This window comes from Chlorobiota bacterium, from assembly GCA_016710285.1.
In the GTDB taxonomy this organism is placed as follows: domain Bacteria; phylum Bacteroidota; class Ignavibacteria; order OLB7; family OLB7; genus OLB7.
Genome location: JADJXR010000001.1, coordinates 2,133,842 through 2,364,527, shown reverse-complemented (window position 1 = coordinate 2,364,527; position 230,686 = coordinate 2,133,842). Strand labels below are relative to the sequence as shown.

Annotated in this window: 164 protein-coding genes, 1 tRNA gene and 1 riboswitch (2 of these 166 cut by a window edge); of the genes, 80 read left to right on the top strand and 85 right to left on the bottom strand. The window is 57.7% G+C overall.

The annotated features are described in order from the left end of the window. The 7 genes from IPM61_08510 to IPM61_08480 form a co-directional block, all read right to left on the bottom strand. On the bottom strand, nucleotides 1-934 hold the 5' portion of the coding sequence (locus IPM61_08510) for a hypothetical protein (protein ID MBK8911362.1). It extends 377 nt beyond the left edge of the window; the window shows 934 of its 1,311 coding nt (coding positions 1-934); its start codon is at nucleotides 932-934; its stop codon lies off the left edge, out of view. A gap of 111 nt (nucleotides 935-1,045) precedes the next feature. Further along, nucleotides 1,046-3,580 carry a hypothetical protein gene (locus IPM61_08505; GenBank protein MBK8911361.1) on the bottom strand — a complete coding sequence of 845 codons (2,535 nt, stop codon included), beginning with the start codon at nucleotides 3,578-3,580 and terminating at the stop codon, nucleotides 1,046-1,048. Between the two features lie 60 nt (nucleotides 3,581-3,640). Then, complete coding sequence (locus IPM61_08500) at nucleotides 3,641-8,500, bottom strand: hypothetical protein (GenBank protein MBK8911360.1); 4,860 nt, start codon at nucleotides 8,498-8,500, stop codon at nucleotides 3,641-3,643. An 80-nt stretch (nucleotides 8,501-8,580) separates the two neighbouring features. Then, complete coding sequence (locus IPM61_08495) at nucleotides 8,581-10,320, bottom strand: hypothetical protein (GenBank protein ID MBK8911359.1); 1,740 nt, start codon at nucleotides 10,318-10,320, stop codon at nucleotides 8,581-8,583. Nucleotides 10,321-10,517: 197 nt separating this feature from the next. Continuing rightward, a complete protein-coding gene (locus tag IPM61_08490) occupies nucleotides 10,518-13,052 on the bottom strand; it encodes a right-handed parallel beta-helix repeat-containing protein (protein MBK8911358.1) in 2,535 nt (844 codons plus the stop codon). A gap of 57 nt (nucleotides 13,053-13,109) precedes the next feature. Further along, the gene (locus IPM61_08485) at nucleotides 13,110-14,072 is read right to left on the bottom strand and encodes a hypothetical protein (protein MBK8911357.1); all 963 of its coding nucleotides are present in this window, start codon (nucleotides 14,070-14,072) and stop codon (nucleotides 13,110-13,112) included. After that, nucleotides 14,072-14,962: a right-handed parallel beta-helix repeat-containing protein gene (locus tag IPM61_08480; protein MBK8911356.1), complete on the bottom strand. Its 891-nt coding sequence runs from the start codon at nucleotides 14,960-14,962 to the stop codon at nucleotides 14,072-14,074. The genes IPM61_08485 and IPM61_08480 overlap by 1 nt, the downstream gene beginning before the upstream one ends. Nucleotides 14,963-16,003: 1,041 nt before the next feature. Between IPM61_08480 and IPM61_08475 the strand changes: the two genes are divergently transcribed. Together IPM61_08475 and IPM61_08470 are read left to right on the top strand one after the other, a co-directional pair. After that, a complete protein-coding gene (locus IPM61_08475; protein MBK8911355.1) occupies nucleotides 16,004-16,576 on the top strand; it encodes a hypothetical protein in 573 nt (190 codons plus the stop codon). Between the two features lie 83 nt (nucleotides 16,577-16,659). Continuing rightward, nucleotides 16,660-17,634: a hypothetical protein gene (locus IPM61_08470; protein ID MBK8911354.1), complete on the top strand. Its 975-nt coding sequence runs from the start codon at nucleotides 16,660-16,662 to the stop codon at nucleotides 17,632-17,634. Nucleotides 17,635-17,768: 134 nt separating this feature from the next. On the opposite strand, the gene IPM61_08465 is transcribed toward IPM61_08470, so the two are convergent. From IPM61_08465 to IPM61_08425, 9 genes are all read right to left on the bottom strand, one after another. Next, complete coding sequence (locus IPM61_08465) at nucleotides 17,769-18,287, bottom strand: hypothetical protein (protein ID MBK8911353.1); 519 nt, start codon at nucleotides 18,285-18,287, stop codon at nucleotides 17,769-17,771. A gap of 187 nt (nucleotides 18,288-18,474) precedes the next feature. Then, nucleotides 18,475-18,909, bottom strand: coding sequence for a hypothetical protein (locus IPM61_08460; protein MBK8911352.1), 435 nt, complete (start codon nucleotides 18,907-18,909; stop codon nucleotides 18,475-18,477). 56 nt (nucleotides 18,910-18,965) lie between these two features. Further along, on the bottom strand, nucleotides 18,966-19,439 hold the full coding sequence (locus IPM61_08455) for an NUDIX domain-containing protein (protein MBK8911351.1): 474 nt from the start codon (nucleotides 19,437-19,439) through the stop codon (nucleotides 18,966-18,968). Nucleotides 19,440-19,612: 173 nt separating this feature from the next. Continuing rightward, nucleotides 19,613-19,873 (bottom strand): hypothetical protein, encoded by a 261-nt coding sequence (locus IPM61_08450; GenBank protein ID MBK8911350.1) that lies wholly within the window; start codon nucleotides 19,871-19,873, stop codon nucleotides 19,613-19,615. Between the two features lie 76 nt (nucleotides 19,874-19,949). Next, nucleotides 19,950-20,855 (bottom strand): L,D-transpeptidase, encoded by a 906-nt coding sequence (locus IPM61_08445; protein ID MBK8911349.1) that lies wholly within the window; start codon nucleotides 20,853-20,855, stop codon nucleotides 19,950-19,952. Between the two features lie 181 nt (nucleotides 20,856-21,036). Further along, on the bottom strand, nucleotides 21,037-21,336 hold the full coding sequence (locus IPM61_08440; GenBank protein MBK8911348.1) for a PQQ-like beta-propeller repeat protein: 300 nt from the start codon (nucleotides 21,334-21,336) through the stop codon (nucleotides 21,037-21,039). Between the two features lie 78 nt (nucleotides 21,337-21,414). Beyond that, entirely contained in the window at nucleotides 21,415-22,428 is a 1,014-nt protein-coding gene (locus IPM61_08435) for an asparaginase (protein ID MBK8911347.1), read from the bottom strand. 101 nt (nucleotides 22,429-22,529) lie between these two features. Next, a complete protein-coding gene (locus IPM61_08430) occupies nucleotides 22,530-22,859 on the bottom strand; it encodes a DUF971 domain-containing protein (protein ID MBK8911346.1) in 330 nt (109 codons plus the stop codon). Between the two features lie 29 nt (nucleotides 22,860-22,888). After that, the gene (locus IPM61_08425; GenBank protein ID MBK8911345.1) at nucleotides 22,889-23,461 is read right to left on the bottom strand and encodes an HAD family hydrolase; all 573 of its coding nucleotides are present in this window, start codon (nucleotides 23,459-23,461) and stop codon (nucleotides 22,889-22,891) included. A gap of 313 nt (nucleotides 23,462-23,774) precedes the next feature. Between IPM61_08425 and atpD the strand changes: the two genes are divergently transcribed. From atpD to IPM61_08405, 4 genes are all read left to right on the top strand, one after another. Then, nucleotides 23,775-25,184, top strand: coding sequence for a F0F1 ATP synthase subunit beta (gene atpD / locus IPM61_08420; protein ID MBK8911344.1), 1,410 nt, complete (start codon nucleotides 23,775-23,777; stop codon nucleotides 25,182-25,184). Nucleotides 25,185-25,297: 113 nt separating this feature from the next. After that, on the top strand, nucleotides 25,298-25,717 hold the full coding sequence (locus IPM61_08415; GenBank protein ID MBK8911343.1) for a F0F1 ATP synthase subunit epsilon: 420 nt from the start codon (nucleotides 25,298-25,300) through the stop codon (nucleotides 25,715-25,717). Nucleotides 25,718-25,841: 124 nt separating this feature from the next. Then, nucleotides 25,842-26,795, top strand: a complete 954-nt coding sequence (locus IPM61_08410; GenBank protein MBK8911342.1) for an AAA family ATPase — start codon at nucleotides 25,842-25,844, stop codon at nucleotides 26,793-26,795. After that, on the top strand, nucleotides 26,792-27,499 hold the full coding sequence (locus IPM61_08405; GenBank protein ID MBK8911341.1) for a hypothetical protein: 708 nt from the start codon (nucleotides 26,792-26,794) through the stop codon (nucleotides 27,497-27,499). The genes IPM61_08410 and IPM61_08405 overlap by 4 nt, the downstream gene beginning before the upstream one ends. Here IPM61_08405 and IPM61_08400 read toward each other — a convergent pair. After that, complete coding sequence (locus IPM61_08400) at nucleotides 27,471-29,339, bottom strand: DUF4153 domain-containing protein (GenBank protein MBK8911340.1); 1,869 nt, start codon at nucleotides 29,337-29,339, stop codon at nucleotides 27,471-27,473. The genes IPM61_08405 and IPM61_08400 overlap by 29 nt on opposite strands. 208 nt (nucleotides 29,340-29,547) lie before the next feature. Continuing rightward, entirely contained in the window at nucleotides 29,548-32,511 is a 2,964-nt protein-coding gene (locus IPM61_08395; GenBank protein MBK8911339.1) for an insulinase family protein, read from the bottom strand. A 376-nt stretch (nucleotides 32,512-32,887) separates the two neighbouring features. Here IPM61_08395 and IPM61_08390 point away from each other — a divergent pair, with 376 nt between their 5' ends. The 7 genes from IPM61_08390 (at nucleotide 32,888) to IPM61_08360 (ending at nucleotide 38,336) form a co-directional block, all read left to right on the top strand. Continuing rightward, a complete protein-coding gene (locus IPM61_08390) occupies nucleotides 32,888-33,355 on the top strand; it encodes a MarR family transcriptional regulator (GenBank protein ID MBK8911338.1) in 468 nt (155 codons plus the stop codon). Nucleotides 33,356-33,464: 109 nt separating this feature from the next. Beyond that, nucleotides 33,465-34,118, top strand: a complete 654-nt coding sequence (locus tag IPM61_08385) for a YceI family protein (protein ID MBK8911337.1) — start codon at nucleotides 33,465-33,467, stop codon at nucleotides 34,116-34,118. Between the two features lie 218 nt (nucleotides 34,119-34,336). Next, nucleotides 34,337-34,891 carry a YceI family protein gene (locus IPM61_08380; GenBank protein MBK8911336.1) on the top strand — a complete coding sequence of 185 codons (555 nt, stop codon included), beginning with the start codon at nucleotides 34,337-34,339 and terminating at the stop codon, nucleotides 34,889-34,891. A 142-nt stretch (nucleotides 34,892-35,033) separates the two neighbouring features. Further along, nucleotides 35,034-35,879: an NmrA/HSCARG family protein gene (locus IPM61_08375; protein MBK8911335.1), complete on the top strand. Its 846-nt coding sequence runs from the start codon at nucleotides 35,034-35,036 to the stop codon at nucleotides 35,877-35,879. 136 nt (nucleotides 35,880-36,015) lie between these two features. Beyond that, nucleotides 36,016-36,867: a pirin family protein gene (locus tag IPM61_08370; protein MBK8911334.1), complete on the top strand. Its 852-nt coding sequence runs from the start codon at nucleotides 36,016-36,018 to the stop codon at nucleotides 36,865-36,867. Nucleotides 36,868-36,961: 94 nt separating this feature from the next. Further along, on the top strand, nucleotides 36,962-37,660 hold the full coding sequence (locus IPM61_08365; protein ID MBK8911333.1) for a pirin family protein: 699 nt from the start codon (nucleotides 36,962-36,964) through the stop codon (nucleotides 37,658-37,660). A 109-nt stretch (nucleotides 37,661-37,769) separates the two neighbouring features. Beyond that, the gene (locus tag IPM61_08360) at nucleotides 37,770-38,336 is read left to right on the top strand and encodes an NAD(P)H-dependent oxidoreductase (GenBank protein ID MBK8911332.1); all 567 of its coding nucleotides are present in this window, start codon (nucleotides 37,770-37,772) and stop codon (nucleotides 38,334-38,336) included. Between the two features lie 182 nt (nucleotides 38,337-38,518). Here IPM61_08360 and IPM61_08355 read toward each other — a convergent pair whose 3' ends face one another. The 3 genes from IPM61_08355 to IPM61_08345 all read right to left on the bottom strand — a co-directional run bounded on the left by IPM61_08355 (nucleotide 38,519) and on the right by IPM61_08345 (nucleotide 41,443). Next, complete coding sequence (locus IPM61_08355; GenBank protein MBK8911331.1) at nucleotides 38,519-39,970, bottom strand: glutamate--tRNA ligase; 1,452 nt, start codon at nucleotides 39,968-39,970, stop codon at nucleotides 38,519-38,521. Between the two features lie 98 nt (nucleotides 39,971-40,068). Next, nucleotides 40,069-40,142: transfer RNA gene (locus IPM61_08350), tRNA-His, on the bottom strand. A 113-nt stretch (nucleotides 40,143-40,255) separates the two neighbouring features. After that, the gene (locus IPM61_08345) at nucleotides 40,256-41,443 is read right to left on the bottom strand and encodes a glycosyltransferase family 4 protein (GenBank protein ID MBK8911330.1); all 1,188 of its coding nucleotides are present in this window, start codon (nucleotides 41,441-41,443) and stop codon (nucleotides 40,256-40,258) included. A 289-nt stretch (nucleotides 41,444-41,732) separates the two neighbouring features. Here IPM61_08345 and IPM61_08340 point away from each other — a divergent pair, with 289 nt between their 5' ends. The 14 genes from IPM61_08340 (at nucleotide 41,733) to arsS (ending at nucleotide 56,821) form a co-directional block, all read left to right on the top strand. Continuing rightward, nucleotides 41,733-42,368 (top strand): hypothetical protein, encoded by a 636-nt coding sequence (locus tag IPM61_08340; protein MBK8911329.1) that lies wholly within the window; start codon nucleotides 41,733-41,735, stop codon nucleotides 42,366-42,368. A gap of 131 nt (nucleotides 42,369-42,499) precedes the next feature. Next, on the top strand, nucleotides 42,500-44,077 hold the full coding sequence (locus IPM61_08335) for a T9SS type A sorting domain-containing protein (protein ID MBK8911328.1): 1,578 nt from the start codon (nucleotides 42,500-42,502) through the stop codon (nucleotides 44,075-44,077). A gap of 166 nt (nucleotides 44,078-44,243) precedes the next feature. Then, nucleotides 44,244-44,939: a DUF2064 domain-containing protein gene (locus IPM61_08330; GenBank protein ID MBK8911327.1), complete on the top strand. Its 696-nt coding sequence runs from the start codon at nucleotides 44,244-44,246 to the stop codon at nucleotides 44,937-44,939. 217 nt (nucleotides 44,940-45,156) lie between these two features. Continuing rightward, nucleotides 45,157-48,147, top strand: a complete 2,991-nt coding sequence (locus IPM61_08325; GenBank protein MBK8911326.1) for a TonB-dependent receptor — start codon at nucleotides 45,157-45,159, stop codon at nucleotides 48,145-48,147. A gap of 126 nt (nucleotides 48,148-48,273) precedes the next feature. Beyond that, nucleotides 48,274-49,515 carry an ABC transporter substrate-binding protein gene (locus IPM61_08320; protein ID MBK8911325.1) on the top strand — a complete coding sequence of 414 codons (1,242 nt, stop codon included), beginning with the start codon at nucleotides 48,274-48,276 and terminating at the stop codon, nucleotides 49,513-49,515. Further along, nucleotides 49,493-50,353, top strand: a complete 861-nt coding sequence (locus tag IPM61_08315; GenBank protein MBK8911324.1) for an ABC transporter permease subunit — start codon at nucleotides 49,493-49,495, stop codon at nucleotides 50,351-50,353. The genes IPM61_08320 and IPM61_08315 overlap by 23 nt, the downstream gene beginning before the upstream one ends. Further along, on the top strand, nucleotides 50,350-51,129 hold the full coding sequence (locus IPM61_08310; protein MBK8911323.1) for an ABC transporter permease subunit: 780 nt from the start codon (nucleotides 50,350-50,352) through the stop codon (nucleotides 51,127-51,129). Before IPM61_08315 ends, IPM61_08310 begins: the two co-directional genes overlap by 4 nt. Before the next feature lie 19 nt (nucleotides 51,130-51,148). Beyond that, nucleotides 51,149-51,904: an ABC transporter ATP-binding protein gene (locus tag IPM61_08305; protein ID MBK8911322.1), complete on the top strand. Its 756-nt coding sequence runs from the start codon at nucleotides 51,149-51,151 to the stop codon at nucleotides 51,902-51,904. Beyond that, a complete protein-coding gene (locus IPM61_08300; protein ID MBK8911321.1) occupies nucleotides 51,888-52,889 on the top strand; it encodes a radical SAM protein in 1,002 nt (333 codons plus the stop codon). The genes IPM61_08305 and IPM61_08300 overlap by 17 nt, the downstream gene beginning before the upstream one ends. Nucleotides 52,890-52,916: 27 nt before the next feature. Beyond that, nucleotides 52,917-53,540: a hypothetical protein gene (locus IPM61_08295; GenBank protein MBK8911320.1), complete on the top strand. Its 624-nt coding sequence runs from the start codon at nucleotides 52,917-52,919 to the stop codon at nucleotides 53,538-53,540. 3 nt (nucleotides 53,541-53,543) lie between these two features. Next, nucleotides 53,544-54,200 (top strand): hypothetical protein, encoded by a 657-nt coding sequence (locus IPM61_08290; protein ID MBK8911319.1) that lies wholly within the window; start codon nucleotides 53,544-53,546, stop codon nucleotides 54,198-54,200. Nucleotides 54,201-54,262: 62 nt separating this feature from the next. Then, nucleotides 54,263-54,598: a carboxymuconolactone decarboxylase family protein gene (locus IPM61_08285; GenBank protein ID MBK8911318.1), complete on the top strand. Its 336-nt coding sequence runs from the start codon at nucleotides 54,263-54,265 to the stop codon at nucleotides 54,596-54,598. 139 nt (nucleotides 54,599-54,737) lie between these two features. Then, entirely contained in the window at nucleotides 54,738-55,829 is a 1,092-nt protein-coding gene (locus tag IPM61_08280) for a dipeptidase (protein ID MBK8911317.1), read from the top strand. Between the two features lie 14 nt (nucleotides 55,830-55,843). After that, entirely contained in the window at nucleotides 55,844-56,821 is a 978-nt protein-coding gene (gene arsS / locus IPM61_08275) for an arsenosugar biosynthesis radical SAM protein ArsS (GenBank protein ID MBK8911316.1), read from the top strand. Between the two features lie 204 nt (nucleotides 56,822-57,025). Here arsS and IPM61_08270 read toward each other — a convergent pair whose 3' ends face one another. The 8 genes from IPM61_08270 to IPM61_08235 all read right to left on the bottom strand — a co-directional run bounded on the left by IPM61_08270 (nucleotide 57,026) and on the right by IPM61_08235 (nucleotide 66,950). Continuing rightward, nucleotides 57,026-59,152, bottom strand: coding sequence for a VCBS repeat-containing protein (locus tag IPM61_08270; GenBank protein MBK8911315.1), 2,127 nt, complete (start codon nucleotides 59,150-59,152; stop codon nucleotides 57,026-57,028). Nucleotides 59,153-59,178: 26 nt separating this feature from the next. Beyond that, nucleotides 59,179-59,583: a transposase gene (locus tag IPM61_08265; protein MBK8911314.1), complete on the bottom strand. Its 405-nt coding sequence runs from the start codon at nucleotides 59,581-59,583 to the stop codon at nucleotides 59,179-59,181. After that, the gene (locus IPM61_08260) at nucleotides 59,568-60,005 is read right to left on the bottom strand and encodes a transposase family protein (protein MBK8911313.1); all 438 of its coding nucleotides are present in this window, start codon (nucleotides 60,003-60,005) and stop codon (nucleotides 59,568-59,570) included. The genes IPM61_08265 and IPM61_08260 overlap by 16 nt, the downstream gene beginning before the upstream one ends. 96 nt (nucleotides 60,006-60,101) lie before the next feature. Further along, a complete protein-coding gene (locus IPM61_08255) occupies nucleotides 60,102-61,106 on the bottom strand; it encodes a hypothetical protein (protein ID MBK8911312.1) in 1,005 nt (334 codons plus the stop codon). A 224-nt stretch (nucleotides 61,107-61,330) separates the two neighbouring features. Next, nucleotides 61,331-63,499 (bottom strand): T9SS type A sorting domain-containing protein, encoded by a 2,169-nt coding sequence (locus IPM61_08250; protein ID MBK8911311.1) that lies wholly within the window; start codon nucleotides 63,497-63,499, stop codon nucleotides 61,331-61,333. Next, nucleotides 63,496-63,999: a hypothetical protein gene (locus IPM61_08245; protein ID MBK8911310.1), complete on the bottom strand. Its 504-nt coding sequence runs from the start codon at nucleotides 63,997-63,999 to the stop codon at nucleotides 63,496-63,498. Before IPM61_08245 ends, IPM61_08250 begins: the two co-directional genes overlap by 4 nt. Beyond that, on the bottom strand, nucleotides 63,950-66,328 hold the full coding sequence (locus IPM61_08240; protein ID MBK8911309.1) for a right-handed parallel beta-helix repeat-containing protein: 2,379 nt from the start codon (nucleotides 66,326-66,328) through the stop codon (nucleotides 63,950-63,952). The genes IPM61_08245 and IPM61_08240 overlap by 50 nt, the downstream gene beginning before the upstream one ends. A gap of 46 nt (nucleotides 66,329-66,374) precedes the next feature. Then, nucleotides 66,375-66,950, bottom strand: coding sequence for a hypothetical protein (locus IPM61_08235; GenBank protein ID MBK8911308.1), 576 nt, complete (start codon nucleotides 66,948-66,950; stop codon nucleotides 66,375-66,377). Nucleotides 66,951-67,722: 772 nt separating this feature from the next. Between IPM61_08235 and IPM61_08230 the strand changes: the two genes are divergently transcribed. The 5 genes from IPM61_08230 to IPM61_08210 all read left to right on the top strand — a co-directional run bounded on the left by IPM61_08230 (nucleotide 67,723) and on the right by IPM61_08210 (nucleotide 72,420). Next, on the top strand, nucleotides 67,723-68,856 hold the full coding sequence (locus tag IPM61_08230) for a hypothetical protein (GenBank protein MBK8911307.1): 1,134 nt from the start codon (nucleotides 67,723-67,725) through the stop codon (nucleotides 68,854-68,856). 118 nt (nucleotides 68,857-68,974) lie between these two features. Further along, complete coding sequence (locus IPM61_08225) at nucleotides 68,975-70,453, top strand: CHRD domain-containing protein (protein ID MBK8911306.1); 1,479 nt, start codon at nucleotides 68,975-68,977, stop codon at nucleotides 70,451-70,453. Between the two features lie 122 nt (nucleotides 70,454-70,575). Further along, entirely contained in the window at nucleotides 70,576-71,460 is an 885-nt protein-coding gene (locus tag IPM61_08220) for a decaprenyl-phosphate phosphoribosyltransferase (protein ID MBK8911305.1), read from the top strand. 59 nt (nucleotides 71,461-71,519) lie between these two features. Beyond that, nucleotides 71,520-71,942 (top strand): YkgJ family cysteine cluster protein, encoded by a 423-nt coding sequence (locus IPM61_08215; protein ID MBK8911304.1) that lies wholly within the window; start codon nucleotides 71,520-71,522, stop codon nucleotides 71,940-71,942. Then, nucleotides 71,932-72,420: a hypothetical protein gene (locus IPM61_08210; GenBank protein ID MBK8911303.1), complete on the top strand. Its 489-nt coding sequence runs from the start codon at nucleotides 71,932-71,934 to the stop codon at nucleotides 72,418-72,420. Before IPM61_08215 ends, IPM61_08210 begins: the two co-directional genes overlap by 11 nt. Before the next feature lie 16 nt (nucleotides 72,421-72,436). On the opposite strand, the gene IPM61_08205 is transcribed toward IPM61_08210, so the two are convergent. The 5 genes from IPM61_08205 to IPM61_08185 form a co-directional block, all read right to left on the bottom strand. Next, on the bottom strand, nucleotides 72,437-72,979 hold the full coding sequence (locus IPM61_08205; GenBank protein ID MBK8911302.1) for a hypothetical protein: 543 nt from the start codon (nucleotides 72,977-72,979) through the stop codon (nucleotides 72,437-72,439). Between the two features lie 79 nt (nucleotides 72,980-73,058). Further along, nucleotides 73,059-73,610: a sigma-70 family RNA polymerase sigma factor gene (locus IPM61_08200; GenBank protein ID MBK8911301.1), complete on the bottom strand. Its 552-nt coding sequence runs from the start codon at nucleotides 73,608-73,610 to the stop codon at nucleotides 73,059-73,061. Between the two features lie 230 nt (nucleotides 73,611-73,840). Next, on the bottom strand, nucleotides 73,841-75,004 hold the full coding sequence (locus tag IPM61_08195; protein ID MBK8911300.1) for an acyl-CoA dehydrogenase family protein: 1,164 nt from the start codon (nucleotides 75,002-75,004) through the stop codon (nucleotides 73,841-73,843). Nucleotides 75,005-75,150: 146 nt separating this feature from the next. Then, the gene (locus IPM61_08190) at nucleotides 75,151-75,957 is read right to left on the bottom strand and encodes a hypothetical protein (protein ID MBK8911299.1); all 807 of its coding nucleotides are present in this window, start codon (nucleotides 75,955-75,957) and stop codon (nucleotides 75,151-75,153) included. Nucleotides 75,958-76,226: 269 nt separating this feature from the next. Beyond that, a complete protein-coding gene (locus IPM61_08185) occupies nucleotides 76,227-77,174 on the bottom strand; it encodes a helix-turn-helix transcriptional regulator (GenBank protein MBK8911298.1) in 948 nt (315 codons plus the stop codon). 200 nt (nucleotides 77,175-77,374) lie between these two features. On the opposite strand from IPM61_08185, the gene IPM61_08180 reads away from it, so the two are divergent. Then, nucleotides 77,375-80,662, top strand: coding sequence for a M4 family metallopeptidase (locus IPM61_08180; GenBank protein MBK8911297.1), 3,288 nt, complete (start codon nucleotides 77,375-77,377; stop codon nucleotides 80,660-80,662). Between the two features lie 220 nt (nucleotides 80,663-80,882). Here the strand turns inward: IPM61_08180 and pdxH are convergent, their stop codons facing one another. The 4 genes from pdxH to IPM61_08160 form a co-directional block, all read right to left on the bottom strand. Next, nucleotides 80,883-81,527: a pyridoxamine 5'-phosphate oxidase gene (gene pdxH / locus IPM61_08175; GenBank protein MBK8911296.1), complete on the bottom strand. Its 645-nt coding sequence runs from the start codon at nucleotides 81,525-81,527 to the stop codon at nucleotides 80,883-80,885. A 185-nt stretch (nucleotides 81,528-81,712) separates the two neighbouring features. Beyond that, nucleotides 81,713-83,071, bottom strand: a complete 1,359-nt coding sequence (locus IPM61_08170; GenBank protein MBK8911295.1) for a T9SS type A sorting domain-containing protein — start codon at nucleotides 83,069-83,071, stop codon at nucleotides 81,713-81,715. Between the two features lie 1,113 nt (nucleotides 83,072-84,184). Next, nucleotides 84,185-85,015 carry a DMT family transporter gene (locus tag IPM61_08165; protein ID MBK8911294.1) on the bottom strand — a complete coding sequence of 277 codons (831 nt, stop codon included), beginning with the start codon at nucleotides 85,013-85,015 and terminating at the stop codon, nucleotides 84,185-84,187. A gap of 39 nt (nucleotides 85,016-85,054) precedes the next feature. Then, on the bottom strand, nucleotides 85,055-85,765 hold the full coding sequence (locus IPM61_08160) for a PIG-L family deacetylase (GenBank protein MBK8911293.1): 711 nt from the start codon (nucleotides 85,763-85,765) through the stop codon (nucleotides 85,055-85,057). A 283-nt stretch (nucleotides 85,766-86,048) separates the two neighbouring features. Here IPM61_08160 and IPM61_08155 point away from each other — a divergent pair, with 283 nt between their 5' ends. Next, nucleotides 86,049-87,158, top strand: coding sequence for a histidine kinase (locus IPM61_08155; GenBank protein ID MBK8911292.1), 1,110 nt, complete (start codon nucleotides 86,049-86,051; stop codon nucleotides 87,156-87,158). 81 nt (nucleotides 87,159-87,239) lie between these two features. Here IPM61_08155 and IPM61_08150 read toward each other — a convergent pair whose 3' ends face one another. Next, nucleotides 87,240-89,891 (bottom strand): aminotransferase class I/II-fold pyridoxal phosphate-dependent enzyme, encoded by a 2,652-nt coding sequence (locus tag IPM61_08150; GenBank protein ID MBK8911291.1) that lies wholly within the window; start codon nucleotides 89,889-89,891, stop codon nucleotides 87,240-87,242. A gap of 226 nt (nucleotides 89,892-90,117) precedes the next feature. Between IPM61_08150 and IPM61_08145 the strand changes: the two genes are divergently transcribed. From IPM61_08145 to IPM61_08125, 5 genes are all read left to right on the top strand, one after another. Next, on the top strand, nucleotides 90,118-92,631 hold the full coding sequence (locus tag IPM61_08145) for a TonB-dependent receptor (protein ID MBK8911290.1): 2,514 nt from the start codon (nucleotides 90,118-90,120) through the stop codon (nucleotides 92,629-92,631). A gap of 282 nt (nucleotides 92,632-92,913) precedes the next feature. Continuing rightward, a complete protein-coding gene (locus tag IPM61_08140; GenBank protein ID MBK8911289.1) occupies nucleotides 92,914-94,578 on the top strand; it encodes a hypothetical protein in 1,665 nt (554 codons plus the stop codon). After that, complete coding sequence (locus IPM61_08135; GenBank protein MBK8911288.1) at nucleotides 94,562-100,606, top strand: hypothetical protein; 6,045 nt, start codon at nucleotides 94,562-94,564, stop codon at nucleotides 100,604-100,606. Before IPM61_08140 ends, IPM61_08135 begins: the two co-directional genes overlap by 17 nt. Before the next feature lie 99 nt (nucleotides 100,607-100,705). Further along, nucleotides 100,706-102,814: a hypothetical protein gene (locus IPM61_08130; protein MBK8911287.1), complete on the top strand. Its 2,109-nt coding sequence runs from the start codon at nucleotides 100,706-100,708 to the stop codon at nucleotides 102,812-102,814. Between the two features lie 233 nt (nucleotides 102,815-103,047). Continuing rightward, complete coding sequence (locus tag IPM61_08125; GenBank protein MBK8911286.1) at nucleotides 103,048-103,398, top strand: hypothetical protein; 351 nt, start codon at nucleotides 103,048-103,050, stop codon at nucleotides 103,396-103,398. Between the two features lie 856 nt (nucleotides 103,399-104,254). Here IPM61_08125 and IPM61_08120 read toward each other — a convergent pair. Next, nucleotides 104,255-105,259 (bottom strand): hypothetical protein, encoded by a 1,005-nt coding sequence (locus tag IPM61_08120; protein MBK8911285.1) that lies wholly within the window; start codon nucleotides 105,257-105,259, stop codon nucleotides 104,255-104,257. Nucleotides 105,260-105,537: 278 nt separating this feature from the next. Between IPM61_08120 and IPM61_08115 the strand changes: the two genes are divergently transcribed. Then, nucleotides 105,538-106,425: an IS630 family transposase gene (locus IPM61_08115; GenBank protein MBK8911284.1), complete on the top strand. Its 888-nt coding sequence runs from the start codon at nucleotides 105,538-105,540 to the stop codon at nucleotides 106,423-106,425. On the opposite strand, the gene IPM61_08110 is transcribed toward IPM61_08115, so the two are convergent. Continuing rightward, the gene (locus IPM61_08110; GenBank protein MBK8911283.1) at nucleotides 106,314-107,450 is read right to left on the bottom strand and encodes a tetratricopeptide repeat protein; all 1,137 of its coding nucleotides are present in this window, start codon (nucleotides 107,448-107,450) and stop codon (nucleotides 106,314-106,316) included. The genes IPM61_08115 and IPM61_08110 overlap by 112 nt on opposite strands. A gap of 1,483 nt (nucleotides 107,451-108,933) precedes the next feature. On the opposite strand from IPM61_08110, the gene IPM61_08105 reads away from it, so the two are divergent. Next, nucleotides 108,934-111,612 carry a T9SS type A sorting domain-containing protein gene (locus IPM61_08105; protein ID MBK8911282.1) on the top strand — a complete coding sequence of 893 codons (2,679 nt, stop codon included), beginning with the start codon at nucleotides 108,934-108,936 and terminating at the stop codon, nucleotides 111,610-111,612. A gap of 263 nt (nucleotides 111,613-111,875) precedes the next feature. Here the strand turns inward: IPM61_08105 and IPM61_08100 are convergent, their stop codons facing one another. From IPM61_08100 to IPM61_08090, 3 genes are all read right to left on the bottom strand, one after another. Further along, the gene (locus IPM61_08100; GenBank protein MBK8911281.1) at nucleotides 111,876-113,207 is read right to left on the bottom strand and encodes a vanadium-dependent haloperoxidase; all 1,332 of its coding nucleotides are present in this window, start codon (nucleotides 113,205-113,207) and stop codon (nucleotides 111,876-111,878) included. A gap of 163 nt (nucleotides 113,208-113,370) precedes the next feature. After that, entirely contained in the window at nucleotides 113,371-114,420 is a 1,050-nt protein-coding gene (locus IPM61_08095) for a hypothetical protein (protein MBK8911280.1), read from the bottom strand. Nucleotides 114,421-115,320: 900 nt separating this feature from the next. After that, a complete protein-coding gene (locus IPM61_08090) occupies nucleotides 115,321-116,508 on the bottom strand; it encodes a DUF4115 domain-containing protein (GenBank protein ID MBK8911279.1) in 1,188 nt (395 codons plus the stop codon). Between the two features lie 799 nt (nucleotides 116,509-117,307). On the opposite strand from IPM61_08090, the gene IPM61_08085 reads away from it, so the two are divergent. Next, a complete protein-coding gene (locus IPM61_08085; protein ID MBK8911278.1) occupies nucleotides 117,308-118,186 on the top strand; it encodes an enoyl-ACP reductase in 879 nt (292 codons plus the stop codon). Nucleotides 118,187-118,279: 93 nt separating this feature from the next. Here the strand turns inward: IPM61_08085 and IPM61_08080 are convergent, their stop codons facing one another. From IPM61_08080 to IPM61_08055, 6 genes are all read right to left on the bottom strand, one after another. Beyond that, nucleotides 118,280-118,585, bottom strand: coding sequence for a DUF4286 family protein (locus IPM61_08080; protein ID MBK8911277.1), 306 nt, complete (start codon nucleotides 118,583-118,585; stop codon nucleotides 118,280-118,282). 48 nt (nucleotides 118,586-118,633) lie between these two features. Beyond that, the gene (locus IPM61_08075) at nucleotides 118,634-121,636 is read right to left on the bottom strand and encodes a T9SS type A sorting domain-containing protein (protein MBK8911276.1); all 3,003 of its coding nucleotides are present in this window, start codon (nucleotides 121,634-121,636) and stop codon (nucleotides 118,634-118,636) included. Further along, the gene (locus tag IPM61_08070) at nucleotides 121,602-122,429 is read right to left on the bottom strand and encodes a hypothetical protein (GenBank protein MBK8911275.1); all 828 of its coding nucleotides are present in this window, start codon (nucleotides 122,427-122,429) and stop codon (nucleotides 121,602-121,604) included. The genes IPM61_08075 and IPM61_08070 overlap by 35 nt, the downstream gene beginning before the upstream one ends. Before the next feature lie 437 nt (nucleotides 122,430-122,866). Next, nucleotides 122,867-125,977, bottom strand: coding sequence for a hypothetical protein (locus IPM61_08065; protein MBK8911274.1), 3,111 nt, complete (start codon nucleotides 125,975-125,977; stop codon nucleotides 122,867-122,869). Nucleotides 125,978-126,500: 523 nt separating this feature from the next. After that, complete coding sequence (locus IPM61_08060; protein MBK8911273.1) at nucleotides 126,501-130,340, bottom strand: hypothetical protein; 3,840 nt, start codon at nucleotides 130,338-130,340, stop codon at nucleotides 126,501-126,503. Between the two features lie 93 nt (nucleotides 130,341-130,433). Beyond that, nucleotides 130,434-131,255, bottom strand: a complete 822-nt coding sequence (locus IPM61_08055; protein ID MBK8911272.1) for a hypothetical protein — start codon at nucleotides 131,253-131,255, stop codon at nucleotides 130,434-130,436. Between the two features lie 240 nt (nucleotides 131,256-131,495). On the opposite strand from IPM61_08055, the gene rsmB reads away from it, so the two are divergent. From rsmB to IPM61_08040, 3 genes are all read left to right on the top strand, one after another. Further along, complete coding sequence (gene rsmB / locus IPM61_08050) at nucleotides 131,496-132,896, top strand: 16S rRNA (cytosine(967)-C(5))-methyltransferase RsmB (protein ID MBK8911271.1); 1,401 nt, start codon at nucleotides 131,496-131,498, stop codon at nucleotides 132,894-132,896. A gap of 122 nt (nucleotides 132,897-133,018) precedes the next feature. Further along, nucleotides 133,019-134,020 carry a hypothetical protein gene (locus IPM61_08045; GenBank protein MBK8911270.1) on the top strand — a complete coding sequence of 334 codons (1,002 nt, stop codon included), beginning with the start codon at nucleotides 133,019-133,021 and terminating at the stop codon, nucleotides 134,018-134,020. A gap of 126 nt (nucleotides 134,021-134,146) precedes the next feature. After that, complete coding sequence (locus IPM61_08040) at nucleotides 134,147-136,150, top strand: T9SS type A sorting domain-containing protein (protein ID MBK8911269.1); 2,004 nt, start codon at nucleotides 134,147-134,149, stop codon at nucleotides 136,148-136,150. Between the two features lie 109 nt (nucleotides 136,151-136,259). Here the strand turns inward: IPM61_08040 and IPM61_08035 are convergent, their stop codons facing one another. Beyond that, nucleotides 136,260-137,150 carry a cation transporter gene (locus IPM61_08035; GenBank protein ID MBK8911268.1) on the bottom strand — a complete coding sequence of 297 codons (891 nt, stop codon included), beginning with the start codon at nucleotides 137,148-137,150 and terminating at the stop codon, nucleotides 136,260-136,262. Nucleotides 137,151-137,273: 123 nt separating this feature from the next. On the opposite strand from IPM61_08035, the gene IPM61_08030 reads away from it, so the two are divergent. Then, nucleotides 137,274-138,809 carry a phosphotransferase gene (locus tag IPM61_08030; protein ID MBK8911267.1) on the top strand — a complete coding sequence of 512 codons (1,536 nt, stop codon included), beginning with the start codon at nucleotides 137,274-137,276 and terminating at the stop codon, nucleotides 138,807-138,809. Between the two features lie 51 nt (nucleotides 138,810-138,860). Here IPM61_08030 and IPM61_08025 read toward each other — a convergent pair whose 3' ends face one another. The 5 genes from IPM61_08025 to IPM61_08005 form a co-directional block, all read right to left on the bottom strand. After that, nucleotides 138,861-140,003: an LD-carboxypeptidase gene (locus IPM61_08025; GenBank protein MBK8911266.1), complete on the bottom strand. Its 1,143-nt coding sequence runs from the start codon at nucleotides 140,001-140,003 to the stop codon at nucleotides 138,861-138,863. 8 nt (nucleotides 140,004-140,011) lie between these two features. Continuing rightward, entirely contained in the window at nucleotides 140,012-140,770 is a 759-nt protein-coding gene (gene kdsB / locus IPM61_08020; GenBank protein ID MBK8911265.1) for a 3-deoxy-manno-octulosonate cytidylyltransferase, read from the bottom strand. Between the two features lie 58 nt (nucleotides 140,771-140,828). Further along, the gene (gatC, locus tag IPM61_08015; GenBank protein ID MBK8911264.1) at nucleotides 140,829-141,131 is read right to left on the bottom strand and encodes an Asp-tRNA(Asn)/Glu-tRNA(Gln) amidotransferase subunit GatC; all 303 of its coding nucleotides are present in this window, start codon (nucleotides 141,129-141,131) and stop codon (nucleotides 140,829-140,831) included. 300 nt (nucleotides 141,132-141,431) lie between these two features. Then, nucleotides 141,432-142,754 (bottom strand): hypothetical protein, encoded by a 1,323-nt coding sequence (locus tag IPM61_08010; protein MBK8911263.1) that lies wholly within the window; start codon nucleotides 142,752-142,754, stop codon nucleotides 141,432-141,434. Nucleotides 142,755-142,796: 42 nt separating this feature from the next. Next, nucleotides 142,797-143,336 carry an RNA polymerase sigma factor gene (locus IPM61_08005; GenBank protein MBK8911262.1) on the bottom strand — a complete coding sequence of 180 codons (540 nt, stop codon included), beginning with the start codon at nucleotides 143,334-143,336 and terminating at the stop codon, nucleotides 142,797-142,799. 188 nt (nucleotides 143,337-143,524) lie between these two features. On the opposite strand from IPM61_08005, the gene IPM61_08000 reads away from it, so the two are divergent. The 5 genes from IPM61_08000 (at nucleotide 143,525) to amrB (ending at nucleotide 148,303) form a co-directional block, all read left to right on the top strand. After that, nucleotides 143,525-144,256, top strand: coding sequence for a segregation/condensation protein A (locus IPM61_08000; GenBank protein MBK8911261.1), 732 nt, complete (start codon nucleotides 143,525-143,527; stop codon nucleotides 144,254-144,256). A 117-nt stretch (nucleotides 144,257-144,373) separates the two neighbouring features. Then, complete coding sequence (gene scpB / locus IPM61_07995) at nucleotides 144,374-145,339, top strand: SMC-Scp complex subunit ScpB (protein ID MBK8911260.1); 966 nt, start codon at nucleotides 144,374-144,376, stop codon at nucleotides 145,337-145,339. Nucleotides 145,340-145,418: 79 nt separating this feature from the next. Further along, complete coding sequence (locus IPM61_07990) at nucleotides 145,419-146,021, top strand: hypothetical protein (protein MBK8911259.1); 603 nt, start codon at nucleotides 145,419-145,421, stop codon at nucleotides 146,019-146,021. Between the two features lie 16 nt (nucleotides 146,022-146,037). Further along, nucleotides 146,038-146,667 carry a C39 family peptidase gene (locus tag IPM61_07985; protein ID MBK8911258.1) on the top strand — a complete coding sequence of 210 codons (630 nt, stop codon included), beginning with the start codon at nucleotides 146,038-146,040 and terminating at the stop codon, nucleotides 146,665-146,667. A 127-nt stretch (nucleotides 146,668-146,794) separates the two neighbouring features. Beyond that, nucleotides 146,795-148,303, top strand: a complete 1,509-nt coding sequence (amrB, locus tag IPM61_07980) for an AmmeMemoRadiSam system protein B (GenBank protein MBK8911257.1) — start codon at nucleotides 146,795-146,797, stop codon at nucleotides 148,301-148,303. 196 nt (nucleotides 148,304-148,499) lie between these two features. Here the strand turns inward: amrB and IPM61_07975 are convergent, their stop codons facing one another. After that, nucleotides 148,500-151,076: a DUF3160 domain-containing protein gene (locus IPM61_07975; protein MBK8911256.1), complete on the bottom strand. Its 2,577-nt coding sequence runs from the start codon at nucleotides 151,074-151,076 to the stop codon at nucleotides 148,500-148,502. Nucleotides 151,077-151,417: 341 nt separating this feature from the next. Between IPM61_07975 and IPM61_07970 the strand changes: the two genes are divergently transcribed. Continuing rightward, the gene (locus IPM61_07970; protein MBK8911255.1) at nucleotides 151,418-153,361 is read left to right on the top strand and encodes a T9SS type A sorting domain-containing protein; all 1,944 of its coding nucleotides are present in this window, start codon (nucleotides 151,418-151,420) and stop codon (nucleotides 153,359-153,361) included. Between the two features lie 41 nt (nucleotides 153,362-153,402). Here the strand turns inward: IPM61_07970 and IPM61_07965 are convergent, their stop codons facing one another. From IPM61_07965 to IPM61_07955, 3 genes are read right to left on the bottom strand one after another with little or no spacing between them, the layout of a single operon-like run. Beyond that, entirely contained in the window at nucleotides 153,403-153,903 is a 501-nt protein-coding gene (locus tag IPM61_07965) for an SRPBCC domain-containing protein (protein ID MBK8911254.1), read from the bottom strand. A gap of 53 nt (nucleotides 153,904-153,956) precedes the next feature. Then, a complete protein-coding gene (locus IPM61_07960; protein ID MBK8911253.1) occupies nucleotides 153,957-154,808 on the bottom strand; it encodes a DUF4249 family protein in 852 nt (283 codons plus the stop codon). A gap of 33 nt (nucleotides 154,809-154,841) precedes the next feature. Further along, on the bottom strand, nucleotides 154,842-157,256 hold the full coding sequence (locus tag IPM61_07955) for a TonB-dependent receptor (protein ID MBK8911252.1): 2,415 nt from the start codon (nucleotides 157,254-157,256) through the stop codon (nucleotides 154,842-154,844). A 342-nt stretch (nucleotides 157,257-157,598) separates the two neighbouring features. Between IPM61_07955 and IPM61_07950 the strand changes: the two genes are divergently transcribed. Next, nucleotides 157,599-160,130, top strand: a complete 2,532-nt coding sequence (locus IPM61_07950; protein MBK8911251.1) for a hypothetical protein — start codon at nucleotides 157,599-157,601, stop codon at nucleotides 160,128-160,130. A 122-nt stretch (nucleotides 160,131-160,252) separates the two neighbouring features. Here IPM61_07950 and IPM61_07945 read toward each other — a convergent pair whose 3' ends face one another. Next, entirely contained in the window at nucleotides 160,253-160,720 is a 468-nt protein-coding gene (locus tag IPM61_07945) for an FKBP-type peptidyl-prolyl cis-trans isomerase (GenBank protein ID MBK8911250.1), read from the bottom strand. 214 nt (nucleotides 160,721-160,934) lie between these two features. Next, a riboswitch (cobalamin riboswitch) is annotated at nucleotides 160,935-161,185 on the top strand. A 174-nt stretch (nucleotides 161,186-161,359) separates the two neighbouring features. On the opposite strand from IPM61_07945, the gene IPM61_07940 reads away from it, so the two are divergent. From IPM61_07940 to IPM61_07920, 5 genes are all read left to right on the top strand, one after another. After that, nucleotides 161,360-163,708 carry a T9SS type A sorting domain-containing protein gene (locus IPM61_07940; protein ID MBK8911249.1) on the top strand — a complete coding sequence of 783 codons (2,349 nt, stop codon included), beginning with the start codon at nucleotides 161,360-161,362 and terminating at the stop codon, nucleotides 163,706-163,708. After that, a complete protein-coding gene (locus IPM61_07935) occupies nucleotides 163,705-164,703 on the top strand; it encodes a hypothetical protein (GenBank protein MBK8911248.1) in 999 nt (332 codons plus the stop codon). Before IPM61_07940 ends, IPM61_07935 begins: the two co-directional genes overlap by 4 nt. 8 nt (nucleotides 164,704-164,711) lie before the next feature. Continuing rightward, nucleotides 164,712-166,679 carry a TonB-dependent receptor gene (locus IPM61_07930; GenBank protein ID MBK8911247.1) on the top strand — a complete coding sequence of 656 codons (1,968 nt, stop codon included), beginning with the start codon at nucleotides 164,712-164,714 and terminating at the stop codon, nucleotides 166,677-166,679. 104 nt (nucleotides 166,680-166,783) lie between these two features. Then, complete coding sequence (locus IPM61_07925) at nucleotides 166,784-168,043, top strand: class I SAM-dependent RNA methyltransferase (GenBank protein ID MBK8911246.1); 1,260 nt, start codon at nucleotides 166,784-166,786, stop codon at nucleotides 168,041-168,043. Next, the gene (locus IPM61_07920) at nucleotides 168,040-169,131 is read left to right on the top strand and encodes a hypothetical protein (GenBank protein MBK8911245.1); all 1,092 of its coding nucleotides are present in this window, start codon (nucleotides 168,040-168,042) and stop codon (nucleotides 169,129-169,131) included. Before IPM61_07925 ends, IPM61_07920 begins: the two co-directional genes overlap by 4 nt. Here the strand turns inward: IPM61_07920 and IPM61_07915 are convergent. Together IPM61_07915 and IPM61_07910 are read right to left on the bottom strand one after the other, a co-directional pair. After that, a complete protein-coding gene (locus tag IPM61_07915; GenBank protein ID MBK8911244.1) occupies nucleotides 169,128-170,123 on the bottom strand; it encodes a class I SAM-dependent methyltransferase in 996 nt (331 codons plus the stop codon). The genes IPM61_07920 and IPM61_07915 overlap by 4 nt on opposite strands. A gap of 118 nt (nucleotides 170,124-170,241) precedes the next feature. Continuing rightward, nucleotides 170,242-170,547, bottom strand: coding sequence for a DUF2087 domain-containing protein (locus tag IPM61_07910; GenBank protein MBK8911243.1), 306 nt, complete (start codon nucleotides 170,545-170,547; stop codon nucleotides 170,242-170,244). A 288-nt stretch (nucleotides 170,548-170,835) separates the two neighbouring features. Between IPM61_07910 and mtgA the strand changes: the two genes are divergently transcribed. The 4 genes from mtgA to IPM61_07890 all read left to right on the top strand — a co-directional run bounded on the left by mtgA (nucleotide 170,836) and on the right by IPM61_07890 (nucleotide 176,997). Beyond that, nucleotides 170,836-171,570 (top strand): monofunctional biosynthetic peptidoglycan transglycosylase, encoded by a 735-nt coding sequence (mtgA, locus tag IPM61_07905; protein MBK8911242.1) that lies wholly within the window; start codon nucleotides 170,836-170,838, stop codon nucleotides 171,568-171,570. A 17-nt stretch (nucleotides 171,571-171,587) separates the two neighbouring features. Then, nucleotides 171,588-174,440: an amidohydrolase family protein gene (locus IPM61_07900; protein ID MBK8911241.1), complete on the top strand. Its 2,853-nt coding sequence runs from the start codon at nucleotides 171,588-171,590 to the stop codon at nucleotides 174,438-174,440. Nucleotides 174,441-174,451: 11 nt separating this feature from the next. Then, nucleotides 174,452-176,227, top strand: a complete 1,776-nt coding sequence (locus IPM61_07895; protein ID MBK8911240.1) for a hypothetical protein — start codon at nucleotides 174,452-174,454, stop codon at nucleotides 176,225-176,227. A gap of 113 nt (nucleotides 176,228-176,340) precedes the next feature. Next, a complete protein-coding gene (locus tag IPM61_07890; GenBank protein ID MBK8911239.1) occupies nucleotides 176,341-176,997 on the top strand; it encodes a hypothetical protein in 657 nt (218 codons plus the stop codon). 97 nt (nucleotides 176,998-177,094) lie between these two features. Here IPM61_07890 and IPM61_07885 read toward each other — a convergent pair whose 3' ends face one another. Next, nucleotides 177,095-178,378 carry a hypothetical protein gene (locus IPM61_07885; GenBank protein MBK8911238.1) on the bottom strand — a complete coding sequence of 428 codons (1,284 nt, stop codon included), beginning with the start codon at nucleotides 178,376-178,378 and terminating at the stop codon, nucleotides 177,095-177,097. A gap of 410 nt (nucleotides 178,379-178,788) precedes the next feature. Between IPM61_07885 and IPM61_07880 the strand changes: the two genes are divergently transcribed. Then, nucleotides 178,789-179,823, top strand: a complete 1,035-nt coding sequence (locus IPM61_07880) for a hypothetical protein (GenBank protein MBK8911237.1) — start codon at nucleotides 178,789-178,791, stop codon at nucleotides 179,821-179,823. 118 nt (nucleotides 179,824-179,941) lie between these two features. Here the strand turns inward: IPM61_07880 and IPM61_07875 are convergent, their stop codons facing one another. Beyond that, on the bottom strand, nucleotides 179,942-183,310 hold the full coding sequence (locus IPM61_07875; GenBank protein ID MBK8911236.1) for an AAA family ATPase: 3,369 nt from the start codon (nucleotides 183,308-183,310) through the stop codon (nucleotides 179,942-179,944). A 1,297-nt stretch (nucleotides 183,311-184,607) separates the two neighbouring features. Here IPM61_07875 and IPM61_07870 point away from each other — a divergent pair. Both IPM61_07870 and IPM61_07865 read left to right on the top strand, forming a co-directional pair. Then, on the top strand, nucleotides 184,608-186,458 hold the full coding sequence (locus IPM61_07870; protein ID MBK8911235.1) for a hypothetical protein: 1,851 nt from the start codon (nucleotides 184,608-184,610) through the stop codon (nucleotides 186,456-186,458). Between the two features lie 105 nt (nucleotides 186,459-186,563). Continuing rightward, entirely contained in the window at nucleotides 186,564-186,869 is a 306-nt protein-coding gene (locus tag IPM61_07865) for an EthD family reductase (protein ID MBK8911234.1), read from the top strand. Between the two features lie 29 nt (nucleotides 186,870-186,898). On the opposite strand, the gene IPM61_07860 is transcribed toward IPM61_07865, so the two are convergent. Continuing rightward, nucleotides 186,899-187,429 carry a TrmH family RNA methyltransferase gene (locus IPM61_07860; GenBank protein MBK8911233.1) on the bottom strand — a complete coding sequence of 177 codons (531 nt, stop codon included), beginning with the start codon at nucleotides 187,427-187,429 and terminating at the stop codon, nucleotides 186,899-186,901. A 65-nt stretch (nucleotides 187,430-187,494) separates the two neighbouring features. Between IPM61_07860 and IPM61_07855 the strand changes: the two genes are divergently transcribed. Continuing rightward, complete coding sequence (locus IPM61_07855; protein MBK8911232.1) at nucleotides 187,495-188,325, top strand: 1-acyl-sn-glycerol-3-phosphate acyltransferase; 831 nt, start codon at nucleotides 187,495-187,497, stop codon at nucleotides 188,323-188,325. Nucleotides 188,326-188,337: 12 nt separating this feature from the next. After that, nucleotides 188,338-189,015 carry a hypothetical protein gene (locus IPM61_07850; GenBank protein ID MBK8911231.1) on the top strand — a complete coding sequence of 226 codons (678 nt, stop codon included), beginning with the start codon at nucleotides 188,338-188,340 and terminating at the stop codon, nucleotides 189,013-189,015. Between the two features lie 43 nt (nucleotides 189,016-189,058). Here the strand turns inward: IPM61_07850 and IPM61_07845 are convergent, their stop codons facing one another. Then, nucleotides 189,059-189,799, bottom strand: a complete 741-nt coding sequence (locus IPM61_07845) for a hypothetical protein (protein ID MBK8911230.1) — start codon at nucleotides 189,797-189,799, stop codon at nucleotides 189,059-189,061. A 30-nt stretch (nucleotides 189,800-189,829) separates the two neighbouring features. Continuing rightward, a complete protein-coding gene (locus IPM61_07840) occupies nucleotides 189,830-190,588 on the bottom strand; it encodes a PorT family protein (GenBank protein ID MBK8911229.1) in 759 nt (252 codons plus the stop codon). Nucleotides 190,589-190,703: 115 nt separating this feature from the next. Here IPM61_07840 and IPM61_07835 point away from each other — a divergent pair, with 115 nt between their 5' ends. Then, nucleotides 190,704-191,192 carry an Hsp20/alpha crystallin family protein gene (locus tag IPM61_07835; GenBank protein ID MBK8911228.1) on the top strand — a complete coding sequence of 163 codons (489 nt, stop codon included), beginning with the start codon at nucleotides 190,704-190,706 and terminating at the stop codon, nucleotides 191,190-191,192. Between the two features lie 714 nt (nucleotides 191,193-191,906). Here IPM61_07835 and IPM61_07830 read toward each other — a convergent pair. From IPM61_07830 to argC, 8 genes are all read right to left on the bottom strand, one after another. Next, the gene (locus tag IPM61_07830) at nucleotides 191,907-193,829 is read right to left on the bottom strand and encodes a hypothetical protein (protein ID MBK8911227.1); all 1,923 of its coding nucleotides are present in this window, start codon (nucleotides 193,827-193,829) and stop codon (nucleotides 191,907-191,909) included. 142 nt (nucleotides 193,830-193,971) lie between these two features. Continuing rightward, a complete protein-coding gene (gene argH, locus IPM61_07825) occupies nucleotides 193,972-195,360 on the bottom strand; it encodes an argininosuccinate lyase (protein MBK8911226.1) in 1,389 nt (462 codons plus the stop codon). Nucleotides 195,361-195,464: 104 nt separating this feature from the next. Continuing rightward, the gene (locus IPM61_07820; protein ID MBK8911225.1) at nucleotides 195,465-196,676 is read right to left on the bottom strand and encodes an argininosuccinate synthase; all 1,212 of its coding nucleotides are present in this window, start codon (nucleotides 196,674-196,676) and stop codon (nucleotides 195,465-195,467) included. A gap of 97 nt (nucleotides 196,677-196,773) precedes the next feature. Beyond that, entirely contained in the window at nucleotides 196,774-197,226 is a 453-nt protein-coding gene (argR, locus tag IPM61_07815; protein MBK8911224.1) for an arginine repressor, read from the bottom strand. Nucleotides 197,227-197,236: 10 nt separating this feature from the next. Continuing rightward, nucleotides 197,237-198,190: an ornithine carbamoyltransferase gene (argF, locus tag IPM61_07810; protein ID MBK8911223.1), complete on the bottom strand. Its 954-nt coding sequence runs from the start codon at nucleotides 198,188-198,190 to the stop codon at nucleotides 197,237-197,239. A gap of 20 nt (nucleotides 198,191-198,210) precedes the next feature. Next, on the bottom strand, nucleotides 198,211-199,044 hold the full coding sequence (gene argB, locus IPM61_07805) for an acetylglutamate kinase (protein MBK8911222.1): 834 nt from the start codon (nucleotides 199,042-199,044) through the stop codon (nucleotides 198,211-198,213). After that, nucleotides 199,044-200,258, bottom strand: a complete 1,215-nt coding sequence (argJ, locus tag IPM61_07800) for a bifunctional glutamate N-acetyltransferase/amino-acid acetyltransferase ArgJ (protein ID MBK8911221.1) — start codon at nucleotides 200,256-200,258, stop codon at nucleotides 199,044-199,046. Before argJ ends, argB begins: the two co-directional genes overlap by 1 nt. Continuing rightward, nucleotides 200,255-201,289, bottom strand: coding sequence for an N-acetyl-gamma-glutamyl-phosphate reductase (gene argC / locus IPM61_07795; GenBank protein MBK8911220.1), 1,035 nt, complete (start codon nucleotides 201,287-201,289; stop codon nucleotides 200,255-200,257). Before argC ends, argJ begins: the two co-directional genes overlap by 4 nt. A gap of 282 nt (nucleotides 201,290-201,571) precedes the next feature. Between argC and IPM61_07790 the strand changes: the two genes are divergently transcribed. The 5 genes from IPM61_07790 to IPM61_07770 all read left to right on the top strand — a co-directional run bounded on the left by IPM61_07790 (nucleotide 201,572) and on the right by IPM61_07770 (nucleotide 207,118). After that, on the top strand, nucleotides 201,572-202,966 hold the full coding sequence (locus tag IPM61_07790; GenBank protein ID MBK8911219.1) for a sigma-54-dependent Fis family transcriptional regulator: 1,395 nt from the start codon (nucleotides 201,572-201,574) through the stop codon (nucleotides 202,964-202,966). 180 nt (nucleotides 202,967-203,146) lie between these two features. Continuing rightward, nucleotides 203,147-203,944, top strand: coding sequence for a response regulator transcription factor (locus IPM61_07785; GenBank protein ID MBK8911218.1), 798 nt, complete (start codon nucleotides 203,147-203,149; stop codon nucleotides 203,942-203,944). Nucleotides 203,945-204,045: 101 nt separating this feature from the next. Next, the gene (locus IPM61_07780) at nucleotides 204,046-204,324 is read left to right on the top strand and encodes a hypothetical protein (protein ID MBK8911217.1); all 279 of its coding nucleotides are present in this window, start codon (nucleotides 204,046-204,048) and stop codon (nucleotides 204,322-204,324) included. Further along, complete coding sequence (locus IPM61_07775) at nucleotides 204,321-204,680, top strand: type II toxin-antitoxin system PemK/MazF family toxin (protein ID MBK8911216.1); 360 nt, start codon at nucleotides 204,321-204,323, stop codon at nucleotides 204,678-204,680. Before IPM61_07780 ends, IPM61_07775 begins: the two co-directional genes overlap by 4 nt. 161 nt (nucleotides 204,681-204,841) lie before the next feature. Continuing rightward, entirely contained in the window at nucleotides 204,842-207,118 is a 2,277-nt protein-coding gene (locus IPM61_07770; GenBank protein ID MBK8911215.1) for an NADP-dependent malic enzyme, read from the top strand. 66 nt (nucleotides 207,119-207,184) lie between these two features. Here IPM61_07770 and IPM61_07765 read toward each other — a convergent pair whose 3' ends face one another. The 3 genes from IPM61_07765 to IPM61_07755 form a co-directional block, all read right to left on the bottom strand. Then, entirely contained in the window at nucleotides 207,185-207,868 is a 684-nt protein-coding gene (locus IPM61_07765) for a hypothetical protein (protein ID MBK8911214.1), read from the bottom strand. A gap of 70 nt (nucleotides 207,869-207,938) precedes the next feature. Then, nucleotides 207,939-209,306, bottom strand: coding sequence for a hypothetical protein (locus tag IPM61_07760; GenBank protein ID MBK8911213.1), 1,368 nt, complete (start codon nucleotides 209,304-209,306; stop codon nucleotides 207,939-207,941). A gap of 38 nt (nucleotides 209,307-209,344) precedes the next feature. Then, on the bottom strand, nucleotides 209,345-209,971 hold the full coding sequence (locus tag IPM61_07755; GenBank protein ID MBK8911212.1) for an RNA polymerase sigma factor: 627 nt from the start codon (nucleotides 209,969-209,971) through the stop codon (nucleotides 209,345-209,347). A 286-nt stretch (nucleotides 209,972-210,257) separates the two neighbouring features. On the opposite strand from IPM61_07755, the gene IPM61_07750 reads away from it, so the two are divergent. Then, nucleotides 210,258-210,440, top strand: coding sequence for a hypothetical protein (locus IPM61_07750; GenBank protein MBK8911211.1), 183 nt, complete (start codon nucleotides 210,258-210,260; stop codon nucleotides 210,438-210,440). 345 nt (nucleotides 210,441-210,785) lie between these two features. Next, nucleotides 210,786-212,108 (top strand): NADP-dependent isocitrate dehydrogenase, encoded by a 1,323-nt coding sequence (gene icd, locus IPM61_07745; protein ID MBK8911210.1) that lies wholly within the window; start codon nucleotides 210,786-210,788, stop codon nucleotides 212,106-212,108. A 566-nt stretch (nucleotides 212,109-212,674) separates the two neighbouring features. Here the strand turns inward: icd and IPM61_07740 are convergent. The 5 genes from IPM61_07740 to IPM61_07720 form a co-directional block, all read right to left on the bottom strand. Beyond that, complete coding sequence (locus tag IPM61_07740) at nucleotides 212,675-213,436, bottom strand: SIMPL domain-containing protein (GenBank protein MBK8911209.1); 762 nt, start codon at nucleotides 213,434-213,436, stop codon at nucleotides 212,675-212,677. A 193-nt stretch (nucleotides 213,437-213,629) separates the two neighbouring features. Continuing rightward, the gene (gene asnB / locus IPM61_07735) at nucleotides 213,630-215,543 is read right to left on the bottom strand and encodes an asparagine synthase (glutamine-hydrolyzing) (protein MBK8911208.1); all 1,914 of its coding nucleotides are present in this window, start codon (nucleotides 215,541-215,543) and stop codon (nucleotides 213,630-213,632) included. 103 nt (nucleotides 215,544-215,646) lie between these two features. Next, a complete protein-coding gene (locus IPM61_07730) occupies nucleotides 215,647-218,334 on the bottom strand; it encodes a T9SS type A sorting domain-containing protein (protein MBK8911207.1) in 2,688 nt (895 codons plus the stop codon). 57 nt (nucleotides 218,335-218,391) lie between these two features. Then, entirely contained in the window at nucleotides 218,392-219,207 is an 816-nt protein-coding gene (locus IPM61_07725; GenBank protein ID MBK8911206.1) for a class I SAM-dependent methyltransferase, read from the bottom strand. Between the two features lie 14 nt (nucleotides 219,208-219,221). Beyond that, nucleotides 219,222-220,925 carry a methylmalonyl-CoA mutase family protein gene (locus IPM61_07720; protein ID MBK8911205.1) on the bottom strand — a complete coding sequence of 568 codons (1,704 nt, stop codon included), beginning with the start codon at nucleotides 220,923-220,925 and terminating at the stop codon, nucleotides 219,222-219,224. Nucleotides 220,926-221,231: 306 nt separating this feature from the next. Here IPM61_07720 and IPM61_07715 point away from each other — a divergent pair, with 306 nt between their 5' ends. Continuing rightward, the gene (locus IPM61_07715; protein MBK8911204.1) at nucleotides 221,232-223,610 is read left to right on the top strand and encodes an SBBP repeat-containing protein; all 2,379 of its coding nucleotides are present in this window, start codon (nucleotides 221,232-221,234) and stop codon (nucleotides 223,608-223,610) included. A gap of 27 nt (nucleotides 223,611-223,637) precedes the next feature. Here the strand turns inward: IPM61_07715 and IPM61_07710 are convergent, their stop codons facing one another. Next, nucleotides 223,638-224,414 (bottom strand): hypothetical protein, encoded by a 777-nt coding sequence (locus IPM61_07710; protein MBK8911203.1) that lies wholly within the window; start codon nucleotides 224,412-224,414, stop codon nucleotides 223,638-223,640. Between the two features lie 107 nt (nucleotides 224,415-224,521). Between IPM61_07710 and IPM61_07705 the strand changes: the two genes are divergently transcribed. From IPM61_07705 to IPM61_07690, 4 genes are all read left to right on the top strand, one after another. After that, on the top strand, nucleotides 224,522-225,085 hold the full coding sequence (locus tag IPM61_07705) for a dual specificity protein phosphatase family protein (protein ID MBK8911202.1): 564 nt from the start codon (nucleotides 224,522-224,524) through the stop codon (nucleotides 225,083-225,085). A 588-nt stretch (nucleotides 225,086-225,673) separates the two neighbouring features. Further along, nucleotides 225,674-228,685 carry a tetratricopeptide repeat protein gene (locus IPM61_07700; protein MBK8911201.1) on the top strand — a complete coding sequence of 1,004 codons (3,012 nt, stop codon included), beginning with the start codon at nucleotides 225,674-225,676 and terminating at the stop codon, nucleotides 228,683-228,685. 78 nt (nucleotides 228,686-228,763) lie between these two features. After that, the gene (locus IPM61_07695; GenBank protein ID MBK8911200.1) at nucleotides 228,764-230,419 is read left to right on the top strand and encodes a hypothetical protein; all 1,656 of its coding nucleotides are present in this window, start codon (nucleotides 228,764-228,766) and stop codon (nucleotides 230,417-230,419) included. A 35-nt stretch (nucleotides 230,420-230,454) separates the two neighbouring features. Beyond that, nucleotides 230,455-230,686 carry the 5' portion of a MotA/TolQ/ExbB proton channel family protein gene (locus IPM61_07690; GenBank protein ID MBK8911199.1) on the top strand. The gene runs 437 nt beyond the window's last position, so the window shows 232 of its 669 coding nt (coding positions 1-232); it begins with the start codon at nucleotides 230,455-230,457; the stop codon falls past the right edge of the window.

The following is a 230,686-nucleotide window of genomic DNA, read 5'->3' as shown; positions in this document are numbered from 1 at the left end:
TTTCCCCTTTTCCCCAAATGAAGATTTTCAGCAGAAGCGTTGGAAGGCTAAGGCCCATGGATGATGGACTGCGCCCGGTGGGACCAGCAACCGAAAGGGGAAGCACCACCAAGTGGCCTTCGCCAAGCGGGCTTCCGGCAACGCCATCGTCGCCATCGGTTGGCCATGCGGACATTTTGCCGGCCATCAGGAAGCTCCAGTTGGAGCCGGTGCATTGGATAAAATTGCTTCCGCTGGTGTACCATCCGCGGTGGTTGGCCGAGGTATCGGCCCAGATGCGGTTCGGGTCCACCACCCAAATTTTGTAGTTGCCTGCGCTTCCGGTTACGTCGTAGGCAATCATCGTGTGGCCACCTGCCTGCGGGTTCCACCCTTTGGTGACGCAGACAAGGTAGGGACCTTCGCGGCCAATCGTCTGGCGCGACAGCGTCACCCCGTAGCTGGCATCCTGCGAGTGCCCAGAGTGTGCTTGCTCGATATACTGCTGGATGCACGCCAGCGACAACTGGTGGCCGTGCATGATGTTAATGGCCGTGTTCAGATCGGGATCGCTTGGACCCGACCCGGAACCGGAGCCGACATATTTGATTGGGGGGGCGCAGTAGCCCAAGTAGCCGCCATATTTATTCATCATCAGGCTTAGGCAGCTCATCCCGTAGCAGTTCCCCGCACCGTTTCCGGTTCCGCTGGGATCGGGGAGCGTGGTTTTGAAGGCGGCTTCGTAGAAGAGCTTGTCGAACGTTGCCGACAGCCATGAGTCGTTGGAATCGGGCGGGATGCCGTAGTAGCTGCGGGCATAGATATGCCAGCCGAACATCGGCGTGGTGTAGTTCTCAAAACCCCAGCCGTACCTCTCGGCCGGATGCTGCGCGCTTGCCATTGCCGAAGCAATCGCCAGCAACGCTGCGGAGCAGGATAGTAGGCGTGCTATCATTGGTGTTGGTCCTTCATCATTGGTGCTGCATGATTGATCTTCATCATTGGCCCAGTCCACGGGGCGGGGAAGCGTTGCCCACGCTTCCTTCCCCCATTTCATCTTCCTACATCATGGGTGGGTCGCGCTTCTTGGGGCTGATAGCTGCGAGATCGCGCCATCCGGTTTCAGGATTGCCACGCGGTACCAGTAGGTGCGGTTGCGGGCAACCGAGCGATCCTGGAACTCCCCATCTTTCACAACATTCTCCAGCTGGAAGTAGCTTCCATCTTCGGCGTTGCTGCGGAACACCACAAAGCCGCGCATCCGCGTTGGGTCGTAGGCCGGGGCCCACTGCACACGCAGCGCGCATGGCCCTTCCATTGGGGTGATGCTGCTGATCGAAGGCGCGTCCTCGCGGTTCGATTTGAACGTGAACGTGCTGACCGCCAGCGCGCTATCCCGCACCGATTCGTTCCCGTTTTTGTCAATCCCCAGCACCCGATACCAGTAGGTTTCCTTCGGGCTGGCTTTGTAATCCATGAACGTTCCGGCGCTCATGTAGCTTTGGCTGCTTAGCGGGATGGAGTCGCAGACAGGGATTGCCGGAGGGGTATATGGCGAAGTAAGAATCGCACCAACCAACGGCGGCGGGACCACCGTGCGCCCGCCAACAAACGTGTATGGCCCGCTGCGGCTTTCGGCACGATACACATGGTACGCGGCGATGTCCTGGACCGGTGGGCCAATCCACTCCACACGGATCGCGCTGTCGCGGGCGTACAGGCCGCTGATGATTGCTGGCTCGGGCGGGGTTTTGTCGCGCAGGCGTTCGCAGACCACAATCTCCTTCGCCAGGTTCGGCACCGGCCACGCGCCGCTGATGTTTTGCGAATGGTCCTGCGCCTTCACCAAATAGGCATAGCAAAGGGGGGACCCTGCCGGGACGGAGTAGTCATCGAAGTAGGTAATGCCGGCAGACGCACGGTTGCGGGCATCGGCATGGGAAATCTGCCCAACCAAAACAAACGGACCGCCGCAATCGCTTGGCTGATATGGCTTCTTCTCCTTATCGCTGTGGGGAGGTTGGTAGCCGTGCGTGGTTGTTGTTGGCACCCCGGCAGGCGTTTTGCCACGTGTGCTATCGGGGCAGGGGATCCAATCGCCGTAGTCGCACAGTGCGCGGTAGATCAGGTAGCCATCAATGTCGCAATCGCTGTTCAGTTCCCATTTCACCCTGATGAACTTCTCATCCCCTTCTGCTGTTGTTCCTTTCACGTTCTCGGGGCGTGTGGTGTCCTTCAGCGCCGCGCCAACGGCTGCCGAGCGTTTGCTGACAAGGTTTGCCGAGTCAATCGCCTCCACGCGGAAGAACCAGCTTTTGTCGCCGCAGTCGCTTCGCAACCCGGCGGAGCTGTCCCCTTTCGCCACGAACTGCGTGGAGTCGGTGGGGTGGTTGACCGTCCCAACAAGCACCGCGCCCACGTAAGGATTTTCCGCATCCTCGTACCGATAGACCCGGTAGGATTTCGTTTTCTCGCTGTGCCCTTGCTCGTCGCGGGTCACCTTTGGCCACGTGATGCGGAAGCTGCTGGAACTGTCCACCGCCGTGACGATGATTCCGGTTGGGGTGGCTGGTGGAGTGCTGTCGGCGGGGGTTCCGCTCACCACTGCGGAGAAGGGACCTTCGTTCCCCAGGATGTCGCGCAGCTTCACTTTGTAGAAGTAGCTTTTGCCATTTTCCGGCCCCATAAATGTTCCTGGAATTCCCGGGATGGAAATCGCCACTGGGTTCCCTGCCGAGTCCCAGCGGGTGTAGTCGGTGAAGCCGTGCGCCGCCGGGGAAACGGCTTGCTCCAGGATGTTCGTGTCAATGTCGCTGCTGATGTTCGCCTCGTTGACGCGGCGGTAGATGCCCGCAGCAATGTTGGCGCGATAGACGTTGAACCCCGCAAACTTTGGCGCAGGTTTGTTCCACAAGATTTGCAGCTTGCTGTCGCCCGCAACCACGCCACGCATTGTGGGGGTTGGGATTGCCCCGGGAACGCCCGCAGTAATCGTGATTTCGCTGGCTCCCGCTGGGGGAAGCTCGGTCCCGCCGCTGTTCACCCGCCGAATTTGATAGCGATACGTTGTCCCCGCCACCACGCCGTTATCCAGCCACGCAACGCCCATCACCCGGGCAATCGCCGGGCGGGCGCGGGCAAGAAGCATAGCCTTGTTCCAATTGGCCGAGCCTTGCGCGTAGCCCGCAATCACGCAGACGTTCCCCAGCGGAGTATGGGTTGCTGTGTCGCCAAAGGCGTTGGCAAGGTAGGCCCAATCGGCCGAGGCCGGGGGGATAATTGCTTGGAACTGCGGGCAGTTGGTGATTGCCGCAATCGGCGTGGCGTTCAGCGGGGCGGGCGGATATGTTGCATCGGCCGCCAGCTTCCGGTAGATGTTGTACCGGTACGCCGCCGTGGTGTCCGCCGGCCACGTCAGGAAGACTTGCAGCGGAACCGCCGTGGTGTAGCCTTCAAGGGCTTGCGCGCGGGTGGATATGGGGAAGAGTGCCGCCGCAAGCAGCAGCGCAATCGGCAGCCCGATCGGCAAGATTCTTCCCCACCACGCAGCCAGCGCGAAGGGCCGGCGGTTTGGTTGCACTTCCCCACAAGGAATGGCCATGATGCCTGTTGTTGTTCGTTGTTCAGTCGTGATCATTTCTGTCGTCTCCGGTGTGTGAGGTCAGTGCATGTAGAAGCCATCGGTTCTGTTGTAGCCGCAGGTGATATCCACGCTGCCGCAAAGCACCCAAAGCACGCATCCTTCCAGCCCAATCGTTCCTTCGAAGGCTGGCGGCAACGCGCCGGTGAACTGCAGGTTCCCCCACGCCGCCGCGCTGACAAGCCCGCCAAGAATCTCACCCCAAATCCTGACCCCAACGTTCCCAACAAAGTATGGGAAGGCAAGCCCGGGGACCGGGGTTCCGCCAATGAATGGGGAGTCGGAGACGAACGCGCCAACGCCCACGTACAGTTGGAATCCGCCGGAAGCAAGGAAGTAGAAGCTGACGGAAGCCTCCACATTCAGGAAGGCGTAGAAGCCGGTAAGCCGTGCGGGAAGCCCCCCTTTGTTCAGCCCAAACCGCCCGTTGATTCCATCCATCACCCACACCCGTTCTTTGGGAACGTTGTGGCCAAAGAAGATTCCGGTTTGCGCGCCAACGCCCCCCATGTAGCCCCAAATCCGCACCGCAACGCGCCCCTGCACCGATTGATAATCGGTTCCGAGATGCCAATCGAACTCACCCTCACCTTCCACCCCGGCAATCACCGCGCCCAAGTTGACGGTGCCGCGGAAGTATCCCTCGACAAACATCTCCTCGCCCCGCTCCACCGTGAACGACGCAAGCCCCGTCACCTCCAAATCCACCGCGCCCACGTTCACGAACATCGCCCCGTTGGCCTCCATCACAAACCGCGTTGGGGAGTAGCTCATAATCATGCTGACCATGTTCGCGCCGCGTGCGGCAATGCTGAACCCAAGCCCCAGGCTGGAGGAGGCCTCACCCCCAATCGCAATTTTCTCCAGCGATTCCCCCACGATGCATCCGCACCCCCAGATATTCCCCATTGCCGACATCTGCGCCACCGGTCCAAGCGCGAACGTGTGCGCGCTTTCCTCCATCACCCGGAAGCAGATTCCTTCGGCGGCGATGTCAATCGTGGAATACATCCCGCCGGTGATGTTGAACAGGCTTACCTCGCCGGATCCAAAGAATCCATCTTGCCGGTCCACGTGGTAGCGGATGCTGTCGTACTCAAGGTTGGCGATTCCGTCGCCCCAGTTCCGTTGCCACTCCAGCTGGCTGGCGGGCGCGCCCATGTAGGCGGTGTCCAGCACCCGCACGAACCGCCCGTTGAACGGGTTGTTCAGCTTCAGCGACTTGTAGTCAACGATGGAGAGTTTTTTGGAGCCGAAGAAGTTAATGGCCACCGAACCGTAGGCCAGCACGTGGCCGCTGTCGGTGGGGACGTAGGGGGAGAGTTTCACCAGCTCGGGCGAGAACCCGAAGCGGTCGAACTTCTGGCCAACGCTGTTGTAGTCGAACACCAGCCGCCCCATGTTTCCGCTGGCTTTCATCTCGCCCCACACCAAGTAGAATGGCTTGGCGAAGTGGCGTGGCTCGTTGAACCCAGCGGCGGTTAGATAGATCACCCCCAACTTCACGCAAAGGATTCCTGCCGATTTCGTCGGGTCCTTCGGGACCAAGCCAACGCCCCAGTAGGCCATGGTGTCGGGCTGGGAAAGGTCCACTTGGCCGCCGGAGCATTCGGCGGTGGAGGTGAACATCATCTGCTTGAAATCAATCTCGGCAGCAACCGGCATTGGCAGTTTCACCGAGCCATGGAGCGTGCTGTGCCACACCGCGCTTTCCACAAACTGGAATCGCATGATGCCGCGGTTCTGCTCCTTCTTTTTGGGGTCGTATCCAAACAAGGTTTTGAACGGAGCTTCCCCGGCGTAGGCGGGTCCGGTTTCCCACACCGGCCCCATCTCGATTTCGCCAAGCCGCTCCTTTTCGGCGCGGATGGAGACCTCGGTATGCACCCCGGTTCGGACGATGTTCATCCAGATGCCGACCACCGTTTCGGCAGGGAATTTCAGGCCCTCGTTGGGGTCTGGGCGGTCCCGGGTGGCGATCATCAGCGGGACGTTGTGGATGCGGGGAATCGTCACCCCTTGCATCCGCTGCGCCTCTAACTGGGTGGTGGCCGGGGCGAACGTCGGCGTGGTGTACGTGGTGTCGGTCAGGGGGTAGAACGGTGCCATCCATCGCGCACCCAAGTAGAAGTGTGCGGGGATGTCGGTGGCGGATCCATTAATGGCGTAATAGCGTTTTGGACCAGCCTTGCTGAATTCCCCCCACGCCAGATTGTCTTTCATCAGAAGATCAGCAAACAGGTCCTGGTCCGGCTGGACTTTCAGGTTCACATTGAAGACATCCACCCGAGCAATGCTGCTACCGCCCGTGCTGATTGCCACGCGCGGAAGCCGGATGCTGCTGTTGTTGAATTCACCATTCTCGATGGCACTCTTTGCCAGGCGCAAGTAGCCGCTTCCGCTCAGGTTAATCTGGTATCCAAACGGATCCAGCGCGTGGTAAACGAAGCCGCCGCCAAAGTTCAGCCGTGCAGCAAACCCGCTGCCGGTAATCAGCCCGTTGGCGAAGGTGTATTTGGCCTTCACGTAGCCACGGTTGCTGATAACTGAATCGGACGGAGGGTCGGGAGTGGTCCCGCTGTTCAGCTTCACCCCTTTCCACGATGCCGCCAACGGTGGAGCCGGCCCCGCGGGCGATTGCGCCGACGAGAAGTCAAGCGTATAGCCTTTCCCGAACACCAGCAGACCCGTTTCGCCAATGTACCATTGGCCGTAGTTCGCGTCGGCCACCTCCTGGTAGAATTCGCAGGTGGAAGTGATGGTCGTCATCGGAAGCGGAAGCCGTGCGCGGGTGCAAGTGTCGTTGCTGATGATGCTTGTTGGAAGCAGCACCGCCCCTTTCACGCTTGCCGATGCAGGGCGGATAATCAGCGAATCAATGGCAAGGGTGAACGCGCTATCCAACACCACCTCGGCGGGCGGGGTTGGAACCGGCGAGGAGGATGGATAGATGGCGATTCCGTCGGTCAGCACCTCGGTCCGGTCGGTGGGGCTGTCCCACGTCACATCGCGGAAGGCCACGCGGATGCCATCCGGCACATTCTTTTTGAACAGGTCAAGAATCGCGTTCCGGTTGACGACTGTTTCCGCCAGCGAGGTGACGGAGCCTGCCGGAAGGTCCAGCGCCACCACGTCGCCAATCTTCACTGTTGGCTCAACGTAGATGGCCTCGGAAACAGCAAGCTCCGTTGCCGAATCGCTAACAGCCCCCACCACGTCGAAGTTTTTCCGAATCACGCCAATGTTCCCAAACCACCACGGCTTCGGTTTCTTGCCGCCGTTGCAATCGAACTTCACCCTGCCGATTCCGCTGGGACGGCTTGGGTCCACCGATTTGGAACTTGCGTCCCAATCCTCCACCACAATCGTGAATCCGCCAGCAATCAACGTGTCGGGAAGTTTTTTGGCGATGATAAGATCGGGGAACCGCTCGAAGACGCTGGTGGCGCGTTTGTCGGTGCAGGCCACGCCGTCGTTGCGGATCGTTTTTCCGTTGAACTCTAGCGTGAACCGCCAGGCATAATCCACCCCTTTCTTTGGGATGAAACCGTCGGGGCCGTTGGCGAACGCAAGCTCGAAGTGCGTGCGGTCCACCCCTTTCCCTTTTGTGAGAAGTATCCCCGCCGCAACGCTCCCTTTCAGCCGGCGGCTGAACACCGGCTGCGACTTGCTTCCAACCAGATCGTACGGGAGCAAGGACCGGCGGTCGGCCAAGAAGACCTCCACCTCGGCACCGGTGACGGCATCAAGGTTGATCCCTGGCTCGGCATATCCAGCAAACTGCATGGTGCGCTGGCCAACCTCCGGTTGCTTGGCCGCCAGCGGTGTCAGCTTCACGCATCCGAACGTTTTGCCAAGTTCATCGGCCTTGATGAAGAGCATTGTGTCCAGTTTTTTTATGCCGATGCTGTCGGGGCTGATTGGGAGATCGGTGATGCCGTCGGTGATATCAATCGGCTTGTCGGTGATGGTGATCGGCACCGTGACGGAGTCGTTCACCAGCGGAACAACGCTCTGCCACTGGAAGGAGCAGACATCGCTGACCCCGTTGTTGCGGAACACAAGGTTGCCGGAAGGGTCCACGGCTTGCACCTGCCACGCGTAGCTTCCCCCAGGAACCAGCGGCGGATCCGCAGGGCCGTACAGCAAGATTGGACCGTTGGCGGTTTGCTCAAAAAACGCCGGGCTTGTGGCCGATTTCATCGCCTGCTGCGGCGATTGCCCTTTCACGATTGGAACCATCTTGAACCGGTACTGCGTCCCTGGCGGCGCGCCGGGCGGGACGGTCCATTGGAACTGCACAAGCTGCGGTTTGGTGGCTTTCACAAACTGGCCGCACGTTGGTTGCAGCGGCTCCGGCTCGTCGGCGGTGCGGACCACAAACGTGGCGCAGCCGCTTGGCTCCTGGGGCGAAAGCGGCGCAAGCGTCTTGAACTCCAACGCCCGAACGCAGACCCGATAGACCCCTTCCGGCAGCAGTTTTGTTCTGCCAATCAGGTCCTTATCGGCCCCCTTGAACCGGACCGCGTTGCCGTCGAAGATTTTGAAGTCGTTCAAATTCAGCGTGCGGACCGCGCCGGGTTCAATTCGCAAAGCGGCGATTGGATACTCATCCTTCGTCTCGATGCGGGTGCTGCCGTCGGTGTTTTCGGCAAACCCGGCCAAGCGGAAATCGTACCCACGGTTCAGGTCTTGATTCTGCACCGTGATAAGAATTCGGTTGGGATTGGCAAGCCAGACGGAGAGGTCAGGAGAGTAAGGGGGAAGCACCGCGATGGTGACATTCAGCGGCGATTGCGCCCGCGCAACGCCCCCCGCAAGCAGCAGCAACAGCGGAAGCAGCATCCATTGGAACCATCGGAATCTGTAGCATCGGTTCATGGCTTGTAGGAATTAGTCGTTGGTCATGAAGTCAATCGTTCTTGGGAGCATGGCTACGCCCCGGGTTCTTGCGTTGCCGCTCACTTCCCTTCCTCGGCAGCGGCGGCGGTTGGCTTCCAGGCGAAGGTCCGGCTGTAGCCAAGCGTGGCCGTTAGCTCGCTGAAATCGCTGGAGGCGGAGATGGTCCCGGCCCCCTGTGTTCGGTAGAGTGTGAAGGTGAATTGATCTTCCGTGGTGGGGCGGAACCCGGCGTTGGCCGTCAGGTTGATGACGGTTCCGTCGAACGACTCACTCTGCCCGGTGGCAATATTCCGCGCGGTTGTTTGCGTCTGCGTGTAGCCGCCCGAGGCACCAATCGTGAGCTTGTTCTCCAATAACCCAATCGAGCCGTTCAGGGTTCCACCGGTGGTCCCCACCTGCAGCGTCCCTGTTTCGGTGTTGCCACGCAGGACCGAGAAGCCCAGGCTGATGGCACTTTCAATGAAGGTGAGGTTGTAGATCAGCGAAAGGTTGCTCCCGCGGGAGTCGGTGAAGGCGTTGGTGAAGGAATTCAAGTCGCTGAACTCCTGGTAATTCCCGATCACCGTGATGAAATGGTTCAGGGTTTCCGATTGCAGCAGCAACCGCGGCGCAAGCGTTGCCGAGTGGCTAACGTTCCGCACGCGGATGGAATCGTTCACGGCCACACGCCCGGCGGATTGGTCCGTGGAGTAGTTGATGTAGTTGGCATCAACCCCGAAGGCATCGGTTGGGGACCACCCCACGTTTGCCGAACCGATCAGGCGGTTGGTTTCGGCAAAACGGGTCTCCAGCAAGTTGTCGTGTTGGATTCCCAGCGATCCCCCAAGCCGCAGGCGGTTGTTGAACAGGTCCAGGCTTGGGGCAATCGTCCACCGCTCGAAATCGCTTGCCAGATACCACGTCCCCAGCGATGTGAAGTTTGGCTCCACCCGCTCGTAGCCCGCACGAATCTTGAATGTTGGAATCGCGAAACTGATCCCCGCTTTGCTGGCAATGTTCAGCGCGGTGGAGTTGTGGATGTCTTGGATACTGGAGAAGAAATCAAGGCCGCTGCTGTCCAGATCGGTCAGCGGCGCGCGAAGGTCGCGGGTGTGAAGGCTTGCGGCAACGTCGGCATCAAGCGTTAGTTCGGGGGTGATGGCGGTTTTCAGCGTAAGCCCCACCACGCTGTTCTCCGCCGGGGAAAGCCCGCTTTGCGTTGGCGGTTTTTTCAGCGACGCACTGTCGTCGCCGGCATGGAACCAGATAACGTCGAAGTAGCTTTCCTCGCTTCCGAACCCCACTTTCAGGGCGTATCCGTCGCGCTGGTAGGCAGGGATGTTGTAGAACTGTGTGGTGTCCTCCTCCACCGCCCGCTGCAGCCGTCCAATCATCCCCGCAAAGCGGAATTTTCCCGGGTTGAACTCCACCCCTGCCCCCAAAAACGTCACCCCGTCCAGCGTGTATGGCGACATGGTCATCGAGCGGTAGCCGAAGAATCCCGTCAGCGATTTGTACCGTGGCGAAATGCCGAACTGGTTGAACGGCTGGCGGAAGTCCCGCTCCTGCTCGCTGAAAATGAAATCAATCGGAAGCTGAAGGCTGTAGATTGTTGGGGTCAGCGTTCCGTTCAGGGTCCAGGAGAACGGCTCGCGGCGTTCGGGAATTCCGCTGGCGGAGTATCCCACCAGCGAAGCCCCCACCGAACCACTAAGGGAGAATGGAGGTTCTTCGGCAATCTTCTCAACATCCTGGGCAACGCTCCGCGCCGCTGCAACCAGCAGAATCAGGATCGGAATATGAAGCCTCAAGCGTTGCATTGTTCCCTCCATGAAAATGGATTGATATTCGTTCCCCACCTTGTATTCTTTCCCTGACTATTCTTTCCCTGACTATTCTTTCCCTGACTTCCTGGCTTGTGAAGAAAACGTGAGAGGGGGAAGGCACGGGAGAAATCTTCCCGATTGCTCCGCCCCCCCTCTCTCTCTGCTCCAACATTATGCCGATTGTCGCGGGGTCATCGCGCCACCACAAGGCTTTGGTTCACCGCGCCCCACGCGGCCTGCAGCCGCACAAAGTAGATGCCTGCCGGAAGCCCCGCCAGATCATGCTGGAAAGTGGTTGTGCCAGCCTCCAACTCCCCGTCGTAGATCGTGGCAACGCTGTTCCCCAGGGCATCAACAAGCCGCAGCCGCACCGCGCCGGCGTGCGGGATTGTGGCGGTGAACTGCGCCAACCCGGTTGCTGGATTTGGCTGCGCAGCAACATCCATCCCTGCCGATTCCTTGCCCGATGCAACGCCGCTGGTTGCGGTGGTTAGGCTCCATGTTTCGGACCATGGGCCAATCCCTGCGTTGCTTTCGGCACGGACGTGCCAGTAAAGGGTTTGCGAGTTCGGCAGAATCCCCACGTTCAGCGTTGTCCCTTGGATATTCCTGATCCGTTTCACCGGGTTAGTAAAGCCCGGATCGGTGGCGATATGGAGCAGGTAGTACTGCGTTTCCGGAACCGGGGACCATTGGAAATCGAGCACGGTCCAGGCGTTGGGGGATTGGTTGGCGGGGGCAATCAGCGTGGGCGCGCCAAGCGTTGCCGGCTGGGTGTTGAAGCTGCGGGTTTCGGACCAATCGCTAACGCCCACGTTGTTCCGCGACTGCACACGCCAGTGGTAGGTGGTGGCAGTGTTCAGATCGGGAACGGAGATGGATGTGGTGGTTACGCCCACGAACTCCAGAAGCACCGTCGTGAAATCGGAGCTGGTGGAAAGCTGCACGCGATAGCTTCCGGCAGCAGCAGCCGCATCCCATTGCAAAATTGGATTGATGGAAATCCCATTCTCTTTGTCAAGCGGATAGATCAGCGACGGTGCCGACGGCGCGATTGGCTGGACAGAAACGCCGCTGAATGCCCCGGGTGAGTTCGCCGCCGGGCGATGTCCGCCGGAAAAATCCAACGGCGTACCGTTGCTGACCGAACCGGATGGAACCGGCGGGTTGGCCGGGGCATCGTCCCAAGAAAAATCTGCGGCGATGAACGTCCGTGCGCTGATCAGATTTCCCCCAGGCTTCGGCGCGTAGTTGCCGTTGGCGGGGTCCACCAACTCCGGCGCGAACTCGTTGATGGTGTTGTCCTGCTTCAGCTGGATTTCGTTGCAGTCAATGTTCTGCGGGTCGCAACCTGGCTCGCGCCCGTCGGCAGAGACCATCATCAGGATTCCATGCTGGCCGCTTCCGCCGTTCCAGATCACGTTCCCTTTTATCCGCACGTTCTGGTCCGCACGGGAAGGGTTGGGGATGTTCGTCCCTTCGGTGGTGGCGATTGGGGCATCAACCGCAAAATGGCTAACAAGGGTCCGGGCCGGAAGCGGGTTGAAGAAAACGTTGTTGTACAGATAGACGTTCCGGTTGGGGATTGGCCCCGGCTGGCCAGCGGCAGAGTCGGCCCCCCAGCCGCCAGTGGCAAGCATGGCGCGGCACAGGCTATCATTCTCACAGGAACGGACACCATGGACGGCTTCAAAAAGTGGGGCGGCTTTGGTGTCATCGAAAGCAACGCGGTACAGGGTGTTCCAGGCCATCAGCACGTTGTAGCCGCCAGCAACACGCAGCGGAACTCCGGTGACATCGTGCAGAAGGTTGTTCACCACGCGGGCATCATAGACCTCATAATGAACCCACGGCGCAACCAAGAAGCCAGCAACCGAGGCATCACCAATGGAAACGCCGCGCCGGCAATCGCGCACGATGTTGGCTTCCGCTTTGAAGTACGCCGTGCCACCAAAGGCCATCATCCCCCACCCCGTTGCCTGCGTGATGACGTTCTTCAACAGCTCCACATTCTGCGAACCGACCACGGCCATGCCGTTCTCCGTCTGCCCTTGCAGCGTGCATTGCTCCACGTGAACATTGGTGGAATTCAAGATTCCAACGCCCGCATCAACATCACTGTTGGAAGGGTATTGAACCGGGTCCGGAGCGATTAGGCGAAGGTTGCGAAGCAGGATATTCTGCCCGGAAAACACCCCCAACAGAACCTCCGATAGAGGCTTCTGGCCGGGGATCGAGCGAATGGAAAAATCCATCAGATAGACATTGCTGGCGTTTTGCAGCGTTAGCCCCCCCACCACCGTTGCCGATCCCGCGCCATCGGCAGCGCGGATGATAATCGGGTGCTGGCGCGTGGTGGCGACCGTTTGCATCAGGACTGGCACGCAGTCGGGGGTTTCGCAGGTGTGGTCGCCCGCCATCAGGTTAATCCGGTAGCCGATGTTGGCAAGCAGGGTGTCGGTCATCCGCGCCCACGCGGTCCGCAGATTCCGCACCGGGGTTTGGCGGCTTAGGCCATTGTTAGCATCGTTCCCGGTTGGCGAAACATAGACATCCAGAAATGGCCCCGGCTCGCCAATATCCCAAGCGCGAGGGTCCAACGATTGGGCAACGCCGGGGAGCGTGCCGCACAGCAACGCGAACGCCAAAACAGCGAAAGCCGTTGCCAGCCGTCGGCCAATTCCACGCATCGTTGCCGCAGTGTAAGAAGTGCAGAGGTTCATCATAAAAGTTGTTGGTTATTGGTGAAGCAGCGGAGGCTTGATTGAGTACAAGATTCTCCTTCACTGAGTAACCAGCACCGGAATTGTGATAGTTCCCAAGGCCCCGATCACCGTGCAGAAAAATTTCCCTGGGGGAAGATCGGGAAGCAAAAGCCGAAGGTGAGCAACCCCCGGCGGAATGGATTGCGCAAGAAGCTGCCGCCCTGACGCATCGGCCACCAGCACCCGCCCCGCTTTGGCTTGCGGTTCAGGAAGGTCAATCGTGATGGTTCCGTTGGCGTTGTAGCGGGCGCGGATTCCTGGGGTGGCGGGGGCTTCCCAAGCGTGCGCGCCGCTTGCTGCCGTCAGCCCGTGGGCCCCCGGGGGCTGCGTGCCAGCGCGGGTTGCCCCGGTGTAATCGCGGGCGATGATGTTGGAAAGATTTCCCGCCGGAGCCAGCGGGCGCGGCTGGCGGTCGCCGCCCGGGAAATCGGGGATTGGATAGGTGGCCACGCCCCACAGCGTCCCCTTCGGCACGGGGCGGAAGTCAAGCGTTGCCGGGTTAATCAACTGTGGCTCGATGGTGTTGATGCTGTTCTCGGCCAGCAACTGCGCTTGGTTGCACGTTGGGTTGTTGTTCTGGCAACCCGATTCATCCCCCAATCCCAACGAGTGGCCTTGCGGACCGTCCCAGATCACGTTCCCACGGATCTGCAAATTCTGGTCGGCAACGGCAGGGTTCGGCGCGTTCGATTCGGCAGGGTTCCCGGCAAACGGCCCAAAGATGGTGAAGTGCTGGTACTGGCTTTGGAACCCAGCGGGGTTGTAGAAGATGTTGTTGTAGATGAACACGTTCCGGTTGGGGATGCGGATGTAGTTGCTTCCGTCATCCACCGCCGTGGTTCCCCAGCCGCCAGCCGATAGATATTCCGCGCAATTCCCCCGGCCATTCTCCCCGGGCTGGCCGTCGCAGCTTCTTCCACCAAACACCGCCTCGAACAGGTGGCTTCTTGAGCCGATCCGGTAGCAGGTGTTGTGCGCCATCAAGATGTTGTATCCCCCCTGGACCCCAGCGCAGCCCCTTCGGTGTCGTGGATGATGTTGTTGATGATCTTCAGGTCGTAGGCTTCGTAATGGATCCACGGTGAAGTCATAAACTGGAAGCCGGTCCCTTGCCCGGCAGTGAATCCGCCGGTTCCGCCATCATAAATCTCGTTCGACTCCACCCGGAAGTAAGCCGATCCACCTTTCAGGTAGATACACCAATCGTTGGCGCGGTGGATTTTGGAATCAATGATGTGGCCATGCTGAACGCCAACAAAATCCACCGCGTTATCGGTTGCCCCGCTGATGTCGCAACCTTCCAGATAGACCTGCTGGGATTGGTTGATCTTCAAGCCCTCTTGCGGTCCTTCGTAGTTGCGGATGTTCCCCTGGCCCACCACCGCCACCCCCCGCAGCAGGACGTAGCTGCATGATTCAAAATGGAGGACATCGCCACCGCCGCCGGTGATGGAAAGATTCAGCAGGTAGAAGTAGCGGCAATCGTACACGTTCACGTTCGGCAGCGTGACGGGGGGGAAGCCCGGGGCGGTGGCAATCATCACGGGGTGCTGCGCGCTGCCCCAGCGCGACTCCCAGTAATTCGGAACCGATTCTTCTGGATACTCACCTGGCAGCAGCATAATGGCGAATCCACGAGTGAGCGGCATACTGCTTGGGATACGCCGCCATGCTTCGCTTAGGGTCCGCACCGGCGCGATTCGTGTGGCGCGTGGGTTGGCATCGTTGCCGTTGGTGGGGTCCACCCACAGCGTGTCCATTTCCGGCGTACCGATCTGGTAGGTGCGCGGCTCCATCTGCTGGGCAGCAGCGGACATGGCCCACAGAAACAGAAGAACAACGATTGCGGCAGATGGTAAACAGCGAAACATCAGCGATTGGTTTTGATGGATTTCCAACTCAATATCGGGGCCGCTGGTCACGTTCTGCGGAATTGCTGGTGACGGAGGGGATGCTGATGCCAGAAAAAACCGCCAGCAACTAACGGAAGGAGTAGCCCCCCTGACTCCATCGAGATTGATAACAGGTCTTTAGCCTGCGGCAGGGGGGGGCAAGGTAGTCGAAGGTCTTTAGCCTTCGCGGGGACACCACTGAACCGAGCGTCGCTCCCCAAATCTCAGGTGCCAGCAGAGGTGGCGTGAGTTTCAGAAAGAGCAGGATCAACAACCAACCCCATTTCCCCCCAGCATTGGGGGGAACGCTTCGTCGCTTGCGGCGAAGCAGGGGGGGCAAGGTAGTCGAAGGTCTTTAGCCTTCGCGGGGACACCACTGAACCGAGCGTCGCTCCCCAAATCTCAGGGGGTGCCAGCAGAGGTGGCGTGAGTTTCAGAAAGAGCAGGATCAACAACCAACCCCATTTCCCCCCAGCATTGGGGGGAACGCTTCGTCGCTTGCGGCGAAGCAGGGGGGCGCGGAGGGCGCAGACCGGACACGCAATGGCCGACCTGGCAGCAACGGTATGGTAAGTTTGTTGAACCGTGATGGAGCTATCGCCAAATAGCTCCGCACAGCAACAACGATCTATCATTTACTATCACGCAATCACAATGGAAACGACAGAGACCACCACTTCAGCAACCAACGAATCATCCGCCATGCCAGCATCGATAGACATCCCACTTCCACGGCTTCGGGAGGTGGAGCAGATGTCGGTGCGGGCATGGAACGCCTGCAAGAACAACGGGCTGCACAGCCTGCGTGCACTGTTGGACCACTACAACTTCTACGGCACTTTCACCAAGTTCCGCAACGTTGGTCGCCTGACCGAAACGGAGCTAACGGGGATTTGCCGGAAATATCTGGAAGAGGGCCGGGGGAAGCAGCTTCAAGACGTGGAGGAAAAATCAGCAGGGTTGGACCTTGCAATCCCCTCGCCCGATTGGTCCTTGTGGTCCAACCTTGAGCTGGCGGTGATGAACAAGGAATTGCAGCAGCGGCTTGGGGAACTCTCCACCTCGGCAAAAGATCTGCTCCGTTTTATTGTCCCGCAGGTGGACCAGGACGTTCGTGCCTTCGACACCTACGTCACCCTGCTGCGGCAGCGGGTAGGGTTCACCGCTGCGGATCGGCTGACGCTTCAGGAACTGCTGACCGTGCGGGCAGAATTGATTCAGATGTCGGAACAATTCAGCACCCACCTGCGTGAGGAGGAGGCCTTCCGAAAATTCACGGCATTGTGGTGCGAGCGGCTTGGCTGCACGCCGGAGGAGATACTTCCCTACCGGCAGGCATTTATTGCACGCCGCTTCCCTCTGTTCCATTTTTTGGATCAGCTTTTGTTCCAGCGCAGCCTGATCTTTAGTGGGCATCTTCGCGCAGCAATGGTCGGGCGGTTCCGTTTCCGGCTGAACGACCAGAAACGACCGCTTGAAGAGATTGGCGAGGAGGTGGGCCTAACACGCGAACGGATACGCCAGATTGCCATCACCATTCCGGCGCGTATCCAAGCCGCGGTCCGCACCCTTGGCCCATTGCCGAATACCTGAGCTACCAACCGCTGAACCACCACGGGCGCGACCTGATTATTGTTGACGACACCTACGCCCAATACATCAACGCCAGCGAAGGGGTGTCGTTCACCTCAGGGTTTTTGGTGATTGTTTTCGAGGCGTTCCTGAAAGAGCAGTACGACCGGATTGAGGAGGATTTCGATGCCGCCACCGATTACCTGGTGCACCGTGAGCTTGCTGCGGAATTCGACTTTGATGACTACCTGCGGCGAATCGCTGGCCGCATATCCGAACGGATTCCCCAGCCCTACACCTTGAATCTTCTTGATGAGGTCGAGGCCAATCTGCAAACCACATCGCGGTTGCGGTTGCGGCGGATCTGCGCGGTGTGCGAACTGCTGGCCAACGAGGAGTTTGCAATCGCGGCGGACGACTCCGGCGGATTATGTTTCCAGCGGAACACGAAAAAACGGATAGATGAACACCTTGCGGACCTTCTGCTGGAAGCCGGAACCCCGCTTCATGTTGAGGAGTTAGCCGCACGGTTGAACGAGCGATTCCCGGAGATAGAGACCACTGCGGAATCGGTCCGGAGCCTGATGCTGCGGCTTAACGAGCGGTTCGCCCGGTTCGACACCGGCAGCACCTACGGGCTACGCGAGTGGGAAACAGAAAGCCGTGGATTGAAAAGCGGAACCTTTGCCGATTTGGCGGAAGAGTTTTTGTTGGAATCCGACACCCCACGCCACTGGACCGAGGTTGCCGAATATGTGATGCGCTACCGCACAACCACCGAGCGCACCGTCTTCGGAACGTTGAAAGCGGATATGAGAGGGCTGTTCATATTCTACGATGGAGGGATGGTAGGGCTTGCGGCCAAGCAGTACGAAGGGGTGAATACGAACTACCGCACAACCAGCGCACGCACCTACGAGGGCCTTCGCCAAGTCATCCAAGATATGCGTGGGGAGGTTGATGCACAGCAACTGGTGGTCTATTGTATGCTCCATTATCGCGTGCCGGAGCAGCAAGCCAGATACTTGGTGCAGCGCGTTCTTCAGTCCAACCCGCAAGCAATGGAGGAAGCGGCCTAGCAGCGCCGCAGCCCCCTCCCCTTGAATAACATTTCGGGCGCGTGGCCAGCTGGCCACGCGCCCGATTCCCACAATGCCGACCCGGATTGCTGCCGGCATCACACTGCTGCATAACGTTGTGCAGCCATAACCCGTTAGTGGTTCCGCAACGACACCGGGTCGGAGGTTTTCTCGGTGGTTAGCCGGTAGAACCACTCCCCTTCTGGCATCTTGCTGGAATCGAATTTCACGGTGTGGTCGCCGGCACTTAGCACGCCGTCGAAGGCGGTGGCAAGGTATCGCCCGTTGGCGTCCACAATCGTCACCACCACCCGCGAACGCTCATCAGCATGGACGTTCAGGCTGGCCTGCTCGTGGTGGCCAATCGGGTTGGCGGTCACTTTGTAGAACCATTGTCCCGCCGGCAGTTTTGCGGCATCGAAGGTTATCGTGTGGTCCCCGGCCTCCAGTATCCCCTCATGGGCCGTTGCAAGCTCGGTCCCTTGCGCATCGGTGATGATCACACGGACGTTGGAACGTTCTTCAACCGTGACCTGGACCGATGCTTGGTCGGCCTTTTTTGTTGTGGCTGTTGCTTGTGCGTGCGTTGGTTCGGTGGCGGCAACGGCGGCGGTCAGCATCAGCAGCGGCAGTAATCGGCGCAAAAACTTCATAGCAATCCTCTCCTTTGATTAAAGGTTGTGGTTAGTGAAAACGGTGGAAATGTATGCGTTGGGTGCGGGCGGCCCTACGCCGGTAGGGATTGCAGGTTGCAGCCCAATGGTAAAAAAAAATAAAGCCCCGAAAGGGCTTCTGATAACAACGAATTCTCTTGGGTTCTTCGCTTCTTTCCAGGGCTATTTACAGCACACCAGCCAAGCCATCTATCCCCCTTTCCAACCGATCTTGCAAGATGCGGGAGGCAATGGCGGTTTCCAGCATCCGCGCGCGCTGGCGGTCGGCACGGGCAATGGTCAGCGTCCGCTTTACATCGCCGCTTCCTGGTATCTGGGCAAAGGCAGCAAGGGTGCGGGCGTGAAGGATAAATCGCGCAGGGCGAATCAGCGATTCCTTCAGCTCAACACTGTCCAGCGACTCCATCGGCAGCCGGACGGTCTGCACCTCGCTGGTGCTTTCCTCCACCCCTCGCGAACTCATCACCGAGTGGTTCCGGCGGAACTCCATCACGATCCCCTCCACCTCCAACCGCAACACCCCTTTGATCGTGGTGCTGATGACCTCATTGCCGTTCATGGTGTCGAACGCCATCGTAAACGGGAGAACTGTTGGATCCATTGTGGTTCTTGGTTATTGCTGTTTGGCCAAAACGGGAAGCCGCGATTGATGCTCACTCACCCATCCAACCCAAGCATGGCAATGGCGGCATTCACCATCATCCGTGCGTGTTCTGGCATTGCTAGCGTGGCAAGTTCGGATGGCGGAAAATACCGCGCATCGGTGACTTCCTCGCCATCCGGCTGAAGCTGGCCCGAGGTGATTCGGCAATGGTAGGCCACCGCCAGATAGAGGGTCTGGTCGCCGTTCGGATACTCCACCAAAAACTCCGGACCGCTGAACGCCCCAATCAGCCGCAGCGGCTCCACCGTCACCCCAAGCTCCTCGCGAACTTCGCGGACCACCGCTTCCTCCGGCCTTTCGAACGGGTCAATCGCGCCGCCAACCGTTGCCCACAATTGGCGGTCGGTGTGCCACGCCAACAGCACGTGGCCAGCCTCGTTAAAAATCAACGCACTGACCGAAGGGACCATCAGCAACTGGTTCCCAACCTTCTCACGAAGGGAGTGGAGATATGGTGAGATTGGCATAGGGGAATGGGAGGAAGATGTTCAAAAAGATCGGTGGACACGGGAATCAGTGAACAAGAATCGGCCCGTTGGGGCACGGGGCAAATGGCGTTTCCCGGCGGAACAATGTTCCCAAAAACTTGCCGCAGTCGGAAGTTGCCGCAAGCCAACGCTCCGATTTTTTTTTCGCCTGGCTACATCCCCATTTTCACTTCCACCAAGCAGTTCGGCACTTGGATGCTGATAGTGTGGCGGCCCCGGTCCACGGTCATCTCCTGCACGGTTTCTGGGCGATGTTCGTGCGCGTCGGGGTTGTCGGTGAAGTCCATCAGCACAAGCCAATCTTGTTCGGTAAGCTGCACCACCGAGCGATCCCCTTCCTGCATGATGGGGTAAAACTGAAGGACGCGGTTCAGCAGGTTCAGCCCCTGCTTCATGTGAAGTGTTGGTTCCATGGAGATATTCTGTTGTATGGTTGATGCCGCATCATTGGTGAGCGCACGTTGCCGCAAAAGGCCTGGCCGCAGCGCGCTACCGCGACATGGAAAGTTCTTCCCCTTCTGTTGCTTCCTCTTCGTCGTTCAATCGGTCGGCAACAAATCCGGCGCGGGTTGGAAGCGGGCGGTAGGTTGCCACAAAAGGCCGGTGAACAACCGGCGGAGCAGGCGCGACGGGGATACGGAACACCGGAAGCGGGAACTGCGCAATCAGCCGTGGCGGAACGGCCCCAACATCCACTTTTGCGGTGAATTTCGATCGTGGCGGAAGCGCCATTGGCTGCAATAAAACGGAGTCGTCCCAGCGGGATTTCAGCACCGCGTCAAGGCGTTGTTGCAGAATCGTGGTGTTCACCTGTTCCATCACCTGTAGCCCTGGTTGCCGCAGCGTGTCGGCAAACAGCAGCACCCGCGCAGGGCTTCCGCTGTGGACGTACACGATGGTCCCGGAAGGGGTCCCCGGGAAAAGTTTTGCTCCGGTCTCGTTGCTGATTCGCACGCACCCATGCGACGAACGCCGCCGCCCCAAAAACCGGTAGTACGAGCGGCCATCCAGCCCGTGGAATCCAATCCCGCCGTTGAACGGCATCCAGTAGTTCAGATAGACCTCGAACTGTTTGGAGAAATGCCGTTTGGATTTCCATTGCACCGTAAAAATCCCTTCCCGCGTTGCGATTCCATCCTCGATTGCTGGGTTTCCGGTGGAGCACAAGTACCGCTCCACACGCCCGCTGCGGAAGTGCTGGTAGATTGCTTGTTGGTCCAATCGGACCTCCAAGAACAGGCTATCCATCACGTACAGCGTGTCGCGCAGGGGACCGAACGAGGGGCCGAATGGGGGAAGATCGGAACCAGTAGGAATGGCAGAAAGATGCGGCGGCGCGCCCGCTTGCAAGGCAAGCAACAGCAGCACTGCAAGCGTCTGGCAGATGTTGTTCATTCTGGACATTGGTTGTCGGTTCGTGGCCATCGGGAGTTCATCAACGGGCAAACATACAAACAAAGCTGCGGGGCAGAATGCTGCCATCTGTTGCATGGGGCAATGGCAAAACCGCAGGGGCGGCAAGCCCCCGATGGTATGCTGTTGAGTACCCTATCGGGCAAAAGTGCCTTCAATCCATCTACGCTGTTCCCATTGCGCTGATCGTCCGGTTTACAATGGGATGGCTGCGGGTTACCATGGATTTATTGCTGGCCATTCCTTCCAGGTCAATGGCCCAATGCTCAATTCCGGTATCGGCATCAAGACAGTGCATTTGGCGTTCGGCGCAAACGAACAGGCGGTTGCCTTCCAGCATCACAGCCTCAATTGCCCCCCCTTTCATCATTCCCCCGATTGCCTCCATCCAAACGATTTCCCCGGTTTCCTGATCCACGCACCACACCCGTTTGCTGTCAACGATAAAGAGTCGTTCGTTCATTGGTTAGATTCTTGTTAGATATTGGTTGTAGGAAATTTACGCGGGCAACGTTAGCAGCTTGGTTCTTTGAAGTTCACCCTACTTCCCCCCCTCCATCTCATATTCCCCCCGAATTTCCCCCACGCTGATTCCGTTCCAGTTTTTCAATTCGATCCGGCGGAAGCGTTCAAGCTGCGCAAGCTGTTCCGGGGTGAAGATTTCTGCGATTTCCAATGCCCGCATTACTGCCGGCGGCATTGGGGTCATGTCCCCCTCCTCCAATTTTACGGTGATCCCAATTGGGCCATGCTTGCGGCTATTCACCCCAACCACAAAAATTGCCATTGCCCCGCGCTTTGCTATTCCGGTTCCGGCCATCACCCGCACTAACTCTGTGTCGAATCCGCCATGAGCGTTAATCATTTCTGGGTGGGCGGCAACGGCTTGCATAATCCGCTGGCAAGCAGCGTCGCCGGCCAATGCATCGGCAACGAAGCGGGCGGCAAGGCGGCTGGCCGCGGCAATCGGGACGTAGAATGTTGGAAGGGAGCACCCATCGGTCGCCGTGCCAATCTGGCTGGCCGGAACGCCGGTGTATTCGGCCATTAACTCCAATATCCACTGCTGCAACGGGTGGTCCGCATCAAGGTAGTTTTCGATTGGCCACCCCTTTGCCAAACAGGCCGCCAGCATCCCCGTGTGTTTGCCGGAGCAGTTGTTGTACAGCGCGCCTGGCTTCCGGTGGTCGCAAACCAAGCGGCCAAGCTGGGTGCGGTCGTGGGGGTCGTGGCCGCCGCAACGGAGCGCCGACTCGGCCAACCCCAACTTGTCAAGCATCCCGCTGACGGTCTCCAAATGATAACTGGCTCCGTCGTGGCTTGCGCAGCAGACCGAAAGCTCCGCTTCGCTGAAGCCAAACCGGTCCGCCGCCCCGCTTCGCACCACCGGGATTGCCTGAATCATTTTAATGGAGGAGCGAAGATAGGTGCTCATGGTGGGATCGCCAGCCGAGAACAGGAGGTGGCCCTGGGCATCGGCAATGGCAACCGAACCGCGGTGCCACCCTTCAATGCGCCCGCCGCGCAGCGACAGTGCCAATGTAGCGTTGGTCATAATTTCAGTGATACAGGAAGTTGGTGTTGCGTTGTTGAACCCGCCCCTCAACGTGGCAATCTTTTCTGGATTGGGAAAACATCCCCCGTGCGTTCCCCGAATTATTCCCCCTTGTGGTTTTCTGCCGTGCAGAGCAACCGCAGCTGCTCCCAAGTATAAATCCCCGTGTGGTGGCCGTCGCCCCAGCGGACTTGCACGGCGTAGTTCCCCACCGGCTCAATCGCTTCAAGCTGGTACATCCCCGGCGTGATGACCGGAAGTTTCACCGGCGGATAGTACACCCCCAGAATCGTCTCCCCTTTGCACGCGGCGCAGGGGCAAGCGTCGCGCAGTTGTTGCAGCGTTAGCCCGCAGGCCAGGCCGTCGGACCACGTAATGGTTAGCTGGTGCGCTGTTGGTTGGGTGATTGCGGTAGGAACAAGCGTTGGCATTTTAGATATGGGCTTGGAACTATGATTGTTCAAGAATGATTGGATGAGGCCGCCCGCTGGCGAAGTCCCGCAGCGGCAATGCTGCGGGCAACATACTCCCACGCGGCAGCAAGCGTGGCGGTTGTGGCTTCGGCAGCGGTTGCGGGGGGGGCGGCATCCACCAGCACCGCACGGCAGCCGGCAGCAATCCCCGCTTCAACGTCTGTTTCGGAATCGCCAATCAGCCACGACTCGGCAAGGGCGATGTTCCGTTCGGCAGCGGCACGCAGCAGCATTCCTGGGTTGGGCTTGCGGCAATCGCAGCCGTCGGCACTGCCGTGGGGGCAGTGGTAAATGGCATCCATCTGGTGCCCGCCGGTGCGTTCCTGAAGTTGCTGCTGCATCTGCTGGTGGATTGCTACAAGGTCATCCTCGGTCATCAATCCACGCGCAATTCCCCGTTGGTTTGTCACCACCACCACCATCAACCCGGCGGCGTGCGCTTGCGGGAGCACGGTGAAGATGTCGGGAAGGAACTCGAATTCCTCCCAGCGTTTCACGTAATCCCCCACGCGGCGGCGGTTGATGATTCCATCGCGGTCCAGGAATAGAGCAGGGGTCATCATTCTGCAAAAATGGGGAATCCACCCATGCGGCAATTCGGGTGATGTTGTTTGCAACAGGAATCGCACCGATGCACGCCGAACGGCTTCGCAAAAGCCCCATTCCAAACCGTGCTGATAATGGAGAATTCTGACTTCGTTTCAATATACTTCCCCCGATTGCCAACACCCCTTGCTTCCGTAAGTTTGCCAGCCCGTTGGTGCGGTTCGCCGGCCCGGCGCACGCATGTCGGGTTCCCTCGCGATCCCCAAATTCCCGTTGTTTTCAGGCAAAATCAGCAATAGAAGTCACTTTTTCGCACAAGGCTCAAGCATGAACGAAGGCAAGATTGTTCAAATCATCGGCGCGGTGATTGACGTTGAATTTCCCGGCGGGAAGCTGCCGGAAATCTTGAACGCTTTGCATATCAACCGCACGCTTCCCGACGGATCCCAAGCCACGCTGGTCTGCGAGGTGCAGCAGCATCTTGGCCAGGACCGCGTCCGCTCCATCGCCATGGACACCACCGACGGCCTTAGCCGCGGAACGGTGGTGATTGACACCGGCGGCCCGATTACCGTCCCGGTTGGTCCGCAAACCCTGGGCCGCATGATGAACGTCACCGGCGACCCGATTGACAACCAAAGCGCGCCGCAAACCAGCGTCCGCTTCCCAATCCACCGCTTGGCTCCGGCGTTCGAGTCGCTGACGACCAAGAAGGAGATGTTCGAGACCGGCATCAAGGTGATTGACCTTCTGGAGCCATACACGAAGGGTGGAAAAACCGGATTGTTCGGCGGCGCAGGGGTGGGGAAAACCGTGATTATCCAAGAGCTTATCAACAACATCGCCAAGCAGCACGGTGGATATTCCGTGTTCGGCGGGGTTGGCGAACGCTCACGCGAGGGGAAGGACCTTTACATTGAGATGAGCGAGTCGGGCGTGTTGGACAAAACCGTGCTGGTGTTTGGCCAGATGAACGAACCCCCCGGCGCACGTGCCCGCGTGGCCTTGACGGCGTTGACGATGGCCGAGTACTTCCGCGACGAAGAAGGGCGCGACGTGCTGCTGTTCGTTGATAACATCTTCCGCTTTACCCAAGCAGGTTCGGAGGTGTCGGCACTGTTGGGCCGTATGCCTTCGGCGGTGGGATACCAGCCAACGCTGGCAACGGAGATGGGCGCGTTGCAGGAGCGTATCGCCTCCACCACTCGCGGCTCCATCACCTCGGTCCAAGCCGTGTACGTCCCTGCCGACGACCTTACCGACCCGGCACCGGCCAACACCTTTGCTCACCTTGACGCAACCACCGTGTTGTCGCGTGCGATTTCCGAGCTGGGCCTCTATCCTGCGGTGGATCCGCTTGGCTCAACCTCCACCATTCTGGACCCGAACGTTCTTGGCCAACGCCATTACGACGTTGCCGCCCGCGTGAAGCAGGTGCTGCAGGCCTACAAGGATCTGCAGGACATCATCAACATTCTTGGAATGGATGAGCTGTCCGACGACGACAAGCTGACGGTGCAGCGTGCCCGTAAAATCCAGCGGTTCTTGTCGCAACCGTTCTTTGTTGCCGAGCAGTTCACCGGCCAACCGGGCCGCTACGTGAAGGTGGAAGACAGCATCAGCGGGTTCGAGGCAATCCTGAACGGGCAGGGGGATGAGATGCCAGAAGAAGCCTTCCGCTACGTTGGCACATTCGACGAAGCGGTGGAGAAAGCAAAGAAGATGGCCCAGGCATAAACTGAATCCACAGGGCGGCATTGGTAATTGCCGCCCTGTTTTCATCCGCCTTGCTGCCGAACCTTTTCCATTCCCGCAAATAGAGTTCCCCGACAACTGATTCCCGACTTCCGATGGCAGAAAAGAAATTTCAGGTTGAGATCGTCACGCCACGCCGCACGGTGTTCCAGGGCGAGGCAACGTTAATCGCGCTTCCGGGCGTTGTTGGCCCGTTCCAAGTGCTGGTGCACCATGCTCCATTGCTCACCGCGTTGGAGGTGGGGAACATCCGCATTGTTAGCCCGGAAGGGAAGGAGGAGCATTTTGCGACTTCGGGAGGATTCGTGGAGGTGCGGAACAACGTCGTGACGGTGATTGCCGAAACGGTTGAGCCATCTGCCGAGATTGACATTGAACGCGCCCGCCGCGCCCGCGACCGCGCCGAACAACGAATTGTGCAAGCCCGCACAACCCCCGGCTCCGGCATTGACACCGCACGCGCCCACGCCGCGCTGGCCCGCTCGATCAATCGCTTAAAGACCGCAGGGATATAGCCCGCCAGCGGACGCACAATCGTGACATTACTTCAGATGCCGGACGAAGCAATTCTCCGGCATCTGTTGTTTATTTTCCCTTCCGAAGCAATCGTGCAATCCTTCCTATGAAAGCGAACAGACCATGAGCCAGCTACTTCTTCCTTCGTTGGAGATTCAAGGGTTCCGTGGATTCCAGCACCTCCGTATTGAGCACCTGGAACGTGTGAACCTTATTGTTGGGAAAAACAGCGTCGGCAAAACGTCGCTGCTAGAGGCCTTGTGGCTGTATGCAAGCAACTGGAATCAATATGTTGAGAGAGATATCCTTCGGAAACGGAACGAGGAGCGCCAAGCACCCTACGATCCAAAGCAGTTGGATTACTCCAACTCGGTGCGGCACTTATTTTTTAACCGCCCTGCCGCTGCTTCCAATGGCCAACCAGCGATTGTTATCGGCCCGATTGGATCGCCCATGAGATTCACCCCCGGCACAGAACCGGAAGGGGGTGGTTATCACGATCATGTTATCATCACTGTGGGCGGGTTGCTGCCCCACCAGGTTGAGCAAGCCTGGGATGCGATTGCCTTAACGGACCGCCAAGATTATTTGCTGACGGCATTAAGAATTATCCGGCCAGATATTGTTGACCTGAACATGATTTCCAGCCAAGCACTGGGGGGAAACTATGTGGGGCGAAGGGTCCCGTTTGTTCGGGTAAAGGGGAGCAACGCTCCGGTTCCGCTTCGGAGCTTGGGGGAAGGGCTGGCGCGGTTGTTCATTCTTTCGCTTGCTTTAGCAAACGCCGATAATGGATTGCTACTGGTGGATGAAATCGAGAGCGGGCTGCATTACAGCATCCAGCCAGATATGTGGCGGCTGATGTTTACGATGGCTCAGGAACTGAATATCCAAGTGTTTGCCACCACCCACAGTTGGGATTGCATTGAAGGCTTCCAGATCGTTGTGGCAACAAGCGGGGCGGGGAATGATGGGTTGCTGGTTCGTTTGGAACAGCATGGCGAGAACATCACCGCCACGCTGTTCGATCAACGCCGATTGTCAATCGCCACCAACGAGCTGATAGAAATCCGATGAAGCAGGCAAACGTGTTGTTGGTGGAGGGCCACGACGACCTTCATTGTTTGGTAGGGCTGATAAAAGCATGGGCAATCCCCCTCACTGTCACGGGGCGCGGAAGAACGCTGGTGGAACGTGATGATGCCGTTGCCTTGATTGAAATTCGGGAGAAAGGGGGATGGGAGAAACTGCGCGACACCCTGGACGTGGAGCTTGACGCAAGCGATCTGCAGCGGCTTGGCATTCTTGTTGACGCAAATGGCCACCCCGACCGACGCTACCAGTCACTCCAAGAGTTTTTTCAGAAGCACGGATATGGCGATTTCCCTTCCAAGCATGATGCCTTGCCCGCAATCGTTGACCACGCTGGGAAACCGCGCATCGGCATCTGGCTGATGCCGAACAACACTGATAGCGGAACGCTGGAAGATTTTTTAAGAATGCTGATCCCCGAACCGAACACGCTTTGGTCGCGCGCGGAAACCTGTGTTGGTAGCATCCCTGCGGAAGAGCGGTTGTTTTCGGAATCGGACCGCAAGAAGGCCGTCACCCACACCTACTTAGCGTGGCAGAAGCAGCCCGGCAATCCATTTGGCATTGCGGTCTCCTCAGGGGCATTCAACCCCCAAGCAGCGGCGGCACAAAAGCTGCGGGACTGGTTTACTCAGTTGTTCATGGACCCGCTGCCCCAGCTTACCGCACCACCACATCCGCATCAATAGACTCGATCCACACTTGGCGGCCATCGGGGGAAATGCGGGCGCGAAGCTCGCGCAGGGTGCAACGAATGGCGTGCTTGCCAGCGGAGCTTTCAACAGCCACCAACTGCGCGGATGGTTGCTGGTTGTCCAACACCGCAGTGCTATCATCGAATTCAATCGTGGCAATCCGACCGGCAGCCCCTTGGCCTTTTTCATAGCGACTGCTGTTGTGGCCATCATCTGGGGGAAGGGTTCCGGATTTCACCACGTCGGCAAGCTGCAACGCCCGCTCGGCCACGTTCAGCTTCACCGTGTCGCCCGCAGCGGTTATCAGCGATACGATCCCCGATTGGCTGTCGAACGCCACCACCCCCACCGGCGTTTGCCACTCGCTCTTCTCGGTTGTTTGCAGCCGCACGTAGAACGCAAAACCAACAACATCAATCGGCCTAGCTTCAGTGATGGGAGTTTGTAATACCAACATTTTCCAAACCGGGCGTGGCACAGAGGCATATGGTTTACCCAAATGCTCATATTCGCTTGGATCTGCAACCCCTAATTTCCATTTCATCTGTTCAGTCGTCATCGTATTCGCCTCGCTGCCGAACCACTGCTGCACCCCCTCCAATCCATCACGCTCCTGCAGGAACCAAAGCAACTCACGGATATCATCCTCATCCGCCGGATAAGGCGCGGAAACTGTTGGCAGAATCTTCCCGTTTTTTAACAGCCCATTGTTGCTCAGAAGTTGCTCCAGCCTTGCCGTCTGGCTATCAATGCTGAGGGTTGTTGCGCTCCAGGGGCCATAGGTGGCCAGCGCGGCCACGATGCACAGGCTAATCGGGATTGCCCGGATGCTCCGTTGGCGGGTTGCAATCATGCCAATGGCCAGCAGGGCAAGCCATATCGCCAGGGCCAATCCCAAGTATCGCTCCTCGGTAATGCCGTAATCGCCAATCCGCCGCCAGAGTGCCAGCACCGGAAGCGACGTCAGCGGCAGCAGCAGGTAGAAAAACCAGCGCGCATAGGTGGCCACCCACCGCTCCCCCTCGCGCTGGCGAATGGGGTAGAGCAACAGAAACGCCAAAATCCCCGCCACCGAGAAAACGAAGACCGGCATGGAGGTCCAGCCAATCGGCCAGGACCAGCTTAGAAGAATTTTTGCGGAATAGAGATACAGGATAAGGGCGTAGATCGCCACCAACGGAATCAGCACGTACTGGCTGAAAATTTTCAGTCCTTTGGGGTAATCCGTTTCGCCAGCCAACGCGCCAACATCGCGCGGAACGCCAGCAAGGAAAAACCACGTGTTGAAGACCCCGGCAATCAGGCAAAACAGGTCCAGATAGACGTTCTTATAAGGCTCGAATCCCAACAACTTCTCGGCAGCCAGCACCGCAAGCCCAAGCCCAGCATACAGGGTAAGGCTGAACAACGCCGCCGTTAGGGAACGGAGAAAAAGCGTTTGGTTGTACTTCCAAAATCCATCCCCGTACCCCCGCCCAACAAACGGCCCGAACGCGCAAAACAGGTGCGCCGATAGGGCGAACAACGCAAACCGGATCACATCCGGCAACTCAAGATCGCCAGTGGGAAGCAGGAAGAAATAGAGGAGCAAAAGCCCTATTCCCAGAAGGTTCGCAGCAACGCTCTTCCCCATGTTCCATCCGCGCCGCTCGGCAATGGTGGCAATGGCGAACAGCAGGGATATTCCCAAACCCAACACCACAGGAATGCGATGCTGGCGCGTCTCGGCCATAATCGCAACCGCGGCCCCGGCTGAGGTAATCAGCACCAACGGGAACCGCCGCAACGTCCCCGTGGCAGTGTCAAGCAGATGGCGAAGTGAAGGGAGTCTCATAGCCAAACAAGGTGTGTGTGTGTGAAAATTATGCGGAGATGAAGCAATCCGCACCCAAGCCAATGCCCGGCAAACATACGCCCAATCAGCCAGCCATCAGTCATCCATCACACTGTGGTGAAGCGTTGGTTGGGGGTGATACGAAAGCGGCACGCAGGGGGAATAGCCTGCGTGCCGCGTGCTCTTTTCGCTGATGTTTCAGCATGGCTTAGTAGCCGAACAGCTCCTGCATGGGGACCTCCACCACGCGCCCCAATTTCCGCAAAGCTGCCATATCCATTTTGCTGGTGTCGCCCAGGACGCAGTAGGCGTACGGCTGGCCGCTGAACTGCTTCCGGTGGAAGGTTGCGATGCTGGCGAAATTCAGGCGGTCCAGCGATTCGTACAGGTCGCGGCGGCTGTCGGTGGCGTAGCCCATTCGCTGTGCGTCAAGGTAGCTGTACAGAATTCCCATTTTTGTCACCCGCTGCGTTTGCAGCTTGCTCCGCATGGATTCGCGCGCAACCTCGAATGCACCCTCCGATTCTGGAAGGGTCGTCAGCAGTTCGTTCATTCCAACGATTGCTTCCGGCATCTTGTCGGCTTGGGTTCCAACGTAGGCAAACAAGTAGTTGGGGTCCTCCTTCCGGCTCGGGGTCTGGAATCCTGCGCTGGTGCTGTAGGCCAACGCCTTCGATTCCCGAATCGTCTGGAACACCACCGACGACATATCGCCACCGAAATACTGGTTGAACAACTCTGCGGTTGGCACAATGCTTTTGTCGAACGCACCGGCCTTCCGTGTCCAGATCAGTTCGGCCTGCACCATTCCCGGGTAGTTGGCAACATAGACGATGTTCTCCTTCATCTCGCGGCGGTCATACTCAAATGGCTTGGGTGGGTCCTTCAACGTTTTGCTCATCGGCATATGCTGCGCCACGGCTTTTGCAACCTCCTCCTTCTTTGCCGGACCGTAGTAGAGAAGTGTGTGCCGATACTCAGGAAGCGATTGGATTTGCCGAACAAGGTCCTCGGCTTTCAAAGCGTTCAGGTCGGCTTCGGAAAGGCGGTCGTTGAAAGGGTTCTTGCCGTCGTACATGGCATGGCTGTAGATCCCGCCCCACAGGATCGTCCCTTTGTCCAGCTTGGCATCGGTGCGGCTTTTCAGCTCGCGTTTCACCATGTTCTGCAGCGCGGTCTGGTTCGGCTGCGCCTTCTCGATAAGGGTGCGGAGCAGATCGAGCGCCGGGGCCATGTTCTCCTGCAATCCGCTAACGCTAATGCTGATGCGGTCGTCGCTAACGCCAATGTTGAAGCTGCACCCCAGCGCGAAGAACTTCCGCGCAACGGTTGCCGCGCTCATAGTGTCGGCCCCGATCAGTTTTATGTAGCTGGCGGCCATTGGGAAGGTGCGGCTGTTGCGGCGGCCAAGCTCGAACATCCATGTTAGGGTGAACAAGTTGTTGTCGGTGTTGGCCACCGATAGCATCTCGGCCCCGTTCGGGAGCTTGGTGCGGGCGATGTCGCGTTGGTAATCAACAAACACGGGTTGGATGGTTGCGGGCTGTGCCGATAGCACCTTCTCGGCAAACGGGCTAACGGCATCGCGGTTCAGATCCACCGGGGTGATGGCGGGCTTCTCCACTTTCTCCACGTCGGCGTTCTCCCCTTGCCGCTTGTACACGACCACATAGTTATTGCCGTAGTTCTTCCGCGCAAAGTCCATGATCTGCTGGCGGGTCACCTTCTTCATCTGCTCGGTCTTGGCAATTCTATCTTCCCACTTTTCCCCAAGGATGAACGCATCCAGCATCCAGCTTGCGCGGCCTGGGTTGCTTTCGCGTTGGCGCATCTGGTCCGCTTCAACGTTCCGCAGGATCGCGGTCAGGTCCTCCTGCGTGAAGTTCCCGGCCTTCACTGCCTCAATCTGCTGCAGCAGTAAATCGCGGACTTCCTCAAGGCTTTGCCCAGCTTTTGGTTCACCGCTTAACTGGTGGACGCAGTAATCTTTCAGGGTATACACTCCGCTTCCGGCATCCAGAACTTTTTGTGCTTTTTTCAGGTTCAGGTCAATCAGGCCAGCGCCTTTGTAGGCCAGCAGAAGATCCACCATCTCCATCAGCATGGCATCGTGGGTCAGCGCGCCCGGGAAACGGAAGCCGATGCTGAGGTTCTCCGCATCCTTCCCGATAACGGTTCGGACAATCGGCGAAGCAATCGGCCCTTCCTGCGCGGCGGTGAATGCAGGTGTTGGCTTTGGCTGCATCCAGCTGAAGTTTTTATCAATCAGTTGGATAGCCTGGTCGGGGTCGAAGTCCCCGGCAAGGATCACCACCATGTTGTTCGGCACATACCAGCTTTGGAAGAACTTGCGGATCTCCTTCAGCGAAGGGTTCTTCAAATGCTCAATCGTCCCAATCGTGGTTTGTGTTCCGTACTGGTGGTGCGGGAACAAGGCGGAGAGGAACTCCTCGTTCGCACGGTTGTTGTCATCATCCAGCGAGATGTTCTTCTCCTCATAGACCGCCTCAAGTTCGGTATGGAACAGCCGCAGGATTGGATTGCGGAAGCGTTCCCCTTCAATCGTTAGCCAGTTTGCAAGCTGGTTGCTGGGGATTTCGTTCATGTAGGCCGTCACCTCGAACGAAGTAAAGGCGTTGGACCCCACGCCACCGATTGCGCCAATCATCCGGTCGTACTCGTTGGGGATTGCATACTTGGCCGCAAGCCCGCTGGCCGAGTCAATGGAGTGGTAGATCGCGCTGCGGGCTGCGGGGTCCGTGGTTTTGTTGTAGCGTTCGTACAGCGCGTCAATTTCTTCCAGCAACGGCTTTTCTTTGGCATAATCTTGCGTGCCGTAGCGGTCGGTCCCTTTGAACAGCAGATGTTCAAGGTAGTGGGCCAATCCGGTGTGCGTTGCCGGGTCGTTCTTGCTTCCGGCACGTGTGGCGATGTAGGTGTAGATGCGCGGTTGGTCCCGGTTCACCGAAAGCATCACCGTCAGCCCGTTGTTCAGCGTGTAGATTCGCGCCTTCAGCGGGTCGCCCGGGACGCTGGTGAAGGGGTAGCTGGGCGCGGGCTTCTTTGCCGGAAGCGCGTTCCCCCCTTTGGCCTGCAAGCCTGTGGGCTGCAAGATGGAAGTGGCCACGGCAACCCACAGCAGCAGCCGCAACGTGCCAGAGAAGTTCATCATGGTTAGTTTGGAAAAAAGATTTGGTTGAAATCACGCACATCGTGAGGCGGAACAGGTGCCGCGCACCGGGTGCAGCAATGCGGCTGGCAACATCCCATTTGGAGAACAAAACGAAAGTACGGAAGGAAGCTCGGGAAGCAAGTGCCTGAGTTTGCCCCTTCCGCAGTTTTTGCCACAGCGCGGCCCGCCGCTACGCCAATGTTCCGACGAAAGTTCCGCACTGGCTGGGCTGTTGGAATCAGACGATTCATAGAAAGAACCAGATGGCAGAGATTGGGAATTAGAGATCGGCAGGAGGGCGGTCTGAAAAAAAAAATGCGCTTTTGAAAAATAGTTGTTGCAACGACTATTGGCTTTGCCTATATTTGCATCCGTCATGGGAGAGAAACTGAAACAACGGCTGAAGCAAGCGCGATTCCAGAGCCTTCATCAGGAGGCGATGCTGAACCTGTTGGTTGCCGCCAGCTTCCTTGAAGGAAGCATGGACAAACTGTGCGGGCAGTTTGGGATTACGCACCAGCAGTACAACATCCTTCGCATCCTGAAAGGTGCTGGGGATTCGGGGCATCCGTGTGGTGAGATCGCCGAGCGGATGATCCACCCCTCCCCCGATGTCACCCGCCGGCTGGACGCACTGGAACGGGGTGGCTTTGTTGAGCGGATCCGCTCCACCGAAGACCGCCGCGTGGTGATAACCAAAATCACCCCCGCGGGATTGCAGCTGCTGGATTCCATGAACGACGCGCTGGAGCAACACGCCAGCAACTTCAGCAGCCGCGTGAACCAAGCCGATTGCCAGACACTTTCCCGCATCTGCGAACAGATTTACAGCAGCACGGACTAAAAAAAATTTGCCGCAATATCTGTTGCAACAACAATCGAGACAACAAGCAATCCGTCCTTACAGTCGCAATTCTCAGAACACCTAAAAACTTATCCAAAACCAACGTCCAATGAACATCGCACGTATCGCAACCGCAGCCCTTCTTGTTGGCATTCTTGCCCTTGCAACCGCCACCCTTAGCGCGCAACCACTCTCCAAAAAAGCTCGCGGAACAAAGACCGTAAAGCTGAGCGATAAAGTTGGGAAGAACCAGTTCACCTGGAACAGCGACGCACCAATGGAAAAAATTCAAGGAACTGCCGAAGGAGTATCCGGCACGCTAACGCTGGATCCATCGAACGTGGCAACGATTCGCGGAACAATCAGCGCGCAGGTGGGAACCTTCAAATCGGGGAATGACATGCGCGATGAGCATATCCGCAGCGCAACATGGCTGGATGCTGCGAAGTTCCCAACCATCACCTTTGCGATCACATCGGTCAGCAACGTGACGGTGAAGGGGAACAAGGCCACCGGGAAAGCCACCGGAAACTTCACCATGCATGGTGTCACCAAGCAGCTGACGATCCCTTTCACCCTTACCTACATTGACGAAAGCGCGGTAAGCCGCAAGCGCGCACCAGGCGATTTGGTCTCCATCACCGCCGATTTCAACGTTGCGCTGAAGGAGTACAACGTTGCCGGGTCGCGCGGGACAATCGGGAGCAAAGTCGGGGAATCCATCCTTGTGAAGGCGCAGCTGTTTGGCACAACGGCGCAGTAATCGAACCGATAACATCAACAATCCATGTGAACTCTACAGAGGGGGGGGGGATCATCCTGAACACGCTATCAACAACCGGTAGAATCTTGTTTGGGCTTCCATTCATCGGCCGGGGCCGCCTTTTTCTTTGCTGGCCACTACGCCGCAACGCATAAAGCGGCATAAAGAGAACGAAAGCAATCATCAATATCCATAGCACAATAACCGGAGAACCAACAATGGTAGAGAACCTTGTATCAGCACCAGCAACTACGGCTTGGAACCTTGACCTTTCGCACAGTGAGCTTCAGTTCAAAGTGCGCCACATGATGATCTCCACCGTAACGGGTGAGTTCAAAGAGTTCAGCGTCAATGCCGCCACCGAAGGGGATGACTTCACGACCGCAACGGTGAACCTTACCGCCAACGTTGCAAGCATCAGCACCCGCAACGAACAGCGCGATGCCCACCTCCGTTCCGATGACTTCTTTGCTGCCGATCAGTTCCCGCAACTGAGCTTCGCCAGCACCTCCATGGAAAAGGTGGATGAGGAGAACTACAAGCTCCACGGCAACTTGACCATCCGCGACATCACAAAACCGGTAACGCTGGAGGTGGAGTTCGGCGGGTTGGCGGTTGACCCTTATGGGAATCTCCGCGCTGGGTTCACGCTGCAAGGCAAGATCAATCGCAAAGAATTTGGCCTTACGTGGAATGCCATCACCGAAGCCGGCGGCGTAGTTGTTGCCGATGACATCAAGATCATCGCTTCGGTATCGCTGATTAAAGGCTAATCAGCAATTCCCAAGCCTTCGCAAAAAATCAACAACAGTGTGAGGGAAATAGAGGGGGCTTAAGATATTGGCAGCTCTTCTGCCCCCCCCCTCCCTCTCTCGCAGTTCTCAACTCTCAAAAACCAACAACCGAAACACACCAATGTCCGATAAAACAATTCTCGTTTTTGGCGCAACTGGCCAACAGGGTGGGGCTGTGGCACGCCACCTACTACGCCACGGGTGGAACGTCCGTGCAGTAACCCGTAACCCAGAAGGGGAAGCCGCGCAAGCACTGCGCGATGCCGGTGCCGAAATTGTTCAGGCCAACCTTGATGACCCCGCCACGCTTGCCAGCGCAATGGAAGGAGTCCACGGGGTTTTCAGCGTGCAGAACACATGGACCGATGGAGTGGAAGGAGAAATCCGGCAGGGAAAAGCCGTGGCCGATGCCGCCAAAGCCGCTGGCGTGCAGCACTTCCTGTACACTTCGGTCGGGGGGGCCGAGCGGAACACCGGTATCCCACACTTTGAAAGTAAGTGGGAGGTTGAGCAGCATATCCGCTTGCTGCAACTGCCGGCCACGGTTATTCGCCCGGTGTTTTTCTTTGATAACCTGAACGTCATGGCGCAGCCCGCCGAAGAAGGGACGGGAAAGGTCCTGCCGATGGGAATGCACCCGGAACGCCCGTTGCAGATGATTGCCGTGGACGACATCGGCGCGTTTGCGGCGGTGGCCTTCAACAACCCCGAAGAGTACATTGGGCGCGAGATAGAGCTGGCCGGCGACGAGATCACGATCCCACAGCTTGCCCAGAAATACGCCGCCATCACCGGCGAGCCGCTCCACTTCGTCCCCCTAACCGTTGACCAAGTGAAAGCCTACAACGAAGACATGGGAGCCATGTTCGAGTGGTTCAACAGCAGCGGCTATACGGCCAAGATCGAAGACCTGCGCAAGGTTCATCCTGAATTGAAGGATGCTGAATCTTGGCTTCGCTCACGATAGCCAAAAGAAATCACAGAGACGAGAAGAAGAGAAAAGGGGAATCAGCCCTTTGCCAGCAGCGGCAAGAACTGATTCCCCATTTCTTGACCCGGGTAATCGCACATTGCTTTCAACGAACTGATATCCATACGCTTGTATGAACACGAACCGAACCGTAGCAGCCGTTGCCCCCGCACGCACATTCGACATGGGGGGAATTCCCATTCGCCAGCCGTTGCCATCGCAGGAGCTGGAATACCTTGACCCCTTTATCCTGCTCCATCATGGCGTGATGGACGTTTCCCCGAACATGGACCTGCGCCATGCCGGCGTGGGGCCGCACCCGCATCGTGGTTTTGCGCCGGTGACGTTCCTGTTTGAAGGGGGCCTGCGCCACCGCGACAGCCGTGGGAACGACAGCACCGTCCATGCCGGCGGAACCCAGTGGATGAACGCAGGGATGGGGGTGATCCACAGCGAACGCCCGGTGGAACATTTCAACGAGCTGATCCAGCTTTGGGTGAATATCCCCGCCGCCCACAAGATGGACCAACCCAGCTACTATCCATTAACCAAAGCCGACACGCCATCGGCCACTAACGATGATGGGACCGTGCGGTTCAACGTCATCGCTGGGGAGATGCTGGGGCTGACCGGGCCGATCCCAACGCTCAGCCCGGTGAACGCCGTCACCATCCAAGCGGAAGAAGGTGGCAGCATATTTTTCCCGATTCCTGAATCGCACAATGCCTTCCTGTACCTGCTAAGCGGCAGCATCCAGATTGAAGGTTTCGGGAGGGTGATTGAAAAGAACCTGGTGGCGTTCAACAACAACGGCAGCGGCATTGCCTTCACTTCCCTTGAACCAACCCGCGCACTGCTGATGACCGGCGAACCACTCAACGAGGAGATCGTCACCCACGGCCCCTTTGTGATGAACGACCAGACCCAAATCTTGGAGGCGTTCAGGGATTACAAAATGGGGAGGATGGGGGTGTTGGTGGAGTAAGAGCATTCCGCGAAGAAGAGCTTCCTTCACCCCCCCTTCTTCTTCTCCCTTCGCTAACGGCAACGTTTTTCCAAACTGACAACGGAGTTTCACCATGATTATTCTTCGGCCACACAACCAGCGGGGCCATGCCGACCACGGCTGGCTGAACACATATCACACGTTCTCGTTTGCCAACTACTACGATCCCCAGCAGATGGGCTTCCGTGTGCTGCGGGTGATAAACGAGGACCGCGTGCAACCAGGGGAAGGATTCGGAACCCACGGGCATCGCGACATGGAGATTATCACCTACGTGATTGAAGGGGGGCTGGAACACCGCGACAGCATGGGGAACAACTCCGTGATCCGCCCGGGCGAGGTTCAACGGATGAGTGCCGGGCGGGGCGTCACCCACAGCGAGTACAACGCTTCCAGCACCGAACCCGTTCACTTCCTGCAAATCTGGTTGCTGCCGGAACGCGCCGGTGGGGACCCCGGATATGCCCAGAAGATGTTCAGCATCAAGGAACGGACCAACCGCCTTGCCCCAATCGTCACCCGCGATGGGAACGACGGATCGGTAAGTATCCAACAAAACGTGGCTCTCTACTCGGCCATTCTGGAAGAAGGAGCGCAGGTTGCCCATGCCCTATCAGCCGGGCGGTACGCGTATGCCCAGGTTGTTCGGGGTGATGTTGAGCTGAACGGAATCGCCATGACGGCCGGCGATGGCGCGGCCATTAGCGAGGAGTCCGCCGTGAAGCTGCGCGCAATCTCCCCAGCGGAAATCCTCCTGTTCGATCTTCCCTAATCCCCCTTCTCCCTTTCCCCCTTCTCTCTCTTTATCCTTTATCCATCCATGAGCAAACTCAGGGAGGGGGGGAACCTCCTTGCATTGCTCATAACACAGACCAATAGCCATGACCATCCTTGCATTTGCTGCATCGCTGCGGCGGGAATCGTTCAACAAAAAGCTGCTGCACCTTGCCGTGGAAATCGCCCGCGACGCAGGCGCGACGGTGGACCTTGCCGATTTCCATGAGTTCGATATGCCACTGTTCAACGGCGATGTGGAAGCCAAGCAGGGACTTCCGCCGGGGGCGCAAGAATTGGTGCGGCGCATCACCGCTGCCGATGGGATAATGATTGCCGCGCCGGAGTACAATTACTCCATCTCGGGCGCGCTGAAGAACGCAATTGATTGGGCCTCCCGCGCCAAGCCCACCCCATTCCGCGGGCGGCATGGGCTGGTGATGTCGGCCTCCACTTCTGTGGTTGGCGGCATTCGCGGGTTGTGGCAATTGCGGATTCCGTTGGAAGGGAACGGGCTGATGCTCTATCCCGACATGTACGCGTTGGCATCGGCCCAGAAAGCCTTCGATGAGCAAGGAAGGCTGACCGATCCCCCCCACGTCACGCGGCTGGAGACGACCGTCCGGGGCTACGTGAACATGGCGCAGAAGCTATCGGCTGGACCGCAGCCATAGAATCCAGAAGGAGCGGCCAGAAATAGAAAGAGAGAGCCGTTGTGTGACACAAGGTCCAGCACAACGGCTCTCTCTATTTTCACTGCTCTCTATTTCGCTGGAGGAAATCCTCTCAAAAGAAAATTTCTTCAGGAAGAGAATGGCGGGATTGGTCCGCGCGCGCCCCTGCGTTTGTGCGGAAGCTACCGCGCCGCAGCTTGCGTGCGCAGGCGTTGCAGCGATTCCGTTTTCCCCAGGACCTCCATCGTCTCGAACATTCCCGCCCCAACGCGTTTGCCGGTAATGGCGTAGCGAAGCGGGTGGATCAGCTTCCCTGCCGAAAGCCCAAGCTCTTCGGCGTAGGCGCGGATCACTGCTTCAATCCCTGCGGTGTTCCAGTCGGCATCGCTTAGGCCATCCAGCCGGTTTGCGATCTCGGAAATCTGCCCGGTGGTTTCCGGTTTCCAATGCTTGGCGGCGTACTCCTCGTCGAAGTTTTTCACCGGGCCGAACATGTAGTCGGCAAACTCCGGCAGGTCGCTCACGAAGTTGATCCGTTCTTTCACCAAGTTCATCACCGCAGCGGCGTACTCGCGTTCGGCACCATTGATTCCGGCTTGCTGAAGCAGTGGCATCAGCTCATCGGTCAGGCGTTCGGAGGGGAGCTGGCGCAGGTACATTCCGTTCATCCAGTTCAGCTTGTCAACATCGAAAATCGCCCCGGCTTTGTTGACCTTTTCCAGATCGAACATGGCGATCATCTCCTCCATCGTGAAGATTTCGCGGTCGGCAGTTGGGTTCCATCCAAGCAGTGCCACGAAGTTCACCAATGCTTCCGGCAGGTATCCTTTTTCCTGGTAGTCCTGGACCGCAACGTCGCCATCCCGTTTCGAGAGTTTTTTCCGGTCGCGGCTAAGCAGCAGTGGCAAGTGGGCAAACTGCGGTTTCTCCCAACCGAAGGCATCATACAGGATCACGTGTTTTGGCAACGACGGCAGCCATTCTTCCCCCCGGATCACGTGGGTGATGCCCATCAAGTGGTCATCCACGATGTTGGCCAGGTGGTAGGTTGGGAAGCCGTCGGACTTCAGCAAAATCTGGTCATCAATCGTGCGGTTGGCAAAGACGCTTTCGCCGCGGACGATGTCGGTGGTGCGGGTTTCGCCGGTTAGCGGAACGAACAGGCGGATGGTGTGTTCGGCACCTTCGGCAAGCAGTCGCTGGGTCTCCTCCGGTCCCAGCGTGAACTGGTTCCGCATCGAAGCACGGTCGTACTTCGGGGCAATGCCCGCCTTTTGCTGGCGTTCGCGCATCCGCTCGATATCCTCCGATGTATCGAAGGCGTAGTAGGCGGTGCCCCGTTCAATCAGCAATTGGGCGTGGTGGCGGTACAGCTCGGTCCGTTCCGATTGGCGATACGGTCCGAACTCCCCCCCCACGTGCGGCCCTTCATCGAACTGAATGCCAGCCCAACGGAACATCTCGATGATATTTTGTTCGGCCCCTTCAACGTAGCGTGTTTGGTCGGTATCCTCGATGCGCAGAATGCACTTTCCGCCGTGGTGGCGGGCAAACAAGTAATTGTACAACGCGGACCGAAGGCCGCCAACGTGCAGCAGCCCAGTTGGCGACGGAGCAAAGCGAACGCGAACCATAACTGAGTTTGGTAAGAATGGAAGCAAACCGTGCGCGCACGGCATACCGATACGCACAAACGAAAAAAGCACCGACAACAGCAGTGCTTTTTCCTGCGGGCGAGTGATGGGACTTGAACCCACGACCTCCTGGGCCACAACCAGGCGCTCTAACCACCTGAGCTACACCCGCCATAACTCGGACTACAAATCAGGGGTGGCAAACTTAGCGGATTCCAAGCGGCGGAGCAACCGTGGAATGTAAAATTGAGTTTGGAGAACGCTCTTTTTCCGCAGCCTTGTGATCTATTTTTTTTGGAGCATGCTCCATTTGGTTCTTCCCCGAAACTGCGGCAGCTGGGTTTCGATGATTTCGGCCACGCGAGCGCCCCACACATCCCAGTTCAATCGCTTCTCATACTCCTCGCGGCTGCTGTGGCACAGCTGCCGGTAGGCCCCGGCATCGCTGGTAATTTCCAAAATCTTCTTGGCATATTCCTCCCCTCCGCTTTCCGGCGATAGCGTGTATCCATTAACCCCTTCTTTCACCAGCGAGCCGACCCCGCCGGTTGCGGTTGCCACCACCGGAAGGCCGTAGGCCCCGGCCTCGCAGAAGACAATCCCCGCAGCTTCGAACCGTGTTGGAAGGATGAACACCGTTGCTTCCCGCCAAAGGGCCTGGAACCGCTCTTGCTCGGCAGGGATCTGCTTGTTCAGGAATGGGATCACCCGCATTCTTGGATGCTCCACTCCTTCCGGAGCCTTGCAGCCAACCACGGTCAGCCACGCATCTTTTCCCCGGCTCAGCAATGCCTGCAACGTCTGCAGGGCGATTGCTCCCCCCTTGTTTTCCCACGAGACCCCGACCATCAGCAGGTGGATACGATCGCTTGCTTCGCGCTGAAGTGCCTGGGCGCGGGTTGGCGGGTCCATCAAGTTTGCGCCGATAAAAACGGTGTGGACCTTCGATGGATCGGCCTGATAATCGTGCACTGCCGACCGCGCCGCCCAATCGGAACTGAACAGGGCCAGCGATGCGCGTTCGATTGATAGTCGGTCAAACAGGTCAGCAGCTTTGGCCATCCGTGGTAGCACGTTGGTGTAGCAGTAATAGTAGTCATGCAGCACGCGCCATGTGGCATCGCTGTAGTAGATGATGGGGACATCCGTTTGCAGGTAGGCTAAGGTTGCGGACCCAGCCGGGGAGAACACAAGGTCATACTTCCCCTGGGTCAATATCTGGGAGAAATGTTTCCCTAATCGCTGGGCAAATGGGCGATCCTGAGCGTAATCATATCTGCGCCCTGCCAGCGTTTTGATTACCTGCCCTGCCACCTTGTATGGAGTGACACTAAATGGGGCGGGGGTAAGATCCACCACATCCCCCACATATTGTTGGAAGGCTTGCTTAGAAAAGTATGCCGTTCCGGACCATGTGCGGACGCTACGAGCATCCGCAGCATGAACCAATGCAATGCGCAGCGGAGTATTCATGGGGCAAAAAATCGGTTATTGTTGATTGAAGCAAGGTAGTGGTTTGTTGCTGCATTACTTTTTGGAGCGGAGAAAGGCTTGGGGAACAAAATACTGATTGCCGATTTGCCGCAAGAAGGCTCCTCTGTTGCAATCTTCGTTCTGCTTCCGTTTGGCCCGCGTAACCTTCCCCCATTTTTTTTGTTCTGGTGCTGTACTGTTCACTTTTCAATCACTTTTCTCAGTAGCTTTGCCCCGGTTTTAGAAAGGGGTTACGGCTGGGTTTCTTTCCGTTTGCAGAAGCACGGCATTGAGGATACAGCAACACCATATCAAAGCATCGCTGATGGCGCTGGGATTGCTTGGCATCATCTGCCTTTCTGCGTGCCGCGACCCGCTAACCGTGGCTCCGGTCGTCACCCAGGTGAACGCCCGCGATGCGGCCATCTTGCAGGACTCCATCTTCACCCGCAGCCCCGGCGACAGCATCTACGCCACCATCAACGTGGATAACAGAACCCAGCAAGTGGTGTTCGCCACCCAAGTCCTGCGCCCCGATGTCTATAATGCCCAAGTAAAAGGGGCCTACTACCTAACAATCCAAGCCACCCGCGACGGGCTTGGGGGGGATTACGAAATCATCTCCCTGCGGCTTGATGGAATCCGCGACACCGGGGTGTATGTTATCAACGGCCCGTACATCGCCCCGAAGGAGGGGATTGACACCTCGCGCCCAATCTACTACGGGGCAACGTACGAACGGAAAGTGCAGGGGGGGTTCCCCGACACGTACAACACAACGATTGTTCGCGGGGAAATCCACATCCTGAAAATTGATGAAGAGCTTGGGGTTATCATCGGGAGCTTTTGGTTTGTTGCCCGCAATGCCAACGGCGATGAAGTTGTTGTTGACGGCGGGACCTTCCGCATCACCCTTAAAAGATAGCTGATGCTGGGCCTTCCCGTCACCTACCAAATTTTTGCACTATCTGCGGGTGAGAACTTTTGCCAGGATCGTTGTCTTTATCATAGTTCCATGATGCACGACCCGATCACCCTTTATTCTGGCAATGAACAATGATGAAGCACCCAGCAACCCACTTCCTTCTCCCTATCCTTGCTGCGTTTGTTGGCACGATTGCAGCAACAGCCCAAACCATTGACTCGGTGGGAACCAGCACCCTCAGCAATGTTGAGTTCTCCGTGACAAACAACGGAGTCATCGCCTACAACCCTTCCACACGAACAAGAAACTTCACCGCGCCACGCGGAAGCAAATCCCAATATCTGTTTGGCGGTGGGCTGTGGTTTGGGGCGCAACGCACCATTGGCGACACCACCCAGCAGTTGCTGTTTTCCACCTACAACCCTGTCACCAACCGAAGCGCGGCAACCCCCGGCGATGCTTTTGCCAACGACACCGCCGCCCCCCCCATCGTCTATCACTCCACCGAGTACGATCGCTGGAGCGGGCAACCTTTAGCCGGCGGCAACCGCCCAAACTGGCCCTTGTGGCTGGTCCCCACCCAAGCCTCTGCCACACCCCTGTATCCTGGTGTTTTCGAGCCAGCGAACAACAAGCGGGCAATGGGGGATTACAGCTATCCTGCGTTTGTTGAGCTTGCCGACGAGCAGTTCACCGTTCGCTACCACGACCGCGATCTTTCACGCTACGAGATCACCCCCGCCGCCGCAACCGAGCGCGGATATCCAATCGGGTTGCAGGTTCAGCAGAACGTCTATGCTTGGAAAAGTGGGCCGCTCAGGAATGGAGTGATTGTTCAATATGCCATCACCAACATCAGCGGCCAGACGCTTTCGGAGTGTGTCGTTGCGCAGATTTCGGACCCGGACATTGGCCAACGCCGTGGCGACGACCATGCCATTTTTTACGCACGCGATCTTTCGCTCCGCGCCTGCTACGCCTGGAGCGATCCCGAGCCTGACGGGAAACTGGGCGCGCTGGCAATGGCACTGATAGAAGCACCAACAATCCAACCCGGCTCCCCGATTGACACCGCCAGCCGCCTTAGCTACCGCACGCTGGGAAGGGTCGGCTGCTTTGCTGCATGGCGGCGGTCCGACTCCATCCCCTACCCCATCACCGACCTAGATCGTGCGGCCTTGTTGCGGAAACAATCCTTTGAACCCGACACCACTGCCGGCGATCAAGTGGTGCTGCTTGGCTCGCAACCTTTCACGATGAAGCCGGGCGATGTTGCCCATTTTGCCGTAGCCTACATGGTGCTGGATAGCGTGCCAAGCCAAACCACCACCTGTGGTGGAAATGGGACCGCAGCCGCAGGCGTTGTGCCGGAGTTAGAAGAGCTTGTGCGGGAAGCCGAGGAGGTCTATTACCAGAAACCATCCGTGGTGACCTCAGCAGCCGAGCGGGCGGCGGTAACTTCCGCAACGATGCGGGTGTTCCCGAACCCAACAACTGGCGCAGCAGCGGTGCAGTTTTCGCTTGATAGGCCATCGGCGATCATGCTCCAAATTTTCAGCAGCTTCGGGGAACGTGTGGCGAAGCAGGAACTTCCGATGCTCCCCGCCGGGCTTCGCACGCTGCCGTTGCCGGAGCTTCCCGCCGGAACGTACCTTCTTGAGGTTTCTTCCAACGGCCAACGCCGCGTGCAGTTGTTCATCGTAGAATAAAATTGTGGAGTACATCTGCCGGGCGGGGATAGATACTACGCGGATCGTTGGGCAATCTTAAATCTCCATCCTCTCGTAGTTTTTTCCCAGGGCTTGCTTGCAGTGGCCAAGCGAACAACGTTATCTTCCCTTCCATTCATCTCTCTATTTCGCGATTTCAACACGCATGAACACACGCCGCGCAATTATTCTCTTCCTTCGGGACGAGCGGGAAGAAGGGCTGCTGAAGCCGCTTCCGCTGGGGTGTGTTGCGGGGGGATATCGGCAGCTTAACAGAACCATCACCGAGCGGCTGCTTACAAGTGCGGGGCCGGCTACCGATCTGGTTGTGGTTGGGTCCACGCCCGTCAAAGGGCTGACGGCACTGCCGCAGAAAGGGAGCAATTTTAGCGAGCGGATTACCAACGCCTTCCGCGACACGTTTGCGCTGGGATACCAGCAGGCGGTGATGGTTGGCAACGATTGCCCAACAATCGCCCCAAACGAAATTGCCGCCGCCTTTGCCACGCTCGATCAAGGGTTTGCGGTTTCCGCTGCCCCCGCACGCGATGGCGGAGCCTACATCATCGGCCTTGCCGCTGGCCGTGTCAACTTCACGGAGTTTGCTGCGCTGCCGTGGCAAACCGAAGCCCTGTTTGCCGGGCTGCTGCAACTCCCCGAAGCGGTTTCGGTTGGTCCGGTCCGCGCTGATTTCGACACGTGGCGCACCGCTGCGGCCCGGCGCGCACTCCGCCAGTTCATCGGCTTCACCAGCGGGGTGCTGACCCCTTCCCCAATTCAGCCGTACTCACGTTCCCCCCACTCCACGTGGATGGCGCTTGCCCGTCCGCACCTTCCCGCTCCCCCCAGCCACCGACGCTGATCTAACATTCCCTTTCCATTCCAGCCTTTGCATTGCGGCGTAGCTCTCTGTGCTATGTCTGCTTCTTTTTGCATTTGGCTTGCGTTCTGCTTGCATCGGCCACGCTCCGTTTGGGGTGGGCCATTGGGATGCTTTGCGGATTGTTTGAACTCCATCCATTCCTGTGGGGATGGCTGCACGTTATCACACGTCGGTTACAGCAACAACACACAACCTAATGAAGCATACTTCACTACCGTTACGCACGCTTATCAAGCGTTTGCCATTACTCACTTCGGCAATTGCCGCGCTGGCAGCCACGGCTGCGGTGGCGGAGGATATCGAGGTCGCGATCAGCGACGGAACCACACGCCAGCCGGTTGCTGGAATCGTGGTGACGTTGCAGAACCCCGCGATTGGATTCCGCGACACCGCCACCACCAACGAACAAGGGAAAGTCCGATTCTTCGGGCTGACAACATCGGGCGCGTACTCCATCGCCACCGATGACTCCGAGGCATACCTTCCGGGGCGTGTCACCAACATTGTGCTGCGGTCGAACGCACCGCGCAGCATCAACCTGGTGCTGATTCCGAAACGGACAGCGGAGTCGCGCACGATTACCGTGATCGGCAAAGGAGAAGCGGAGTTGAACAGCATCAACGCCGAGGTCTCCTCCACCATCACCACTCGCCAGATTGAAGATTTACCGGTGGAAGGGCGCGACCTGACGCGCGTGCTGTTCCGCCTGCCGAACGTCACCCAAGCCACCGGCTTTTTCACCGAGGCCCCGAACGTCAGCATCAACGGCGTGAACGGCCTGTACGCCAACTACTTGGTGGACGGGATGGACAACAACGAGAACTTCTTGGGGGGGCAGAAATTTGCCATGCCCAGCGGCTTCGCGCAAAGCGTCACGGTGCTGGCCAACAACTACTCCACCGAGTTTGGCAGAACCGGAAGCGGCATCTTCAACATCACCACGCGCTCCGGAAGCAACGACCTTTCGGGTGAGGTCTTCTACCTTGTCCGCCCGGGACCTTCGATTGATGCCGGCAATCCCTACGCCCAGCGTGACCTTTCCGGGAACCAAGTGAAAGATGGATTCCAACGCCACCAAGCCGGGGTTGCCGTTGGCGGCGCAATCGTTCCCGACCGCACTTTCTTCTACGCCAATTTTGAGCAGACGATTGACCTGAAGGACAACCTTCTTTCGGTCCCCCAGCTGAACATCAGCGAAACGGTGCGCGGGACCAACAACTTCAGCTTTGCCTCGCTGAAAGTGAATCATTTCTGGAGCGAGCGGTTCAGCTCATCGCTGCGGGCAAATGTTGGGTTGGTGGGGATCGAACGGCAAGGGGGCGGGTTGGAAGGGGGGATCGGTTTCCCGTCATCGGCCAACACCCAGGACCGGAATTCCGTGCTGATTGGGACGCAGAATATCTACACCGGCGAGAACTTCACCTACGAAGGGAACCTGCAGTTCAGCCGGTTCCGCTGGAACTACGCCAACCCGGCAAACCCCACAAGCCCGCAAGTCTTTGTGCTTGATTCCAGCGGGAACAACGCGCTGGCAGTGCTTGGGCATCCAGGCTACGTTTTTGATGATGTTGAGAACACCATCAATCTTCAGCAGAAGATCAGCCTGACCACGGGGAACCACCGGCTGAAGTTCGGCGTGGATCTGCTTTCGGCAGATTTTGCCTTGACCGGCGGCGGCAACCCGAACGGGAACTACACGGTGCAGCTAAACGGCCAACAGCAGCGCGACCTTGCCGCACGGCAGCTTGGCGCGGGCCTGGGGATCAACGACATTCCTTCCAACGTTGCTGTGCTGAATTACAGCATCGAGTTGCAGCCAAAATCGTTCGGCGAACGGCAGAATATCATCAGCGTGTATGCCGAGGACCTCTTCTCGGTCAGCAGCAATCTGAACCTCACAATCGGCCTGCGCTACGACTACGACAACCTGTCGGTTGGCGGAAGCGATGCGGGCGACCTTGACAACATTGCCCCACGGCTTAGCTTCAACTACAAGCTGGATGAGCAAAGCGTTATCCGGGGCGGGTACGGGCTGTTCTACGACAAGATTTTGTACGCCATTTACAGCGACGCACTGCAGCAGAACTCCACCTCGGCAGGGTATCGCCAGCAGCTTCAGCAGTTGATTGACCGCGGGCTGCTGCCATCCGATACTGACCTTGATAAGATCACCTACGACGGCAACGTCACTGCCGACATATCAAGCGGCGTGACCTATCTGCAAGGGCCGTCGTCCGAGTCGCAACAAGGCGCGCGTGCGCTTGCCACCAGCAACGAGCGGCGCATCCTGAACCCGAACGGATACCAGAACCCGATGACCCATCAAGTCTCGCTGGGCTACCAATATCAGCTGAACGATAACACCCTGTTTTACGCGGACCTGATGTACACCAAGTCGAGCAATCTTCCCCGGCTGTACAACCTGAACGCGCCGGCCTTACACCCGATTGACCCGCAAAACGTGGTGGTGCGCAGCACCTCGGCTGCCGACTCCACCCGCCCAATCGCGGTGGTTCCAGGCGGGGCAAAAAACATTGTGATGACGGAAATGGAGGGGAAAGGGGAGTACATGGCGGCATCGCTGAACGTGGTGAAAGAGAAAGGGGCCGACGACTACGGCTACCGCCTAAGCTACACCCTGTCGCGGTCCTACAACAACACCGAGGACATCAACTTCAAGGCGCAGGATGGGAATAATTTCGAGGCAGAGTGGGGGCCATCGGTGAACGACCGCACCCATGTTATCAGCGGCATTTTCTACTACTACCCCATTGCCGATCTGGGCGTTTCCGTTGCCGCGCTGCTGCAAAGCGGGCAGCCGATAAACCGCGTTGCCGACGGCACCAAATTTGGGACCACCGATCTGAACGGCGACGGAACCAGCTACGGCGACCAGTATGTGGCAAACGTGGACCGCACCCCAGGCGTGGAGCGGAATGCCGACCGGCTCCCCTGGTCCAAAACGGTTGATCTGGGAATTCAGTACAGCATCCCGGTCAGCAATGCCATGAAGGTGGAGGTCCGTGCCGACATCTTCAACGCCTTCAACATTGTGAACCTGAGCGGCTACGCCAACAACGCCACGCAAAGCAACCAGATTCAAGTGGGGAACGTTGGCGACCCGGTGGTGCAGCGGAACATTGCTCCGCTTCGCCAATTCCAGTTCGGCGCTCGGCTCCTTTTTTAACAGCATGGCAAGGGAAGGGGAAGCGCGAAGCTGCCCCTTCCCCGCTTGCATTGTTGCCCACGGGCGCACGGCATTTCTGTTGCAACGCGCCCCAGCTACCAAACCAATCTCTGAATCAATTTCTCCATGAAATTCCCAACACTCCTGCTTGCCTTTTGCTTGCTTGCCCTGTTCTTGCTCCCAATCGGCTGTGGCCAGCAGCCCGACAGCAAGCCGCCGACGGTTGACCCCAGCAGCGCATCGTGGGAGCAGATTGCTGCCGAGGCACGCGGCCAAACCGTCACCCTTGCCATGTGGCAGGGCGACCCGCTGATTAACGACTACATGAAAAACTACGTTGCCCCAGCCCTGAAGAACCAGTACGGGGTGACGCTGAACATTGTGGGAAACCAGGGGAACTCCATCGTCTCCACCCTGATGACCGAAGCGGAGGCGGGGAAAGAAGAGAGCAGTTATGACCTGATGTGGATCAACGGCGAAACCTTCTACCAACTGCGCCAGGTGAAAGCCTTGCATGGTCCATTTGTTGACAAGCTGCCGAACGCCGCGATGATTGATTTTGGCAACCGGTTTATCAACACCGATTTCCAGCAGCCGGTGGAGGGCTACGAATGCCCGTGGGGGAACGTCCAGCTTGCAATCATCTACGACACCGTGCGCGTTCCCAACCCGCCACGGACGCGGCAGCAGTTGGAGGAGTATGTGAAAGCCCACCCGGGAACCTTCACGTTCGATAATTCTTTCACCGGCATGACCTTCCTGAAGTCGCTGCTGATTGACATTGCCGGAGGGGAACAACAGATTGCCGGCCCGTTCGATTCCGCCAAATACGCAACCTACTCGGCCCAGCTGTGGGAATATATCAACCGCCTGAAGCCATACTTCTGGAAAGAGGGGAAAACCTACCCATCCTCCGTTGCTCCGCTTCACCAGATGTTTGCCAATGGCGAGGTCAACTTCACCATGAGCAACAACGATGGCGAGGTGGATAACAAGGTGCTGCAAGGGATCTTCCCCAACACCGCGCGCGCCTACGTGCTGGATGCCGGAACAATCCAGAACAGCCATTACATGGGGATTGCAAAACGCTCGGCCCACAAAGCAGGGGCAATGGTGGTTTGCAATTTCCTGATATCGCCGGAAGCACAGCTGCGGAAACTGGACCCGAACGTTTGGGGCGATGGAACCGTGCTGGATATCACCCGGCTGCCGGCGGAGTGGGGTGCAAAATTCCGCAACGTCCCCGGGCGGCGATATGCCCCACCGCGCCAGCAGATACAGCCCAAAGCCTTGATGGAGCTTGCGCCGGAGTACATGATCCGATTGTTCGATGATTTCAGAACTCATGTCATCCAGAAGCAACCTTGACCGCCTGGGATTCCTGTTGTTTGTGCTGGTGGCGATTGTTCCAATGGCTGCCGGTTTGGCATATGCCCTGGGCTACAGTCTGGGGCTTTCGGGGCTGTTGTCGCAGGGGTTCACGTTGCAGTATTGGGGCCGGCCATTCCAGGAAGGGAACCAAATTTTTGAATCGTTCGCTTTCAGCCTTGGGGTGGCGGTGGTGGCAACGGCCATCACGCTGGGCGCGGCGTTGCTGCTGGTCCTGACGGTTCGGCGTTCGCTTACGGCGGGGTGGTTGGCGCATCTCTCCACCATTCCGCTGGCGTTGCCCGGAACGGTGCTGGCGTTTGTTGTGCTGCAATGGTTTTCGGGGTCGGGGGTGGCGGCGCGGATTGCGTACGCGCTGGGCTTGCTGCAAACCCCAGCGCAGTTTCCGGGAATCGTGAACGACCAGTACGGCGTTGGGATCATCATTGCACAGGTGATGGTTGGCGTTCCATTTTTTGCGCTGCTGCTGGCGCAGCTGTGGCACAGCCAGCGGATAAGCCAGCTGATGGAGTTGGCCCAAACAATCGGCGCAACCCGCCGCCAGCGGGCGGCGCGGGTGGCGGTCCCGATTCTGCTGCACCGCGCTTTCCCCACCGTGATGCTCCATTTGGTGGCGGTGATTGGCGTGTACGAAGTCCCGCTTCTGCTGGGCACGCAATCCCCCCAAATGATCTCGGTCCTGACCATGCGGAACTACGCGATGTTCGACCTTCAGCAAAAACCGGAAGCGTTTATCTGCGCTATCCTGTACACCATTCTTTCGCTGCTGCTGATTGCCCTTGCGTGGCGCAGAATGGACCATCCGGCAGCGCAATGAGCAATCGGCGCAACCCTTTTTTGACGATTGTTGCGGCGGCCACCGGGCTGGTGTTCGCCGCCCCCATTGCATACTTGCTTCTGCTCTCCGTTGCCGAGCAATGGACCTTCCCGCATCTGTTTCCGCCCCGCTTGTCGCTGGGGTTGTGGGGAACCATCTGGGAGCGGGAGCAGGGGTTGGTCCAAAGCCTTCTGGTCTCGATAATAATTTCGGTGGTGGTGGCGGTTGGGTCCACGGCGGTGGGGTTTCTGGCGGCGCGGTACGTCAGCTACCACCGGTGGCGGCGGGGGTTGCTTTTTTTGTCGTACATCCCGTTTGCCATGTCGCCGGTGGTGTTGGGGGCTTGCGTCCATGTGATCTTCCTTCGGTTGGGACTGGTGGGAAGCGGCGTTGGTGTCATCATCGCCCAGATGATCTTTGCGTTGGGCTTTGCTGTCATCTTCTTCGTCAGCTTCTGGAATGCCGAGCGGAAAGCCCTAGAGGAAGCGGCGCGGATGCTGGGCGCAACCACCTTGCAGACCTACCGCCGGGTGCTCCTTCCGGTCTCGCGCCAGGCGTTGCTGCTCTGCTTTTTGCAGACGTTCCTCTTCTCCTGGTTTCAATACGGGCTTACGCTGCTTATTGGCGGGGGGAAGGTGCAGACGCTTCCGATGGTGGTCTATCTGTACACCGGCGAAGCCAACATCTACTACGCCGCAGGGGCCAGCATTTTGCTGATGGTTCCGCCGCTGGCGATGCTGTGGGGGAACCGAAAAATCGCCCTACGGGTTGGATAACTCTCCGCAAAAAAACATCATGGTATTAACCGCTCAAGAGATATCGAAACGCTACGGCCAGCAGGTGGTGCTGCAAGGGGTGGGGCTATCGGTGGCCGAACGCCAGACGCTGAGCGTGCTGGGCCGCTCGGGCTGCGGCAAAACCACGCTGCTGAAAATCATTGCCGGATTGATCCCTCCCGATGGCGGAACGGTGCGGCTGCATGGGACCGAAATCAGCCGGAAGCCAGCCGAACAACGGAACGTGGTCTATCTCTACCAGGAACCGTTGCTCTTCCCGCATCTGACGGTTTTTGAGAACGTGGCCTTTGGGCTGCGGATACGCCACCTTCCAGCCAGCGAAATTGCCAGCCGAACCAATCAGATGTTGGCGCATCTGGGGCTGGAAGCTCATGGAAAAAAGCTGCCGCACCAATTAAGCGGCGGCCAGAAACAGCGGGTTGCTTTTGGCCGGGCAATCATCATCGCGCCCGACGTGCTTCTGCTGGACGAACCATTCAGCAGCCTGGATCCGGAGACGCGCGCATCCATGCAGCAACTGATGAAACAGTTGATCCACCAGTACGGAATCGCCTCGCTGTTTGTCACCCACGACCTGAAGGAGGCAATCTTGATGGGCGATAGCATCGGATATATGGCCGAAGGGAGGCTGGAAACGTTTGCCACCCGGCAAGAGTTCATCAACCACCCTATCTACGGCGCGCGGGAGGAGATCGCCTTCTGGGAAGCACTCAGCCAGCAGACATCAACTGAAGGATATGCCGCAATCGTTTGATCATATCGAATCCATCTACTGGGTCTTCACGCAGCTTTGCAACGACCAGTGCGACCACTGCTACAACAACTCCGGCCCACGCGGCGAACGGATGAGCTTGCAGGAATGTTTGGCCGTTGTTGGCAACCTTCCGGCCCGTGCCGATCGGGTGATCCTTTCCGGGGGCGAGCCGCTTGCCGAGCGGGCAATCCTTTACGCAATCTTGGACGCGCTGCGGGCGAAGTACGGCCCAGCAACGCAGATCATGCTGCAAACCAACGGCGACCTTCTTACCGGGGCAATCCTTGATGAACTGCTTGCCCGCGGCGTCACCCGCATTGACATTGCCAGCATTGACCGCTACCACAAACACGCCGGCACACGCCGCCAACTGTTGCAGGAACTGTTCAACTCCCGAGGGATGAGCGGCGACGACCTGGACCCACTAGTTGAAAAAGAGACCTACCTGAAACAAGGCTCCGCCAGCTACGGTTTCTGGGGGGCAACGGAGGAGATGTGGTTGGGGGGAAACTGGGCACGCGGGCGAGCAATGGAGAAAGGGAATTGGCTGCGGGATCACACCCATAATTTCTGCGCAATCCTTTCCGGCGGGCGGGGGTTTCTGGGGGGGACAGAGCTGCCGCAAGAAATCTCCATCCAACTCTGGAAGATCAACCCTTGCTGCCCGGGAACGCTCCACCCGATGGGGGATGCGCGGACCGAGAAGGTGGCCGATGTGCTGCGGCGGGTTGCCGGGTCGGACGTGTTCCAAGCGATCAATCAGGGGGACCCTTACGGCATGGGCCAGTCCATCGGCATCAGCCGCGCGGAGGCGATGGACGCTGGAGCCGCGCTTGGCAATATCTGCCTGTGGTGCGACCACTTCTTCCAGCATCACTTCGACGCTCAGGAGCTTCGCCCACGCGACGGCACCACCGGCCAGTTTCCGCTTCCGGTGTTGCAGCCGTTGCCCCCTTCCAACACCGCAATCAACAACACGCCGTAAATCTGCAACCGTAAACCCGCAACCTGTATGCTTACTGCTATTGTGGTTCACAATGGAATCCATGAGTTGGAGCTGATGTTCCAGCCCACCGAGAAGGTCCGCTACGGCTTTGTCCGCACCGGCCCCGGCTTCCCCGAGCGGCTTGCTGCGGCGCTTGCCACCGCCGACGCGCTGGTTGTTCCCAACGGGTCCGACCACGTTGCCATGTTGGATGCAAAAAGCGTTGTTCGGGAGTTTCTTGATGCCGGCAAATCGCTTCTCTGTTTCGATGGATGGTTCACCGCGTGGGTCCCGGGCAACCACTGGCAAATGGATAACAGCCGCCGGACGATTGAGGTCCGCTACGCCGCCGGAACCGACCGCCACAACTTGCTTGATGGGGTCAATATTGATGAACTGATCTTCAGCCACGGAATCTCCGGCTGGTGGGCCTGCGGCTATATCACCCCCGCAGCCGAAGCGGACCCACTGCTAACCGATACGTGGGGGCGGGCAATGGTGGTGATTGACGAAGCCACAACGCCCGGGCGAATGATCCTAACCTCCAGCGGGCCGCTTGCCGATTTCTCCTACGACGGCAGCAGCGACCACGCCCTATCCCGACTCTACCGAAATTTCCTTGACCACATATCCACCAATCGCAAAGGGTGAACCATGCAGAACGTTGCATTGCTGTTTAACGGGGTCTGGTCCCATTACGTGTTTGCGACCGCGCCGAAATACCGCGACATCTACCGGCTGATTTACGTGCACGACCTAACCGACGCGCACCTTGCCGGAATGCGCGCGCTGGTGATTCCGTTCCAATCGAACCAAGATGCCATTGCCGAACGGAAGGACGTGATCTACCGTTTTTTGGCGGAAGGGAAAACCGTTTTTGTGGAAGGGGACAGCCGCCCCGATTGGATTGGCGCGAAGTGGGAGGACCGCCCCGTGAACAACTACTGGTGGGTCACGAACCCGAACAATCCCCCGGTGGCCAGCACCGATTTCCAACATCCGCTCTTCCGGGGTTTGCGCCCGCGCCATGCGTGTTGGCACACTCACGGCGTTTACACCCGCATTCCCGAACAGGCCAGGGTTGTGCAGCGGAATGGAGAGGGGGAGATTATTTCCTGGGAGACCGAGCAGCACGGCGGACTGCTGTTTGCAACCACGTTGGATGGGATTGTGGAGCAAGGGGTGCAGCAGATAACCCACCTGGATAACTTCTGCGATAATCTTACCGAATGGCTGAGCGGGGTTCGGCCAGCTTCCGAACGGATGACCATTGACCCGGCGGCCTACGGCGTTGCAGCAATTGGACGATAGCCGACGCTATCAACTCAACAACATCAATCAACTCAACCAACAACTCTTACTCAACAATCCAGATGCCCACCTACTACGAATCGAACGACCTTGCCCGCTTTGCCGATGTTGGAACCCACCAGCGCGCACTGATGGATAAATTTTTTGAGTACTACGGAATGGCCACCGGAACCGACGGCGCGTTGACCAAACGGGAAAAGCAGCTGATTGGCCTTGCCGTTGCCCACACCATCCAATGCCCGTACTGCATTGATGCCTACACCACCGGATGCCTTGAATCAGGGGCGGACCCGGAGCAGATGACCGAGGCACTTCACGTTGCCGCTGCCGTCCGCGGGGGGGCCTCGCTGGTCCACGGCGTGCAGATGCTGAATGGATTGGAGAAGGTGGGAGCCTGATCCAACTGAGAGACTGAGAAACTTAGAGACTGAGAGACGCAGCGGTGAGCTTGGGGAAGGCTTTTCTTCCCCAAGCATCGCCCATTCCATGCGGCCCATTTCCATCCGGCCAATTTCCAACAACCAACTCACGGCAACCATGCTCATTTTCGACGGACACAACGATCTTCTTTCCCGGCTGTATGCCATTGGCGACCGCGACGGAACCAGCGTGTTCCGGCGGAACACCGAAGGCCATTTGGACCTGCCACGAATGGAGGAAGGGGGATTTGGCGGCGGGTTCTTCGCGGTGTGGCTTCCTCCGCAGGGGAAAGGGAGCGGGTTCCAGCCCGTTCCTGGCGGTGGGTATCTGATGCCGCTTCCTCCGCCGTTGGATTTGCCAACCTCGCAGCGGCTTGCAATGGCGATGTCGGCAACGTTGTTCAAGATTGAGGCGGCTTCCAACGGGAAGGTGAAGGTGGTCCGCTCGGCAGCGGAGGTTCGCCAGTGCTTGGCGGCGGGCGTTGTGGCGGCAATCCTCCACTTTGAAGGTGCCGAGGCGATTGACACCGATCTGGAGGCGTTGCACGTTTTCTACCAAGCGGGTTTGCGTTCGTTGGGAATTGTCTGGAGCCGTCCGAATGCGTTTGGGCATGGCGTTCCAATCGCCTTCCCCGCCACGCCCGACACCGGCCCGGGGCTGACCGACGCGGGGAAGCGGCTGGTGCGCGAGTGCAATCGGCTTGGGGTGATGATTGACCTTTCCCACCTGAACGAGCGGGGATTCCGCGACGTGGCCGCGCTGACCGACGCGCCGTTGGTTGCCACCCACTCGAACGCCTGGGCGTTGTGCAAATCGGCGCGAAATCTTACCGATTACCAGCTGGACGCCATCCGCGACAGCGATGGGATGGTGGGGCTGAACTTCGCCACCATCTTCCTGCGAAGCGACGGCGGGCAAACCACCGACACGCCGATTGCAACGATGATCCGCCACCTTGATTATTTGGTGGAGCGGCTTGGCCCAACGCGTGTTGGCTTCGGCAGCGATTTCGACGGAGCCGCCATGCCGCAACAAATTGGCGACGTGGCTGGGCTTCCCAAACTGATCCACGCGCTTCGCCAGCACGGCTACGACGATGCCACAATCCAACAACTTGCCCACGAAAATTGGGCGCGGGTGATTGGGCTAACGATGAAGCAGCAACCAGCTGCGGCCCGGCAGCCGGCAAGTGAGTTCACCAAGCACTGATTTCTTTCACGACGATGCCATACGATTTCCACGACAAGATTCAACAGCACTCGCTGGAGCTGCCCCCGGCATCGCTTGCCACGTTGCAGGTGAATGTTGGGAAGCTGTGCAACCAAGCCTGCTTGCATTGCCACGTTGATGCCTCGCCAAAGCGGACCGAGGCAATGGACCAGCGCACCGCGCAGCGGGTGATCGAGGTGCTTGCGGCCCACCCGCAGATCGCCACGCTGGACATCACCGGCGGCGCGCCGGAGCTGAACCCACATTTTGATTGGATGGTGGCCGAAGCAAAAAAACTTGGGAAGCACGTGATGGTCCGCCACAACCTTACCGTGCAGTTCGATGGCAACCCGGTCACTGGGGAGAGCAAGGAGTATCTGCCAGAATTTTTTGCCGAGCATCGTTGCGAGGTGGTGAGTTCGCTCCCCTACTACTCGCAGTATTTCACCGATAAGCAGCGTGGGCGTGGGGTGTTCAACAAGTCCATCGAGGGGATGAGGCGGCTAAATGATGTTGGCTACGCGAAGGATGGAAGCGGATTGGTGCTGAACCTGGTGTACAACCCGGTGGGGGCGTTTCTTCCGGCAGCGCAAGCGGGTTTGGAGGCTGATTACAAGCGTGAGTTGGCGGCGAAATTCGGGCTGCATTTCAACAGCTTATTCACCATCACGAATATGCCGATTCACCGATTCAAAGCGGACCTTGTGCGGCATGGCGGCTACGATTCCTACATGGAAAAACTGCTGAACGCCTTCAATCCCGCCGCTGCCGAAGGGGTGATGTGCCGCTCGCAGATTAGCGTCAACTACGATGGCCGGCTAAGCGATTGCGACTTCAACCAGATGCTGGAGTTGCCGGTGGAGTCCGCCGCGCCGCAAACGATTTTCGATTGGGATTTTGATGCACTGCTGGCGCGCCGAATCGTTTTTGCTGACCATTGTTTTGGCTGCACCGCTGGCGCGGGAAGCTCGTGCGGCGGAGCGACGGCGTAGAGAGAGAGAGAGGAAGAGTGTGTGAGATCGGTGAAAAGAGTAGGGAGATGGAGTTCCCGTTTTCACCCATAATGAGGGAAGCAACCCGACGTGTGTGGCGTACCCGAAGTACGCCGGGCTGCTTCCGCTCTGGTTGAGATGGCTGAACCGAGATTGCCGCGTCGGTTCCAGTTTGCAGGCTTCTACGAAGGGACTCACCGCCACTTATCGGATGAGTATCAACGGAGCCGCAACTACACTGGCACTGGTCGCCATGCTGCAAACGTACGTTCCTGCGGGCAGTTTTGGAAGCACTATTCTTAGGCTTCCAGTTTTTTCTGTGATTTCTTGCCGATACCACTCTTTTCCCAGCAGGTCGGTAATTCGTAATTCCCCACGAGATTCCTCCGCATTCCATTCCACGATTGTTGCCTGTTCACCACTCAGCAAATTGGGCTGCAGGGTGATTCCGATGGGCGACGATTGGGGCACCGCCGGCGCATCCATGGGACCCCCTTGTTGATAGTAGGCTTGTAGCCCTCCGGCCTCCATTCCCACAATCAACCACGAACCTTCGGAGTCAAGGAAGAACAGAGGGGCGGGATTGGAACGATCAGGGAAATCTATATCGGGGAATTCTGGGCTTTTCTGGAACCCTCCTTCGCCGTTGTTAAGATAGAATTGAATGCCATCACGTTGCCGCCCGCCCGAGGGGCCGGACGGCGTGGCATTCCCGACAATAACGTCAATCTTCCCGTCTCGGTTAATATCGGCCATTCGCGGGGCCGAGTCGCGCCCGGCATTCAGCGCATCGAACGGCGGCGGTGGCGATGCGCGTTCAAACGCTGGCGTGGTGGGGGTTCCGACGTTTTGGAAATAGAATGCTTGGCCATTTTGCGCGCCAACCAACAGGTCCAAATCGCCATCGTTGTCCAGATCACCAAGCGAGGGTGAGACGTTTGTGTTGATTCCGCTCACATCGGCAAGCGACTCGGAGAACACCAACCGATTCCCCTGGAATTTCCAAATGGAGATCATCTTTGTGGGGTCTTCCACCACTCCGCCAATCACCACCTCGGCCACGCCATCTCCGTCAAGATCACCCGTTGCGGGGGCGGTACGCTGCCAGCCAGGAACGCCAAACGTTTCCTTCTTGCGCCACGTGGATACTTGGCTTCCATTTGGGAAACTCATCTCATAGTAGGTGAGTGTCCCCTCCAGCGAACCGATCAGGACACCATCCCTCCGAGAATCCTTGATACGGGCGGGGACGGCATATTCGCCAACGTCAATCTCATCGGTTGGGTCCTTCTGTTGGCGGCGCATCATCGGCGCGGTGTTGGTCCCGACGTTGCGGAAAACTTGCAGCGGTGCAAACTGGCTGTTGGGAAGAAGCGAGGAGACAAGGACATCCTGAGCATTATCAGTATCTATATCGCCTGCTTCGGCTTGGTTAAATCCAAGGCTTTGCACATCGTCGCCCATTCCCCGGAAAGCAGTGTCCAAACGGTTCATTCCGAACTTTGCTTTCTGCGGTGTGCCGTCGTTGTGGAACAGGAGCAACCGCTCGGTGAAGAAATCACCGAACAGAATATCTAGATCTGCATCGCCATCAATATCGGCAAACCCCAGCACGCTTGCGCCATGCCGTTCGTTCTGCTGCTCGCGTTGCGTTGCCGCCCCCTCTTCCGGCTTTGCTTGGCTTGCAATCACCATGATATCCATGTACAAATCGGTTCGGAAGGTAAAGACCGGAGATTGTGGCGTTCCGGTGTTTTCGTAGAAGTTAATGGCACCATCAACCTTGCCGTAGAACAGGTCCAAATCGCCATCAGCGTCAATATCCACAAAGGAAGGGACGGTTTCCTGCTGGGTGTAGATAGGAGAACCATCGGCACCACGCACTGTGTCGGCAATTGCAGAGAACAGGGGTTTCTTTTGTGTTCCATTATTTCGATAGAGCAGCACCTCCGAGGTCGCGCCGCTGCTGAACAGGTCGTCGTCGTTGTCGGCATCAATATCGGCAAAGCGAAACCAGCGGCGCACCGGAAGCGAGTCGTACGGGGAAGGGAAGGCGCGGCGGAAGATGAAGTCGCCATAATTCCAATACAGCCGCAGCACGTTATCGGGGTTCAGCGTGAACAGATCGGGGATGTGGTCGCCGTTTACGTCACGCAATCCGATGCGCGGCTGGTACAGCCCTCCCGAAAAAGGATTGACCATTTGGATCCCCTGTTCCGATTCCACGATAATGGACTCCCATTGCCTTTCGAACGGCTGCGATAAGGTTTTCTCCGCTGGCAACAAGACCAGCAGAAGAAGGAAGCAACGGAAGGGAATGGCTTGTAACATCAGGAGACCTCTTTCAAAAGTAGTTTTCAAGGGAGTTCAAAATTATGGATGGCGGCGATGAGGTTGAATCTCACATCAAATCGCTTGCGACGATTTCGATACTTCTCCGCTATGATCTTGAACACCTTTAACCGACCAAACACATGCTCAATCACGATCCGCTTCCGCGAATGCTCACGATTCTCCTCCTTCTCCCAATCCCCTAATGCTACCCCCTTCCGCCGCTTGTGCGGCAACCATACGTTGCTCTGGATCTTCGATAACCCCAGATATCCCAAATCCGCCATCCAACAACTCCCACTCCCCAACAATCGCTTATACCCCCGACCCACACACTGCTTCAATAACGAGAAATCATGCTGGCTTCCAACCCCAAACTCTGTCTTGAGGATCCGACGACTTCCCAACGCCATGGCTACCTGCGTCTTGATTGTGTGGCATCCACGCTTCCCGCTGTAGTACTCCCTTTGCTTTTTTTTGGCCGTTCAATCGGGCTTTCTGTCGCATCGATCACGATCACGGCAAATTCTATGTCCCCGCCTCGCGGCTGCGGACGCTGCGGCAATTGAAACTCTTTGCTCTGGGTGAGTTCATCCTCCACTCGCCGAATGATCCGGCCGCAGGTCGGTTCGCTGATCCCAAAATCCGCTGCAAGGTGATATTGCGCTCGATACTCACGCCAATACAGCAGCGTCAACAACAGCTGATCGGCCAACACCAGTTTCGGTGGGCGACCAAACTCTCGCCGTGCTGCACGAATGACCTTGAGCATTGCCTCGAAGGTTGTCGGCAACACACCCGTTAAGCGTCGAAATTGTTCCGGTGAACGATCACAAATCTCTGCGTAGCGCATCCTTCTTCCTTATATTGGTTGACCCCAAACATAACCCGTAATCTAGACTTTTGAAAGAGGTCTAGGGTATGGCAAACAAAAGTTCGATGATGATGGTTAGCGATTGAGCGTCACTTGCACCACAGGGAACGTTGTGTTGACCGATAGCGGAAGGCTTTGCTGGCGTGTGGCCGCTGCGGGGATTGGTTCGCGGGTTTGCAGCAGCGGCAACAGCGGGCGGCGCAGCGAAATATCGGTTGGCTGCAACGAGACCACCACGCGGTAGCTGCCATCGTTCAAGGAACGCTCGGCACCAGTGGCAACAAAATCCTCACCAGGGATTCGATACGCCTCCGAGGGGTTTGCTCCGACTCCAGCTCCTGGGCCATTGCTATCGGGCGCGTCAATGCTGTCGAACCGGCCAAGCGAGATGTAGGAATCAACCAAGGCCCCCTGCCGCTGCACCAGCCAAGCCTCGTAGGTCCAGCGTTTGTTCCCGGTGCTGAGCGGTTGCGGGCTAAGCGATAGCCCAGGGCGCACCGCCGTGCCATTAACAGCACCGAACCAAATGCCTTGCATGAAATCATCAACGGGCAGGCTGGTTGGGGCATCAAGGAAGTAGGTCCGAAGCAGTGAAGAGTCCAACTGAATCGCCACCCCAAAAGCATCGCTGGATTTTACGGTAAGCGTGCAGCGGCCAACCGTGGCGGTTCCCGTGAACACGCCGCCAGCAATCCTTGCTCCAGGCGTTGAAGGTGTGGTTGCGGAGCTTTCTATTGTCAGGATAGCATCCTCAACCAAGTTGGGATTATAGCCGCTGGGAATTGCGAACGTCACTGCCCCGCCCGTTGGCGAAACCAGCGCACCATCAGCCCCCACACGGAAGGCTCCAACATTGATATACTCCTTATCCCCATGCTGCACCTTATCCAACGGCGTGCTGCCATTGTTTGCACGGTCTTCAGGATAACTGAACCATAGGTGGTAATTGGCTTGGTCATCAAGCGAAGGCAAATCGCTGACGGTAACTTGCACCGATTTTTCAGGGAACTCAGGATCGGTGGTGCAACCAGCGATAAGCCCAGCAGCAAGCATCGTGAGAACTATTACGCGAAAGGACATCGTGTTATCTGAATGAGTGAAGGAATAGGTTATGCAGCCAGTACCTGTAAACCCTTGCAAGAATACGAGGTTACGAGCAGGATTTCAATGGAAGCGAAAGAATTCTTCCTCTGAATATCATTTTGGTAAAAACGCCAAGCGGCCACCAGCTGGGTGCTGGTGGCCGCTTGGGTATTCTGTTTATCCTTCTCCCCCCCCTTGCGGAGGGGGGGAGGTTCGTTCCTTTACTTCTTCACCACTACGCTCTTCACCACTGGGCTTTGGCCCGCCACTTCGATCCGTACGGTGTACGTTCCGCTCGCCAACTCGCTCACTGGCAACGAGTATTCTGTCACTCCACTCACTATCGCCCCGCTGTACACCTCGCTTACCTCCTTCCCGCTTGCGTCGTACAGCACGATCCGGCCTTCGCCACCTTCTGCCAACTCCACTTGCACGCTTCCACGATCCACCATCGGGTTCGGGGCCACCACCACGCTTAGGCTCATCGCCTCATCGCCGCTTACCTTCACCTGACGCTGGTCGTTGATCTCCACTGTCCCGTCCGTGTTCACCGTCACCAACCGGTAGATGTACGTCCGGCCACCCACAACTCCACCATCCACTGTCCGGTACTCCGCTCCCACCGTCGCTGTTCCGCGACCTGCCTGGCGATCTACCACGCTGAACTCCCCGACCACGTCACCCGTCACGGCTTCCATCACCTCGGCACGCTGGATCTCCATCGCGCTCACGTTCTCCTCCCCGGCTGTCGTCCACTCCACCGTCACCTGACGGCGACCCGTCTGCTGTGCCGCGAACGACGACAGCTTGATCGGCAACACTTCCGATGTGTTGTATCCGAAGAAGTCCAACCCTGCCAACACCAACCGCTTCACGCCGCTCTGCGTTGGCTCCGGCCAGAACCGACCTGCGTGACGCCAGTCGAACGCGTAGTACACCACCTGCTTCTTCACTCCCTTCGATGCCACTCCCGCCGTCGTGTCCTGACGGATCGTTGGATCCGGCACCGGTGGCAAGTCTATGTACTGATGCGATGACTTCGCCACTCCGTCAGAGTTCACTGTCACTTTCAGCACTCCTGGCATCGGTGGCAGATCGTTCGTCACTCCAGTCCCTTGGATCATCTCGAACTTGTTCGGCGACAATGCGATCCCCTTGATCCGCAACCCGCTGTAGTTCGCTGGCTGCGTCGGCTTCGAGTACGTTGCACGCAGGTAGTTGTTCACGAACTCCTTGTCGGCAATCTGACCGTTCCCAGCCGTCAACACCACGTCGTGCTTCCGTGCTACGTCCTGACCTGCAATCAGAAGGTTCGTCTTGTCCTTCATCGTGCGGCTTTCCAGCGCGCTCTTCAATGCTGCACGCTCTTCAGCTTCCAACCCTTCGGCTTCCTCGCCTTGTGCCCAGATCACCGTCTTCCATGGGCGGAAGTCCAGGTTCTCCTTTGGCCACATATCACGTTGGAAGATGTCGAAGTCTTCCGTTCCAAGCCCGTTCGTCCGATCCCAGGCGATCTGATTCATCGCGCTGATCACCGAGTCCGCGTTCAGTTTGTTCCCAAGAACCACTGGGTCGCTGATCCCGCTGTTCGTCACGTTCGATGGCTGGTAGCTCTCGACCGATACCAACACACGGCGCGTTGCACGCAACACGTAGAACCGCACGATCTTCTCGTACCGGTTGTTCGTCACGTTGTCGTCCGTTCCGCTCCGCAACTGCAGGCGGTACAGCGGACTCACGTTCGCATCCTGGCCGTAGTATGGATCGCTTTGGCCCAACTCGCGAAGCGTCTGCGGCATGAACATCCCGAACGCCACGTTCCGCTGCTCGCTCACGTCCACACTTGCGCTCTTGTTCATTGTCGCAACCGTCACCCACGTTGTCCCCGTCCACCGTTGCACCGTCATCGTTGCTGCGTTCGATGGCACCGGCTGGCCACCCACGTTCCGCAGGCGTCCCACAAGGCTCACCGCCGTGTCAACCATCATGTACTCTGCATCACTAAACTGGCCGCTTGAGGCACGATACCCCACCGGTCCCAAGATGTCCTCGGCCATCACATCGTGGTTGCGGATGTGACCCGTGAACTCGTCGGCTCCGATGTCGTACCGACCGTTCAATGCTGCCGAGCCGCGTGGCTCCATGTCAATGTCGTTCGTCAACCCCGCAACCTTCGTCCCGCGGTTGTTCGCAATCGAACCACGGTACATCGGTTGGATGTGCAGGTCAACGCCACCTGAATACGTCGAGACGAACTCTTGGGTGATGTCACCCTGCATCGAGTTCATGTCCATTCCCGTCAGGTACCGCCATTGGTTCAGGTTCGTCGCCACTGGTGGCGATGGAATCTTGTACCCTTGTGCTGACAGGTTCTGCAACGATCCCGTCATCCCGTTCGGTACCACAGAATATTGTGGTTCGAGATCAGCTTCGTCTTCAACTCCGATCCCACCAACCGAAGTGCGGTTGGATTGTTGGTTCCTGTCAACGCCACGATGTTGTTCTGAACCGAGCCTTGCGCACGGTCCATCAAAATCCCGTACTCCACCGCTTGCATGTTGCAGGCACTTGTGTTGTAGATCGTGTTGTTGTTGACCTGGTTCCCCGTCATCACGAAGTCCAGACGGTTCGTCCCTTCTGGCGTGATCGCAATGGCTGCAAGGGTGCTGCCCCCACAATAGTTCCAAATCATGTTGTTCGATACCTTCAGGTTCGATGCCCCGTTGTTCGGGAATCGGTACGTCCGGTTCGATGGCGACACAAACACGTTCTCGTTGATGTCGGCAGCGATACCACCGCTGACTCCAACAACTGTGCTGATGTTTGCAATCCGGTTCCGCTCAATCGTGATGTCGCTCGAGTACCCACGGTTGTTCGAGGCGTTCCCCACCGCTGGTGATCGCAATGCCAACGCCATGCAACATCGTCTTCGACGTGTTCGCAACACCGTTGATCCAGTTGTCGCTCACCACCGAGTTCTTCTCATACACCAACGTCACACCCGCACGACCTGAGTTCCAAATCTGGTTCCCGGTGTACTGGTTGTTCTGGTTCGTGTACTCCACGTAGGCACCAAGGTCAACCACGTACAGCGGTCCGGCTCCCACCGAGGCGATTCCCATGCCGAAGTCACGGATCACGTTCCCGCTGATCACGTTGTTCTGGTTCCGAAGCGTGTCGCGCTTTTGCGAGTTCGTTCCTGTGGCTCCGTCAATCGGTGCCGAGTTCCGAAGCATCACACCGGCTGACATCACCTGCGCCAAGTCATCCACAAACGTGAACGTGTTGAACGACTGGTTGTAGCTTGGAATCGTCACCGTGCTGGCCGTGTTCTTCAGGCTCCACGTGTTCCCGCTTGCTGGCTCGATCCGGCTGTTGAGCACCTTGTAGTTGGAGGCACCCTGGCCCAAATAGAACGGGATCGCCAAACGCTTGTATCCGCTGACGTTCGTTGCTGTTGTGTTCTCCAGCACGAACCGCAGCACCTTGTTGGTTCCACCATCCCACGTGACGTATCCGCTCGGGTTCGAGGTATCCTTCTGGCCGTACCAGATGCCGATGCCCGATGGCGATTTCAGGTTGACCGTCACGTTCGTCTTGCCGGCAACCGGCCGCCACGTGATCGGGTTGTTCGCTCCCAATCCAACGACGTATCCACGCATATCCAACGCTGGCTGCGATGGGTCGTTATTGGTTGGTTGGACCGTGTAGCTGTCGTCCACCAGTTCCAGCGTCACCGGGCCGCCAACACCGTAGGTGCTGACCGAGTCCCAGGCTTCCCGGATCGTGCGGAAGTGCTCGCCGAACCCAACACGGTACACCCCTGCGTAGCGTGCCTTCACGTTGAAGCACCAGGTCGTCGAGTTGTTCTCCGTCACCGGGTCTTGCGGATCGTTCACCGTCACCGTCAAGCAGTACTCGCCTGCTCCGTTCGGGATGAAGTCGGGAAACTCTTGGCGAACCGTACTGTTGCCGCTTGGCACGGTCAAGATGGTTGTTTGGCGTGTATAGACCACATTGCCAGCAGCGTTCTTGATCGTTACCGTTGCCGGGACGTTCGTAGCATCGGCAATGCCGCTGTTGGTGGCATTGACAAGCACCGGAATCGGACGACCATCAGGATACGACTGGAACTCCTGCGGCGAGTGTGGTGCAATACCTGCCGGCAACGCCATCAGCTCAATCTCATAGTTCGCATCAAATGGGAACCCGAGCTTTGGCCATTTCAGCAGCGTATCGTTCAGACGGTTCTGATCGTTGCTGAGGTTCGTGTAAATCTTGACGAAGTAGTGACCCGGCTTTGTCGGGGTCCACGTCGGCATGTTGATGTCGCGGAAGGTTGAAGGATCCCATGTTCCTGGGACGATCGTCTGGCCTTCGCCGACTTTGTTGCCGTTCTCATCAAAAATCCAATATCCAACCGGCACATCTTTCTGTGAGTTGAATCCAGCGTTCAGGAATCGTACCTCAATCGGGACGCCGACACCGAGAGGATACTGATACTTCAGCGGCAGCTTGTTCTCGTACGGTTGCAGCAGTGTCCACACAGCAACGTCGTTTGGCAACGAGATGGAGAACTGACCGGTCAAGGTATCGTTGAGTATATCCTGGTCAATATCCAACAGGGAAATGACTTTCACGGTATAGATACCGGGAACATCCATCAACGGTGCGGTCAAGGTAGGAGTAAGGGTTACCTGAGACTTACCAAGCTGAGCGGTTGCCGTCGTGAATGCGGTTCCGGTGGCGGTTGCCACGGGGTTGACCAAGTCTTGGTCACGATAGATCAAGGCTTTGACCGGAACGTTTTGGCGAACGTTCTTGCCGAAGTTGGTAAACTGGGCATTAATGGTGATCGAGGAACCACCAAGGTAGACGTTGGCTTTGCGTTCTGGGGTGAACCACAACGAGTCTGGGGTGACATCATCCATCAACGGGGTCAGGCGGTAGCCGATCTGCTGACCATTCTCTGTCGGGAACTGATAGTGCCAGTATGGGGAAGCACGGTAGTACACGTACGGATTACCTGCATAGCTCATGTAGTACGCATACAGTTCCGGGAACTGGTAGTAGACGTTCGCATAGTAGAAGGTACGAGCGGTTGTAATAGCAACCGTATCTGGCACCTGCGACGGATCGAGCAGCACTAGGAACTTGCTCTCGTCATTCACTGGTGGGGGAGTGGTTGGGCTGGTGCTGTAGGCAGTCTGCTGTCCCAAGTTTTTGATACCGACCAATGCACCATAACCCAAGGTGTATTGGGGGTTATCGGTTGGCTTGGTGCGGTTGATCGAGTTTGCACTCGAAGGTCATCACACGGTTTGGTGAAACTCCATCAACACGGTAATAGACACCACCGGTAGGCGATGTCACACCGCTTGAGCGGAGATCGCTCCAATAGGCCCACAATACATGGTCATCGTAGGAATACCATGATGGATTCCAGATGCCTTGCTGATAGTTAAGGTTAGGGGAGTTCGAACCCAAGCCCCAACCATAGCCATTATAGTTCGCTTGGTTAAAGCCAATGTACCCAGCAACGTCAACCTGGACGGTTGAGTAGTAGTTGCCAAGGAAGAAGATTGGGAATCCGTCATACGGCGAAGCCGTAACGTTGAAGTTGTAATTCTGCGAACCACCATACGTATTAGCGGTATTGGGTATCAAATAGGTACCCGCCGATCCGATGATGGTTTGGAAGTTGTTTGGGATCCTCTGTGGAAGGTAGTTGTTCCACGGAATCTTCACCATGGGGGGATTAGTCCCCGGCGTTTGGGCCATTAGCCCAGTTCCGGCCAGTAAGGCCAGAACAAACGTGGTAAGGATTTTTCTGAAGTGCATGAATGCGTCTCCAAAAGTTAATGATTGAGTATTCGTAAGGCCTGTCACTGTTATATCTCTATTGGCTTGAATGGCACTGATAGATGTTGAGTTCGAAGATTGGAGAGGTGGGATTGATACACTCAACTATGGCCAGAACCCAGTGTTCAAGAAAAGGTTTCCACAGGAGCTAATTGTTTTGCGATGGTTACATTTTTTTTGAAGTTGAGAACCTATGTCTCTTCTTCTCGATCACTTAAAACTGCAGTGCAATTTTTATATATCACTATGCATGGCAGAATACAAACCCTCCATCCTTCGCTGGAACCGCAGCGAGGGATGGAGGATTATAACCCACAGGAATACAGACGGAGTTGGTACACGCTCTGCCCCTTGCCATAAGAACGATTGTGCCAGATCGAACATCACACCACGACCCCCAACAGAATTGTAACAGAAACGTTTTTCATTCATAGATGAAAGATTTCATCTATCAAGCCCCCCTGTTTGCTCCTCTCTTGGAAACCCTTCAGCCCCGGCTGGAACCGCAGCCGGGGCATGAAGAGCCAAACCCACAGAACCATCGGATTGTTGAGGCAATGGTTCCGTAACTACCATAAAGAGGCTCGCATTTGGAAAAAGTCACAGCACGAGAAGGGCTAAATTGTAACAGCTGCCTATCCGATCTTTGTACCCCCTTCACCCCGCAGCAGCGTTACACTGATAAGTGGCAGGTGTCTTGGAGCCACCTTGGTAGGGAATTGCAACCAGGAACAGTATGGAGATATTCCAAATGCGACACTCAACTATCCTTTTACTCTTAGCTGCTGCATTCTTCTCCTTCGGCTACACGAAGGACTTTGCGACCAGCGGAGCTGTCTCAAAAATCTACCTGATAGACCGAACCCTCATCCGAACTACGCCAGGGGAGGGTATCCACTTCTATGATGTTTCCACCCCTTCCAATCCGCGAGAGATCGGGAAGATTATCCTGGAAGGGAACAACGACGTTGCCGTGCAAGGCCGCTATCTCTATGCCGACCGCTTGCAGGACCTGATCGTCTTCGACATCTCCAACCCTGCGGCTCCAATTGCAGTGGATAGTATCGGGAAAGTATTCAATCGAGTGTATGGGAATGGGTGGATCGAGGAGGGCGTCCAGATAGATGAAGAAGGTTCCTCCGGTGGTTTCTCGGGATGCAACGGTTGCAGCCAATCCGAATCGCCAGTATATGCGCCGGTTTCCCAGTCCAGCGGGCGCGATGCCGCCGCATCGGGAAAAGCCGGGTCACTGGCGCGGTTTATGATTGTTGGGGATTACTTGTACTGCCTGGACGAGGCGAACATCCTGGTGTTCGACATCAAGGATCCAGCACGCCCCCGCTATCGGAACGCTGTCACCATTAACTGGGGCATCGAAACGATCTTCCATAGCGGCAACCACTTATTTATTGGTGCCAATAACGGGATGTACATCCTGAATGTGGACGACCCGAACAAGCCGACGTTCGTCTCCGAATTCACCCACGCCCGCACCTGCGACCCCGTGGTGGTGGAAGGGAACCGCGCCTACATCACCCTGCGTGGCGGAAGCCCATGTGGCGGATTTACCAACCAAATGGATATTCTGGACATCAGCGATATCAAGCAACCAACGCTTATTCATTCCATGCCGCTGACCGGTCCCTACGGACTGACCGTGCGCGATGGCATCGTGATCGTCTGCGATGGCACCGCAGGGGTTCGGGTGGTGGATGCCCAAAACCCCAACAACCCACAGCAGATCGGCGAGATTACCGGAATCATTCCCCACGACGTGATTGCCAGCGGGAGCCTGCTGGTGGTGACCGCCCAGGATGGCTACCACCTGTACGATATCAGCAACATCCGGCAGCCAAAACGGTTCAGCACCATTCCACTTCCGTGAGATCTGATGGAAGCAGCAAGAACGATCAGGGGATGAAGCCAATCTTCATCCCCTGATTCCGTTATCTTGTGGCGCATCTTTTCTATCAACATTCCATTCACTAACCAAGCAAGAACCGATGAAACCCTTGCGAACCCTCCCCACACTGTTCCGCTTTCTTCCATTGCTGTTGCTGCTATCTCTGCCAGCATCGTTGGTTTCCCAAGAATCTTTCCGTGCCACCCACGTCGCGGTGCTGAACGGAAGCAACCAAAATCCCCCGGTTGCCGGTGCCGGATACGGCATTCTGATTGCACAATTCGACCCCGTCTCCCGCTCGTTGCAGTACCGCATCACCGTTACCGGACTTGAGGAAGCAATCGCTGGCGCACATTTCCACCGTGGCGGCCCCGACGCAACCGGCGACATCGTCCACACCATCAGCTTCCAAGCCCCACGGCTTACGGCAACCGGAACTTGGGAGAATATCCCGCTTTCAACCGTTGACTCCTTGCTGAAAGGATTGATCTACGTGAATATCCACACCGCGCAGGTGCCGGAAGGAAAGATCCGTGGGCAGGTTGAGATGCTTCCGAACGCCGGGGTCTATCAGCTTGACCCCGGCAACGAAGTCCCCCCGATTTCCCACGACGACTCCGACGGAAGCGGCGATGCAACCATTACCGTGGACCCGCAAACCCGCACCGCATGGTACCGTGCCCGCTGGTGCTGCATGACCGGACCAGCCACCATGGCCCATTTCCACCGTGGCGCACGTGGTTCAACCGGTCCGGTTGTCCATGCCTTACCAATCAGCGTTGGCGACTCGGTGGTGGAAGGGGTCTGGACCGGGTTAAGCGATCAGGACATCGCCGACATCCGTAGCGGAAACATCTACTTGAACGTCCACACCGACACCTACCCGAATGGCGAGATCCGCGGGCAGGTTATTCCCATCGCAGCCTTCACTGCGGCTGTTTCGGCCAAGAATGAGGTTCCCGCCAACTCCACATCTGCCGAAGGAACCGGAATCACACTGGCGTTTGGCGAGCCATCGCAGGAGTTTCCAATTTTTGGAGAGTTCGTGGTGGAAGGGCTGACCGGGGCAATCACCGCCGCCCATATCCATCGCGGAGCCGCTGGCGCGAATGGAGGGACGATGCTTGATCTGGATCAAGCGGGTTATCCAAACTTGTGGGCACTAGAGTCTGGCATTCCCGCACCGGCAAACCGTGCCGAATTGCTTGCTGGGCGGACCTACGCCAATTTCCACACCGCCGCAAACCCGAACGGCGAAGCACGCGGCCAACTTATTCCGGCAGCACTGAATTGGGATGCTATCTCGGCGACCCCATCGGACCCTGTCACTGGCGGAACCTTGAAACTCCTTTCGGCTTTCGACAAGCAGAGCAACCGGCTGCTCTTCCGCTGGAATGGCGGCAGCGCGGAAGGGAAGGTGATGCTGTTCAACCTGCTTGGCCAGCAGGTGGGGGAAGGCTATCTATCCAACGGCCACGCTTCGATTGATGGAGCTTCGCTTCCCGCCGCGCCCTACCTTGCTCAGCTGATCGTTGACGGGAAGCCAATGGCCACGGGCCAAGTGATGCTGGGGCGATAACCGCCGCCCGATTGCATCCCCCGCCATTGGGTTCCCTCCAATATCAATCCGTTAATCCCCCCTGATATTGATGCTGCTTCCGGGAAGTGCCGTATTTTCTGCGGCACTTCTTTTTTTAGCAAATGAGCAGACTATTGCAGCCTATCAGCGATCGCATCCGGCTGATGCGGCCATCACATTGGATAAAAAACGCCTTCATCTTTGCCCCGCTGGTCTATGGCAAAGCATTGATGAACGCCGAAAGCGACCTTCGCGCACTGATCGCCTTCTTCGCTTTCTGCTTCGTTAGCTCCAGCGTTTATATCCTGAACGACATCGTTGACCGCAACGCCGATGCCCAGCACCCCAAAAAGCAGCACCGCCCGATTGCTTCCGGCAAAGTAGGTGTTGGCTCGGCGGTTGTTCAGTTGGCGGTGGTGGCGGCGGTGGCGGCACTGCTGGCGGCCCAGCTTCCGTGGCAGGCCGGGGCTTGCATTGCCATCTATGCCATGCTCAATCTTGGCTACTCCTTTGGGCTGAAGCACGTGGTTCTGCTGGATATTTTCATCATCGCTGCCGGGTTTATGCTGCGGGTGCTGACCGGCGCGAAGTCCATCCAAGTGGATGTTTCCGAATGGCTGATTATCTGCACCCTTTTCCTTTCGCTCTTTCTGGGGGTGGCAAAACGCCGAAGCGAGCTGTCGCACATCGGGCGGGGGGAAAGCCGAAAGGTCTTGGAAGATTACACCCCCGAGCTTATTCGGGTGATCCTGAACGTCTCCGTTGCTGGCTCCATTATGAGCTACACCCTCTACACCGTCAGCGACCACACGCAGGAGTTTTTTGGGACCGATAAGTTTGTTTATACCGTTCCGATTGTGATGTACGGCATCTTCCGCTACCTCTATCTTGACGAAAAACGGCAGACCGCGGAGAACCCAGTTTCGGTGCTCTTGCGGGACCCTTCCTTGATTGCCACCGGAATCATCTGGATGCTGGCCTCCGTGGCGATTATTTATTGGGGATGATGGCCAGAGAGAGATAGATAGCGTCATAGCTCCTTCAATCCAACAACGACCATCGAATCATGGCAACGCCAACGTTTAACTGCCTTGAGTGCATCGGCTACTGCTGCGCTATTTACGAGCGGGTGAAGGTGACGCAAAAAGATGTCCGCCGGCTTGCACGCCATTTCCAGATGAGCGAGGCCGAGGCCAAAGAACGGTTCACAACCGAGTGGTCCCCGCGCGAACGGATACTGCGCCGCACACCGGACCCAATTTTCGGAGCATCGTGCATCTTCCAGGACCCCGTCAAACGCTTGTGCAGCATCTACGAAGCCCGCCCCGAAACCTGCCGCCAATGGCCGTCGCATGGGGATGGGGGGTGCGTCTATTATGACATGATGAAGTTTGAAGAAGACCAGCAAGGGGGGCGGCAGTTCCTTCCGATCGTCACGTTTATTGAGCTGCCAGAATCAACAAACACCCGGAATAATCATGGCAAATAGAGCTTCCCGCACGGTGCGGAATCTTCTGTTGGTGGCAATGCTCCTTTGGCTGCCCGCCTGTGGCCGCGACGACGCGCCCCGCCTTGACGACCAAGGGGAATCGGTGGAAGGAACAACCGAGATGGAGATTGATGTCGCCACCCCCTCGTTTGGCATCATCAACATCCTGCGCGCCAGCGGCAACCGCGTGCGGGTGATTGCCACGGCAACGCCCGCATTGTTCCCAACAACGGGGTATCGGATCACCATCAACGGGGAACCGGCGGAGCTGTACGAGTTTGAGGATGGCGCGGCCACCGCCCAAGCCGCAGCAAGCGTCAGCCCCGATGGGAAGAGCATTGCGGGGAAAGAAATGGCGAATGGCGAAGGTCAGTTCTTCAAGACTGAAAAAACCATTGTGGTCTGCAAGGCTGGCGATGCGGGGACGGTTGCCGTGTTGGAATCGGCGTTGGGGAAGGCGTTTGCGGGAAGCAGGTAGCGCGCGCGCGGGCGGGTTATCCTTTGTTGTTCGCGGCTTGGGCTGGCGCAGGGTGGCCGTTGGTGGGATTGCTGGCGGCAACGTTTGCGCAATGTTTTTTGGCGTTTCCATCCGCCCCAACCCCGTTGCAGTATTTGCCAAGAAGGGCTTTCATCTCCTGGCGTTCTTCTTCCGATAGCTGGCTGTAAAGGTCACGCCAGGAACCGTTGGGGCTTGGCAAGGGGCCCATGGAGTGAAGGGAGACCGGGGCCTGTAACCCTTGCTGTTGCTGGGCCGAGCGCACCACGCCGATCCGCTGATCGGGAACTGTGCCCGGGGGCAATGGTTTTACCGATCGCTTCCGCCCCAAGCCGGCGGACCGAACGGCCATGCCAGCCATGAACGCCGCCGCCGACACCCCGAAGACTTCCCAGAACTCAATGCTGGCCTCATCCTTGCCATCGCACGCACGCACAACGCCCCAGCAGGCCCCAGAAAACGCCATCAGCGCAAGCACAATGGTGCCCGCGCCGATGGAGTATAACATCACCTTTTTTCGATTGAATTCGTTCTGCGTCATGATTTCGCTTCTGGACGATCCGCTTCGTTGGTACTCTGTGGCTTCGTAGCGCCCCCCCTCCATGACGCACAATGCGGGGTTAGTCGTGCAAACTCTCGTACAAATCTTTTAGCCGTTTCCGCAAGTAGAGCACTGCGTAGCGTTTGCGGGCCAACAGTGTGTTGATATTCTCCCCCGTCTCCTCGGCCATCTCACGGAAGCTGATCCCCTCAAATTCATTCTTGACGAAGGCGTATTTCTGCTCCGGCGGAAGCTCGTCCAGCGCGGCGTTCACTGCCTCACGGATGGTGCGGCTTAGCAGGCTCCGCTCTGGGCTGAAAGAAAGATCGCTCAGGAAATTCTCGAACGCAGCGATATCACCTTCGTCATCGCTGTAGATGGTGTCGGTGAAGGTTTGCGGACGTTTCTTGCGGTAGCTGTCAATGATGCGGTTACGCACCGCCGTATAAACCCATGCGCCGACGTTTTCAATTGGTTCCGTCACTTCAGTGGCTGCCGTTAGTACGTTGGCAAACACATCCTGAAGAATGTCTTCGGCTTCCTCTTTGGAGCGAACCCGCTCACGGATGTACCCCACCAGCTTGCTCCTGTCCCGCCGAAATAGATTCTCTATCTGCAGACTGAGTTCCATAATGCGTTCCTCCTCACTACTTGACGTTTAGGTGGATGTGAGAACAGTTGTTGAAACACCGATTTTGATATGGAGTTGCAGCCACCGCTGTAACAGCGTGTGCCCCGCGTACTCCATTTTCTTGTTTCGATTCCTTCATGCTTCGGAAGTTCCCAACGGAATCGTTCCGAGGTGTGAAGGGTTCTGAACCTTTCTCTATACCAAACAAGACGCTCCAAAACGGGGAAACGTCACCGCAAAACGCTGCGCGAAATCACAATCTTTTGTATCTCCGATGTCCCCTCCCCAATCGTCAGCAGCTTGGCATCGCGGTAAAATTTCTCCACCGGGTACTCCTTGATGTAGCCGTATCCGCCATGAATCTGGACCGCTTCGTTGGCGCAGCGGACAGCGACCTCGCTGGCAAAAAACTTTGCTTTGGAGGCTTCAATGGAGTAGTCCTTCCCAAGGTCGCGCAGATAGGCCGCTTGGTAGGTAAGCAACCGCGCCGCCTCAACCTCGGTGGCCATCATCGCCAGTTTGAATTGGACCCCCTGGAACATCGCCAAATTCTTCCCGAACTGCGCCCGCTCGTTGGCATATTTGATTGCCGCGTCCAACGCCCCCTGCGCAAGCCCCACCGATAAGGCCGCTATCGAGATACGCCCCCCGTCCAAAATGCGCAAGGCCTGTTTGAATCCCTCCCCCTCGTTCCCAATCAAGTTTTTCCCGGGAACCCGAACATCTTCCAGCGAAAGGCTAGAGGTGTCGGAGCAGCGCATCCCCAGCTTGTTCTCCTTTTTGGAGGCAGCAAATCCCGGCATTGATTTATCCACCACAAATGCCGAAATCCCCGACCCTTTTTTCTCACGGTCGGTGACGGCCATAATCACCGCAACGGTCCCCACGGTGCCGTGGGTGATGAAATTTTTGGAGCCGTTCAGCACCCATCCCTCGCCATCGCGGTGGGCAACGGTCTGCATCCCCCCAGCATCCGATCCGGAGCCAGGCTCGGTAAGCCCCCACGCGCCGATTGTCTGGCCGGTGGCCAGCTGCGGGATGTATTTCTGCTTTAATTCTTCCGAACCAAAATTGAAGATATGCCCGGTGCAAAGGCCATTGTGGGCCGCAACACCCAATGCCACCGAAGGGTCAACCCGTGCAATCTCCTCCACAATCAGCGCGGCTTCCAGCGCGCCAAGCCCCGCGCCGCCATATTCCGGCGGGACCATGATTCCCAGGAAGCCAAGCTCGGCCATTTTCCCGAACAGCTCCGCCGGGAATTCCTGCGATTCGTCGAACTCCATCACCACCGGGCGGATTTCCCCTTCGGCAAAATCGCGTGCAAGGCCCCGAACGGCCCGTTGTTCATCGCTGAGTTGCGTGCTGTAGGTAGCGGTAGCGGATGTTTCCATGCTTAAATATCGGCTGTATGGACGAAGGATTGTGCGCTGGCAAAACTGCTTCTGCTTGGGAAAAAATCACCCCACAGAAACGGCTTGAACATACGCAAAACATCCCTTTTTTCCGCCGTCACACTGTGCAACGGGAAGGGGAACTATCACCCCGCCTCCGCTCCCCGAAAAACCTCCCTGCGGCTAAGGTCAAGCCGCTGGTTGCGGACCTGGCCCTGGGGCTGGCTTGGCTCCACGCTGGATGTTGCGGCGGGGATCAGACGGTACACGGTGCCGTTGTCGGGGAAGCGGCTAAGCCGTGGGAATTTCACCGTGCGGCTTGTGTCCAATTTGGGTTTGGTTGGATCGCCGCCAATCCAAATTTTCTCGGTCATGCTGCTTACGTCGGGCGGGGAAAGGAACGCGCCAACCCACGGCCCGCCGGTGGTAATCACTCCGGTTCCGGTTGGGCCGTAGCGGAACTCAATCACCCCGCTCCGTTGGTACACCCAGGCTTGAAAATTATAGGAGTGGGTGGTGTCGGCATTTTCCAATCCAGCGTTCTGCCATTCCACTTTTACGATGCGATCCCCCGGCGTGCCCTCCACGGCGTACAGGATTTTGGAGGTCTCGTTCAAGGTGTCCAGCGAAACGAACAGCGCGTCAATAATCACCATGGAAGTGCTGTCGTCAACACGCAGATTTCCGAATCCTGTCACCCCCATTGTCAGCGAGTCCTTCAGCGTAAAAGGGCGGCCGAAAAAGGTGAATTTCTCTCCACCCAGATCAAGCAAATGGCTCTGGTCGCCAAAGCCAATCGGAAGTTGGGTTGCGCCGTGAAGCGGCTGGTACGGCTCCTGGCGCAGTTCGAACCGGTAAAGCGATTGGCCCGCAGCCGGCGTGGCCAGCACACAAGCGACAACGCAAGCAAAAGGAAGAAGAGCAAGCGCGATGCAGCGATGGAAAGTGTTCATGGTTTGTTCCGTGAAGATTGCTGTTGGATGATTGATTGCCCCCAAACTCCGTTGTTGGGGAACGATGCTGGCAATGGTATCACACAGAAAAACCTTGGGCGTATCGAAAATTGCGTGTTTCAAGTGGGGAGTGAAATTTGTGGGAGCGGAGGTGGGTTGAACGTGCGGCAGCTTCGGCGAAGGCCGCGTTGGCGAAGGCTTCCCCCAATGGCTCAACTCCATCGGGCGGCGGTTGGTGCAGGGTGTTTATCTCTCACTCTCTCACTCTCTCACTCTCTCTCCCCCTGTTCGCTTTGCTTTCTTCCCGTGACGGCGGCGCGATAGCCGGCGGGCGGAACTCCGAAATGCCGCCGGAACAACAAGCTGAAGGAACTTGGGCTTTCGAAACCGACTTGGTAGCAAGCAGCGGCCACGCCGATATTCTCCTCCATCAGCAATTGCGCAGCGTGGCGCAGCCGGACGCGGGTGAGGTATTGGTGCGGGGTGATCCCAAAGGCTGCGCGGAACAACCGCAGGAAGTGGTGTGGCGCAACCGCAGCGGCGCGGGCGGCATCGGCAACGGTGATTGGGTCCGCAAAGCTGGATGCAATAAAATCACGGCCCTGGCTTAGCCGGCGGTGAAGCTCGGCGCGGGTTGCTGCGCGGACCATTGGGATGCGTTGGCGTTCGTGGCGAAGCTCGTGCTGGACCCCAACCAACGCCCCGGCCATTTGGTGAAATTGCTCCTCCAGCCACGTCCGCTCTGGCTTGCCGGCATGGAGTTGGTTTCGGAGCCTATCCAGCATCGGCCAAACCCCAGCTTCGTGATCGTACATCCGCTCAATAAAGCTGATGGCTCCGTGCGGAACGCTCTGTGGGTCATCCAGCAAACGCTCGGTGGGGGTGGTGGCAACGCGGAAGGCTTCCTCGAAAAACCCTGGCCGAAAAAAAATGGAGAATGATTCGACCGGGGCGGATTGCTCCACAAATCCTGAGTATCGCTGCCCCTCGTTCAAGATCAGAAACTGCCCGCCACCCACCCGAAGCTGGCGGCCATCAACAACGTACGTCTCTGCCCCGTTGAAGGCGGTTTTTATCGAGAGGGTTCCTTGCACGGTGGGCCAGCTGCCGTTGGCCGATAGCGTCAACGCCGCAAGGTTGCACACCTCCATTTCTTGGCAGATCAAGTCATAGCCAAGCCGCACCGGGTTGTCCGTTGGGAAGTCAAAAAGGATCATGGGAAATAATGGATGCGCCAACGCCGCGCTGGCGTTGGCAATTTCAACACGTGGTGGGCAGCAGACGGAGGGAAGATAACCGGCACAACGAACATGGTTACGCAAAGCCCAGCTTCCCGCAATCGCCCATGAATAGGCAGCGATTCTTTTTCGCATATTCGCTGCCGAACTGTCAATCCAAACTTCCTTCCTGCTCCGCTATGAACCGCTTGCTGCTCTCCGTACCGCTTAGCCTTCTGCTTTTTGCCAGTGCCGTTGCTCCGCTTGCGGCGCAGCAGCGCCAGCAATCCAAACCGGCGGTGGACCTGCGCACCATGCAGGGCCGCCCGGAAGGGCTTCCTCCGTTCCGTGCGCCGCAGGGGGTTCCGTTGCCAACGGTTCAATCGTTGCCAGCGATTATCCCGTACGGCCTGCCGGAACGCCGCACCCTCACGGCCACGCCGCGCCAGCTTGCCAACAACACCGACACCGCCACCACCCCACGCGAAACGGTGATGCGGCTAAAAATCCAACGCGCCAGCAACGGCACGGTGCGTTGGGTGGAAGGGGCGTTGGGAACCATCGGCGGGGGGGGCGATCCGAAACGCCAGCAAGGGGGTGGGCTGCAATCGGCGGCGCGCCCGGCGTTGCAATTGCTGAACAGCTACCGGGGCTTGCTGGGGTTGCGGAATCCATCGCAAGAGCTTTCCCCCATCAGCATCGCCACCGATGCGGCGGGATATACTCACTTCCGGTTTGCGCAGATGTGGGGGAACATTCCGGTTTGGGGGCGGGACCTGTACGTCCATGCAAGGCCCGACGGGGAGGCGTACGTCATCAATGGCACCTACGAACCGACGCCGATTGATGCCCCCACCATGGCGGCAATCAGCAGCGCGAACGCTATCGGAATCACCATTGCGGACCTGCAGGCCAAAGGCCGGTGGGAGCCGGTCCCGGAACAAGTCGCCGCAATGCTGCGATTGGACCCGCCGCACGCTACGTTGGTGCTGTTTCCCGTGGAGAAGGGGGGAATGAAGTTATCGTGGGAAGTGACCCTCTATCCAAACTTGATTGAGCATTATACCTACTTGGTTGATGCTTCCAACGGCACTGTTCTCAACCGGATTCCACGCCATTGCAGCATTGTTCCGCCAAAGGGGAACGCCGCGCCGCCACGGGTTAGCGGGTTTGTGGTTGGCGGCGGGCAGCCCAAGGACGCGCCGGCGGTGCAATCGGCGCAGGGGGTTGCGGCGGCGGGATTCAAGAACGCCACCGCCACGGATCTAAACGGAAAGACCCAGAGCTTCCGGGTCTATCAGCACACCGATAACGTCCACTACATGGTGTTCGATCTCCCCAATTTCAACCAGGCGAAATCTCAGCTTCCCGATAATCCATCCGGCGGCGCGCTTACCATCAGCGCACGGAACAACGACCTTACGCAGGATGTGCAACTGGCGCACGTGACATCGGCCAACAACGTCTGGGGCGATCCTTCCTCGGTTTCGGCACACAGCAACGCGAAGGTGGCGTACGACTACTACAAGAACACCCACAACCGCAACGCCATTGATGACAAGGATGAGTCCATCGTCTCCATTATCCACGTCACCGAGAACAACCAGCCGATGGATAACGCCTTCTGGAACGGGCGGGTGATGGCCTACGGCGATGGGAACCAAGCCTTCACGCCGCTGGCCGGCGGGCTGGACGTTGCCGGGCACGAGATGACCCACGGAGTGATTGAACACAGCGCGAACTTGATCTACCAGAATCAATCCGGCGCATTGAACGAGTCCTTCGCCGACGTGTTTGGGCTGATGGTGGATCGGGAAGATTTTCTTATTGGCGAGGACATCGCCCGCTCGCAGTTCGGCGTTGCGCTTCGGGACATGCTGAACCCCAGCAACAGCAACGTGATTAGCCCGCAACCGGCGCACATGAACCAATTCCAGCAGCTTCCCTTAAGCCAGGATAACGGCGGGGTCCACGCCAACAGCGGTATTCCGAACCGGGCGGCGGCGCTTCTGATTCAGGAGATAGGAAGGGAGAAGGTGGAGAAGATTTACTACCGAGCACTCACCAACTATCTGACCCGCAACAGCAACTTTATTGACTGCCGCAACGCCGTGCTGCAAGCCGCAAAGGACCTGCATGGCGATGGGACCGAAGCCGCAGCGGTGCGGAAATCGTTTGCGGCGGTTGGGATCGGGACCGATGACGGCGGCGGCAGCGGGGACACCGGCGGCGGCAACAACAGCGGCAGTGATAACGTCCCGCCAGCGCAAGGAACGAACTCCGTCATCGCCTTCATGTTGGATGATGGAACCATTGGCCTGCTGGACGTTGAGGCCAACACCGTCCAGACGTTCGCCAACGCCGTTGCCCGCGTCAACCGCAGCGGAAACAACGTGGACCGCAGCCAGCTTAGCACCCCCCGCAACGGATCACGCATCTGGTTTGTGAACACCCAGCAGCAGCTTGCCAACGTGGATGTGAACACCGGGCAAGTCAGCGTTTTCCCTGACCTCCGGATTAACCCGAACGGCGGCGGCCCCGACATCTGGAACGCATCGGTTGCCCCCGATGAAAGTTTTGTTGCGCTGGTTTCGGCCTACGAAAAGGACCCCAATCTCTATTTCTTTGAAGTGGCCACCAACCAGCTAACGGTGGTGGAGCTGAAGCCGCAAACCACGCAAAACGGCATCACCGACCGGTCCATCCAATTCCCCGATGTGGTCTCGTGGTCGCCAAATTTGCAGGAGCCAAAAATCGCCTTCGATGCCTTCCGCCAGCTGGATGTTGCCGGGGGAACAACGTCGTTTTGGAGCATGTATGAAATTGATTTTGGTGCCGAGCTTATCTACAACCTGATCCCCGCCCAGCCGGAAGATGTCAGCGTGGGGAACGTCACCTACAGCAACACCGATCCCGACGTGCTGGCCTACAACGTGATTGGCCAAGTGGAGGATGTGACGGCGGTGAATTTTGCAACCAACACCGCGCAAGCGCTCAGCATCCAAACGTTCAACATTCAGGGGAACCCAATTCTGGATGCGGACCGCCCAACGTTCAGCCCCGATGACCGGCAGATCTGCTTCACCACTGCCGCGCAGCAGGCGTTCCTGTTTTACACCCGCTCGAACAACCAACTCTCCTTCCTGAAACTAAGCCCCGAGCAGCCGGTGTTCCATGCGCGATGGTTCACCCGTGGCGAATCCCCCGCCGCGCCAACGTTCGAGGATAGCGTGTTTGTGGAGGCCGTCACCCCAAACCCAACGAAATCCACGGGAACCGTTCGGTTCCAGGTGCCGCGTTCGGTGGATGCGAAGGTGACGTTGTTCGATCCATCAGGAAGGCAAGCATTGAAGGTGTTTGAAGGCCCGGCAAATCCGGGGTCGAATGATGTCCCGTTCGATGCCACCCCCTTGCCAGCCGGAATCTACGTGGTCCAAGTGCGAGCACTAACGGCAACGAAATATGCGTTGCTGGCGTTGGTGAAATAGGGTTGGATGGGGGTGATACCGCAAACATTGCAGCCACGCCCGTCCCTGCTCAACCTTACCCCCCAACCCCCTCTCCGTGACTTCGTCCCCAGCAACGCCAGAGCAACTGACGGAGAGGGGGAGCAAGACAGAAAAAAGAAGGCGAAGCCTTCGCCGCAAAGCCCTCCCCTGCCCAGCGGGGGAGGGTTGGGTGGGGGTAATCCCCCCGCAGTTTCTTCTCTCACGGCGACAGCCGTTCAATCACCCACGCTCCTCCCTCCTCCTGCCACCGATACCGCAGGCGGTCGTGCAGCCGGCTGGGCCGCCCTTGCCAGAACTCAATCATCGTTGGCCGCAAACGGTAGCCGCCCCAGAAGGGCGGGCGGGGAATTTCACCGCCGGCAAAACGTGCCTCAATTTCCCGCACGCGTTCCTCCAGCTCCTCCCTTCCGGCAATCACCCTGCTTTGCTCCGATGCCCACGCCCCAATTTTGCTCCCCAGCGGCCTGCTTGCAAAGTATTCATCCGACTCGGCAGCACTCACCTTTTCCACACGGCCCTCAATCCGCACCTGGCGTTGCAGTTGGCTCCACCAAAAGCTCAACGAAGCGTGCGGATGCGCCGCAAGGTCCTCCCCTTTGCGCCCCTCGTAGTTGGTGAAAAACAGGAAGCCATGTTCATCGAAGCCTTTCAGCAGGACCACCCGTGCGCTGGGTTGCCCGGCGTTGTTGACGGTGGCAAGGGTCATTCCGGTTGGCTCGGGAACGCTGGCGTTCATCGCTTGGTCGAACCAGTGGGCGAACTGGGCAAACGGGTTCGGGTCCAGGTCCGCTTCGGCCAGGCCGGCAGCGGTGTATTCTTGGCGGATGTCGGCAAGTGAAGGCATAGGATTATGGGAAGAATGATGACCGTTCTTTTCCGTGTTGAAGGCAAAATTAGGCTTCCTCCCGAAGATTCCAGAATTCCGCGAAGCAAGAATTTTCCAGCACGATTCCAAGCTGCCCTGCTGAACAGACCCGATATTCCAGAAAACGCGGTTGTTCCGGTTTTTCGTGCCGGTGGTAGGAGCACTTACTGAACAATCGTCAACGGCAATGTTTGAATTGTATTCCCCTTGTGGATGGAGACGAAGTATTGCCCGGCAGGAAGGGCTTCGGTGTTGAGAAAGATTTGGCCATTGTTCATCATCGCCTCCTCTTTGGAAAGTGAAAGCCATTGCTTCCCAAGCGCATCCACGATTGAGATACTGTGGAGTTCTTGTTCTGAAGGATCCAGCAGTAGCACCGCTCTTTTATCAGCAGGGTTTGGGATTATTGCTGCGGTAGTTTGGTTCGAATTTTCCGAATGTACACCGCTTGTTTCTGATATCGTCCCGTGAAAAATTTGCCCGAATACTGTGGCTATCCAAATATGATTTTTTGTTGGGTATGCAAATTCAATGAAATTTGTCTTTGGAGCAACAATGTTATTTGGTTTCCATGTTTTCCCGCCATCATGGGTCAGAAGAACTTTTCCAAAAAAACCGATTGCTACGCCATGTTGGTCATCAAGAAATTTTGCTGTTATTAATCCGTATGCTGGATCAATCGAATCATTTACCACAGTCTCCCATGTTTTCCCACCATCATAGGTTCGGCGGATAATATCATAAGCATTATACGCCGGTCCAAACATCTTACGCCCAACAGCCCAACCATCTTGTTTATTCAAAAAAAATATATTCGGTGTTGAAGTAAACGGCTGGGGGGTTGGCCATGGTTTTGAAATATCCTCGTTCAAATAAATGCTACCAGTATCACCTCCTAGTGTAAGCACCATACCTTTTGGCGATGTTAAAGCTATGCCACCTACCCCCCATTGTAATGATGCCGAATCGGAAGGGGCTGGGAGAATTTCCCACGTCTTACCACTATCGGAAGAAACAGCAATTGTTTTTGGGTAGCCAATCACAGCAATATGAGCCGGATCGAATACCGACAATGCTTTCAGATTACTTTTTGTCCCTGTCTCAATTCGATTCCATGTGGTTCCGGCATCGGACGTACGCAACACAGCACCACTATCGGTAATAATTACTGCCGTTGTTGGGGTAAGAAATTTAATGGTCTTTAACCGCAGTGCTACTTTAACAACCGGGGAGATTTCTGCAGAATCAAGAATTACCGTTTTCCAATGTTTTCCGCCATCAGTAGTGGTATGAATTAGGCTATAAACATTGCCAACCGCGCCGGTCGCTATGCAGTTAAGGCTATCGGAGCAATCTATTGATGAAAAACTGGCGGTTGCTGGAAAACCGGGAACGGTAGTGATCACAAGGGAATCTTGTAATTCCCACCGAATGGTTTGTGCATGAAGCAATGGTTGTGCACATACGGCCAACAGCAGTGTGAGAAATATGCCGTGGAATGGATGGTATCCTCTGATAATCATGGCTGGTAGTGTGGTTATTGGTGGTTGGAGTACAATTACTGAAGAGGATGGAAAAATGCAGGAATACATCTTCCCATCCTCTTCAAGGTTCCGTTAGTTAAACAGTAATCCTTCGGGCAGGCATATCGAGACGCACGTCCCCGCAACAACACTCCATGAATCTGAGCACGTAGCTGGTGGCGCGCTTTGCCCGATCTGGGTATATGTTCTGTTCCCTGCCGCATCTCGGCAAACTTGAAAATCTGTCCGGCAACACGCATCCCCGCAGCCCATAAAAAACGTATTAGGCTCTGATACATCAGGCATCCCTATCCCATCTTTCCAGCAGGCACTTCGATACACCCTCCATGTAGTGGAACACCCTTCCTCCAATGGCGGGAAGCCCATAAAATTTGCTCTCAGCACCGCAATAGTAGCATCATTGATGAGATCGGTTGGTGTTTTCGGGCCCGAGAAATAGATATTACAGGGAGCACCTTGTGCCATCCCAGCATACGGGAGGCGTACGCTTAAGATTTCAAGTTCGTGATAACCACACCCTGAACGCCATCGGTAGGTGACTTCTACAATACAGCCATTGGGAAGGACGTGCCAAGTAGGAAGTAAGCTCCAGCCAGTGTTGGGTTGATTACAGTCAGGAATTGGGCAAGGTTCAAGTGTGGGTTGTGCTATTACCGCTGGTGCTACGCTAAATGCAAGCCCAATGGTAAGTAGCAATACCCTGAAGACCTGAAGACCTGAAGACCTGAAGACCTAGTGTGCTTGTCATAGGAAGCTCCTTAATTGATAGTGAATGATGATGTAGCGAATGGTTCTTCTATCACCTTACCAGTGATATAGAAGAACACCCATGACGAGGCAAAACTACAACTTTGCAATTATTCTCCAACGGCTTCAAAGAAAAAAATGCTTCTTCAATATTGCTTTCTTTCATGCCATAGCTGAGAATTCAATCTGCGTTCTTTTGCTCATGGCATTTTTATTTTTGATGATTTATTCTTGGAGCACTGTTTACATAATTTCGAGAGCATTCCAACATCCCTCCAAAAAACTCCATCTATTCCCCGCCCCGCCGGGGCAGGGAAATAGATATTTTTTGATTTCCATCACGCCTTATCGTTTTGCCAAATAGAGGCCGCGGCCGGTTACTGCTGCAATCACAAAAAAACCACCGCATATTGAGAGGAGCGACGGACGCTCGCCGTAGAAAAGCATCACCCAGATGGGGTTCAGCAATGGCTCCAGCATCGGGATTAACGCCCCCTCAATCGCGCTGACGCTTCCAACGCCGCGCACAAAAAGGATATACCCAAACCCAAGCTGCACAACCCCAAGCAGTGCCAGATAGAGAAGGTCGTTCCCCTGCGGAGCGGCCCCAACCGCAAACGGCAGCCCAACCAGCGCGGTGATGATGTTCCCCACCAGCACCATCTGCAGCGATGCCCCCCTTGTGTGGTCGCGGCGCAAGGCAATCACCGTCAGCGCAAAGAACACGCCGCTGACAATTGCCAGCAGGTTCCCAACCATCCCATCGGGCGAAAGCTGGTCCATGAAGAAAAAGGACATCCCCACCATCACCGCCGCCACCGTCAGCCAATCAAGGCGGGTGATCCGTTCCTTCAGCAGCAAGGGGCTTAGCAGCGCAACATGAATCGGGGCGGTGTATTGCAGCAGAATGGCGTTGGCCGCGGTGGTCAGCTTGGTGGCGGAAACGAACAGCAGCACGGTGCCGGCGTAGGCAATCGCCCCAAACCAAACCGCTGGCGTCGGTTTTTTCCAGGACGCGCCCCGCGCCAACAGGGCAATCATCACCGCCGCAATCGCGCTGCGCCCGCCGGCAATCACCAACGAATCCAGCGTTATCAGCTTAATCCACAAGCCGCCGAAGCTCCAAAACGCCGCAGCAAGAATCAGGAATATCACCCCTTTCGCTTGGTCGTTCATGGAAGGTTTTCCGGTGGATTGATTGATGCCCAGCACCCCCTACAGCCCAGCCGCAACATCGGCCACCGGCGGTTGGAATTGCTCCTGGTAAAATTCAAAGTAATGGGTGGCGTTGGCCACTTCCATCACCTTCGATTTGGCGATAACTTCGGCATAGGAGACGTAGCAGCGTAAGGCTTTCCGCATCTGCTCGGCATCTTCTTCGGAGACTTCAACAATGCAATCAATCTCCTCAATCTTGGAGCGTTTTAGGGGGAAGATGCTGGCTTCGATATCAGTGTTGGCCGGGCCAAGCGTGTAGAATGCCAGCCGTTTCAGGTAATCGGCTCCTTGCTGGCGAAGCTCAAGAAACACGCGCTTGGCGACGGCGTGCATCACCAGGTGATCCTCGAACCCACTGATTCCATGCACCGGATAGGAAACGATGATGTTCGGTTGCAGCCGCTGGATATGCTGGGCAACAACGCTCTCAATCTCGCGCGGGTCCATCTCCTTCAATCCGCTGTCGGGAAGGTCCAGCACCGTCATGCTGGTTAGCCCCAACGTTTTCTCCACCTCCAGCATCTCGCCGAAGCGAACCTCTCCCATTTCTTCGATGCTTAGCCCCAGCGTGTGGCGCACTTTGGTTGCGCCCCCTTTGGTCAGCGTCAGCAGGTGGACTTCGTGGCCGTTGCGCAGCTGCTGCGCCATTGGTGCCGCCGGCCCGAACGACTCATCATCGGGATGGGGGAAGATGTACAAGAATCGCATCTCGGTCTGTTCCTGTGGAATGTGTTGTTGGAAATGATGATAACGGGGGGCGAAGATACAAGGTCAACCGGAAGTTGAAACTATGCCCCTCGCGAAATGGCTTCCAGCGGAGATTCTTTCCGTGGATTTCTGCAAGATCAACTACGGTTCCTTGCGGAGGCCGGATTGATTCCCCAGCGGGGGGAAGTAATGCCGCAAGGGGCGGCCAACCGCAACCCGGCGTGGCATATTGCCGTCGGCGATTGCGCCAAGTGCTGCTCCCTTTCTGCTCTTTCATTTCCTGATGAACACTGTTCCTTCCCATTCTGGACCAATCACGCCGCGCCGGATTGCAATCTGGTGCGCTTCGCTGCTGTTCCCAACCATTTTGTTTGCCACGCAGAACTACATCAACCTTCTGGGGACCGAGCGGGAGATGAGTTGGTGGTTTTGGTTCTGGCGCGAGTCGTTCGTCTGGGCCATTTGGGGCGGGGTGCTGCCGTTGGTGTTTGCGTTCACGCGGCGTTGCCCGGTTTCCGGTCCGCGCTGGCTGCGGAACCTTCTGCTTCACCTTCCGGTTGGTGCGGCGTTTGCGGCGGTGACGCTGGTCCTGTTTGTGATCGCAACCCAAATTTCTGGCATCAGCCTTGCCCCGGCAGAAATGGCGTTGTGGGAACGATTGGAGCTGGGCTTCACCCGCTCGTTCGCTATCGCCTTCAGCATCTACGGCGTGTCGGTGACGGCGTATCACGCTTTGGGCTACTACCGCGAAGCACGCCAGCGCGAGCTTCGGGCCTGGCAGCTTGAACGGAACCTGGCCGAGGCACGGCTGGAGGCACTTCGGAACCAGCTTCACCCGCATTTTCTTTTCAACACCCTTCACATGATCTCCGCATTGATGTCGCAAGATGTCCCCGCAGCGCGGCGGATGATTGCGCGGCTAAGCGACCTTCTGCGCCAGTCGCTGGACAGCAACGGGGCGCAGGAGATTGCGCTGGCCGAGGAGTTGGAATTCCTGGATGGATACTTGGAAATCCAGCGCACCCGATTCCATGACCGGCTGACGATCGAGCAACGGATTCCCACGGAACTCCATCAGCTTTTGGTCCCGCGGCTGATCCTTCAGCCGATTGTGGAGAACGCCATCCGCCACGGCACGGCCAAGCAAACAACGCCCGGGGAAATCACCATTGCCGCCAAGCAACAGAACGCCCAGCTGATCCTGACGGTTGACGACAACGGGCCGGGAATGGCCGAAGGGAACCAGCACGAAGGGATCGGGTTGGGAAACACGCGCGAACGATTGCGGCAGCTGTACGGCCCCGAAGGAACGCTAACGCTGGCCAACCGCCCAGAAGGTGGCGCGCGCGCAACGATTGCGATTCCAGCGCGGCAAGAAACCCCAGGCCGGTAAACAAGCAAGCCGTGCGGCACGCAATGCGCTCCACACGGCTTGTTCTGAATTGGCGTTTTGGCTCTCTTCTTCTTTCTACGCTCAGCCAATCTGCTTCTGATACACGCGGTACTTTTTGGTGACGTGTGCGTTCATCCCTTCGGCGGCGCGGTTCATCATGGTGTTGTCTTCCAGCACCCACGATGCTTCGCCGCGGTCAATCCCTTTGCGGTGGGCGCGTTCCATAATCTCGCGGTAGATCAGCGCATCCACCCCTTTCCCCTGATACTCCGGCAGCACCCCAAGAATAATCACCCGCAACTGGTTGATCTTTTTCTTTTTGGTCATCAGGTTCATAATGGCCGTTGGGAGGTTTTTTGCCCCTGGCGGGATTGTGCTTCCGGCGCGGAACGCCTGGGTGATGTCGGGAAGGGCCAGCGCGAACCCGACCGCTTTCCCATCCTTCTCGGCAAACAGCACAAGGTCTGGGTCGGCAATCTGCTTCATCTCGTAGGCCATCAGGTTCATCTCCTCGTCGGTCATCGGAACAAAGCCCCAGTTTAGCTCCCAGGCTTCATTGTAGATCTTCTTCAGCCGCTCAACTTCGGCAGCAAAATTCTTCATCTGAAGCGACCGCACGGTGATGCTTCCGCGCTGGCGAAGAAGATCGGTGACGCGGCGCATTTTGTCGGTTAAGCTGGTGGGGTAATTCAGTTCCCAGGCCATCAAATCCTTTGCTTTGCTGAAGCCTGCGTTCTCCCACAATGTTGGGTAGAACGGCGGGTTGTACGGCATTTGCACCGCCGCCGATTGGCCGAAGCCTTCCACCAGCATCCCGCACTCGTCGTTCATCGAGGGGGAGACGGGGCCGCGGATTTCGGTCATCCCTTTTTCCCGCAGCCAGGCGGTTGCGGCGTTGATAAGGGTGTTGGCAACGTCCTGGTCGTTAATCGCCTCGAAGAACCCGATAAACCCAACGTTGTCGTTATGGGTGCGGTTGTGGTTGCCGTTGGTGATTGCACCAATCCGGCCAACGGTTTTCCCATCCTTCACTGCAAGCCACAGCTGCAACCGCGCGTGTTTGTAGAATGGATTTTTCTCCACATCAATCAGCCGCATTCTGTCCATCTCCACCGGCGGGGTCCAGTTGGGGTCGTCGCCGTACAGGCCCCACACCATGCGGATGAACTCCTGGCGTTCCTTCCGGCTGTTCATTGGCCGCAGCCGGACGGTCCCGCTGGTTGGCAGTTCGCCGGTTCCCATTTCTGTGATTGCGGTTTCTGTGGTTGCGGCGGCAGCGGTTTGCTCGGCAGCAACGGCTCCGGTTTCGCGTTCCAGCAATCCCATCTCGGTCCCAATATCTTCGAACAGCTCAAGGATACGATCCAGGTGGTGTTTCTCGTGGGTGGCCATTACGGAGGTGCGCATCATCTGCAATCCGGGCATCACCCCGGGAGAGATGAAGGCATTGACGAACACGCCGGCATCGTACAGCCGCCGCCAGAAGATGAAGGTGAGGGTGTCGTCGCCAATAATCACCGGGATCACGCCGGTCTTGGATTCAATAATCCGGAACCCCGACTGCTGGAAGCCATTGCGGAGGTAGTTGGCGTTGTCAATCAGTTGGTCAATCCGGTGCGGCTCGGCCCGCATGATGCGGAGCGCGGTCAGCGCGGCAGCAACGGAGGCAGGGGTTGGCGATGCGGAGAAGATCAGGGCTGGCGACGTGTGTTTGATGTAGTTAATCACCCGCTCCTCGCCCACCACCCATCCCCCCAGCGATGCCAGCGATTTGCTGAAGGTCCCCATCGTCATCTCAATCTCATCATCCAGCCCGAAGTAGCTGGCGGTTCCGCGCCCTGCTTCGCCAATCACCCCCAGCGAGTGGGCATCGTCCACCATGATGCGTGCGCCGTATTGCTTGGCCAGCTTGTTCATCTGTGGGAGATCAACAATCTCACCCGAGGTGGAGAACACGCCATCGGTGACGATCAGTTTTCCGGCGGATTCCGGAAGCCGGGCAAGCTGGCGTTCAAGGTCGCCCATATCGTTATGCTTGTAGCGAACAACGTCGCCAAAAGCCCCTTTGGCCATCAGGTTGCCGGCAACGATGCAGGCGTGGTTGTCCTTGTCGCTCAGGACGTAATCGCCACGGTTGACCAGCGTGGGGATCACCCCCTGGGCGGTTTGGTAGCCGGTGGAGAACAGAAGGCACGCCTCCTTCCCCATGAAGTCCGCAAGCTCGGTCTCCATCTCCTCATGCAGCCGAAGCGTGCCGGTTAGATAGCGCGATCCGGAGCAACCGGTTCCGAACTGTTCCACCGCTTTAATGGCGGCTTCTTTTACGCGGGGATCGGCGGTCAATCCCAAGTAATTATTTGATCCGGCCATGATGACCTCACGCCCTTCGATACGGACCACTGGCCCCTCGTTCACTTCGATTGGGCGGAAGTACGGGTAATATCCCGCTTCTTTCACATCATCGGCACGGGTGAAATCACGGCACTTTTGGAAGATGTCTGCCAAGTACGTTGCTCCTATCTGAAACTGATGAACGGTTGACGAAAAGGGAAGAATGAAAGGCGAACAATCACACCGGATGACGGCACGCCGAAACCCAGCCGGGCGGAATATATTCCCGCGACCCCGTGACTTCCAAAGAAAGATCGGAAACAAGAAATGGACAGCCGGACGGAACGCCGGGTCGGGCCGGGCAACCAAGCAGCGGTTTACGGCTGGCGAACAGGCTTCCATCGCTTCCCTTCCGCCCCATCGCGCCTTTGCCAACCCCACTTCCCTTTTCTCCAAAATTGCCTTTCTTTATTGCGGAGTGATTCTTTTTGGGGAATCTGCGTCATTTCCGTGGTAAGAGTTCGTTGCTCCATAAAAAGACAAGGCTCTTCCCGCAACTCTCCATCTACGCTCTCCGTTCTGGCGGCGCGCTCTTTCCAAAAAAAATCATCTTCTATACTGCCTGACTATGCACGCTTTTCTCTCCCATGTTCGCTTCCGTTGCAGCTTCCTGGCGTTGCTGCTGCTGCCCGCGGTTGCTGCGGCCCAAACCACCGGAACGGTGACGGGAATCGTGACCGATGGGGCAACCGGCAAGCCGCTGAAAGCCGCCACAATCCTGCTGCGCGACGCTTCCGACACCACCGCAAAACCGATTGGCGACCTTACCGACGGCGATGGCACCTTCACCATCCAACAGGTGGCGATTGGGAAACCGTACACGCTGGAGGCTCGCTACACCGGCTACGCCCCCTACGTCCTTTCGCCGGTGACGCTGACCGTGGAGAAACCATTGCTGGAACTTGCCACCATCACGCTGCAACCGCGCACGCTTCAGCAAGATGAGGTGAAGGTTACTGCCGAACGCCCGCAAGTGATAGTAATGGCCGACAAAACAGTCCACACCGTTGAGAACAACCCGAACTTCACCGCCACCAACGTCAGCGAACTGCTGGGCCAGGTTCCATCCATCCAAGTGGATCAAGACGGGAAGATTTTTCTGCGGGGGAGCGAGAACATCACGATTATGATGAACGACCGCCCGCTGACAATGCCCGCCGACCAACGGAACAAATTCCTGCAATCGCTACCGGCAAGCATGGTGAAGGATATTGAGATACGCACCAACCCCGGGGCAAAATTCGACGCGAAGGATCAAGGGGGGATCATCAACATCGTCACCCGCCGGACGCTGAGCGATATGGTGGGGGGGAACGTCAACGGCGGCGCGGATACCAAAGGCGGGCTGAACGGCGGCGCAGGGCTGTTCTACAACAGCAGCACGGTGAACGCCTCGCTAAGCGGCGGCGGATACTACGGCCCGAACACCAGCAGCCACACAACACTCCGCATAAATTATCTGGACAGCAACGAACGGAAGATTCAAGGCGGGGGGAATTCCGAATCCTCCTCCAGCTCCTACTACGGCTACGGCCAGATTGATTACAAGCTCACGGAGTCCGATCTCTTCTCCCTCTCCTTCAACCTGAACGGATGGGGGTCGGAATACACTTCGAACGGAGCAAACACCTACTTCAACGCCAGCGATGCGGTGGTTGGCCGGTTCTTCGACACCAGCTTTGCAAACAGCGACGATGGCAACTCGGGCGGATACAACAGCGGCTCGCTGTTGTACAAACACACCCTTGCTCCGGACCATACATTGGAGCTGAACGTTGGCTACGACGGCAATGGATACAAGGGCAATAACCGCTACGTTAGCCGTTTTTTCCGCACCAACGGTCTTCTTGACTCCCTGCGGAGCACGGCGCGGAATAACGAATCCGACCGCTCAAACTCCACCATCATCAGCAATATTGATTACGAGAACCCGATCAGCGAATCGTTCAAGCTGACGGCAGGGGTGAAGAATGAGCTGAACTTCCTGGACAACAACACCGTGGTGGAAACCCTGAACCACACCACCGGCGAGTTCACCCGCGACACAGCCCAAACCAACCATTACTTGCCCCGCAACAGCATCTACGCTTTGTACGGAAACGGCGCGGTTGTTCTCTCGGAAAAATTCACGATGCAGGCAGGGTTCCGGGTGGAACACGCCATCGTCTCGGCCAAGTATGAATCGGGGGAGGAACTGATCTCCCGCAGCTACACCAACCTGTTCCCCAGCGGGTCGCTTGCGTGGAACATGGACCAGCAGAACAGCCTAACCTTCAGCTACCGCCGCAGCGTCGCCCTGCCCGACATTGACGCGCTGAACCCGACCAAATTCCGCTGGAATGATCTTTCGGAGTTCAGCGGCAATCCTGACCTTCAGCCGGAGTTCAGCAACAACCTTGAGCTAAGCTACAGCACCTTCTGGGGGATGGGAAACATGGTGACGTTCGCCCCATATTACTCCACCACCAGCGGCACAATCGAAAGCAGCCAGCAGCTGATTAATGGGGTGAACTCTAGCAGCTACGCTAATTTCAACGGGTCCTATTCGGTGGGGGCGGATGCTTCCGTTTCGGTGCGCCCGTGGGAGTGGCTGAACGTGCGGGCATCGGGGAATATCTACCAGCAAGTGAACCGCGGAAGCGCGATCCCCGGGGATTTGTACAGCTCGGCAATCGGAAACAGCGGGAACCTTTGGCTAACCGCCACGCTGATGGAGGGATTGACCCTTAGCAACAGCCTCTACTTCCGGAACCCCGCAACGGTTGGCGGCCAGAAACCATCAAACATGATTTTCTGGAATGCCTCGTTGCAGCAACACCTGCTGGACAAGAAGCTGACCATCTCCCTGCGGCTGAACGACCCATTGAATTTGCAGAAATGGCAGAACACCTACAGCACGCCAGAATTCTACACCGACACGGAGAGCAAATGGGAATCCCGCTCGGTGGGGATAAGCATCAGCTACAACTTCGGGACCATTCCCCGCTTGGAGTCGCACCAAAAGGAGAAGAGCGAAACCAAAGGGAGCGGCGGTGGCGGTGGCAACAGCGGCGGAGGTGGTGGATCGGGGCAGGGGGGGTAAAGAATCGCCGGTTAGATTGAACGTCAACATTGCCACGCTGGCACACAGAGCGGTATCGCCGCCCCGTGCCAGCGTGCTCTGTTTAGATAGACTTCTTAGATAGATCTTCCTCTTTCCTACATCAGTTTTCACCCTCCCTCCATCACCAACTCACCATCACCAACTTTTTTTTTCTCCTGTTTGGCAACTGTGGCCGGTTCAATCGCTTCGTGTGGCCGGTGGCGGATACCTTGATTTCTGTGCGCTGCGCTCGGCACCGCACAAGCTCATTAAGGTGTCACAATGAAGACCAGTTTCAATAGAGTAATCATCTGCCAACTTCTGCTTCTGCTGCTGATAGCTGGAACCGCAGCGGCGCAGGACCTGGAGAAAGTCGGGACCGAAAGCCCGGTCAAGATCAGCGGATCGGTGGGGGCGCGGGGCGTTGCCTACGGCGCGGAAGGGATCGAGGAACGCCGCAAACCGTTCGGCTACACCCTTACCGGGAACATCAACTTCAATTTCTACGACCTTCAGCTCCCCTTCTCCTTTGTGTATGGGGATCAAGAACGGGGCTTCAGTCAGCCCTTTAACCAATTTGGCGTTAGCCCCCGCTACGGGTGGGCAACCGCACACCTGGGCTACCGCAGCATGACCCTAAGCCAGTACACCCTGGCCGGGCATCAGTTCTTGGGGGCGGGGATTGAGCTGAACCCGGGAAAATTCCGCTTTGCCTTTATGAACGGGCGGTTCAACCGGGCGGTGGAGGAGGACACGGCAGAAATTGGTGTTCAGGAGCCGGCCTACGAACGGACGGGCTTTGCCGGGAAGATCGGGTTCGGGAGCGATGAGAACTTCGTTGACCTGATTGCACTGAAAGCAAAAGATGACCCCGCTTCGCTGAAAAATCAGCCTGCTGGCTCGGAAACGCTCCCAGGCGAAAACCTTGTGCTTGGCGCGGCGGCCCGCATCACCCCTGCGCCCGGGCTGAGTTTCGACGTTGATTTGGGCGTTAGCGACTACACACGGGATGTTCGTGCGGACACCATTGAGATTGCCAGCGAGATCAACGGGCTGGGGGGGGTGATCCAGCCGCGCACCTCCACCGCCATCTATTCTGCCATGACGGTTGCGGCCAACTACAGCTTCGGCGGCGGCGGGGTTCGGGCAAGCTACAGCCGGGTGGACCCCGACTACCGCTCGATGGGGGCCTACTACATGAGCAACGATTTGGAGAGCTTCACCATCGCCCCAAATTTCAGCGCGTTCGGGAGCAAGCTGAATGTGAATGCCAGCTTTGGCTGGAGCCACGACAACGTGCAGGGGAAGAAGAACGCCACCACCACGCGGCTTTCGCCAAGCATTGATCTGAACTGGAGTCCATCGTCGGAGTTCGGGGTCTATGCCCAGCTTAGCAGCTTGATGACCCAGCAATCCGCCGGGAATTTTCCGCTGAACGACTCCACACGGATGGAGCAGCAGACCCCCTCCTTCATGCTAAGCCCGCGCTACTCCACGGGCGACAGCACCACCGGCCACAGCCTGACGCTGACGCTGCTCCACACCCTGCTAAGCGATGCCAACAGCTTCACCGCAACGTTCACCGAATACACCACCACCAGTGCCGATGCAGCTTACACCCTCTCCTTCCCCACCCGTGGCCTTAGCCTAACCGCCACAATTGGGACCAGCCGGTTGGAGAATATCGGCGGGGAGTTTTACACCAGCGGAGCCTCGCTCAGCGGATCCAAACAGATGGGGGAGACGCTGGAGATGAGCGGGTCCGTTGGGTTGGCATTCCAGCCGGCTGGAACCGCCGCCAACGGAACAATTGCCACCAACTGGCGGCCAGCCGAAGGGCACAGCATCGGGCTATCCGTCGCCGTTGGCAACGCACCAACGGGCACCACCGCAAACAACAGCTTTACCGAATACACAGGAACGATCAACTATGCGTACAACTTCTAAGGGGAGCGCAGGAACGCCGGGAATCGAACCCCAAGCTGCCCAACCACGGCGGCGGGCTGCGGCGTTCCCTTGCTTCCCACATGGCCAAGCTCCAAATCGCCAAACTCCAAATAGCCAGCGATTGCGGGCGGCTTTTCTCCATTGCCTCCTTCTTCTTTGCTTCCTCCCCATTGCGGCGGCGGCGCAAAACGACGTGCAGGTGGCAACGCTGGTGAAGCCCCCCTACTCACCCTACCTTTCGGACTATGTTGGCTTCGATAACAAGATCGTTATCACCCTGACCAACACCACCAACAGTCCGCAGAGTGTGCGGCTGGTTGGCAGCGTGAAAGGGAACACCGGGGTGACCGTGACGATCCCCAACAGCTTTATCCCGGCCGCGCCAATCGCGCTGGGGCCAAAGGCGGTGAAGGTGTTGATGGGGTCCCAACTGAAGGAATATCTGAACCCCGACGTGCTGCAGTTCAGCGGCATCAGCAAGCAGGAAGTGGTCCAGGGGAACGGGCTGCCGGAAGGGAGTTACTCCATCTGCATCCAAGCTCTGGATTTCAACACCGGCGTGGCAAAATCACAGGCGGCTCCATCCGGTTGCGCCAACTTCACCATCACCCACTACGAGCCCCCCACGCTGCAACAGCCGGCGTGCAACAGCAGTGTGGTCCCGAAAAATCCGCAAAGCCAGCTGTTCAGTTGGACCGCCCCGGCGGGCGCGCCAGCGTTCAAGATGGAGTATGTGCTGAAGATTGTGGAGGTGATCCCCGCCAACACCAATCCCAACCAAGCGATGAACGCCGCCCCGGACCCACCCTTCTTCCAAAAAGTGGTCCAGGGAACCAGCTACCTGTATGGCCCGGGCGACCCCGAGCTGCAGAACGGCAAAAAGTACGCGGTCCGCGTGACCGCACGGAACAAAGGGGAGAGCAAGGAGCTGAACTTCAAGAACAACGGCCACAGCGTGGTCTGTGCCTTCACCTACGGCCAGCTTCAAGCCGAAAACCAGCCGGAAGATCAGGACAGCAACGACCAACCAAACGAGGACCAGCCAAACGACCAACCCAACAACGTTGACGAAAACTACGCGCCCCCCTGCGCCATGCTGAACTGCGCCCCGCAACCCCTTGCCGCGGCCACGCCAAGCAACAAGGTCTATCAGGTTGGGGACGAAATCCAGATTGGCTACTTCACGCTGAAGCTGACAAGCCTGAGTTCGCCCAACGCCGGAAACCTGAGCGGCGAAGGGGTGGTTGACGCGCCGATCTTCCGGGTGAAGCTGAAAACCACCTTCACCGGGTTGAAAGTGAACCCCGACAACAAGGTCTATTCCGGCAAAGCGATTGGCAGCTACGACCCCGGCGCGCAGGTGGACGAAGCGATGAAAAACTTCACGGACAACCTGGGGAACATCGCCGCGCAGAAGGTGAAAACCGTCAGCGACTTCGTGAAAAACAACCAGAAGTACATCGAGAATTTTGTGAACGTTGACGCGCAAGGGTTGCCGTTCGGCTGGAAGAAGATGGTGAACAGCAACATCCAGCTGGTGAACGTTGCATCGGTGGAGTTCGCCCCCGACGGCGCGCGGATGAACGCGTTCATGGAGGTCCCAATCCCCGAGGCGCAGAACAAGATTTTGGCGTTCGGGCAAAAGAACATCTGCTTCCACCCCACCGGGCTTTCCGTTGATGGATTGCAGAAGCTGACGATGCTTGGCCAAGATTTCACCTTCCCGTGGGGGGATAAAATCACCCTAACGCTGAAGGCCGCCAACGGCAACAACGGGACGTTCGTGAAGTGGGATTGCGAGGGCTACAAGGGGATGCAGGCCGATGGATACTTCACCATCAAAAGCCAGCTGATTGAGAAAGCCAACGGCGGTGGCGACGTAAAAGCCAGCTTCCTGTTCAGCAACGTTGGGGCGTGGGGGGACCTGCTGGGGGAAGTGGCCATGGACAGTTTTGTGGTGAAAGGGGCAAAAGGCTTGACCTTCAGCTTCAGCAAAGTGGTGCTGGATTTCAGCGACACCCGCAACGCCCAGGGGATGGTATTCCCGGCAAACTACAACGGCGGCAAAGGGAACGACTGGCGCGGGTTCTACTTCAAGGAGATCAAAGCACGGCTCCCAAAATTCATGAAGAACAACGGGAAGCAGGTGGAGCTTTCCATTGCCAACACCTTCATCAACAAAACCGGATTTACCGGAAGCGCGGCAATCCAACCGGTGTTCGACATCGGCAAGGGGAACATTGGCGGCTGGGGTTTCTCGATGGATAAATTCGAGCTGGCGTTCCTGAACAACAGCCTTACCAAAGGTGAGTTCTTGGGCAAGATCAAGGTCCCGATTGCCGAGACAGGAATCGGCTACAAGTGCCTGATCTCATCGCAGAATTTGGCATTCCAAGTCACCACGCTCGACACGATTGACGTTGCCATGTGGGGCGCAAAACTTAGCCTGCTGCAAGGCTCGAACATCACCGTCACCGCCGTGAACGACGACGTCACCGTAAAAGCCGTGATGACCGGAAGCCTAACGTTGGACAAAAAATTTGTTGAGCTGAAAGCGGTCAGCGTGAAGATTCCCGGGGTTGAGTTCGAGAACCTGACAATCCAGAACAAGCCTCCGTACATCACCGCAACGCTTTTCAAATTTGCCAGCCCACAGAAATGGTTTGCGGGGTTCCCGGTTTCCATCAACCCGCAGGATGGAATCCAGCTGAAGACGCAGGGGGACCAGGTTGGGCTGCGATTGTCGTTCCACATTGGCTTGGACGGCAACAACCAAAGCGCGATCAGCGGCGGAACGGCCTTCACGATTTGGGGAAAGAAGACGGAGGTGCAAGGGAAGCAAGCGTGGGTTCCGGCAATGCCAACGCTGGAGGAGATCAGCATCAACGCCGACGTTGCCGCGGTCCACATGGATGGGAAAATCAACCTGTACAACGGCGACCCAACGTTTGGCGAAGGGTTCCGAGGGGCAATCAATGTGGAGTTCAAACCGCTGCTGAAACTCTCGGCCACGGTGCAGTTCGGCAGCACCGCCTACCAAAGCAACAGCAGCTACCGCTACTGGTACGTTGACGCAATGGCGGTGATGGGAACCGGGATTCCGGTGTTCCCAGGATTCGGGATTTACGGCTTTGGCGGCGGGGCCTACTACCACATGAAGCCGGAGGCCGCGGTCCCAACGGCAGCAACGCTGGAGGGAACCCCAGACAAAGCAAAGAACTTCGACCAAAACAGCGCGGGGAAAACCAGCAGTGGCGTTGTGTACAAACCGGACCCGAACATCGCCTTTGGCTTCAAGGCCACGCTGGTGATGGGGACCATGCCAAAACCGAACGCCTTCAACGGCGATGTCACCATCGAGGCCAGCTTCTTCAACGGCGGCGGGTTGAACGAGATAAGCCTAAGCGGCAACGGATATTTCTTCACCCCACCAAACCCAAAATCGCGCCCGGCGAAGGAGGCCGCAATGGTCTATGCCGGCGTGTCGTTCAAATACAGCAACGCCAAGAAGACGTTCGATGGATTGTTGGAGTTAGCCATCAACCTGAAATCCGGGAACAAGAGCTTGATTAGCGGCGGCGGGCAAGCGGCGATGCATTTCAGCAAAGACAAATGGTTCATCAAAATCGGCGAGCCATCGAACCGGATAAAGCTGAAAGTGCTGGACCTGTTGGAGGTGAACAGCTACATGATGGTTGGCAAAAACAGCCTGCCGGGAATGCCGCCGTTGCCAACATCGCCCATCAATTTCCAGCAGAAGCTCCCCAGCTTCAACAGCCAGCACCCGCGCGACCCAAGCACCGAAACCGGAAGCGGGTTTGCCTTTGGCCAGCAGATCAGCGTCAACACCGGCAAGCTGAAGTTCCTGATCTTCTACGCCCAAATCGCCATTGATTTCGGCTACGACATCTCCATCCTGAACTACGACCAGGAATGCGAGTACAGCAACGGGAAAATGGGCTTCAACGGGTGGTACGCCAACGGCCAAGTCTATGCCGGATTGGAGGCCTCGGTTGGGATTGACATCAACCTTTGGTTCCTGAAAGCGCAGCTGGAAATCTTGAACGTTGGGGTCTATGCCGCGCTGAAAGCTGGCTTGCCAAACCCAACATGGTTGCAAGGTGAGGTAAGCGGGCATTACAGCTTGCTGAACGGGCTGCTTAGCGGCCAATGCAATTTCAAATTCAAGTACGGCAACAAGTGCGACATGAACCAGGGTGATCCGTTCGGCGGGGTGAAGGTGATTAGCGAAGTGAACCCAAGTGGCAGCGATGCGAACGTCTTCAGCTACCCCGAGGCGGTTTACAACCTTCCGCTTGGGAAGGCAATGACCATCCAAACGCCGGACCCGAACGATGAAGATGAGGTGATCACCACAACGTTCCGGTTTGGTTTGCGGAGCTTCAACGTAGTGAACACCAAGAACGGGTCCCAGGTCAGCGGGCAGACGTCGCTTCACAACAACGGCCTTACCACGCTCTTCTCCCCCGACGAGATGTTCAACGAGAAGACCAAGTACAAAGCCACCGTGAAGGTATATGGTGAGAAGAAGGTGAACGGCCAATGGAAGATCATCGGAAAGAAGAACAACCCTGACCAAGAACACAACGAGGTGGAGGAACAGACGTTCACCACTGGCGACGCGCCGGAGACGTTCGTGAACAGCAACATCATTGCCAGCCGCCCGGGGCGGATGCACCGCTATTTCATGAAAGGGGAAACCAACGATGGGATGATCATGTTCAACCAATACCCCAGCAACATCCCGAACGCCAAGCCAAAGGAGAACGACAAGAAGTACATCTTCCGCGCACGGTTCCAAGAAGTTGGCGGCGGAAGCCAGGTGGTTGGCGAAACCGCGTTGCAGTGGGATGCCGCAGGGAAGCGGGTGAACTTCGACCTCCCCAACACTTTGAAGAACGAGAAGATTTACATCATCCAGTTCATTCGCAAAAAGGTGGAGAAAGGGGGTGGAGGTTCGGGGAGCGGAGCGGGTGAGGTGAGCAGTTCCACCGAGCAGAAGTATATCGGCCAGGGGCAGAAGATCAACGTGCGGCGCAACCGGTTGCAGTCCATCCAGTTGGGGGATGATGAGTTCTTGATCTATCAGCTTGCCTTCCGCACCAGCATGTTCAGCACGCTGGAGTCCAAGATCAAAGATTACGTGATGCTTGGGCCTCCATTAAGTGCCACGCGCCACGGCGGGAACTTCAACAACACCCTCTACCAAAAGTATGAAGGGAAGGAAGCGATGGACTGGTACGACCTGCACCAGATTCAGTACAACCAAGCATCGGTCACCAAGTACATCGAACCACCGGTGACGGTGCAAGCCGTGGACCGTGGGAAAGTGGGCAACAGCTACTACTGGATAAGCCTGCACGACCACTACCTTGACCTGATTTCTGGCAAGCTGAAGGACCGGATCAAATACGACTGGAACAACCAGATTGACAACAAATCGGTCCGGTCCTATCCGGCAACCGGGGCCTACCAACCTGGCAGCCGCTTGACCAACGGAACCAACGTCACCAGCCAGCCATTCCCGGTGAACGCTGCGGCCATTTACTACGACGGCACCGGCAACAGCAGCAAGCTGACCAACGAGGAAATCAACGCCAGCTACTGGAAGGGGTTGCCACCCGAGAACAACGGTGGCGGACCAAGCAGCTTCGGGAGCATCGCCATAAAAACCAACAACAACGGCCCGAATGCTGGGCTGAACCTTCAAGCCCCCAAGCCAATCAACTACCTGGTGGTTTGCTACGATGCCGCAACGGTGATGCAGATTGACCGCAAAAAGGTGGCAGAAGCCTTGATGAACAAGTTCGGACCGATTTTATCAGCGATGCCGGAGTACGCAACGTTCGCCAAGTACAACAACCCAACGAACTGGTACTACGACGACAACGGCCCCAACCCGAACCTTGACAGCATGAACCTGAAGAAGGGGACCGACGTGAAAGTGGTGATCACCTACGGCTACACGAACAAGCAGAACCTTGAGGACACGATCTCACCACCATAACCCACCATTCCGCAGTGGGGCGGGGCGCGCCGGTGTGCGCGCCCCGCGTGCCGCCGCCACCCGATGAAATCCAAGCGATACCAACTTCCGAACAGGCCAATGAAACAGCTGATTCTTACACTTGCCTTGCTTCTTTGCGCAACGGTCCCGGCCCTTGCCCAAGCCGATGCCGACACCGCCACCGAACCCCGGCCAAACCTGCGGATTATCGCCCGCAGCTATGGCGATTCGGTGGTCCTCCGTTGGGGAACCACCAGCCACGCATCGTGGAAGGTGGCGGGGAAGGCTGGCTACATCATTGAACGGTACGAGTACAGCCCGAAAGGGCAGCTATCCAAAACCGTGCTGACCCCAACCCCGCTGAAGCCGCTCACGATTGATGAATGGAAAGCACGCTATCGCCCCGAGGACACGTTGGCCGGCGCGGCGGTGCAAGCGTTGTACGGGAAGGCGATTCCAACATCGGAGGACCCGTTTGGAAGCATCTACGAAATCTACTTGCAGCAACGGAGCATGCACGGCATTGCCCTGCTGCTTGCCGACATCGCGCCGCGCCTTGCCGACGGGCTTGGGCTGCGGTTTGTGGACCGGAACGTGGACCCCAAAAAGACTTATCGCTACCGTATCTACTCCGTTGCCAACGACCCTAACCAGCCGATTGACACCGCCGACGTTGCCATCAGCACCAGCCAGCGGACCACGCCGAACAGCGTCACCACGCTGACCGCCGAAGAAGGGGAACAACTGGTGGTGCTGAAATGGAATCGCCTGGAACATCTGGAGCCGTTCAGCGGGTACTTCATCGAGCGTTCCACCGATGGGGGCCGCAGCTTTGGCCGCATCAACCGGATGCCCTTTACTCCATTGCTGAAGGATGACTCCGCAGGGCTATCGGACCGCCCGAATGTGGAGATGACGGAGTTCAAAGTGCGGCTGGAAGCAAACTACCAGCCGGTCCAATACCGGGTTGTTGGGATTGATCCATTTGGGGAGGTGTCGCCGAACAGCAACGTCATCACCGCAATGGGCCGGGACCGCACGCCGCCAAGCGCGCCGCAGATTCTGCCGATTGCAATCGTTGATGGCCGCTCGATCAACGTGACGTGGCGGATGGATACGGTTGAGGGGGACCTGAAAGGGTTCATCGTGGGGAAAAGCGAGGGACCGGATGGGGAGTTCCAGGAGATCAGCGGCGTGCTTGGCCGCGACGCACGCCAGTACACCGACCTTGACGTTCGCGACCTTCCCCAACATTACTACGCCGTTGTGGCGATTGACACTGCGGGGAATCGCGTCAGCTCGGTTCCGCTGCTTGGCATCTTCCCCGACTCAATCCCGCCAGCAACGCCACGCGGCCTTGCCGGAACGGTTGACAGCAACGGAGTGGTGCGGCTACGCTGGGACGCTAATCCCGAAAGCGATCTGAAAGGATACCGCGTTTTCTACGCCAACCAAGATGACCACGAGTACCAGCAACTCACCACCGACATCAGCCAGGACACCACCTTCACCGACACGCTGACCTTGCAAACTTTAAGCGAGGAAGTTTACTACAAGATCACCGCCTTGGACCAGAACTACAACCACTCGGAGTTCACCACAACGCTGGTGCTGAAGAAGCCCGACATCGTTGCCCCATTTCCGCCGATGGTGAGCAATGTGATCCCAACCGAGCGGGGCATCAAGATTGAGTGGGCGGCCAGCATGACAAGCGATGTCACCCAGCACACACTGTACCGGCGGGAAGAAGGAAATCCAAACTGGGAAACGATTGCCAGCATCACCAACCGTGCGGAAAACAGCTTCAGCGATTCAACAGCACTGCCGGGGATAGTGTACCAGTACAGCCTTGACGCTGGCGACGATGCGGGGCTGCGTTCGGAGCGGTCCAACATTGTGAGTGCCCAGCTGGTAACGGCGGCAGAACGGAGCGGAGTGGAAGGGTTGCGGGGTGAGTTCGACAAAGCCAGCAAGCGGGTTGTGGTGCGTTGGAACCCAACCGAAGCGGATGCCGAGTGCTACCTCTACAAAGCCATTGGCGATGCCCAGCCAACGCTTTACCGCTCGGTGGCGGCCAATGCCGGCGAGTTTGTGGATACGGAGATTTTCCCCGGCAACACCTACCGCTATGCCGTCAAAGTTGTTGGGCGGAATGGCGAAGAATCGGCATTGGTTAGCACAAGCAACATTTTGGTGGAGGGGAAATAATGGGCGCGCGCCCCTGCTTTGCTGCAAGCGGCTGCGCCTCCCTCCAATGCTGGGGGGAAAGGCGTTTCACTCTTGCTCCCGTCCTCTCTGAATTTCACGCATCCTGTGCGGTCCCCTCCCCCAGAATTGGGGGAGGCGGGGAGGGGGCGACTGCGGTGGCGGGCTTTTGATCTTCCATTTGGCATCCATTTCAGAACTCCTTCCCAACCGATTTCCAGCACTTGATTTTCGCAATGAATTCTTCGCTGCATCATCTTGCCATCCACGCTGCTTACGAGCACGTGCAGATTGACATGCACTCCGGCGCGTTCGGCGATGGTGTCCATCCCATCTACCGCTATCCCGATTCCGGCATAACCATCAATGCTGTTATTGAGTTCGGGAACGTGGTGGACGTAACCGCCGTTACCGACGACGGCAATCTGCTGCAACCAATCCCCCCACCGAACCACACCGAAGCCGCGCCGAACAGCGCGCTCCGCCGTGCGTGGTCCCTTCCCCACCACCACCAAACGCTCCATGCCGAGTGGTGGCTGAACCACACCGGGGAGGGGTTTGTTGATTTGTTTATTGGGGTGGGGTAATCTGGGGCGCAGGGCGGGTGCCCCATTCCCCAAGTCTACAAACCAGCCAAACAGTTCCCCTCCCACGGAGGGGTGCCGGACAGGGCGGGGTGGGTTTGGGGGAACCACCGAACACGCGGCGGTTTGCGTTGGTTCCGGAAGATTCTAATCCTGAAATTCGGAAATGGGTGCTCGGTTCGCGGGTGTCCCCAACCCACCCCCCAGCCCCCTCCCGAGAGGGGGAGCAACGCACGGGGCCAACGCACAAAGTTGCCCACGGCTCCCTCCAAAAATTCTCGACGTTCCCCTCCTTCGCCCTGAAGGGGCATTCTATCACAGCCCAGGGCAACGCCCTGGGAATCTGGGAATCGTCCCCCGAACATCCACACCACCACAAAAGAACATCCCACCGCCCTGAAGGGGCAGCCCCATTCATCAACCCTGCACCGACCGCACCCATGTGAAATCCACACCCTCAACAATACCTCTAACCAGATGGAGGTCGCCCCTTCAGGGCTGGTGTTGCCGGGGTCGGTTCTTTTCCCAGGGCGATGCCCTGGGCTGGCATGGGTCGCCCTTTCAGGGCTGGTGTTGCACGGAGTTTCGCCCTGATGGAGCCGAAGGCTAAAGACCTTTTATCAATCCCGATTCATCGGGGCGGCGGCCTCTCCTCCAAAAATTCCCGAAGCGTCCCCCTCCCACGGAGGGGTGCCCGACAGGGCAGGGTGGGTTCGGGGAAGCCACCGAACAAGCGGCGGTTTTGTGCTGGCTCCGGAAGATTCTAATCCTGAGATTCGGAAATGGGTGCTCGGTTCGCGGGTGTCTCCCCTCCAGCCCCCTCCCAAGAGGGGGGAGCAACGCGCAAGGTCAAGGCAGTTCAAGTCTGAAACACGCCCATCACCCCACTCTCTCCCATTAAATTTAGAACCATATAAATATCATCGCCTTTCGCAAGATTCATCTTCTTGCGGATATTCAACCGGTGAAACTCAACTGTCCGCTTCGATAAAAATAAAATTGAACAGATATTCGATGATGTCAACTTCATCTTCAACAGCGCGCATATCTTTAACTCCATTGCCGTCAGCGATGGGTGCAATCCCTTCAACCGATCCATAAATGGCCCGTGCACTTCGGACCATTGCTGCTCAAGTTCCGTCTTGCTTTCTAACGACACTATATTTCGCTCCAGACGGTCAAGCAACCGCTCCACCACATCGTTGCCCTCCCGTACCGTGTACTTCGATAGCAACATTACCTCCTTGCGTATCTCACTCAAAAAATTGTTCTTGCTAACAAGCTCATGTATCCCTACCTCTATCTCCCGCTTCTGCAAAACAATCTCTTGCTCTAATAACGCTTTCTCAGTTTTCGCACGCGCTACCTCCAACGCTTTCTCGCGCTCTGCTTCTGCAACTCTTCGCTCCCATCCAAAACGATCCGCCTGCTTCTTTATCTCATCGCTTTGAATCTGCTTGTACACCTCCATTGATTTCTCAATATTCTCCGCATATTCCTCCCAACGTCCGTTCCCCTTGTAAAATTCGGCGATATGCTGATACGCCTTGAGAACTCCTTCTTGGACATCATATTCAGCGAATTTCTCCAGCGATTGCAAGTAATACTGTTCTGCTATCTCATCGTTATGTTCGGGGAATGCCTGATTGGCATATAATTCAGCAAGCTGCAAAAGCGCGCTGGGGAGTTCATCATTGCGGTTGTGTTCAAGAAAGATCTGATACCTGCGCAAAGCGATCTCCTTGGCTTTGGTAAGCTCACCATTGTTTATATACAGTTCGCACAGATAGTAGTTATACTGGTTTTCTTCAATTACCCTGTTATTCTTTTGGAATATGAGAAGAATCTGTTGAAAGTATTCCATAGCCTTATCTGTCTGCCCGTATTTGTACAGCAGTTTTGCATAATTGCCAATATATACTCGAAATAAAGTAGTTTGCGAAAAAGGGATGATGGGGTTACGTTAGGGAAAAGATAGTAGTCATTGAATAGATAGAGGGAAGAGATGATAGAACTTACGGAGGAATTACGGACACAACTGCGGAAATTGCAGCGAATGGAGAAAGAGAAGCGTCGGTATGTGAAGATCACGACGCTGCTGATGCTTGACGGGGATTTAGCGTTGGCGAGACGGCCTTTGCGTTGGGTGTTGATAATTCGACGATATATCGGTATGCCGAAGGGTATCGAGCATCAAAGAGCTTTGAGGATTACATAGAAGACAAGTATGTGTGCTATGGTGGGAAGCTGAGCGGTGAACAGGCATCAGCTGTATCGAAGGAACTGGAGGGACATCTGCATCATACATCGAAGGAGGTAGTGGAGTTGGTGTGCGAGCGTTATGGTGTGCGATATACGGAGAGCGGGATGGTAGCATTGCTGAAGCGTCTGGGCTTTGTGTACAAGAAGACGAGTCTGGTGCCATCGAAGGGGAATCGAGCGGAGCAGGAGGAATTTCTTGAACGTCTGGCGGGATTGCTTGCTGATAGGGGTGAAGGCGAGGAAGGTGGGGTAGTGTATTTCAGTGATGCGGTGCATCCTCAGCACAACACACGGAGCAGTTACGGGTGGATCAAGTCGGGGAGTCGGTATGAAGTGCGATCGAACACGGGTCGGGAACGTGTGAACATCAACGCGGCATTGAACGCGCATGATGTGGGAGATGTGGAGGTGGTGGAAAGCGAGCGGGTGGATAGTGAATCAACGATTGAGTTGTATGCAGCCTTAGAGCGGAAGCATCCGAGTGGAAGGATCAGAGTGATTTGCGACAACGCGAGATACTATCGGAGTCGTCGTTTGCGGGAGTGGTTATCATCATCGCGAATAGAGCAGGTATTTTTGCCGAGTTACTCACCGAATTTGAATTTAATTGAGCGATTATGGAAATACATGAGGAAGAAGGTAATAGACAGGAGGTATTATGAAACGAAGGATGAATTTCGTGGAGCTATCCGAAGATTTTTCAACGATATTGAGGAGTACCGCCCAGAGTTAGAGAGACTTCTAACCCTGAATTTCCACGTGCTCTGATTTTCGCAAACCTCTTTGCAGTGAGTATATGTGCTGCAATCTATGTTGAGACTTTTAAACATTTTGATCGCTATCAAAAAATGCTCTTCTGATTTATTAAAGTTTTCCAAAAAAGAGTACAGGATTGCAAGATGCCCCATGGATGCCGCTACATTTCTAACGCTCCCGCATTGTTCAAAAATTTCAAGGGCTTCCAATCTGGATGCCAATGAAAGATTGTAGTCTCCTATCCCCTGGTATGAACTCCCTATGCTCATCAAGACCTTGCCAATAAATAGCTGAGCATCTATTGTTCGATACAGCAATAAAGACTTTTGCAGATACTCTATTGATTTTATCCAATTACCTTGAACAAGAAGCACTATTCCTATTCCTTTAATACAAAGAGCATTAAGGAAGATATTATTGGAAACATTGCCGATCTCTAAAGCCAGACGATAACAGCTGTCGGCTTTTTCGTAATCGCCAGAAAAAAGGCCGCAGTCGCCGATGCCGCACAGGCTATACTGACGTTGCAGTGCATACTCAGCTTCCTGCGAATCGTTGAAGACTTCAGAAAACATGGCACGCGCATTGGAGTACTCACCTCTCTCTGTAAAAATCATCCCCCAACAATTCTTGATATCCATGCACCGTGATGTGTCCCCCCCTTGCTTTGCAAAATCTTCTGCCTGATGCAAGTAATCCTTCGCGCTTGTGTAGTCCGACAATCCTGTTTTGATTTCCCCTATAATCATCAGGCAATACGCCTTCTGGGATGGGAGGTCTGATTGCAAATAATACGCAGCAGATAATTCGGCAACCACCAATGCTTCACGAAACCGTCCCCGACGGCAGAGCGATTCGGCAAGCACGATATTCCCAAATGCCCGAAGCTGCTCACTATCTACCTTGGTTGCTTCCTCATCCAGCCCATCGCATACGACTGCCACCTTCCGCACGATCTCTTCCGCGTTTGCATAATTGCATAGCCTGTTCTCCTCGTACGCATGTTGTAGCTCGGCATGGAGTTCTTCGTAGGTCATGGTGGTATTCTAATTTTAGGGGACTGAAGTGAGTGTGAACCGTTGATCTTCCTGCTTCCTACTCTCTGGTAAACGATTGGAAAAGCTATCACCCGTTCAATGCTTCTTTCACCTTCTGTCTTCTCTCCTCATTATGCCCACAAAGTGGCGTTTCCCACAAACAATCGGCGAATCCGTCTCTATCAAGGGTTGTTGATGTTTTCTTTTTGAGCAAAACCCAGTATAGCCCAGTACCCTTGCTCCCATTCACCAACAACCATATTTGCAGGCGTTCAGCAAGGCAATGCCAACACCATACTGCGCAATGAAAAAAACCAGTATAGCCCAGTACCCTTGCTCCCATTCACCAACAACCATATTTGCAGGCGTTCAGCAAGGCAATGCCAACAACCATACTGCGCAATGAAAAAACCAGTATAGCCCAGTACCCTTGCTCCTATTCACCAACAACCATATTTGCAGGCGTTCAGCAAGGCAATGCCAACACCATACTGCGCAATGAAAAAACCAGTATAGCCCAGTACCCTTGCTCCTATTCATCAACAACCATATTTGCAGGCGTTCAGCAAGGCAATATCTACCCCACAACAAAAACCAGTACAACCCAGTACCCTTGCTCCCAGTCACCAACAACGCATATTTGCAGGCGTTCAGCAAGGCAATATCTACCCCACAACAAAAACCCAGTATAACCCAGTATCCTTGCTCCTATTTGCTAATAACGATATTTGTCAGAGATAAACAAAGAAGATTTTTTATGAGAAGAGTGTACAAACCGTCCGCCCATTGTATTACGGACAACATCAGATCAGTTAACAGTCGCTGAACTGACCGGACATCTATCACCAACAACGTCATCGTGATCCCGCTGATATTCGGAGATCAATGGGAGAACTTTGACCAACGCGAACCTAACGAAAAAACGTCCTACGCACACCATGGACAACATCAGATCAGTTAACAGTCGCTGAACTGACCGGACATTTACCACCAACAACGCCATCGTGATCCCGCTGATATTCGGAGATCAATGGGAGAGCTTTGGCTGACGCGAACCTAACGAAAAAACGTCCTACGTACCACACCATGGACAACATCAGATCAGCTGACAGTCGCTGAACTGACCGGATATTTACCACCAACAACGTCATCGTGATCCCGCTGATATTCGGAGATCAATGGGAGAACTTTGACTGACGCGAACCTAACGAAAAAACGAAAGGGGGAAACCATCATGAGACAGCAACCAATTACCCGAAAACCGATAGCACTATTCATGCATAGATGGAGAAGACTCCACCTGCTGATGGCCTTCGCTATCTTGGCTGTGTGTAGTAGCACTCAGGCCTGGGGACAACTTTCTTCTGGGGTATCAGTATCAGTACAACTCACGCGGAATCAATTTGGATGTGCGGCCGAGTTGTATATCACAAATGCTCGAACCGATGTCTTATCAATACGAATTACTCCATCGATTCCAACAATGACAACGCTGGTGGCATCGGTTGCCCCAGGGTATTCAGCGTTGCCGATTGGCTCATCTATTGAATTCTATCGTGCACCAATTTCAATGTACCCGACACTAACTGCGTTCAAATTAGCAGCTATTTCACCAATGGGAGGCGGTGTTTTCCCTCTCTACACGGTTGATTTTTTGAACGTTCAAGGAGCATTAGTAGCACGGACACAAATCCGCCCCGATTGTTACCCTGATTCAATCAAAGCTTGCTCAACAAATAGGCTAAATATTAGTACGGGGTACAATGCAACTACGGGGGCGTTATACCCTGTCAATGGACAAGCAGCCCTAACGCCCGCACAGGTACAGGATCAATTTTGGGATATTGTTTCAAGCCCCAACAATGGAGCATTTAATGGACGTCCCTGGGTTACGCTATTTGGATATAATGGGACTGGCGCACGCACATTACAACCAGTGCAGGATATGACTACTTGGAACCTACCTAGTGGCATTTACGACTATCGTCGCTGCCAGATTTGTGTAAGCAAATCAGATAGCATAACCTTCGACTTAGACATCATAGTTGATAACGCTGCTACAGTCAACTTGTTAAATAGTAGCACGAATGCTGTGGTAGCAACAATAGTTCCTACTATGACTTCCTTTAGCTTTTATGCATATCAGCATTTTAGCAGCACAGTAAAATTAGATCCCGGTGAATATTGCTTGCAGGTACTGGTTACGAACGATGGCGGCTCCCCAACTTCCCTTCAAATAGTAGGTTCCGTTAGCAGCAACAATCTATCCTTAACTTCACCACGTTGCCCTTGCAATGCTACCTCCCAAATTAACCTTTGCAAATACTGGGATAAAAACTGTGATGGGATTATTGATGACGGCGATGAATCAATGCCCGGTTGGGCGATGAATATCAAAGGACTGAGCGATAGCAGCTTCAACCAAACCGTGACAACGGCCAGACGGGGCTGCACAACCATAGATGTTCCAGCTCCTGGCAGGTACTTAATTACTGAGACTCAGCAAGCTGGCTGGACAGCAAGTACACCGGATGGATACATTGTTGATGTTGAGCCAAACATGGCATATTCCTACTCTTTCCTGAATTGTAAGAAGCCGACTTGCGAGCAGTTGTTTAGCTCTCCTGAACAGGAAGGTGAATGCTGTGAAACAAGATTGAATATCAGTAACGCCGATGGGGCTTCGTTGCAGTCACTAAGCTACACAGTAACGGGAGGGGTTGTGAACTCAGTCTCCTCGGCTATGTGTAACATCCTTTCCACAACCCCGGCAAGCATTAACGGGACCACCAGCGGAACGCTCAATTTCAACACCGCTTGCACGATGTTGAATCCGATGAGCCTGAATATCCAAACCACGGCTACCAATGCTACGGGGAATGTTTGCATTACGTGGGTTGGGACGTTTAAGCAGGGGAACCAAACGTTTACCTGCAGCACGCAGTCCTGCATCCAGTGCCGACGGATGCCGAAGGATTGTGGGAACCCACTTTCGGTTACGTCATACCGTTTTGGCGGAACGCAGACCGATTGGCGAACCTTCACTATCAGCAATGTAAAACTTCCCGTATCGGAGATTTCGTTCGTGGACATCAAGTTTGTGAACGAACCAGCATTGCACCATAATGGCGGGCAATTGTTCGCACCATCAGCCCGTTCCTGGACTGTGGCGAACTCAGGCGGCGCGATTGATCCTTATACCCAAATTCGCTTGGGATGTGATGGCACGCCAGCAACCCACGGAGCCGCTTCCGGCAGCTACGTGAAGTTCAACTTGGGTGTTGATTACACGCTGAATTATACCGGCGTTGTGAAGATCAAGATCGGTTATTGCGATGGTGATAGCTGCGAGATTGAGTATCTGTGGCAGCCGCCACGCCGCATACGGTACAGCGATACGATAGTCCAAGTTAGAGGTGATATTCGGGCATTGAATCCACGCATCTTTGAGCTTGGCATTACGCCCCCAGATAGTGCCGCTTCGATGAGTATTGCGCTGGGTGATGAAGAGGCAAAGATTCTGGCAGTCTCCGCCCCACCCCCTGATAGCACCAAGGATAGCACAGGGAACAGCACAGATACATGCCCGCCGTGGCTGAAAGTGCAATCGAAAGGCAACGTGGTTTCCTATACCCCATCAGAATCGGAAGGGTTGGGGTTGGGAGTGAAGCCACGAGATTGGCCGCGATCCATTGGTGCTTGCACGGTACGAGTAGTGTTCAGCCCTGATCCAAAAAAGATCAAGGATCCCACGACACCTGTTACGCTACCGGTGACCGTGTCCTTCTACGACCGCGAAGGGAGATTGCTGGGATCGGTGGAAAAGCAAGCCGTTGCGGGTATCAGCATTGACATACCAGCGGATGTGCCTGCGGGGATGATCCCACCAATTGGAAGTGGCATGACGATAGACATCCAACCGAACCCTGCAACCAGCAGTGCCACACTGACTTTAGGATTGCTCCATAGTGAGGTCGTGAGCATTGTCGTCACCGATATGCAGGGGAAAGAGGTTCAGAGGATCATCAACAGTCAGACGATACAAGCTGGAAGCCATGTTCTTGCTCTATCAACCAATGAGTTAGTAAATGGCAGCTATATCGTCACAGCCCGAACCATGGACGGACGCACGACGACCTCGGTTCTAAAAGTCGTCAAATAATCCCGTGCATCATGCTTGGCGTGTTGCTGGCGTTCTTGATGGAAAACGGAAGGGAGAAGGCAGGGTGAGGCCGTTCCTCTCTGTGAACGCTAAGCACTCGTCATCAACAGCATTCCTCCTACATCGTTAGGTGCGAGTCATTGATGCACAAACAACGCCCCCTTGTAGCAATACAAGGGGGCGTTTCGCTTACTGCGCGCATTGCTCGGTTGCTGCGGGCGGTGGGCAGTTGCCAGCTGAGTTGCTTTCGCTTCTTCCTTTCGTTATTTCGTGCGCGTGCTCACTTTCCCCAGCAGATACTCTGCGATCTGCTGCCCATTTTTTGCTCCCGATTCGTTGGAGTGGCGCACGTGGATACCGCCGTACAAACGGCTTAGGGCCGCATCGGCTGCTGCATCCATAAAGTTCGGGAAGGTGCGCACCGGCATATTCAGATAGACCTCCGTGTCGTCATCGAACGGCACCGCGCCGAACACCTTGGTTAGCACCACTGCTGCCGCTGCCGAGATTGTGGCGTGACCGCTGGAGTGATCCGGGAACGGCGGAGTTTGCAGCACCGGATTCCAGGAGGAATCCATGTACCGGTTGATGTACGTCACCGGGCGAATCATGTTGTGCTTGAATTTCTCCGTCCAGCAGCTAAGGAAGCCATCGGAAATGGCTAGCGAGGTTAAGGCGTATGCCTCCAACGTCTCCATCATCCCCCTCCCCTGCTTGATTGCAACGATCTTCGCAATGTTCATCCAATGCCCCGCCGGGCTAATCTGCCGCGTCTTGAACGCCATGTGGCCAAAATGGAAGGAGTGGATTGGGTTGCAATCCCAAAACTTTGCGGTAAGGTCCTGCTCTTTGGTAAGGTTTTTTCCAACTTCCCAGACCTCCTTCATCGCCTTGTAAAACTCCGAATTCGGATCCTTGCTAAATGGAAATGGAGCAGGGGGAAGGATTTGATCCGCTTTGCTGAGCGCGAACGGACGGACACGAGACCAATACGGATCCACCGGGCGCGAAAATTCTGGAGGGGTTGGGGTCCAATACTGCTCCCCTTTCGGGAACTCAAAATCGCCCGTTGCCTGCACCTCGCGGAAGCCATCCTTCGCCGACCATGCGATGATATGATCCCCGACTTTTTCGCCATACTTCACCGAAGCATCAATCACTTTTTGGCTAACGCCTTCCTGCTTCAGGCCTGCAATGTCGTCCTCATACCGCATATCGCTGCGGTCGTAGAAGTAGAGCAATTTGCCGGCCACACGGTGGTAAGCAGCAATGGCCGCAACCCGCCAGTCAATCGGGGTTTTCGGCGGTTTGGGAAGGGACGACAATCCGTTGAGCTGGCCACCAAAGGACCGGAATCCGGGATAGCCTGGCACCGCAGCTTCGTAGGCCGCAACATTGCAGTAGCTATACACCCGGCTGATGGTGCAGGGCGTTCGGATTTCATCCACCATTGCATCGGTCAGCGTCCAGACCCACTGGTGGACGTACTTCGCCGCGTCCTTGTCGTACGTTGGCACCGCCGCCACAGCAGCGGTGGCTTGCCACAGGGTCCAACACGCAGCGGCAGCAAGCAAGAGTTTTGAGGCTTGTTTCATGGCTCTATCTGGTTAAATGGGAATGCGTCGGCACCGCACAACAGAAGTTATCGTGCGGTGCCTTGGGCAATGCTGACATCTGTCAGGATTTTTCGCAACAACGTCGCGCGGCCCACTGCGCCAATGGTTTTGGTGAGAGGGCCTGGCGTAAAAGGAGCCGTGGTTAGAAGGTTACTCCAACTTGGGCGTACAGCTCGGTATAGACCGGCGCGCCATCGCCGAACAGCCAACGCCCGCCGCCAAGCTCAAGCGCGTACCGGTCGTACATCAGCGATACGCTGCCATACAGCCTGCCATAACTTCCGTCGTTGAAGTAGTAGTTGGCGGTGGGAAGGTTTGCTTGAACCGGGGTCCCGGGCACGGTCTGCATGGTTTTGAAGTAGAAGCGATCGGTGGAGTCGGGGACGGCTCCGTTGCCAACGCCGGCGGTGTAGTCGAAGGCAAGTTTGGGCATCAGGGTGATGCCGCTTCCGCTCCAGACGTTGTAGCCACCATCGGCGCGGAAGATCACCTGGTCCGCGTAGGCTCCTTCACGGAAGTTGTAGGCCAGCTCGGCCTGGGCATATCCATTGCCATCGAACGAATGCCCCGCCAGCAGGTGGATTCCCAAATCCCGTTTCAGCAACCCACGCCATTCGGAGCTGGCCACAACGGAGGTGTCGCGGTAGGTCACCCGTTTGAACGTTGTATCGTCCACCTTCACCGCTTCGTCGCGCGTGGTGACGCGCATCAGGTAGCGGCTGTAGGGGCCCTCCTCATCGTACAAATCGGGGAAGCGCGAGGAGACCTGGACGGCCAGCGGAATATCACCCTGAAGGAACTGATATTTCAGGTTCAGCCACATATCGGTGAGGCCCTGGTTAAGCTCCCAATGTGGCTTCACCGGTTTCCCTGTTTTGGGGTCGCTCTGCACCCGCTCGTATCCCCACAGGTAGAGGAAGTTCCCCGAGAGTGAGAGATTCTCGAACAGCCCGATTTCCGGCTGGAAGTAGGCGTATTGGAAGTCATGGAACAGGCCATCAACAAGGGTGCTGTCGGCGGGTTCCTCCAGCTTGCCGTTGCGCCACAGCTTCCCAGCAGTTTTGCGGCTAAAGCCAAACGTGAAGCTGAATTGCCCAGGTTTGTTGGTCCACGGGCCGCCACCAGCGGTGGCCACATCAAGGTCAATTGTCAGCAGTGCCAGCACGAACAGAACGAGTAACGATCGTTTCATTGCGATAACGGTATGTGAGAGTATGATTGGGTGCAGAACAAGCGCGGAACCCACAGCAGCGATAGAGGTTCCCGATAGGAAGGAAGGCGAAGTTAGTGAAATTAGGATGCCCGCCGTGCGCCCCGGCGACTTGGGTTTCCACATTTCCCACCAACGGAGTCATCCCGATTCAATCGGGGCGGCTACCTCTATCTCTCATTCCCCGCCCCGCAAAAACTCCCGAAGCGTCCCCCTCCTTCGCCCTGAAGGGGCATACTATCACAGCCCAGGGCAACGCCCTGGGAATCGGGAAATCCCGGGGATCCGGGAATCGTTCCCCGAACATCCACACCATCAACAACATCTCTCACCGGATAGAGATCGCCCCTTCAGGGCTAGCATTGCCGAGGCATGGTTCTTTTCCCAGGGCGGTGCCCTGGGCTGGCATGAGCCGCCCCTTCAGGGCTGGTGTTGCACGGGGTTTCGGCCTGATGATGCCGAAGGCTAAAGACTTTTTATCAACCCCGACGAAGGTCGGGGCGGCTACCTTTTCAACCCCGACGAAGGTCGGGGCGGCTACCCCAATTCTCACCAACGCTCCCGAAGCGTCCCCCCTTCAACGGAGGGGTGCCCGACAGGGCGGGGTGGGTTCGGGGGAACCACCGAACACGCGGCGGTTTCCGTTGGCCCCGGAAGGCTCTGATCCTGAGATTCGGAAATGGGTGCGGTTTCGCGGGTGTCCCCAACCCACCCCCCCGCCCCCTCCCGAGAGGGGGAGCCGCGCACGGAGCCAGCGCACGAAGGCCGAAGATGACGCCGAAGGCTAAAGACCTTCGGCTACCTCTTATCAACCCCGACGGAGGTCAGCACGGCTACCCTTTCAGCGGCTATCTTGTCCCGCCAATCCCCGCCCCTTTCCCATCACGGATTCGCGTTCGGGTCGCGGGGGACGCGGCGCGGCTCGGTGGTCTCGATTGGGCGGACGGTTGGCGTGCGCCGCGCTGGTTGGCGGCGCGGGGATGCGGTACTCTGCTGCGATTGCGTGCGGGTTCGGTTCGATTGAGTTGTTTCGGGCGAAGCTGCGGGACGGCTTGGCGTGGTCGTCCGGTTGGTTGCCGATTGCGTGGCGCGGTTCGGCTGCGTGGTGCTGGTGGGTCGGTTGGTTGGTGTTGTTGCCGGCGCAGTTTGGCGTGGCGTGGCCGCCGTTGGCCTTGTTGTTGCTGGCTTTGCTGTTGGTGGCGTTGTTGTGGTGGCTGCAACCGTTGGGCGAACGCCCCCCGGGCGGCGTACCCCCGCCGAGTCAATCACCTGGTTGCGGACGGCAGTGCGAAGCGGCCCAAGCGTGCCGATGTTCCGGTCGTTCAACGTCAGCGTCAGCCCGCCAGCATTCCCCAGCGAGACTTTGAAGGTTTTCATGGCACGCCATGTTTTCACCACGCCGCTATCCAGCGTTCCGGTGGAACTGCGCTGTCCATCGGAAACAACGTCGAACCAGACGCGGGCAGTGGCACGCCCCACCAGCGTCATGCTGTCCCCCGGCTGCCAGGAGGAGGATTCCGAGGCAGGAGCCGCCGCAGGGGAATCGGGCGCGTTGATAATCTGCGCAGGGGAATCTTCGTTGCTTGGCTGCGGCGGCTGGACTGCCTGGGCCGCAGGCTCCGTTCCCCCGCCGAACAAACCGCCACTCCATGCCAAGTATCCCCCAACGCCAATCAGCAGAAGCAGGGCCGCAGCAATCACCCAGTTCACCATGTTGGTGCTGCGCCGCCGTTGCTCGCCGAACGCCATCGGCTTGAATTTTGGGAAGGTGCTGCGGCGTTCGGTGTCGGCGGAATCGAATCGGGTTGGGGTTCGCGATTCCGGCGCAATGGCCACCGGAGTTGGCGGTGGAGTGTCGGGGAGTTGGGCAAGCAATGCCTCGGCATCTATCCCGACGGTGCGGGCGTAATCGCGCACAAAAAACCGCCGCTGCGGGTTTGGGATCGAGGTAACATTCTCCTCCTCAATCGCCTGAAGAAATTTCGGTTGGATATAGGTCTTGCGTGAGACATCGCCGATGCTCATCCCTTGCGCTTCGCGCGCTTCGCGTAGTTGCTGGCCAATGGTCATGGAAAAGCTATCCCTAAACAAGTGTGGAGAGTGAGAGAATGCGGTAACGTTCAACAGGAGGCTGGCCACCGCAAGAAGCGGAGCCGTTGCAAATATAGGAGATCGGAATTGTTCGGGCCTGTGGGGTTGGGGGAAATCATAGGGGGGTGAGGTTGAGTAGGGATGGGCGGCATCGCATTGCCGCCGCGCCCCCCTGCTTCGCCGCAAGCGACGAAGCGTCCCCCCAATGCTGGGGGGAAATGGGTTGGTGCTGTTGATCCCTGTCTCTCTGTGAAGCTCACGCCATTTCTGCCAGCCCCTCCCCCAGAATTCGGGGAGGGGGCTGGCTGCGTTGGCAGGTCAGTAGGCCTCACCCGTATCACCCCCACCCAACCCTCCCCCGCTGGGTAGAAGACACCGAAGGCTAAAGACCTTCGGCTACCCTTTTCCGGCTCCCTCTCTCCGTCAGTTGCTTTGGCGTTGTTCGGGAACGAAGTCACGGAGAGGGGGTTGGGGGGTGAGGTTGAGTAGTGACCCCGACTCAGTTGGGGCCGAGGTGCCGAAGGCTAAAGACCTGTTATCAATCCCGACGGAGGTCGGGGCGGCTATCCTATCTGTAGTGGTCACGATTCACCGGAGCCGTGGGGCGGGCAGCACTGCTGGCATCTTAAAAATTCCAACAATTATTCTTCTCTGCTTGCCGAAAGTTTTATTTTCCCGCCCTGCTTCGGCGCACTTTCGTGGAAGGGTAACGCCGGTTACTCCATTCGGAACATCTTCAGAACATCAGAACAATCGTAAGGGACGACAGAGATACACCATGCCAGAACAACAATCATACGGCTTGCTTAAGGGGAAACGCGGGATCATTTTTGGCCCGTTGGATGAAACCAGCATCGGTTGGCAAATTGCGCTTGCCGCCCACCGCGAAGGGGCGGAGTTCGCAATCTCCAACGTTGCCATTGCCATGCGTGTGGGGACCGTGTTGGAGCTTGCCAAGCAGTGTGGCGATGCCCCGGTGTTCACCTGCGATGCAACAAACAACGAGGAGTTGGACCAGCTGTTCGCCAAGCTGAAGGAGATGTGGGGCGGGGTGGATTTTATCGTCCACTCGATCGGGATGTCGCAGAATATCCGCAAGAATATCCCGTACGAATCGCTGAACTACGATTGGTACATGCGGACGCTGGATGTCTCGGCAATGTCGCTCCACCGGATGATCAGCATGGCATTGAAGAACGAGGCCCTAAACAACGGAGCAAGCATTGTGGCCATGAGCTACATTGCCGCCCAGCGGAACTACTCCACCTACTCCGACATGGGGGATGCAAAATCTTTGCTGGAAGCGATTGTGCGCAGCTACGGCAGCCGGCTGGCCACGCGTGGTATTCGGATCAATACCATTTCGCAAAGCCCAACCTACACGCGGGCCGGAAGCGGGATCGAGCATTTCGACAAGATGTTCGAGTACGCCCAACGAATCTCACCGCTGGGGAACGCCACCGCCGCCGAGTGCGCCGATTACGTCACCACCATCCTGAGCGACCTTTCCCGGAAAGTCACCATGCAGAACCTGTACCACGATGGCGGCTACAGCTCGATGGGCATCACCATGCCGATGCTTGACCTGGTGTTCAACGCCCTGAAAGATGAAGGCCGCGCCGAACGCTCCGGCCTCTCGCCAATAAAAGGGGAGTGATCCCGAATTCTATCAAAAGCAACCGCGCCGAAGATTCCTGAAATCTTCGGCGCGGTTGTTTTTGCATTTCCCTTTGATTGAGCAGGGGGCGGTTCACCACTGTTCTTTCACGTTCAGCACGCGGCGCGTTGCGGTGAACTTTCCGCCAAACAGCCGCACCCCCTCCTGGCGCATCGCCTCGGCATGGTGAAGGAAGTAGTGTTGCAACGCGTCCCGGTCGCGCAAGAAGTAGTGGACGCAGTGCGTCACCGTTCCCCCTTCCGCTTCTTCCGCCGTTGTCCACGTGGCCGAAAGGAATCCCTGCAGTTGCAGCATCTGTCCGATATGCTCGCGCAGCCACGCCTCATATTCCGTGGCGGCATCCTGCTGGATGTTGATGGTTACTTCGTAGATCGTCATCAAGGTTGTTCGTTGGGTTTGTGGGTTGCAATCCGCAGCCTTCCCCACTCACTGCCGCACCACAATCCGCTCCCCGGTTTCTGTGCCGCCGCCGATAATCCGCAGCAGGTACGCGCCCGCCGAAAGCCCGGAAGGAAGCTGCACCACCACGCGCGAAATGGCACCCGCCGCCGTCGGTTCGATTCGATTGAACCGCTCCACCACGCGCCCATCGGCGGCCACAAGCTCAATCCGTGCATCGGAGGGAAGGGAGCGGACCTCGAGCGTCACCGTTTCGCCGGCGCGGTTCGGCTGCGGGCGGATTTGCAGAATCGCCATTCCCACGGCCTTGTTGTTCGCCCCGGTTGTGGCCAGCACGCGGTCGCAATAGCCATTGATAACGGTGACGGAATCGGCACTCACCTTTGCGAAAACCGGAGGCAACGCCAGGGTGCTGGCCAGCGGGTCGCCCAGTTTTTGCACGGCAATCACCCTTCCAACGCCACCGTTCACCAGCGTCGTGTTCGGCACAATTGCCAGCCGCAACTCCATCACCTCCGTCTGGGCTCCGGCGGCAAACCGGAGCACTCCAAGCGTATCCCCGACCCGGTATCCTTTTCCGTTTTGAACCTCAATCGTGGCGCGGAGCAATGCCCCATTGGTGGGATCGGGAACGGCGGCGAACCCATTCCCCAATGCCCCGGCAAACAACGCCTGGCCGCTAAACTGAGCGGTGAAAGCAATCTGCTGGACCTCGGCAGGATCAATGTCGGTTGTGGCAATCACCGCCCCGCGAATCTCCTCACCACCTTCCACCAACCCCGGCAGCCGGATGCCAATCCCCACCGCCGCTTGGCGGAACGGAAGCTCCACCGCGTGCACTGCCTGGGACTCCACGGAGTTGTCGCGGTCGGCCACAAGGTCGCGCAGCAGAAGGGTTCCGGCGATTGGCTTTTCGGGGTCAATCACCCTGATGCTTGCTTGCGCGGTAAACGCTCCCCCCAAATTCGTGATGGCAAATCCCGACTCCAGATTCTCCTCGTTGATAAGCCGCAGCGACCCCAACCCGCGGTCGTACAACCGCTGGTCCGTGATGGTGGCGGTGATTGTTGTGCGGTCGGTGGAAAGCGTGCCGGTAAAAATTGGCGCGTGGACATCGGGCGTAACCGGGTAGAAGTAGCAATTGCTGCTCCGATTTCCCGCAAGATCTACCGCCTCCAGGCAGATGCTGTCCAGCCGATTGAAGGCCAGCGTATCAATCACCTGCACCCTGAACGTTGCCCGCTTATCCCCAGGCGAAAACGTGATGGGCGAAGCAAGCATGATGTTACTGCTGAGCGAGGTGACGGTGATTGCCCCCAACCCAACATCGTACTTGTACACCTCGCTGTTGATCACGTGGATATCGTTCACCTCAACATCGGCAACCGAGCCGTAGGTCCCGGGGACCGGAGTGAAGATAATGTTCGGCGCAAGCGTGTCGGGGATTTTGGAGAAGCGGAGCGTAAACCGCGTTGCGTGCCCGGTGGGATTCGTTGTCCAGACGGAGTCCCTGGCCTCCAGCGTGATCTCCGCATCGAAGCGGGGATCGTTCACGCTGATAAATGGAAGAAGCGCGACCGGTGCGCCCGGGGGAATCGTTGGCGGGGTGAACGTGACGTTGTTCCCCGGGTTGGCAATCGGCACCACCTCCAGCAACCCACGGTCCCACGGGAGCGTGTCGGTAAGGATCACGTTCCAGCCTGGCGGGTCCGCATTGAACTGCGCCACGGCACGCGGCGCGGCGGTGTCGGGAAGCGGGCAGTAGGCAAGGGTGAGCGTCGTGTCGTTCCCGGCAAAGTCGGCAATGCGAATCGTTGCCGCGCCGGGGAGCATCGTGTCAATCACGTTCAGGCGGAAGGTTGCGCGCCGGTCGAACTTGTTGATTGGCACGCCGCCGTTATCGAAGTTGATGTCGGGGGAAGTGAAGTTCACCAGCGGGCCAAGAACCTCAATGGTCCCCAAACCGTGATCGCCGGAAAATGGGAACTGGTTCACGCTGTCGCCCACGGTCACGTGGTAGCTTCGGGCATTGCAATCGGTCCCACCTTCGGCCCCAATTGGCAACGTGGTGAACGTTGGCGGGAAGGTATCGGGGCGCGGGCGGTAGATGATGGTGTCGAAGCTCAGGTTCCGATTGCAATCGGCCACTTCATAGATCAGCCGCCCGGCGATTGTGGTATCCTTCACGCGAGCAAACAGCAACACCGCCTGCGAGGTGTCGCACCGCAGGAACGGAAGCGGGTCGGCGGTAAATGTGAAGTTATCCCCCAGGTTTTCCAGCACCCGAATGGTATCAATCCCGGTGTCGAAATCGAAATTGAGATGGCGATCCATCACGCGGGAAACCCAAAGCGCGGTGGAGTCGCGCACGGCACTGATCGGCTCGATCACCGGGGCCACGGTATCCTTTGGCGGATCCGGCGGCGGGTCAATAAATCCAAGCACCGTCACCAGCGGCTCGCACGCTTCGGTGAACGGGCCGAACTTATCTTCCACAAGCCGTCGCCAGGAGAATCGAACAATCGCTTGGGTATCGGACGAGTTGCGGTTGACGTTCAATCGCCACCGCAGCTTTTGGGTCATGCCGGGTCCAAGCTGGGTCCGTTGAATCGCCGGGGTTGACCCGTCCAGCGTCAGCCGCTCGGTTCCGTTGGGGATGGAAGCGATCGGTTCATCCAGCCGAATAAAGGGCGTTGCGGCATACTGGGTGCTGGTGTTCGAGACCCACATCTCAACGTCGAATTGCTCATAATCGTAGGGGCCGTTTTTCACCGCTTGGGTTATCACCCGTTTGGTGCGGATGTCAATGAACACCCCGCCGTTGCGGCAGGTGAACATGTCGTTGCTGCCGCGATTGTTCAGCCCGAACGAGGTCCGCACTACCCCTTTCCCCACAAGGCTATCCCACCGGGTCAGCGTTGCGCAGTCAGCAAAACTCTCGGTGCCCACCTCACCCGGGGGGAACCATGAGCTTGCACGCAGCCGCCGCCAGTCATCAATCACAAACAGTGATGGCGGGGTAAGTTTCACGCCACGGCGTGTGGGTCCCGCGCAGCTTGTGAATTGGGAAGACCGTGTTCATGGGGTTTTCGGCAAGGAAATTGCCGATGTGGTAGAAATCGGGCGGAGGATCGTATGGAGGGGCGAAGACGCGGCCCGGGGTGTTCACATTCCAGAGGCCTCGGTCGCTGGCGATTGAGGTTTGGTCCCCAAAACCGCCACTGCTGAAGGTGCTGGCCTGGCTGTTGTAGGTGTCCAGCATCAGCAAGATTCCAAGCCGGGCGAAGGAGTAGATGATCTTCTCGTACTCGAACTCCAGCAGCATATCTGCGCCGTCGTCATAGACGCTGGTGGAGGCTTCGGGAACGAAGCGCATGGTGATGCGGTAGCCGTAGATATTCTTCCACGTTACGGCAATGGTATCTGCCGAAACATAGACGGAATCGAACGGCTTGAACGGGACATCGCCGGTGGACGTGCGTGGGCGTGGGACCACTCCATTGCCGAATCGTTCCGGCACATTGCAGGCATAGCGGGTGGTTCCGTTCGATTGGTCCACACGGAAGATCACGTGGCTGGTAATCAGCGTGACGGTCTGGTAGAGGAAGCGATTGAACTGGCCCGCCGGCCCGGCGGTGATTCCGAATTTCCCCGAACGGTCGTTCGTCACCACGTTTGCGCGGATAAAGCGATTCCCCACGCTGGTGACCTGCTGCGCCGGCAGCAACCCGCCACCGCCAAGCAGAAGTATCCAAACAAGAAGGCAAACCGCCCGGCTGCGATGCTGCGGCCTGCGGTACAGGAGGTTGGTAGTATGGTTCATGGCTGTGTTCGGAAGGGGGAGGCTGGAAATCCTTCGGCCCACGTTATGTCAATAAGTGCTCCAAGTACGGAAAGAGCGTGTGTTACCCAGCAGTTGGGCCCGATAGAGTGAAAGAAACGCGCGCGTCCAGAAAGGACCCACGGCGCATAGGCAGGATGAAGAAGGGAAAGAGAGAACGGGGGAAATTCTTAACCGCTAGCAAGCTACCATTTTACGACGGCTTTGCAAGCAGTATTCTTGGATGTTTTTTTCTCCCCCGGGCCACCAGCTTCGGCAATACGCTAAACAGTATGAGGCCGAAATAGCCCGATAGGTTACGGGGTAGCCTGATTATCTGCACAGGGTACACTACTGGCAGGCAACCAATGCGCAATGCAAACGCCCAGCGGGGCATGGCACACCATGCCCCGCTGGGCTGTTTCTGAACCGTCAACCGATTACTTCACCACAATCAGCACTTGCTCTGCTTGCCAGCTTCCGCTTCGGACCCGGCAGTAATACACACCGGAGCTTAACCGATTCGCGTTCCACACCATCCGGTGTTCCCCTTCTCCCAATTCCCCAACGAACAACCGCTCCACCACTAACCCACGGCTGTCGCTGATCTCTACTTCTGTCCAGCCCGATAACCCCAACTCAAACTCTATCTCCGTCGTCGGGTTGAACGGGTTCGGGTGGTTCGGGTGCAATGCGTACCCCGACGCACCAACCTCCATCAAGCGATTACTCAATCCGCAAATCGAATCTACTCCAATCCGACCCGGAACCCATGACAGCGTTCGGCACTCCATCGGCTCCACGCTTCCGCTGAGTCGTAACTCACTCACGACTGAGTCTCCAACAAACCCACCAAATTTCAGCCGTGCAACCTCACCACTTCCTAACAGACCCTGCCCGCCGGGCGGAACCAGCAGCATTCGCACTTTCCCCAGGCTGTCACTGCTCACCGTCAGGCTCCAGCCAATCGTTGCTTGGCCAATCGCCGCTCCTTCGGTTCCCCACTCCTTTGCCAGACTCACCACTCGCGGGTTCCACTCCATCACCAACTCAATCCCCGTCATCATGCTCGATGATGCTCCCTCGGTCACGATGCTCACCTCACTCGTTCCGCCAACACCAACACGGTAGTCACGGCCAATCGAAAACTTCCGCTGCTCGGCGGGGGTGATCCTCACCGTGACGCTATCCTCAACCCAGCAGCCTTCTTGGCTTTCCACCCGCACACGGTAGGTGGTGGTTGCTGCTGGGCTGGCGGTTGGCGTGGCGCAAGTGTCGCAGCTGAGTCCAACGCTCGGGGTCCAACGAATTTGCGCACCCGCTGCGTTGCTGGAAACACTCAGCTGTGCCACCCCGCCACCACACATCGCCGTGTCGCCCGATGCCACTGCCAACAGCGGCAATGCCACCCTGACGGTGATGCTGTCGCGGGCAGTGCAGCCGTTGGTGGTTCTCACCGTTGCGGTGTAGGTGGTTGTTTGGGTTGGATTGGCTGTGGTTGTCCGGCAGGTGTCGCAGCTAAGACCGGTGCTTGGGGTCCATTGCACGTCCCCGGAGTCGGCGGTTGCAACCAGTGTGGTGGATTCGCCTGCGCAAAGCACCGGTTTCCCCTGCATCGCAAGGCGAATGCTAGGCTGCGGGTGAACCACCACCAACACCGAATCTACCAGCGAAGCACCACAGGCCGTGACAGCACGCAGGTGATAGAGCGTTGTGCTGGCTGGCGTTGCTTGCGTTGCTGTGCAGGTGTCGCAGTCAAGGCCGGTGCTTGGGGTCCAGCCTAGCAACCGTGATCCATTGGAAAGGACTCCGCGAAGGGTGAGGCTTTCGCCTGCGCAGATGCTTTCAACGGGGTCAATGCGCAGGCTGCCGCTGTCGGCCACGGTGACGGTGATGGTGTCGTGGGAAACGCAGCCGTTGCTGTTGCGGGCGGTAAGGATGTAGCTGGCCGATTGGCGTGGAACGGCAATCGGGTTGGCGCAATTCCAACAAGAGAGATCGTTGGTGAACGCCCACGTGAGCGTGCCGCTGCCGCTCCCTTGCAGTTGGAGCGTATCGCCCGGGCAGATGGCCGTGTCGCGTCCGGCATTGACGGTTGGCGGGGCAACCACACGAAGGGTGGCACGTGCGGTGTCGGTGCCAAACTCGTTGAAGACGACCAGTTCCACGGTGTAGGTCCCGGGTGAATCGTAGCAGAGGGGCGGAGGGATTGGGAGGGTTGAGGTATCGGGGGTTGCCCCCGGGAAACGCCAGAGCCTGCCGGAAGGTGGACCGAAGGTTGCCGATGGCCGCGAGGTATCTTGCAAGCGGAAACACCCCCCAAGACAAAGCACCGAATCGCTGAGGGAGAAGCGTGCTTGTGGCGGCAAGCAGCGGATCGGGTTGGGGTCGTACCAGCTGTCAACGAGGTTGGGGAGGACTACCGCCGATGCCCCTTTCAAGTCCAGCCAACGTTCCACATATCGGCACTGTGGCCCAGGCTCATCAGGGCGTTCAAGCATTGCAAGGTAATGCCCCGGTCCCCCAACAACGATCATTCCATTCGGGGCGATTTGCAGACAGATGAACGTCCCTGTTTTATGCACGACATCATAGGTAGCGATCAACGTTTTCGTGGACAAGAAATCGGGGACGTTGAGATCGAATTGGAAGAGGCTATCGCGGAAATCTTTATCGAAGTAGTGGTGGATAATGTACAATTTTGAGCTATTTGGAGAAAAACTCAAGCCGAAGGTTGCGTTCCCGATGGGAATGAGTTGGGAGTTTGAGACAATGCCAGTAGTATTGTCAAAATCAGCAAACTCAATCGTTCCATCCCGGGTGATTGCCGCAGCAAGTTTCTTTCCGTTGGGAGAAATCTTCAGGTAGCCACGAGCATTGTCGGTTCTTTTATCACGATACTCATGGTTGACCCCAGTGCGGGAGATGACCGGTCCGGCAATCCCAGTGTCGCTGACGTGGTAGGCATAGTAGCGGTCATCATTCCAGCCATGGGCCAGCACCCAGTAGCCCTTGCCGGTGCAATCTTGGGTGGCGGCAAGTTTTTCGGTGGCAGGCTTAAAGAGTGGGATGTTCTTTTGCACGACATCCCCCAACCCACCATCGCGCCGCATATCCACCACGGAGTAATTCACGCCGCGCCGTTGTACCCCTGCGGAATCATCATAATATGGCTGCCAGTCGGCGGTGAAGATATAGTAGAGCATGGTATCGGCAGGATCGGGAAGGATGAGTGCCGATTGTGAGGATGATGTATTCCCTAAAAGTCTTCCAGCCGCCCAGTTCGCATTGGGCATCGTTGTGCGATTGCGATTCCAGACCTCTTGGCCGTTGGTATAGAAGAGCCATTGTCTCCCGCTACGGTTGGCAGTGCTGGCAATCCCTTCACCAACATCTGTCGGTTCACTCAATCCTGGGAACGTAGTTGGTGGGGTAGTATTAAAGTCTATTCCAACGTTGACGGTAATCCAGATATTCCCTTCTTGCTGGGCATGGAGAAGCATTGCTGTCACCCACAACACAAGTGGAAGCATCACTATTTGTCGTTTCATCACGACCTCTAGAGAAAAAATGCCACGCACCCTCGGCACATTCCCGTGCCGAGGGTGCATAGCGTGTTGATGATTAACGACGCAGGATGAACGTGCTGCTCATCACTGTTTCCCCGATTTGTATCCGAACACGGTAGCTGCCCGACGGCCAATCCGAACCGTCCACCCGAAGGTGAGAATCGGATGCCCTCGTGGAAACAGGATTGCAAGAATCCTGCCGAAACAGGTAATGATCGAGCGATCTCATACGATTGCAGGAAAAGTGTGTGAAGCTGGTATCGCGTCGCCAAAAGATTTATGAGCAAAAGTACTCCGCCCAAGTAGATGAGGCAAGGCCGATGCAGTGATAGATCAATACCTTTTTTCTGTGTCGGGCAACAAAGCTGCATTCGGGCATACAACACCGTCTTTTGAGGAGTGCGGGAAGGGCATACTATGCATGAATCATAGAGACTTGACCTTACACAACGGGGAGTCCCGGCACCCCGGAACTCCCCGTGCGATTCACCTTGCGGCCACCGCGTTATTCTGTCACGATCACCTTTCCCCAATCCACCCCGGTTGCTCCGGTTAGGCGCAGGAAGTAGATGCCAGGGGCAATCGTTGGCGGAAGTGTGAACTCCACCCCGGCCACCGTTTCCCCTGCGGCTTGCTCCAGTCGTATCGTCTCGACAAGGGAGCCGTCGGCAGCCACAAGCTCCAGGCGAGCACCGCTGGCGGGAAGCTCGCGAATCATCAGTTGCAGCGTGCGCCCGCCGCTTAGTCCGGCAGGCTGCGGGCTGATGCGGAGCAGCGCAAGCCCCGTTGCTTTCAGGTTGCCGCCGGTGGTGGCCAGCACCCGCTCGCAGTTACCGTTGTGATATCCCACCGAGTCGGACGATGGCTTGAAGAAAGTAGCAGGAAGCATCACCACCGATGTTGCCGTGTCGTTCGCTGCGGCATCGGTGAAGGTGGTGCCTGCGCCAGCATTCACCGCCTGTGCGCCCGGGACAAGCGTCACGCGGAACTCCGTCACCTCGGTAGATTTCAGCGTGGCGAACCGGAGCACCGCAACCGTATCCCCAACCTTGTACAAGCGGTTTGCCATTCGGACATCCATCTTCAAAACCCCTGCTCCCGCCGGAGTAACGGTGGCGGTGGCGGTGGCGTTCCGCGCCCCCACGTAGCTGATAAGTCCGCTGTACTCAACATCGAACACCACCGAACTGACCGCCCCTCCCGGAAAGCTATCGGTGACGATGATCGGCGCGTCGAACTCTATCTCCCCCTCCACCACCGGTGGCAGTTTCAGCGCGAAGCCGCTGGTGGGAAGGTAGAACGGAATGCGCCGGATATGAATGGCCGTCAGCTCGGGGGAAGTGGTTGCGTCGCCAATCACGTCGCGAATCACCAGGGTTCCGGACACCGGTTTGTTTGGATCAACCACAGCAACCAGAACCGAAGCCGATGCAGCACCGCGAAGGTTCGTCAGCGAAAATCCCGGATCAAGATTCACGGGGTTCTCGATGGTGACGGAGCCAAGCCCGCGGTCGTACGGGCGGGAATCGGTGGCGATTCCGGTAAGGCTGCTTCGGTCGCTGGAAAGCTGCCCCACAAAAATCGGGCTGCGCGAATCGGGGACAACGGGGTAGTAGTAGCAACGCGTGGAGGTGTTCCCGGCAAGGTCCGTTGCCTGGAAACAGATGCTGTCGCGGATGGTGCTTGCCAGCGTGTCCAGCACCTCAATCTGGAATGTGGTGCGGGCATCGCCGGCGGAAAAGGCAATTGGCCGCAACGGGCGCACCCGCATATTCGGCGTGGTGCGGGCTGGGTCAACGGCGATCGTGGCCAGCCCCAGATCGTACGGGTACAGGTCGTTGTTGCTCAGATAATGGATGTCGTTCACCTCAATATCAGCCACCATTCCGCTGCTTCCCGGGTCCGGCGCAAAGGTTGCATCGGTGAAGTTCGGGGCCAGCGTGTCGGGCGTTCCCCGGAATCGCATGGTCACGGTGTCGGCATGGCGTGCGGGGTCGCTTCCGTAGTAGGTGTCGCGAATCACCAGCACCAGCTCGGCATCGTTTTTATCATCCACCACTTGGAATGTTCCCAGCCCCATGAACGACCGCATCCCCGGCACCACTGGCCACGCAACGCTTGCGGGGTCCTGGCCATTGAAGGTGATGTTGTTGTTCAGATTGCTCAGCACCGCAAGCTCCTGAAGCCCACGGTCCCACGCTGCCGAATCGCTGGCTTCAAGCTGCCACTGCTGCCCGGTTGTGCCAATGGGAACCACCTTCCCAACTGGCGGCAATGTGTCGGGGCGGGTGCAGTAGGTGAACGTCAGGATGGTGTCGTTCCCGGCAAAATCGGCAACGCGAATGCGGATGCTTCCATCCTGCATCGAATCAACCACCGAAGTGCGGAAGGTGGCGCGTTTGTCGAACGGCTGGACCGCTGCGCCGCCACGGTCGAAGTTGATTTCAACCGGCGTGAAGTTTATCGGCGTTCCAACAACCTCAATCGTGCCGAACCCATTATCCCCCGCCGATGGCTCCTGGTTGATGCTGTCGCTTAGGAAGACCTCATACACGCGGGCATTGCAGAACGGAACCACGTAGGGGGCATAGATTGAATCAATCGTTGGCGTAAAAATATCGGGCCGGGGGGAGTAGATCACGGTATCGCACACGCGGTTCCCCTTGCAGTCGAAGATGCAAAATTCGAGATGGCCCGGCTTGGCGGTATCCACCACGCTGGCCACCATGTTCAGCGTCACGTTGGTGTCGCACCGGTTGAAGTTTTGCGGCGCGATGTCCAACTTGAAATTGCCGTTGTCGTTGCGGACAATCTGGATGCTGTCAATGCCGGAGTCGTAGTTGAACCCGAGGTGGCGGTCGTAGGTGCGGAAGTTCCAGTAGGCAGTTTCGGCACGTCCGGACCCGGTGGCTTCCAGGATTGGGGCTAGCGTATCGGGCGGCGGGTTCGCCGGTGGGTCCTGGAATCCGATCACCGTCACCAACGGTTCGCAGCCATCGCGGAACAATTTTTCCGCCTTGTTGGTGGCCGGTTTTTGGTAGAACCGGAGCCTGACCAATGTATCTGTCGAGGCAGGGTCAATGTTCAGAAGCCACGTCAGTTTTCCGGTGGAGCGTTCTTGCAGTTGGATGTATTGCTTTGCCGGGGTGGATGGGTCCAAGGTCAGCCGTTGGGTCCCGTTTGGCGAAGATTGGATGGGAACCTGCAAGCGAATTTCGGGCGCGATGTCGAACTGCGTGTTCAGGTTGGTGATCCACATATCCACCCGCACTTGGTTTGGGGTATATGGGCCGTTCTTCACCTTCTGCGTCACAAGCCGCTTGGCGCGGATGTCAACAAACAGGATGGAGTCGCGGCAGGTGTACAGGTCGTTCCCCGCTTTGTTGTTCAGCCCAAACGCCGTGCGGACGGTTCCGCTTCCGGCAAGGTTTTCCCAGCGGGCAAAGGTGGCGCAATCCACCATGCTGTTATTGCCAACCGCTGGCGGCAGGTCCCATGCCACGTCCCACAAGTGTTGCCAATCGCTAATGGCAAACAGCGATGGAGTTGTTAGCGGGGCCCCGTTATGGCTGGTTCCCCGCAGCCGATGAATCGGGTAGATAGTGTTTAAGGGCTGGGAATAAATGAAGTTCCCGATGTGGTAGAAATCGGGGATACGGTCGGTGTTGTCGTTGGTGTTGCCGAAGCGTTTCCCGGGAACGTTTACCGGGAAATAACCATCGCTGGTCAGGATGGATGATTGATCGCCCGCCCCGCCGCTAAGGTTTGTTGCGTCGCTGTTCACGCCGTCCAGCATCAGCACGATGCTTAACGTGACGTTGTTGAAGGCCTTCTTTTCGTACTGCCACTCGATCAGCATATCGGCCCCGTTATCGTACGGGGTTAGCCGTTTCTCCGGAACCCACCGCATCTTCACTTCATATCCCCCCACGTTGTTCCAGATCACCATTGCCGTATCGGGCGACTGATACAGGCTATCATAGGGGATGAATGGGATGTCCTGGCCCTGATATTTTGGACGAGGGTTCATCCAGGGGGAAGGGACGTTACAGAAGAAGCGTGGTGCCTGCCCAGGCTGGTCAATCCGGAACACGACATGGCTGGTGATCTGCTCGCTTCCCCGGAACAGGAAGCGCGTCGTGTTCCCTTCCGGCCCCGCCGTTATCCAGAACTTCCCGGACTTCTGCTGCTTCGTGATATTCGCCTGGATGTACGGATTGCCCACGTTCACAATGGTTTGTGCCGGAAGCACTCCGCTTACCAGCAGCCAAAGCGGCAGCAGCGCAAACAACCATTGCCGCCACAGCGCAGTGCATGGCGGCAGGCATTGGGTAGAACCTGTCATAATCAGTAGTTGGATGTTGGAACCGGAAGAAGTATATCGGCGCAGCGAATGGCAGCAATGCCACAACGCAGCAACAGCACGGGGGCGGCTGGCTTACTCCAGCACGTACCGCCCGCCAATCAGAATCTGGAATGAGTTAAGCCGAAGCTCGGGGTCGCCAACGTGCATCGTCAGCGGAAGGGTGTACATCAGGCGGGGCCCAAGCCGAAGTTTTTTGCTTTCGGTGATTGGGAACTCTAGCCCGGCATACAACACAAGATCCGCAGTGAACCCGCTGACATCGTCGCGCTGTTCCGCAGGATAGACTTTTGAATACGGGTCGGAGGATTCGCTTTCGGCATAGTACACATCGGAAAGCCCTAACTCGTTAATCAGCACCGTCCGCGACAAGATGTTTTTGGTGTACTGGCTGGAAGCACCGGTCACAAAATTACCGCTTGCCCCAACGCCCAGATAGACCGGCTTCGCTAAATAGTATTTCAACGACGGAAGGAAGAAGAACATACTGGTGTTGAACTCCCCCAGATTCTCAAAATCAACATCGGTGCGGACCAACCCGTTGTTGGTGTTCAACAGAACATTCTCCCGCGAGTTGTAGCTGCTGCTAAGGCTTCGCCCCTGGAATCCAAGCAATGCCTCGAACCGGAATTTTTCGCCACTGAGCGGGTGGTCGTACGCCAGCGCGATCACCCCGTTTATCGCCGCTCCTTCTTTAAAATCCCCACATCCGGTTAGATACTCCCCCGATTGCCATGCCGACGACAACCCCACTTCCAGCCCAACACGTGGATAGACCTTAATCACTTGGTCAAGTGGGTTGGATTGCGCCCGCACGACGGCGGGCAGAAGCACGAACGCAAGAAGAAGCGACGCAACAATGCGTTTCCCAAGCGGTGAAGGCTGCACTAATTTCATGGCGATTGTTGTCAGTTACGGTGCAGAAAATGGTTGCCAGATGAACACACGAAGCAGGAAATCAGTTACGAACATTGATGTGCCGCCGTATCTGCTTCGGCTGCTGCGCCGGTGAATATACCGAATCGCCCTTCCCTGCTGCATCCTAATTTCTTGTCGGGTAAAGCCTGTTCCGTCTTGGTTCCGATAAAGAGCCTGCAACTGCTACGAACGTCACGCACACGCACACACAGAACCGCGATGAATCATCCCAAACCGCAACATCACGAATCCGCCACCGGTGCCGAACGCCCCGATGCCCCCCACATCTACGGAACAGCACGCGGCATTGCCGTGAAAATCCTAACCCGCGTTGAACGAAGCGATGCCTACCTTGATAAACTTCTCGGGGCCGAGCTTAGCCAATCGGACCTTTCCGATGCCGACAAACGCTTGCTTGGCGAGCTTGCAACCGGCGTGCTTCGCTGGCGAGGAAGGCTGGATTGGGTGCTGACCGGATTCTACCACGGCGAATTCTCCAAATGCCTCTCCATCGTCAAAAACGCCATGCGGGTCGCGCTTTACCAGATCATGTTTCTGGAACGCATCCCCCACTCGGCAGCGGTCAACGAATCGGTGGAGATTGTGAAACGGCTGAAAGGGGAGAAATCGGCGGCGATTGTCAACGGCGTGCTTCGGAGCGTTATCCGAAAAATCTCCGCAATCACCTGGCCCGACCGCTCCGGCGAACCCTCCTACTACCTTGCGGCGATGCAATCCCACCCGCAATGGCTGGTGCGCCGCTGGATTGAGGAGTTCGGAATCCGCGAAACCGAGCACCTGCTGGAAGCCAACAACCAACGCCCACGGCTAACCTTGCGGGTCAACCTTCTGCGCACCACCCGCGAAGCCGTTGAGCAACGCCTTGCCAGCGAAGGGATCAAGACCTCGCGCTCCCCGTGGCTCCCTTCCATCCTGAACGTTGAGGGGACGTTCAACATCACGGCAAACCAGGCGTTCCGCGAAGGCTTGTTCACCGTGCAAGATGAAGGAGCGGCCATGGCAATCCACCTTGCCGCCCCTTCCCCGGGCATTCGCGTGATTGACCTGTGCGCCGCCCCGGGCGGAAAAAGCACCGCAATGGCCGAGCTGATGAATGGAAATGGTGAGATTATCGCGCTGGATAAGTACGAGCCAAAACTGAAATTGATTGCCGAAACCGCCGAACGACTTGGCTTGGCGGAAACAATCCACACCTCCGTTGGCGATGCCAGCACCATCACCCTTCCCCCCGCCGACCTTGTGGTTGTGGATGCCCCCTGCTCCGGACTGGGAACCCTCAGCAAAAAGCCGGATATCAAGTGGAAGCGGGAGCCGGAGGATATCCCGCAGCTTGCCGCGCTGCAACGTGCGATTCTGGCAAACGCCGCCAAGCTGGTGCGCTCCGCCGGGGTGTTGCTTTACTCCACCTGCACGATTGAGCGGCGCGAGAATCAAGAAGTGGTGGAAGCCTTCTTGGCCGATCATCCTGAGTTCATGTTGGAGCCAGCATCGGAATGGCTTCCGGCAGCGGTTGTCACCGAAGACGGCTTCATGCAAACGCTTCCCCACCGCCACGGATTGGACGGAATGTTTGCCGCACGGCTGCGGCGGAAGGGATAGCCGGAACGATTGGCCGGAATGGTGAGCATTTCCGGCATGCCTCAGATTCTTTGCGCCTGCCACTTGATTGTTGTGGGCTGCTTCCCTAAGTTGGCAGCCCATTGTTCCTTACCAACTGCGGAATGCTGAAGCGACGGTTCATCTGGTTCTTAACACTGCTGTTCGCGATTGTGCCGCTGATTACTGCCGCACAGGAAGGAACCTCTGTGCCGCGCCAATCCTCCCCGGCCCCCACCAAAAAATTTTCGCAGAAGCGGAAGAAGCATAAATCCTACCGGAAGAAATCCAAGAAGAAGTCGCGGAAGAAATCCAAGAAGAAATCACGGAAGAAACTCCACCGGAAACGGCACGCCACAAACAAGCAGAAACAGCACCGGACACCGCGCCGCCCTGCACCCAAGCCAAAGCAGCAAATCGAAGCCGCCAAACCGGCTGCGCCAGAAACCGCCGCGCCGGCAGCATCAGCCTCGGCATCGCGAAGCCGTCGGGAGCCGAAAGTTTCTCCAAAATTTGTGGTTCCTCCGGCAACCGGGTGGCGTGCAAACGTCCGCCGCACCGTGGCCACAACCCCTGCCGGGACGATTGCCCCGTTCGAGGCGTTCGCCACGCTTGGGGCGTTGCTCCGCACGTTGCCGGACCAAGGGGAGGTGCGGGTTCGCTACGGGATTTATCCCGGGGATAGAAAGAACACGCAGGCAAAACGATTCGACCAGGAGCGGCGGAACGTCACCGTCACTTGCTGGCTGCATGGGATCCGTTACGACAGCGCATCGCCCGATGAGAACGACCGCGAGGTGCAATTGCTGGTGGGAACCACTGCCGACACCGCAACGGCCACCATGATCTTTGCCCGCATCCCCGGCCCGCTGTGGGGCGTTGGCGCGGCGTTGCAGGATGAGTTCACCATTGCGCGCGAACAGCTATCCGACGCAGTTGGCACGCGCCCAACCCCGGAATGGCGCTGGATTACGCCGCGCCAAGTTGTGGTGGAAGGGGGAATGTTTTTCAACGGGCTGCGGGACCCCGGCATCCGCAACGATGCCCAGCGCGACCCGGCCCGGCCGCTCACCGTTTGGGAGATCGCCCCGGTGGTGTCGGTTACGCCAATCAGCCTTGCCGAGTAGCAACCATTCGTGTGGGTGCTTCCCCGCAGCTTCTTTTGAGCCAATTCCTATATTGCCCCGGCCTTGTTTGGGCGGTGCTTGCCGCTCTGCCAGTTCTCCATTCTCACCGTTTTTCCATTTTCAACCATGATACGTTTGCGACTTCCGTGGCCGCTGGCCCTGCTCATTCTGCCGATGCTGGCAATTCCGCTTGTTGTGGCGCGTGCCCAAGAGGGGAACGTTATTCTTGACACCGTTCTGACCGAGCACCGTTGGGATATTCAGGACCGCAAGACGGTCAAAGTGGGATTTCCCGACAGCACCCACCGGTTCCGTAAAATCATCCTTCACTACAAGATGCGGTACACCGGTTTCCAGACCGGGGATGATTACTACGATTACACCACGCAGGTTTTCGCGCTGCGCCCAACCGGGAAGCAGGACACCTTGGGGAACCCGATCAAAGAAGCGATTGAGATTTCGCGGGCAATCACCGCCTACGGGAATTTTTTCAGCGCGGGGACCGAGCTTGAATGGAGGGCCGATGTCACCGACTTCGCGCCGCTGTTCCGCGACTCGGTGGAAATCCAAACATTCTACGATGGCTGGAAACGTGGCCCGCTGCTGACGCTGTGGTTCGAGATGACCGAGGGGATTCCGCCGATGGATATCTATCGCGTGGAAAAGGTCTATGCCGGCAGCTTCCGCTACGGCGACCCAAGCAACTCCATCGAGAACGCGCTGGTTCCAAAAACTTTTCCGGTGAACCCCAACGCGGGGGTGACAACGCTGAAAATCACCACCACCGGCCACGGCTTTGGTGGGACCGATAACGCCGCCGAGTTCTCCCCCAAAACGCACACCGTTGCCATCAACGGCAAGCAGGCCTTCAGCCACTACCTGTGGCGCGACGACTGCGGGCGGAACCCAACCTTCCCGCAAGGGGGAACGTGGTGGTTGTCGCGCGCGGGGTGGTGCCCGGGGTTGGAAGTCACCCCGTACACCTACGATCTTACCCCGCTGATTCAGGGGGAGGATTCCGTGGTGATTGACTACAACATGGAACCCTACACTAACGCCGTCCCGGATAAGCCAGCATCGTACTACATCTACGCCTACGTGATGTCCGCCGGCCAGCCGAACTTCCAGAACGATGCAGAGATTGTGGAGGTGCAAGCCCCGAACAACGAGTACCGCTTCCGCCGCCTAAATCCGATTTGCAGCGGCGCGCCGCCAACAATTGTGGTGCGGAACACGGGGAAAGAACCGCTTACGCAGCTGATGATTAGCTACGGCATCAACGGCTCCACCGACAACACGTTCAACTGGACGGGGAATTTGAAGTTTTTGGAATCGGCCCAAATCGCGCTGCCGGGGATTGATCTTGGCACCACAGCGGGAACGTTCCAAGCGGTGGTTAGCCAGGTGAACGGCGTTGCCGATGAGTACGCCGGCAACAGCAACGTGGTCACGAACTTCACCCCGGCGCGGACGTTCGCCAACACGATGTACGTGTCGGTCCGGACCGACGACATCCCCGACTACGCTGGCGAGACCACCAACGGCATCAGCTACACCATCACCGCGCTGGATGGAACGGTGATGTTAGACCGCTCGGGGCTGGAGGACAACGTCACCTACCGCGACACCGTCAATCTGCCAAACGGCGGCTACCGGTTCCGCATCAACGACGAAGGGTTTGCCGATGGGCTTTGGTTCTTCTTCTCCCAAAGCGCAACCAAAGGGAGCTACAGCTTGCGCGATAGCAAGGGGAAGGTGCTGATTAACGCCACCGATTTGCGTGCCGATTTTGGGAGCTACGATGAGCTGTTTTTCACCGTTGCCAGCACCACCGATGCCCCGCAGGAAACGCCAGCATCAGCCGATGAAGAATATTTCACGATCTACCCCAACCCCACCGATGGCCGGTTTATGGTTGCCGCCAATATGCAATCGCTGAACAACGATCCGGCGGTGACGTTGCGGGTCTTCTCGATGCTTGGCGAAGAGGTCCACTCGGCTCCGTTCCGCGCACGCGCCCACGGGGTGATGCAGCTGGACCTTTCGCTCTGCCCCCCGGGGACCTACACCGTGCAACTGGAGTCGGCGGACAGAGTGTTGCGGCGGCGAATAGTGATTACAGGCAAGTAACCATTCACGCAGAAACCACGGCGATGGGATGCGCAGATGGCTCCGGATAACCTCCGGGGAATCGGCGCATCCCATCGCCAATTTTAATCCCCAATTTCAACTCTCAGTTTTACCGATCCAGCACGTTCAGCAACTCAGGATAGTGGTGGGGACCTTCCACGGTGTCAACGTGGATGAAGGCGACGTTGACTTCGGGAACCCGTTCGGCAGCAAGGCGAACATTGTCGGCAATCTGTGCCGACTTGGCTGTTGAAAGGTCCCCGTGGCAGGCAATGATAATCTCGAAATGGAGTTCGCTTCCCAAATAATGGCCCCGGCAAAAACGGATGGCTTGCACCCCCGCAACCGCCGCCACCGCTTGCCGCACCGCATCAATCACACTATCGGAAGGGGAACGGCCCAACAGCATATCAAGATTTTCGCGGACGATCCGAACCCCGCCAATCAGGATGATAATGCCAACGATCAACCCAGCGATTTCATCGGCTTGGTAGAATCCCACCGCCGCGCCAGTAACGCCAGCAAGCGCGGCCAGCGAGGAGAGGACATCGTTGCGGGAATCCACCGACATTGCCAGCACCGCAGGGCTTCCGGCTGCGCGCCCAACACGCTGCTGCCACCCCGCCAACACCAGCTTGCTGGCGATTGCCACCCCAAGGATTCCGAACAGCCACGGGCTTACTTCGTGGTCGTGCTTGGAAAGGAATTTCACGATGGATTCCTGCAGGACCTCCACCGCCAACACGCAGGCAATCACCGCCAGCACAAACCCGGCAATCGGCTCGGCACGGCTGTGGCCAAACGGGTGCTCGCGGTCCGGAGCCTTGCGCCCAACGCGAACGGAAACCAGCACGGCGGTGGAGGAAGCAACATCCAACAGGGAGTTCATGGCATCGGAAAAAAGGGCGACCGAACCGCTCATCAGAAATCCCCAAAATTTCAGCGCGAACAACAGCACGTTGGTTGCCAGCGAAACGGAGGTGACACGGGTTAGCGACACAGCAAGCGCGAGAATAACAGTGAACCGAAATTGTGCGGAAGGCACGACGCGGGGGCAATATAGAGAGAACACCCTGTGGCCACCATCGTTGCCCATCCGACTGCTCCGCCGTAGATTCCCACCATGCAATCCACAACCGACCCTGCATCGCTTCACGCCCGGCTTTCCGCGCTGTTCGCCGGTGCCTTTGGCTTCCCGGCAGCATCCATCCAGAACCTTCGGGCCGACGGCTCGGACCGCAAACTCTATCGGCTTATCGGCGGCGATGGGACCACCGCTGTTGGGGTGTTCGGCCCCGAGCCGGAGGAGAATCGGGCGTTCCTTTCTTACTCGCGTTCGCTCCGTTTGGCGGGGCTTCCGGTTCCGGAAATTTATGCAGCTGATGAGGCGGCGGGGATCTATCTGGAGGAGGATTTGGGGGATGTGACATTGTTCGACCTGCTGAGCCAGATGCGCACCGGCAGCCAATTCCCGGAAGAGGTGATTCCCTTTTATCACCGCGTGCTGCGGTTGCTTCCCCAGGTTCAGGTGCGCGGTGGGGCGGTGATTGATTATTCGGTGGCGTGGCCGCATCCGGAGTTCGACCGCCACGCAATGATGTGGGACTTGAATTACTTCAAATATCACTTCCTGAAGTTGGCCCAGATTCCATTCCACGAGGGGAGGTTGGAGGAAGATTTTGGGCGACTGTGCGATTTCCTTCTAACGGCGGACCGTTCCCATTTTTTGTACCGCGATTTCCAGTCGCGGAACATCATGGTGCGCAACGGGGAGCCGTGGCTGATTGATTATCAGGGGGGCCGGCGCGGTGCGTTGCCGTATGACGTTGCCTCGCTGCTGTTCGATGCCAAAGCGGCAATCCCCCCGGCCTTGCGCCAGCAGATGGTGGAGGAGTACTTGGACGCTTTGGAGGAGTTGGTTCCGGTGGATCGGGCGGAGTTCCGCTACCAGTTTCGCGGGTTCGCGGTGGTGCGGATTCTTCAGGCAATGGGGGCGTATGGCTACCGGGGCTGGTTCCAGCGGAAGGAGCATTTTCTTACCAGCATCCCCTACGCCCTGGCCAACATCACCCAGCTGTTCGCCGACGGGCTGCCGGTGGAACTTCCAGAAATCACCAAAGCACTTGCCGCTGCCGTCATCCACTGCCAAGCATTGAATGAAGGGAAGGAGGAAGGAAGGGCGGTGACGGATCCATCACCCCAATCATCAGCCACGGCGCAGGGATTGCCGGAGCGCGGCCTTACCGTTCACATCACCAGTTTCAGCTACAAGCGTGGCGGGTATCCGGCGGATGGGACCGGGCATGGCGGAGGGTTTGTGTTCGATTGCCGCAGCCTTCACAATCCCGGGCGATACCCAGAGTACAAAAGCCTGACGGGGAAGGACCGGGCGGTGGTGGAGTTTTTGGAACGGGAGAAGGAAGTTGAGAAGTTTTGGCAGGACGTTTGCGGTTTGGCCCAGCGGTCGGTGGCGGCGTATCTGGGGCGCGGGTTCAGCGACATCAGCCTTGCGTTTGGGTGCACTGGCGGGCAGCATCGGTCGGTCTATTTTGCGGAGCGATTGGGGGATTATCTGGGCAAGCACTTCCCCGCCGCAATCGTTGAAGTGCGCCACCGCGAATCGGGCAATTGGCCTTCGGCTGGTGGCGTGCAATCGTAGGGAATCCGGGTGGATGCAAGGCCAATGGTGGAGCATCGGCCTTGCAAAAAATCACCCCACCGCGGCTTCATCAAGCGTAAGGGTGCGGGCATCGCCATCCAGCGTGGCCAGCCCCCCCACCGGAATCGTCAGCTTGCTTTTGATATGCCCGATTGGAAGCCCGTACACCGTGGGAATCCGCAACGGTTCCAGAATCCCCCGCAGCACCTGCTCCAGCGATAACGACACCGCAAACTCCCCTCCCCGGGTGCGTGCCTCGCATTTGGTGAACCGCCCCAGCGCAACGCCGGCGCACTCCCCTAATTTTCCGCTTAGGGCAAGCTGCATCAGCATTCGGTCAATCCGGTACGGTTCTTCCTCGATTTCTTCCAGGAAGAGGATGTTGCCCCGCAGGTCAATCTGGTAGGGGGTTCCCATCAGTGCCGCCACCAGCGATAAATTCCCCCCCACAAGCCGCCCCTGCGCTTTGCCCGGGACAATCGTTGCGGCGCGTGCCTCGCTGAAACGGATTCCGCTGAATTCCTCGCTTTCATCGAACGTCCCCGCCGCTTGATTGGACATCACCGTGCGCCGGAAGGAATCCAGCGTGTAGGTGTCGAAGGTGGAGGTGGCCACCGGGCCATGGAAGGCAATCACACCAGATTTTTGGAAGATTGGATTGACCAGCGCGGTCAGGTCCGAGTAGCCGATGATGATTTTTGGGTTGGCGCGAATCGCCTCGAAGTCAAGCAGTGGAAGGATTCGCATCACGCCGTAGCCGCCGCGCACCGCCATCAGGCATTTCACTTCTGGATCGGCAATAAACCGCATGAATTCATCAGCACGTTCTTGATCCGGCGCGGCAAGGTAGCCGAAATCTTTTGTCAGATGGCTCCCTGTTTTCACCGCAAACCCCAGCCGCTTCAGCGTCTCGGTCGCCTCCAGAATCTCCCCACGGCTGACTCCACTTGCCGGCGCAACAAGGGCAATCGTGTCGCCAGGCTTCAGCATCGGGGGTTTCAGCAGGGGGCGCGGCTCTTCCTTTTTTCGCCGGCGTGGTGTTCGCCTCGGCGCGCTGGTGTCGGGAAGGATGCCGGTGGTATCTGGCGAAATCTGGGAACGGAGCGTTTCCGGCAAAAGCGCGCCCCCCAGCAGCCCAGTAACGGCAGTGGCGGCGGCGGTGCGAAGGAAACCTCGGCGGGTGCGGTTGTTCATTGGCGCAATCAATCGGCGGAGCGTTCAAGGTTGGCCAGGGCTTGCTCAACGGCGGATAGATCTTCCGGCGTATCCACCCCAATGCTGGCGTAGTTGGTTTTCACGCAGATCATCGGGATTCCCAGGGCCATCATGCGCAGTTGCTCAAGCTGCTCAATCTGTTCAAGCATTGCGGGGGGCGCGGCCACGAACTGCTGCAAGGCTTCGGCGCGGTAAGCGTACAGGCCGATATGCCGGAACCACGCCCCTTCGGCCAACCATTCCTCCGGCTTTTTCCCCCGGCAGTGGGGGATTGGGCTTCGGGAGAAATAGAGCGGAACGCCATCATCCCGCATGGCAACTTTCACAACGTTTGGGTTCAGCAGATCGTGTGGGCTGGTGATGGGGGCAACCGGAGTTGCGCAGCCGAACGTGCCTGGCAACACGGCATCAATCATGGCATCAATCAGGGCTGGCTCCACCAGCGGCTCATCCCCTTGCACGTTCACCACCACATCGGCCTGGCCGTACTGCTTGGCGGCTTCGGCAATCCGGTCCGATCCGCTGGGATGGTCGGGGCGGGTCATCACCCCATTCCCCCCAAACCCGTGGACGTGGTCCAGGATTCGCTGGTCGTCGGTGGCAACAAGAAGGTGGTCCACCAAGCGGGCCTGGCAAACGCGCCGATACACCCGCTCGATAAGGCTTACGCCAGCAATCGGCACAAGGGGTTTGCCCGGAAACCGGCTGCTGGCAAAACGGGCGGGGATCACGGCCAGAACGTTCATCGGTTGCTGCAGCGGTTGGTCCACGGTTGCGATTTCTGGATTGCTTCCCCCGGGGGAATCACTCCTCAACCTCCCCAATCACTTTCGGGACGCTGAAGAATCCTTCGGTCTTCTTCGGCGCGTTCCGCAAGGCTTCGGTTGGGGGAAGCATTGTTCCCGGGGTGTCGTCACGCATGACGTTAAGTTCTTCCAGCGAGCTGGTCATCGGGGCCACGCCTTCGGTGTTGGCTTCTTCCAACTGCTCCACGTAGGAAACGATCTGGTTGAATTGCGCGGTGAAATCCGCTAACTCCTGCGGCGTGAACCGGAGCTTTGCCAGGCGGGCAATATGCTGGACTTGATCGGAAGTAATCTGGGACATGGCTTGATTCTGAGTGTTGTGGGATCGAAGATAATCAGAGGGCGGGGATAAAAAACAGAGTAGCACCGTTACGATAACGGTGCTACTCTGGAAAAAAACGGAACTATACCGCTCACCCCACACAGTATAGTTCCCAAAGGACTAGAGAGCTCACCCCAAACTCTAAAGTCCCGAACGAAGGCCAGGTGTTGGTGCCCCGGACTCTTCGACGGCAAATATACTGTTGTCGTGAAGGAGAAAGCAACCCTTTGCAAAAAAAAAATTTGCAGATGTAACAGCCACACCACCATCGCCCCAGCATCACCACCGGAAGGCGATGCCGATGGAGCCGTTCAGATTGGTGCTGGTGTACAGCTGGTCGCGGAATTTGGTCCAAAGGAACCAGGAGGAAACCCCGGCGTGGAGCGTGGCCCGCTCCCCTGCGCGATACTCCATTGCCACCCCTGCGGTGCCAAACGGCCCAATCTGGGTTCCCCCTCCGCCAAGCTCCAACGAAGCATTCAAGGATTCCCCGATGTTGAACAGGGTTGGGGCAATCCAAAGGCGACCGTAATTCAGGATTGGCGTGGTTAGGAACACCGTGTCGGTGCGTGCCCCGCCGGTATTGGTGTGGTACATCAGCCCAAACTGAGTCTCCCCCACAGCCGCGCCAGCACTCAGTTGCGGCAACGATTCTTGGCTTTGCATGGCGTAGCTGATAAAGCCTTCGCGGTCGGTCAGGGTGTTTTGAAGATTGGGCAATCCACTCAGTTTTGGCAGCGACATTCGGAAGTGATTGCGCAGCCCCACTTGCCAGCGGTAATTGCTTGGCGCGCTTGCTGCCGGGGCCACCGTGGCCGAACGCATGGCAATGGTGGGGGCGTTGATAAGCAGAAGGCTATCCAGCACAATCGCCGGATGCGGAGCACCGTAAAGCGGCAATGATTGCACCGCAGCCGAAGTATCCCCGCTTGCCACAAATGCCGGAGCCGTTGCCGATTCCGGCGTGGCAGAAGAAACCCACACGGTGTCGCGCAGCACCACAGTGCGGAGCTGCGCAGGGCGATTCCGCAAACCCTCTATCTGGACGCGCGCGGATTCGTATTGCTGGGCAGTGCTGGCAAGCTGCTGCTGTAGTTCCCCAACGTGTCCGCGAAGCAACGCAACCGAATCAACCTCGCCAGCCGCCCACACTTCGTGCGGTTGCGCCACCTGCGCCGCCGTTCCATTGTTGATGATCTCGGTTCGGTTGAACAGCAGATAGCCGATCCCCACACCCGCAACCAGCAGCACCCCCGCAACCAACGCACGAACCGCAGGGCGTGCCGACCAAGCCAGCGGCGAAGCAATAGAGGCGGATGTTGCTGAAGCTGATGCTGATACCGCCGCAGCCGCCGAAGCACCCGCCGCCGTGCCAACAGCCGCATCAATGCCGGCCAGCCCTTGCAGGATTGCCGCATCGGCTCCCGGGGGTGGGGCAACGCTTCCGCGCACATTGGAAAACCCGCGTGCCAACCGAATCTGCTCAATCAGCATCCCCCGTTTTTCCGGCGAGACCGATAGAACGTGCAGCAGTTCGGCGGCCTCCGTTTGGTTGGTAAGGTCGCCGCTCAACAGCGCGATGATCTGTTCTTGTATGGTCATTTGGATAGAGTGTTATTCGGTGTTCGTTCCGGTTGTTTTCCGCTACCGCCCCAGCACCGGGCGCAAAATCTTCTGCAACGCCAGCTTTGCCCTGTAAATCCGATTCCGGACCACTTCGCGGCTTACCTCAAGCTGGGCGGCGATCTCCTCGTAGGAATAATCCTCCAACTCAAACAGCAGGAACGCTTCGCGGTACACCGGGTTAATCCGTTGCAACGCGGCTTCCAGATACTCTCTCATCTCGGTCTGGTCTTCGTCGGAAGCAAGCTCCAATTCGTCGGGAATCGGCTCAATCCGGCGCGCTGTTTCCAGATGCCGCAGGCAACGATTGCGGGCGGCCCCGAACAGGTAGTTCCGTGCGTTGTGGATTGGCTGGCGGTCGCGGCAGGTGCGGTAAAAATTCAGGAAGATGTCCTGGTAGATATCCTCGGCGGCTTGGGCATCCCCCAGCATCAGCAGGCAGAAGCGGTAAATCCCCGTTTTGTACTTCTGGAACAGCGTGGTGAAGGCCGCATGATCCCCCGCACGAATCCCTTCAACAAGGATTTCATCCTCCCTGTTGCTTGCTTCGTGCTGTGCCATGGTTGAAGACGCTGCCGTTACTGCCACCGCTGTTTCTCCCGGAATCAATCTGCCGCCAAACCGCTGGCGGAATGCTGCCCACCATTGGGATCGCCATTGAACCCACTACTGTAGAAGACACCGATCCCCCTAAAAATTCTCACCCCCCCTGAAATTTTCTTTTCTCCCCCCCTCGTATCTTCGCGGCAATGAACGCTACCCAGTACGTTATCTCGCTGCCGAACTTCGAGGGGCCGTTGGATCTGCTCCTGTTTTTCATCAAGCGGGATGAGCTTGACATCTACGACATCCCCATCTCCCAGATTACCGAGGAATTCCTGGTGTACACCCATGCATTGCAGATGCTGGACTTGGAACAGGCCGGGGAGTTCATCGTGATGGCCGCCACGCTGATGCAGATTAAGGCCAAAATGCTCCTGCCAAAACCGGAACGGGGCATCAACGAGGAGGAGGAAGAGGACCCACGCGCCGAGCTTGTGCGCCGATTGATCGAATACAAGCAGTACAAGGAAATCGCCGAGCAGCTACGCAACCGCGAGGAGGAGAACCGCCTGGTGTTCTACCGCCAAAACTTCCTTGCCGATGAACGGGTGATTGAGCCAGAAACCCCGGAAGAAACCTTGCGGAACGTCACCCTGTTCGACCTGCTGACCGCCTTCAAGAAGGCCGTGGACCGCGCACGCAAACGGAAGGATATCCACGTTGTGGAACGGATTGCTTACACCGTGGAAGAACAAACCGACTACATCCTTTCCATCTTCAACCAACGCTCGCAAGTGACGTTTTTCGAACTGATTGACCGCCTGGATAGGATGGGAATTATCGTCACAATGCTGGCCTTGCTGGAACTGATTAAAAATAAGTTTATTGCCTTCCATCAGGATGACAACTTCGAGGACATCCTGCTGTACAAACTCTAAACTGTACAAACTCTAAACCAGCGGCGCAGCAACACGCGCCGAACAGCCGTGGCAAGGGGGCATTCGCTCCCCAGACAACTCCCTTCCCCCCTTGTCCGAAGCACGAACATTGAACCAATGGCCCGACAACCATACATCACCGACGACCCACAGCTGCTGAAGCCAGTGCTGGAAGCACTGATCTTTGCCAGCGAAGAACCGCTTCCGCCACGGATGCTGATCCGCTTGATCCTGGGCGACCAACCGGACGGAAAACTCCGCGAGGAACCCCCACCCCTGTTCGCCGAAGCAAACGGAACCGAAGAAGCCAAACCAACCGAGAATCCCGAGCAGCCCCCCACAGCCGAGGAAAGCCTTGAGGCCGAAGCCGAGGACCTTGCCGAAGCGTTCGAGGAAGCCGAGGCACGCTCTGCCGGGCGGCCATCGCGCAGTGGCCGAACGGAGACGATCAACCAGAAATATATCCGGCGGCTGGTTGAGGAACTGAACCTTGAGTATGATGAATCGGGGCGTGCGTTCCGGATTGTGGAGGTTGCCGGCGGGTTCCAGTACGCCACCATCCGCGAGTACGGGGAATGGGTGGCCATGCTCTCCAAAGAAAAACTCCGCCGCCGGCTTTCCCCCGCCGCGCTGGAAACGTTGGCGATTATCGCCTATCGCCAGCCGGTTTCTAAGCCGGAGATCGAGCAGATTCGCGGGGTGAACTGCGACCAAGTTCTGCTGTCGCTGCTGGAGAAAAACCTGGTGGCAATCACCGGGCGAAGCGAAGGGGTGGGCCGCCCGCTTCTTTACGGCTCCAGCGATGATTTCCTTCGCTGCTTTGGCCTGAACAACGTGGGAGATTTGCCAAAACTGCGCGAGATCGAGGAGCTGATGGAAGAAGATGCCTTCAGCGCCGAACGTGCCGAGGTTATCACTGTTGACGAGGCCACCGAGGTTGCCGAAATCGAGGCACGCGTTGGCGCGGCCGGAAACACGCCGGACCAAGCCACCGCCACGCCAGAAGGACCGCAGCTTGCCGAAGCAGAAACCGCCACGGATCACGCCGAAGCAAACGCGCCGGAAGAGGTTCCCCAGCAATAGAACCTTCCCCCCTTCCTTCAGCCTTTTCTTCCCCACGCACGCCAAAACCTGAACACTGAATCAACCAACCGATACGCCGATGAAGACCCAACTACGCTTACTGGCCGCGCTGATTGCCGCAACCCTGATCGCCTGCGGAAACGCCGAAGATGAGACGCTGAAACAGCAGCTGGTCCAGCAAGGCTTCAGCCAGGAAAAAGCCGCACAGCTAAGCAGCATGCAGCTTACCGACCAAGAAATCCAGGAGCTTGGCCAAGCAAAACGCGCAGGGCTGGACGAAGCCGCCGCGATTGAAATGGTGAAAAGCATGCACGAACGGAACCTGAAGTTCGACTTGGGAAGCACCGTCGAGGCGATGTCGCCGCTGGGCCTTAGCCCAACGGCCATGACCCAACTAACGGAGATGGGCGCGCTCCCCAACTGGGCCGACGACATCCGCGCAATGAAAGGGGCGGGGATTGGCGAGGAAGCCATTCTTGAGCTTTCCAAAATGAAATTCAAGGAGAACAAAACGCTCCTTTCCGGGCTGGAATACTCCACGCTGAAACCGGTCCAGATGTCCGATGCCAGCATTCTTACCTTTGCCCGCAAAGGGGGAAGCTACCAGCAGCTGCAGGAAGTCCGGCTGCAACGCCAGCTGGGGAAATCAGAAGTGGAGGCCCTGAAGTCGGTGGGAATGTAAACCGGGAACAACCCTCATGTTCGGCAGCCCACATCCTTCCCCACTGAAACGCGCTGCGCTGATTGGCGGCGTGCTGATGATTGTGGCAACGATTGCCGCTGCGGTCATCCGCGACCACCTTGCCGCGCCAATCAGCATTAGCGGAGGGGAGCCGATGGAGATGGCGTTGATGGATATCCCACTCTACCTGCAAACCGCGCCGCAGTGGAAGGAGGTCCGGCTTGGCGGAAGCAACGAGGCGTTCAGTTCCACCGGCTGCGTTGTCTGCTGCGTCAGCATGGCGCTGGCCCACCACGGAATCGCCATTCCCCCCGATGTGTTGAACGCCCAGCTGGCCCTGAAAGGGGGATTCACCGAACGGGGCTGGCTGCGCTGGCGTGCGGTGGAGGAGCTTACCAACCACGCAATCACCATCGAGACCCCGTACCCCAGCCACCAAGAAATTGATGACGCGTTGAAGGCTGGCAACCCGGTGATTGTTCGGGTGATGATCGGCGCGGCAATCCCCCACTGGGTGCTGGTGGTTGGCAAGCGCGGGATGGAGTATCTGATGAACGACCCGCTGGGGGAAGGCATCGCCGCCGAACCCCTGCGCCGGTTCCGCAGCGAGATCAGCGCGGTGAGGATTGTGAGGAAAAACGGATAGAGGGGGGGGGAACAGAGGTCGGCCAGCCGATTTGCTCACTCGCTTTCCATCATTTTCTATCACTTTCCATCCATCGCCCGCCGTACGTTTCACCGCAGTTTCCAGCAACCAACTTCTGTTTTCTTCCATGAACCGTTTCCGCTTTCTTCCTTCCCTTCTTCTGCTGTTCTGGTTGCTTCCGGCTTCCAAAATTTTGGCAGATGGGAACTCCATCCGCGATGGCGTGCGGATGCCGGCGGTGGCGGGGTCGTTCTATCCCGCCAACCCCGACACGCTGCGGCGATGGGTTGGCGAATTCCTCCGGACCGCAGCCGCCACGCCAATCCGCGACGGCATTGTTGGCGTTGTTGCGCCCCATGCCGGATACCCGTACAGCGGCTGGGTTGCGGGGGAAACCTACCGCCAGTTGCAAGGGAAGAAGTACGACGCAGTCATAATCATTGCGCCAAGCCATTACCGCTACTTTTACGGAGCCTCGGTCTTCAATGGCGTGGGGTATGCAACGCCGCTTGGGGTTGCGCGGGTTGACACCGCATTGGCCCGGCTGGTGGCAACCGGGCAGAAGAACGTTGGCTTCTCCGACCTGGGCCACCGCTGGGACTCCGCTTCGCCGGAACATTCGATTGAGGTCCAACTCCCTTTCCTGCAAACGGTGTTGCCGGGCGTGCCGGTGGTTCCGGTGGTGATGGGAAGCCAAGATTTCCCCACGGTGGATCGGCTGATGCGGGCTGTGGTTGGCGCGGTTCGTGCCGCACGGAAGCGGGTGCTGCTGGTTGCCAGCAGTGACCTTTCCCACTACCACCGCACCGACACCGCCGCCAGGCTGGACAGCAGTGTGATTGCCGCATTTTCCCGTTTCGATTACCACCTGATGGGGATGCGGTTGTTCGGGAAGCAATGGGAAGCGTGCGGCGGCGGACCGGTGATGGCGGTGATGATGGCCGCCGAGCAACTTGGCGGAACGGTTGCCTGCCCGCTTCGCTACATGAACTCCTCACAGGTTGCCGCCGGCGCATCCCGCCCCGACCGGGTTGTGGGATATATGAGCGGAGTGATCGTGGCTGGGGCGGGCGCAGATAGCCCCCAATTCCTCCTTCCCTCGCTTACCGAAGCCGAGCGGGCGGGGCTTCTTCGGGTGGCAAAAGCAATGGTGGAAGCATCCGTCAACGGGGCAACGCCGCCGGCATATCGCCCCCTGACGGCGGGGCTTGCGGCGGAGTATCCGGCGTTCGTCACCCTCACCAAGCGGAAGGCATTGCGGGGGTGCATCGGCTACGTGATCCCCGATGGCTCGCTTCTGGCAACCGTGCAACGTGTGGCTCCAATGGCAGCCCTGAAGGACTCACGGTTCCAACCCGTCAGCCCGGCGGAGTTGCCGGAGTTGGAGTATGAAGTCACCGTGCTGTCGCGGTTCCAACGGGTGTTGGATACCGCCCAGATTCAGCCCGGGCGCGATGGGGTCTATCTTCGTGTGGGGACCACCACCGGGATATTCCTTCCGCAAGTCGCCACCGAGCAAGGGTGGGACCGCACCACACTGCTGCATCAGCTTGGCCAAAAAGCCGGGCTGGATGCCGAAGCCTTCCGCCGCGAGGATGCCGAACTCTACCGATTCGAAGCCGTGAAGATTGAGTAATCGGGTCAACGGCTCCGCGCACTTTCTTCCCCCCCCATTTGCAACAAGCGGGAATCACCAATTTTCAGCATTGGTGATTCCCGCTTGGATCAATTTGGGGCGCAGTAGCGCGACCCCGGACTCCGTTGGAATTGATAGTAGGTTTTTCGCTTGCCGCCGAAGGCTAAAGACCTTCGGCTACCCTCACATCTGAACTCTACTTTCCTCCCCCTTGTATCAGGGTTATGGCTCCGCTGGTTTCATGGCTGCCGATTGTTAGGCGGTAGTAGTAGGTTCCGGTGGGAAGCGTGTTGCCGTTGTCGGCGGTTCCGTCCCAGCGGATGGCGTAGTTCCCAGCGCGCAAATCTTCGTTCAGCAATCGCCGAACCGGAACGCCGGTGACGTCGAACAGAAGAAGCGCGGCCCTGCGCCCGGTAAGCGATGGCGGAACAACAAACCGCAGCGATGTTGCGGTTGCGAACGGGTTCGGAACCGCCGTTGCCGTAAGCTGCGTGCTTGGCATTGGGGTTGCGGGCGCATCGCTGCTTCCGTCGTTGATTGCGTACAGGGTGATTGGCTCCCCCGCTCTTGGGTTCCCCTCTTTGTCGGCAAGGTAAAGGTTCACCAGCGGTGGGCGCATGGAGTAGGCGGAATCGTGCATTCGGTTGTCGCTCCACTCCTCATCGGTCAGGCGTTTGAAGCCGGTGGTACGCTGTTCGTAGTAACTCATCACCGGCCCGATAAAGGATGTCGCGGTCCCGTCGGGAAGGGTGCAGGTGGTGACGGCCATATTTACCGGCCCGGTGGCAACGTGAACAACCCATCCGGTGGCGTTTCCATCCTTGTCGGTCGGTGCGGTGTGGATGTCGGCAATGATTCGGTCATCGGCGTTTGCGTCGTCCGGCCCGCCGTAGTACAGCCGCGTGTACCACCCGGCCAGCACCGTGGCACACCCCGACGGAGTATCAAAGATCATCGTCTTCAGGAACATCTCCTCCCGTTCGCTTAACGGCTGGTGCGCAAGTTCCTTCGTGGCGATTGATTCCAGAGTGTCCATCACTTTCCCCATAGCACCGAAGTAGCCAAGCATGTGCGATTTGGCGTTGGTGTCGGCAATCGCTATCCCGCTCAGCTTCTTCACAGCCACCTCACTTAAGGTCCGCACCGAGCGGTAGAATGCGGGGATCGGCTCAACAAAACTTTTTGGATAGGTGCAGGTGATGCCGCCGCTGTACGATTGCTTGGCATACAGCAGATTGTCGTGCCGAAGCTGTGCCCAGCTGGCAAGCTGCGTGTTCATTTTTTGCTGCCACCACGCGGCGGTCTGCATGAACTTCGGGAAGCCGCTGCGGTTCTTCGGCGGGTTCAGCGTTCGGATTGCGTTCAGCCAGCTGTTGTAGATGGAGCCGCTCCAGAAATCATCTTCGTAGGAGTCCACAAGGTAGCGGAGCGCGGCAAGGTTGGGGGCGTATTGATATTCCTTCAATTCGGAATCAAGGAATTGGGCCGCGGCATTGTTCCCCAACGCGAACAACACATCCAGACTGCTTGGCAGCATCCGCCGCATCTTTTGACCGTTGGAGATGATTTTATCATACACCACATTGCCGGTGATATAGCTATCAATCACGAACCGCTGACCAAGCAGCAAGAATGCGGTGGCGGGCTGGATCTGGTCGGCACTGTAGGGGTTCGACATCAAGATTTGCGAGTTGATCCGTTGTCCGGCAAACGGCTTTGTGAGAAGCGTTGTCTGGAAGTCCCTCCAAACAGCAGTGTCTTGCAAATCGGCGGCACTTCGTAGCCCTTTCTCCTGCATCAGGCCTTGCACATTCGGCAGCGTCACGTTGTCCGATTCGCCCACCAGCACGCGGATGGTTCCATCAATTTCTTCCACCAGCGGAAGCGCGTTTGCGGCCTGGGTCATGTCGGCAATCAACGCGGCATCAATGGTCTGGCGTTGGATATCTTCATCGCTAGGGCTTATTCCATCGGCTTGTGGTGCTGCAAGCCAGATTTCTGTTCGCCCCAGCCAGATCATCGCCTGGAAGTATTGGGTCAGCTCCTGCGATTCGGTGTAATGGCCGCGTGGGGTGAACTGGCTGAAATCAACAAGGCGTTGCGTTTCGGCAAACAGCTTGTACTTGTTCGGCTGTTCCTCCTTCACCATCAGCAGCAGGTCCTTCACCGGGACCATGTTTTCGGCAAACGTTGGCGGTGCGTTTTCCCCCAGCAGCTGGCGTGGGATGGAAAGGTACAGGTCAACATCGCGCAGGCTACGGAGCATTGTTGGGTTTGCGGCGTACTTCTTTTTCAGGGGTGAGATTTGGGCATGGAGGCGTTCCAGCAGTTGCTTCAATTGGGGGATCAGCGTTGTGCGTTCAATGTCCTTCAGCACGGCATCGTAGGACATGTGGAGCGCGTGCAGCACGGCATCGGTGCTGACAAACACCGGAAGGTCGCGGGTGTAAACGTCCAGCAGCGCGCTTCCAAAGGATGGATAGCTTAGCCGTTCGGAGACCATGAACCCATGCTTCTCGATCAACGATTTCTCATAATCAGTCAGGGCAAACTGTTGGGCGATGCTGTCGCCATACAGGGCGTTCGCAAGGCGGACGCGGGCGGTGCGGCGGAAGGGATCAACGGGGTGGCTGGTCTGCAATTGTTGCGAGGTCATTGTTTGCGATTCTTGGAGGAATCGGCGGTAGGCATCGCGGTCGAACTGCTGGGCACGGGCGGCCACACAGCAGATAAGCGACACCAGCAACGGCAGAACGAAATGCTTGCTTTGCATACGGGGAACTCCGCTTAGAGATTTATGTGAGTGAACGCGGGAGCAGGCAGGGAATTTACGTTGTAAGTTTGGGCGTTTGGTTATCGGGAATTGCTGAATAGGAAGATTCAGTAACAAAATACCGTTGCCGCTGTTATCTTCTCTGGCTTATCTTCGGATTCCATTCGCAGTACCCTTCTTCATCGGATTCGCAGAAATAGCTTCCGCGAACAACCCAGAGACACACGGCCTGGGGCGGCGTAACGCACCGCGCACAGTGCCACCATTGGCAGCAACAAGCCAAGTGACGCACAACAACAACTTCGTTCCAAAACCATAATTCAAAAGAGGGAGCAACTCTAATGAAGCAATCGCTATTCCTTGCAGCCTGCACCGCGCTGCTTGCTGGCGCGCCGGTGGCCGCCCAGCAGATCGCTCCGGCAAACGACCGGTTGGAGCGCATCCAGGATTGGAAAATCTCCGATCCGACACCGCTACCAAACCCTAACCGCCCGATTCAAGCGGCGGTTCAGGGTGCCCCGCTGAACCTTCGTGGCGGCGCAAAAGCCACGGGCCTTCAGGGCTACTACGATTACCAATCGAATGGCATGAGCCCGCACTGGCTGGCTGTTGATCCCAAGGATCCGCAGAAACTTCATGCGGTGTACATGCTGGCAACGGACAACTTCGACTCCGTTGCTATTTCCTCTTCACGTCGCGTTGGCTACACCTACTCCAGCGATGGCGGGGCAACCTGGAGCACCAATCCTGATATTGGTGGGATGCGGTTGGGCTTCCCGTACATCGAGCTCTCTGCCGATGGTGAGCCTTTTGTCATCACCCACGGCGATCTTACAAGCGGTGTGAGCGATGGCACCGGGGTGCGGACCTTGCTGTATGCTGCCGAGGCTGGAAAAACCGCCTTCAACCGCATCGCAAAATTCCCACGCCGCACCATCAGCAACCGCGATGGCGACGGCGGGGCAGGGGTGATTTGGCCCGCATTTGAGTTCAACCCGAAAGATGGCGGGACAACGGCTGTCTGCATTGCTTCGCTAAGCCCACGCACAGGCGAACAAGCAGCGCCGCTTCAGTTTAGCATTGCCAGCATCGGTGCCGATGTTGATAGCTGGGTTGATTTTAACGACAGCGTGCTTTGCGCCACCAGCGGCGGACGCTACGTGTTGGCTTCTTCTGCCGGAGGCAAGATTGGGATGGTGTACCATCTTATCGTTGATAACGAAGGCACCAACCAAGGCCGGATCGTTTTTAGCGAAAGCACCGATGGAGGGAACTCTTGGAGCGATCCGGTAGCGATTTTCGGCGGTGGAATTAACACCCAGTTCAATCTTGAAGGAGATGAGGACACCCTGACCGCAGGGAATGAGATGGATATCGCCTACGTTGGCGAGACAGCGCACGTGGTGTTTACCGGAAGCCTAAATAACCTTTACCGCTTCGAGAGCGTGTGGCATTGGGCTGCGGGCGAGAATGGTATCAAGCAGGTGGCAGCACCTGACTTCGCAAATCTTCGTGGTGTCTACACAATCCCAAGAATCAAGGCTCAACCAGGGTTCTCTGGCATCTCCTATCCAACAATATCCACCTCTGAAGATGGCCATGTCTTCATCGCATTTATGGCAGGCGGCCAAGTTGTGGATGATTCGGTTCGTGAGAATATCGTCAGCGCAGATGGATTCCTTTACTATCGCGTCTGGGGTGTTGGTTCGCCCGATGGTGGGGCAAACTGGGGCGATGCTTTCGTGCTGCAAGATTGGGCCGACATTGATGGCGGGAACACCGATAGCGCAAGCATCGAGTACCCATCAGCAGGCGAGGCGATGCGGAAAGTTGGGGACAACTATGAGCATCTTATGACCTTCCAAGCACGGCGCGACCCGGGGATGTACGCGTTTATCAGCGATGGCTCCGACCGTGGCCCGGGAAGCGAATGCTTCCAATATTTCCAACGCACGATGCTGACCGAGGCAAACTTCCTGAAGATTCCAAGCGCGGTGGATAACCACCTTGCAGTCACCAACCGCATGGCCATTAACAGCGCGTTCCCGAATCCAACAAGCGGCCTGCTGACGGTCAACTACACGTTGGTGGGTGGCGGTGAGGTTTCGCTGAAACTCTACAACTCATTGGGCGATGTGGTGATGGCCCCAGTCAATGCCGAAAACGGCTACAACGGCCAACACTCACGCACGCTGGACCTAAGCGGCGTGCCAGCTGGCCCTTACCGGATTGTCCTTAGCCAAAACGGCCAAAGCGTTTCCACCCCACTGAACGTGGTGCGGTAACATCGCCGGAGCCGTCCGGCTGGGCGGACAAACGATACTCGCTATTCTTGCGGAGGCAACGGCAACGTTGCCTCCGCATTGTTTTTGGCGCGCCCCTGAATGCTCTTGTGAAGATCCTCGCTTCGCTGTTGGAGTGCCCTGTTCATCGCGTGAAATCCGCGCAGCGTGTCGGCCCCAATCATCCACAGCACAAGCCGAACCAGCAGCCCCGTGAACTCCTCACGGTGGATCAATCGGCACTTGCCACCCGGCAGCGGCTCCAGCAAAAAACTATGCTCGCCAGCAAACATCCCGGGAACCGGAAGTGTGCCGCGCCAACGCAGCTCGCGCCCCGGCTGGCATCGAAGCACGACCGGGCGGAACACCTCCGTTCGGCGTGGGTTCAGCGCGGCACGGATCACCAGCCACTCCCCCTCCTTCGGGACTCCGCGAACCTCCGTGATAAACGGGTTCCACGTTGGGTAGCTTCCAAAATCTGCGAGAACTTCCCAGACCTGATTTGGCGAAGCGTTGATCTCAATTTCGGTGCGAAGTTCTTTCATGCTTCCCGTTGCTTCCGTGATTGCGCAAATTGTTCAGCCGCCGCTCCCTCACCTCACTTCCAGACAACATCCTTCCGTGATTGCCCGATAAACAGGCCAATCCCATCCCCCTCAATGTTCCAATTGATGGTTCGCTGGCTGCTTCCAAACAGGTCATCATCGTTGCCGTAATAGTAGGTGCGGTAGTAGTCGTAATAGGGTTCGTCCCACGCCACCGCTGTAACGCTTCCTTTGAAGACGTTATCGTTCCCCGGGGAAAGGAAGTTATCGTACGTCTTCGCTATCAGATAGCCGCTGGCGGTGGTGTCGCGCCAGTGCCAAACGTCGTTCACGTAGTCATAGTGGGAAGTATAATGGATGTCGTTGACGGTATCGCGAAGATTGTAGGTGATGGAGTATGCCGATCCTTGAACCGGGCGGACGTACGCCCAGATTGCGAAGGTTGAAAAATCATGCTCAAACACCTCCCCCTTCACCATCGTAAGGGAATCCACAACCGGAGGAATCGGAGTTGTTGTGCTGGCATGCACCGCCAGCCCTTTCCATGTTGCGCGCAACGTGTACCGCTGGCCAGCGGCCACGGTTAGCCCCTCGGCATTGTAGAACCCGTGCCCGATATGGCGCAGTGGATAGCTGTTCCCACCGGCTTCAATCGTTGCAACAACGTCGGTTAGCTCGGCAGCGGCGGGGTCGTACGGGACGTTCAGCGGCAGCGTGCGGGTGAAGCGGATGCTGTCGGCAGGTTCGCCAGCGGTGATGACCCCATACACCACCATCCGCTCCACGTACGGAACATCATCCGGCGCAACCCCTACTTCACACCCGCTTATGGCCAAGCCAAAAATCAGGAGGGAAGCCAGCAGCGCGATTTGCCGCACCGTGGCGCGTTGATGTTTCGGCCCCATAGCCATTGCTTGTTTTGGTGTTATTTCCATTGCTTAAAACTTGAAACTTAGCCCCACCGTTGGGATGATTGGGAAAAGGGTCGTCCGCTTGATTTCCACCTTCACCGTCTCCTTCCCCGTTGCCGGGTCGTAGTCATACTTGCGGTCAATGTATTGGGAGAAAACGTTGCGCCGATTGTAGGCGTTATAGACGTTCAGCGACAACGTGAACGGCAAATTGAACCAGGAGAATTTGTGCGAGAAGTTCAAATCCAGCTTGTGGAATGCCGGGATGCGATAACCGTTCCGCTCGCTGTAATCGGATTGGGTGAAGGAATAGCTGCCGGGGTTGCTTGCCTCCTGAAGCACGTACTGCCCGGTGGGCATTGTCACCGCTTGCCCGGTGCCGTACACCCATGTTGCCCCAAGCTCCCACGACTCACCCAAACGGTACGTTAGCACCACCGAAACATCATGCCGGCGGTCGTGGCGGGGGTAGAACGTGCGGCCACGATTCAGTTCCGGGAAGGTCCGTTTGGTCCAGGCCAGCGTGTAGCCAATCCATCCAGTGAATGCCCCAAGCTGCTTGTTCAAAAACACCTCCACCCCGTACGCCTCTCCGGATCCAACCGTGAACGAGCTTTCCAACGGAACGTCCAGCGAGAACGATGCTGTGTCGCGGTATTCCAACAGGTTCTCCATCTTCTTGTAGTATCCCTCCACCGTCAGCAGATACTCCTTATCGAACAACGTTGACTCAATCCCGGCGCTGATCTGCATCGCCTCGGCCGGTTTGATTGATGCGGTGGAGGGGAACCAGATGTCGGTGGGAAGGGTGATGTCGTTTCGGGAAATCAAATGGAGGAATTGATTCCCCATCGAGAAGGCCCCTTTGGCCGTCACCTGCTCGGTCAATGCGTATGCCAGCGAGGCACGCGGCTCCACCCGGAAATACTCCCCGCTGTTGAAGTAGTACAGCCGCGCCCCGATGTTCGCGTTCAGCCGCGGGGTGATGCTCCATTCATCCTGGGCGTAGAATGCGGCATCAAGGGCGTTGATGATGGTGGGGTTCCGGTCAATTTTTGCGAAGTCTCCAAGCTCGGCACTGGCATCGGCGCGGAAACGATGCTGCGTCACCTCGACCCCGGTTTTCACGATGTGATCTTCCGTGGCAAACCACTGCCCTTCGGCGCGAAGCATCAGGTCCCGCACGCCGCTCAGCGATTTGAACGCGTCCGATTGTACCGACCCAGTGTTCCGGTTTTCGAATAGTGAGGAGAATTGATAGTTGGTGTAGATCGCCGAGAAATTGGTGAAGAACGTCGGCGAAACGATATGCGCCCAACGGAGGTTTGCGGTGGCGTTCCCCCACGTGATGTCGAAGATGTCCTCCTCGCTTGGGGGGCTGCCAATCACGTCGTTCCCGAAGTAACCGCTCACGTACAAGTGGTCGCTCTCCGACAACCGATAATTGATCTTGCCGTTCAGGTCGTAGAAGTAGTAGCCCGGGACCTCATCGGCATCTGGCAACGCCAGCAGCATCACATCCCAGTAGAACCGGCGGCCCGACACCATGAACGTGATATCCTCACCGATTGGCCCCTCCACCGTCAGGCGTGAGTTCAGCAAACTGACGCCGCCGCTGCCGCTGATTTTCTCCTTTGTCCCCTCGCGCATCGTCAAGTCAATCACGCTGGAAAGCCGCCCGCCATACTCGGCCGGGAATCCCCCTTTTATCACCTTCAGGTTCCGAATGGCATCGGAGTTGAAGGTGCTAAGGAAGCCGCCAAGGTGGCTGGGGTTATAGACGATAACGCCATCCAACAAAATCAAATTTTGATCGGGCGAACCGCCCCGAACGTACAGCCCGCTGCTGATCTCACTCCCCGATTTTATCCCGGGAAGCAGTTGCAACATCCGCATGATGTCCGGCTCGCCCCCCAGCGATGGAAGCTGCTGCGACAGCCCCGGGTCCAGCGTCACCGTGCCGATGGATGCCTCGCCAACGGAGTTCCGTTGTTCGGTGACAACAATCTCGCGGCTGCTGACATCTTTTGGCTGCAAGCAGATATCAATGCGGAGATCGGTGGCGGTGGCGGCGGTCAGATTGAGCTGGCAGGTTTGGTTGGAATCGGGCTGGTTGCCGATGCTTGGCGGACCGCCGTCGGGGATCACCAGCAAGTGGTTGCGCGGCTGGGACCCAATGCTCCGCACAGTAAACCGGTATCGCCCGGGCGGGACGTTGGGGATGGAGTAAAATCCGAATCGGTTGGAAATCCCGCCACGGGCCGGGCGGACCGAATCCCCTTCACGGAACAGCGCGATGGTGGCCCCGGTAATCGCCTCGCCACTCCCCGCTTCGGTTACGGAACCGGAAATGGTCCTGGGAGTTTGAGCCGAAAGCAGCAGGGGAAAAAGGGCGAACAGCAGCAGGGAAACCCGCAGCATTTGAATCGTTGAAATAGGCATAGCAAATAATGTTCTGAACGGTGCACCGGCCAAGAAATACCGCCGGAGTGGGGGGGATGTTACACTCCCCCAACATTGATACCAATCACCGGAACAAGATAGCCCCATCCGTAGTTGATAGCATATGCCAAACGAACCACGTAGCAGAAATCCCAGCGGGCTGCGCAGAAACAAGAAAACTGCTGGGATAGATGCTGCGCCCCCGTTTCCTTCTATCCTTCCACACAAACAAATTGTACTGTTGTCGTTCTTACTCAAAACTGTTATCGGTGGCGGATACCTTAAGGCTGTGCCATTGTTCTTTAGCCATTGAACATAACTGACCACACAAGTATCACAACCATGCGCAACGCTACCAAGCCACGGCTTATCGCCATTCTGCTTGCTTTTTTGGGGATTGCCCCGTTCCTACCCGCACAACAGCCGATGGTGGACATCAACGGCCACATGGGGATTGGGACACTTTCGCCTGACCCTGCGGCGATTCTGGACCTGACCTCCACCACCGCCGGGCTGCTTGTTCCGCGGATGACCACCGCCCAACGGGACGCAATCCCAGCCCCCCCAAACGGGCTGCTGATCTTCAACACGGATCTGAATTCTTTCCAGCATTACGTCGGGCCGCCAACATCGGCCTGGACCACCATCGTCACCGATTTCAACTTGGGTGGCGTTGTCTGGAAACTTTCGGGGAACGGAGGAACCACCGCCGGAACCCATTTTTTAGGGACCACCGACAATCAACCCTTTGAAATCCATGTTGATGAAGCCGGATACACCGCAAGCCCAACATCGGGGCGCGGGCGGGCGATGCGGTTCGAACCAACCAGCACTTCGCCAAACATCATCGCCGGGCACCACACCAACAGCGTTGCCAGCGGGCTTTTTGCTGCGGTAATCGGGGGCGGGGGGGCCAACGGGTTTAGCAACAGCATCAGCGGGGCGGGGAATTACGCCGTGGTGAATGGCGGGTTGGACAACATTGCCTCGGGTATCGGAACCGCGATTGGTGGTGGGGTCGCCAACCGGGCATCGGGGGCTTGGAGTGTGATTGATGGCGGAAGCAACGACACCACATCCGGAAGTTTTGCAGCCGTTGGTGGTGGCGTGTTCAACCATGCCAGCCAAGACTATGCCGTTGTTGGAGGTGGCATAACGAATAAAGCCTTCGGAGGCGCTTCCACGATTGGTGGTGGCCAGGAGAACCTTGCTTCGGCAATCTTCTCCACCGTTGGCGGCGGCTTCCGCGACACCGCATCTGGCAACGGAGCCACCGTTGGCGGCGGGCGCGGAAACGTTGCTTCCGGGTTCAGCGCAACCGTTGCTGGCGGGCGGCGCAACGTTGCTGCTGGCGATTACTCAGCAATTGCTGGCGGGTACCAGGACACCGCAACCGGCCAACTTTCCGTCATCGTTGGCGGGGCAAACAATGGCGTGTGGGCCAATCAATCGGGGATCATTTCTGGTGAACTCAATGCCATTTATGGAGAGCGCTCCTTCATTGGTGTTGGCCTGAGCGACACCATCACTGGTAATCTGAGCGTGATTGCTGGCGGATTTAGCAACAGAGTAACCGCCGATTACGCTGTGATTGGGGGCGGCCGGGGGAACCTTGCTTCAGCAACCTACGCCACCGTTGGCGGCGGCCTCTTCGACACCGCATCTGGCAACGGAGCCACCGTTGGCGGTGGGCGCGGGAACGTTGCTTCAGGGCTTGGCGCAACTGTTGCTGGCGGGCGGCGCAACGTTGCTGCTGGCGATTTTTCCACAATCGGCGGCGGCTTCCAGGACACCGCAACCGGCCAACTTTCCGTCATCGTTGGCGGGGCAAACAATGGCGTGTGGGCCAATCAATCGGGGATCATTTCTGGTGAACTCAATGCCATTTATGGAACGCGCTCCTTCATTGGTGTTGGCCTGCGCGATACCATCACTGGTAATCTGAGCGTGATTGCTGGCGGGGTTGATAACAGAGTAACCGCCGATTACGCTGTGATTGGGGGCGGCCGGGGGAACCTTGCTTCAGCAACCTACGCCACCGTTGGCGGCGGCCTCTTCGACACCGCATCTGGCAACGGAGCCACCGTTGGCGGTGGGCGCGGAAACGTTGCTTCAGGGCTTGGCGCAACTGTTGCTGGCGGGCGGCGCAACGTTGCTGCTGGCGATTTTTCCGCAATCGGCGGCGGCTTCCAGGACACTGCGGTTGGGCATTACTCGGTAATTGCCGGCGGCCTGAACAACGATATAACCGGCAATTTTTCGGCCATTGCTGGCGGGCAAGAGCTTAGGCTTGGGGGGAACAGTTTTGGGTTCAACGGAACCACAGCCGCACTTGGCACCGATCTTACCGCGTTCGCCGGGCTTGCCTTCTTTGGCAACACCGACCTCTGGATTGGCAACGACGACAACGCCGCGCGTGGGGTGCGGTTCATCGAGCCAAACACCGACCTTGATTACTCCAGCGCGAACTACTCCGCCTTCCGGGCGCAAGCTCAAACGGCGGACATCACCTACACACTTCCCGCCGCGCTTCCCCCCGCCGCAAGCAACGTCACCCCCGATCTTGGCAGCGGAATTCTGCAAACCGACAACGCCGGAAGCCTGCAATGGCGGCAGATTGCCACCACCACCGCAGCCCTGAATTTTGTGGCCACCCCTGCCGGAAGTTTTGCCGACCTTACCCTAACCGTGAACGGCGCACGCAGCGGCGACGCGGTGACGCTGGGGATACCGGACGCGGCAATGACGATTGGGAACGTCCACTTCAGCGGGTGGGTGTCGGCCAACAACACCGTTACCGTGCGGTTCCACAACAACACCGGCGCGGCGCAATCGGTGAACCAAACGTTCGGGATTGTGGTGATGAAACCGTAATCGGGGAATTGGCCGGGGAGTGGAAAAAGGGGATCGCAACTACCAACAAGCCCTGCTCCGATTCTGTGATCGGGGCAGGGCTTGCTTGCAAGATCGCGCTTTGGCGGAATTACCAACGCGGCTTAATGGTGATGATGCCCCCCTTCGCCATGAGCATGGCCGTGGGCGATTTCCTCGGGGGTGGCTTCGCGGAAGCCAAGGACCTCAACGTCGAACGTCAGGTCCTGCCCGGCCAGCGGGTGGTTTCCATCCATGACCACTGTGTCGCCATCAATCTCCGTGACAACCATCACCGGAGCGTCTTCGGCGGCTTGGAACATATCGCCGATGTTGAGTTCGCCGGGCGGCAATTGCTCGCGGGAGACTTGGATCACCCAATCGTCATGGTATTCCCCAAACCCTTCCTCGGCCGGAACCACCACGCGCCGTTTCTCCCCCTCCCCCATCTCCGAAAGCACCGGTTCCAGCCCGGGGATCACTTGCCCCTGCCCTTCTAAAATTGCCAATGGCTCGCTTCCAACCGAGCTGTAAATTTCTTGCCCATCTTCGGCAGTCATGGTGTAGTGAAACGTGATCACGCGTGGTGTCATTGCAGTGTTCGATAAATGTAGTTGATGAATCGCGGCTTGTGCAACCAGCACTCCGCACCGCCACAACGGTGTTCGATCTGGTTGAACCACTGGCAAGCCACGAATTGTTCCCAATATGCCGAAAACTCCCGTTGGATCATCTTGCCAACCCTTCTATTTTTGTCACGCATCTTCCCGATGCCGGAAGCTGGCCACCGCGGCCGGCTTCACGTTATTCCAATACTGATCGAACGGTGCCCCGGCAACGCGCTGGGGAGAATAGGGAATGCCGTGCGTTCCCCCCGCTGCTGCGGCAATCGCAGCAACCACATACAGGCGGGGAACAATTCGGCAGCGGTTGCGCCGCTGTGACGGGCGACGCTCCTTTCCACACCACAAACCACTGCTCCATTGCGGAGCGGGAAGGCCGGAAAGGAAGCGAATGACCCCGAAGCCAGAAGACCTGCCGTCCGATCCTCATCAACGGCCCACGCGGGCCAACCCCTGCGCCAACAGGGGCGATGAGGAGATGACCTTTGCCGCAACGCCGTTGCTTCCGCACGATTCGGAAGCCTTGCAACCGCCGCACCGTCGTTTCCCCATCCACACATTTTGATCGCCACCGATTTGGCATCGGAGGCACCATCCATGTGAGGTTCCATGACGTTCTTTACAACCCATTCCCGTTCTTCCAACCGCGCCGGGTTGCTCCGGCGTGCCCTGCTTCTTGCCGTTGCGGGGCTTGCGGTGGCGTGTGCCGGGACCACGCTTCGCGCCCAGGTCCAGCACGTCAATGTTGGAAAAGGGCCGGCATTCCTGTTTGCCGACACCGCGCGCAATCGCGTCCACCTGATCTCCGCCGGGGTGGATGCCAACTTCAACGGAGTGCTGGACCAGGGCGATGCCGCGCCAACCTGGTCCGTGATTGATGGAGCCACCCGCCGCGTGGTGGACTCCGCAACGTTCGACGCACTGCTGAACTCCTACCCCGTCCGCGTTGGGGTGAACCTTGCCGCCGGCGAACTCTATCTGCCCCTGGGCGGAAAGGTCCAGGCCTTCGACGTGCAAACCCTGGCCCACAAACGCGACGTAAGCACAATCCCCGCCGCTGCCGTCTCGTTCGACCCCCTCAGCAACATCCTGTACCTTACCACCCGCGACCCCGGATTCACCGCGCCAGGAATGGTGATTGCCGTGGACCCAGCAACTGGAACAGTGTTGGGGGAGATGGAAACCGGGGTGAATCCAGGAATGGTTGCCAGCATTTTCGACCCAAAAATTTCTGCGCCGGGCTATTTCATCTTGAATGAAGGAGCCTTCGGGAAAGGGAACGGATCGGTCACCTACTCGGCGGGAAATCCCGACATCTACAACGCCGTGAATGGTGAGAAGATTGGCGGCGGCGCAAACTTCATTGCCACGCGTGGCGAGCACGCCTACGTGGTGCTTGGCGGAACCCACCAGGTACGCATCATCAACACGCTGACCCACCGTGACGTTGCCCCATCCCCCATTTCCACCCTCACCTCCGGCTTCGATAGCCCGCGCGCCCTTGCCTTCCAGGGGGATAGCCTTCTGATTGTTGCCACCTACGGAAACGACGTTCGCCGTTTTGAGATAGCCACCGGAACCCTGCGCGACAGCATCAAGCTACCGGGGAAAGTGGAGTCGGTGGTGGTGCGCGATTCGCTTCTGTTTGCGGCAATCAAATACTCCGCAGGGACCTACAATCCCGACTCCCTTGTGGCCGTGGTGAACCTTAACAGCGGGGAAGTGGTGGATACGATTGTGGTTGGCCGCGACCCAGGATTGCTGCTGGTGGATAAGCGGGGCGACGTTCACGCAATCGGCTACGGAACCGGACCCGCCGACCGCTGGTGGACGGCCATTGATGGGATCACGCGCCAAGTGAAATGGACCCGCAGCTTGCGCGGGGCAATGGGCTTCCCGCTCCGTGCCGCCTACGATTCCGAGCGCGACACGCTCTACCTTGCGTTGTCCGACACACTGCGCGGATTCCCGGCCGCTGGCAGCGAAGGGGAAGGGCGGGCAATCTACCATGATGCCACCGCCGCCGGGAATTTGGCCAACGTCACCGATGCGGGGAACTGGCTGCTGGTGCATGAGCTTGCCAAAGATTTCGCCCCCGGACCCACCTTTATTCATATCGTTGATAAACGCGACGGACACAAGGTTGGGCGGTTCCGCGCCGGCGATTTCTTGACAATGGCCACCCCGGTCCCCACCGACCGCGACGGCGCAACCCGCCTGTACGTGCTGAACGAAGGGGCCTTCGGCTCGCCAACATCCAGCATCACCCTGTTCGACTACAAAGCCAATGCGTTCGGGGATTTAGGGGATGGCGCAAACCACCTGCTTGCCAACGAGAACGCCGTGGCCGTCACCATGAACGGAACCCACGAGGTGCTGCTGCTGGACCCAACAACCTTCACCGTGCTGCGGCGCATCGCCACCGGGACATCATCGCTGGATGGCCCGCGGGAGACGCTCCTTCTGCCCAACGGCCAGCTGCTGGCCACCACCTACGCCGGCGACATCCGCCTGCTGAACAACGACACCGTGGAGGCCATCATCCCCGTTGGCGGAAAGGCCGAAGGGATCGCGATGCTGAACGATGAACTCTACGTGGCCAATGCCTACCTGAGCGGAACCTACAACGCCGATTCGCGGGTTGCGATGGTAAGCCTTGGAGTGCTTTCGGTGGAGCGGAGCGGCCAGGCCAGCGGAAGCGCCTCCCTCTCGGAAAGCGTCCCGAACCCGGTGCGGGACCACGCCACCATCCGCTTCAGCTTGCCGAACTCTGGAAATGTGCGGCTATCGGTGGTTGGTGTTGATGGTGCCCACATCGCCACGCTGGTGGATGAACCGATGGACTCCGGCGAGTACAGCGTGCGGATTGATGCCGGCTCCCTTGCCGCCGGGACCTACCTTTGCACGCTCCAATCGGGGGGCACGCTGCTGACCCAGATACTGAAGGTGGTCCGATGAACCACAAACCATCGCCACCGAACGCCTTGCCGTCGCGCTACTCCCCGCCTGCCCCGATTTTTCGGGGCGTGGCGGCGGGCCTCCGCCGGTTGTTTCTGCTGCTGGCGATGACGGCATCGGCAATTGCCCAGCACCATGCCGACACCGTGGTGATGTTCCGGCCCGGAACCGGGCCGGGCATTGGCCGCCAACCCGCCTACTTCCCCAACAACGTTCTTGGATTCCCCGACACCAGCGCCCGCCCAACCGTCCCTTCGGTGAACCCCGCGCAGATACTCTCGCTGGGATTGGGGGGTGAGATCGTCCTCGGGTTCCGCACCCCAATCGTGGACCGCGCCGGGGCCGATTTCACCGTGTTCGAGAACGCTTTCCACTACAATCTGGGGGGGAAGCAACGCACTTTTGCCGAGCCAGCAACGGTGGCCGTCAGCCGCGACGGGGTCAGCTTTGTGGAGTTCCCGTTCGATTCCGCCACGCTGGTTGGTTGCGCCGGAATCACCCCCACCGATGGCCGCGCCAACCCGCTGGACCCCGCGCAATCGGGGGGCGATCACTTCGATCTTTCCGATGTTGGAATGGACTCCGTCCGCTTCATCCGCCTTCGCGATGCGACGGCAATCGTGATCAACAATCCCAACCATCCTTTCTGGGACCCCACACTTACCAGCTTCGATCTTGATGCCGTGGTGGCAATCCACGCCGCCACCCCGAACGACACCAACATCACCGGCACGCCGCAGCCAGCCCTTGCCCTCCGTTTTGGAACCGGTGGGGAAGCCCGCGTGACGTTCGGCATTCGGCAGGAAGCGCACGTGCGGGTGGCAATCTGGAACCGGCTTGGCCAGCAGGTTCGCCAGCTTGCGGACCGCAGGCTGTCGGCGGGGGAGCATTCCATTTCCTTGGCCACCGATTCCCTTCCGTTGGGGGTCTGGTTTTTATCGCTGGAGGAAGAGGGGCGGATTGCCGCCACACTCCCATTTGCGGTGGCGCGGTGAGCAGGACGTTGCTGACGATATCAACCATTGCCGCAATGCTGCTTTCCGTTCCGGTGGCGGCCCAGCCGGACACGGCCGCCAAGCCGAACCGGCGCGACACCACACGCGTGGTGCGCGGGCGCGAAGTGGTGGTGGTGGAATCGTCCAGCATCCTGCTGCGCCAGGCACGCTCGGCCCAGCCGATGACGGTGGTGGACCGCTCCGAACTCGAAATGGCCAACGCCCGCGACCTTTCCGATGCCGTGGCCCTTTCCCCTGGGACCTCGGTCCGGCAGTATGGCGGGCAGGGGGGGCTTCGCACGGTGTCGGTGCGGGGAACTTCCGCGCAGCAAACTATTCTGCTGATTGATGGAGTTCGCTACGGAAGCAGTGCCGGCGATGCTTTCGACTTCAGCAACATCCCCGCCGCAACCATTGAGCAGGTGGAGGTGCTTCGCGGGGGGGACGCTGCCCGGTTTGGCGCGAACGCGCTTGGCGGCGTGGTGAACCTTATCACCAGCGCGGCGGGGGGAACGGCGGTGCGTGGCGGCGGGACAATCCATGTTGGATCGTTCGGCGATTTCGCGGCTGGCGGCGCGGTGCGTGGCGGGTTCGGGGGGAACCGTTTGGACGGGGCAATCCATTTCACACGGGCTTCCGGGGAGTATCCATTCAGCTACTCTGAGTTTGGAATTGAGAGAATCCGGCATCGCCACAATGCTGATTTTTCCAACCTGTTCGCCCGCGCCGGATGGTCCTTGTTGGAAGATGGGATGCGGTTGTCGGCCTCGGTTCACGGGTTCAGTTCGGAGCGGGGAACGCCAGGCGCAGTGGTGCAGGGAAGCCTTGAGCAATCGCAGGCGCGGCTGGCCGAAGGGGATTTGTTCGGGATTGCTGCGGCCTCCTTTTTCAACGCCGAATGGATGGGGACGATTGGGGGGACCGCACGCACCAACCAGCTACGCTACGACGACCCCGAATCGCGGTTGACCGGCCCGGCGGGGACGCACTCCCGATTCCAACGAACCGAAGGAAGCCTTACCGGGCGCGTGCGGCGGCAGTTCGGCAGCGATGGATCCGTGGAAGCCAGCATCGAGATGCACCAGGCCCAGCTGAACGGCAACAACCTGGACCCCTCGGTTGGCCAAAGCGTTGCCCGCCGCCAACTTAGCGCAGCCGTTGCCGCCGATTGGCTGATTGGGCCTCTTGTCGCCAATGATGAATTGCTTCTGCAAGCCGCACTCCGCGCCGATCTTTTCTCCGATGTTGGGAACGCGCTTAGCCCCTCGGTGGGGGTGAGTTATCGGCCAACGGATCTTCCGCTGCGGCTGCGGGTCCATGCCTCGGGGAACTTCCGCGCCCCCAGTTTTACCGAGCAGTATTACCTCAATTATGGCAACGCCAAGCTCCGCCCCGAACGCTCGGTCAGCGTAGATGCTGGGGTGCTGTATCAGTTTGGCGAACGCTTCCTTGCCGATGCAACGTTCTTCCAGATTGCAACCAGCGACTTGATCCTTTCGGTTCCCCGAAGCCCCGTCAGCTGGAGCGCGGCGAACGTTGGGCGCGCAACCACACGCGGCCTAGAGCTTGGCGCATCGGGGACGCTGTTGGATGGCCACCTTCGGCTGCGCCTTGCCTGGACCCAGATGAACGCCCAGGACCGCAGCGGCGGAGCATTCCACGGGAAGGAACTCCCATATTTGCCACGGCAGACGGCCAGCGGGTTTTGCCAAGCCGTGTTCGGCGCGGTGCGGTGCGGCCTTACGGCAAGCTATTCCAGCTACCGCTACTCGCTCCCCTCCAACTCCCCCGCATCAATCCTCCCTGGCTACTGGCTTGTTGGCGGGAATGTGGCCTACGATTTCGCGATTGCCGACGTGCCAACCGGCCTGCGGGCCGAGGTGCAAAACCTGTTCGGCACGGAGTATCACGTGGTCCGCAATTACCCAATGCCCGGGCGAAGTTTCCGGATTATCATGGAGTGCAAAATCCCGTGAGATGGAGGGTCGGGAAATTCCGCACGCGGCCCGGCTCAATCGCTTTCCTTCTCACAGATCAATTTCACAGATCAATCTCACAGTTCCGAACGGAGTATCCGCCATTGAATCATCGCTTGCCAGAACTGGCAATCCCGACCTTTGCGCAACTGCTGTTGCGGCAGCTTCCGGTTCCGCCGAAGGGGGAGCAACGGGCGCAAGAGATTGAGCCGTTGGCCACCCTTGAGTACGCCGCCGAGCTTGCGTTGAAGCAAGCCGCGCTCGGCGAATTTTGGAACTGGCACCAGCTTCCGCTATCGCCGGAAGCAATCCTTCCATCCCCCAAACCTCGCCGCTACCGAACCACCACCAAACGCCGCGTCTTTGCCAAAGGAAGCCGTGTGGTGATGGGGTTCAAGGGTGGCGAGCGAACATCGTCACCGCTGCCGGAATCGCTGCTGGAGCCGCAGGAGCACACGGCGATTTACCGGCTCATTCTTCAGAAAATCACCTCACCCCCGTACCGGCTGCTGGTTCCCCATCTCAACCATGTCATCATTCGTGGAAGCTACACGGAGTTCACGGTGATCCTGAACGTGGACCGCTTGAATGCGGAGATCGTCAGGAAGCTGAAGTTGCTGGGCGAGCATCTGCGAACGGGGAATCTTTCGGTGGTCTCCGCCTTTGTTTTCCACGACCCCACCCGCAGCGATTACTACCTTGAATCGCTGCGGCCCAAAGCCGGGGTCAGCTTCAAAAAACTGTTCGGGCCGGAGCGGTTGCGCGTGAAGTTTGGCGAACGAACCTACTTGCTGGGACCGACCGCCTTCAGCCAAGTCAACGAGGCGATGATCCCCACGATGTTGGAAACGGCGCGGCAGCTGCTGCAACCAACCCGGGCGGGCCGGCTGCTGGATTTATACTGTGGCTACGGGCTGTTTGCCGGCCATTTTGCCGATGACTTCCAGGAGATTGTGGGGGTTGAGTACGAGCGCACCGCCGTGGAAGGGGCAAAGCAAAACCTGGCACGCGGCGGCAGCGGCCAACCAAGCGCGGCCATGCAGTTTGTTGCCGGAACCATCACCGCTGCGAACCTTCCCCGATTGCTCCCCCGCGCCGATTCCAGCATGGCGGAGTGGGTGCTGCTGGACCCACCGCGCCACGGAACCGATGCCGGAGTGGTGGGGGCGATTGCCGCACGGAAACCGGTGCGGGTTCTTCACATTTTTTGCGGGATTGATGAAATCCCCCGCGAGGTCCGGTCGTGGCGGGAAAAGGGTTACGGGGTGGAGCGGATCGTCCCGCTGGATATGTTCCCCGGGACCCCGAACCTTGAGGTGCTTCTGTTGCTGCTTCCGTCACAAACCGCGGCGGGGGGGAAATGAATGTGAGATTCTCCCCCGTTGCAACGGCGTGCGCGCTGCTGGTTTCGTTGCTGCTGGCCGGGTGCGTTGCCAACCCCGGCGAACCCGCGCCGCCGCCGCTAACCGGCGACTTCTCGCACGGGGTCCTGATCGTCAACGAAGGGTTGTGGCGGCAGGATAATTCCACGCTGAGTTATCACAACCCGGCTACCGGCCAAACCGTGAACGATTACTTTGCGCGGCGCAACCCGGGGCTGCGGATTGGGGACACCGGGAACGATATTCTGGTCCGGAATGACCGGGCGTTCATCCTGGTTTCCACCTCGCGGACGATTGAGGTGCTGCGGTTGCCTTTGGGGGAATCGGAGGGAAGGATTCAGTTTGCCGACGGGGCCGAGCTTCGGATGATGGCCATCGTCAACGACTCCTCCGCATGGGCAACCACCTACGACGACCGCGTTGTGGAATTCAACCCAACAACGCTACGCCGCACGGGGCGAAGCCTTCCGGTTGGCCCCGCGCCGGAAGGGATTGCTGCGGCCCACGGGCGGTTGTTCGTGGCCAACTCATCGCAGGGGAAGCTGCGCGCAACCGAGCCGAACGCCTGGAGCGTTACGGTGCTGGACCCCACAAGCGGAGCCGAAGAAGCATCGCTGCAGTTTGGGCCGAACCCCTGGGCCATTCACTACCTTCCGGCCACCGATCGGATTTACCTGCTGCTCCGCCCCCTCTACCCCGATTCCGTTGGCGGGTTGGTGGAGATCAATCCGCAAACCTTTGCCCAGGAGCGGCGGTGGCGGTTTATCAATCCGGGACCAATGGAAGTGGCATTCGATGATGTTGGCGGTGTGGCGTATCTGCTGGCCGATGGGGGCGTTGTGCGGTTGCCGCTGCGTGATGGTGGCGCAATCGAAGCGGCCACCATCATCCCCCGCTCCGTTTTTCGCGGAAGCCCGTTCGATCTTGGAGTTTCGCCCGATGGGAAGCTGTACGTTGCCGATGTTCAGGAATTCACCACCGCCGCAGAAATCGTGGTGGCCGACACCGCAGGAACAGTGGTGGGGCGGTTTGCCGGCGGGTTAAATCCCGGGGCGTTCGGATTTTATTAGGTTCCCGGAACAGCTTGTTGAGGCTTGCCAAGCACCAAGAAAAACGTTGCGCCAGCCGTGGGATATTTTTTCCGGAGCCACAGTTCGTACCGCCGGACCAACCGGTTTCCAAAATGCTTCATCGTTACCAGCAGGATGTGGTTGTAGGTCTCCAAATGCCGCACCTCATATTCTGGAAGCAGCTGTTCTGGGAAGAACCCCTCGCTGTCGCGGATGTCGGTGATTGTGGCAACCTCATCAAGGCTGATCGGCTTGGTGATCAGTTTCTCGGCGATCAGCGTGTCGTTGATTCGATCAATCAGCGTGTTCGCCACCTTGCCCCGGTCCGGGCGAATCACGTAGAATGCCTTGCGCATCATTGCCATGATGCCAAGCCGGCGTGCGGCCTCCATAAGGGCCAGCTTGGGATACCCCACCGGACGGAGCAACCGGTAGTTCCGCCGCAGAAATGTATGCTGGTGGAAATGCTTGTTCGGCTCGTGGGCAATGAACAGCATCCCCCCTGGCTTCAGCACCCGATCCACCTCGCTCAAAAATTGATTGGTCTCCTTGATATGATGAAGGACGGAGTTCATCGTCACCACATCCATCGAGTTTGTTTGGAATGGCAGCCGGTAGGGAATCTCCCCGGTGATTTTCTGGAACTGAAAACGGGGGGGCAACTGCTGCTCGGCAATGGTTTGGCGGGCAGTGTTCAGCATCCCCTCGGAAAGGTCGCTGCAGATGATCGTATCCTCGGCCTTCAGATAGGGAGCAACCGTGACGGGAACGAACCCGGCCCCGCTGCCAATATCAAGGAGCGTGATCGCTTCTTTGGAGGCTATGTGGCGTTTGGCCAGCGTCTGCCAGCGTTCCCGCTCTTGCTCAAGCATCTCCTTGTGGATGTCGGCATAGCCGTGGTTGGCGGAGTCGTGATCGTAGAACAACTCGTTCACGCGAAGAACAAGTTGCTCGGGGTAGCGTTCGGCAGAGTGGTTGTTGGAATTACTCATCACAAAGGTTTGAAGGCGCGGTCGCCAAAGAAGAAGCACCGGAAGAAATTAGCAATATCAAGCAACGCCAAAACGCAAGCCCGCTGTCACGATCTGTTGGTTTGGCCATTGCCCCTTTTTACTCACTCACGTTCGGCGTTCGCCAGTACACCGCTCCGTTCCGCGTGCGCTCAATCAGTTTTGCGTCGTACAACTCGCGGCGCAGCAAGGCGTGGTCGCCAAAGGTGTGCCAGGCTTGCAGCAGCTGGTTGACCTCGCGCTCGGTGTACTCCTTCCCAGCCTCGAATTTCGTGGCCAGATACCGGAGCGCGGCGTTCCGTTTTGCGGGGCGTGCCGGCCATATCCACAAGCGGTCGTGCTCATCAAGGAAGGTGTAAAGCTCTTGGCGAAGGCCTTCCAACTCGCCGTTGTTGTCTGGTTCCATGCGGCAAATATCGGCAATTGAACCCACTGGCAGATGGCCGCCAACCACCCCAGGCCAGCCACGCCAACGGCTGGGCGGTACTCCGTGAAAACTTCCTACATTTGCCCGGCACGGCAGAACCCGCCGCAGCACTAGTCAACCATGGCACAAAGCACACGTGGCCGCCGCGCTGTTGCCCAACAACTTGGGCTACTGGACCAATCCACGCCAGCCAACACATCGGGAACGCGAGGAGCAGCGAAACCTTCCCGGCAGAAACTCCCAACCGACGGAGCAATTCTCGGCACGATGATCAAACGGGTTTTCAAATGGATATTCCGGCTGGTTGCGGCGTTCTTTATCGTCTCCATTTCGCTGGTGGTGATCTACCGCTTCATTGATCCCCCCATCACCCCGCTGATGCTGATCCGCCCGCTGGAAGGGGCCACCAGCGGGAACGTTGTTGGGGTGGCAAAAGAGTGGGTCAGCATTGACGACGTAAGCCCCGTTCTGCTCCGCTCCCTTATCGCTGCCGAAGATGGCCGATTCTTTTCCCACGGCGGCGTTGACATGAAAGCTCTGGAACGCGCCCAAGCCTACAACGAGCGGATGAAAGGGAAAAAACTGCGCGGCGCAAGCACCATCACCATGCAGTGCGCACGGAACGTCTTCCTGTGGCAAGGCCGCAACTACATCCGCAAAGGGCTGGAGATTTACTTCACCTACTTGATGGAGTTTGTTTGGGGGAAGAAGCGGATTCTGGAGGTGTATATCAACGTGATTGAATGGGGGGATGGGATCTACGGGGTCCAGGCCGCCGCGCAGAAGTACTTCGGCATCTCCGCGCGGGACCTGAACGCACGCCAAGCCGCCCTGTTAGCCTCGGTCCTGCCGAACCCACGCCGCTGGAGCCCTGCGGATCCAACGGCCTACATCAACAAACGGGCATCGGGGATTCAAGGGCGTGCGCGTGGGGTTAGCCTGTCGCCAATCAACGCAAACGGCGGCGGCAAAGCCACCCAGCCGAAACGGAAAAAGAAATAGAACGATTTCCAACAACCATGATTCGTGCATCATTCCTGCTTGCTCTGTTTTTTGCCGCACCGTTGTTGTTTGCCCAGCCAGGGGGTGAGAACAATGAGAAGCCAGAAGTTGGTCCCGTAACCCGCACGTTCGTTATCCGGAATGCCCGGATTGTGCAGGGGCCTGGGCGGGTTATCGAGCGCGGCGCGGTCCTTATCCGCGACGGGGTGATTGCTGCGGTGGGGACCAGCATCCCCATTCCGTTCGATGCGGAGATCATCGAGGGGGATTCGATGACGGTCTATGCCGGATTCATTGATGGGATGTCGAACGCTGGCGTGGCCAAACCGAAGGAGGAGCCAAAGTACGACCGGGTTCCGCGCCCGGGCGATCCGCCAAACGCCCGCGCCGGAATCCAACCGGAGCGCGACGTTCGGGACCTTCTTAGCAGCACCGACCCATTGCTCGATTCGCTTCGGCGCGCTGGGTTCACCGTGGCGCAAACGGTCCCGCGCGGGCAGATGCTTCCTGGCACGGGGGCAATCATCAGCCTGGGGGGGGACCAGCCAAGCGGCATGGTGATTCGGGGGAACTCCGCGCTGTTCGCGCAGTTTGTTCCGGCGGAAAACGATGTCTATCCCGCCACCACGTTCGCCATCATGGCCAAGTGGCGCAACCTGTTCACCAACGCCAAGCAACGCCACGCGCAGGGGGAAACCTACGGCAAGAATCCGAACGGAATCGAGCGGCCAGCGTGGGACGCAACCACCGCCGCGTTCTTCCCCGTGGTGGATGGCCAGCAGCCGGTGCTGTTCCGCGTGGAGGACCCGTTGGAGGTCCGCCGCGCACTCCACCTGCAACGCGACCTCGGCTTCCGGCTGATGCTTGCCGGGCTGAAAGAAGGCTGGGATGTTGAAGAGGTCCTGAAAAGCAGCAATCTCCCCCTGTTCCTCTCCCTCGATTTCCCGGAACCCCCAGCCGAAAAAGAAGACGACACCACCGCCGCCGCCGACTCGCTGGCCGCAGCCCGCCCGCCGAACACCGAGGCATCCATCGGGACCTCTATTGGGACCTCCATCGCCCCGCTGCACCGCACCGAGCGGCCCGGGGATGTGCGGGCGGAACAGCAGATGCTGAAAACAAAACAAGCCAGCAGCCGCGCCACCTTCTACGCCAACGCCGGGCGGCTGCACCGCGCCGGGGTGAAGTTCGGATTCAGCACACTGGGAAGCAGTGCGGGGAAGCTGCGCCAAAACGTCCGCACCGCCATCCAGCATGGCCTGCCGGAAGATGCCGCGCTTGCCGCGCTGACCACCGAACCAGCCCGAATGCTTGGGCTGGAACGGAGTTTGGGAACCGTTGAGCAAGGGAAGATTGCCAACCTTGTGGTGACCAAAGGATCGTGGTTCGCAAAGGAAAGCACCGTCCGCTACGTGTTTGTTGACGGGCGCAAGTATGAGTACAAACCACCGAAAGAGAAGAAGCAGGAGAAAGATCAGGGGAAGGAAAAGAACGACAGCGCAACCCAACTTGCCAACGCCCCAATTGGCGACACGCTGATGCGGAACCCGGCTCTTGCGCTTCGGCAGCAAGCAAGCCAACGCGGGAACCTTCTGGTGCGGAACGGCACGCTGCTGACCATCACCAACGGGACGCTGGAGCGGACAGATATTTTGGTGCAGAACGGCATCATCACAAAAATTGGGGCGGGGCTAACGGCTCCCGCAGGAACCGACACGATTGACGCCACCGGCCAGTTCGTGATGCCCGGAATTATTGATGCCCACAGCCACATCGCCACCACCGATGTTAATGAGTGGACAAATCCCGTCACCGCCGAAGTCGCCATTGGCGACGTGATTGACCCGTACGACATCTCCATCTACCGCGCCCTTGCCGGTGGCAAAACGATTGCCCACGTGATGCACGGATCGGCAAACGCAATCGGCGGGCAATGCCAAACCATGAAGATGCGCTACGGAACCACCGACCCCGAAGGATTGGTGATGGAGAACGCCCCGCGCACCATCAAGTTTGCGTTGGGCGAGAATCCAACGCGGGTGCATGGGCGCGGATTCAACGTCCGCCCGGCAACGCGCATGGGGGTTGAGCAAGTGATCCGCGATGCATTCACCCAAGCGCAACGCTACATGGCCGCAAAGGAATCGCACGAAAACGGAGGCGACCAACGGACCACCCCACCTCCCTACGACCTGCGGCTGGAGACGCTTGCAGCAGTGTTGCGGGGCGAGATTCTTGTCCATTGCCACAGCTACCGCGCCGACGAGATACTGATGCTGATGCGGGTCTTCCGCGATTTCGGCATCAAGAAACTCACCTTCCAGCACGTCAACGAAGGGTTCAAAATTGCCCCCGAGCTTGCTGATTTTGGCGCGATGGCATCGGTGTTTGCCGATTGGTGGGCGTATAAATTCGAGGTCTATTACTCCACCGCGTACAACGCCGCAATCCTTACCCGGAACAACGTCACAACCTCCATCAACTCCGACTCGCCCGAGCTTGACCGCCACCTCAATCACGAAGCCGCAAAAACGATGCGCTACGGCGGGCTAACCCGCGACGAAGCGTTGGCACTAATCACCATCAACCCAGCAAAGCAGTTGGGAATTGAGAAGAGAGTTGGCTCGATTGAGGTGGGGAAGGAGGCCGATCTGGCAATCTTCAACGCCCATCCACTCTCGGTCTATTCGATTTGCCAGAAGACCGTGGTGGATGGTGTCGTCCGCTTCGACCGCGACCGCGACCCCGACGATATGCGGCTGCGGATTGACCCCAAAACTCCAATCGAAACCAGCACCATCTTCCACCAGCATGAGGATTTCTGCATGAAAGGAACCGAAGGATTGTGGGAGCTGATGGTGGGGGAATAACAGAAAAAATTATGCGCCCTTGCTATCTCTACTGCTGCCTGCTGCTTGCCATTTGGCCAACGGTTCTGCTTGGCCAGCCCAGCATTGTGCAGCAGCAATCGGAGCAGTTTGGCCAGATGCCCCAGCGGACCGAGGAAGGGTGGGATGCGTTCAACAACCACGTACCCACCGCTCCGGCGTTGCTTCGCCAGCAGGCGTGCAGCCTTCGGAACATCGTCTTTGGCTGGCACCCGTACTGGATGGGGACGGCCTACAACGATTACGACCTCACCCTCCTTTCCGACATCTCCTATTTCTCCTACGAAGTTGACACCGCCACCGGGGGCTACCGCAGCATCCACAGCTGGCTGACGACGGAGCTGGTCCCGAAAGCCCGGCAATCTGGGGTTCGGGTGAATTTGTGCGTGACGCTGTTTGCCGGCCACGGGGCCGTGCTGGGGAATCCAACGCGGCGGAAGGCGTTGGTGGATAGCCTTGTTCGGCTTGTGCGCCAGCGCGACGGGAATGGAGTAAACATTGACTTTGAGGGGATGGGCGCAAGCCAGCGTGCGAACTTCACGGCGTTCATTGCCGAACTGTCGGCGGCGTTCCACACGGCGATCCCAGGCTCGCAAGTTTCGATTGCCGTTCCGGCAGTGGACTGGAACAACGTGATGGACGCAAAAGCGCTGGCAACCACCGCCGATTTGCTCATCATCATGGGCTACGATTACCACTGGGGGGGCGCGCCCAACACTGGCCCGGTTTCGCCAACAAACAATGGCGCGTTCTGGGGGGCGTACGACCTTACCCGCTCGATCAACAGCTACTTGGCCAAAGGCGTTCCTCCAGAAAAACTGTGCCTGGGCCTCCCCTACTACGGCTACGACTGGGCCGCCGCCGACAGCACGCCAGCAGCAAAAACAAAAGGGACCGGGAAGGCCGTGCTCTTCTCCAGCGCGGTGCGCAACGCGGGGACCCACGGGCGGCGGTGGGACCTCCATTCCTCCACCCCCTACTACTCCTACCACGTTGACAGCACGTGGCACCAATGCTGGTACGACGATGCCGAAAGCCTGCGAAAAAAATATGAGTTGGCAGCGCGGAAGCGGCTTGCTGGGGTCGGGATTTGGGCGTTGGGATATGATGGGGACCGGAGCGAACTGTGGGACCTTTTGCGGGAGACCTTCACCACCTGCGCGGCATCGCCATGCAGCGGGGAACTGAGCGACATGGGGGGGCCAACCGGGAACTACTACAACCGCGAACGCTGGACCCAAACGATTGCCCCAGCCAACGCCCATCGGGTCTCGCTTGCCTTCACCTCCTTCAGCATTGCCGACGACCGCCTAACCGTGTACGATGGCCGCGACACCACCGCGCCACTGATAGGAAGTTTCACCGGAGCCAACAACCCAGGAACGCTGGTTGCCCGCAGCGGAGCCATGACGCTGGCGTTTGAATCGAACGACACGGGGACCTCCTGGGGGTGGCGGGCTGGGTGGGAATGCAGCACGGAGCCAAGCGGAGTTCAGGATAGCCACGACAGCGTCCGGTTGGTCCTGCGGTATCAGCCCGATGGCAGGGTGAGGTTGCGTTTTCCTGGGGCTGACCCTTCGGCAATCCAGCTGCGGCTGTTCGACCTTGCGGGGCACGTGGTGTACGAACAGAACGGGGCGCACGCCGTGCCCGACATCGTTCTGGACCGTGCGGCGATTGGGATTCCCGCCGGCTGCTACATTGCCAGCGTTACGCGGCGCACCAACGGGCAGCACGCAACGGCAACGGAGCGATTGTTCTTGTGGTAGGGTATTCGGGCGATTTTTTTTCTTCGGCGTGTCACATCCTTCTTTGGGCAGGTGTCATGGGGCAACGCAAGGGTTCATTCCGAACCATTCTCATCAACCGGGACACACACACCATGAAGACTTTCTGGAAATCAGGATTGGCAGCATTTCTGCTCATCGGAATTTCGGGCGTGGCACTGGGGCAAACGCGAACAGTGGAAACCACCTCGATCACCGACTCCACTTCGGGCGAAACACAAACAACCACGGTCGTCAAGGTGGGATATTCTGAGGATATCACGCCACGCCGGCAGATGGTGTTTATTGATCCCTTCAAGTTCTTCGCCATGTTCAATGCCTCCTATCTGTACGCGCTCGACAGCAAGGTTGCGGTGGGTGGCGGAATCCAAACTCCCACAGCGTTGATGGATGGCGACGGGCTGACCGAGAAGGTGACGGGGTTCGGCCTGAACATTGAAGGGAGGTATTACCCCACTGCCAAAATGTTCCGGGGATTCCACTTTGTGGGGAATATTTCCTACAACCACATCAGCTATCAAGATTTCAGCGATGCCACGCTGACGCAACAGGAGCAAACAAGCAATCCAATAACGATTGGTACAGGGTTGGGGTGGCACTGGTATCCGTGGGATGAATGCGCCGTGGAGTTTGTGTTTGGCGCGGACCTGCAGATGGGACCAACCACAACCCCCATTCCCGGATTAAGCCTGTACAGCGACAAAGCTGGTGTTGTCCCGTGGGGACGATGTAACATCGGCTACGCCTGGTAGCCCCCCGCGTTGGCGGGCTGGCAGAAATGGGTGAAAGGAGAAGGGCCTTATCACAGCAAGTGATGAGACCCTTCTCTTTTTTCGGCGTGAAGTTTTTTTAGTTAATCAGCCGCCATGCTGGGGGAAGGAACAGGTACATCCGCGATTGGCCGGGGTTGATGGCCACGGCTCCGGTCAGCGGTTGCGCGTCGTCGTTGACGATAATCAGCAGCTGCCCCGGCACGCCGGCAGGAAGGATGGTGTTGTTCGGCGTAGCAATGGCATCGTTGGCAACTTGCAGCACCATTGCCGACGGCGTAAGAACGATGTTCGGCGATGCCGGAATTGTTGCCGTGGAAACCACCGCCACCCCGCTGGTGATTGCCAGCGCAGTTCCCGGGCTGGCAATATCCAACGATGCTGTTGGCGTGTTGGTCCCAATTCCCACGTTCCCATCGTTGCGAACGTACAGAAGGCTTGTGCCCGCACTGTTGGCCACCGCAAGCGCCGCCGCGCCACTGTTTGCGGTGGAGCCTTGCACCGAAAGGCGTGGCCCCAGCGCCGGCGCAGTCCCCACCTGCATATCCCCTTGTACATGAAGTTGGCCAATCAGCAAGGAGGCTGCGGGATTGATATCCACCCCTTCAATCGTGCCGTCGGCAATGGCGGTGGAGCTTACCGCCGATTCCGCCAGCTTCGCGGTCGTGATCGCGCCGTCGGCAATCGTGGGATTTGGATATTCCCCTGACAGCTCTCCCCCGGCTTCCCCTCTTGGAATCGCGATGATTCCTTCCGCCAACTTCTCCTGCGTCACCCCTCCATCGGCAATCATGCTGGTGACGACTCCCTTCTTTTCAATGGAGATCGTCCCGCCAGCAATTTCGATTCCATCGCCGGGCGTCAGCGATCCTCCACCGCCGGTTGGGGGCGTTCGCCATGCCACTCCGGTAGGGGTGTTGGTCAGCACCTGGCCGTCGCTGGCACCGCTGCTGCTCAGCTTTGCGGTGGTGATGCTTCCGTCCGGCACTTCGTTGGCAAAGCGGGCGTTGAAGGCGTAGGGGGCGGCGGCAAGCGGGGTGCGCGGCTGCAAGGTGTTGTCCGCAATCGCGATCTCCAGAAACAGCGGCTTATCAGCGGCGATGTTCAGCGGCACCGCCGCGCCCAGCTGCGTGCTGAACAACCCGGACTTGGTGGCGATGGTCTGCGATTCCTCCCAAACCTTATTCCCGCCGGTTGCGGCATCGAACAATCGGAAGGTGGCGTTGTGTGGGCCGTCGGCAACGGGGGTTGCGCCATTGGTCACCAGCCCCTGGTAGCTTATGGTTGGCGGGATTTGCGCCTGCGCCGCCACGGTGGTGGCCACCAGCGCAAGCAGAAGCAATGGTGTACGGTGTCTGTTCATCGGTAACTCTCCTGTGAAATATGTGAATGTGGATGATCTGGATTTGCCGGTCAGAAACGCAACAACGGATTGGCGTCGAGGAAGCGGTGCTGCGTGTGGAAGAAATGGGGCAAGGGGAGCAAGCAATGCCCCCCTTCATTGTCTTAACACGCCCAATGAAAAAAAAGTTAGTGGGGTCCCAAAAATGTTGGGATGGCTTTCCGTTTCGGTTTTCTGCGATTCCATTTCTACTCCCTGCCGCTCTACTTCCCACACTATTTCCCGCCGTTTACTGGGCCATTGCTGCCGTTCCCTTGGTGGGGGTGGAAGTGGCGGTGGGCGTTGCGGTAGGTTTGTGCCAGCCAATCACATGATGATTGGGGCAACGAACAAACCAGGAATACCAAGATTACACGACAAGGGAGACCACGATGAACATCACAACAGCACGCACAGTAAGCACGATACTCACCACCGCAATCCTTTCGCTGATCCTTTGCACGATTGCCAGCGCACAGATCAGCATCGGGGGGTTCACGATTGGAAGCAACAGCAGCGGAAGCAACAACGGCGGAATTGACCCGCTGAAGACGATCCAAGACCTGCAACGCAAACGGGTGAAAGCCTTCCACGAAGCAATTAAGCCGTACAAAAGCGCGATTGATTATTTCGACAACGCCTACCCCGATGGCGTTATCCGCTTTGGCGACAACATGATTGGGCAATTCAAAAAACACCTTGCCAACCTTGCGATTGTGGACAGCATTGCCAACTCCCCCGAGTTCAAGGATGTTCACAACAACAAGCCCGACGATTACTACTGCAAACCGGATGACATCCGCGCCGTTGCTGCTGCGCGGAACCAGATTGCCGAACGCTCGGTCAGGGCCACGGTGCAGCAAGGTTTGGAGCTTTGGATTCGCGAGGCGGAGCGGTTGGGAAGCGACCTGAAAAGCAACGACGGGTGGGTGCGCCCTTCCGGCAATATCATGCAGACGCTGGTATTCGAGCGGGAACAGGGGCACGCCGATTTGATGAAGAACATCACCCCAAAATATGAAGCCGTCGGGCTGCCCGTTCCGGCCGATATTTTTGCCGAACTGGATGCAAAATTGGACGCGCTCTGGTCCGCAATCGAAGCCGCCGCCCCAAACTTTGCATGGCCCACCGATCTGAAAAAAGATGCCACCATTGAGGGGATCGCAAAAAAGAAAATGGGGGGAGTTAGCGGCATCACCGTGCTGAAAACTGGGATGCTGAAAAGTGAGTGGGGAATCACCAAAAACAGCTTGGGGATACCGGTCCGCCGCTATCGCACCGGGGTGATGCTATACAGCAAAGCGGGCGAAAATTTATGCCGCTACCGTGAGTTCACCTACGAGGAAGAATATGCCGGCGGAGGAACCTACAGCAAGAGCGAGAAGGTCTGGTTCAGCGAAGGGATGAAGCTGGTGAAATGCCCGTAGCACGGGGCGCAAAGCGGAATCATGGCGGGGTACAACAGAGCGGCAACTTCCATCGCATGGAGGTTGCCGCTTTGCTGTTGTTGGAATCGTTTTTTGGAGGTCGCAAAAATTTCTTCTTTCACCCCTCCGCCATTGCCTTCAATCGTTCGGCTTCCACGTGCTTTCCTTGCGCGATGAGTGCTTCGCGGAGGAAGTCGCCAATTTCCTCATCTTCCGGCAGTGCCATGTAGCCGCGCCGCAGGATTGTTTCCGCAGCCGCAGCATCCCCCTCGGCCAACAGCCCGCGCCCAACCGCAAGAATCGCCGAGCGGAGCCGGAACTCGAAATCCTCACGCACGGCCTCGAAAAAGGGATCATAAAGGGAAGGGAAGGGGACGTCGCCCCGGGCAAGCTCCAACGCTTCGCGAAGCAGTGGATAGGCCCGCACCAGCGAGCGTTCGCGCAGCGCGGCAAGGGTCCGCCGCAGAAGGCTATCGGCGCGGAGGATGTCAACCTCCACCCGCTCCAAATTCAGCACCGGAGTCTCGCCCCCGGTGATAATCGCTTCGGTTCCAATCGCTTCGCGGATGCGGGCAATGGTCATGTTCCGTTTTTTTCGGGCAAGCTCCATGTCGTCCCCATCCTCATCGCCGCCGGCAAGCTGGACGAATTCACGGTGGTTCAGCCTTCGGTCAATCATCACATCAGCCACCATCAGCGCAAGCACCAGCTTGATTCTTCCGCCACGCAGCGGGGTCATTGTTCCATCCTCCCCCTCCACCGCAATTTTTCCGATCATCGAAATTTTCAGCGGGCGCGCACTGCTGTTCCGCGCCGATTCCAGCTGCCAACGCTTCTCAATCTCCGCAATCTCCTTCTCAATCCCCCGTTGCTGGTCGGCTTGCAGAATCGCGCCGAACTCCTGAAAGAACGGGCGCGCAAACCCCGCAAGCTCCCGCTGGCACAACCACCCCGCCACCGCTTCGATTGCATGGGCCACTGCTTCCGCCATTGCCGTGTCCATCCCTTGCGCGGTTGCGTCGGGTCCAAGCTGCTGCGCAAGCCGCAGCCCGCTGGTGATAGATAGCAGGTCGTACAGCCGGGTGATGGGCCTTCGCAAAAGCTGGCAAAGCTGTTGAAGGATGCTTGCAACGTCGGCGGGTTGGGCTGGGTTTGCCAGCAACGTGGCCGCATCCCTCAGGGTTTGCCAGGCTTCGCGGGTGATGATTAGCTGCGGCGGCCAGGGTTGTTGGAATCGGCTTGCGGCCAGCGGCCAATCGCTGCACGCGGTGGCAATCAGCGCGCTGGGGATTGGATACTCAATGCCCTTCAGCGCGTGCTGCGCCATTGCCGAAGCCCACTCCGGCTCCATCCGCAGCAGTCCGATTGCGGTTCCCCACTGCGAAAAATTCATGCGGTCGTGGTCCTCGATCGGGATCGGGGTTTGGTCGCACAGCCGGTAGAAGGCGTTGGCGATGTTCGGAAGCGGCTCGCCAAAGGCAGCAAGCGCAAGCAGGCGATCCATCATGCAATACAACGCCGGATGCCAATCCCCTCGGTCGGTGTAGATCCGCACGGCATCGCCAGCACGCGCCAGCACTTCCCGCAGTTGGCCCGTGTGCGCAAGGAAACTTAGCCGCCGGATGTGGAACCGTTCGTGATCGTTGTGGTTTGCGGTCTCTTCTTCCAGCCGCGTGAACATCTCCATCCGGCTGGCCAATTCGTCCGGGGTGGAATACAGTGCCAGGAGCGTGGGGAATATCCGTTTTTGGATGGCGGATTTCAGCTCATCGCTCAGCTCGCTGGAATTCAACAGATCCTGCGTAAGGGTGGTGCAGGCCCCCAGCAATGCCGTATCGGCCACGGCGGTTGCCTGGTTGGCCACCACCGAAAGCGCGTTCTGGAACTGACCGGTTCCCGCCACCTCAGGGTGCTGCTGATAGATCTGCTGAACCTCCTCCCAAACCGCCCAAGCGGTCTCGGCATCGTGTCGGGCGTTCAGATAGAACATCAGCACATCCAAGCGCACGGTCGGCTCGGTTGGATGCTCGGTGGTAAGATGATACAGCCGCTGGGCTGCGGCGCGGAACTCGTCATCGAACCGACGGCGCGTAAGCGAAACACGATGAAGCAGAAGGTTCCGTTCCCACCGCATCTGCAAATTAGGATCGAACGCGTTGCGGCAGTGCGCAGCAATCGCTTCGGCGGTCTCCAACGCCCGAATCCCCGACTCCGAATCCTCAACCGAATTGTACATCCAGGCGATGTAGCGGGCGCGCTCGGCTGCGGCAAACATCCGCTGCGTATCTACCATGCAGCGGGGAATCGTCTGGCCAAGCAGCACCAACGGAAGCAGTGAATACAGGGGCGTAACCGACTCCAACAACGCCACCAGCAGGTCAGGGTCGGGAAGGGAAGATTCCACAAGATGCCGATGGAGGAGCGTGTGGGTGAACGCCACTAACGGAGCCGCACTGGTGGGATAGGGAACGTGCTCACGCCCCGGCTTTGGCGCAACCCCCGCCAACGGGCGCACCGAAACGGCGGTGGTGGTGGTGATCCCTTTGCGCGTTAATTCCTGCAATGTGGAATCGGCATCGCCCAGCATCTGCCGAGCGGCCTCGATGGAAAAGACCTCCCCCAACCAAGCCAACCGCTCGGCAGCGTGGCGTTCGGCTGGGGTAAGGTGCAGGACCATTCCTTCGGCCAGCAGTGCCACCGTCTGGCGCAGCGTGGTTCGGAGCGTCTGGGGCGAATCGTCGAATCCCCAAACGCCATCCCTCCCTTTCCGCAACGCCCCCGACTCCACCGCCGAACGGATGCAGGAGCGGAGCGCCAGCGCGTTCCCCTGGGTCAGATCATCCAGCAGTGTGATTGCCCCGGCATCGGCTGGGGTGGCGAACAACGCCAGCCACATCGCGCCGATTGCATCGCGGTCCAGCCGCTGAAGGTCTATCCGCTCCACCAAGTAGCGTTCCAGAATCGGGCGAACGCGAAGCTCGGTGGGGCGGGCAAGTGCAAGAATCGAAAGGGTTTCATCGGCCAGCGCGTCCAGCAGTGTGGCAAGCTCGCCGGCGGATTCGGGATCAATCAGGTGAATATCCTCCAGCACCAACAGGACTGGGCGAAGCCGTCCAATCCGGCGCAGCGCGGCAATCACTGCCGGGCGGGTTCCTTCCACCACGCCGCGCAGCAACGCCCCACCCGCCCCCGACGCGCCAATGGATTGCGCCAACAACGGGCCAAGTTGGTTGGTTCCTTCCGGATAAAATTTTGCATGGATTACCGCGCCGGATGCCCCCTCAATCTGCGTCATCGCTTCTTCCAGCAATCGGCTTTTTCCCACACCAGCTTCGGCCAGCACCAGCCCCGCACGCAGCCGCCCCGCTTCCGGCGTTGCTTGCCAGAAGTTGAGAATGCGCGCAAGCTCCGCCTGGCGACCAACAAACGGAAGCACGCCACGGCGCAGAAACTGCTGGAACATCACGGAGGAGTCATCAGGAAGCATATCGGCAAGATAAGACAGCGCGGCGAGAGAACCCCACCAGATAGCCAGCGGAACTTGGGGGAACCGGACCGCTTTCCCCGCTGGGTAGCGGCCCCAATGAATCGGGATTGATAACAGGTCTTTAGCCTGCCCAGAGGCCGAAGGCTAAAGACCTTCGGCTACCCCGACGGAGGTCGGGGCGGCTACCCCGTTCTTGCAATCTTCCTCTAAAAACTCCCGAAGCGTCCCCTCCCCCGGAGGGGTGCCCAACAGGGCGGGTGAGTTCGGGGGAGCCACCGAACGGGCGGGGGTTCGCGCTGACCCCGGAAGGCTCTGATCCTGAGATTCGCGAATGGATGCGGTTTCGCGGGTGTCCCCAACCCCCCCCCCCGCCCCCTCCCAAGAGGGGGAGCAACGCGCAAGGCCAGCACACGGAGTTGCGCCCGGCTTCATCCAAAAATTCCCGAACCCTTCCCCTCCCTCGCCCTGAAGGGGCAAACTATCAAAGCCCAGGGCAACGCCCTGGGAATCGTTCCCCAAACATCCCAACGCCCTGAAGGGGCAGCCTAAAGGGACATCCCCATTCATCCATCAATCCTGCACACACCGCACCGATTGGAAATCCACACCCTCAAGAACATCTCCAACCGGATGGAGGTCGCCCCTTCAGGGCTGGTGTTGCATGGTGGTTGGCTCTGTTCCCAGGGCGTTGCCCTGGGCTGGCATGGGTCGCCCCTTCAGGGCTGGTGTGGCACGGGGTTTCGCCCTGATAACGCCGCCCCAACTCGGTCGGGGCGGCTACCTCCAAATCCTCCCGAAGCGTTCCCCTCCAACGGAGGGGTGCCCGACAGGGCGGGGTGGGTTCGGGGAAACCACCGAACGGGCAGTGTTTCGCGTTGGCCACCGAGGCGATCCCGATGGGGCCGAGTGATAGACGCCGAAGGCTAAAGACCTTTTATCAATCCCGACGGAGGTCGGGGCGGCTACCCCCGCAAGCGGCTGCGCGTCCCCCCCAATGCTGGGGGGAAATGGGTTCGGCCATTGACCCCTTTCTCTCTGAAGCTCACGCCATTTCTGCCAGCCCCTCCCCCAGAATTGGGGGAGGCGGGGAGGGGGCTACTGCGGTGGCGACCTGGCATTGCGTTCGGTTGCTTCGCCAACGCCCTCCCTTGTAGATCCACTGCTTTCCTCTGGCAGAGTGAAACGCTTCTCAACGTAGGCAACAACATGGAGCATTGCAGCCGCCGGGCTGGGGCTATCTTCGCGGGAATTTTGCGACTGCGCTCTATCTCCAAAAAGCTAACAGCATCTCCAATTCATGCCTTCCAGCCAACAACTGCAAGCCCTGGCCGAACGCCACCTTGCGCGGCTTGCCCGCCGGGTACGCCAACGCGCCGCGCAAAGCCGGCAGCTTTCGTACATCCGGTTGGGGCTGTTTTTAGGAAGTGTGCTGCTGGCGACGGTGGCCTATCAATCCGGCTACCAAGTGGTTGGCGCGGCGTTGCTGGCGGTTGGACTATCTGGATTTGCGGTTGCGGCCCACCGCCACAGCAAGGTGGAGCGAAGTATCCGGCGGTATCGCCGATGGATGGAGATTAAGCAGGCGCACCTGGCGCGGATGCGGCATGATTGGGAGAACATCCCCCTTCCCCCAACCCTGCCGCCAACTGAGGGCCACCCGTTCGAGACCGATCTGAATATCACCGGCCCACGCTCGCTGCTCCACCTGATTGACACTTCCGTCTCCGCCGAAGGAAGCAACCGGTTGCGCCAGTGGCTGCTGCAACGCGAGGCCAACCCGGGGTTGATTCGGAGCCGTGCAACGCTGGTGCGCCAGCTTCTTCCCCGCTCCCTGTTCCGCGACCGGCTGGCACTGGCCGGTGCGCTGGCGGCACGGAAACAGGAGGAGCGATGGACCGGGGCGGAGTTCATGGCATGGCTGCAAGCGCACGCCAACCAGCAATCCCTGTTCCCGTGGCTTGTGGCGTTGCTGCTACTGGCCGGCACCACGCTGTTGCTGCTGCTGCTTGCGTTGCTGAACGTTCTTCCCGCTGCCTGGCCCTTCTCGCTTGGCGTGTACGCCTTGCTCTACATCGCCCGCGGGAAAGATTACCGCGAACTGTACAGCGACGCGCTCGATTTGGAGGTCCACCTGCACCGATTTGGCGCGGTGTTGCTCCATCTTGAGCGGTTTGGGTATGCCGGCGCGCCGGACCTTGCCAAGCTCTGCCAGCCGTTCCGCGACCCCGCACGGCGGCCATCGGCGCGGCTGCGTGGCGTTGGAAGGATTATCGCCGCAGCAAGCGTGCAGGGGAACCCGTTGGCGCGGCTGCTGTTCAATATCGTGGTGCCGTGGGATTACTGGTTTGCGTGGCGGCTTGCGCAGGAGCAAAAAAAAATTAGGGAAGAGGTCCCCGTCTGGCTGGATTGCTGGCATGAGTTGGAGGCCCTTTGCTCGCTGGCAAACCTTGCCGATTTGAACCCAGAGTTCACCTTCCCAGAAGTTGCTGAAACGGCTGCGAACGGCCAGCAATCCCCATTGCTGCAAGCTGTGCAGATTGGCCACCCGCTGCTTGGAACCGATGCACGGGTTGCCAACGATTACCACATCGAGCGGCCCGGCACGCTGGCGATTGTCACAGGGTCCAATATGTCGGGCAAAAGCACCATGCTCCGGACGCTTGGGGCCAACTTGGTGCTGGCGTATGCCGGCGGGCCGGTCTGCGCGCAGCGGTTGCGGGTTGCGCCAATGCGGCTGTTCACCTGCATCAACGTCACCGATTCGGTCAACGATGGCATCAGCTATTTCTACGCCGAGGTCCGGCGGCTGCGGGACCTGCTTGCGGCGTTGCGCCAGCCGCACAATCAACCACTCTTTTTCCTGATAGATGAAATCTTCCGCGGGACCAACAACCGCGAGCGGCTGATCGGCAGCCGTTCCTACGTGCGGGCTTTGGCTGGCGGAAACGGCGCGGGGCTGATCTCTACCCACGACCTTGAGCTTGTTCACTTGGCCGATGAGTTGGCAAGCATCAGCAACCTCCATTTCCGCGAAGAAATCCACAACGGGCGGATGACCTTCGACTACCGCCTGCGCCCGGGTCCCTGCCCCACCACGAATGCTTTGGAGATTATGCGAATGGAGGGGTTGCCAGTGGAGGGGAAGTGATATTTTGGGGGAGCGGGAGACAGGGAGCGGGGGACGGGGAGCGGGGAGAAGGGAAGAGAATTTATAAAGACGACATCCTACTCACGGTTATCAACAATCCAACTCATGTACAAGCTGACAGCGTTCTTCACGAAGCCAGAGAGCATCGAGGCATTCGATGCCCATTACGATAGCGTTCACGCGCCGCTGATGCGTGCGGTGCCGGGGCTGCAAAGCCTTGTGGTAAGCCGGAACCTCCGTTCGTTCGGGGCCGACTCCCCCTACTATCTGATTGCCGAAATGACCTTTGCCGACCGCGACACTTTCAAAGCCGCAATGGCCACCGAGGAGAACAAAGCCGCCGGAAAGGACCTGATGAGCTTCGCCGCCGGGTTGGTGACGATGGTGCATGGCGAGGCGCAGGAGGTGTAAGGCCCTGGCGGGGGGAATATCTTTGGAGATTACCCCCCTTTTTTCACCAACTCCCACGCCGCAATTCCGAACGCCACGGCGACGTTCAAGGAGTGTTTTACGCCGTGCATCGGTATCTCGATAGCTCCATCGCAGGCGGCAAGGGTGGCGGCGGAAACGCCGGTGATTTCGTTGCCGGCCACAAACGCAATCGGCCCCGGCGGAAGCTGGGCGGTGCCAAGTTGCAGGCTGCTGTCGGTAAGCTCCAGCGCGTAGGTTCGGTAGCCTTGCAAGCGGAGCATCGCAACCGCTTCGGCCCCGTTGGCAACGAATTCCCACGGGACGGTTTCGGTTGCTCCTAACGCGGTTTTGCTGATCTCCTTGCGCGGCGGCGTTGGGGTGTAACCAGTCAGGATCAGCCGCTGAAGCAGCATCGCATCGGCGGTGCGGAAGCAGGACCCAACGTTGTAGAGCGAGCGGATATCTTCCAAAATCCCGACAACTGGGTGGCGCACGGTAGAGAGGACTTCGGCGGCGGTTAGGCGTTGGGCCAGAAGTTCTTCGTGGGAAAGTTTTCGCATGGGTGCAAAGGTACAGTTGCGCCCGGCCTTTTTTTTACTACTCATACCAATCAACACGGATACGGATGACAGCGGAACCAACATACAGCACGGTTCGGGGCATAATTCGGTTATTACTGATCGCAGTAGCAATGGCACTGCTGTTCCCATTTTTTCTGGTAGTGATTGGCCTTGGCTCCTTGTTTGGAACGCAAAGCCGATATGGGGTAAGTATGTGGTTGACGGCGGTGTGGTGTGGGATTGTTGCTCGGTTAATGGGGGTGCGCATCAACACACAAGGGGAACGCCACCCCGATGCGCGGCTGTTCATCGGCAATCATGTTTCCTACCTTGACATCCTTGTTTCAGGACGGACTGTCGGCGGGGTGTTTGTTTCGCGCCATGACGTGCGCGATTGGCCAGTGATGGGAATTTTTGCCCGGATTGGCGGCACAATCTTCTTGGATCGGACCTCGCTCCGTTCGGCGGTGAAATCCTCCAAAATGGTGGTTGATAAAATGCACCACGGGGCGCGCATCACCTTGTTCCCAGAAGGCGGAACCACCGAAGGCGGGCGGGTGGATTCTTTTAAGCCGTTCATGTTCAACACGGTGGCCGGAAGCGATGTGCTGGTGCAGCCGTTCGTGATCCTTTACACCCACATCGCTGGCGAACCAACCACCCTTGCCAACCGCGATTTCGCGTACTGGCATCGCCCCGACGAACCGTTTATGCCCCATGCGTGGCGCGTGCTGCGGCTTCGCTCCATCACTGCCCAGCTGCAATTTCTTGCCCCGCTTCCTTCCCCAATCTCTGCCGATAAAATGATCCTTCGGGAGTACGCCGAAGGGATGCAGCAACGAATCGCCGAACACGTTCCCCCGCTGCTTCCGGCGGCGCAACCAATCCCTGCCTAATTGATGATACCGATGCTTCGCGCTTCCACGATTTCACTGCTGCTGCTTTGCGCCACCGCCGCGCAGCTTGTTGCCCAGCCGATGAGCTTCGACCAGTATCTGTGCCGCATCACTCCGCCAGCCGGTTGGCAACGTGCCGATGTTGGCAATCCCCCCGTTGGGGTCAGCCTGCTGGCGGTGCAAAGCCCTTCCGGGAAGTCGCGGTTGGCGTTGGTGGTGCTTCCGGTCCAGCGGACTTTCACGCTGGACGACCCAACGTTTGTTGAAAGCCTTCGGGAATCTATCATGGGGAAGCTCCATGGGGTTAGTTGCACGTTCGGGAAGTTGGCGGGGGTGAAGTCGCTGCAGTGCAAAGGGTCCTCGCCGCAGGACCCAGCCATGAAAATGACGATGACCGCAGCCGTTGCCAACGGCTACGGCTACGTGCTGACGGCAGTCGGTCCCGAACTGGAGATTGCCACGCCGGAAGCTGCTGGGTTTTTCAACAGTTTCTCCTTCATCGGCCCCCCCGCCGAGCATCAGTCCGACGGAACCGACGCAGCCGGCCGCCCCCTTGCCACGGAAACCGACAGCCCGCTTGGAACAGCCTTCCTGAAATATTTTCTGCCGCTGCTAGCGGTGGTTGTGCTGGCGTACATTATCTCCTTCGTCTCCGCCCGGAACGAGAAACGGAAACAACAGCAGGGCTAAGATGGAGAGATGGCCGAACGCGGGAAGGAGCCAGCCCCTGTTGTTAGGACCCTTCCCAGGGGAGGGTGATTTTTTCCCGGAAGTCTTTCAATTGCAGCCAGCCAATCGCCCCGGTCGCGGTTTTGATTTGGTACCAATCCTCCCCATTGCTCCCTCCTGCCGGGCTGGTTGGGATGTAGCCAACAACCGTCACGGGGCTTTGGGGTTTCAGCTTTGCGGCGGGCTTCGCTTTTGGCCCGTGGGCGGAAAGGAGCGTCACAGATTTCGTGGTTTTTCCGGCGACGCTTAGTTCGTACAGGTCCTGCGGCACCACCTCCCAACCCATCGTTTCCGCGTCCAACCGGTAGCTGCGGGTAATGTTCCAGAAGCCCATCCACTGCTCGGCCCGGACCACCCCTTCCCCGGGGAAGGATAGATTGCCGACAAGTGGGGCCGAGATCACCAGGCGGTTTCCGTTCAGCCGCACCACGTGGTGGCTGGCAGCACTGCCGGAGCCGGTTGCGGTAAGGATGACCTCGCGCTGGTTATCGCCGCCGTCAATATCCCCGATTGCCACCTCCACCTGATAAACATCCTGCAGCGGGACCCCAAGCGTCCGCCCGTTGATGGTGATGGTGCAGCCGTTCACAACGTCGTAGCCGTCGGCAGTGGTGGCCACGCCGATGGTGTCGGCGGCGGTGTCGCCGTTCAGGTCGGCGTACAGCAGTGTGTCGCCCTGGCCGCAAAGGAGCGGCGGCGTTGTGGTAATCAGAAGCAGGAAAAGGCAAACGCCAAATCGCGCCATGGATGAAAGCCTGGTGATACGGTTGGTTGGTTACTTGCCCAGTTGGAAGAAGATTCCGGCAATGATACGAAGATCGCGAGAGCAATTTGTGCTGGCGTTTCCCCGCTCGGCAGTGATGTCGGTAAGCCCGATGCTGTAGCGGATATCGCCAGCGATGGCAATCTGGTTGGTTAGCTGGTAGCCCACCCCTGCGCCAACGTCAATCCCGAAATCAAGGGTGTTGGTTTGCGCTGCGGCCTCGATAATCACCGTGCTATCGGCATAGCGTTTTACCGATGCTGCCGAGACCAACACCCCCGGGTTGACCCCCACGAACGAGAACACCATCAATGGCCGAACCCGATAGCTGGCGCGCAGAAGCAACGGGAACTCAAGGTAGTTGAATTCCGCCGTGACCAGTGTTCCGGCGGCACCTTCAATCACTGTTCCTTTTTGCACGTACTGCGGCTGCAGGACCACGCTGAAGGTGCTGTCAATCGCGCCTTCGATATGGCCGCCAACCAACAGGCCGTGGCGCACTCCGGTAAAAAACGGCGGGTTGAACGCTTGGTTAGCAATGTTGATGCCGCCACGCAGCCCAAGAACCACCTGCGCCCCCGCCACCCCGAATCCCAACATCACCCCAACCAACCCGAAGCACCCCACCGCCCGCCACTGCCGCCGGAAAATTTTTCCGCCACGGTTGGCCGCGTTGTCAGGCTGTGCGGCAATCATTGCCGACCCCCGCGAAAAAGCGTCCGGTTGCCACAACCGGAACGCCCGCCAAAAACTGGTTTTTAGGGATGGCATGATGCTTGAGGAAGAGTGCCACAAGTCCAACAACAACGCGGCGCAATGCCGCCAAGCGAACCCCGCTTGCACAAACAAATAACACGACCAACTATCTAGCAAGGAGAACCAAATAATGAACACGCACACGCGCCTTCATCCGTTCCACAATTTGACCAGCAACGACATTCAACGGGAGATCAACCGATTCTTCGACAATTTCCTGACCCCTTCCAAAAGCAACGAAACCCGCACCGGCGAAACCCGCGAAAAGGTGTGGAAGCCAGTGATTGACGTCCGCGAAAACGCCACCAGCTACATGATTGATGTGGAGCTTCCAGGCCTGAAGAAAGAAGAGGTTGCCCTGAGCTTCCACGACAACACGTTGACGATTGCCGGCGAACGGAAATATGCCCACGAGGAGAAAGCACCGGAAACCGAAGGAGAGAAAAAGCAATGGAGCTACCACCGCACCGAACGATTCTACGGGAAGTTCCAACGGACCTTCACCTTCCCATCGGAAGTTGACCCGGAGAAGATCACGGCGGCGTTTGAGGATGGCATCCTAAAAATCCAGATTCCAAAGGCCGAGGTTGTTCGCCCGCGAACGATCACGATCAGCTAAACGCCAGCACAACCATTGAACCTCATCCCGCTGTCACCGATCCCCCTGAATCATACAGCCAACACAGAGCAACTCTGGAACAACCACCACCAGAGTTGCTCCACCTCCAACCTCATGGTTGGAGCAGCTAATCGTGAGAGAGTAATCTCCAGAATCGTTTTTGGAGAACTACCACCAAACCGGTAGCCGCCCCGACCTCCGTCGGGATTGATAAAAGGTCTTTAGCCTTTGGCGACTGGGCCCCGATAAAGTCGGGGCCGCTACCCTTTTGGAGCAGCTAACACTGAGAGAGTAATCTCCAGAATCATTTCTGGAGAACTACCAGAGAGTCACCACCAAACCGGTAGCCGCCCCGACCTCCGTCGGGATTGATAAAAGGTCTTTAGCCTTCGGTTACTCGGCAGGCTAAAGACCTGCCGCTACCCTTTTGGAGCAGCTAACACCGAGAGAGAGTAATCTCCAGAATCATTTCTGGAGCAGCTAACACCGAGAGAGACACCACCAAGCCGGTAGCCTTTGGCGACTCGGCCCCGATAAAGTCGGGGCCGCTACCCCTTAGCAACGAACACCGCAATGCCCGGTATCCAGACGCGATGCCGGGCATTGTTTTTTGCTTACCAGATCAGCGGTAGAAACCGCTTGGTTGTGGCGATATAGCCGCCATACTCCGGGAAGTTCTTTTCCAATCGTCCGCCAGAAAGCTGCCCCACCAGATTATTCCTGCATCCAAAGGGTCCGATACTGCAAGGTGTCGCTGGCGGAGGTGGGGCGTTTGGGGCCAACCACCAGAAGGTATCGGCGACCCGCGGAAAGCTCCACTCCATCAATCCGCGCAAGCACTGTTTGCTGGCCGGGGCGCGAAATCACGAAGGAGTATTTCCGTTCCTCGCGCTGCAGCGTGTCGCTTGGCGTGCCGAAATCGCTGGCGCGGAGCAGGTCCGTGGTGATGCTGCTTTCGCGAAGCTCCAGCGTGGTTTCGCTTGGAACGGCGTTGATAAACCGAACGGTTGCCCGGTCCGCAGCGGAAACGGAGGCGGCTTGGGGGAAGACGATCAGTTGGGGCACGGCCATGGTGCCGGTTGCGCCCATCACATACTCACCCGCCGCGCCATCCACCGCCTGGGTTGCGACCCCGTTCAGCGTGGCTTGGAACTGCGCCGCAGGGGCAACCGAGTAGCGGACGTAACTGTAGCCAATCGGCGACGGAGCAAGCTGGCCGAAGGTGATGGAAGCATTGCCATCGGGGATCATGCTGAACAGCACTGCCGAACGCCCGATGCTTCCCAACGGCTGCAATCCACCACTCACGTTTCCATCTTCCCGCAGCACCCGCAGCGAGGGCACGCCGTTGTTGCTCACAACAAAAATCGTCCAAACTCCTTCCCCCAAATTTTGGATTCCGCTTTCCACGAACTGGCCGGAAGCGTCGTCGCTCAGCAGCAGCGGGTAGTCCCCGGCGGGGAGGTCCACGGTGGGGCTAATCCCCCCCGGAAGCTGCGACCCAAACGGGCGTGTGCTTGCCGAATCCCCGCGCGGCGAGCCGCTTCCAATCACCACAGCGAAGCGGCCATCGCTGGCAACATTCACCACACGGACGCGCGCCTTGCCGGATGGAGCTTGCGTGGCGGCGCGGTCCAGCACCAACGCGCGGGTGATGCCCAGCGTGTTGTACAGCACCGCAAACGATCGCCCACCAACGCTTAGCCGGATTCCAACCGTGAACGCTTGCCCGCCGGAAGTGGTCAGCTCCAAGCTATCCCCCGACGGCGATTGGCAGGCCTGGACGTTCCCTTCCGACGAAATGCCGAACGTGGGAACCCCGGTGGCAATCACCGCGCCGGACCCTTTCATCTGGGCCGATACCGTTGCGTTTCCATCAATGGCGTTCACAAGGGCAATGGCCGATTCGGTGCGGGTTTCCGGCGGGGCCGAAGGGAGCGTGCCGGCAGCGCCGGTGGCGGCATCAATGGTGAACAGCTCGATTGCTCCGTTCCGCCGTGCGGCAATCAGGTACGTGGTGCTGCCGGTTGGCAAGCTCAGCCGCGCCGTGGTCATGGGGGAAGGAATGCCGGAGGTGAACAGATAGAGCGAGGCCTCGGTCTGTGGAATATCCACCGCTGTGCCGATGCCGAACCCGGTTCCGCCAATGATGGTATCGCCACTTTGGCAGCCGCGCCGAAGGTAGAGCGTGGAGTCGGGGATGGTGTTGATAAAGATCAGGCGGGAGCGTCCGGCGGCCAGAAGATCGGTGCGATCTTGATCGGAAGTTTGCAGCTGCTTGAACTGCGGCACGGTATCGCGCCCGTACACCAGGAACGTGACGTTTGCGCCAAGCGGAAGCTGCTGGTTGGCGATGGTGTCGGAGCGATTGCTTCGCCCAATCACAAAAAACGTCCGCTCCTGAATCAGCACCGAACCGAAGCTGGTGGCCACAAACGGCGCAAGCCCCGGGGCGATAGTAAAGCCGCCAATGCGGAAGTCAATCGTTTGGCCGCCAAGCAAATTAACGGTGCGAACGTGAGTGCTATCGGGGGGCGGAGGGTTCAGCAGGTTTGGGTCTTCTGAGCTGTCGCAAGCGGCAATGCCAGCAACGCCCAGCAGCAACAGCAGCGCGAACAATCGGGAGAGTGTCGTCATAAATTCTTGGTTATCCATAATGCGGCGTGCAACCTACGCCACACGCCGCACGCAAACAACCGCCAAATTCATGCAGGGTGAAAACGGGGGGAAGGCTGGCCGATGGAGATGATCTCCAGAGGCGAACCATACCCCATCTTGCTCAGGTTCCATCCCCTATCTCCCTCCCCCACCACTCCAACTGCCGCGCCACTTCCTGTGGTGAGGCGGAGCCGGAGGAGCGGCGTTGGGCAATGGCGGTTGCGGGGTCAAGATATGGGAGGATATCATCGCTGAACCGGGGGGAGAAGGTCTGCAGCGTTGCCACGTCAAGGTCGTGAAGTTGCAGGTTCCGCTGGGCGCAGTAGCCAACCACCGCGCCAGCAACGCCGTGGGCATCGCGGAAGGGAAGCCCGTGGCGAACCAAGTAATCGGCCAGCTCGGTGGCGGTGCTGAATCCGCCGCCAGCTGCTTCCTGCATCGCGCTGGCGTTGAAGGTGGAGTTGTCCAGCATCCCCGCCATCACCGCCAGCGAATCGCCCCACGTGTCGGCGGAATCAAACACCGGCAGCTTATCCTCCTGCATATCCCGGTTGTACGACAGCGGAAGCCCCTTCACGGTGGTCAGCAGCGCGATCAACGCGCCAAACACCCGTCCGGTTTTTCCGCGAACCAACTCCGCCATGTCAGGATTTTTTTTCTGCGGCATGATGCTGCTTCCGGTGCTGAACGCATCGCCAATTTCAATGAACCGGAACTCCGCCGTTGCCCACAGGACCACTTCCTCGGCAAGCCGACTTAGCGTGCTCATGCCGATGCTGCAGGCCGCCACAAACTCCAGCAAATGGTCGCGTGCGGAAACGGCATCCATGCTGTTTTCCACAATCCCCGCAAAACCAAGATTGGCCGCAACGGCGTGGCGATCAATCGGGAAGGAGGTGCCGGCAAGCGCAGCCGCGCCAAGCGGCGAAGCATCGGCGCGGCGTTGGCAATCCAGCAAACGGGACCGGTCCCGCTCCAGCATCTGGACGTACGCCAAAAGATGATGCCCCAGCAGCACCGGCTGCGCACGTTGCAGATGCGTGTACCCAGGCATCACCGTCCCAGCATGAAGCCCAGCCTGGCGAAGCAACGAACGCTGCAACTGGCGGATATTTCCAACAAGATGCTCAATCGTTTGGCGGAGATAAAGCCGCATATCCAACGCCACTTGGTCGTTGCGACTGCGCGCGGTGTGAAGCCGCCCTCCGGCGGGTCCAATCCGCTCAATCAACAACTTCTCCACAGCCATGTGGATATCCTCGGCATCGGCGGGGAGTGCCACGCGCCCGGATTCAAGATCCGCCGCAAGCTCTATCAGCCCTTGCTTGATTGCCGCGCCATCTTCGGCGGTGATAATTCCGCAGTCGGAAAGCATCTGGGCATGGGCGATGCTGCCGGCGATGTCCTGGCGGGACAATCGCTGGTCAATATCTATCGAGGCAGAAAATCGGAAGGCGATTTCCGCAAGCTCTTCGCGGAATCGCCCTCCCCAAGGTTGTGCGTTTGACATTGTTTGTTGGCCCGTTGCGTGCTGGGCCCGTTGCGTGTTGTGGCCGATTGCACAAAGGCTGAAACGCCCCGCCCGCTCTTGGCTGGCGGGGCGTGCCTGTGTTGTTATGCTTCTTCTTTCACCCCGCTGTTCACCTGGTGCCACGTGCGCATCGGCAAGGCGAAGACGTTGATGAAGCCCGCGCTGGCCTTGTGGTCGAAGGTGTCGGCGCTGGTGTAAGTGGCAAGCTCTGGGTCGTAGAGTGAGTTCGGCGACCAACGCGCTTCGGTTGTGATGGTCCCCTTGTAGAGCGATAACGTCACCCACCCGTTCACCACCTCTTGCGTTTGGCCGATGAACGCATCCAGGGCCTCCCGCAGCGGGGTGAACCACTGGCCGTTGTAGATCAGGTTTGCGTAGTCGTGGGCGATTTTCCGCTTGTAGTGGGCGGTCTCGCGGTCCAGCGTCAGCCGCTCCAATTCCTCGTGGGCGCGGTGAAGGATGACAGCCGCCGGAGCCTCGTAAATCTCACGCGATTTGATTCCCACAAGGCGGTTCTCCACCATGTCAATCCGCCCAACTCCGTTGTCGCCGCCAAGCTGGTTCAAGGCATCAATCAGCATCACTCCATCCATCGGCACTCCATCCAATGCCACCGGAATGCCTTTGCTGAACTCAATCGTCACCGTGGTTGGTTGGTCCGGCGCCTGCTGCGGCGAGCAGGTCCGCTGGAACGCATCGGCGGGGGGGGCAACTTTTGGGTCCTCCAACACGCCACACTCGATGCTGGTTCCCCACAAATTTTCATCAATGGAGTAAGGGTTTTCGCGGGTGGCGGCAACGGGGATTCCGTGCTGTTCGCAGTAGGCAATCTCTTCCTCGCGTGAGCCAAATTCCCATTCGCGCAGTGGGGCCATCACCTTCAGTTGCGGGGCCAGCGCGGCCACCGAGGCTTCGAACCGGACCTGGTCGTTCCCTTTGCCGGTGCAGCCGTGGGCCACGGCATCGCAGCCTTCGCGGAGCGCGATTTCCACCAATGCTTTTGCCAGCAGCGGGCGGCCCAGCGCGGTGGCCATTGGATAGAGGCCTTCGTACAACGCCCCGGCCTTCAGCGCGGGGAAGACGTAGCCGGCAACAAACTCCGGCGCAAGGTTCAGAATATGCGCCGCCGATGCACCGGAGCGCATCGCCTTCTCCTCGATGTTCACCAGCTCTTTTTTCTGCCCAAGATTACCGGTGACGGTGATGACTTCTGCGCCGTAGGTTTCCACCAACCAGCGGGCAATCACGGAAGTGTCCAGCCCGCCGGAGTAGGCAAGCGCGATTTTTTTTGGCATGTCAGGTATCGGTTGTCGGGAATCAGTTATCGTTTTTTGGGGCGGATTGCTTGCTGGCCAATCGCTGGCTGTTGGCTACTCATGGCTTACGTATCGCTTACTCATCGCCCAAGATTTTTTTCCGCAAGTCGCGCAGCAGTGCGGCGGTGTTGCGGGTGCTGCGTGGGGTGATAAAAATGGTATTGTCCCCCGCGACGGTTCCAAGGATTTCGGGGTGGCCCTGGCTGTCAATAATGTCGGCAACGCCAGCGGCGCGCCCGGGCAGGGTCCGTATCACCACCAACGCCTCGTTCGCTTCAATGGAGATCACTTCGTAGCTGACAAGCGTTGCCAATTTCCGTTCTTCGCCGCCGCTTGCCGGAAGCACGTAGCGGGTCCCTTGCGGCGTGTGTGCCCGCGAAACCCCAAGCTCCTTCAGGTCCCGCGAGAGTGTGGCTTGGGTGGTTTCGTACCCTTGCGATTCCAGCAGAAGGCGCAACTCATCTTGGTTGGCCACAACCTTGTTGGCAATCGTCTGGCGAATGGCGAAGTGTCGGCTTTGCTTGTTCATGGCGCGGTTATCAGATCATGGAAAGGGCCAGCTGCCCCTGCAGCAGTGCCTCGGTTCCATGATTGCGATGCGCCAATCGTGTCAGCAATGCCTTCTGCATGTGCAGCCGGTTTTCGGCTTGGTCAAATATAACCGAGCGTGCCCCATCAATGACTTCGGCGGAGACTTCTTCGCCACGGTGGGCGGGAAGGCAATGCATGAAAATTGCGTTGTTCGAGGCCTTCGCCATCAGCCCGCTGGTGACTTGGAAGCGGGCGAACTGCTGCTTGCGAATGGCGGCCTCCTGCTCCTGGCCCATGCTTGCCCACACGTCGGTATACACCACGTCGGCATTGCGGACGGCGGCGGCGGGGTCGTGGCTGATAACGATTGGGAAGGCCGCGTGGCGTTGCGCGTTGGCAAGGATTTCCGCGTCGGGTTCGTAGCCTTCCGGCACCGCCACGGTTAGGCGAATCGGCCAAATCCCGGCCATCTCTATCCATGAATTCGCCACGTTGTTCCCATCCCCCACGTAGCAAACCCGCACCCCGGGCGCAAGCAACCCATGCTGGCGGATGGTGTACATATCGGCGATGATCTGGCACGGGTGCGAGCGGTCGCTAAGGGCGTTGACCACCGGGATGGTGGCGTGCGCTGCCATCTCCTCCAGCAGGTCGTGGCCAAAGACGCGCGCAATGATAAGATCGGCGTAGCGGGAAAGGAGCTGCGCAACATCTGCCGCAGTTTCGCGGACCCCCAGCCCGATTCCTTCGTCGGTGAAATGGACCGACTGGCCGCCAAGCTGCGCAACGCCAATCTCGAACGAAGCCCGCGTCCGCAGCGATGGTTTCTGGAAGATCATCGCGGCGGTCATCCCCTCCAACGGGCGGAAATGGCGGCTCAGTTTCAGCTCGTCGGCAAGGGCAAACATCCCTTCTACTTCACTGCCGGTGATGTCGAGTATCGAGAGGAAGTCTTTGTTCATTGGTTGCTAAAAGTTTGGGTTCATTGGGTTGCTTCTGCCATTGCTCCTGCTTTCCGCAGCAGCGCGGTTCCGGTGCGTCCGGCGATTCCTTCGGAGATGGCCAGCGGGCCGTTGCCGATAATTCTCACGTTGGCAATCCCGGCAGCGGCGGCTTCAATGGCGGCCTCGGCTTTGGGGATCATTCCCCCCTCAATCTCCTTGCTGGCAATAAGCTCTGTTGCCTGGGGGATGCTCAGTTGCTGGCGAACGGTCCCGCCAGCGCGCACCCCTGGAACATCGGTCAGGAACAGCAGGTGGTCCGCACGCAAGGCCACGGCAATTGCGGCGGCGGCCAGATCGGCATTGATGTTGTGCAGCTCCCCCGCCATTCCGATGCCGATCGGGGCAATCACCGGAACCATTCCGGCGTTCAGAAAAAGCTCAATCGGCGCGGTGTTGACCGCGGCCACGTTCCCCACCGCCCCGAACCGCTGGCCCGCCGGGGTGGTCTGCAAGATTCGGCCATCCACCCCCGAGACTCCAATCGCCAATGCCCCGGCCCGAATCAGCCCCGCAACAAGCTCGGTGTTCACCCCCCCGGCAAGGGCCATCACCGCTGCGGAAAGGGTGCGTTGGCAGGTGAACCGCCGCCCTTCAACAAAGCTGGTGGGAATGCCCAACGCCTTGCTAAGATTGGTGATGTGATTGCCGCCGCCATGCACCACCACCACCTTCATTCCGGCGTTGTGCAGCTTGGCGATTTGCGCCAGAGTTTCATCGGTGGAATCGGGGCCAGCGGCATCGGTGCCGATGGTGGACCCGCCATGCTTCACCACCGCCAGCAAACCTTCCCGTGCGTTGGTTGCGTTCGGCATCACGACCGGTAGCTGGCGTTGATGTGGACGTATTCTTTCGTCAGGTCGCAGGTCCAGAACCGGACTTCGTGGTCGCCACGGAACAGGTCAATCAGGATTACCACTTCCTCCCACTCTAACGCTCGTTTTGCTTTTTCTTCATCAATCACAATCTGGTAGCCCGGGGCAAGGATCGGCACGCCGTTCAGCGCGATTGACATCTGCTCAGGGTCGAACTCAATCCCCGAATACCCCACCGCTGCAAGTATCCGCCCCCAGTTTGCGTCGGCCCCGTGGATTGCGGTTTTCACCAAGTTGGAGTTGGCAACCGAGCGCGCCGCCTGTTCGGCCTCGGCCTCGGTTGCTGCGCCGCGCACTTGGATTTCAATCAGTTTTTGCGCCCCTTCTCCGTCGCGGGCAATCATTTTTGCCAGCACCACCATCACGTGGGTCAGCGCGTCGGCAAACTCGTCGAACTCGGTTGTTCCTTCGGTCACGGTTGGGTTTCCGGCAAGGCCGTTTGCCAGCACAATCGCCATGTCGTTGGTGCTGGTGTCGCCGTCCACGCTGATGCGATTGAAGGAAAGTTGGCAGGCGCGCCCCAGCATCAGCTGCAACGCGGGCTGGGTGATGGCGGCATCGGTGGCGATAAATGCCAGCATGGTGGCCATGTTCGGCGCAATCATCCCCGAGCCTTTCGCCATTGCCCCAATCGTCACCGGAACGCCGCCAATGCGGACCCGCACGGCGTATTCTTTTGAGCAGGTGTCGGTGGTCATAATCGCCAACGCAGCGTCGTGCGCGCCTTCGGCGGAAAGCTGCGGCGCAAGCTGGGCAATCCCTGCGGAAATTTTTTCGATTGGGAGATACTCACCAATCACCCCGGTGCTGGAAACCAGAACTTGATCTTCGGGAAGGTCCAGCGCGGCGGCGGTTTGGCGGATCATCTGCCAAGCGTCCTCCAGCCCACGCTCGCCGGTGCAAGCGTTGGCAACGCCGCTGTTGACGGCAACGGCCTGGCAGGTGGGGGTCCGGCGCAGCTGGATTCGGTTGGCAAGCACCGGCGCGGCCTGGGCCTTGTTGGTGGTGAAGACCCCCGCAACTGTTGCGGGGCGGTCGCTTACCAGCAAGGCAAGGTCCAGTTTGCGGCGGCGGATTCCGCAATGCACTCCCCCGGCCCGGAAGCCTGGCGCGGCGGTGATTCCCCCTTCAATGTGGACGATTTCTGGTTTCATAGTAGCCCCTCCGTTTCATCGAAGCCAAGTTGGATGTTCATGGTTTGCACGGCTTGCCCGGCAGCACCTTTCAGCAGGTTATCAATCGCCGACATCAGCGCCAGCCGCCCGGTTCGCGGGTCCAGGCGGTAGCCGATGTCAATGAAATTTGTGCCAACCACACCGCGCAAATCGGGGATCCGCTCCGCCGACCAACGGACAAACGGCGCGGCGGAATAGTGCTGGCGGTAGATCTGGTCAATCTCCGATTCCGTTATCGGGCGGCGTAGGCCCAAGGTCATGGTTGTTGCAATCCCGCGGGCAACCGGAAGCAGGTGTGGGGTGAACGATACCGTGACCTCCCTTCCCGCAACCTGGGCAATGGCCTGCTCAATCTCCGGCAGATGCTGGTGGTCCCCCACGCGATAGGCCCGCACGTTCCCAAAAACTTCGCTGAACGAAAGCTCCGCCGTGGCCGCCCGCCCCGCGCCGGTTGTGCCCGACATGGAGTGAATAATTATGCAATCAAGATCAACCACCCCCGCAGCCACCAACGGAAGAAGCGGAAGAAGAATGCTTGTTGGATAGCATCCCGGGTTGGCCACCACCTTCGCCGCGCCGATCGCATCCTTGCTCCATTCCGGCAACCCGTACGTGGCCGCTGGCAGATACTGGGTGGCGGTGTGTGGGCGGCGGTAGAACTGCTGGTAGGCCGCGGGGTCCTTCAGCCGGAAATCGCCGCCAAGGTCTATCACCCGAACTCCATGCTCCACCAACGGGCCAAGCAATTGCAAGGCTTCGCCGGAGGGAAGGGCAAGGAAGAGGAGGTCGCATCCAATCGCTTTTTCAACGCTCCAGGGTTCAAACTGGGCATCTATTCTTCCGCGCAGTTCGGGGTGGAGCGTGGCCACATCTGCGCCAGCCGAGGAATTGGCGAACAGCGGGCCAATCGCCACCCCACGATGCCCAAGCAGCAACCGCAGCAGCTGGCCGCCGGAGTACCCGGAAGCGCCAGCAATGCCAATGCGAAATTGGGGTGATTGAATAATCATGCACAATTATACATTCATCTGCATATTCATGCAATGATTTTTTTGAGCTTTTACGAAGCGATAACGTTTGCGGGAAGGTGGTGCGGCGGGTGCCAACGCGAAATACGCAACAATGGAGAAATGGAGAAGCAAACCACGGTATGATTCTTGCAGCTACCGAAACCGCTGCAACAGCAGCAATTCCCGCCAACTTTGTACTTTTGGCCGCGCTTTTTGCGGAAGCCACATCCGGTGCTGCGGAAGGGCGCGCACCCCAACTATTTCTCAACTAGGAATCCAACAATGAACAACACTCCGGCTTCTTCCCGGCCCGACATCTTACTGATTGACGACGATCCGAACTTCCTTGAAGCTGTTGGCGAGTTGCTGAAACGGGTGGGCCACCGAACCCTTTCGGCACGCAGCGGCGAGGAAGGGCTGACGCTGTTAGGAACCGAGGCCCACAACGTGGAGTTGGTCCTGCTGGACATTCGGATGCCAGGAATGGGGGGGCTGCAAACGCTGGAGCAGATCGTCCGGTTCCACCCCGCGCTTCCGGTGATTATGCTAACCGGCGAGAACTCCATTGACCTTGTGGTCCATGCGATGAAGGCCGGGGCCACCAACTACATCTACAAAGGGTCCGGCGCGAACGAACTGCTGGCGGCAATCAACGCCGTGGTGGAGCAGTTGCGCGCGGGGAAGGAGAAAGCGGGGGATGCAAGCGAGTACGGGATTATCGGGCGAAGCCCCGATCTGCAACGGATTATCGGCGAGGCCGCGCTGTGTGCCCGCTCGATGATCTCCGTCCTTATCACCGGCGAAACCGGCGTTGGGAAGGACCTGCTGGCCAGCGCAATCCACAAGATGAGCCCGCGCAAGAACAAGCCGTTTGTGGTGTTGGACGTGCCGAACATCCCGGCCACCATGTTCGAAAGTGAGTTGTTCGGCCACACGAAAGGGGCATTCACCGGGGCGGTAGATGTGAAGCCCGGGATGGTCCAGGCCGCGCACCAGGGGACCTTGTTTTTGGATGAGATCGGTGAGTTCCCGATTGAGCTTCAATCAAAATTTCTGCGAGTGATTGACTCGCAAACCGTCCGCCGGCTTGGCTCGGTCCAGGCCGAGGAAGTGGATGTTCGGATCGTATCGGCCACCAACCGTGACCTTCTGGAGGCGGTCAGCGACCGAACCTTCCGCGAGGATCTTCTGTACCGTTTGCGCGGGATTGAGATTCACATCCCCGCGCTGCGGGAACGGCGGGAGGACATCGCGCCGTTGGCGAACTACTTCTTGACTGGGTTTGCCAAAAAGAACGACATGGGGCCGAAGCGGTTCAGCGATTCGGCGATTGATATGCTGGAGCGGCAACGCTGGCCCGGGAACATCCGCGAGCTTCGCCGCGTGACCGAGGCTGCCGCGGTGATGACCCCCGGGGAATTGATCGAGCACACCGATTTGACCCGCGTGCTGGATCGCAACGACTCATCGCGCGGGTACGACCTTGCCGTGGTTCGCGACTACAGCGACGTGCAGCAGCTGGCCAAGCAGACGAAGAAGGAGGAGTTGGTGAAAATCCTGGACCGGAACGAATGGAACATCACCAAAGCCGCTGCCGAGTTAGGGATTGACCGCTCCACACTCAGCAAGCAGATGAAAACCCTGGGGATCAACAAGCCGCGGCTTGGGATGCGATAACTCCAGCGGTGCGATTCCCGCGCATCGGAGCGCGGGAATCGGGAAAGGGGAATGGAAGAGCGCGATCATCGGAATCTGTTTTTCCTTCGTTCCCCCTGCAACATCTCCCCATCACAACCGAAAGCACGCGGCCAGTTCCCCCCCCCGTTTTTCTGCGCCCACAAACTTGCTTTTGGTTCTATGGCCATATCACAACAGACCCAGCTTCCCGCACCGCTCCGCACCGTTATCGTTGACGACGAGCCGCTTGCCCGCGACCTGCTGCGGGGGATGCTTGCTTCCGAACCAGGCATCGAAGTGGTGGGGGAATGCCGCGACGGGCTTGAGGCGTTGGCAATGCTTCCGCAGCTTCGCCCCGACCTCCTTTTTCTGGACATCCAAATGCCGGAGCTTAGCGGGTTTGATTTGCTCGCCCAGCTTCCCCAGGACCAGCTTCCCGCCATCATCTTCGTCACCGCGTTTGACCATTTTGCGCTGCAGGCCTTCGAGGTAAACGCCATTGATTACTTGCTGAAGCCGTTCGACGACCAACGGCTGGGAAGCGCGGTGGCACGCGCACGCCAACGGCTGATTGCCAACGGGCACGAACAGGAGAACGCGGCCAAGCTGCAACAACTGCTGGCGATGCTCCCCGGGGTCAACGGCCACCGCCAACGGGTTGTGGCCCGCGACGGCGAACGCCTGATCTTTGTTCCCACCGAAACGGTGGAGTGGTTCGAGGCCGACGGGAAGTATATCCAGATCCACAGCAGCATGGGAAGCTACACCATGCGCGAGGGGATGTACCGGCTGGAGGCGGAGCTGGACCCGGCGCGTTTTGTTCGGATCAGCCGTTCGGCCATTGTGAACGTGAACCGCATTGCCGAGCTTCGGCCCTGGTTCCAGGGGGATTTTTTGGTGGTGCTGCGCAACGGCAAGCAACTTCCCACCACACGGTCGTGGCGGGGAAATATCCAACGGCTGGTGGCGGGGGGGTAGAATTGGAGAGGCACAGATAACGATCGTGGCATAGAAGTGATCTTGGTGTATTTTACGTCAGATAGGTATGGCAGATCCTATTAACTGGTAACGGTGGCATTATGCAGACAACACAGCCGATAGCGAAATTTTTTCGGGTCAAGCAAGCAGTCGTCAATTTCTTGGGGTCATGGAGGGTGTTTCAGCGGCGACACCAGGCAGCTATCGCAGCGGGCAAGGGGCCACGCAAGCGTGCAACCGCCATTGACGCGAACGAACTGGCTCAAAGTATCCACAGCTACTACAACGAACTACGCAGGGATCCAACCGCCTGGGATGAAGAGTTGAAGGAACGCGAGTTGTGGGATCAAACGTTGAAGGATGGGAAAAACGCCCGATGAATAATCGGTTATTTCGAGGGGACGTATGGTGGGTGGATTTTGAACCCGTAAAAGGTCACGAGCAGGGCGAAACTCGCCCGGCTCTTATCGTTTCTCACAACCAGCTTAACAACAGTCCTGCAGAGCTGGTGATTGTTGTCCCGCTTACCACAAAAGAGAAACGATACAAATCCGTTGTCCGAATACCAAAAGGGCAATTAGCCAGTGAAAAGGATAGCTTTGTACTCTGCGATCAAATTAGGGCTATTAGCACCGACAGGCTAAAGCATAAAATCGGAAGCATAAACCGAGATCTGTTGGATAGCGTTTCGGATGTCCTCTTTACCATCTTGGGATTGGAATCGCCTGGCGAGTAGCGTTGCAACAATCTCAAGCAAGCTCCCTCTCCCTTCCCCCCCCTTCTTCTTTCACCCTTTACATTTTATCCTTCCTTTCGCCTCCGTTCCCTCTCGTATCTTTGGGCCGCATTGTTAGGTCCCTGCGGGGGCTTTCCGTTTTTACGAGCAACACACTCTTCATGGGAATCCAAATCAAGCGCGAGGACGCGCTGGAATATCACAAGATGGGGCGGCCTGGGAAGGTGGAGATCGTCTCCACCAAACCAGTCTCCACCCAACGGGACTTGTCGCTGGCCTACACCCCCGGCGTTGCCGAACCCTGCCGCGAAATCGCGCTGGACGAAGAAAAGGTGTACGACTACACCGCCAAAGGGAACCTGGTGGCGGTGATCACCAACGGCACGGCGGTGTTGGGGTTGGGGAATATTGGCCCCGAGGCTGGGAAGCCGGTGATGGAAGGGAAAGGGGTGCTCTTCAAGAAGTTCGCCGACATTGATGTCTTCGACATCGAGCTGAACGTCACCGATGAGCAAGCGGTGATTGACGCAATCGCCGCAATGGAGCCAACGTTCGGCGGCATCAATCTTGAGGATATCAAGGCCCCGGAGTGCTTCGCGATTGAGCGGGAGCTGAAGGCCCGGATGAACATCCCCGTGTTCCACGATGACCAGCATGGAACCGCCATTATCTCCGGCGCAGCGCTGGTGAATGCTGTTGAGCTGCAAGGGAAGAAGATTGATGAGGTGAAGATTGTGGTCAGTGGTGCTGGCGCGGCGGCAATCAGCTGCTCGCGGTTTTACCTTCTGCTGGGCGCACGCCGCCAGAACATCTTCATGTGCGACAAGGAGGGGTTGCTGTACGACGGGCGCGATGGAATGGACATCTACAAAGCGGAGTTCGCCAACGGCACCACGCCGATGACGTTATCGGAAGTGATGGAGGGGGCGGATGTTTTCATTGGCTTATCGGCAGCGGGGGTGGTGACGCAGGAGATGATTGCCACGATGGGGCCGAAGCCAATCGTTTTTGCAATGGCAAATCCGGACCCCGAAATCGGCTACGAGGAAGCAACCAGCGTCCGCGACGACATCATCATGGCCACCGGGCGGAGCGATTATCCGAACCAAGTCAACAACGTGTTGGGGTTCCCGTTCATCTTCCGCGGGGCGTTGGACGTGCGCGCGCGGGCAATCAACGATGAGATGAAGCTGGCCGCCGCAAAAGCCCTTGCCGAGCTTGCCCGCCAGGACGTTCCCGATGCCGTCATCCGCAGCTACGACGACCAAGCGATCAGCTTTGGGCCGGAGTACATCATCCCGAAACCGTTCGACCAGCGGGTGCTGTTGTGGGTTGCCCCGGCGGTGGCGCGTGCGGCAATGGAGACCGGCGTTGCGCGCCGCCCAATCCGCGACTGGGACGAATACCGCCACCAGCTGGAAGCACGGCTTGGGAAGCGGCAGGGGTTCATGGTTCCGATTATCAACCTTGCACAAGCGCACCAGCGGAAGAAGCGGATTGTGCTGCCGGAAGGGGAGGAACTTCCCATACTCCGTGCGGCGCAGCGATTGGTGGAAGAACGCATCTGCCGCCCAATCCTGCTTGGCCGCCCATCGGTGATTAACGAGCTTGCCGAGCAGTTCCATGTTGACCTTAGCGGCGTGGAGATTGTGAACCCGCTGGAGGACGAACGGAGGTTCACCTACCGCAAGGCATTCTTCGAGCTTCGCGCCCGCAAAGGGGTAACGGAAGCCGCGGCGGGGCGGATGTTGATCCGAACAATCTTTTTTGGGATGATGATGGTCCGGCGTGGCGATGCCGACGGCGTGGTTGCCGGGGTTTCCATGTCCTATCCTGACGTTATCCGCCCCGCGTTGCAAATCATCGGGCGGGACCCGCGCTACTCACGCGTGGCGGGGCTGTACGTGATGATGCCGAAATCCGGGGGCCAATACTTCCTTGCCGACACCACCGTCAACATTGACCCCAACGCCGACGACCTTGCCGAGATTGCGCTGATGGCCGCCGAAACCGCCGCACGGTTCGACGTCGTGCCGCGTGTGGCGATGCTCTCGTTCAGCAACTTCGGCGAATCGAAGCACCCGAACGCCGTGAAGATGCGCCGCGCAACCGAGCTGGTGAAACTGACCCATCCCCACCTGTTAGTTGATGGCGAGATGCAGGCCGACGCAGCGGTAATGGCCGACATCCTGAACCATTTCTATCCATTCAACACGCTGGGGGGCCAGGCCGCAAACGTGCTGATCTTCCCCAACATTGACTCCGGCAACATCGCCTACAAACTGCTGATGCGGATTGGGGAATGCGAGGCAATCGGCCCGTTGCTGATGGGGATGAACAAACCGGTCCACGTGCTTCAGCGCAGCAGCGACGTGCAGGACATCGTCAACGTGGTGGCGCTGACCGTGGCGGAGTCGTGGGAGTCGGGGCGGAAATAGCGCGCCCTGGCTTTCCTGCGAACGGTCAATCACTGAACAATTGGGAACCGTAGCTTCCGGCACGCCCTACGGCCACGGGATGTACACCGCGCCATCAACGCGGTAGAAGAAGACGTTGCCGCCGGGGTCGGCGGTATCGGTGGCGGTAAGGCGAATCTGGATTTCGATCATCGGCACCGGGGTGCTACTAATGGGCGATCCCATCACCATCACGGTGCTGAGCGTGAGTTGCGCCCGTGCCGGAAGTGCCCTTGTCCCAACCACTTTTCCTTTCAAATCATATTCGGCAAGGGTCAGCGTTGCGGCCCCATCCGATTCGTTGGCCACGCGGGTTTCACTGGAAAGGGAGTCGGCGGGAAGGTCCTTCATGTTCACCGTTAGCCCCACCACTTGGTACGGAATAAATCCCCCCGTGCCAAAGTACGATTGGGCCGGATCGTGCTGCAGATCCAACGCCAGCGTGACGGTTGCGTTGCCAGCACGCCGAACGAACAGCCCTGAAATATTCTGCGTGGGGCTGTCACTTCCCAGCGGAAGCTCATGCAGGAAAACAAAGCCGTTGACGGCAATCGTTTGGGTGAACGGCGGAACCAGCACCGCATTGGACGCAAACGGGACGACCGTATCACCCACCTGTGTGGAGTCAACATTTTGCGGCGTGTCGAAATCCGTTGGCGACTTGCAGGCCGAAGCCAGCAACGCCATTGCCGCCACCATCAGCGCGGCACTCACCCAGCGATAACCTCTCATTTCCTGTTTCATTGCTTGGATCATTTCCATCATCGTCTTCAATCTTCCAGATCAATCTTCTAATCTTCCATTAATCTTCTATCAGCCGGAAGGTTAGCCCGCCGCCAACGCCAACCCGCTGCGAGTACCACGTGCGGTCCTGGAACGCGAAGCTGAGCGCGCTGTAATCCACCCCAAGGGTTAGCCCTGCCGAGCGGCTGAACTGCCAATCAAGGCCGATCATCGAGCGAACAATCGGGCCGGCCTCCGAACCGCCAACAAGCCCCTGCACGAACGGGCTGAACGTTGACTCTGGATTGAGCGAGTACCGCACCCCGATCCCACCCCACAGCACCGAAGGGGCTTGCTCAACGTGGAAGATACGCCCGTCCGATTTCAGCTGGTCGAACTTCTGGATGTACGACTCGCGCCCCGCCTCTAGCACCGCCGCAAAATTCTGCGAGAACCCACGCACCACCAGCGAAGCGGCGACGTTGTTCAGACCATCACCCGTTGGCAAGGGCTGCGTTGGCTGGGCAAGGTGCATCGGCGCAACCGCACGCAATCCCAACCGGAAATCGGGACGGAAGGAACGCCCTGTGGCGGCGGGCGCAACGGCACTGCTGGAAAGCAATGCCGGGGTTTCCAGCGATACGCTTCCGGCAGAGTTGGATAGGCCCACCGTGTCGGGCGCGGCGCGAAGCTCTGCCGGGGTGATAGCCCGCGCCCCATCGCCAAGCGGCTGCGGCGATTGATTCCGGAGCAGCGCGCTGGCTGGGGCAATGCTTGTGGATCCGCCATCGGCATCATTGGTGTTTGCCGAAGCAACTGTTTGATTGCCATGTTGGTTGCCATGTTGACCGCCATCGGCGGCGGCATCAATCGCTGTGGATTGCGGGGCCCTTGGCAATCGTGCCGAAGCCACCGCCGGGGCGGAAGACTTCGCAAATCCGCCCCCCGCTTCCGGCCGCTGCGACGGGGGAACTCCATTGTTCACTCCATCTCCCGCTCCACTCTTCACTCCATTTCTCACTCCATCTCCCAACAGTTTTGGCAGCAAGGTGTGTGAAATCGCCGGCAAGGTCGCGGCAAGGTTTGCTTCTTGTTGGTGGCCGCCATCAATCCAAAGGAACCAGCTGCTGGCAAGGATGATGCCCACCACCACTGCGGTGGCGTGCGTGCCAAATGAGCGGAGGAAGGTTGCAACCCCGCTTCCGCCAACGGCCCCCGCACCAAGCCCAGGAGCCAGATATCCAAGCTGGCTGAAGATCTGGGTGGTGGAGCTAATCGGCACCGCCACGGCGCGGTCGTCGTCGCGGACGGCATCGCGCATTTTCAGGAGCGACTTGAACTCGAAGCGGAGGTCGTCATCGGCCGCCAGCGCGCGGAACAACGTTTCCTCGCGTGCAGAGGGCAGCGATCCTTCCAGCAAATCATGCAGCATTTCGGAGTAGGCCATGATACTTCAACACCATTTGGCAGCGGCACGGCGGCGCGCTAATCGTTTACTTGGCTATCCCGCAAGTATGGTTCCAGAATCTTGCGGAGTTTTTCTTTTGCGCGGAACACCCGGATTTTTGCTGTTGCCAGCGAAGCCCCGGTAAGCTCGGCGATTTCGTTGTACGGAAGCCCATCATACTCACGCAGGACAAACGCCTCGCGGTAGTCGTGCGGCAGCAATTCCAGCGCGGTGGTGATAAGCTCCACCATCTCTTTTTGTTCGTAGGGTTTGTCCCAGGCGTGGAGCATATCGCTTTCCACCTGCTCGGTCTTCCAGCGGATGTTCCGTTGTTTTTGGTTCAGGCACAGATTCCGCGCAATGGTGAACAGCAGCCCCGAGGTGTTCCGGCTTGGCGGCGGGTCGCCTTCTCCATTCTCCGCGCCGTTTTTTTTCCGCAGGGTGTGATGGAAGCGGATGAACGTCTCCTGGAAAACATCCTCGGCATCCTGCGGATCCGTCACGATGCGGACGCAGTAGGCATGGATTCGCCGGGCGTATCTGCCGTAGAGTTCCGTAAACGCAGCCTCCGATTCCCGATGGTTCCCCGTGGCGATCATTGCGCACAGGTCGTCATCGGGAAGGCCGCGAACGGCAGGGATAGTATGGCGACGGAAGAATTTCAAGCAAGAAGGACGGAGTACGGAATCCCAGCAAGAAGAACAGAGAACTGAAGGGAAGGATACACGGGGCAGAGCCTGTTAGAGCCAAACAAGACTCTGCGGCGGAAATCCGCCACCGCAGCAAGCCCCCTCCCCGCCTCCCCCAATGCTGGGGGAGGGGCTGGCAACCGATGACCCGAACAACAGCGAACAACCAATCTTTCTAAAAATCTTTCCCCCCCAGCATTGGGGGAACGCTTCGCCGCTTGCGGCGGTAGCCGAAGGTCTTTAGCCTTCGGCATCTCGGTCTTTGGCTCATTGTCTTCGATTCATCAGAATCCGCCACCGCAGCCAGCCCCCTCCTCCAATGCTGGGGGAGGGGCTGGCAACCGATGACCCGAACAACAGCGAACAACCAATCTTTCTAAAAATCTTTTCCCCCCAGCATTGGGGGAACGCTTCGCCGCTTGCGGCGGTAGCCGAAGGTCTTTAGCCTTCGGCATCTCGGTCTTTGGCTCATTGTCTTCGATTCATCAGAATCCGCCACCGCAGCCAACCCCTCTCCCAATGCTGGGGGAGGGGCTGGCAACCGATGACCCGAACAACAGCGAACAACCAATCTTTCTAAAAGCCTTTTCCCCCCAGCATTGGGGGAACGCTTCGCCGCTTGCGGCGAAGCAGGGGGGCGCGGTAGTGCGCTGCTCCCGGGCTGGCCGTTGGGAGCAGTTCCCCCGCACCCCGTTTTTCTTCTTTTCCTCTCGTTTCATTCCTTCCCCCCTTGCTCCCCGTATCTTTGCGCCTTTCCAGCAATCATCAACAATGAACCAATAACACCAATATGGCATTCACGCTTCAGCCGCCAACCGTTGGCGAACCGATCACCATGCAGCAGGGGCAACTCAACGTCCCGAACAACCCCATCGTTCCCTTTATCGAGGGGGACGGAACCGGAGCCGACATCTGGCGCGCCAGCGTCCGCGTGTTGGATGCCGCCGTCGAAAAAGCCTACGGCGGAACCAAGCAGATTGCCTGGTATGAAGTCTATGCCGGCGAAAAAGCGAACGAGGTGTATGGGGAGGCAATCTGGCTTCCCGAGGACACGCTGGACGCATTCAAAAAATATTTGGTGGGGATCAAGGGGCCGCTGACAACGCCGGTTGGCGGCGGGATTCGCAGCCTGAACGTGGCCTTGCGCCAGATGCTGGACCTGTACGTCTGCTTGCGCCCGGTCCGTTGGTTCAATGGAGTTCCAAGCCCCGTTCGCCATCCAGAAAAAGTGGATATGGTGATCTTCCGTGAGAACACGGAGGACATCTACGCCGGGATTGAATGGGCAGCGGGAACCCCTGAGGCCCAAAAGATGCTGGACTTTTTGCAGGCGGAGTTCCCGAAGATGTTCGACAAAATCCGTTTTGGAACCAGCGCGAAGGCCACTGGATTCTGGGATACCGTTGGCGTGCCGGAATCGTTCGATGAGGTGATGGTTGGCTTGGGAATCAAGCCGGTAAGCCGCAGCGGAAGCGTCCGGCTGATCCACAGCGCCATCAGCTACGCGATTGCCAACAACCGCAAAAGCGTCACGCTGGTTCACAAAGGGAACATCATGAAGTTCACCGAAGGCGCCTTCCGCGACTGGGGCTACGACGTTGCCAAACGCTACTTCGGTGCCGAAGAAATTGACGGCGGGCCATGGTGCCGGATCCCGGAAGGGAAGCCCGGGGCCGGAATCGTGATTAAAGACGCGATTGCCGACATCACCCTGCAGCAGGTTCTTACCCGCCCGGATGAGTTCGACGTAATCGCCACGCTGAACCTGAACGGCGACTACCTTAGCGACGCGCTGGCCGCACAAGTTGGCGGAATCGGAATTGCGCCCGGGGCAAATATCAACTACATCAGCGGGGCGGCCATTTTCGAGGCAACCCACGGAACCGCACCGAAATACGCCAATCTGGATAAAGTCAACCCAGGCTCGGTGATTTTAAGCGGCGAGATGATGCTCCGCTACATGGGCTGGACCGAAGCCGCCGATCTTATTATCAAAGGGATGGACGGCGCAATCGCCAACAAGCGCGTGACGTACGATTTTGCCCGATTGATGGAAGGGGCAACCGAGATCAAATGCAGCGAATTCGGCGATGCGATTATCGCAGCGATGTAAGCCATACAGCCACTTTGCAGCCGCTCAGCACGGCAACAGCAGGCATGGGGAAACCACCCCATGCCTGCATTGTTTTGGGGTCTTACATTTTTTTTTTCTTACAGCCGCTAACCTTTCCGCTCCCCGTGCCGTTGTCCCCCTTGAAGCCGGTACAGAACAGAGTACCTTGAACATAGATCAGAACGTTCTTGGCGGAGGTTATGATGATGACTACCTCGGAATACTCAGCACTACATGAGAGAGAACAGAGAGCGAATGATGAACGGGACAGCGTAATGGAACTATGGTACACGTTATTCATCGCCTCCGCCAAAACCTTCATACAACAACCCACCACATAGATCGAGAGAGAGAGAAAGGACAGCGCAAGGAGAGAGCGCAGCAGACGACAGCCGTACCAACAGAACAAGATGCAACGTCAGTTAGGACCGCGAATGGACTGTACGACCGAACGATGACAAGACAATGCTGATGCGGCATCTTAGAAATAGAACGGGAGCCTAATGGTTATTAGGCTCCCGTTCTGTATTTAGGAGCAGCAGGGGTCGCGCTCCACGTTGCGCCGATTATTTTTTCACCAGCTCAAAAACCACCGTAACTGCGTAGCGGACCGTAAGTTTTCCAGGAGTGATGCTTCTGCTGGCCGATGCCATATCGCCGGAGCGCAACGCTGCAATGCTGGCATAATCCTCCTCATCGTATCCCCCTGCCCCGTCCCGTTCGCGGATATAGACAGCATCGCCAACCCCCGCACCAATTTCAGCAGCAAGCGACACGGCCCGCTCCTTTGCATTGCGTATGGCGGCCAGGCGGAGTTCCTCGCGCTTAGCGTCAATGGTGGAAAGGCGAATGATGGGGTTGGTACTGATTTTCAGATCAAGTTTTAAGATTTTGGCCAGCATCTCGGTGTAGCGGTTCAAGTCCTTCAGCGTTACGGCAACGCGCCGTTCCACGGAGTACTCATGGACCGTAGGTTCGTCCTCTTCCTTGTAGGAGCTTTTCCCGCGTGCAATGCTGTACTCGGGTGTTTTCCCCAAGTACTCCGGTTCAATGTCCACGCGGTCGGACTGGATAAGGCTGGAGGGGATCGCCATTTCCTGAATCAGGTCAAGGAATTTCCCCCAGATTTTGGCATTTTTGCCAAGCGCGGAATCAATGTTGACATCCTTCGTTTGGATCAGCACCAGAAAGGAAGCCTCATCCGGCTCCACCACCGCCTCGGCCATCCCAGTAACATAGATTGTTTTTTGGGAGGGTTCGTCGGGGGATTGGGCAAGAATCATCGCCGGTAATAACAGAACGATGATCGTCAGTAAAGATGTACGCATAGGTTCCATTGTTTAGACAGTGTTTGATAGCATGTTACTCACCTTACGCAAGACCAAGCGGTATCTGGGAAATTGGGCATCCTTGGTGCTCCATTAAGAATGCTCGTTACTCATGCTGAACCCTGTTGCCGTAAGGGCGGATCCCCTGAACCGACAATAATTCACTTCCTAAATTCTGCGTAAGGTGAGCATGTTAATTGTCGATTCCAACATCAAATTTATCTATCCATCGCGCAACCATTAGCAAGCTCCACAGCCGCTCACTATGATCTTCATAGCCTTTACAATGCCGATAATGGAGATTTTTAACAAAATCTCGGGGGATTATTTTTTGAGATACGAGCTTTGAACTTACGATATTATCCACAGCATATTTTCCCAGTTCTCCATCTTTCATCCATATTGAAATTGGCGCAGCAAATCCTTGTTTTTTTCGATAAATTATCGAATTTGGGAGTATTCCTTCGCAGCTTTTTTTCAGTATATATTTAGGTGTCTTGTTTTTAATTTTGAATTGCTCTGGGATCTTCATTGCTAATTCTACTAACCGATGATCTAAGAACGGAACACGAGCCTCAATTGAATGAGCCATGGACATTTTATCAACACGCATAAGTAATAGTTCAGCAAGTCTATTTTTAAGTTCAAAATAGATCATTTGATTAAGGTAATCAAAGTTTTTTTCCTTAGCTTTATTCATATAATCAACACTGATCTTTGATGCAGGATCAGTATTAAGAGAGAGATTCATTACTCCCTTCAGATGTTCGGTAAAGCCTGCTGTACTAGCTCCGCCTATGAATGATCCGTTATTATATAACGACCTTCTAAAATACTCTGTTATAGGGTGATACTTATAAAACATATTCGACAGATTATAAGCCCCTTTACTTATAAAATTCGGCATCACATTATAGAATTTATTATAGAACTGATACTCTCTAATATAATGCTGATAGCCACTGAACAGCTCATCAGATCCTTCTCCTACTTGAACAACGATAGTGCCTGATTGGCGTACAAATTTACTTAGATGATATAGAGGAATGCACACAGGATCTGCATTAGGCTCATCCAAATGCCATACCAAAGAATCTATACAGTTAAAGGCATCTTTCTCATCTATGAGAATTTCATGATGATTTGTTTTGTACAGACTGGCCACCTGACGAGCATACTGGAACTCATTATACTTTACACCAAAATTTGTACCAATTGAAAAAGTTTCAACAGGCTGATTCAACACTTCAGACATCAAAGCAACATTTAGCGAGGAATCAATACCTCCTGATAATAAAACACCGAATGGCACATCAGCCATCATTTGCATTTGTATTGATTCTTTCAAAAGCGAACGAATTTTTTCTATGTAGTCTTCTTCATCAAGCTCAATATTATCACTTTGGGTAGATGTTGCTTGAACATCCCAATATTCGTATTGCCGCATATCACCTGTGCGTACACTATATTCGATGATATGCCCTGGCATCATTTTATTGATGTCATTAAAAAATGACATCACTGGAGGAGAGCTTAGGTAGGTGAGGTAATCTGCAAATGCTTGATGATTTAGAGTTGGCTTATCCGCTATAAATTCTATAATTGATTTAATTTCAGAGCCAAAAGCAAACGAATTATTCTTACAATAGAAATACAAAGGCTTTATACCTAATCTGTCTCGAACTACATATAGAATCTGTTGTTTCTCATCCCATAATGCTATAGCAAACATTCCATTAAGTTTGGATATAATATCAATTCCATATTCTATATATCCATTCAGAATAACTTCAGTATCTGTATTTGAGCGGAATTTATATCCTTTTTTTAGCAATTCGTTTTTTATTTCTTTGTAGTTATAGATTTCACCATTAAATATCATCCAATAGTTTAAAGATTCGTCGGACATCGGCTGATGTCCAGCATAGCTTAAATCTACGATGGATAATCTTCGGAATCCTAATCCTACCTTTTTATTCTGAGAAATATAGATGCCGGAATCATCTGGCCCTCTATGAGCAATTTTATCTGTCATTCTGGTAATAACAGATTCATCTACTATTCGACTCGTATTAGTAGGGTGAACAATTCCGACTATTCCACACATGGTGATTAGCTTATGCGTTCGTTGGTAGTAGTTCAGTGAAACTAAGTAGAGCAGTTCAGTAGTGCTTTACTACCGAACTGCTCTACTCATTAATGGGTTATGATCATCGTGCTATTGAGAAAGGGTATGTGATCTTACCTTTCTCTCCTTCCAAGACCACGTAATATAATCCGGTAGGTAATTGAGTCGTTGATAACGAAATATCCTCTTTCCCTTCCAAAGATTCAATATCCATAATTTGGCCAAGTAGATTCACGATCTTAAGTCTAACTGATGTGCCGATAACCTGATAATCCAAATTTGCCTTTACCCTTATATAATCTGATGATGGATTAGGGTAAATACTGACTAATTGCATAGCATCATCATCTTCAACTGATGATGATGGTGAGACAATAGTCCAGAGGTTATCGGAGGTGTCAGAAGCAGAAGCATTGGAGGAACTTAACGACCACAAACGAGCTACCTGATCGTTCGCCGCAGTCAATACACTCAGCCCATCCGGTGAATACCACGCCGAGCCTACCTCCCCATCATGCGCATACCACGAATCCACCAATTGACCACTTCCAACTTCCCATATCTTCGCATATCCATCCCGATCACCCGTCACAACACGCTTCCCATCCGGACTAAACGATGCATGCCATAACCATGTGTCATATTGACTATACGTCCCCTTTAACTCCCCACTCGCGGCATCCCATACCCGTGCCGTGTTGTCTCGTCCTGCACTCACAACCAGGCTCCCATCATTGCTGAACTCCGCTGAATTCACCATACCTGTATGCCCTACCAGCGTTCGCTTCAATTCCCATGTCCCAACCTTCCATAGCTTGACCGTGAAATCACGACTCGCTGTCACCAACATGCTCCCATCACGGCTGTAGGCTACCGAATGGACTCCATTCGTGTGACCCCTCAATGTTGTCTTTAACTCCCCTGTTGCCGCATTCCATATCCGCACGGTTCCATCATCACTCGAACTGGCAACTTCGTTCCCATTCGGATTATATGCCACATGCGTTACCGTCGAGGTATGACCCTCCATCTTCCGTAACAATGTCCCTGTATTTGCATCCCACAACCGCACCGTCCCATCATCGCTACCGGTCACGATCTTGCTCCCATCGCTGCTAAATTCCGACCAGTACACATCGCCACTATGCCCCGTCAATGTCACTAATGTCAAACCTGTGGTTATTGACCATATCCGTGTTGTATTGTCATCGCTATTCGTTGCTATCCGTCCCCCAGCCTTATCAAAACATGCTGAATTTATATAGCTACCATGACCCTGAAAAGTCATGACAGATGCATCCTCATCTAAGGAGATTTTTAGCAAGCAATTAGTGCTTACCGTACTAGGAACTTTCCAATTATAACTTAGCCCTGATGCCTTGGGAGTAACGATCGCCCAGTTCTCTCCATTATTTGTACTGTACTCAATCTTTACATTATCCTCGGTTGAAACACCTTCCCATTTAATTACAGCGTTTGCTCCGACTACTAGCGTTTCTCCACCATTTGGTTGAACAACCCGCAGCATAGAAGGGCCTGAGACAATAGTCCAGAGGTTATCGGAGGTGTCAGAAGCAGAAGCATTGGAGGAACTTAACGACCATAAACGAGCTACCTGATCGTTCGCCGCAGTCAATACACTCAGCCCATCCGGTGAATACCACGCCGAGCCTACCTCCCCATCATGCGCATACCACGAATCCACCAATTGACCACTTCCAACTTCCCATATCTTCGCATATCCATCCCGATCACCCGTCACAACACGCTTCCCATCCGGACTAAACGATGCATGCCATAACCATGTGTCATATTGACTATACGTCCCCTTTAACTCCCCACTCGCGGCATCCCATACCCGTGCCGTGTTGTCTCGTCCTGCACTCACAACCAGGCTCCCATCATTGCTGAACTCCGCTGAATTCACCATACCTGTATGCCCTACCAGCGTTCGCTTCAATTCCCATGTCCCAACCTTCCATAGCTTGACCGTGAAATCACGACTCGCTGTCACCAACATGCTCCCATCACGGCTGTAGGCTACCGAATGGACTCCATTCGTGTGACCCCTCAATGTTGTCTTTAACTCCCCTGTTGCCGCATTCCATATCCGCACGGTTCCATCATCACTCGAACTGGCAACTTCGTTCCCATTCGGATTATATGCCACATGCGTTACCGTCGAGGTATGACCCTCCATCTTCCGTAACAATGTCCCTGTATTTGCATCCCACAACCGCACCGTCCCATCATCGCTACCGGTCACGATCTTGCTCCCATCGCTGCTAAATTCCGACCAGTACACATCGCCACTATGCCCCGTCAATGTCACTAATGTCAAACCTGTGGTTATTGACCATATCCGTGTTGTATTGTCATCGCTATTCGTTGCTATCCGCCCCCCAGCCTTATCAAAACATGCTGAATTTATATAGCTACCATGACCCTGAAATACCTTTATCTCAGCAGTGGATGTCTTTTGCTCTGTTTTAACACGTAGCAAGCACTGGGAACTATTAATATTTGGCACTTTCCAATTATAGGAAAGCCCATTTACACCGTTTATAATCGGAGTCCATGAATTCCCGCTGTTTGTACTATAATCAATATCTACCTTAGTTATAGCGTCAACCCCTTCCCAGCGGATTGTACACAGTTCCTTTCCCTTTAACTGTTCACTTCCATTTGGATATGCTACTCGCAACTGCCCTAGAGCAATCGAAGAGCAAAGGATAAGACCCCAAAACGCAAGGTATAGAACCTTTTTCATGACAACCTCCAGATGATGGATAAAGAGTTGGGTATTTTGAACCTTGCTTGAGCACCGTTATTGGTTTTTTTGTGCACGGATAGTTAAAAACCATCCAACCCTATTCCCTCCCAGTAGCCAAGCAAGGCATTGAGCTATCTTAGTATATGCTGTTCCGAATCGTTCAAGCCTATCATAGAAGGTCAGATAGGTATTAATCTTGATCGTATTTACAGGTTGCTTTATTAAAAAATTCTGAACCTCTTTACGCGTATAGGCTTTAGTTCCAACACTTTCCATATAATTACTTAGACACCAAGATAGACTCTTCCATGGCCTACCTTTTAGCAACGCGTATTTAACCCAAAAAAATAAAGACAACAATGAATGCCTATGATAAATCATCACCTTAATTTCACCACCCGGTTTGCATACACGAATGATTTCTGATAACGCACCCCATGTATTCGGGGTGTGGTGTATGACTCCCCAGCTGTAGACAAGGTCAAATGTATTCTCTGGGAACGGTAGTTTTTCGCAATCTCCAACTATCAACTCAAAGTTGTTTAATCCTTCAAGAAGCAGTCGTTGAGTAGTATGTTGAACTCCGGCTTCTGTAGCATCTATCCCTGTAGCGTTTGCACCGGATCTTACCCATTGAGTAAAATCACTTCCAGCACCAGTGCCGACCTCTAAGATTTTTTTTTCGCGATACCGTGTAAATTGAGCAAAAGAAAAAATTTCTGGCTCAACCGTATATCGGTGTTCTTCTATATTGGCAAAGTACTCTTTACTGAAGGGTAATGCTTCCGTGAATTGCGTCCCACAAGGCTGATTATTCCAATAATCACGAACTTGATCTTTTACAGCAGGAGTATTTTTTGTTGTCTTCATATTCTTTATTGTGCTCAAAACACCACCTGCTCCTCATAAATCCCAAAGACTTCTTCCAGTAGGCGGCACATTTCGCCTACGGTGACGTAGGCGCGGGCGCAATCTAGGACTCGGGGCATCAGGTTGGTGCCGTCTTGGGCGGATTGACGCAGCGCCGCCAATGCCGATTCCACCCCCTCGATGTTCCGGCTGGCGCGTAGTTCGCGTAGCCGCGCAACTTGCTTCTGCTCCACATCCTTCGTGATCTGCAGGATCGGGATGTCTATTTTCTCGTTCTCTTCCACAAAATCGTTCACCCCAACAATGATCTTTTCCTTGGCATCTAATTCCCGCTGGTAACGGTATGCCGCGTCGGCAATCTCGCGCTGGAAAAATCCCATTTCAATTGCTGGGATCACCCCACCCAAAGCCTCAATCCGGTCGAAATAGGATTCCGCTTCGGCCTCGATTTTATCTGTCAACGCCTCAATGTAATAACTGCCGCCTAATGGATCAATGGTATTTATTGCCCCTGTCTCATACGCAATCACTTGCTGCGTGCGTAGCGCGATTTTTACCGCTTTTTCCGAAGGGAGCGCCAACGTTTCATCCATCGAGTTGGTGTGCAGCGATTGCGTTCCGCCAATCACCGCCGCCAATGCCTCGATTGCGGTGCGGACGATGTTGTTCTCCGGCTGCTGCGCTGTTAGGCTGCATCCGGCGGTTTGCGTGTGGAACCGGAGCATCCAGGAACGCGGGTTTTTCGCGCCATATTTTTCCCGCATCCGCCGTGCATAAATCCGCCGTGCGGCGCGGAATTTTGCGATCTCCTCGAAAAAGTCAATGTGAGAGTTGAAGAAATGGCTAAGCCGTGGGGCAAACGCATCAATATCCATCCCGCGGGCCAAGCATTCTTCCACGTAGGCAAAGCCGTCGGCAAGGGTGAACGCAAGCTCTTGTGCGGCGGTCGAGCCGGCCTCGCGGATGTGATATCCGCTGATGGATACCGGGTTCCATTGCGGCGCTTCGGTGGTGCACCACTCGATCATATCGGCAATAATCCGAACCGATGGGCGCGGCGGGAACAGATATTCCTTTTGGGCGATGTACTCCTTCAGAATATCATTCTGCAGCGTGCCGCGCAGCTTATTGAACGCAACCCCCTGTTTTTCGGCAACCGCCAAGTAGTAGGCGAACACCATGATTGCCGGGGAGTTAATGGTCATCGAGGTGGAGACTTTGTCGAGGGGGATGCCGTCGAACAGCAGCTCCATATCAGCAAGCGAACTTACCGCCACCCCGCAGATTCCAACTTCCCCTTCCGACATCGGGTCGTCGGAGTCGCGCCCCATCAGCGTTGGAAGGTCGAACGCCGTGGAAAGCCCGGTTTGGCCGTGGGCTAACAGATATTTGAACCGCTCGTTGGTGTCCTCGGGGGTGCCGAACCCGGCAAATTGCCGCATGGTCCAGACTTTTCCCCGGTACATATTGGCGTGAACGCCACGGGTAAAGGGATATTCGCCCGGGAATCCGGATTTTTTCATGTACTCCCACCCTTTCACGTCATCGGGGGTGTACATCAGTTGCACCTCATCGCCGGAAAGGGAGGTGTGCTTAAATCCGGTGGTTTTTGCCGCCGCAGCTGCGTTTTCCCAGGCAGATTTTGCTTCGTAGAAATCGAAGCTCAGTTGTTCCCCTTCGCTGGCATGGCCGTTAGCGTTGTAGCCGTTGATACCCATTGGTTCTATCGCTTTTTATCGTGTGTTTTGAATAACTGTTGGCAAGATACACAAGGGAGGGGGAGAAGCAAACCCCCAAATCGCGTGGCAATGTGCCAAACGTGGTGAAATCGCCACCCATCCCCCAGCATTGGATGCGGCGGGATCGTACGGTGCAACCGCTCCCCGCATCACCCCACTACCCGGCCCTCCCGTGCAAAAGCGGTGAAGAGCTTTCAAGCCGCTGTTGGCTCAAAACTGTATGTTTGCGGCCTCACTTCTTGGCGGCGCCCAAGCAATCATCAACACCAAGTAATCAGATCGTTCATGAGCCAATTGTTGAAATCCGCGTTATGCGCCCTCCTGATGTTATGGGCGGTTCCCTTGTGGGCACAGCTGAGCGTTGGCGGGTTTGTGGAGAATCGCGGGCAATGGAACCGCAGCGTGCTCTACCGTTTGCAAACGCTTGGAACCACCACATGGATCACCGCCAATGGCTGGGTGACCGATCTGCAAACCACCCCAACGGAGAATGGAGGTGATTCCCGAAGGGAGGGCGTGGTGATTCGGACAACGTTTCTGGGGGCGAACACGCAACCAGCAACCACCACCGCAGGGGAGCGGCCCACCCGCTGTAATTTTTTCCGTGGGTCATCGCCGGGCCAGTGGTTTCCGGCGGTTCCCGTTTGGGAAGAAGCATATGTGGCCAATATCTACCCCGGCATTGATGCCCGCTACTATCTTCAAAACGGGGACTTACGCTACGACCTGCTGGTTGCCCCAAATGCCGACCCGCAGAAGGTTCAGTTTACGATTAGCGGCGCAACCGGAATCACCATCACACCACGGGGAACGCTGTTGATCGAGACACCGGTTGGGACCATCGAGCAGAAAGGATTGGTGGCATACCAGGGGGAAGGCCACCAGAGGAAAGAGATTGAATGCCGATTTGCCCACACCGCGCCAGGGGTGTTGGGGTTTGACCTTGGCAGCTACGACCGCAGCAAGCCATTGGTGATTGACCCGTTGGTCTTCTCAACGCTGGTGGGTGGAAGCCAGGATGATCTGATGCTTGCGGTCTGCCGCGACTCGTCCGGCAATATCTACGCTGGAGGTTACTCACTTTCCACCGACTTCCCCACCAACGACGGCGCGTACAGCATCGCCTACTCGGCAGGGCGCGACGTTGTGATTGCCAAGTACAGCCCCGATGCAGGCGTGATGCTGTACGCCACGTATCTGGGAGGGGAAGGGGATGAGATGCCGTTGGGCTTGGCAAGCGATGCCACAGGAACGTTGCTGGTTGCTGGCTGGACACGGTCGCGCCAGTTTCCCACAACCCCCGCCGCGCTCCGCAGCCAAATTGATTCGGCCAACACCGCCAGCTTTTTAACACGGATTTCCCCCACGGGCGACGCGCTTCTTTTCTCCACCTACGTCACCGCTTCCTACGGCGATTTCGCTTTCAGTTTGGCCACCGACCGCAAGGGCTACGCCTACCTTACGGGGCGGACGCTGAACCAATCGTTCCCCACGTCCCCCGGCGCGTTCGACTCGGTCCTTCATGCCAATTACGACAGCTACGTTGTGCGGATAAACCCTTCGGGGGATTCCATTGTGGCGGCAACGCTGATTGGGGGGGATAACGTTGACGAAGCCAACGCCATCGCGCTGGACACGTCCGGGAATGTTTATATCACCGGCATCACGCGGTCATCCGATTTTCCGGTGACGCCCAACGCCTACCGCGATTCACGTGCGGGGAATATTGAGGTGTTCGTCAGCAAGTTCAACCCCACCCTTACGCAGCTTCTGTACTCAACGGTGTTCGGCGGCAGTGCCGATGATTTCGCAAACGGCATTGCGGTGACGCCCGGGGGCCAGGCCCTGGTTGCAGGGCGAACATTATCGGCGAATTTCCCCACCACTGCTGGCTCCCTTCTTCCCACCACTTCGGATAATGAGAATGGATTTATCACCCGGCTTTCCGCCGCTGGGTCCATGCTGGAGTTCTCCACTTTTTTGGGGGGAAGCGGGATGGACCGAATCACCGGAATGGGGATGGATGACCGCAACAACCCGTACGTGGTTGGGCAAACGGCATCGGCTGATTTCCCAACCACCCCCAACGCCGATTTTCCAACAATCACCGGGGGCGATGATGCCTTTGTTGCCAAGCTCCACTCCACTGGGAACCGGCTGCTCTATTCTTCCTTCTTCGGCAGCGACCTTCGCGATGAAGCCATTGCCGTTGCCGTGGACCAACCGGGGAACGCCTACGTTGCTGGGTTTACCAGTGCCCCAAACTTCCCCACAACGCCCGGGGCTGCAAACCGCACCTACTCCGGCAACCGCGATGGGTTCCTGCTGAAGCTCCCATTGGTCAACCCTCCAATCGGCAGCGTCAATGCTTCGGGGGCTGGTGATGCGCCACCGCTGGTTTCGCAGATTTCCGTTGCGCCGCTTGCCAACCAGCTGCTGTTCACGATTCGCCTCCGCTTGCCAGCAACCATCACTGCCGAGCTGGTGGACGGCCGCGGGGGGATTGTTGGCCAACGGATTGCCGGGGCCGAGTATCCTTCCGGAACTCACCAGATAGCAATGCCGATTGGGGGACTTCCATCCGGCAGTTACCTGCTCCGCGTTCGTGGTCGGGACGCTTCATCCAATCAGGAATCTATCCAGCGCGTGGTGGTGGTCCGCTAACCAAACGCACGGTGCGGAGGTTCCCTTTCACAGCTGCCGCCGTGCAATCGCGGGGGAAAGCTCCGGCCAGCGTTGCCGCCCCCCTTTGATGGTGTCCAGCTGCGATTGCACGGTGTAGCGGGCGCGGTTTTTCCCGGAGTAAGGAATGCCTTCCGGCGCGTTCCATTCAATGGTTCCCCAGCGGGCGTAGCGGCGGCGGTTCAGCTTCATGTAGTTGCTGTAGGTGATAAGGATCACACCGGTGGGATTCCGCAAATCAGGGGTCCAGCCAACCGACAGCAGGTCGTGCTTGGCGGTGTCAATCGTGAAGCCTGCGCCGTGCGGGTCATCGGGAAAGGTGTAGGCGATGCGCGTGCCGGTGATGCTTGCGTCGTACTCCCCAAACTCTGGGACCACCGGCATCTGGTTGCGGAAGTAGGCGATCATCTGGTGGAACTCCAACGGAATCCACATCGCCAGCTGGAAGGCCGCTGCGGTTGGCTCCCCTTCGTAGGCCACCGAGTCGCGGGTGTTCAGGTACAGAAATCGCTCCGGCGTGGCGCAGATAATCCGCGACTCCCCCCCCTTCGGATTGTTCAACACCACTTTCAGCGAATCGCTGTTGGTAAGGTATGCCTCCCAGTAGTAGATGGTTGAGTCGGGGTAGTAATTGATCCTGCCGAACAACGTCAGCTGCCGGACGCTTTGCCACTGATCTTGCACGGTGGATAAGGCCCGAACAGCAGCATCGGGGGGAAGGAAGTGGGGGGCACAGCAAAGGCCACAGAAAAGAAGGGCCAATGAGGCGATCGTTGTCCGTATCATTGCCGAATCATTGCCAAGTAGGTATTGGGTTGCGCAGGCCGCAAAGATAGATTGGAGTTCGGCCACACGCTTCCCCTTCCCCTTGCCACCGAAGGTTTTTGCACGGTATGAACAACGCACGCCATCAACCTCAACGCCCTTTCCCGCGAAGCTACTGGGTTGTTCCCGGGCTCTTTCTGGCAGGCTTTTTTCCCGGAAGCACCCACCCCCACCAAACCGAAGAACAGGGCCGCGCACTGATTGGCTGCGGCATCCGCCAGATCATCAACCTGATGGAATCCGATGAACGGGACCGCTTCGGGAACCCCTTCCCTTCTTACGAATCGCAGTTCCAACAGCTTGCGGTCCAAGCCAACATCGGCCTCCGTTGCCAGCGGATTTCAATCCGTGATTTTTCGGTTCCATCCCCCACGCAAATGGCCGCAATCCTGGACCAGATTGATGAAGCGATTGAAGCGCGCCACCCAATCTACCTCCATTGCTTGGGGGGGAAAGGGCGCACCGGAACGGTTGTGGGATGTTGGCTTGCGCGGCATGGGAAAGGGGCAAACGAAGAAGCCATCACCCTGCTGAACCAGCTTCGGATTGGCCAAGATTCGCAAGCCCACATCGCCGCCCCCGAAACCGAAGAACAGCGGGAGATGGTCCGGAACTGGCGATGCGGTGAGTGAGCGTAAGCCGGGGCTTCACCATCGCGCCCCCCTGCTTCGCCGCAAGCGGCTGCGCGTTCCCCCCAATGCTGGGGGGAAGTGGGTTCATAGAAAACTCCATTGTTCGCTGTTGCCCGGGGCATCCTCTGCCAGCCCCTCCCCCAAACTTGGGGGAGGCCGGGAGGGGGCGACTGCGCTGGCGGACACCATTGCGTTCGGTTGCTTCGTCCAACACCGAAGGCTAAAGACCTTTTACCAACCCCGACGGAGGTCGGGGCGGCTACCCCCTCCGGTTCCCCGCCCCGCCGCCGAAGGTTTTTTGGGAGTAAGACGCCGAAGGCTAAAGACCTTCGGCTACCCGCCCCTCTCCAACCATTCCCCCCAAAAATACACCATGCTGAAACGCGCCCCCTGATACAAGGCTTTGGTTATCTTTGTGCCGCCCATTCCGGGTCCCACACACCGGCACCAAACCATTCGGACGCTGCTGCTTCAACGGAACCAACCCAGCGTTATTCTTGCATCGTGGCGTTGTGCGGACGCGACATCAGTTGCTCAATATCCGTTGAGCAGAGAGCGAGCGAGAACGCAAGAGAACCCAATCCAGTTGTGAATTTCCTTCGACTTTTCCCATACCTCTTCCTGTTGATTCCGGCTGCCCTGTTGGCGCAACCGCGAGTTGAGGAGGACCGCCCCCTTGCACGCGCAACCCGGGCCGCCCAAACGCTGATTCAAGAACAGCATTTCTCCATTGCCATTGCCACGCTGACCAGCGCGCTTGACTCGGCCACCGCAGCCGAGGACCGGTCCGACGCGTTGTTTCTGCTGGCCGATGCCCAGTTCCGCGCCGGGCGGTTCCGTGCGGCGTTGATGACCACCAGCCAATGCTTGTTCCAGTATCCCGACGACCCACGAATTGCCGAACTGTGGTACATCCGTGGGGTTGCGGCCTACCAAGAAGGGAAGCCAGACACCGCCCAGCAAAGTTTCCGCAACGCGCTGGCCCGCGGGACCACGCGAATTGCCGAAGCCCAATACTGGGTTGCCCGCACCAACGCCGATGCAGGGCAATTAGACACCGCTGAGAAGTACGCTTGGCGATCGCTTACCGCTCCCCCGCATGAGTTCAGCGACGATGCGTTGTACCTGCAAGGATGGATCAACGAAGGGCGCGATTCGGCGGCACTGGCGGCGGAGTTTTACCGCAGGCTGCTGGAAAAATTCCCCGAAAGTGAGCTTGCCCAAGATGCGCAGCTTCGGCTGGGAGTGCTGGAGGCACGGCGCGGAAATTATGAATCGGCCTACCGGCTGCTGCTGGCCTTTATTCCCCGAAGCGAACGCCAGCGCGAGGAACAAACGTTCTACCTGGCCGAAGCCACCAGCGCGCTGAATCGCCACGACGACGCGCTCCGCTACTACACCGACTTCCTTCGCCAGTATCCCGAAAGCCGCCGCGTTCGCAGCGCACGCTACGGAAGCGGCTGGTCCCAACTTCAGCTGCGCCGCTACGATGATGCCATCAACTCCTTCCGGCAAGTGGAGCAAGGGTTGGATTCGATTGCGGCCGCGGCCAGCTACCAAATCGGCGCAATCCAGACGCTGCGTGGCGACACCGCCGCGGCGATTGCAACGTTCCAAGCGGTGCTCTACCGGCTTCCCTACGAGTCCTTCAGCGACAACGCCTACTACCAGCTTGGCCGCATCCATTACCGCCGCGCCGCCTACGATTCGGCACGGCACTATTTCCAGATTGTGGCGCGGCAGTTTCCGGAAAGTGAGCTTCGGAAGGAGGCCTACTACTTGCTTGGCGAGTCGTACGCCTCGATTGGCGATTATCCCAATGCCGAATATGCCTTTGCCCGCACCCGCCGAATCACCGAGCAAGGGACGTTGTTCCAACGCGCCCTGTACCGCGAAGGGGTGATGCTCTACAAGGAAGGCCGATTCACCAGCGCGGTGGACCGGCTGCGCCAATACGTGGGCGAACACCCCACCGGGGCCGACATCACCAACGCCACCTTCTGGCTGGCCGAGGCCTTGTACCAAGCCCGCTCCTACACCGAAGCCGAACGCTACTACGCCGAGGTGAACGAACGCTGGAACGATTCCCCGTGGGGGGATGAGGCACTGTACGGCCTGGCGTGGGCACGATTCCAACAGAAGAAATTCAAACTCTCTGCCGAGACGTTTCTGGAGTACACGAAGGCCTATCCGCAAGATGAGCGCGCAATCGAAGCAACGCTGCGCCTTGCCGACTGCTACCGGCTGATGGGCGACCGAGCAAAAGCGGTGGAGACCTACTCCTCCATCGGGAAGGTTGCGGGGAAAGGGAAGCGCGACGAAGAAGCGCGGTTCCGGCTGGCCGATGTCTTCCTGCAAATGAACGAGGTGGACCGCGCCGTGGACACCTACCGCTCGCTGATTCGCGATTACCCAAAATCCCCGCGCCGCGATGCCTACGCCTACAACATCGGCGTGATTTACCACGAACGCGACCGCGATTCGCTGGCGGTGATGGAGCTGAAAAACTTCCTGATCACCTTCCCCGAAAGTGAGCTGCTTCCGCAAGCCCATTTCACGCTGGGGGATGCCTACTACAACATGGGGCAGTACGACAGCGCCTACGTCTGGTACTACTCCGTGCTGGAACACTACCCCAACAGCACCGTCGTGCCGGAGGCCATTGACCAAGTACGCTTCACCTTGGAAGGATTGGGGCGCGGGCGCGAAGCCGTTGCGGTGATTGATAGCTTCATGGTGAAAAACCCCAACCGCCTTCCGGCCGATTCCCTTTCATTCAAGAAGGCAGGAATCTTGTTCGATAATGGAGCGTATCCCGAGGCCATTGCTGAGTATCGGAAGCTGATTGCCGGATTCCCGCAGACCCCGCTCCGCCCGGAAGCAGTCTTCCAGATTGGCCGCAGCTACGAGTACATCAGCCAGCAGGATAGCGCGCTGATGGCCTACACCCAGGTTATCACCGACTTCCCGCAAAGTGGCGCGGCGGCGCAAGCGTTAATGGCCCGCGGGACCATCCGCCTGTTTGGCAAATCATGGAACCAGTCAGCAGCCGATTTTGGATTACTGCTGGAACGATTCCCCGAATCGAACCGCGCCATGGAAGCACGTTTCGGGCTTGGCGAATCGCAGCTGGGGCTGGCCGACACCGCCGCCGCGCTGGTCCAATTCCGCATCATCATTGACTCGGCCGGAAGCGCGGGCGAGGACGACCTGATCTTCACCGACAAAAGCCGGCTGATGGTTGGGCGGATACTTTCGGCGCAGAAAAAATCGGACAGTGCGTTGGCAATCACCGCCCCAATTGTTAGCCACCGCAAAGATGACATCGCCGCCGAAGCACTCCTGTTCCGGGGCCGCCTGCTGACCCAGGTGAACGACCTTTCCGCCGCCCTTTCGGAGCTGCGCCGCCTGACCGACCCGGAAGGGGATTTCAAAGATTTTGTGGAGTACGTCGAGCCAGGATTGCTGGCGTTGGGAACCGTCTATGAGCGGCTTACCAACTACGCCGCCGCCCGCGACATCTACAACCAACTGCTGCAATCGAACGATGAACAGATCCGGGCCGAAGCCGATACCCGATTGAAGAAGTTGAAGAAGTAACCGAAGAAGTCATCATATCGGGCCACGCGGCCACGCGATTGCCCCACTCTGCCGAACGTTTCTTTGCTGACCATTGCTATGCCCATCCATCGCACACTGTTGCTGATCCTTCTTCTGCTGCTGACAGCGGCGGCCGCACTGCTTGCCCAGAACCCTCCCCAGGGGGCAGGGGAGCTTCCAACGTTGGAGATTGACCAAGTGGTCATCACCCGCGACCGCACCATTGCCCTTCCGCCAGCAAAGAAAGGGGAGGTGTACGACAGCACCATCTACCGCCTTCCCGCGGGCGACACCGTGATTTTTGGCGAACGGGTTTCCAACCTTGCCCGCTCGGGAGGGGCGTTGCCAACGTATCGGGAGTTCACCTCGCCGCTGGCAATGGACCTTGAGGCCAGCTTGGGAAGCTACCTTTCGCCACGCGCATTGCTGCGAGCCGAGTATCAGCAACGCACGTTCGACGTTGGCGGGATGATTGATTACCGGGGAACCGAGGGCCATCTGGACAGCGCACGCGCAGGCTCGATCCTGCTGCAAGCAACCGGTGGCCTGCTGATTGGAGCCGATGAGATCACCCCCGCCCGATTCCGCGCCGCCGCCGATCTCTCCTATCTGGGCGACAGCTACTTCCTGTACGGCAGCCGCACCGGCGCTGCGGATCGCTCCCGCTCCACCACCCGATGGATCACAACATTGGAAAGCCAAGAAGATCAAGAATTGGGGATTGGCCTGAAGTTGGATATTGGTAGCACCTCCGTCCGGGACCGCCTGCGCGACACCGTGCGGGAAGCGTCGGGGCTAACGCCAGCGTTTGCCGGGCGCGTCTCCTACGGAAGCGACTCGCTTCGCATCAGCGGCGGGATCGAGTACATGACCACCTCGCTTGACTACGGCACACCAACGCAAACCCCGGCCTACCTCCATCTGCGCGGCGATGTTGAATGGCGGCCCGCCGAGCGGTTCTATCTATCGCTGGGTGGATTTTATGCCAATGGTGAGTTCAGCGACAGCGGCGCGGCAACGGTGGTCTCGGGAAGGGTGACGGCACGCTACGTTCTTAGCCCGCAGCTCTCGGTTGTTGCGTGGTTTACCCCGGAGCTTCGCCCTGCGGCATACCGTGATATGCTGATGCGCGCACCGTACGTTGCGCCGGCCATCACGCTCCGCCCGGAAAGCGTCCCCATCCGGCTTGGCGGCGGGGTGCGGGTGCGCCAGGAATCGTTCAGCATTGAGGCACGCGTGGTGATTGAGCAGGCCGAGAACACACCAGTGGTGGTGGCCGACACCGCCGGGGAACTCCGCTACGATTACGTCAACTCCCGCACCGTTGGCGGCCAGGCAGCCATGCAGATGAAGCTGATCGAGAAGCTCCATCTGGATGCTGATCTGTTTGTTGGCGAATCGGTGAACCGTGCCGACGACCAACTGCTGCCGATGCGCCCTTCGGTGGATCTGCGCGCACGGGCGGAGTATGCGATTACCGAGCAACTGAGCGGCAGCGCAACGCTGCAATTCCAGACCGAGCAGCGGACGGTGATTGCGCCAACGAACATCCCAAGCAACCAGCAAACGGTTGCTGCGCGGTTCCTGCTTGGCGCGGGGGCCAACTACCGCCTGAACGACAATTTTCAAGCCTTCGCCGAAGCCACCAACCTGCTGGGGCTGAAGTACGATCTGTGGCACGGCTACGAAGCCCCCGGAATCGAACTTCGCGCAGGGGTGCGGGTGAAGTTTTAGCCGATTTCCCAACAACTGATTCCCAATAACCAACCATGTCCTCACTCTTCAATCTCTATCTGCAAGGCGGATGGGTCATGCACCCGATCCTCCTTTGTTCGTTGGTCGCGCTGTACGTGATGGTCGAACGGTTTCTTACGCTGCGCCGGGCGCGCTCCATCCCCAATGGCTTCCTTGCCGAGCTGCGGAACTTCATCCGCAAAGGGGATGTGCAAAGCGCGATCCTGTACGTCACCCGCTACGACATCCCCGTTGGGCGGATCGTGA

Excerpts from the sequence above, each read along its gene's own strand:
- IPM61_07705 (MBK8911202.1), top strand. The coding sequence starts at position 224,522 with ATGAACAACGCACGCCATCAACCTCAACGCCCTTTCCCGCGAAGCTAC.
- IPM61_07775 (MBK8911216.1), top strand. The coding sequence starts at position 204,321 with ATGAATAATCGGTTATTTCGAGGGGACGTATGGTGGGTGGATTTTGAA.
- IPM61_07840 (MBK8911229.1), bottom strand. The coding sequence starts at position 190,588 with ATGCCATCCCTAAAAACCAGTTTTTGGCGGGCGTTCCGGTTGTGGCAA.
- IPM61_08465 (MBK8911353.1), bottom strand. The coding sequence starts at position 18,287 with ATGAAGTTTTTGCGCCGATTACTGCCGCTGCTGATGCTGACCGCCGCC.
- IPM61_07870 (MBK8911235.1), top strand. The coding sequence starts at position 184,608 with ATGCCTTCCAGCCAACAACTGCAAGCCCTGGCCGAACGCCACCTTGCG.
- IPM61_08225 (MBK8911306.1), top strand. The coding sequence starts at position 68,975 with ATGAAACCCTTGCGAACCCTCCCCACACTGTTCCGCTTTCTTCCATTG.
- IPM61_08150 (MBK8911291.1), bottom strand. The coding sequence starts at position 89,891 with ATGGAAGCCTGTTCGCCAGCCGTAAACCGCTGCTTGGTTGCCCGGCCC.
- IPM61_07940 (MBK8911249.1), top strand. The coding sequence starts at position 161,360 with ATGACGTTCTTTACAACCCATTCCCGTTCTTCCAACCGCGCCGGGTTG.
- IPM61_08085 (MBK8911278.1), top strand. The coding sequence starts at position 117,308 with ATGCCAGAACAACAATCATACGGCTTGCTTAAGGGGAAACGCGGGATC.
- IPM61_07770 (MBK8911215.1), top strand. The coding sequence starts at position 204,842 with ATGGGAATCCAAATCAAGCGCGAGGACGCGCTGGAATATCACAAGATG.
- IPM61_08165 (MBK8911294.1), bottom strand. The coding sequence starts at position 85,015 with ATGAACGACCAAGCGAAAGGGGTGATATTCCTGATTCTTGCTGCGGCG.
- IPM61_07950 (MBK8911251.1), top strand. The coding sequence starts at position 157,599 with ATGCGCAACGCTACCAAGCCACGGCTTATCGCCATTCTGCTTGCTTTT.
- IPM61_08390 (MBK8911338.1), top strand. The coding sequence starts at position 32,888 with ATGGGAGAGAAACTGAAACAACGGCTGAAGCAAGCGCGATTCCAGAGC.
- IPM61_07890 (MBK8911239.1), top strand. The coding sequence starts at position 176,341 with ATGAAGACTTTCTGGAAATCAGGATTGGCAGCATTTCTGCTCATCGGA.
- IPM61_08435 (MBK8911347.1), bottom strand. The coding sequence starts at position 22,428 with ATGACCAACGCTACATTGGCACTGTCGCTGCGCGGCGGGCGCATTGAA.
- IPM61_08500 (MBK8911360.1), bottom strand. The coding sequence starts at position 8,500 with ATGAACCGATGCTACAGATTCCGATGGTTCCAATGGATGCTGCTTCCG.
- IPM61_08495 (MBK8911359.1), bottom strand. The coding sequence starts at position 10,320 with ATGCAACGCTTGAGGCTTCATATTCCGATCCTGATTCTGCTGGTTGCA.
- IPM61_07915 (MBK8911244.1), bottom strand. The coding sequence starts at position 170,123 with ATGAGTAATTCCAACAACCACTCTGCCGAACGCTACCCCGAGCAACTT.
- IPM61_08405 (MBK8911341.1), top strand. The coding sequence starts at position 26,792 with ATGAAGCAGGCAAACGTGTTGTTGGTGGAGGGCCACGACGACCTTCAT.
- IPM61_08215 (MBK8911304.1), top strand. The coding sequence starts at position 71,520 with ATGGCAACGCCAACGTTTAACTGCCTTGAGTGCATCGGCTACTGCTGC.
- IPM61_08180 (MBK8911297.1), top strand. The coding sequence starts at position 77,375 with ATGAACCGCTTGCTGCTCTCCGTACCGCTTAGCCTTCTGCTTTTTGCC.
- IPM61_07875 (MBK8911236.1), bottom strand. The coding sequence starts at position 183,310 with ATGCTTCCTGATGACTCCTCCGTGATGTTCCAGCAGTTTCTGCGCCGT.
- IPM61_08120 (MBK8911285.1), bottom strand. The coding sequence starts at position 105,259 with ATGGAATACTTTCAACAGATTCTTCTCATATTCCAAAAGAATAACAGG.
- IPM61_08360 (MBK8911332.1), top strand. The coding sequence starts at position 37,770 with ATGACCATCCTTGCATTTGCTGCATCGCTGCGGCGGGAATCGTTCAAC.
- IPM61_07790 (MBK8911219.1), top strand. The coding sequence starts at position 201,572 with ATGAACAACACTCCGGCTTCTTCCCGGCCCGACATCTTACTGATTGAC.
- IPM61_07880 (MBK8911237.1), top strand. The coding sequence starts at position 178,789 with ATGAACATCACAACAGCACGCACAGTAAGCACGATACTCACCACCGCA.
- IPM61_07740 (MBK8911209.1), bottom strand. The coding sequence starts at position 213,436 with ATGCGTACATCTTTACTGACGATCATCGTTCTGTTATTACCGGCGATG.
- IPM61_07970 (MBK8911255.1), top strand. The coding sequence starts at position 151,418 with ATGAAGCAATCGCTATTCCTTGCAGCCTGCACCGCGCTGCTTGCTGGC.
- IPM61_08140 (MBK8911289.1), top strand. The coding sequence starts at position 92,914 with ATGAAGACCAGTTTCAATAGAGTAATCATCTGCCAACTTCTGCTTCTG.
- IPM61_08425 (MBK8911345.1), bottom strand. The coding sequence starts at position 23,461 with ATGACCCCTGCTCTATTCCTGGACCGCGATGGAATCATCAACCGCCGC.
- IPM61_08125 (MBK8911286.1), top strand. The coding sequence starts at position 103,048 with ATGAATTCTTCGCTGCATCATCTTGCCATCCACGCTGCTTACGAGCAC.
- IPM61_07955 (MBK8911252.1), bottom strand. The coding sequence starts at position 157,256 with ATGCCTATTTCAACGATTCAAATGCTGCGGGTTTCCCTGCTGCTGTTC.
- IPM61_07715 (MBK8911204.1), top strand. The coding sequence starts at position 221,232 with ATGAGCCAATTGTTGAAATCCGCGTTATGCGCCCTCCTGATGTTATGG.
- IPM61_08305 (MBK8911322.1), top strand. The coding sequence starts at position 51,149 with ATGGTATTAACCGCTCAAGAGATATCGAAACGCTACGGCCAGCAGGTG.
- IPM61_08370 (MBK8911334.1), top strand. The coding sequence starts at position 36,016 with ATGAACACGAACCGAACCGTAGCAGCCGTTGCCCCCGCACGCACATTC.
- IPM61_08205 (MBK8911302.1), bottom strand. The coding sequence starts at position 72,979 with ATGACGCAGAACGAATTCAATCGAAAAAAGGTGATGTTATACTCCATC.
- IPM61_07920 (MBK8911245.1), top strand. The coding sequence starts at position 168,040 with ATGAATGTGAGATTCTCCCCCGTTGCAACGGCGTGCGCGCTGCTGGTT.
- IPM61_08270 (MBK8911315.1), bottom strand. The coding sequence starts at position 59,152 with ATGTTACAAGCCATTCCCTTCCGTTGCTTCCTTCTTCTGCTGGTCTTG.
- IPM61_07860 (MBK8911233.1), bottom strand. The coding sequence starts at position 187,429 with ATGCGAAAACTTTCCCACGAAGAACTTCTGGCCCAACGCCTAACCGCC.
- amrB (MBK8911257.1), top strand. The coding sequence starts at position 146,795 with ATGAACCGTTTCCGCTTTCTTCCTTCCCTTCTTCTGCTGTTCTGGTTG.
- IPM61_07900 (MBK8911241.1), top strand. The coding sequence starts at position 171,588 with ATGATTCGTGCATCATTCCTGCTTGCTCTGTTTTTTGCCGCACCGTTG.
- argR (MBK8911224.1), bottom strand. The coding sequence starts at position 197,226 with ATGAACAAGCAAAGCCGACACTTCGCCATTCGCCAGACGATTGCCAAC.
- IPM61_07785 (MBK8911218.1), top strand. The coding sequence starts at position 203,147 with ATGGCCATATCACAACAGACCCAGCTTCCCGCACCGCTCCGCACCGTT.
- IPM61_08355 (MBK8911331.1), bottom strand. The coding sequence starts at position 39,970 with ATGGTTCGCGTTCGCTTTGCTCCGTCGCCAACTGGGCTGCTGCACGTT.
- IPM61_08160 (MBK8911293.1), bottom strand. The coding sequence starts at position 85,765 with ATGCGATTCTTGTACATCTTCCCCCATCCCGATGATGAGTCGTTCGGG.
- IPM61_08375 (MBK8911335.1), top strand. The coding sequence starts at position 35,034 with ATGTCCGATAAAACAATTCTCGTTTTTGGCGCAACTGGCCAACAGGGT.
- IPM61_07910 (MBK8911243.1), bottom strand. The coding sequence starts at position 170,547 with ATGGAACCAGACAACAACGGCGAGTTGGAAGGCCTTCGCCAAGAGCTT.
- IPM61_08460 (MBK8911352.1), bottom strand. The coding sequence starts at position 18,909 with ATGGATCCAACAGTTCTCCCGTTTACGATGGCGTTCGACACCATGAAC.
- IPM61_08395 (MBK8911339.1), bottom strand. The coding sequence starts at position 32,511 with ATGATGAACTTCTCTGGCACGTTGCGGCTGCTGCTGTGGGTTGCCGTG.
- IPM61_08080 (MBK8911277.1), bottom strand. The coding sequence starts at position 118,585 with ATGACGATCTACGAAGTAACCATCAACATCCAGCAGGATGCCGCCACG.
- IPM61_08300 (MBK8911321.1), top strand. The coding sequence starts at position 51,888 with ATGCCGCAATCGTTTGATCATATCGAATCCATCTACTGGGTCTTCACG.
- IPM61_07850 (MBK8911231.1), top strand. The coding sequence starts at position 188,338 with ATGCTTCGCGCTTCCACGATTTCACTGCTGCTGCTTTGCGCCACCGCC.
- IPM61_07960 (MBK8911253.1), bottom strand. The coding sequence starts at position 154,808 with ATGGGGCCGAAACATCAACGCGCCACGGTGCGGCAAATCGCGCTGCTG.
- IPM61_08455 (MBK8911351.1), bottom strand. The coding sequence starts at position 19,439 with ATGCCAATCTCACCATATCTCCACTCCCTTCGTGAGAAGGTTGGGAAC.
- IPM61_08440 (MBK8911348.1), bottom strand. The coding sequence starts at position 21,336 with ATGAACGAACGACTCTTTATCGTTGACAGCAAACGGGTGTGGTGCGTG.
- IPM61_08170 (MBK8911295.1), bottom strand. The coding sequence starts at position 83,071 with ATGATTATCAGAGGATACCATCCATTCCACGGCATATTTCTCACACTG.
- arsS (MBK8911316.1), top strand. The coding sequence starts at position 55,844 with ATGCCATACGATTTCCACGACAAGATTCAACAGCACTCGCTGGAGCTG.
- IPM61_08310 (MBK8911323.1), top strand. The coding sequence starts at position 50,350 with ATGAGCAATCGGCGCAACCCTTTTTTGACGATTGTTGCGGCGGCCACC.
- IPM61_07765 (MBK8911214.1), bottom strand. The coding sequence starts at position 207,868 with ATGAGAGGTTATCGCTGGGTGAGTGCCGCGCTGATGGTGGCGGCAATG.
- IPM61_07865 (MBK8911234.1), top strand. The coding sequence starts at position 186,564 with ATGTACAAGCTGACAGCGTTCTTCACGAAGCCAGAGAGCATCGAGGCA.
- IPM61_08090 (MBK8911279.1), bottom strand. The coding sequence starts at position 116,508 with ATGACCATTGGCCAGCAACTACGCGAAGCGCGCGAAGCGCAAGGGATG.
- IPM61_08145 (MBK8911290.1), top strand. The coding sequence starts at position 90,118 with ATGCACGCTTTTCTCTCCCATGTTCGCTTCCGTTGCAGCTTCCTGGCG.
- IPM61_07935 (MBK8911248.1), top strand. The coding sequence starts at position 163,705 with ATGAACCACAAACCATCGCCACCGAACGCCTTGCCGTCGCGCTACTCC.
- IPM61_07855 (MBK8911232.1), top strand. The coding sequence starts at position 187,495 with ATGACAGCGGAACCAACATACAGCACGGTTCGGGGCATAATTCGGTTA.
- IPM61_08190 (MBK8911299.1), bottom strand. The coding sequence starts at position 75,957 with ATGAACACTTTCCATCGCTGCATCGCGCTTGCTCTTCTTCCTTTTGCT.
- IPM61_08345 (MBK8911330.1), bottom strand. The coding sequence starts at position 41,443 with ATGAATACTCCGCTGCGCATTGCATTGGTTCATGCTGCGGATGCTCGT.
- IPM61_08210 (MBK8911303.1), top strand. The coding sequence starts at position 71,932 with ATGGCAAATAGAGCTTCCCGCACGGTGCGGAATCTTCTGTTGGTGGCA.
- IPM61_08255 (MBK8911312.1), bottom strand. The coding sequence starts at position 61,106 with ATGTCCTTTCGCGTAATAGTTCTCACGATGCTTGCTGCTGGGCTTATC.
- IPM61_08220 (MBK8911305.1), top strand. The coding sequence starts at position 70,576 with ATGAGCAGACTATTGCAGCCTATCAGCGATCGCATCCGGCTGATGCGG.
- IPM61_07885 (MBK8911238.1), bottom strand. The coding sequence starts at position 178,378 with ATGAACAGACACCGTACACCATTGCTTCTGCTTGCGCTGGTGGCCACC.
- argF (MBK8911223.1), bottom strand. The coding sequence starts at position 198,190 with ATGAACAAAGACTTCCTCTCGATACTCGACATCACCGGCAGTGAAGTA.
- IPM61_07990 (MBK8911259.1), top strand. The coding sequence starts at position 145,419 with ATGAAGACCCAACTACGCTTACTGGCCGCGCTGATTGCCGCAACCCTG.
- IPM61_08320 (MBK8911325.1), top strand. The coding sequence starts at position 48,274 with ATGAAATTCCCAACACTCCTGCTTGCCTTTTGCTTGCTTGCCCTGTTC.
- argJ (MBK8911221.1), bottom strand. The coding sequence starts at position 200,258 with ATGAAACCAGAAATCGTCCACATTGAAGGGGGAATCACCGCCGCGCCA.
- IPM61_08010 (MBK8911263.1), bottom strand. The coding sequence starts at position 142,754 with ATGACCATACAAGAACAGATCATCGCGCTGTTGAGCGGCGACCTTACC.
- IPM61_08445 (MBK8911349.1), bottom strand. The coding sequence starts at position 20,855 with ATGAACAACATCTGCCAGACGCTTGCAGTGCTGCTGTTGCTTGCCTTG.
- IPM61_07985 (MBK8911258.1), top strand. The coding sequence starts at position 146,038 with ATGTTCGGCAGCCCACATCCTTCCCCACTGAAACGCGCTGCGCTGATT.
- IPM61_08475 (MBK8911355.1), top strand. The coding sequence starts at position 16,004 with ATGAACAAGGAATTGCAGCAGCGGCTTGGGGAACTCTCCACCTCGGCA.
- IPM61_07965 (MBK8911254.1), bottom strand. The coding sequence starts at position 153,903 with ATGAAAGAACTTCGCACCGAAATTGAGATCAACGCTTCGCCAAATCAG.
- IPM61_07695 (MBK8911200.1), top strand. The coding sequence starts at position 228,764 with ATGCCCATCCATCGCACACTGTTGCTGATCCTTCTTCTGCTGCTGACA.
- IPM61_08280 (MBK8911317.1), top strand. The coding sequence starts at position 54,738 with ATGCTCATTTTCGACGGACACAACGATCTTCTTTCCCGGCTGTATGCC.
- IPM61_08060 (MBK8911273.1), bottom strand. The coding sequence starts at position 130,340 with ATGACAGGTTCTACCCAATGCCTGCCGCCATGCACTGCGCTGTGGCGG.
- IPM61_07780 (MBK8911217.1), top strand. The coding sequence starts at position 204,046 with ATGCAGACAACACAGCCGATAGCGAAATTTTTTCGGGTCAAGCAAGCA.
- IPM61_08200 (MBK8911301.1), bottom strand. The coding sequence starts at position 73,610 with ATGGAACTCAGTCTGCAGATAGAGAATCTATTTCGGCGGGACAGGAGC.
- IPM61_08030 (MBK8911267.1), top strand. The coding sequence starts at position 137,274 with ATGCAATCCACAACCGACCCTGCATCGCTTCACGCCCGGCTTTCCGCG.
- pdxH (MBK8911296.1), bottom strand. The coding sequence starts at position 81,527 with ATGCCTTCACTTGCCGACATCCGCCAAGAATACACCGCTGCCGGCCTG.
- argB (MBK8911222.1), bottom strand. The coding sequence starts at position 199,044 with ATGCCGAACGCAACCAACGCACGGGAAGGTTTGCTGGCGGTGGTGAAG.
- IPM61_08315 (MBK8911324.1), top strand. The coding sequence starts at position 49,493 with ATGTCATCCAGAAGCAACCTTGACCGCCTGGGATTCCTGTTGTTTGTG.
- IPM61_08480 (MBK8911356.1), bottom strand. The coding sequence starts at position 14,962 with ATGTTTCGCTGTTTACCATCTGCCGCAATCGTTGTTCTTCTGTTTCTG.
- IPM61_08410 (MBK8911342.1), top strand. The coding sequence starts at position 25,842 with ATGAGCCAGCTACTTCTTCCTTCGTTGGAGATTCAAGGGTTCCGTGGA.
- asnB (MBK8911208.1), bottom strand. The coding sequence starts at position 215,543 with ATGTGTGGAATAGTCGGAATTGTTCACCCTACTAATACGAGTCGAATA.
- IPM61_08055 (MBK8911272.1), bottom strand. The coding sequence starts at position 131,255 with ATGAAATTAGTGCAGCCTTCACCGCTTGGGAAACGCATTGTTGCGTCG.
- IPM61_07730 (MBK8911207.1), bottom strand. The coding sequence starts at position 218,334 with ATGAAAAAGGTTCTATACCTTGCGTTTTGGGGTCTTATCCTTTGCTCT.
- IPM61_08430 (MBK8911346.1), bottom strand. The coding sequence starts at position 22,859 with ATGCCAACGCTTGTTCCTACCGCAATCACCCAACCAACAGCGCACCAG.
- IPM61_08450 (MBK8911350.1), bottom strand. The coding sequence starts at position 19,873 with ATGGAACCAACACTTCACATGAAGCAGGGGCTGAACCTGCTGAACCGC.
- IPM61_07820 (MBK8911225.1), bottom strand. The coding sequence starts at position 196,676 with ATGCCAAAAAAAATCGCGCTTGCCTACTCCGGCGGGCTGGACACTTCC.
- IPM61_08105 (MBK8911282.1), top strand. The coding sequence starts at position 108,934 with ATGACAACGCTGGTGGCATCGGTTGCCCCAGGGTATTCAGCGTTGCCG.
- IPM61_08155 (MBK8911292.1), top strand. The coding sequence starts at position 86,049 with ATGAACACTGTTCCTTCCCATTCTGGACCAATCACGCCGCGCCGGATT.
- IPM61_07835 (MBK8911228.1), top strand. The coding sequence starts at position 190,704 with ATGAACACGCACACGCGCCTTCATCCGTTCCACAATTTGACCAGCAAC.
- IPM61_08100 (MBK8911281.1), bottom strand. The coding sequence starts at position 113,207 with ATGAAACAAGCCTCAAAACTCTTGCTTGCTGCCGCTGCGTGTTGGACC.
- IPM61_08295 (MBK8911320.1), top strand. The coding sequence starts at position 52,917 with ATGCTTACTGCTATTGTGGTTCACAATGGAATCCATGAGTTGGAGCTG.
- IPM61_08070 (MBK8911275.1), bottom strand. The coding sequence starts at position 122,429 with ATGAACCATACTACCAACCTCCTGTACCGCAGGCCGCAGCATCGCAGC.
- IPM61_08195 (MBK8911300.1), bottom strand. The coding sequence starts at position 75,004 with ATGGAAACATCCGCTACCGCTACCTACAGCACGCAACTCAGCGATGAA.
- IPM61_08000 (MBK8911261.1), top strand. The coding sequence starts at position 143,525 with ATGAACGCTACCCAGTACGTTATCTCGCTGCCGAACTTCGAGGGGCCG.
- IPM61_07725 (MBK8911206.1), bottom strand. The coding sequence starts at position 219,207 with ATGAAGACAACAAAAAATACTCCTGCTGTAAAAGATCAAGTTCGTGAT.
- IPM61_07845 (MBK8911230.1), bottom strand. The coding sequence starts at position 189,799 with ATGGCGCGATTTGGCGTTTGCCTTTTCCTGCTTCTGATTACCACAACG.
- IPM61_08365 (MBK8911333.1), top strand. The coding sequence starts at position 36,962 with ATGATTATTCTTCGGCCACACAACCAGCGGGGCCATGCCGACCACGGC.
- IPM61_07895 (MBK8911240.1), top strand. The coding sequence starts at position 174,452 with ATGCGCCCTTGCTATCTCTACTGCTGCCTGCTGCTTGCCATTTGGCCA.
- IPM61_08505 (MBK8911361.1), bottom strand. The coding sequence starts at position 3,580 with ATGGCCATTCCTTGTGGGGAAGTGCAACCAAACCGCCGGCCCTTCGCG.
- IPM61_08045 (MBK8911270.1), top strand. The coding sequence starts at position 133,019 with ATGCTGAAGCGACGGTTCATCTGGTTCTTAACACTGCTGTTCGCGATT.
- IPM61_08235 (MBK8911308.1), bottom strand. The coding sequence starts at position 66,950 with ATGCACTTCAGAAAAATCCTTACCACGTTTGTTCTGGCCTTACTGGCC.
- IPM61_08095 (MBK8911280.1), bottom strand. The coding sequence starts at position 114,420 with ATGAAACGATCGTTACTCGTTCTGTTCGTGCTGGCACTGCTGACAATT.
- IPM61_08185 (MBK8911298.1), bottom strand. The coding sequence starts at position 77,174 with ATGATCCTTTTTGACTTCCCAACGGACAACCCGGTGCGGCTTGGCTAT.
- IPM61_08065 (MBK8911274.1), bottom strand. The coding sequence starts at position 125,977 with ATGAAACGACAAATAGTGATGCTTCCACTTGTGTTGTGGGTGACAGCA.
- IPM61_07710 (MBK8911203.1), bottom strand. The coding sequence starts at position 224,414 with ATGATACGGACAACGATCGCCTCATTGGCCCTTCTTTTCTGTGGCCTT.
- argC (MBK8911220.1), bottom strand. The coding sequence starts at position 201,289 with ATGATTATTCAATCACCCCAATTTCGCATTGGCATTGCTGGCGCTTCC.
- IPM61_08025 (MBK8911266.1), bottom strand. The coding sequence starts at position 140,003 with ATGAACAACCGCACCCGCCGAGGTTTCCTTCGCACCGCCGCCGCCACT.
- IPM61_08385 (MBK8911337.1), top strand. The coding sequence starts at position 33,465 with ATGAACATCGCACGTATCGCAACCGCAGCCCTTCTTGTTGGCATTCTT.
- IPM61_08230 (MBK8911307.1), top strand. The coding sequence starts at position 67,723 with ATGCGACACTCAACTATCCTTTTACTCTTAGCTGCTGCATTCTTCTCC.
- scpB (MBK8911260.1), top strand. The coding sequence starts at position 144,374 with ATGGCCCGACAACCATACATCACCGACGACCCACAGCTGCTGAAGCCA.
- IPM61_07720 (MBK8911205.1), bottom strand. The coding sequence starts at position 220,925 with ATGGGTATCAACGGCTACAACGCTAACGGCCATGCCAGCGAAGGGGAA.
- IPM61_08040 (MBK8911269.1), top strand. The coding sequence starts at position 134,147 with ATGATACGTTTGCGACTTCCGTGGCCGCTGGCCCTGCTCATTCTGCCG.
- mtgA (MBK8911242.1), top strand. The coding sequence starts at position 170,836 with ATGATCAAACGGGTTTTCAAATGGATATTCCGGCTGGTTGCGGCGTTC.
- IPM61_08485 (MBK8911357.1), bottom strand. The coding sequence starts at position 14,072 with ATGGCGCACAACACCTGCTACCGGATCGGCTCAAGAAGCCACCTGTTC.
- IPM61_07945 (MBK8911250.1), bottom strand. The coding sequence starts at position 160,720 with ATGACACCACGCGTGATCACGTTTCACTACACCATGACTGCCGAAGAT.
- IPM61_08110 (MBK8911283.1), bottom strand. The coding sequence starts at position 107,450 with ATGACCTACGAAGAACTCCATGCCGAGCTACAACATGCGTACGAGGAG.
- IPM61_07760 (MBK8911213.1), bottom strand. The coding sequence starts at position 209,306 with ATGGCCTACTCCGAAATGCTGCATGATTTGCTGGAAGGATCGCTGCCC.
- IPM61_08290 (MBK8911319.1), top strand. The coding sequence starts at position 53,544 with ATGCAGAACGTTGCATTGCTGTTTAACGGGGTCTGGTCCCATTACGTG.
- IPM61_08380 (MBK8911336.1), top strand. The coding sequence starts at position 34,337 with ATGGTAGAGAACCTTGTATCAGCACCAGCAACTACGGCTTGGAACCTT.
- IPM61_08400 (MBK8911340.1), bottom strand. The coding sequence starts at position 29,339 with ATGAGACTCCCTTCACTTCGCCATCTGCTTGACACTGCCACGGGGACG.
- IPM61_08005 (MBK8911262.1), bottom strand. The coding sequence starts at position 143,336 with ATGGCACAGCACGAAGCAAGCAACAGGGAGGATGAAATCCTTGTTGAA.
- IPM61_08260 (MBK8911313.1), bottom strand. The coding sequence starts at position 60,005 with ATGCGCTACGCAGAGATTTGTGATCGTTCACCGGAACAATTTCGACGC.
- IPM61_07830 (MBK8911227.1), bottom strand. The coding sequence starts at position 193,829 with ATGACGACACTCTCCCGATTGTTCGCGCTGCTGTTGCTGCTGGGCGTT.
- argH (MBK8911226.1), bottom strand. The coding sequence starts at position 195,360 with ATGTCAAACGCACAACCTTGGGGAGGGCGATTCCGCGAAGAGCTTGCG.
- IPM61_08490 (MBK8911358.1), bottom strand. The coding sequence starts at position 13,052 with ATGATGAACCTCTGCACTTCTTACACTGCGGCAACGATGCGTGGAATT.
- kdsB (MBK8911265.1), bottom strand. The coding sequence starts at position 140,770 with ATGAACGTTCTGGCCGTGATCCCCGCCCGTTTTGCCAGCAGCCGGTTT.
- IPM61_08130 (MBK8911287.1), top strand. The coding sequence starts at position 100,706 with ATGAAACAGCTGATTCTTACACTTGCCTTGCTTCTTTGCGCAACGGTC.
- icd (MBK8911210.1), top strand. The coding sequence starts at position 210,786 with ATGGCATTCACGCTTCAGCCGCCAACCGTTGGCGAACCGATCACCATG.
- IPM61_08335 (MBK8911328.1), top strand. The coding sequence starts at position 42,500 with ATGATGAAGCACCCAGCAACCCACTTCCTTCTCCCTATCCTTGCTGCG.
- IPM61_08330 (MBK8911327.1), top strand. The coding sequence starts at position 44,244 with ATGAACACACGCCGCGCAATTATTCTCTTCCTTCGGGACGAGCGGGAA.
- gatC (MBK8911264.1), bottom strand. The coding sequence starts at position 141,131 with ATGTCCCAGATTACTTCCGATCAAGTCCAGCATATTGCCCGCCTGGCA.
- IPM61_08250 (MBK8911311.1), bottom strand. The coding sequence starts at position 63,499 with ATGACGGGATCGTTGCAGAACCTGTCAGCACAAGGGTACAAGATTCCA.
- rsmB (MBK8911271.1), top strand. The coding sequence starts at position 131,496 with ATGAATCATCCCAAACCGCAACATCACGAATCCGCCACCGGTGCCGAA.
- IPM61_08325 (MBK8911326.1), top strand. The coding sequence starts at position 45,157 with ATGAAGCATACTTCACTACCGTTACGCACGCTTATCAAGCGTTTGCCA.
- IPM61_08285 (MBK8911318.1), top strand. The coding sequence starts at position 54,263 with ATGCCCACCTACTACGAATCGAACGACCTTGCCCGCTTTGCCGATGTT.
- IPM61_07975 (MBK8911256.1), bottom strand. The coding sequence starts at position 151,076 with ATGCAAAGCAAGCATTTCGTTCTGCCGTTGCTGGTGTCGCTTATCTGC.
- IPM61_08415 (MBK8911343.1), top strand. The coding sequence starts at position 25,298 with ATGGCAGAAAAGAAATTTCAGGTTGAGATCGTCACGCCACGCCGCACG.
- IPM61_08135 (MBK8911288.1), top strand. The coding sequence starts at position 94,562 with ATGCGTACAACTTCTAAGGGGAGCGCAGGAACGCCGGGAATCGAACCC.
- atpD (MBK8911344.1), top strand. The coding sequence starts at position 23,775 with ATGAACGAAGGCAAGATTGTTCAAATCATCGGCGCGGTGATTGACGTT.